The sequence below is a fragment of the Enterobacter cloacae complex sp. 418I7 genome (genome assembly GCF_050030705.1).
Taxonomy (GTDB): domain Bacteria; phylum Pseudomonadota; class Gammaproteobacteria; order Enterobacterales; family Enterobacteriaceae; genus Enterobacter; species Enterobacter intestinihominis.
This window is the reverse complement of record NZ_JBLGUU010000001.1, coordinates 798,435-1,029,120: the sequence shown is the minus strand read 5'-3', so window position 1 is coordinate 1,029,120 and position 230,686 is coordinate 798,435. Positions and strand designations below refer to the sequence as shown.

Here is a 230,686-nt window from a genome sequence, read left to right as displayed (position 1 = left end):
GGCGTGCTCGCAGGCGGACTTTGCGGCTATGTGAACGCGTTTCTGGTCACCAAAATGACCATACCACCGTTTATTGCCACCCTCGGCTTAATGATGTCGGTACGCGGCATCAATATGGTGATGACCGATGGCCGCGCGATTTATTTTTCTGACTACCCGCAGTTCAAGCTGCTAGCACAGGGTCGCCTGTTCGACGTTCTGCCTTATCCGGTGTTCTACCTGGTCATCGTGGCACTGATCGCCATGTGGATCCTGAAGAAAACGGTGATGGGCCGCTATATCTACGCTGTCGGCAGCAATGAAACGGCGGCACACCTTTCCGGGATCAAAGTCCAGCGAGTGAAAATTTTCGTTTACGCCTTCTGCGGCCTGTTAACCGGCGTGGCCGGGGTGATCCTCGCCTCTCGTCTCAACTCAGGCCAGCCAACCGTGGGCGTGGGTTATGAGCTGGAAGCCATTGCGGCGGTAGTGATCGGCGGTACCAGTCTGATGGGCGGCGTGGGCACGATTGGCGGCACCATCATAGGCGCGTTCATTATGAGCGTGCTGAAAAACGGCCTCAATCTCATGGGCGTGTCCCAGTTCTGGCAGATGGTGGCGATGGGCGTGGTCGTCGTTGCCGCCGTCTACCTGGACACGTTACGTAAAAGAATGCGTTAGGTTCTCGATACAACAAGCCCTGCCAACCCTACAACGGAGCAAAATAATGAAAACCAGCCATATCCTGAGCGTCCTGTCGCTCGTTGCCATCCTGTCCAGCAGCGCGCTGGCAAAAGATTTAAACCTGCCGGTGGTCAGTAAAGGTTACCAGCACGAATTCTGGCAGACGGTCAAAATGGGAACGGAAGCTGCCGCAAAAGAGTTGGGTGACAAAACCAGCTACGTTGGCCCTGCCGATGAAACGCAAATCGCCGAACAGATCCAGTTAGTCGAAAACACCATGGCACAAAAACCAAACGGCCTGTTGCTGGCCGCACTTGATGCAAACGCCCTTGCCCCGCTGGTCGAAACCGCCAACAGCCGGGGGATCAAAGTGGTGACCTTCGACTCGGGCGTGAACTCGGATATCCCGGCCAGCTTTGTTGCCACCAATAACCGTAAGGCGGGCGCACAGGCTGCGGATGCGCTGGCGGAGCAGGTAGGCCAGAAGGGGAAAGTGGGTATTATCGCTCACGTAGCCGGGACGACGTCCGCCATTGAGCGCTCTGAAGGGTTCAGCGAGCGGATGAAAGAGAAGTACCCGAATATTCAGGTACTGCCGGTGCAATACAGCGATGGCGACCCGCAAAAAGCGATGGATAAAACCATTGATATGGTTCAGGCCAACCCGGATATCGCCGGTATTTATGCCACCAACGAAGGCTCAACCCTGGGCGTTGCGAACGCTATCGACAGCCAGAATCTGAAGGGCAAAGTAAAAGTCATCGGTTTTGACAGCACCGAAGCCATCATTAACTTCCTTAAAAACGGTGTGATTCAGGGCTTCGTGGTGCAGGACGCCTATCAGATTGGTTATCAGGGCATAAAAGCGCTGAACGCGGTGATTTCCGGACAGACGGTGGCCAAAGAAATTGATATTCCAGTGAAATATGTCAATGCGCAGAATATCAACACGCCTGAAATTGATAAACTGCTGCATCCGTTTGGTAAAAAATAAGGAAGTTCATGATGAGTGACGGCTATTTCCTCGGGGTAGATGTAGGTTCAGCCAGCGTTCGTGCAGGGCTTTACTCTGCGCAAGGCGAGCGTTTGAGCTTCGCGACCCGTCCGATTTCGCAGTTTCACGCCAGCAATGCGCGCGTGGAACAATCCTCTGTGGAAATCTGGCAGCAGGTTTGTGCGGTGGTGCGGGAAGCCGTCGACTCCTCTGGGATTTCACCTGACGCCATTCGTTCGATTGGCTTCGACGCCACGTGCTCGCTGGTCGCGCTGGATGCTGACGGTAACGGCCTGAGCGTCTCCCCGGACAGTCCGACATCGCAGGACATCATTATGTGGATGGATCATCGTGCTCACGAAGAAACCGTTCACATCAATGCCACACGCGATTCGGCCCTGTGCTACGTGGGCGGCGAGGTCAGCATCGAGATGGAGTTGCCAAAACTGCTGTGGTTGCAGCGGCATCATCCTGAAACCTGGAATCAGGCCTGGCGCTTTTACGACCTTGCCGATTTTCTGGTCTGGAAAGCGACGGGCCAGGACGTCGCCAGCCTGTGCACCCTCACCTGCAAATGGAACTACCTTGCGCATGAGGCGCAGTTCAGCGAATCGCTGCTCAGGGCGGTGGGGCTAGAAAACTTACTGACAAAAATTCCCGGCACTATTCTGGACGTCGCTGAATGCGTCGGGAAACTTAGCCCGCAGGCAGCGCAAGCTCTGGGTTTGTCCGAAGAAGTGGTTGTGGCAAGCGGCATGATCGATGCCCACGCGGGTGGCGTGGCGCTGACGGCCTCACACCCGGAAGGCACGCTGGCGCTCATCAGCGGAACCTCGAACTGCCATATGCTTGCCAGTCAGACGGAGATCCATACGCCCGGCGTCTGGGGGCCTTACTGGAGCGCCATGCTGCCGGGCTACTGGCTGACGGAAGGCGGGCAAAGTGCTGCCGGGGCGCTGGTCGACTGGACGTTGCGCGAGCACGGAGCCAGCGCAGAGCTGTTTGCAAAAGCAGAAACGGCGCAATGCCATCCAGTGGCATTACTCAACGACTGGGTAGCCGCGCTTGAACAGGAAGAAAAATATCCCACCCGCAACCTGCACATTCTGGCCGATCACCACGGCAACCGCTCGCCGCGTTCGCGTCCTGATGCCCGGGGCAGCGTAGTCGGTCTGACATTAGAGACCGGTGAGCGCGCGCTGGCGAGGCTCTATCTGGCCACGCTACAGGCCATTGCCTACGGCACACGACACATTATGGATACTCTGAAACATCATGGGCATACCTTGTCGCGCATTGTCATTTGTGGTGGAGCTACTCATAACCGGCTCTGGCTGCGGGAGTATGCCGATGCCACAGGCTGCGATATTCACCTTTTAGCCGAAGAAGATGCGGTCACTCTCGGCGCGGCCATTTGCGGCGCTGTGGCGAGCGGTGCATGGGCAACGCTTACCGACGCCACCCGGGAAATGGTCAAAGCCGGCGCTATCATCACCCGTCGGCCGGAAACAGCGGCCTTCCACCGGCAAAAATATGAGGCGTACCTGATGCTGTGGACCCAGCAACAGGCGCTTAATCTCCTGATGCAGCAGGAAATGTAATGGCAGGATGCGTATGCTTTATCAGCAGTTTTTACGTACGTTAAGGATTGAGGCGTAGCGATGGCCAAAACAGTTGAACAGATAGCGAAGGATCTGAATTTATCCGTCACCACCGTGCGGCTGGTACTGAGCGGGAAAGCCGAACAGTATCGGATCAGTGTGAAAACACAGTCCCGAATTAATGAACACGTCGAGCGCTTCGGCTATACCCTCAACCATTCGGCGCGCAGTCTGAAGTTAAACAAAACCGAGACGCTGGGGCTCATCGTGCCCAACATCTCAAACGTGTTCTTTGCAACGCTCGCCGAGAAACTCGAACTGCGCTGCCGCCGTTCGGGTTACCAGCTGATGATCAGCTGTACTTACAACGATGTGGATTACGAAAACAAGCTGGTAAAAGCTCTGATGGCGCGCAACGTGGACGGCTTATTTATCGTTCCCTCGACGCTGGAAAATCAGCAGCATCATTTGCGGCAGATCCAAAAGCCACTGGTGCTCCTTGACCGGGATTTTGGCTTTACTGACAACGCGCTGGTAGAGAGTCATAACGAGGCTGGGGGGGATGAACTGGCCCGCAATATGCTGGAAGAGTGCAAAACGCCGCTCTGGTTCCTTGTGGGCGATACCGCACTGCCCAGCATTACGGACCGTCTGAACGGCTATTTGCAGGCCCTGAAAACAGCCGGTATTCACCATCGCGAGTGGGTCATCGAAGGGCCGGACAATACGCCGGAGGGGGGATATGCCCTGATGGATTCGCTTATCGACAGCCAGGGTGTTCCGCAGGCGTTTATCGCCTCATCGTTACCCGTCCTGGAAGGGGCAATCGAAGCCCTGCGGACGCGTACCGGTACTGTGCCCCAACACATCAATATTGGTACCTTCGATGAGCACCCCATGCTGGGGTTCCTGCCTAACAGCGTCTGGTCCATGCAGCAGGATGAAGATACCTGGGCGGAAAAAGCGTTTGAACTGATGCAGCGAGCCATCGACGGCGAAGCGGTCAACGAGACGGCGAAAGTCGATATGAAGCTGGTCAAACGTTCCCGCCAGTAAAAATAAAACTGTACCCGGAGAATAAAAAATGGAACGAGCCCGATTAGCCAGAGACATTATCGACACCTGCCTTGAGATGACCCGCATGGGATTAAATCAGGGCGCCGCCGGGAATATCAGCGTTCGCTATCGCGACGGTATGCTGATTACGCCGACCGGAATTCCCTACGAGCATCTGACCGAAGAGAGTATCGTCTATGTCGATGCACAGGGGCGACACGAAGAGGATAAACTGCCCTCCAGCGAATGGCGTTTTCATCAGGTTGTGTATCAGACCCGCCCGGATGCTAACGCCGTCGTCCATAACCATGCGGTTAACTGTACCGCCGTCTCGATACTCAACCGCCCCATTCCTGCTATTCACTATATGATTGCCGCCGCCGGGGGAAACTCCATTCCCTGCGCGCCTTACGCGACCTTCGGGACGCGCGCGCTGTCAGAGCATGTCGCGGTCGCGTTACGCGATCGCAAAGCGACGCTATTACAGCACCACGGTCTGATCACCTGCGAAGAAAATCTTGAGAAGGCACTGTGGCTGGCGCAGGAGGTAGAGGTGCTGGCAAAACTCTACCTGGCCACGCTGGCGATCGTGGATCCCGTTCCGGTACTCAGTGACGATGAAATTGCCATTGTTCTTGAGAAATTTAAAAGCTACGGGTTGCGCGTCGAGGCGTAATTTTTTATCCGGGGGTGCTTTTATCACACCCTCGTAATATCTCTTAAACAAACACCTATTTACCGCACTTATCACCCCGCCTAAACTATGGCCTGCTTTTTGGTAGAGGTGGTAATGAACGATTATAAAATGACGCCAGGCGAACTGCGTGCGACCTGGGGTTTAGGGACTGTTTTCTCGCTGCGGATGCTTGGCATGTTTATGGTCCTGCCCGTTCTGACCACATATGGCATGGCGTTACAGGGTGCCAGCGAAGCGCTGATTGGTCTGGCGATCGGTATCTACGGCCTGGCACAGGCGATATTCCAGATCCCCTTTGGCCTGCTCTCCGACCGCGTGGGTCGCAAACCGCTGATTGTCGGCGGGCTGCTGGTGTTTGTACTTGGCAGCATCATCGCCGCCCTCTCCCACTCCATCTGGGGAATTATTCTTGGCCGCGCCCTGCAAGGTTCCGGGGCGATTGCCGCCGCCGTGATGGCGCTGCTGTCAGACTTAACCCGCGAGCAAAACCGCACCAAAGCCATGGCGTTTATTGGCGTCAGCTTCGGCGTTACGTTTGCCATTGCCATGGTGCTGGGGCCGATTATTACCCATTCACTCGGCCTGCACGCCCTGTTCTGGATGATAGCCGTGCTGGCAACCATCGGGATCGCACTCACGCTGTGGGTTGTGCCGGACAGTAAAAACCATGTCCTGAACCGTGAATCCGGGATGGTCAAAGGCTGCTTCAGCAAAGTCATCGCCGAGCCGCGCCTGCTTAAGCTGAACTTCGGCATTATGTGCCTGCACATTCTGCTGATGTCCACCTTTGTCGCCCTGCCCGGTCAACTTGCCGCAGCAGGTTTCCCGGCGGCAGAGCACTGGAAAATTTATCTGGTCACAATGCTGATCTCGTTTGTCTCCGTTGTGCCCTTCATTATTTACGCCGAAGTGAAGCGCAAAATGAAACGCGTCTTCGTGGGCTGCGTGGCGTTACTGTTGATTGCCGAGATTGTGCTGTGGGGCGCTGGCCCACATTTCTGGGAGCTGATCGCAGGTGTACAGCTGTTCTTCCTGGCGTTTAATCTGATGGAAGCCCTGCTGCCGTCGCTTATCAGCAAAGAGTCTCCGGCAGGATACAAAGGCACCGCGATGGGCATTTACTCCACCAGCCAGTTTCTCGGCGTGGCGATCGGCGGGTCCCTCGGCGGCTGGGTGGACGGCCTTTTTGATTCTCAGACCGTGTTCCTCGCCGGTGCGCTACTGGCGATGCTCTGGCTGTTTGTTGCCAGCACCATGAAAGAGCCGCGCTATGTGAGTAGCCTGCGGGTAGAAATTCCCGATGACGTGGCAATCGGTGACGCGTTACAACAGCGTCTGGAAGCGACAGAGGGCGTGAGCGAAGTGCTGATTGTCCCGGAAGAGCGCAGTGCGTATGTCAAAATTGACAGCAAAGTGACTAACCGCTTTGAGGTAGAGCAGGCGCTGAAGGCCTGAAAAAATGCCCGGTTTAGCCGGGCATAATTGTCTTAATCGCGGAAGTTTTTAAACTGGAATGGCTGACCGAGATCGCCGCCACGCACCAGCGCCATCACGGATTGCAGGTCATCACGGGATTTTCCGGTCACGCGGATCTCTTCCCCCTGGATCTGCGCCTGCACTTTCAGCTTACTGTCTTTGATAAGCTTAACGATTTTTTTCTGTACCGCGCTTTCAATCCCCTGCTTCAGCTTCGCTTCTACAAACCAGGTTTTGCCGCTGTGAACAAAATCTTCAGGTACATCAAGTGAGGTCCCTTCAATGCCGCGCTTGAGCAGCTTGGCGCGCAGGATATCCAGCAGTTGGTTGACCTGGAAATCAGACTCACTCAGGACTTTGATTGTCTTGTTCGCGTCGTTCAGTTCAATGGTCGCCTCAACGCCACGAAAATCGAAACGTGACTCCACTTCACGAATAGCATTATCTACGCCGTTACGCGCTTCCTGCAGATCAACTTCAGAAACAATATCGAAAGATGGCATCTTTTCTTCTCCCTTCATTTTTGTTGCGTTGCATAATACCTGCAACGAGGCATAACGAGAAGCTTAGCTGATGGCGCTATACTTAGCGTCTTAGCACCTGGCGCAGTTGCAGGTGAGGAGGAACAATGAAAGTAACAGTGCTTGGATGCGGCGCCCTTGGTCAACTCTGGCTTAGCGCGCTATGCAAACAGGGACACGACGTTCAGGGCTGGCTGCGAATTCCCCAACCCTATTGCAGTGTGAATGTGATAGGTACAGACGGTTCAATTTTTAACGAGTCTTTGACGGCAAACGATCCGGAATTTCTCGCGAGCAGCGATCTGCTGCTGGTCACGCTGAAGGCCTGGCAGGTCTCCGATGCGGTGAAAAGCCTGGCCGCCCAATTACCTGAAAGCACGCCAGTCCTGCTGATTCACAACGGTATGGGTACCATTGAAGAGCTAAAGTCTGTCCAGCAACCGCTGCTAATGGGAACAACCACCCACGCGGCACGCCGCGACGGTAACGTCATTATTCATGTTGCCAGTGGCATCACCCATATCGGCCCGGCGCGTGAACAGCCCGGCGATTACAGCTATCTTGCGGATACCCTGCAAAGCACGCTGCCTGACGTCGCCTGGCACAATAACATTCGCGCAGAACTGTGGCGCAAACTGGCGGTCAACTGCGCGATCAATCCGCTGACTGCCCTGCTGGATTGCCCTAACGGTGATCTGCGCCAGCATCCCGATCGGTTAGCGCTGATTTGCCGGGAAGTTGCCGCCGTCATTGAACGCGAAGGCTACCACACCTCAGAAACCGATTTACGTTATTATGTCGACCAGGTCATTGAGAGTACGGCAGAAAATATCTCCTCAATGCTGCAGGATATCCGGGCGATGCGGCATACCGAAATTGATTACATTACCGGTTATCTGTTAAAACGCGCCCGGGCACACGGCATTACCGTTGCGGAAAACAGCCGTCTGTTTGAGTTAGTAAAACGAAAGGAGAGTGAGTATGAGCGCATCGGCACTGGTATGCCTCGCCCCTGGTAGCGAAGAGACAGAAGCGGTCACCACCATTGATTTGATGGTACGTGGTGGTATTAAGGTTACCACCGCCAGCGTCGCCAGCGACGGAAGTCTGGCGATTACCTGCTCGCGTGGGGTCAAGATCCTGGCAGATGCACCGCTTGTACAGGTGGCGGACGGTGATTACGACATTATCGTGCTGCCGGGCGGTCTGAAGGGCGCGGAGTGTTTCCGCGACAGCCCGCTGCTGGTTGAAACCGTTCGTCAGTTTCATCTTTCCGGGCGTATCGTCGCGGCAATCTGTGCGGCCGCAGGTACGGTACTGGTTCCGCACAACATTTTCCCCATCGGCAATATGACCGGCTTCCCAGGCCTGAAGGATACGATTCCGGAAGACCAGTGGGTGGATAAACGCGTGGTCTGGGATCCGCGCGTTAACCTGCTCACCAGCCAGGGGCCGGGCACCGCCATTGATTTTGGCCTGAAGATTATTGACCTGCTGGTCGGGCGTGAGAAAGCGTACGAAGTGGCGTCATCGCTGGTGATGACGGCAGGGATTTATAACTACTACGAGTAAAAAAAGCCGGGTGGCGGCTACGCCTTACCCGGCCTACAAGTGTACGGTACCGTAGGCCCGGTAAGCGAAGCGCCGCCGGGCAATAGGCTACGGGCGATACACCTTCACGTTCGCGAAGCCCTGCTCGCGCAGGTACAGCGCCTGTAAACGGCTCATGACCCCACGTTCGCACCACAGCAGATACGTTTTGCTCTGGTCGAGATCGCCAAACTGGGTGCTCAGCTTGTAGAACGGCAGCGAAACCACCTCCACGCCTTCCACCTGCAACGGCTTGTCATCCTGCTCATCAACAGAACGTATATCCAGAATCGTATCGTTAGCACCGAAGCCGCTGACCGTCTCCACCTCAACCACGTCCTGCTCGGTCTGCTGGGCGATCTCACGGATATCGATGTTCGACGCTTCCGCCACCACTTTTTCCAGGATGCTGAAATCGAAGTTCTCTTCTTCCGCTTCGATCTTCGCCTTCACCGCTTTAATGGTTGGACTTTTTGAGATCACGCCGCAATATTCCGGCATGGTGCGGGCAAAATCTTCAGTACCGATTTTACGCGCCAGATCGATGATGTGCTCTTTATCGTGAGAGATCAGCGGACGCAGGATCAGCGTATCAGACACGTTGTCGATAAGACGCAGGTTGGTCAGCGTCTGGCTGGAGACCTGCCCCAGTGCTTCACCGGTGACCAGCGCCTGCACGCCGTAGCGCTCAGCCACTTTGGACGCCGCACGCACCATCATACGTTTCAGGACCACGCCCATCTGGCCGTCATCCACTTTCTCAAGAATTTCGCCGACCACCGGCTCAAAGTTGATCGCCACGAAACGCACGCGGTGAGAGCTGCCGAAGCGGTTCCACAGGTAATGCGCCACCTGACGTACGCCGATTTCGTGCGCCGCGCCGCCCAGGTTAAAGAAGCAGTAGTGCACGCGGCAGCCGCGACGCATCAGCATATAGCTGGAAACGCCGGAGTCGAACCCGCCGGAGATCAGCGACAGCACATCTTCTTGCGTGCCGATCGGGAAGCCGCCAATACCTTCATAACGGCCCTTAACCAGCAGCAGGCGATCGTTTTCGATCTCAAGATTAACGGTAACGTCCGGATTAGTCAGGCGCACGCGCGCCGTCTCAACGTGCTGGTTCAGACCGCCGCCGACATAGCGCTCAACGTCAATGGAGCTAAACTCATGCTTACCACGGCGCTTCACGCGTACGCAGAACGTTTTGCCTTCGATCTGATCGCGGTACTGTACCAGCGCCTTTTCGAAGATATCGTGCATATCGGTGAAGGGAACGTCTTCCACTTCCAGAATATGGTGAATACCCGGGATACGGGTCAGCGCGTCGCGAATATCAAGACGTTTGTTTTCGTCTTTCGCGCGGACTTCAACGTGGTCCCAGTGACGCACCACGGCGAGCGTTTCGTCGTAGTGTTTTAATACGTTACGAATGTTCCCGGTGAGAATTTTAATAAAGCGCAAACGCACGGATTGGCTTTTGATGGTGATTTCAGGGAACAATTTAATGATAAACTTCATGGCGGCAATGTTTCTTAGGCAAGCTTATAAAGGCTTGTAGTGGAAAATGATACAGCAGCCCACACCCGTGGCTGCATCCAGGCGCGCAAGTATACCACCATCGCGCCACTCGCGTTATTTGATAATTGCCCCGAGTCCGTTACCATGTCAGGGCGAAAAATTTAAGAGTCAATTCACTATGCCGAAGAAAAACGACGCACCGGCCAGTTTCGAAACTGCGCTGAGTGAACTGGAGCAGATCGTTACCCGTCTTGAGAGCGGCGATCTCCCGCTGGAAGACGCGCTCAACGAATTTGAACGCGGCGTGCAGCTCGCGCGCCAGGGGCAGGTAAAACTCCAGCAGGCCGAGCAGCGTGTGCAGATCCTGCTTTCCGACAGCGAAGACGCTAAAACCACGCCATTCACACCGGACGCCGAGTAAATGGATTTCTCCAACGCGCTTCAGGCGCGCGTCATCCGCGCCAACGACGCGCTGCGCCGTTTCATTGAGCCGCAGCCTTTTCAGAACACTCCTCTGGTTGAAGCCATGCACTATGGCGCACTCTTGGGGGGTAAACGCCTGCGTCCGTTCCTGGTGTATGCCACAGGCAATATGTTCGGTATCAGCGATAACACGCTGGACGCCCCGGCAGCCGCCGTGGAGTGTATCCACGCCTATTCGCTGATCCACGATGATTTGCCGGCCATGGACGATGACGATCTGCGTCGCGGTCAGCCGACCTGCCACATTAAGTTCGGCGAAGCGAATGCCATTCTGGCGGGTGATGCGCTGCAAACCCTGGCGTTCTCTATTCTGAGCGATGCGCCGATGGTTGAAGTGAGCGATCGCGATCGTCTGGCAATGGTGTCCGAACTGGCAATGGCCAGCGGCGTCGCCGGGATGTGCGGCGGCCAGGCGCTGGATTTAGAGGCTGAAGGTCGTCAGGTGACTCTGGAACAGCTGGAACGCATCCACCGTCACAAAACGGGCGCCCTGATTCGGGCAGCCGTTCGTCTGGGCGCGTTGAGCGCGGGTGAACGCGGGCGTAAAGCCCTGCCGGTTCTGGACAGATACGCAGAAAGTATCGGTCTGGCATTCCAGGTTCAGGATGACATTCTGGATGTGGTGGGCGATACTGCAACATTGGGAAAACGTCAGGGTGCGGATCAGCAGCTTGGCAAAAGTACCTACCCCGCCCTGTTGGGCCTTGAGCATGCCCAACGTAAAGCCCGGGATCTGATAGACGATGCCCGCCGGTCACTGAATGAGCTGGCCGCGCAATCGCTGGATACCTCGGCACTGGAAGCGCTAGCGGACTACATAATCCAGCGTAATAAATAAACTATATATCTCGATGAGCCTTTGATGAGTTTTGATATTGCCAAATACCCGACACTGGCGTTAGTTGACTCCACTCAGGAGTTACGTCTGTTGCCGAAAGAGAGTCTGCCGAAGCTGTGTGACGAGCTGCGTCGCTACCTGCTCGACAGCGTTAGCCGCTCCAGCGGCCACTTCGCCTCCGGACTTGGCACGGTTGAGCTGACCGTGGCGTTGCATTACGTCTATAACACGCCGTTCGATCAGCTGATCTGGGATGTTGGCCACCAGGCCTATCCGCACAAAATTCTGACCGGACGTCGCGATAAGATTGGCACCATTCGCCAGAAAGGCGGCCTGCATCCGTTCCCGTGGCGCGGCGAGAGCGAGTTTGACGTGTTAAGCGTCGGCCACTCTTCCACCTCCATTTCCGCAGGCATCGGGATTGCCGTTGCCGCTGAAAAAGAGAATAAACAACGCCGTACCGTCTGCGTGATTGGTGACGGGGCGATCACCGCCGGGATGGCTTTTGAGGCCATGAACCACGCGGGCGATATCAAACCGGACATGCTGGTGATCCTCAACGATAACGAAATGTCGATCTCCGAGAACGTCGGCGCGCTGAATAACCATCTGGCGCAGCTGCTGTCCGGTAAGCTTTACTCCTCACTGCGCGAAGGCGGGAAAAAAGTCTTCTCCGGCGTACCGCCGATCAAAGAGCTGCTTAAGCGTACCGAAGAACATATCAAAGGCATGGTCGTGCCGGGTACGCTGTTTGAAGAGCTGGGCTTTAACTATATTGGCCCGGTGGACGGCCACGATGTGTTAGGTCTGGTAACGACGCTTAAAAACATGCGCGACCTGAAAGGCCCGCAGTTCCTGCATATCATGACCAAAAAAGGGCGTGGTTACGAACCGGCGGAAAAAGATCCGATCACCTTCCACGCGGTGCCCAAGTTCGACCATACCAGCGGTTGTCTGCCGAAAAGCAGCGGCGGAATGCCGAGCTACTCAAAAATCTTCGGCGACTGGCTGTGCGAAACGGCGGCGAAAGACAACACGCTGATGGCGGTGACGCCTGCCATGCGTGAAGGCTCCGGCATGGTCGAGTTTTCCAAAAAGTACCCGGACCAGTATTTCGACGTCGCCATTGCCGAGCAGCACGCGGTAACCTTCGCAGCGGGCCTGGCGATTGGCGGCTACAAGCCGGTGGTAGCGATTTACTCTACCTTCCTGCAACGCGCCTACGATCAGGTGATCCATGACGTTGCCATCCAGAAGCTGCCGGTGCTGTTTGCTATCGACCGTGCGGGCATCGTGGGGGCTGACGGCCAGACGCACCAGGGCGCATTTGACCTCTCCTTCCTGCGCTGCATCCCGGACATGGTGATCATGACGCCAAGCGACGAAAACGAGTGTCGTCAGATGCTGTATACCGGTTACCACTATCAGGACGGTCCCTGTGCGGTACGTTATCCACGCGGCAATGCCCTTGGCGTTGAATTACGGCCGCTGGAAAAACTGGACATCGGTAAAGGTCTGGTGAAACGTCGCGGTGAAAAAGTGGCGATCCTGAACTTTGGTACGCTGATGCCGGAAGCGGCAAAAGTCGCTGAAACCCTGAATGCGACGCTCGTCGATATGCGATTTGTGAAGCCGCTCGATGAATCTCTGATTCTGAGCATGGCGGAAAGCCATGAGGTGCTGGTCACGCTGGAAGAGAACGCCATCATGGGTGGCGCGGGTAGCGGCGTGAACGAAGTGCTGATGGCGAACCGTAAAGTCGTTCCGGTGCTTAATCTCGGCCTGCCGGACCACTTCATCCCGCAAGGCACTCAGGACGAGGCGCGCGCCGACATTGGCCTGGACGCCGTCGGTATCGAAGCTAAAATCCGCACCTGGCTGGCCTGATCCCTCCCCTTTTCTGCTCCTGCTATGCTTAAACGTATTGTTTAAACAGCAGGAGCGGAACCATGCAATACACGACATTAGGAAAAACAGACCTCAAGGTGTCCCGGCTTTGCCTGGGCTGCATGACGTTTGGCGAGCCTGACCGGGGAAATCACGCCTGGACGCTGCCGGAAGAGAGCAGCCGCCCTATCATTAAGCGCGCCATCGATGGCGGCATCAACTTCTTCGATACCGCCAACAGCTACTCCGACGGCAGCAGCGAAGAGATTGTGGGCCGCGCCCTGCGAGATTTTGCCCGTCGGGATGAGATAGTGGTCGCCACCAAGGTGTATTACCCGTCAGGCGATCTGGCGGAAGGCCTTTCTCGCGCACAGATCCTGCGCTCCATTGATGACAGCCTCAGACGCCTGAACATGGATTACGTCGACCTGCTGCAAATTCACCGCTGGGATTACAACACGCCGATCGAAGAGACGCTTGAAGCGTTGAACGACGTCGTGAAAGCCGGTAAAGCGCGCTACATCGGCGCATCGTCCATGCATGCCTCACAGTTTGCTCAGGCGCTCGATCTCCAGGCGCAGAACGGCTGGGCGCGCTTTGTCACTATGCAGGATCACTACAACCTGATCTACCGGGAAGAAGAACGTGAGATGCTGCCGCTCTGCTACCAGGAAGGCGTGGCGGTGATTCCGTGGAGCCCGCTGGCGCGCGGAAGGTTAACCCGTCCGTGGGGTGAAACTACCGCCCGGCTGGTATCGGATGAAGTAGGTAAAAATCTGTATGACGATACAGAAGCCAGCGATGCGTTAATTGCCGAACGATTAGCCGGGATCGCCGACGATATCGGTGCAACGCGCGCACAGGTAGCGCTGGCGTGGCTGCTGAGCAAGCGCGGTGTCGCCGCGCCGATTGTGGGCACATCGCGGGAAGAACAGCTGGACGAGTTGTTGAGTGCGGTGGACTTATCGTTGACGCCGGAGCAGATTGCCGAGCTGGAGGCGCCGTATCAGCAACATCCGGTGGTAGGGTTTAAATAAACAATTCAGGGAACAAAATCCGTAGGCCGGGTAAGCGCAGCGCCACCCGGCAATACAGAGCGCACAAAATTACGCGAAGTGATCGTACCCTTTCCAGTCAAGCGTAACCGGGGCACCGTCGCGGACAAACAGCAGCCCTTCACTTTCCGGCATCACCTGCCCGATGCAGGTAAATTTCGCCCCCAGATGCGCTAACGCCACATCGAGCGTCCCGCGATTCAGCTCGGGAACGGTAAAGCACAGCTCATAATCTTCCCCACCGGATAGTGCCCAGCGCAGCGCCTGTTCAGGCTCGGCATGGCGACGCAACGGCTCTGACAGTGGGAACAGATCCAGATCGATCCGTGCGCCCACGCCACTGGCCTTCAGGATATGGCCGAGATCGGAGATCAACCCGTCAGAGAGATCGATAGCAGAACTGGCCCGCTCGCGCAGCGCCTGACCGTGCAAAATACGCGGTGTGGGCCGCAGGTGGCGCTTCACCAGGTACGCCGCATCGTCAGCATCTTCAACTGCTAAACGGTTCTGAAGGATCGCCAGCCCGGCCGCGCTATCCCCCGGCGTACCGGTCACGTAGATCCAGTCGCCCGGTTTTGCGCCCGAACGCTTCAGCGCGCGCCCCGCTGGCACATAGCCGTGGATTGCCAGGGTCATCGACAGCGGCCCGGCGGTGGTATCACCGCCAATCAGCTGCATATCGTAATAATTCAGCTGTTCAAACAGGGCATCGCTGAAGGCTTCAAGCCAGGCTTCATCCACCTCCGGCAGGGTCAGCGCCAGCGTCAGCCAGGCCGGGTCGGCGCCCATTGCCGCCAAATCGCTAACGTTGACCGCCAGCGCCTTATACGCCAGGTCGGCAGGATCGATATCGGGCAGGAAGTGACGCCCACATACTAAGGTGTCGGTGCTGATTGCCAGCGTCTGTTTTTCGGGAATATTGAGAAGTGCGCAGTCATCGCCAATGCCGGTTTCAACATCAAGACGAGAGGTTCTGACACGGTCGAAATAACGGGCAATCAGGGAGAATTCGCCGCATGCCATACGTTATGCCTCAGCAAATAAAAGAAAAAACCGGAGCCGCACTGCCAAAAAGGCAATGCAAGACTCCGGTTTGCGGATCACTTTTTGTGGGGACGGATCGCAGGTGCGGCTTTATCCAGCACGCCGTTTACAAACTTGTGGCTGTCTTCAGCGCCGAAGGTTTTTGCCAGTTCGATCGCTTCGTTGATGGCCACTTTGTACGGCACATCATCACGTTTAGACAGCTCAAACAGCGCGATACGCAACACTGCTTTTTCGACCTGGCCCAGCTCTTCGAGCAGACGGGACAGGTATGGCTTCATCAGACCATCGAGATACGCGCTATTAGTCGCCACTCCCGACAGCAGTTCACGGAAGTACAGAACGTCAACGTCTTTCACGTCCTGTTCTGACAGGAACTGGTATTCAACATCAGCGATGTCGTTCTGGGACAACTGCCAGGAGTAAAGTGCCTGGACGGCACATTCACGGGCGCGGCGACGAGCAGCAGGTTTCACGGAATTCCCCTTACAAAAAAATCAGGCCTTGATGGCTTTCAATACATTGATCATTTCAAGCGCGGTCAGTGCAGCTTCTGCACCTTTGTTACCGGCTTTGGTGCCAGCACGTTCGATGGCTTGTTCAATACTTTCGGTAGTCAGTACGCCGAACGCGACAGGAATTTCAGCATCCTGTGCAACGTGCGCCAGACCATTGCTTGCACCGCCCGCAACGTATTCGAAGTGCGCAGTGCCGCCACGAATAACAGTACCCAGTGCAATCACCGCGTCGTATTTACCGGTTTTCGCCAGCGCGCCCGCTGCCAGTGGCAGTTCGTAAGCACCTGGTACCCAAACGACGGTAATGTTGTCATCTTTAACCTGGCCGATACGTTTCAGGGCGTCAACCGCACCTTCCAGCAGGCTGTCGTTGATGAAGTTGTTGAAACGCGCAATGGTGATGGCGACGCGAGCGTCCGGGGTAGCTACAGCAGCTTCAATAATGTTCATACTCTTCCTTTACGGGTTCATTTGGCCCCGCAGGGGGGCGGATTTTATCATAATACTTTGCGCACTGCTTCCCTATTTCAGGAGCAATTACGCTGTCGTTAAATGGAGGCAGACATCCGGGCCTACCGGACGAATCTCGCTGAATGAGAGTTGCGGCGCATCGGCCAGTTTTTCAAGGCCGGGCAGCACAAACAGGCCGCGCGCGTCGTTACCTAACAGTTTAGGCGCAACGTAGACCAGAAGCTCATCCACCAGCCCTGCCTGGAGCAGCGCGCCGGCGAGCGTCGGACCGGCTTCAACCCAGATGCTGTTGACCTGCTGTTTACCCAGCAGCATCATCAGCACCACCAGATCGAGATGCCCATTGTGCTCCGGTACCATAATGCTGCGCACGCCTTGCGGCCATTCGCGCGTATCTTCTTTGGTGCGGGCAATCCAGGTTTCCCCCGGTTGCTGCACGATACGGTGTTCCGGCGTCACGCGGTTCTGGCTATCAATAATAATGCGCAGCGGCTGACGCAGGTTCTCCTGCGGATAGAGTGCCTGGGTATCGGCATTCAGCTCATCCCAGCGCACGGTCAGGACCGGATCGTCAGCCAGCACCGTTTCACTGCTGGTGAGAATAGCATGGCTTTGTGCGCGCAGACGTTGCACATCGCGCCTTGCCTGTGGCGAGGTGATCCACTGGCTCTCGCCGTTCGCCATCGCCGTGCGGCCATCCAGTGACGCGCCAAGCTTAAGCTGGATAAACGGGAAACCGGTGCGCATACGCTTCAGGAAGCCTTTGTTGATGGCTTCGGCATCCTGCATCATCAGGCCGTGACTGACGTCGATCCCTTCCTGTTGCAGACGATACAGCCCGCGGCCCGCCACCTGCGGGTTAGGATCCTGCATGGCGGCGACAACGCGCGAGACTCCCGCCGCAATCAGTGCTTCGCAGCACGGAGGCGTACGCCCGTGATGACTGCATGGCTCCAGCGTCACGTAAGCCGTCGCGCCACGCGCCCTCTCCCCCGCCATGCGCAGGGCATGCACTTCAGCGTGCGGCTCGCCTGCGCGGTAGTGAAAACCTTCACCCACGATCTCGCCATCTTTAACAATGACGCACCCGACATTAGGGTTAGGGTGAGTGGTAAACCGACCGCGCTGCGCCAGCTTCATGGCTCTCGCCATGTACATCTCGTCCTGCATAGGCTTAATCCTGTAAGCGGGCGATCTCTTCGCCAAACTCTTTAATGTCTTCGAAGCTGCGGTAAACGGAGGCGAAGCGAATATAGGCGACTTTATCGAGCTTTTTCAGCTGTTCCATCACCAGGTTACCGATCATTTTGCTCGGCACTTCGCGCTCACCTAGCCCCCGCAGATAAGATTTAATATGATTTAACGCCATTTCGACGTCATCGGAGCTGACGGGCCGTTTTTCCAGCGCCTTGAGCATCCCGCTACGCAGTTTTTCTTCATTGAACGGTTCGCGCACATCGTTACTTTTTACCACGCGCGGCATTACCAGCTCTGCCACCTCGAAGGTGGTAAAACGCTCGTTGCACACCAGACACTGCCGACGACGACGCACGGAAGACCCTTCGCCTACAAGACGTGAGTCGATGACTTTGGTATCCACAGCGGAGCAAAATGGGCAATGCATACGATGTCCCTGTTATCTGGTTAACTGATTTCTATTTTACCCTGAACTGGCCCGACAACAAAGGAAGAGCTTTTTGAGACAAAGGATCTATGCCTGACGCCACTATCCTGTCTACCATTGCAGCAATGTGTGATTTCAAGGAATTAAACGCAATGACAAGACGTTACCTGAAAATAGTGCTGGTTGGGAGCCTGTTCACGCTCAGCGCCTGCGCACAGCAAAGTGAAGTTCGCGAGATGAAACAAAGCGTGAATACGCTCAATGTGGCGATGGACAAACTTAATAAAGAAACCGTGAAGATCACCCAGCAGAACGCGCTGAATGCCAAATCCAGCAATGGCGTTTATTTATTGCCGGGCGCAAACACGCCCGCGCGTCTGAACAGCCAGATTGGCACGCTAAAGATGTCTCTGGTGAATGTTGCAGCGAATGCCGATGGTACGCGCGCAACATTACGCATTCAGGGTGAATCCAACGATCCGCTTCCCGCCTTCAGCGGCACCGTAGAGTGGGGCCAGATTCAGGGCACCACGGAGAGCTATCAGGAGGTGAATGTGAAGAATCAGCTCTTCACCGCCCCCGCCAGCACGCTGGCACCGAGCGATGTTGATATCCCGCTCCAGCTGAGCGGACTGACGCCAGAACAGTTGGGCTTTATCCGCATTCACGACATTCAACCTGCCGCGCAATAACCCGCCCTTTTAGCGGAGTGAAATGTCACTCCGCTAACATTTACATTTCGTATGGATTGGCAACATAAATGATTGCCGCTACAATCCCGGCCGTTTAAAGTACGCAAACGTGAACGCAATCGATTACGTATGTGAGAGATATGTGAAACAACACATATTTTTGTGAGCAAGGATTCCTATAATAGGCTCCGCAGAAACACGAAATATTTAGAAACGCAATTCGCGCATTTTTCACTCCCGGAAGGGAATTTCAATCAGTGGCATGATTATGAAAAAAACATTACTCGCAGCTGGCGCCGTGCTGGCACTGTCCTCCTCTTTCACTGTTAACGCAGCGGAAAACGACAAACCACAATACCTCTCCGACTGGTGGCACCAGAGCGTTAACGTGGTAGGCAGCTACCACACCCGTTTCGGGCCGCAGATCCGCAACGATACCTACCTGGAATACGAAGCGTTTGCCAAGAAAGACTGGTTTGATTTCTACGGCTACGTCGATCTGCCGGTATTCTTCGGCGGTAACTCCGATGCGAAAGGTATCTGGAACAATGGCTCCCCGCTGTTCATGGAAATCGAACCGCGTTTCTCTATCGACAAACTGACCGGCACCAGCCTGGCGTTTGGTCCGTTCAAAGAGTGGTACTTCGCGAACAACTACATCTATGACATGGGTCGCAACGATTCTCAGGAACAGAGCACCTGGTATATGGGTCTGGGTACTGACATCGAAACCGGCCTGCCAATGAGCCTGTCACTGAACGTGTATGCGAAATACCAGTGGCAGAACTATGGCGCATCAAATGAGAACGAGTGGGATGGCTACCGTTTCAAAGTGAAATACTTTGTGCCAATCACTCAACTGTGGGGCGGTAACCTGAGCTATATCGGCTTCACTAACTTTGACTGGGGTTCAGACCTGGGCGACGATAACTTCTATGACAACAACGGGAAGCATGCTCGTACCAGTAACTCCATCGCCTCCAGCCACATTCTGGCGCTGAACTACGATCACTGGCACTACTCTGTTGTTGCGCGTTACTGGCACAACGGTGGCCAGTGGAACGACGACGCCAGCCTGAACTTCGGCAACGGCGACTTCAGCGTACGTTCTACCGGTTGGGGTGGTTACCTGGTCGTGGGTTACAACTTCTAACCTGTGCGGACTTCGCCCGGTGGCGCTGCGCTTGCCGGGCCTACGATCCGAATGTAGGCCGGGTAAGGCGTAGCCGCCACCCGGCTTTTTACTGCTTCACCTTCCGCAAAAAATCTGCCAGAGCTCTGTCCGCACTTTCGCTAAAGCGTCTCTCCGTCTGCACAATATTGAGGCACCTGTCGAGCCGGAAGCAGCGGTATGCATACTGTCAGGAGTAGACAAAAAAAATCCCGGCCAGCAGGCCGGGATTTCGATACCGCATAAGACTCTTACGGCAGAATGGACGGCTGATCCGCCCCTTCTTTCTCGACTTTCTGCTGGATCAGATGCTCGCGCTTCATGCCCAGCTTCAGCGCCAGCGCGGACGCGACGTAGATAGACGAGGCCGTACCGATAGACACACCGATCAGCATGGTCAGCGAGAAGCCTTCCAGCACCGGGCCACCGAACAGGAACAGCATCAGGATCACCATCAGGGTGGTGCCGGAGGTGATCAACGTACGGTGCAGCGTCTGGGTCAACGACACGTTAAAGATTTCGTACGGCGTGCCGCGACGGATCTTACGGAAGTTTTCACGAATACGGTCAGATACCACGATACTGTCGTTCAGTGAGTAACCGATAACGGACATCAGGGATGCCACAATCGTCAGGTCAATCTCAATGTGGAAGAGAGACAGTATGCCCATGGTGATCACCACGTCGTGCGCCAGAGCGATAACCACGCCTGCCGCCAGTCGCCACTCAAAGCGGAAACCGACGTAAATCAGAATCGAGATCAGCGCCACCAGTAGCGCCATCGCACCGGTCTGTGCCAGGTCAGCACCAACGCTCGGGCCGACAAACTCAATACGCTTGACCGTTGCATCCTGGCTGGTCGTTTCGTTAATAACCTGAACGACCTTGCTGCCCAGCTCCTGGCTGCCGTTGGCATCGTGTACCGGCGGCATACGCACCATGATGTCGCGGCTGCTGCCGAAGTTCTGTAGCAACGGCTCTTCAAAGCCCGCTTTTTGCAGAGACTCACGCATCTGGTCCATATCGACCGGTTTTTCCAGGGTAATTTCGATCACCGTACCACCGGTGAAATCCAGACCCCAGTTAAAGCCTTTCACGCCCATAATGACGATGGACAAGATCAGCAGAAAACCTGAAATGCCGAAGGCCCAGTAGTCCCAGCGCATAAAGTCCCAGACTTTACGGCCGTGGTTCAATTGTTCAACAGTATATTCCTGTGCCACAACGCACTCCTCAGATAGACAGCTTTTTGACGCGCTTGCCGCCGTACAGCAGGTTCACGATGGCACGGGTGCCGACAATAGCGGTAAACATCGACGTTGCGACACCGATACCGGTAGTAATCGCAAAGCCTTTGATCGCGCCAGTACCCACTGCATACAGGATAAGAACCTTAATCAGTGTTGTTACGTTCGCATCGAAGATGGAGCTGAACGCCCCTTTGTAGCCTTCTTCAATCGCCTGCTGTACAGAACGACCGTTGCTCAGCTCTTCTTTAATACGTTCGTTTATCAGTACGTTGGCGTCGACCGCCACCGCAAGGGTTAGAACGATACCCGCGATACCCGGCATGGTTAGCGTCGCCCCCGGCAGCAGGGACATGATACCGATGATCAGCACCAGGTTGGCAATCAGCGCGGAGGTCGCAATCAGGCCGAACTTCTTATAGAAGAAGATCATGAAGATGATGGACACCGCCAGACCGGCCAGACACGCTTCCAGACCCTGCTTGATGTTCTGCATACCCAGGGTTGGACCGATGGTACGCTCTTCAACAATCTGAATTGGCGCAATCAGCGCACCGGCACGCAGCAGCAGAGAGAGCTGACGCGCTTCGTTCGGGTTGCTGATACCGGTAATACGGAAGCTGTTACCCAGACGAGACTGGATGTTGGCGATGTTAATCACCTCTTCCTCTTTCACCAGCACGGCACGGCCATTGGCGTCTTTCTTACCGCTGTCTTTGTACTCCACGAACAGGGTCGCCATCGGCTTGCCGATGTTGTCCTTGGTGAAGTTAGACATGATGTTGCCACCTGCGCTGTCCAGCGAGATGTTAACCTGCGGCTGGTTGTACTCATCCTGGCTTGAAGTGGAGTCGGTGATATGGTCACCGGTCAGGATCACGCGTTTGTACAGCACAACCGGCTGGCCTTCGCGGGTCTGTTTCACTTCGGAATCGCCCGGCACACGGCCTGAAGCCGCAGCAGCCTGGTCAACGTTGGCGTTAACCAGACGGAACTCCAGAGTCGCCGTCGCGCCCAGAATCTCTTTCGCACGGGCGGTATCCTGGATACCTGGCAGTTCGACCACGATACGGTCAGCACCCTGACGCTGTACCAATGGCTCAGCCACGCCCAGCTGGTTTACACGGTTACGCAGAATGTTAATGTTCTGCTGAACGGCGTACTCACGTGCTTCACTCAGACGCGCGTCGGTCATTACCGCACGCAGCAGGTTGCTGCCCTGAGAGGTGATCACCAGATCGCGGTGACGCTGAGACAGATAGGTCACAGCCTGATCGCGTGCCGCGCTGTCGCGGAACGTGATGCTCATGCCGTAGTTATCTTCTTTACGTACGGTGGTGTACGGAATGCCTTTATCGCGCAGATCGCTGCGCAGGCTGTCGATATTCTGTTCCTGTAGCTTGCCGAGCGCGGTATCCATATCCACTTCCATCAGGAAGTGAACGCCGCCACGCAGGTCAAGACCCAGTTTCATTGGCTCTGCGTTCAGCGCAGCCAGCCAGCGTGGGGTTGCAGGAGCAAGGTTAAGCGCCACGACATATTTATCACCCAGCACGCCCATCAGCGCTTCACGTGCGCGGAGCTGCGTGTCGGTGGTGTCGAAGCGAGCAAGAATTGCGCCCTCTTCCAGTGCCACAGACTTAGCGGTAATTTTTTCTTCTTGTAACGTTTTCTGGACCTGGATCAGCGTTTGCTCACTGGCGGCGACACCGCGCGCGCCAGTGATTTGAACGGCCGGATCCTCACCATACAGGTTGGGAAGCGCGTACAGCAGGCCGACGATAATCACGACGACCAGCATGATGTACTTCCACAAAGGATAACGGTTTAACACGGCAGTTCCCTTTGGGAAAAGTTGGGATTACAGCGCCTTCATGGTGCCTTTCGGCAGAACGGCAGCTACGAAGTCACGTTTGATAACCACTTCAGTGGTGTCGTTCAGGGCGATAGCAATGTAGCCGTTTTCCGCTACTTTGGTTACGCGACCCACCAGGCCACCATTGGTCAGGACTTCATCGCCCTTCGCGATGGAGTTCATCAGGTTTTTGTGCTCTTTAGTACGCTTCTGCTGTGGACGCAGGATCATGAAGTAGAAGATCAGACCGAACACAACCAGCATCAGAATCAGAGACATCGGGCTGCCCTGCGCTGGTGCACCCGTTGCTGCTACCGCATCAGAAATAAAAAAGCTCATTCAAATTCCCTCATTATTAAAATTAATCAACGTTCAACGGTGGAACATCCCGCCCCTGACGTTGGTAGAAATCGGTCACGAAGCTCTCTAATTTACCCTCTTCGATAGCCTTACGTAAACCAGCCATTAAGCGCTGATAATAACGAAGATTATGAATGGTATTGAGACGCGCCCCCAAAATCTCGTTGCAACGATCGAGATGATGCAGATACGCGCGAGAATAATTGCGACAGGTATAGCAATCGCACTCGGAATCGAGCGGGCTGGTGTCACTCTTATGCTTCGCGTTACGGATTTTCACCACGCCATCGGTAACGAACAGATGACCGTTACGTGCGTTTCGGGTTGGCATAACGCAGTCGAACATATCAATGCCGCGACGTACGCCTTCCACCAGATCTTCTGGTTTACCCACACCCATCAGGTATCGTGGTTTATCCGCCGGGATTTGCGGGCAGACATGCTCCAGAATACGGTGCATATCTTCCTTCGGCTCACCCACAGCCAAACCGCCGACAGCGTAGCCATCAAAGCCTATCTCTACCAGACCTTTAACCGAGATATCGCGTAAATCTTCGTAAACGCTGCCCTGGATAATGCCGAACAGCGCATTTTTGTTTTGCAGGGAGTCAAAACGGTCGCGGCTACGCTTCGCCCAACGCAGGGACATCTCCATGGAACGTTTGGCATAGTCCCAGTCCGCCGGGTATGGCGTACATTCGTCGAAGATCATCACGATATCGGAGCCGAGATCGTACTGAATCTCCATAGACTTTTCCGGATCGAGGAAGATTGGATCGCCGTTGATCGGGTTACGGAAGTGTACGCCCTGCTCGGTGATCTTACGGATATCGCCCAGGCTGAAGACCTGGAAACCGCCGGAGTCGGTGAGGATGGGGCCTTTCCACTGCATGAAGTCGTGCAGGTCGCCGTGGAGCTTCATGATCTCCTGGCCTGGACGCAGCCACAGGTGGAAGGTGTTGCCGAGAATAATCTGTGCGCCAGTGGCTTCAACTTCTTCCGGCGTCATTCCTTTTACGGTGCCGTACGTGCCCACAGGCATAAACGCGGGGGTTTCTACCACGCCGCGATCAAACACCAGGCGACCGCGACGCGCGCGGCCATCGGTGGTATCGAGTTCAAATTTCATTTTTTCTCCGACGTCAGAAAAACAGTCCAACGTTGTAACACGGTGCCGCGGACTTATTCCCCGACACGCTCATTCAAAGCCTGCGGATTGTACGTGATAAACATCGCGTCACCGTAGCTAAAAAAGCGATATTTTTGTTCTACCGCAGACTTGTAGGCGTTCATCGTATGCTGATACCCCGCAAACGCGGAGACCAGCATAATCAGCGTCGATTCAGGCAGATGGAAGTTGGTCACCAGCGCATCAATGACTTTGTACTGATAGCCCGGGTAGATAAAGATCTGCGTATCGCCAAAGAAGGGCTCAATCAGCTCTTTTTTCGCGGCCTGCGCAGCGCTCTCAAGGGAACGTACCGACGTTGTACCGACGGCCACGACGCGGCTACCGCGCGCTTTCGCCGCCAGCACCGCATCAACCACCTCCTGCGGCACTTCGGCATACTCAGAGTGCATGATGTGGTCTTCGATGCTGTCCACGCGCACCGGCTGGAACGTCCCCGCGCCGACGTGCAGCGTCACGAAGGCCATCTCAATACCCTTGGCGCGCAACTTTTCCAGCAGCGGTTCATCAAAGTGCAGGCCCGCCGTTGGCGCCGCCACTGCGCCAGGCTTCTGGCTGTAGACGGTCTGATACAGCTCGCGGTCGGCTTCTTCATCCGGGCGTTCAATGTACGGCGGCAGCGGCATGTGGCCGATGGCGTTGAGGATATCCAGCACCGTGCGCTCGTCGTTAAACTCCACCTCGAACAGCGCGTCGTGACGCGCGGTCATGGTCGCTTTGATGCTCTCGTCATCACCCAGCAGCAGTTCAGCGCCCGGCTTCGGCGCTTTGGATGCGCGAATATGTGCCAGAATACGTTTATCATCGAGCATACGTTCGACCAGCACCTCAATCTTGCCGCCGCTGGCTTTACGGCCAAACAGACGCGCTGGGATCACGCGGGTATTGTTAAAGACCAGTAAATCGCCAGGGTTGAGCTTGTCGAGCAGATCGGTGAAAGTACCGTGCGTCAGCGCGCCCGTTGGCCCGTCCAGTGACAGCAAGCGACAGCTGCTACGCTCAGGCATGGGGTAGTGAGCAATCAGGGATTCAGGTAGTTCAAAGGAGAAATCGGCGACGCGCATGACGTATACTCGTGACTTAAAAACAGGCGGCATAGTCTAGTGCTCACACCCTTTTGCTGCAACAACTAGCCGCCACCGGACGAATAAAACGCATGAATTTTCTCGCTCACCTGCATCTCGCTCACCTCGCGGACAGCTCCCTCTCCGGCAATTTGCTGGCCGATTTCGTACGCGGCAACCCCGCGGAAGATTATTCCCCCGAGGTTATCGACGGGATTTTTATGCACCGCCGCATCGACGTGCTGACCGATAACCTGCCGGAAGTGACGGAAGCCAAAGCCTGGTTCCGCCCCGAAACGCGACGCGTGGCGCCGATCACGCTCGACGTCATGTGGGATCATTTCCTGTCGCGCCACTGGTCCCAGCTGTCGCCTGATATGTCGCTGCCTGAGTTTGTGCGCTACGCCCACGCGCAGGTGTCGATCATTTTGCCGGACTCCCCACCGCGCTTTGTGAATCTGAATAACTATCTGTGGTCTGAACGCTGGCTGGAGCGTTACCGCGAGATGGATTTCATTCAGAACGTGCTCAACGGCATGGCCAGCCGTCGACCGCGTCTGGACGCGCTGCGCGACTCCTGGCACGACCTGGACGAACATTATGACGCGCTGGAAACGCGCTTCTGGCAGTTCTACCCGCGCATGATGGCGCAGGCGAAAAATAAAGAACTGTGATGCCGGTTCGATTGATAGGTAAAAGCTGGTGGAACGATTGTTATCACCTCTTTGTCTTATTCCCGCGCTGCCTCTATACTGGCCCGCGTTGCGTTCCAAATAACCTTAGTATCTACAGGAGAATCATATGGTTCTGGTAACTCGTCCGGCTCCGGATTTTACAGCTGCCGCCGTTCTGGGCAACGGTGAAATCGTTGAAAACTTCAACTTCAAACAGCACACCAACGGTAAAGCGACCGTTCTGTTCTTCTGGCCAATGGACTTCACTTTCGTTTGCCCCTCTGAGCTGATCGCGTTCGACAAACGTTACGAAGAATTCCAGAAGCGTGGCGTGGAAGTGGTTGGCGTCTCCTTCGACTCTGAATTTGTACACAACGCATGGCGTAACACCCCTGTCGAAAACGGCGGCATCGGTGCGGTGAAATACGCGATGGTTGCGGACATCAAACGTGAAATCCAGCAGGCTTACGGTATCGAACATCCGGACGCTGGCGTTGCGCTGCGTGGTTCTTTCCTGATCGACGCGAACGGCATCGTTCGTCACCAGGTTGTGAACGATCTGCCGCTGGGTCGTAACATTGACGAAATGCTGCGCATGGTTGACGCGCTCCAGTTCCACGAAGAGCACGGTGAAGTGTGCCCGGCTCAGTGGGAAAAAGGTAAAGAAGGTATGGCTGCTTCCCCAGACGGCGTAGCTAAATACCTGTCTGAGAACGTATCCAGCCTGTAATCGGCACGGTTTACGAAAAAAACCCGCGACTACGCGGGTTTTTTTATGGCTTATGCTGCGCCGTCTTTTTTTACCTCGCGCCAGATGCGCCATGCCATACCCGCAAGCACCATCACCCCGACGATCAGTACGCCCCAGACCATCAGCGTTTTCATTCTGCTTTCCTGCTCAGCCGCAGACGTCGCGGTTAAACGCGCCTCGCCGCCCAGCGGGACAGGTTCCAGCGTATCCGCCATCGGCAGGGCTGCCAGATCGTAGGTTTTACGCAGTTCGGTCGGGATCAGCATATCCGTCTCCACGCTTGCCGGTTTCGCAGCCCCGTTCCCCCACGCAAGCAGATACGGCCCCTTCCCCTGCGCGTTGAACACCAGATCATAGCGCACGCGTTGCCCGATCACGCCCGGCAGGTTCTCTGGCAAACGCGCATTGAAGGTCTTGATTTTTACCGCCTCGACCAGCCCGCCCGGGAGCGGAACAGGTTCAGACGTTTTGCCGCCGAGCTGGTAGATCACCTCTTTTTTCAGCGTATGCCACCGATCCTTGTCCGCCCCCCGCCAGGCTATTTCTGCCGGGAGAACGCCGTCGCCATTCAGCATGAAGGCGATCGCACTCAGAGGCTGCGGATGCGTCCAGCGCCACACGGCTTCGCTATCGGATAGCCGCTCCCCCTCTCCCGCCAGGCTAATGTGCTCTGATTCCGGCTGCGCAGGAGCGTTAATCGCGTTGACGCCGGTTAACGTCAGGGCTGAACGCCCCGTGTTCAGCACCAGCAGCAGATAGCGATTCGCCTCAGGAGATAACACCAGATCGGTATCGATGCGGTCGAGCTTCAGGCGATCCTGTCCACTCATCACGTCCAGCAGGGGCATCTCTTCGCGCAGGGTATACCAGTTTTTTAGATCCTCGCTGTAATAGACCGATGCCGTCCCCTGCCACGAGCCCTGCGGCGTGTCCCAGAAAAGCTGGAGCTGAGAGAGCGGAACCTCCGTCGCGTTTTCCGGCAGGGTCAGCAGATAATGCTGTCCGGCAGCCGCCGCGTGTTGCCCTTCCAGCACAATCTCCACGCCGTTTCTGGCACGTAACATAATTTTATCGCCACTGCCCTCTTCCCCGCCCGTCGAGGCGTTAAGCGCAAAGAGGCGCAGCGCCGTGGTGGTCGGTGCCGGCTGCGGACGCGTCGTGGTAACCAGGCTGAACGGTACCGGCTCGCCCGACTGATTAAACACGCGCACGTCGCGCAGATCGGGCGATGTGCTCTGCTGATAAACCGCCAGCGGCAGCATGACCCGATACCACGGCGAAGAGGCAGAGGTATCAAGGGACAGGCCATAGGCATAATCCCGCGGGGATTCCACCGGCGCGCCCTCGCTGAATGCCGGACCGGCCACGGCCAGCAGTGCCGCACAAACAACCGCATTCATCCATTTCATTTTTCTTCTCCTGCTTTAGGCGGTAGCGGCGAGAAATAGCCCACAATCAGGACCAGGATCGCCACGCCAATAAACGCGACAGCACGCGCCAGGCCGCCACCGCCCGCGCTGTCCACCAGCATCAGTTTGAGCATGACCACCCCCAGCAGCACCGCACCGCCAAGCCACTGCTGACGGGAGGCCTGACGGGTGGCGCGGATCATGACCACCAGCGCGCAGAACATCCAGAACAGGGCAAAGGTGGTCTGGATAAGCCGCGAATGCCACAGCGACTCCATATTCCAGGCCACCTCGCCGTACCACGCCAGCGCGCGCAGCAGCGCGCCGTTTAGCCACCAGAAGCCAAGCGCCATCAGCACAACGGCGGGCCACGGTCGGGACTGAGCAAGCGATGCCGGATAGTGGCGATCCACTGCCCGATAAAACACCACCAGCCCCAGCAGCGCGAACGCCGCCCCTTCCTCAAGCGGGTTCACCAGCGGCAGCCAGGTCTGTCGATAGACTACCCCGTCCTGGAAATTAGTCACGACCAGCAATACCACCAGCGCCACAACCACAGGGATCACGGCAAGGCAGGCGTAGAGCGCAGGCCATACCCGGAACGGCCACCCGCGACGCCGTACGGCCGCGGAGAGTGCCATAATCACCCCACCGCCGACAGCCATCGCAATGCCGCTTCCCCAGGCCGCCATGCCCCATGGCAGGGAGCGGGCAAACCAGTAAAGCTCGGCGGCCATGGCGAGTAAAATCATCCACAACAGCGACAGATGCAGCCCCATTGCGATGCGCGGAAGAAGTTTATCTTCGTCGCGCCGCAGCATCATCAGGGCGGCAGGCAGCGCAATAGCCCAGGCCAGATTTGCCCAGCCGGCTGCCAGGATCTGCTGTTGCCAGACCTGATAAAGCACCATCAGCAGCATCACCGGCCACAGCAGCCATTTGCTGGCATCCAGCTCCCGCCATGCCAGACGAGCGGCAGCCTGCCGCCATCCCCAGGCCGACACCGCCGTCAGCGCCAGCACGCCCGCAAGAACCGATAATTCTGTCTTGAGGATCAGTTGCGACGCACCCAGTTGCGCCACTAACCAGAACAGCAGCCCACCGACCAGCAGCGCCCAACTGCCCGACAGCACGATTTTCTGCCACAGCCAGGCCGCAGCCAGCCAGCAAAGACTGAGCACTGCGAAAATAAGCAGCAGGCTCAGGGAGGTGACGCCGTCCATCTGCGCCCATATCGCGCTGCCGAGCGCCAGCACCAGCAGCGCCGTCCCGCTATAGCTCATACGCCGCTGCTGCTGTTGCACGCCCAGCCAGAGGATACCCAGCCCCTCCAGCGCCCAGGCCATCGCCGTCCAGCGCGCCGAAAGCGCCAGCGGAATGGCAAGCGTGGCAAACCCGCCGCCAATCGCCAGCGCCGCCATAATCAGTGGTCGCCCAATGGAGGGGTAACGTCGCAGCGCGAGGAACGCCAGTGAGAGATAAAACGCACCATAACCCAGCGCGCTGAGCGCCGGGCCGTACGTCCAGTGCGACGTCATGCCGTACTGCATCCCAAAACCAATCAGCGGCGGGGCAAACAGCAGTACGCCGTCAATAATCTGTTTACCTTTTTCCTGCGCCCGCAGCGACAGCGCTACGCTAAACACGCCAAAAATAAGCGTATTGGCAATCAGGAACAGCTGACAGATAACATAGTTTTCAGGCTGGTAGTCGCTCAGCCCCCACACTCCGCCAACGCCAAACGTGAAGAGCAGCCCGAGCAGGTTGAGCTCGCGCCAGTGCTGCCAGATGCTGATGACGAGAATGCCGATGGAGAGCAGAAGATAGAAGGAGAACAGCGCCACAAAGCTACCGCCCCCGGTAGACAGGAGCAGCGGCGCAAGATATCCGCCCAGGCTCGCCAGCATGGCAAGGCTCAGCGCCTTTTGCAGCACGGCCAGCCCGACGCTCGCCGCGCAAATCACCACCAGCAGCGCAAACGCCAGCGTCATCGGCAGCATCTGCCACAGCCGGAATGCGCCAAAGACGGTCAGGTAAAGCACGCCGGTCGCCCCGCCCTGGAGGATCAGCGCGTAGATCCGCTGCCTGTGCCGCAGCCGCCATCCAACGGCCAGCAGAACCATGGCAAACAGCGCCGTGGCGGCAAGACGCAGCTCAAGCGGAAACAGTGAATGTTCAACGGTATAGCGCAGCAGGAAAGAGAGGCCGAGGAAGAGCAGTACAATCCCCAGTTTTGCCAGCGGATTGCCCTGCATAAACCAGCGCGTCAGCGAGGACAGGATGCCGCCAAAGGCGGAAGGCCGTTTTGCCGCCGGGACAGGCGCAGGTTCTGCTTCAGTGACGGGCGGTTCGGGACGCCAGGGATCGACAGGTGCGTTAACGGCCTCTGGCACCGGCGCTGGTGTCTCCACTGGCGCGGCGGTCTGCACCGGCTCCGGCGCTTTCTCAGCTACACCGTGCTGCTCAAGCGCCTCAATGCGCTGGCGAAGCCGGGCGATCTCCTGCCGCGCCGCCGTGCTTCGATTAAAGCCTATCACCGCAAGCACGGGGGCCACGACCAGCGCAAAAACCAGGAACAAACAGCCAAGGATGTAAAGCTCGTCCATGTTTCCACCTTCACCGTAAAAGATCCGTTAAGATTGACACAAATAGTTGCATTTGCGCCATCTAAAAGGTGAAAACCATGCTGCCTGCGCTTAGCTGCCGAACCAGACCGTAGCGGAGATCGCCGGCAGCGTGAGCACGCTCTCCTGTAACGTCGCTTTCCCCTCTTTGCTCTTCCACGTTTTACCGGCCAGCAGCGGTGAATCTTCCAGCACCACTTCACACGCCTCACCCCGGTTGATCGCCACCAGCACGCGCTGCTGGTTGTAGACGCGGACAAACACCACCACATTATCTTGGGCGTACATCACCTGACAGCCCCCGTAGCGCAGGGCCTGGCTCTGCTTGCGTAGTGTCGCCATACGCTGGTACAGGCTGAACAGATCCTGATCCTGCTTTTCAGGCTCCCATGGGAAGGTTTTGCGGCAGAACGGATCGTTGTTACCGTCCAGCCCCACTTCATCTCCGTAATAGATGCACGGCACGCCCGGCCAGGTGAAAAGCCAGGTCACCGCCAGCGGCAGACGCGCCACATCTTTACCCAGCAGCGATTTAAAGCGCGCGGTATCGTGGCTGTCGAGCTGGTTAAACATCCGAAGCTGCTGCTGATGAGACAGGCCAGCGCGATAGTTCTCCATCCACGCCATGCAGGTTTCGGCGTCAATATGCTGCGGATCGTAAGAGATATCGGTGTTAGCGAGGAAGCCCCACAGCGGGAAGGTGAAGCCGCGATAATTCATCGACGCGTCTTCTGCATCTGCCTGCAACCACTGACGCGCGTCGCCAAAGTGCTCCCCGAAGACGAATGCTTCCGACCGGGCCGCTTTTGCCGACCGGGTAATGGCGGCGACATGCTGAAGGTTATTCCGCGCCCCGCCTGCTTCACCCAGCATATGCACCACGTCCAGCCGCCAGCCGTCCATATTCCACGGCGCTTTCAGCCAGTGGCGCACGATGCTGTCTTCGCCGCCGTAGATTTCATTCACAAGCGTTGACGACTGGAAATCGAGCTTCGGCAGACTCGGGTAGCCCAGCCAGTCCAGGGCGCGTCCATTCTCGTCAAAACTGTACCAGTCACGTTGGGGGGAATCCGGATTATGGCATGCGCCGCCCATCGACTGATTGTGGCGGTCGAACCACGCATGAGAATCACCGCTGTGATTGAACACGCCATCAAGGATCAGGCGCATACCTTCTTTTTGCGTGTTGTGGCGCAGTCGCAGCAGCGCCTCGTCACCGCCAAACTGCTCGTCAACGTGGCGGTAGTCCTGAGTATCGTATTTGTGAACGCTTGGCGCTTTAAACACCGGGTTCAGGTACAGCGCCGTCACGCCGAGCTTTTTCAGGTACGGCAGTTTTTCGCTGATACCGTCGAGATCGCCGCCGTAAAAGGTCGATCCCCCCGCCTGGGCGGTCAGCGGCTCGTCCCATTTTTTCAGAATGATGTCGTGACCGACCGCATGATGGTAATAAACCTTGTCCTGGTCGGCGGTGCGCTTTTCACTGCGCGCAAAGCGGTCCGGGAAAATCTGGTAAAAGACCTGATCGTTAACCCACTGCGGGCCGTTATCCGGGTGATCCACGGCAAACTGCTCCAGCCTGGCCGGAGGGAAACGGCTGAAGCCCTGCGGGGTAAACCACAGCTGGCGGTTGTTCCACAGCAGCTTGAAGCCGTAGCGGCGACGCGGCTGTCCGCTGCGCAAATCGATATTCGCCCGCCATGCCGTAATACCCGGCTGAGGCTGGCTGCGCACCTTGTGCATTTTCAGCGATGTCTCTTCGTTATCCACTTCGGCGCGCAGGGTCACACGTTCAGGCTGATTTTCCCCTGCCAGCCAGAGCGTAATCACAAGGTTGTCTTTGTTTTGCTTAACAAATGGGGCAACCGGAAGGTGCCAGGCGTTTAACATCACGAATCCCCTTTGATGAAATTGACGTCACCTTGCCACAGGGTGATTAAAGATAGCTCATCGTGTTCGGGATTATTGGGGGAGGAGAACGGAGGAGGAGATTTTTCCAGGGCAAAAGGGAGTGTAGGCCGGGTAAGCGCAGCGCCACCCGGCATTTTTACCTTACTGTGCTTCCGCCAGCTGACGATCGCGGCGACATTTAAACATCCAGCCCACCAGCAGCAGGACGATCCACGCGAAGCCCACGTACAGGGAAATACGGGTATCCGGGTGATAACCAATCAGGCCAATGATGAAGACCAGGAAGATGAGACCGACAATGGTCGTTGGCACGCCGCCCGGCACTTTAAACTTCAGCGCTTTGGCCTCTTCTGGTGACAGGCGGCGACGGAACGCAATCTGCGACAGCAGGATCATGATCCACACCCACACCGTCGCAAAGGTCGCCAGCGACGCAATCACCAGGAAGACGTTCTCCGGCATAATGTAGTTCAGGTAGACCGAGAACAGCAGCGCCACGGTCATGACCAGCACCGTTACCCACGGGGTACCGCGACGCGACGTTTTGGCAAACACCTTCGGCGCACTGCCCTGCTCCGCCATGCCGTGCAGCATACGGCCCACGCCGAACACGTCACTGTTGATGGCCGACAGCGAGGCGGTCAGCACCACAAAGTTGAGAATGCTGGCGGCAAACGCAATGCCCATATGCTGGAAAGTCAGGACAAACGGGCTGCCGTTGGTGCCCACCTGGTTCCACGGGTAGATGGACATAATCACAAACAGCGTGCCCACGTAGAAAACCAGGATACGCATCGGCACCGAGTTGATGGCGCGCGGAATAGACTTCTCCGGATCTTTCGCTTCCCCGGCGGTGATGCCGATAATCTCGATTCCGCCATAGGCGAACATGACCATCTGGAGCGACATGACCATCCCGAGCCAGCCGTTGCTAAAGAAGCCGCCGTTGCTCCACAGGTTGTGAATGCCGGTTGGCTGTCCACCGTTGCCGATACCCCAGATGATAATGCCGAAACCGGCGAGGATCATGATGATAATGGTCGCGACCTTGAAGAAGGAGAACCAGAACTCCAGCTCGCCAAACACCTTCACGCTCATCAGGTTAACGGCGCAGATAATCAGCACCACGCTCAGCACCCAGATCCAGTGCGGCACGGCGGGGAACCAGACCCCCATATAGATACCAAACGCCGTCACATCGGCAATGGCAACAATCAGGATTTCGAAGCAGTAGGTCCAGCCGGTGATAAACCCGGCCAGCGGGCCTAAATTTTCCTGCGCGTAGCGGGAGAAGGAACTGGCAGAGGGGTTGTGAACCGACATTTCGCCAAGGGCGCGCATGATGATATACGCCGCCACGCCGCCGATGATGTAGGCCAGCAGAACGCTTGGACCGGCCATTTTGATGGCATCTGCCGAGCCATAAAAAAGACCGGTACCGATAGCCGAGCCCAGCGCCATAAAGCGGATGTGGCGGGTGCTCAATCCACGTTTAAGTTTGTTAGTGCTTTCCATTAAAATCTTGCCATTCAACACGAAAAAAACAAAAAACCACGGGGCCTTAAGCCCCGTGGTTAAACAATTTGTTGCCGTTGATTAATGGGCGTTGGATGTCACCTGACGCCCTGCCGCACAGTCCCAGATAATCGCCAGAACCAGCGCTACAACGGAAGGCATCAGCCAGGCCAGGCCCTGCTCGGACAGCGGCAGACGCTGTGTCCAGGCTGGCAGGATTTCTGCAAATGCTGATGCTTTGATCCCGTCAAGGATACCAAAAATCAGGCTGATAAACATGGCTGGCGCAATAATTCGCGTGGAGTTATGCCACCACGGACGGGTGAAGCTCAGCACTACCAGCACGATACATGGCGGATAGATCGCCGTCAGCACCGGAATTGAGACCTGAATCAGGTGGCTCAGACCGAGGTTTGACACCGCCATGGAGAAGATGCCGAGGATAAACACCAGCGTGCGGTAAGAAAGCGGCAGATACTGAGCGAAGAACTCCGCGCAGGCGCAGGTCAGACCCACCGCCGTCACCAGACAGGCCAGGAAAATCAGCGCCGCCAGCAGCATGCTGCCTGCACCACCAAAGGTGTGCTGCACGTAAGCATGCAGGATCGCCGCGCCGTTTGCGCTCTGATCGACCAGCGTTGCGCTATCTGAACCCAGGCGGAACAGCGCCAGATACAGCAGCGTCAGGCCGACACCGGCCATCAGGCCAGCCCAGATGGTGTAGCGAGTCAGCAGACGCGCTTCGGTCACCCCGCGGGAACGCGCGGCGTTAACGATAACGATACCAAACACCATCGCGCCAAGCGTATCCATCGTCAGATAGCCGTTCACGAAACCGTTTGAGAACGCCGCGTTCTGGTAGGCGTCCATCGCGGAGCTGATGGGCCCCGCAGGCCAGACGATGGCCGCAACCGCCAGCACAATCAGCGCCACAATTTTCAGCGGTGCCAGGAAGTTACCCACAGTATCCAGCAGTTTGCCCGGATAGAGAGAAACCAGAATCACGATGGCGAAGTAAATGAGGCTGTAAATAAACAGCGGCATCGCGCCGTCACCGGTCAGCGGGGCAATACCCACTTCAAAGGAGACGGTCGCCGTACGCGGGGTTGCGAACAGCGGGCCAACAGCCAGATAGCAGACGGTTGCCAGCAGAACGCCAGCCACTTTGCCAATCGGGGTGCTGAGGCTATCCACACCGCCACCGACTTTCGCCAGCGCGATAACGGTCAGTACCGGCAGGCCCACGGCAGTAAGCAGGAAGCCAAACGCAGCCGTCCAGACGTGTTCACCCGCCTGTAAGCCAACCATTGGAGGAAAAATGATGTTACCTGCGCCAACGAACAGCGCAAATGTCATAAAGCCCAGCGCGATAATGTCACGCGATTTCAAGTGATGGGTCATAAAACCTTACTGCCTGTGGATGTGGTGTTGAATACGTTGAGATTTTCGCCATCCCTGACGGGACGATACAGCGGAAAATTTGCTCAATTTCAGCGGGATATGCTCCCGTCCAGGCGTGGCGAAGAATAGTTTTTCGATTTACCACGCAAATACAGTCGGTCTGACAGTATATGGGGGGCAATTTAAACGCTTATAACGTTTAAAGGCAAGAAGGGATCGTAAAACCAGAACAATATGCCAGCATGGAAATTCAGACCAAAATAATATGCCATGTATAAGAAAAACTCATGGCTAATCATGCGAACAAAAAAGCACCAGCCGTATAATATTCACTCGCGTTTCGCTTGACTGCAAAGCAAACGGGCCAGCAATCGCTGGCCCGTGGAAAGGTAGCCTGACACACACGCTGTCAGGCACTTTTTTTGGCAATTAATCGTTCCGGGATCACGAAGCTAAAGCGCGTGCCCTTACCCAGGGTGCTTTCGATATTGAGCCGGCTTTCGTGGTGGCTGACGGCATGCTTCACAATTGCCAGCCCCAGTCCGCTCCCGCCGGTCTGCCGCGAGCGCGCCTTATCCACCCGGTAGAACCGTTCGGTGAGACGCGGGAGGTGTTCAGGCCCAATCCCCGGCCCGTTGTCCTCGACGCTAAACTCAGCCCCTGCCGGAGTATGCTGCCACCGCACCGCGATATGCGTCCCTGTCGGGGTATGATTCACGGCGTTATAGACCAGGTTTGAGATAGCGCTTCGCAGCTCATCTTCACTGCCGAGCACTTTCAGCGTGTTATCAACATCAAAACTCAGGGTGTGTTGATTATGGCTCAGCGTTTGGGCTTCGCGCTCCACCACTCGCAGCATCATCGGCACATCAATGATGTCGTTTAGCGCCAGCGACGGGGCAGCCTCAATTTTTGAAAGCGTTAGTAGCTGTTTGACCAGCCCTTCCATGCGGAACGTCTGTTCCCGCATGGTATGCAGCGCTTTCTCACGCGGCGCCCCCTCAAGCGTTTGCTCCTGCATCATCTCCAGATAGCCCTGAAGCACCGTCAACGGCGTACGCAGCTCGTGGCTGACGTTGGCAAAGAAGTTACGTCTTGCGCCCTCAAGCTGATGCATCTGGGTGACATCCCGCGCCACCATCAGCCACTGCCGATCGCTGTAGGGCATCACGCGAATTTCAAGATGGCGACCGTTATTGAGCTTCAGATTGTGCGGACGACTAAAATCACGCGTTTTCAGATACAGCGTGAACTCGGGATAGCGCAGAAGGTTGAGGATGTTCTGACCGTTATCATCCGGCCAGCGCAGGCCCAGCAGCTGCTGTGCGAGGCCATTGCACCAGAAGATGGTCCCTTCTTCCGTCGTCAGGATCACTGCGTCCGGCAGCGACTCCGCGCCGCTGCGAAAGCGTTTTATCAGGCTTCCCAGCTCACGACGGCGCTTTTTATTACGCATCTGCATCTGGTGCAGGCCGTAGAGTAGCGGTTCCCAGCTCCCGCTTCCCGGCGGGGGTGTCATACTTCTGTCGACCCACAGCCACCAGGAAAGACGCAGTAAATTCCAGAAATGCCAGACGAGCAACCCCGTCACGGCCACCAGTAAAAACCACGGCAGATAGCCAAAAATAGCCCCCAGAATGAGGGCCGGAATACAGCATAAGATCAGTTCAAAGACGAGCCTTTTCCATGACAGACGTTCCAGCACGCGTCACACTCCTGTCATTGTTCAGAAACGGGTCGAGAAGCGATAACCCGTGCCGCGGACCGTCTGTACCATGCGATCGTGGCCGCTCAGTTCCAGTGCTTTACGCAGGCGGCGAATATGGACGTCAACCGTTCGGTCTTCGACATAGACGTTAGTTCCCCAGACGTTATTCAGCAACTGTTCGCGGCTGTAAACGCGCTCCGGGTGGGTCATAAAGAAGTGCAGGAGTTTAAATTCGGTGGGGCCCATATCGAGGGGATTTTCACCGGTCATGACCCGGTGTGAGGTAGGATCCAGGCTCAGGCCCTGCATCTCAATCACCTCTTCCACCGCCATCGGTGAAATACGGCGCATCACGGCTTTGATACGCGCCACCAGCTCTTTCGGGGAGAACGGTTTGGTGATGTAATCGTCCGCGCCGGTTTCCAGACCGCGCACGCGATCCTCTTCCTCACCGCGCGCCGTCAGCATCACCACCGGGATATCGCGGGTCATCGCCTCGCGTTTGATATGCTTGATAAACTGCAATCCGGAACCGCCAGGCAGCATCCAGTCCAGCAGGATCAGATCGGGCCAGGGTTCATTCAGCTGGTTCACCGCGCTGTCATAATCTTCCGCTTCAACCGGCTGGAAGCCATTTTGTTCAAGCACGAAGCACACCATTTCACGGATCGGAGCTTCATCTTCTACGACCAGAATACGTCTCGCCATACTTTGCCCTGTCTTATCGTATTTAAGTTACAAGTCTGTAATGCGGCGTCATTATGCGTCAGATTTATGACAGATTTATGAAAAACATTACCACGATAAATAGCAAACTGTTGTTTTATTACAGCGGTTATTTTCCGTTCCCCGAACGTTTATAATCCTGCTTTCTTATTATTGCCACGGATCTCTTATGCGCATACTTCACACCTCAGACTGGCACCTGGGTCAAAATTTTTACAGCAAAAGCCGCGCCGCGGAACATGAAGCGTTCCTGAACTGGCTGCTGGAGACGGCTCAGGCTCACGAGGTGGACGCAATTATTGTGGCGGGCGACATTTTTGATACCGGATCGCCGCCGAGCTATGCGCGTGAGCTGTACAACCGTTTTGTGGTCAACCTCCAGCAAACCGGTTGTCACCTGGTGATTGTCGCCGGAAACCATGACTCGGTCGCGACGCTGAATGAATCCCGCGATATTCTGGCGTTCCTCAATACCACCGTGGTGGCCAGCGCCGGACACGCGCCGCAGATCCTGAAAAAACGTGACGGCACGCCGGGCGCAGTGCTATGCCCAATTCCGTTTTTACGCCCGCGCGATATCGTGCAAAGCCAGGCAGGCCTGTCCGGGAGCGAAAAACAGCAGCATCTGTTGCAGGCCATCACCCGCTATTATCACCAGCAGCATACGGAAGCCTGCGCCCTGCGCGGCGAACAGGCCATTCCGATCGTTGCCACCGGGCACCTCACCACCGTCGGGGCCAGTAAGAGTGATGCGGTGCGCGAGATTTATATCGGTACGCTGGACGCGTTTCCAGCGCAAAACTTTCCTCCCGCCGACTACATTGCCCTCGGGCATATTCACCGGGCCCAGATCGTCGGCGGCTGCGAGCATATTCGCTACTGCGGCTCGCCCATTTCCCTCAGTTTTGACGAAACGGGCAAAGCCAAATCCGTGCATCTGGTGAGCTTCACCGAAGGCAAACTTAGCGCCGTTGAGACGCTTGAGGTGCCGGTCACCCAGCCGCTGGCAGTGCTGAAAGGCGATCTGGCCGCCATTACCGCTCAGCTTGAGCAGTGGCGCGGCGCAGTGCTTAATCCCCCCGTCTGGCTCGATATCGAAATCACCACCGATGACTACCTGTACGATATGCAGCGTAAAATTCAGACGCTGACGGAAGACCTTCCCGTGGAGGTGCTGCTGGTACGTCGCAGCCGCGAGCAGCGCGAGAAAATTCTGCTGAACGCCCAGCGTGAAACGCTTAGCGAACTTCGGGTTGAAGAGGTGTTCGCGCGGCGGCTTGCGCATGAAGAAGTGGACGAGGCCAGGCGCACCAGGCTTAACGAGCTGTTTGCCCATACCTTGCATTCCCTCAATGACGAGGACGAAAACGCATGAAAATTCTGAGCCTGCGTCTGAAAAATCTGAATTCGCTAAAGGGTGAGTGGAAAATCGATTTCACCGCGGAGCCTTTCGCCAGCAATGGGCTGTTTGCCATCACCGGCGCAACCGGCGCGGGTAAAACCACGCTGCTGGATGCCATCTGCCTGGCGCTTTACCACGAAACACCGCGTCTTAATAAGGTCTCTCAGGCACAAAACGACCTGATGACGCGCGATACCGCCGAATGCCTGGCTGAAGTGGAATTTGAGGTCAAAGGCGTTGCTTATCGCGCTTTCTGGAGCCAGAACCGCGCCCGCAACCAGCCAGACGGGAACTTACAGGCACCGCGCGTTGAGCTGGCCCGCTGCGAAGACGGCAAAATTCTGGCCGATAAAGTCACGGATAAGCTGGAACAAACCGCCGCACTCACCGGGCTGGACTATGGTCGCTTTACCCGCTCGATGTTGCTCTCACAGGGGCAGTTTGCCGCCTTCCTGAATGCTAAACCGAGCGATCGCGCAGAGCTGCTGGAAGAACTGACCGGCACGGAAATTTACGGCCAGATTTCCGCCATGGTTTTTGAAAAACACAAAGCGGCACGCTACGCGCTGGAGATGTGCGAAGCGCAGGCCGCAGGCGTTGTGCTGCTGAGCGAGGAACAGCAGCAGCACTTGCAGCAAAGTTTGCAGGCACTTACTGATGAAGAAAAAATCCTGCTGGCACAGCAGCAGAGCCAACAGAAAGATTTTCAGTGGCTTACGCGTAACGACGAGCTGATACGTGAGCAGCAACGCGCAGCCGCTTCGCAGCAGCAGGCGCAACAGGCTCTGACGGACGCCGCGCCGCAACTGGCGAAGCTCCAGCTGGCACAGCCCGCCGCCCAGCTACGTCCGCTGTGGGAGTATCAGCAGGAGCAGACCACCCGCCTGGCGCAGACAACAGCGCGAATTGTTGAAGTAAATACTCGCTTACTCGACAGAGCGGCGCAGCGCTCGCGTATTCGCAACGGTGCGCTGCGCAACCGTGAACAGTTGCAGACAGAACACACGGTACTGACGCAGTGGCTAACCGAACACGATCGTTTCCGTCAGTGGGGGCAGGAAATTGCCGGCTGGCGGGCGCATTTTACGCAACTGAGTCGCGATAAAAATCAGCTTGTGGCCCAGTCAGCGCGTATGGCTGAGCTTCGTCAGAAACTGGCTGAGATGCCGGAGAGTACGCTGACGCTGACGGCTGAGGATCTCGCGACGGCAATGGAGCAACAGGCACAATCGCGGGCGCTCCGCCAGCGTCTGACTGCGCTTCACGCTCGCTATCAGCCGCTGCAAAAACGGCTGCGCCATAATGCGGAAAGCGTGCAAAAAGCGCAGGCTGAGCAGGCTAAGCTCAATGAAACGCTGATCCTGCGGCGTCAGCAGTTCAAAGAGAAAAATCAGCACTATGCCGACCTGAAAGCGCTCTGTGAGCGTGAGGCGACAATCAAGGATCTTGAGAACTATCGTGCACAGCTCGAAGCGGGTAAACCTTGCCCGCTCTGCGGTTCAAGCGAACATCCGGCAGTTGTGCAGTATCAGGCGCTTGAACTGACCGACAATCAGCGCCGCCGCGACGCGCTGGAGAAAGAGGTTGCCGCGCTAAAAGAGGAAGGATTGCTGGTGCTCGGGCAGGTGAATGCGCTCACCCAACAGATCCAGCGCGAGACAGAGGAAGTACAGGCCCTCTCTCAGGAAGAGCAAGCACTCACTAAAGAGTGGCTGGAGGTCTGCGCCTCCCTGAACATAGCGCTGAATATTCAGGATGATATTGCCCCCTGGATGAGTGAACAGGAGCAGTATGAACGCCAGCTGTATCAGCTTAGCCAGCGTCTGACGCTGCAAAACCAGCTCAATGAACAGGAAGATCAGGCGCGCCAGTACCAGCAGCAGCTGACGGCGACGCGTCAGGCGCTGGCGGCCTCGTTACAATCGCTGTCGCTTAGCGTGCCCGATGAAGGGGCCGAAAGCGCCTGGCTGAGCGCACGCGAAGCTGAATATACCCGCTGGCAGGAAAAACAGGCCCAGCACGGTACGATTCAGGAAGGTATTAACGCCCTGATGCCCATTCTGGAGACGCTGCCGGATTCTGATGACGCAGAAGCCGACGCGGTTATCCCTGAGAACTGGCGCGGCATCCATGACGAATGCGTGTCGCTACAAAGCCAGTTCACCACCCTACAACAGCAGGAGACGCTTGAGCGTGAACGGCTTCAGCAGTCGCAGGCTCAGTTCAGCGCCGCGCTGACCGCAAGCTGCTTTGCCAGTCAGGAGGCTTTTCTCTCCGCCCTGCTGGATGAAGCGTCGATCCGCCAGCTTGAACAACAAAAGCAGACGCTGGAGAACCAGCTCCAGCAGGCCACGGCGCTCTCCGTACAGGCAAACCAGCAGCTTCAGGCGCATCAGGCACAGCGCCCGGAGGGGCTGGAAACCGACGCCGCAACCCTTCAGGCGCAGTTACACCAGCTGGCGCAACAGCTTCGTGAAAACACCACGCGTCAGGGGGAGATCCGCCAGCAGCTCAAACAGGACGCCGATAACCGTCTGCACCAGCAGGCGCTTATGCAGCAGATTGAGGAGGCGGCGCGTCAGGCTGACGACTGGGGCTATCTCAATGCGCTGATAGGCTCCAGCACCGGCGATAAATTCCGTAAATTCGCCCAGGGGCTGACGCTGGATAATCTGGTGTGGCTTGCCAACCAGCAGCTCAACCGTCTGCATGGCCGCTATCTGCTTCAGCGTAAAGCCAGCGACGCGCTGGAGCTGGAGGTGGTTGATACCTGGCAGGCCGATGCGGTACGCGATACCCGTACCCTGTCCGGCGGGGAAAGTTTCCTCGTCAGTCTGGCGCTGGCTTTAGCGCTTTCCGATCTGGTCAGTCACAAAACGCGCATTGACTCGCTTTTCCTGGATGAAGGGTTCGGCACGCTCGACAGCGAAACGCTGGACACCGCGCTGGATGCGCTCGACGCGCTGAACGCCACCGGGAAAACCATTGGCGTGATCAGCCACGTAGAGGCAATGAAAGAACGTATTCCGGTGCAGATCAAAGTGAAGAAGATAAACGGGCTGGGGTATAGCAGGCTGGACAGGGAGTTTGCGGTGCAGTAAATGGGGGATGTTGCCCTCACCCTGGCCCTCTCTCTGTGGGAGAGGGTACAAACATCAAAAACGGCAACGCAAGTTGCCGTTTTGCGTTTATTCCGGCCAGAGCCACGCCGCGCCGCGCACACCGCTGGAATCTCCATGGACGGCTTTGCGGATCGGCGTTTCGCATTCGCCCCCAAATACCCACTGTTTCACCAGCGTTGGCACCGTCGCGTACAGCCGGTCAACGTTGCTCATGCCGCCGCCCAGCACAATCACGTCCGGATCGAGGATATTGATCACATGCGCCAGTGATTTAGCCAACCGCATTTCGTAGCGGCTGAGCGCCAGTTCAGCCACCGGATCCTGCTCCTCAACCAGACGCATAATCTCGTTGCCTTTCAGCGGCTGGCCGCTCAGACGATGATAATCGGTGGCAAACCCCGTGCCGGAAATAAAGGTCTCAATACAGCCCTGCTTGCCACAGTAGCACGGCACCTCGGCACGGTATTTGAGTTCATCTTCGTCCATCCACGGTAACGGGTTGTGCCCCCACTCACCCGCGGTGCCGTTGCCGCCAATATGCGAGCGCCCACCGAAGGCCACGCCCGCCCCGCAGCCGGTACCGATAATGACCGCAAATACGGTCTGCGCGCCAGCCGCTGCGCCATCTACGGCCTCAGAGACCGCCAGGCAGTTAGCGTCATTTGCCAGACGCACTTCCCGGTTCAGACGCTGGCTTAAGTCTTTATCAAGGGGCTGACCGTTGAGCCAGGTAGAGTTGGCATTTTTCACCACGCCGGTATACGGCGAAATGGAGCCGGGGATCCCCATCCCGACCGTGCCCGTCTCGCCCGTTGCCTGCTCTGCCATATCGACCAGACGGGCAATCGTCTCTATGGTCTGGTGATAATCATCGCGCGGCGTAGGCAGACGGTGGCGAAACAGTTGCTCCCCCTGCTCGCTCAACGCAATAACTTCTGTTTTGGTGCCGCCCAAATCAATCCCAATACGCACAAGACACTCCTCATTATTTTGATTATCAACAGAGTAGAAGCCCACTTCCCGATTAGCAATGCAAGCGATGCGACAATTCGTTATCATGCCCGCTGATTTAACGACAAGGCCGTGGAAATTATCATGCTGTGGTTCAAAAATTTGATGGTTTACCGTCTCAGCCGCGACGTTTCGCTGCGTGCAGAAGAGATGGAAAAACAGTTAGCCGCTTACTCCTTTACCCCTTGCGGTAGCCAGGATATGGCAAAAACCGGCTGGGTTCCGCCAATGGGTTCTCAAAGCGATGCGCTGACCCACGCCAGCAGCACGGGGCAAATCATCGTTTGCGCCCGCAAAGAAGAGAAGATCCTGCCGACGCCTGTGGTGAAGCAGGCGCTCGAAGCGAAGATCTTCAAGCTGGAAGCTGAACAGGGCCGTAAGCTTAAAAAAACCGAAAAAGATTCACTGAAGGATGAAGTGCTGCACTCGCTGCTGCCGCGCGCCTTTAGCCGCTTTAGCCAGACCATGATGTGGATCGACACCGTGAACGGGCTGATCATGGTCGACTGCGCCAGCGCCAAAAAAGCGGAAGATACGCTGGCGCTGCTGCGTAAGAGCCTTGGCTCATTACCGGTGGTACCGCTGGCACTGGAGACGCCGATTGAGCTGACCCTGACTGAGTGGGTGCGCAGCGGGACTGCCGCGCAGGGCTTCCAGATCCTTGATGAAGCAGAGCTGAAAGCGCTGCTGGAAGATGGCGGCGTGATCCGCGCGAAGAAACAGGATCTGGTGAGCGACGAGATCGCCGTGCACATTGAAGCGGGCAAAGTGGTGACTAAACTGGCACTCGACTGGCAGCAGCGCATTCAGTTTGTGATGTGTGATGACGGCTCCGTGAAGCGCCTTAAATTCTGCGATGAACTGCGCGATCAGAACGAAGATATCGACCGCGAAGATTATGCTCAGCGCTTTGACGCAGACTTTATCCTGATGACCGGCGAGCTGGCGGCGCTGATCCAGAACCTGGTGGAAGGTCTCGGCGGCGAAGCGCAGCGTTGACAGGCAAAACGTAGGCCGGGTAAGCGAATGCGCCACCCGGCATGCTTTTATTTCAGATAGCGGCACAGATAAGAGGTTGGCTCTGCAACCTGCAAATGGAACTCGCTGTGGCCCGGCACGTTGAACACCTGCCCGGCACTATAGACTTTCCACTCCGTTTCACCCGGCAGCAGGACGTTCAGCGCACCACTGACCACCGTCATCTCTTCCGCTTCTGCGGTGCCAAAGGTGTATTCCCCTTCCGCCATGACGCCGACACTGGCGCGGCCAGTGCTGCTGCTGGTAAAACCAATGGATTTCACTTTACCGGAAAAGTATTCGTTACTTTGAAGCATGAACTGGCCCTTATATTTATAGAGAAAAATCCACTATAGGGGCCATGCTCATGACCTGTCACGCAAAATCATTACACCAGCAATTCTGACGCCAGACGCGCCATCAGGACGTTAGAGAGCAGCACCGGAACATCCAGCGCCTTTTGCAGTAAATCACGATGCCGTTGATGGAAGCCCAGGCAGTCGAGCATCAGGACATCCGCCCCTCTGTCGATCAACTCCTGCCCGGCCGCAATTAGCTTCGCTTCGCTGTCCCAGAACGGGTTAGCCAGCGCGTACAGCGGGGTGTGCTCCAGCGCGGCCCACTTCACCGTCTGGTTATCCAGCAGTTCTTCTACGGGAACGATAACGCCCACCTGATGACCATCAACAATTGACGCCACCAGCGGGGGGATAATCCGCATCGGTTCGAGCAGAATGGCATTACGCGCGCTGAGTCCTTTAACGGGTGCTGTGCTCATCAGCAAAATGACGTCATAGTCCTGATTGTCGAGCACTTCGATCACACCCTGTAGCGCGCGCTCAATTTTCTGGCGTGACACGTGCGCCAGTTTACCGTCACTGAGTAACGTTGCCAGGGGATCTTCCCCCTCCCCGACTGCGTAGTCTTCCATGACCTCTTCCCGACTCAGCTTCCCTAACAGACTGAGATGCGTAATTTGTTGTTCAGAGACATGCTCGGTTAAGAGCGGTAATACTTCGCTTACAGGGACCACACCAATCGTGAGGATCGCCAACGTCGCCTTCATTTTGATCGCCTTCCGTTACTACCACTACTGCCACACAGGTACAGGCTCACTACGCTGCACTGTTCATTTATTCAACAAAACAGCACCAAGCGTAGCAGGGGATCTCTACACCGTAATGTAAAGATCGACTGGCCTTTCCAAATCTACCTGTAATAACTAAATATTAACTGCTGCTTAACATCAGCGATAAGTTAAAAGTGTGATTCAGGCACGGTTGTAACGAATTCGGATTCTTGTCAGGACTTCTCGGGATCCTCATAGCGCCGTTTCGCATCCAGCGCTTCCTGTTCGGTTTCATGTTCGCTGATCAGCGAATCAGGTTTAGGGTGATCGGCACGCAGCTGGTACCAGGTTACGGTCCGATCGCTATTACCTTTTTCAACGGTAACGATGCGGGCTTCACGTGGATAGGGAGGTCTGGTTGGCATAGCTCATCCTTTTTTTATGTCTGAGCTATGAGTATAGACGGCTGTCAGCTGGCGCAAGCCAAACGCAGGGCGGTAATAATCTGAATCGCAACTTTCTCGGGTGACGCTGACGCATCCACAACGTGGTGTGCCGCCTCGCGGTACAGTGCATCGCGTTCGGCGAGGACCTCGCTGACCTCTTCACTCAGCGGTTTCGCGGTCAGCGCCGGGCGCTGCCCTTCTTCCGGAAACGCCTCCAGCCGCCCCACCAGCGTAGAAACCGGTGCACAGAGGTAGATTACGACACCCTTTTCGCGCATAAACTGGCGGTTATACGGCGCCAGAATAATGCCTCCACCGGTCGCAATCACGGTTGACGGCGCGGTCACCGCTTCCAGCGTGGCCGTTTCGCGCGCACGAAAGCTCTCCCACCCCTCATTCTCCACGATATCGGCGATGGTCTTACCGGCATTCTCCTGGAGCCAGTGGTCAGTATCGATAAACTGACTCTGGCACAGACGCGCCAGCTCCAGACCAACGGTGGTTTTCCCACAGCCGCGAGGGCCAACTAAAAAGATGGGTGGGTTCATAACCAGGTGTTCCCCTTGCTGCCGGATAACTGAAGGCTGTAAAGAAATGATTGCAGAAGATGTTGCGCTAACTTTACTGCAAAGCGGTACGGAATGACAAGCCTGTGGAAGCCACACTGTACCACAAAACAGCCCGGAGGTGGGCTACGCCGGGCGGCGCTTCACTTCCAGCAGCCATTTATCCAGCTCGGCGGCAAACTGCTGGCGATCGCGCTGCGACAGGCTGTCCGGCCCACCGGTTTGCACGCCGCTGGAACGCAGGGTATCCATAAAATCACGCATGGTGAGCTTCTCCCGGATCGTTGCCGGCGAATAGCGTTCTCCGCGCGGGTTAAGCGCCGCGGCCCCCTTCGCCAGCACGTCGGCAGCCAGCGGGATATCCGCGGTGATCACCAGATCTCCTGCGTCACACAGGCGTACTATCTCATTATCTGCCACGTCGAACCCGGCCGGCACGCGCAGAGAACGAATGAACCTGGAGGGCGGCACGCGGATATTCTGGTTCGCCACCAGCGTCATCGGCATCTGCACCCGCTCGGCGGCGCGGAATAAAATCTCTTTAATCACATTCGGACACGCGTCCGCATCAACCCAAATCGCCATAGTGTCTCCCCATTATGATTCTGGCGACTATTGTCGCCTGCATTTCGTTGTTAAGCTATCAATGAGAGATAACAACGCATAATAACGGAGAGACGTGATGGATAAGAAAATCGGGTTTATCGGCTGCGGAAACATGGGTAAAGCTATCCTCGGTGGACTGATAGCCAGCGGCCAGGTGCTGCCGGGGCAGATTTGGGTCTATACCCCATCCCCGGATAAAGTCGCGGCGCTGCGTGATGAGTATGGTATCAACGCCGCCGAAAGCGCGCAGGAAGTGGCTCAGGTGGCGGACATTGTCTTTGGCGCCGTTAAGCCGAATATCATGATTAAAGTCCTGAGCGAGATCACCTCCAGCCTGAACAAAGAGAGCCTGGTGGTGTCGATTGCCGCAGGCGTGACCCTCGACCAGCTCGCCCGCGCGCTGGGGCACGACCGTAAGATTGTTCGCGCCATGCCAAACACCCCGTCGCTGGTAAATGCCGGTATGACCTCCGTTACCCCAAACGCGCTGGTTACTTCTGAAGAGGTGGCGGATGTATTGAACATTTTCCGCTGCTTCGGCGAAGCGGAAGTGATTGCCGAACCGATGATCCACCCGGTTGTCGGCGTGAGCGGTTCTGCCCCGGCGTATGTCTTTATGTTTATCGAAGCCATGGCCGATGCCGCCGTACTTGGCGGTATGCCGCGCGCGCAGGCCTACAAATTTGCGGCGCAGGCGGTGATGGGCTCGGCCAAAATGGTGCTGGAAACGGGTAAACATCCGGGCGAACTGAAAGATATGGTGTGCTCGCCGGGTGGCACAACCATTGAAGCCGTGCGCGTGCTGGAAGAGCGCGGGTTCCGCTCCGCCGTGATCGAGGCGATGGAAAAATGCATGGAAAAATCAGAGAAGCTGAGTAAGTCCTGATGCGTAACGCCGGGCGTCAGGCGGCCACTTCGGTGCGACCCCGTCCGGCATTTTTGGCTTTATAGAGGGCCACGTCCGCGGCCTTTAGCCATTCACGATAGTGCGTGAACTGCGCCCCCCAGGGGGCAACCCCAACGCTGATACACAACCTCGCCATAGGTGCTCCGTGTAGCGGCATGTTGACCAGCCTTTCATGGACGCGCGCCATCGCCGCAATCGCATTGTCGGCAGGCGTGCCGGACATGATCACCGCAAATTCATCTCCCCCGAAGCGGCCAATATAATCGCCTGCGCGCAGGGTCAGCTGAAGCTGGCGCGTGATGGCGACAATCGCTTCATCCCCCACGTCATGCCCCCAGGTGTCGTTGATCGTCTTGAAGTGATCGATATCGATGAGCAGTATCGTCGCCTGTCGATGGCTGCGACGGCAGGCCTCAAATTCGTTACGCAGCAACGTTTCCCAGTGACGGCGATTGAACACGCCGGTCATTCCGTCGCGGGTACTCATCAGCTCAAGCCGACGCTTATGCTCTGCCAGCCGGATCGCCGTGCGGTGGCTGAGCCAGGCAAACAGCATGGGGTAGACCACCAGCACGGGGAGCGTCAGCCACAACGCCAGCGGTTCAGAGGTCAATAGCACAGGAGTACCCGTGGATTGCACGGTGAGCAGGGCAGACAGAGCAAGCAGCGCAAGTCCTGTCAGAAATAAGCGGCATCCCCCCGATCCCATCATGTTCATGCCGATCATCACGATCAGCGCCGCCGTTGGCAGCGCATTGAACCCTATTAAGCCCATCCAGACGCCAGCAATGATGGCATCGATTTTCAGATTAACGATTTCACCGCTGTGGGGGCAGGTCGAACGAAAAGCCAGCTGCCAGGCCAGATGGGGCCAGACAAAGACCCAGCCCACCAATAGCAACCACCAGACGCCAGAAAGAAGCTGACTCACCAGAACGCTGGCAAGCGGAACAAACAGCGCCGCCAGACCAACGATGCGTGCCAGCCGTATTCGCCAGGCAAATCGCAGACCGGAACGGTATGAGTCATCCTGAGAAAGCTGCTGATACCACGCTTCCCGAATGTTCTCGTGATTGTCATAAAACTCATCATTCATCATTTTTGGGAATATTCTGAAACATTTTCCCAAATTATAGAGAGGGGGATAGCGGGGAAAGTATGAAATTTTGGGTGAGCCACAGCCGTGGCTCACCCGTTAGCACTACGCCTGTTTTTTCAGGCACGCGCTCATAAACTTGCTGCGATCGTCGCCTTTCAGCATCTGCTGTGTCGCCTGGGCATTGCACTCGCGCATTTTTTGCTGCTGCGGGGTCAGGCTTTTTTCACCCGGTTTGGTCGTACCATTTTTAAGGCAGCCGCTCATATACGTTTTACGGGCATCCCCTTTCAGACTTTGCGAGGTCGCCTGTTGGTTACAGGTCGTCATGCGCTGCTGCTGGGGCGTTAACGTTTTCTCTTCCGCATGTGCTGAGGCGATCAGACACAGGCCAGAGAGCAGGGTAACCAGTATTGTTGTTTTCATTGCACCATCCTTTATGTGAAGTTCCACGTTAAGTCTGGTTCGTTACGGGAAAAAAACCACCCTGCGGCCATGATTTTCACCGTGATCCAGGGTTATTTCAGTCCCGTCGCAGCGCGTTTATTATTAACCGGTTTCGCAGGAACGGAGGAGGTAATTACGAGCGAGTTTAATGCGGTGAAAAGTGTGCTCTGCTTCATTTTAATTTCCCCATGGTAACAGGGTAAAAATAAAAACAGAGCGACGCCAGGCATCCTGCATGACAATTCTGTGACACGTCATTTCACCTCTGGCCGGTTAACTGCGAGGATGCCTTAAAAGCTTCTTTACGTATTGCTGAAGCAGCTCCGCGTCCTCTGCAGGCACCTGTGAATCAGGGCGAGCTTTTTCCAGCGCGCCTTCAACGTTGTCGATCAACGCCTCCTGCTCTGGTTTTGCCATCTGTCGCAGCAGCGCCGTCACAACGATCTCCAGCGCCTCGACCTGGGCAACCAGCTCTTTCGACTCTTCTTCCTTTTGGGCAAGCTTAACCAACAACTCAGCAATGAGATTTTTCATGGTGCTATGTCCTTATGTGATTTCCCCTGAAATTAACACCCTCACTGAATAATGAAAAGCATGGATTGGTTTTATCTTATGCAAAAGTGACATTGCTGCCAAAAAAGATATTTCAAAGCGCAAGCGAAACGTTTTTCTAAAAGACAGGAGCCGCATTTCGTTATATAAAAATGCGGCCATCATAAGAATTAATAATATATTATCGTGTTTGCCGGGCTGACTTTGCCTCAGCGATTCGCCGGCGACGGCGCAAGGCAAAGGCCAGTTGAATAATATTAAGAAGCACCACCACCGCCGTCGCGGCAAATACCCAGCGGAAACCCGCCATCGCCGAGACCGAGGCGCCAATAAGCGGGCCCGCTACGTTGCCTAAATACATGAACGACTGGTTGTAGCCAAAAATGCGGCCGGTTACCTGGTCACTGGAATATTTCACCAGCAGCGTCTGTACAGCGGGCAGCATAGCACCATCCGCGAAGCCAAGCAGGAAGCGCAACACCCCGAGCTGAAGCGGTGTCGTGACGAACGACATGGCAAAGAAAAGGATCACCGCAATGATGAGCGTCGCCATCAGGATACGCGCCGTACCGATCCTGTCGCCCAGTTTCCCCAGACGCGGAGCGGACATCAGCGCCGACACGCCCGGCACGGCGGCAATCATCCCGCTCAGAAAAGCAATGTTGCTGCTGTCCGGTGCCATCGACTTGATAAACAGCGCCAGAATCGGTCCCACCGAGCCGTTACAGAGCTGGATCACCATCGTTGTCACAAAAAGGCTAATCATCAGGCCAGGATAAGGTAGCGAGGCGAAAACCGCCTTTCCGCTCAGGCGTTCTGATTTGCTGACGACAGGCCGACCGCCCTCTTTAATCAGAAAAAGGGTGACCAGAAAGCTGACCGTTAGCAGGATGGCGGTAATGATAAAGACCGCGCGCAGCCCAACATGGTCAGCCAGGAAGCCGCCGAGCAGGGGGCCGCCAATTACACCGCTAATCTGGGCCGTGGAAAGCGTGCTGAGTGCCCAGCCGCTCCGCTCGCGCGGTACCTGTGAGGCCACCAGCGCCATGGCATTCGGAATGTACCCGGAGGTCAGCCCCATTATCGCCCGCAGAATAAACAGCTGCCAGACGTTGGTGGCGAAGGCCTGGAGCAAAATGGCTATCGCCATCCCCAGCGAGGCGCGGAGCAGCATCAACTTGCGCCCCTTGCGATCCGCAAGGCTGCCCCACATCGGTGACACAATGGCGGACACCAGAAACGTCACGCTGAACGTCAGGCCGGACCACATAGAGAGCGCTTCATGGGAAGTGACCCCCAGCTGCGACACGTAAAGCGGCAGGAAGGGCAATATCTGGCTGATAGCCAGTCCGGTGAAGAAGCAGCCGAACCAGACTGAAATGAGGTTAACTTTCCAGGATTCCATAACAGAAATAGTCTTCATTTTTAGGCGAATTCGCCGACAGATTAGCAAGTTACGCGCAATGACATAGCGCCAGAGATGCGGCCTTGCAGACTTTGGTGTTTTATCTTCCCAGTCATCATATTTGTGAGATAAGTCACAATCTATCCAATTTTCGGCGGAAGATTATGCTTCATCGACATAAGCCATAGCCGCGCATTCCCAGATGGAAATGGTTGGCATGGGCGGCATTGTAGTCCGGCCCCAGACCGTTACCGTAATAGCCGCAGCTTGCCGACAGCAGCGCCTGTAGCCAGGGCTGCGTCTTTTCCGCTTTCCAGCCGTTGAGGACGGTAACACGCTGTCCGTTTGCCAGCCTGAAAGCGCTGATATCCAGCGCATCCGCCGTGGCATGTTCGCTGCGCCGCGCATCCGGGCGGCTGTAGATATTGCGGCAGGCGAAGCTGCCCAGATGTTCAATACGCGTAAGCTCGCTGCCGGTCCAGGTTTTGGTGAGCGGCCGGGCCTGCTGGCTGACAAACAGCGCCGAGCTTAACGCCAGCGGGCAACTGGCAATAAAGCTGCCGTTCAGGCTGACCGGGCCAAAATCGCGCACGCGCACCACGTTACTCAGCGGACACTCACCGGCGCTGTCAGCGACCGCCTGGGTACGGATAAGCTGGCGTTGATTCGCCTGCGCTAACAGGTTTTCGCACGCCTGCGGCGTTAAGCGCCGGAGTTTAAACTGGGTTATTTTTCCAGGCGGATCGTCAAGCGTAAGCGGCACGAAAGGGTTGTAATGCGGCGGCAACCAGCGGTAGCCCACCGTGGCGATCCCGGCAATAACAATAAGAATAAGCAGACCTTTTCCTTTCACGCGCCCCCCTTCAACATCCCTCAAAACATTATGGCAGAAGGCCGCGAAACCCGCCGGGCATCGTGGTATGTTATTGGCTTTTCGTCAGACTGGAAGAGAGTGAGATGGCAAAGCAGCGCGTAGGTATTGTCTTTGGGGGAAAATCATCAGAGCACGAGGTGTCATTGCAATCGGCTAAAAATATCGTTGATGCGATTGATAAAAGCCGTTTTGACGTGCTGCTGCTGGGCATTGATAAACAGGGCCAATGGCATGTTAACGATGCCAGCCAGTATCTGTTAAACGCTGATGATCCGGCGCGCATCGCCCTTAATCCTTCTGATATCAGCGTCGCAACGGTTCCAGGCGTGGCACAGGGACAGCTTATCGATGCCGGGAACGCGCAGGTGCTGGCACAGATTGACGTGGTGTTCCCTATCGTTCACGGCACGCTGGGCGAAGACGGCTCCCTGCAAGGCATGTTGCGGATGGCGAACCTGCCGTTTGTCGGCTCCGATGTGCTGGGTTCTGCCGCCTGCATGGATAAAGACGTCACTAAACGTCTGCTGCGCGACGCCGGTCTGAATATTGCACCGTTCGTCACGCTCACTCGCGCCAACCGCGATAAACACAGCTTCGCGCAGATCCAGGCGCAACTCGGCCTGCCGCTGTTCGTGAAACCGGCGAATCAGGGCTCGTCCGTCGGCGTCAGCAAAGTCACCAGCGAAGCACAGTTTAACGATGCCGTTCGTCTGGCCTTTGAGTTTGACCACAAGGTGGTGGTTGAGCAGGGAATTAACGGGCGCGAAATTGAGTGCGCCGTACTGGGTAACGACTTCCCGCAGGCGAGTACCTGTGGTGAAGTGGTGCTGAATAGCGGCTTCTACTCCTACGACACCAAATATATTGACGACAAAGGTGCCCAGGTTGTGGTTCCCGCCGCGCTCGATCCTGACGTTAACGACAAGATCCGGGCGATCGCCGTTGAAGCCTATCAGGCGCTGGGATGCAGTGGGATGGCGCGCGTCGATGTGTTTCTGACGGCGGATAACGAGGTGGTGATTAACGAAATCAACACCCTGCCGGGCTTTACCAATATCAGCATGTACCCGAAATTGTGGCAGGCCAGCGGAATAAGCTATCCGGAACTGATCACCCGCCTGATTGAACTGGCGCTGGAGCGTCACGCCGCTGACAGCGCCCTGAAAAGCTCTGTTAACTGACGGTTAGTCGGCTTTCTCTGCCGTCGTCTCATCGGGACGACGGCGGATAATGAATCCCGCCAGCCAGAAACTGATTACCCAGGTCACCAGCCCAACCGCATAGGTTTGCCAGCCCTTCGCTTCAAATCCCAGCAGCCCGACAACACCGTTGAGTATAAAGATCAGCCCGATCGCAAAGGCGTAGTAATGCCAGTCACGGCGTAGTTTGGAAGTGAGCTTCATGACAACTCCGGCAGAAAAAAAACTATCCTCTCACAGTTTGATAAAGCCGTCTGTGGCGGATACGTAAATTCTGAAAAGCAGCGTAGTTTCACTTATGTTATCAATTTGTGACGTGATGCAGAAATCGACAATCCAGGAGAAATCCTGAGCCGAATTTCCCACGATTCTGATATTGACAAATGCTATGACCTGTCACACTCACCCTGTACGACGCGTATTAAAACAGAGTGATATTTTCGGGAGGTCTTATGGCAGACTTTACATTGTCGAAACCGATTTTTGGCGGAAAACAACCAAAAACCTCCACGGCGGGGAATATTGCCTATGCCCTGTTTGTTCTGTTTTGTTTCTGGGCAGGAACCCAACTGCTGAACATGCTGGTGCATGCCCCTGGCGTGTATGAGCATCTGATGCAGGTGCAGGATACCGGCCGCCCGCGCGTTGAAATCGGTTTAGGCGTGAGCACCGTATTCGGGCTCATTCCCTTCCTCGCGGGCAGCATGGTTCTGGGCGTGATTGCGCTCGTGCTGCGCTGGCGCAACCGCCACTGATTACAGTCCCATACAGCGAGCCCGACGATCGTCCACGCGTTTTGCGAACCATGCGGTCGTCAGGTTACGCGTGATCTTCGGGCTTTCAAGCTGAATGCCTGGCAGAATGGCTCTGGGTAGTGCCTTTCCACTTTTCTTCTCTGCAAGCGCGAAAACCTGCTTATACAGATCCGTTTTCTCAAACGCCAGGCTGTCACCCTTCTCCAGCTGTCGGCGAATGTCACTGTTGCTCATCTCCAGTTTCGTCGAAATTTTTCGCACTGCCCGTTCGGTGGACCCTGCCTCGCTGCTGCCGTATGCAATGAGATCGCCATCCAAAGCGAGCTTCACACCGCTGGCGCGGCTTACCGCATTCTGGAAGGCTGCATTTCGGCTGGCATACCAGCCCGCGTTAAAGTCGGCAAAACGATACAGCGGTTTATCGTAGTTGGCCGGATAATTCAGCAGGTGATACGTCCCAAACCACAGCCCACCGCGCAGGGAGAAGACTTCCTGACGCACCGTACCGTCGATCTCCCACGGATAGCCGTCGGTATGCTTTTCCGCAAATGCGATGCTTACCTGCATCGGACCGCCGGTATGTACCGGATTCAGCGAGCCAAACAGCTTCTGCCCCATCGGCACCATATTGATGAAATCATCGAAAATGGCGCTGAGCTGCCTCTCGGTTTTCACCGTATCCAGCCGTTCGCTGTAGCTTTTCCCGTTTGGCGAGGTGATTTTAAGGGCGGTATGTACCAGGAAAACCGGGATATGCATCGATTCGGCCCGGCGGTCGATCTCCTTCCAGGCGATTTTGTTCAGGCCAGGCACAACAGGATCTGACTGATACATCGATTCCTGCTGCGCCACCGCCAGCACCGAGCAGATGTTCTCCTCGGTAGGCGCGATCTTCTGACTTTTGAAGGTCGTTGCCAGCGCATCAGCCCACTCACTGCGATCCTTCACGCTGGCGGGCATTTTTTGCCGCACCACGCTCGCCACATCAACGGGCTTCTCCCCTTCTTTGAGCGGGGTAGTCCCTTTCTCGGCACAGCCCGCCAGCACGACGGCGGCGAGTAACGTCAGCGGTAATGCACGTGGTACGGCAAATGGCATAGCAATTCCTTTTTAACCTAATGTATGGGTGACTTCCTGCAAATCCTTATCGTCCAGCTCACGCTCGAAACTGCGTAAACGTTTGTAGATGGACATCAGCTCCACCAGCGTAGTCCAGGAGCTAATCAGGTACTGGAACGAACCGCGAACCTGACCAAAAACGTTGGTGATCTGGGTCATCAGACCGAGTGTAATCGTACCCGCAACGATGGACGGGAACAGCAGGAACAACCCGAAAACGTTATCAACCTGAAGATAAAGGATGCGCGCGATATTGAAATACATGTAATGGAAATAGAGGCGGAAGTAATTACGACGTACGGCGCCAAACAGCTCACGCACGGTAGGCGGTGACGCACGGTTGGGATCGTCTTCACCATACACCAGCTCTTTACGGTAGGCCGCTTCCACGCGCTGGTTTTTAAATTCCAGCCCCGGCAGCTTGATCCCCACCACTGCCAGCAGTCCCGTTCCCATCAGCGACCAGACAATCGCGGCAATGACCAGGCCGTACGGCAGATGGCCGACAATCGGCAGTTCCGGAACGTGGGATGAGAGCGTCACCAGCACCGGCAGGAAGGCGATCAGCGTCATGATGGCATTAATAAAGCTCACGCCCATATCTTCCAGTGTAGAGGCAAAACGCATGGTGTCTTCCTGCACACGCTGTGCGGCACCTTCGATATGACGCAGGTGCTGCCAGTGCGCCATATAGTGTTCGTTCATCGCGGTACGCCAGCGGAACACATAGTGACTGACGAAAAAGTTATTCATCACGCCGATCACCACGGCGATGAGGGCGATGCCGAGGAAGATCCCCACCTCATGGTAGAACTGGTTAATGGTCACTTTATGCGGCGAACTCAGCGCCGTCTGGATCAGATCGTAAAACGGCGCATACCAGGCGTTGACCGCCACGCCCACTTCCACCAGGAACCAGGTGACAAAGATGATTAACGACGTGCCGAGAATCGACCAGTATTGCCAGCGGTGAGGCGAATAGATAAACCAGAACATGGCAAAAAGCCCCACGCAGAGCATGTAATAGGCGTAGAAAAGCAGATAGCTCATGGACCAGAAGCGCGCAGCGCTAATGGGAATGTCGCCCGTTGCCCCCGTAAGACGGGTCAGCCACGCGCCGCCACCGGCCTGCCAGAAAATGACAGCCAGCAGTGCCCAAATAAATGCCGACAGGAAAAAGGGCCCCGGCTTTGGGAAAAAAGACTTAAACATTGTGCTTCCTTCTTGTTGTTATGGCTGTTGCTGTGTTTAACATATCGCCACACGAAACCTTGCCTGGGCCAGCCTCCCGGCTCAGGCAAAAAAGTCAGACCTGCGGGTGAATTATTAGTTCGCTTTCCAGTTTTCAAGAATTGTTTCGGTGCGTTTCACCGAAGGCGGGTTGGCAGGGGCGATGAAGTTACGCCAGACATCGTTATAGTGCGCGATCAGAACCTGGGCATCGGCCGCTGGACGATTGGCCGTGGTGTGGGCATCCTCCGCAACCGTGATGTGGTAGCCCCGGCTGACACCGTTTTTAAAGGTGGCATCGACACAATAATCCGTCGCGCAGCCGCAGATAATAAATTCATCGATCTCCTGTTCGCGCAACAGTGCCTCGAGCGAAGTGTTATAGAAGGCATCGCAAGCGGTCTTCGTGACGTAAAACGCCCCTGCCGGCTGGTTGAGATCGGGCAGCAATGCAAACCCTTCGCTCCCCTCCTCTAGCCCGCCAGCTTCAGTATGCTGTATGAAAATAACGGCCTCAGCAGCCTGGGTAAGCTGATTGATCAGTGAGACACATTTCTCACTCTGATGGCGCGGCGTCTTAAACACCCCATTCTGCATATCAACCACCAAAACCACACGCTTTTCAGACATACCGTTCTCCGCAATAATGAATGTAACTGGTGACTATCATAAGCCCGATGTCACAAAATGGGAGTCTGGCCGTAAGTAAATTGTGCAAATTTACCCACGGTTACGTTTTTCTCGCTATCGTTATGCAAATCGGACGATTGCCCGACGCCGATTAGTAGTATAACTACCCGTAACTCTCCTTATTCACTGGATGGATGCTTTTCGTTGAAACGTTGTCTGCTCTCTTTCGCCGCGCTGTGTGCGGTGAGCCTGTCCACCGCCCAGGCAGCACAGCCTCTGACGGCACCGGTTCTGGCCTCTGACATTGCCGATCGCTATGCGAACCTTATTTATTACGGCAGTGGTGCGACGGGAATGGCGCTGGTCGTGATCGACGGTAACCAGCGGGTGTTTCGCAGCTTCGGTGAAACACGACCGGGAAATAACGTTCGCCCGCAGCTGGATTCCGTTATCCGTGTCGCGTCGATAACCAAGCTGATGACCAGCGAAATGCTGGTGAAATTGCTCGATCAGGGCGTGGTAAAACTCGACGATCCGCTCAGCAAATATGCGCCACCCGGCGCTCGCGTTCCGACATATCAGGGAACGCCGATCAGGCTGGTGAACCTGGCGACCCATACCAGCGCCCTGCCGCGAGAACAGCCCGGTGGCGCTGCGCATCGCCCTGTCTTTGTCTGGCCAACTCGCGAACAACGCTGGAACTACCTGAGCACCGCAACGCTGAAATCGGCCCCGGGTTCTCAGGCTGGCTATTCTAACCTGGCGTTTGATCTGCTGGCCGACGCGTTAGCAACGGCATCAGGTAAGCCTTACCCTCAACTTTTTGAAGAGCAAATCACGCGTCCGCTCGGGATGAAAGATACTACTTACACCCCCTCCCCGGACCAGTGCAAGCGTCTGATGGTGGCGGAAAAAGGGGCCAGCCCGTGTAATAACACGCTGGCAGCCATTGGCAGCGGTGGGGTTTACTCTACGCCTGGCGACATGATGCGCTGGATGCAACAGTTCCTCTCATCGGATTTTTACGCGCGCAGTAATCAGGCCGACCGAATGCAGACGCTCATCTACCAGCGTGCTCAGTTACGTCGCGTCATTGGTATGGATGTTCCCGGTAAAGCCGATGCCCTCGGCATGGGCTGGGTATATATGGCGCCAAAAGATGGTCGCCCGGGTATTATTCAAAAAACCGGTGGGGGTGGCGGATTCATCACCTACATGGCGATGATTCCGCAATCAAACGTGGGCGCTTTTGTGGTGGTCACCCGGTCACCGAACACCCGCTTCGTGAATATGAGTGATGGCGTAAATAACCTTGTAGCCGAGCTGAGCGCCAATAAAGCGCAGGTACTTACGGCCGCTAACTGAGCTTAATAGTCCGTGGGCAAACGGTTGATACTGATCAGTTTGCCCCGGCTCATATTGATGTAGTTCCCCTGACGCAGCGCCGCCAGAACCTCCGCAACCACCGAACGTGATATACGCGTGCTACGCTGAATATGATTCATCACACCAATTTTTGAGCGTAGCGTGTCATCCCACTCGGCCATATTGATTAGCATCGCCCGAATTTGGCTATACGAATTATTTCCGACCAGCTGGATATCACGTTTTCCCAGTAAATGATTTAGCCATGAAAGCCAGCAGAATGCTTCTTGCCAGAGTTGCGCTTCTTGAATAATTTCGCATGCAGTAGAGGCTGGCAAATAAAATCCGGTACAAGGTGTTTGTGCCATCAGGGAATATTCAAGATAGCTGTCATTAATCCATGCACTTAATCCATGAATATAGGGTGCCCGTGCAATACCCACGAGTAATTCATCTGATTTACGGTGAACGACTGTCAGGCCGGATTGTATTACAAATGTCAATGGTTCATCATCATTATTGCCGGTAGTTATAAATTGTTGTGGTTCCGTTTTAAATGGGGTACCGGCGACTTCCAGACACTTTATGAGCCGGCTTAATTCAGAAAGTGGTTTCGCATTAACGTTCATGCATACCTCAAGTCATCTGTATATGTCGGTTCTTTATTATTTTTAAAGCACATAAAAAAGCGGGGGCAAAATCCCCCGCGTTTTTTTCTTACCAGGTATATTTCACACCCAGGTTTGCTCCCCAGTTCTGGTCAACGTCGCCGCCGCCCAGATAAGTCGCATCAGTGTAAGCACTGAAGTTTTTCGTGAAGCTGAACTGAGTACCCAGTCCCACGCGAACCGCAGAGCCTTCCACGCCGTTGTCAATGCTGTCACTGTTGATATCAGCATTGTTGTCGGCATCGTCATACACGTAAGCCAGCTTGAAGTAAGGGGTTAATGCCTGCTCGCCACCGTAGTTGAAGGTATAACCTGCATCCACGCCGAGCTCATAACGCATACTGTCGTAAGACTGGCCATCGATACGCATGTCGTTGCTTAACTGATAGTCATCACCGGACTGGAACAGGCCAGAGATCGCCGCGTAAGGCGTGACGTAGCCAGACAGGTTTGGTTTCCAGTCATAGCCCAGTTTCATCCCGAAACCAACGGCGTCAGTCGTGGTATTACCGTCAACATACTGACCGTTGCTCATGGTAGCAGAGAGGTCGTTGTTGAAGCGGGTGTAGCTCATGGAGCTGTCGAGGAAGATGTCGTTCATGAACTTCGCCGACGCGTAGATCATCGCAGTCTGGCTGTCCTGATCGACCTGACCAGTACGATCGCTGATATCACCCTTCGCGAAACCAGCCGCACCACCGACAATCCACTTCGCGTTATTACCGTCGATCTGAGTATCCAGACCCACCATAATGCCGCTTACGTCCTGATCGTAGCTAACGGTGCCATTATCCGCGTCAAAGTTGCCGCCAAAATAGCTCACCCATGCGCCGCCGTTATCTGCCAGGCCATGACGGCTGTTGGTCAGACGGGTACCCACGGTATCCTGTTGCAGATTCCAGATGTTGGTATTAGCAGAAGGAATGCTCAGCGCCATGTTGGCGTAGTCAGTCAGCTCTTCCTGCTGGAGAACAACGGTGTCACCCTTCTGCTGCGCCTGATAGGTGTATGCACCTAAATCAGCTTTGTTTGCCGCAGTAAAGCTGGCAGCGGTATCCGCGTTATTGTCATAGACGCGAATGATCTCTTTGTTTTTGTAGTCAGCTACGGAGCCTGCACTGGTCGCATCGTCGATGCGCACTTTATAGTTACCGGCAACGTCACCGTTCACCGCCAGATGGCCGTCAGAGTTCAGCGCGACAACACCATAGTCGTAGTCCGCTTTATGGCTATCGTTGGTGATATAGCGTGCGTTGTTCAGGTCGCTGTTCAGCACATAATCGCGGCTGGCAACGTTGAGCACACCGCCATCGGTCAGCACCATATTGTGCGTATCAACCTGACCCAGACCCAGCGCCAGCTCTGCACCGTTGTCTACAGTAATGGTGTTGGCATACAGTTCTGCCGTCTCTTCAGTCAGTGCCGCACGGCTGTAGCTATCCAGATACAGACTGTCGGTTGCCACGGCACCGCTGTCGCCAATATTCAAGGTTGAAGCATTGGTCAGGGTGATGGAATCTGCCAGCAGGCCGGAGTTTTCAACATTGACCTGAGACTGGTTGTTCACCGTCAGTGCATCGATGTTGGAGATCTTGCGGGTATCCCACTCGGAACCGTTATCCAGCGCCACGTTGAACAGGCCGCTCTGATACACCTCTTCACCGGCAACGTGACCGTTGCTGTCAAAGGTAGAATCAGGCCAGATGCTATTCGGGGACAATGCGTGCCAGTCTACGTTGCTGTAGCCCTGGCCATACATCTGCGCAGTGCCGATAGCTTCAACGCTGGACTGCGCTGCACCCACCCACTTACTGCCGTTGGTCAGCGTGACATCCAGTTTATCGGTACCATCCCAGCCGTTGGTGGTTGGGTTATAGACGCCATCTTCTGTGGTATCCGTTGCCGGATCGCCATTCTCGTAGAAGTTGTTATCAAAGGTGCTGGAGAAAAGAATGTCACCCGTAACGGTAGAGTGATCGAAGGTAGCGGTGGTCTGCATGGCGTTATCAGACGCACTGGCAGCAACGATCAGCGCCGCATCATCCGCAGCCGTGGCGTTGGTTTCACCGTAGTCGCTTGGCTTCGCCGTTTGACCGTAGAAGCCGCTGGTACCCAGATCGCTGTATGCGCCAGAGGTCAGCACAGAGTCTTTCACCACCAGCGTATCGGTAAAGATATTGCTGCTGTTAGCAACGCCTTCAACACCGTCGTATGGCGTGTTATCAAGCTCCTGATAACCCTGCGTCAGCGTGATGCCCGCGATGTGGGAATTGTTCTGAATAACGATATCAGACTCAACATCCAGGGTGATGGCGTTACCCAGACCATAGGTGTCCAGATAATGCGTTTCAGTGGTATCGCCATTAACGACATCATACGCATAATGCTCGTAGGTATCGTTGATGGTGGAGTTATCAACAGTCAGGCTAAAACGATCGTACTGGGTATGCGTAGTGCCGTCAGTATCCACGCCTTCTGCACACGTCGTGGTCATACACTCTGACGTGATCATGCCGTTAATGGTGCTGTTAGAAATACTCAACGCGTTCGCACGGCCATTGACACCATCATCCAGATAGTATGTCGAAATAACTCCGTTTACAGTTGATTTATTGATGACTGGATAAATGTCACCATCATGTGTGGCATCTGAATAATCCCAGTCAGCATAACCATAATACCAGGGCGTGGACGCAGTATTGTCATATCCAAAAGTATTATATGTCGTGCCGGATATATCTTTCGCATTGGCCTGAGAAGCGATAGCCAGTGTGCAGGCTAATGCAAGTTGTGATACAACCAGTTTCTTTTTCCATGTTTGCATTGGGTCATCCCTCCTCAGGGACGTAAGCAAGTTTGTCCATCAAATCATTTGGCAACGTTTAATTGCGGAAGGAATTATGCAGTTTCACTTCGAAAAGGTTCAATGAATGATTCCATTAAGTCCGTATTCAGACAAATAAGCTTATAAACCCAGGACAATATCAATCATTATGAATAAATATTATAAATTCAACTGATTGCAAACTACTTTAGTTGCTTCGACACATATAATAAAAAGCAATAAATCATTTATATTTATAATCCCAAACCAATATAGAAGCCTCACCAATATCACATACCACTCTGGACACCATAATAAGATTTATAATATATACAAAATACATGTAGCGTATATTAATCGATTTCGAAAATCTAAAAGACAACTTTAGTAAAACACCACTCTCCGCTTTCAGGTACACTAAGCCTCTTTGTTCCACAAACATCAGGCATACCATGACCGATTTAATTGCTCGTCCCCGTCGCCTGCGCAAGTCACCCGCTCTGCGCGCCATGTTTGAAGAGACAACACTGACCTTAAACGATCTGGTGTTGCCGATTTTTGTTGAAGAAGAGATCGATGACTACAAAGCCATCGACGCGATGCCGGGCGTGATGCGCATTCCTGAAAAGCATCTGGCCCGCGAGATCGAACGCATTGCGAATGCGGGCATCCGCTCGGTGATGACGTTCGGTATCTCCCACCACACTGACGCAACCGGCAGTGATGCCTGGAAAGAAGACGGCCTCGTGGCACGCATGTCGCGCATCTGCAAAGAGAGTGTGCCGGAGATGATCGTCATGTCCGATACCTGCTTCTGCGAATACACCTCTCATGGCCACTGCGGTGTGCTGTGCGATCACGGCGTGGACAACGATGCGACCCTGCTGAATCTGGGCAAGCAGGCGGTGGTTGCCGCCGCCGCGGGTGCGGATTTCATTGCACCTTCTGCGGCAATGGATGGTCAGGTTCAGGCTATTCGTCATGCGCTGGATGCGGCAGGCTTTACCGACACCGCCATCATGTCCTACTCCACCAAATTCGCCTCCTCCTTCTACGGCCCGTTCCGTGAAGCAGCGGGCACGGCGCTGAAAGGCGATCGTAAAACCTATCAGATGAACCCGCTGAACCGCCGCGAAGCGATTCGTGAATCTCTGCTCGATGAAGCACAGGGCGCAGACTGTCTGATGGTGAAACCGGCCGGCGCGTATCTGGATATCCTGCGCGACATTCGCGAACGCACCGAACTGCCGCTGGGCGCATACCAGGTGAGCGGCGAGTACGCGATGATCAAATTCGCCGCGCAGGCGGGTGCCATCGACGAAGAGAAAGTGATCCTCGAAAGCCTGGGGGCGATCAAACGCGCGGGCGCGGATCTGATCTTCAGCTACTTCGCGCTGGATCTGGCTGAGAAGAAAATTCTGCGTTAATCCGCTTTAGCGCCGGGTGGCTTCGCCATACCCGGCCTACTCTCTGCGCGAATCTTCACTAAACTGCAATACAACCGACATCTCCTCCTTCTACTGTCTGGGCAAGACGGCAGGAGGAGTGATCAATGTTTAGTCTCGACAGCGTTCTTGATGACCTTTGGCCTCAGGCGAGGCCCGCACCCTGGCAAAAAAGTCTGTTAAAAAGACTGCTCCACGAAGACGAATTTCAGCAGTTTGCCGCCAGCCACCGTCACCTGAAAGGGCTGGATATGGTAGAGCAGGTTCTGGAACACCTTGATATTCTCTGCACCATTTCCGCCCGAGACCTCGAACAAATCCCCGAACACGGCCCACTCATTGTGATAGCGAACCACCCGACGGGCACCCTGGATGGGCTGGCGCTACTGTACGCCGTTTCGCGCGTGCGCCGGGACGTCAAGGTTGTCACCAACCGGATGCTGTCTCACCTTGAGCCTCTCAGCTCGTTGTTTATCCCCGTGGACAATATGGGCGGCAGAACCGCAAAAGCATCTCTGGTGCAGATGGAGCAGCACCTGCAAAACGCCGGCGTGCTGATCTTCTTCCCGGCAGGCGAAGTCTCCCGCCCAACGCGTAAAGGCATCCGCGATAAAAAGTGGCATCCGGGCTTTATCAAGCTGGCCAGCAAACTACGGGTACCGCTGCTACCGGTACATATTCAGGCCCACAACAGCCTGCTGTTTTATGCCAGCACCCTGGTATCGCCGACAGTATCCCTGCTGCTGCTGATGCAACAGATGTTTCGCCGCCGTCACAGCCAGCTGCCGATCAAAATCGGCCAGCAGATTGCCTGGAATGATCGGTTTAGCTCTACCCTTTCATCGCGTGAGATGGCCGAGCAGTGCCGTCAGCACGTGATACGACTTGGCAAGGGATTGCCTGGCGTCTTTAAAACCCAGTGCGCCATTGCCCGCCCGGAAGACAGGGCCACGCTGAAGCGGGAGCTGGCGCAGGCCGAATGTCTGGGCAAAACCAGCGATGGTAAAACCATCTATTTGTGGCAGCGCAACGGGCAGGAAGAGGCGCCTCTGCTGCGCGAGCTGGGGCGACTGCGCGAGATTGCCTTTCGCGCCGTGGAGGAAGGCAGCGGAAAGCGCCGGGATACCGACAGCTACGATGATGACTATCTGCACCTTATTCTGTGGGATGATGATGACCTCGAGATTGTCGGCGCGTACCGCTTTATGCCAACGGCCATGCAGGTGGAAAAGTGCGGCGTCGAGGGATTGTACAGTTACAGCCTGTTCCACTACGACGAAAAAATGCAGGACATACTGGAGCACGGCATTGAGCTGGGGCGCAGCTTTATACAGCCGCGCTACTGGGGACGTCGCGGTCTGGACTACCTGTGGTCAGGCATTGGCGCCTATCTGGCGCGCTATCCACATTACCGTTACCTGTTTGGTCCGGTGTCCATCTCCGGCGGCTTACCGCCTGCCGCCCGGGATTTGCTGGTCGCGTTTTATCGTCTCTGGTTTCCGGCCAGCCACCCGTTAGCCGCCTCGCGTCAACCCTACCCGGCGTCACTCCCGGACGTGCTGGCGCAATTTGGCGGGGTGGATTACGTGGATGACCTGACAAAGCTCAAATCCCTGCTCGGCAATCTGGGCTGCGGTATTCCGCCGCTTTATAAACAATATTCCGAGCTATGCGAGCCAGGCGGCGTGCAGTTTATCGATTTCGGCAGCGATCCGGCGTTCAATAACTGTATTGACGGGCTGGTGCTGGTGGATCTGTGTTATCTGAAGGCGAACCGCTATCAGCGGTATATAGAGGCGCACTTAATACCCTCACCCCTGCCCTCTCCCTAAAAGGGAGAGGGTGAAAACCGCACCGGTCAGTCCCCTCGCCCCTTTGGGGAGAGGGTTAGGGTGGGGGGCTCAAACCGCACGGTAGAACGGCTTATCCCCCAAAATCGTCGCCCGCTGCATAATCCTTCGCTGCGGCAGGTAATCCGCATTGGCGTAATGCTGCGTGACGCGGTTATCCCAGATCGCCAGATCGTTCTCCTGCCAGCGCCAGCGCACCTGAAACTCCGGCTTCGTGATATGCGCAAACAGGAAACTGAGCAGCGCCTCGCTCTCTTTTTCCGTTACGTCCACAATGCGCGAGGTAAACCCTTCGTTCACAAACAGCGCCTGCTTGCCGGTCACCGGATGGGTACGCACCACCGGGTGCAACAGCGGCGGATGCTTTGCGACCGCATCCAGCCAGCGCTGGTGCTCCTCTTCCGTTTTAAGGTACTTATACTCCTGGAACGATTTTTTAAAATCATGCTCCGCCCGCAAGCCACTTAGCAAGGTCTGGAACGGCGCGGAGAGCGCCTCAAACGCCGCAATGCCGCTCGCCCACAGCGTATCGCCGCCGGTCTCTGGCAGTAGTTTTGCTGCCAGAATCGCCCCGGCTGGCGGTGTGTCGATAAAGGTAACATCCGTATGCCAGTTGTCATTATCGGGCGGGTTATCGTTATGAGTGTCCAGCACGATAATTTCCTCCACCCCTTCCGCATGCGGGTAGACCGGGTGGATATGCAGGTCGCCAAAACGCAGGGCCAGCGCGCGCTGCTGCTGCGGGGTGATGGCCTGATCGCGCAGGAACACCACCTGATGGCGCAGCACCGCGTGGTACAGCTGCTCAAACTGGTTATCGCTCAGCGGACGGGTTACGTCCAGGCCCGACACCTGCGCGCCAATGTACGGCCCCAGCGGGACAATCGTCAGACGTTCACTCATTGTATTTCTCCATGCCAGGGCGTCAGGCGACGCTGTAGCGTGCGCAGTCCCAGTTCTAATCCAAAGGCGATCGCGGCGATGACCCCGATCCCTGCCAGTACCACGTCAGTCGCCAGGAACTCTCCCGCCGACTGCACCATAAACCCAAGGCCGCGCGTGGCGGCAATCAGCTCTGCCGCCACCAGCGTTGACCAGCCCACCCCAAGGCCGATGCGCAACCCGGTCAATATCTCCGGCAGCGCACCTGGTAAAATGACGAACAGCAGTACCTGCGCGCGGCTGGCGCCGAGCGACTGCGCCGCACGTATGCGTACCTGCTGCGCACTCTTTACGCCAGCCAGGGCCGACATTGCTACCGGCGAAAAAATAGCCAGATATATCAGTAAGATCTTTGACGTCTCGCCGATGCCAAACCAGATCACCATCAGGGGCAGATAAGCCAGCGGCGGTACGGGACGGTAAAGCTCTATCAGCGGGTCGAGAATGCCGCGCACCGTCGGGCTCAGTCCCATCGCAATCCCCACCGGAACGCCAATAATGACCGCCGCCAGCAGCGCCACCAGAATACGCGTCAGACTGGCGCCTAAATGCTGCCAGAGGGTGGCATCCATAAAGCCCTGCGGTCCGGCGATGGCGATCAGTTTTTCCAGAACCTGGCCTGGCGGGGGCAGAAACAGCGGGCTGATCCACTGCTGCGCGGCAACCGCCCACCATACCGCCAGCAACACCACCAGCGTGCTGACGCTTAAGGTGAGCTGGCGAGAGAACGGCCAGCGTAAGGCACGGCGCGTCCGCCGCGTTTTTTCACTGAAGACAATGCTCATGAGAACGCCTCCCGCTGTTCAAACACACGGCTCAGGATGTATTCCCGTTTTTCGATAAATAGCGGGTCTGATTTAATGCTGCGTACTGGCTCTCCCGCCACATAGCGCCGGGCAAACTCAAGCGGCAGACGCTCCAGCACGCGTCCCGGTCCCGGTGAGAGCAGCACCAGCTCCGTCGCCATAAACACGGCCTCTTCGATATCGTGGGTGATTAACAGCACCTGCTTGCCGGTTTCGTGCCACAGGCGCAGCAGCAGGGTTTGCATCTGCTCACGGGTAAAGGCATCCAGCGCCCCGAAAGGTTCGTCCAGCAACAGCAGCTGAGGGTTAGCCGCCAGCGCACGGGCAATCCCGACGCGCTGACGCTGCCCGCCTGAAAGCTGCCAGATAAAGCGTTTTTCAGCCCCCTCCAGCCCGACCTTTTTCAACATGTCGCGCGCCGTATTCAGACGCTGTTCACGCGCTACGCCGGCCAGTTGCAGACCAAACGCAACGTTTTCCTGCACGTTTCGCCACGGAAGTAGCCCTTCGTTCTGGAAGACCACGCCGCGCTCTGCGCCCGGCCCCGTTACCCGTTTTCCTTCGAGTTGGATCGTGCCGTGCTGATACGGTACAAACCCGGCGATCAGGTTCAGCAGCGTCGTTTTCCCGCAGCCGGACGGCCCCAGTACGACCAGCAGTTCACCGCTGTCCAGCGTCAGGTTGATCTCTTTCAGGGCGGGTTTGCCGCCGTAATCGGCAGACAGGTTTGTAATGTTCAGCATCGCAGCCCCTTATTTCACAAAGCGGTCGGTCACGAACCGGCTGTAATCCGCTGCCACCGCAGGCACTTTGCCCTGCTCTTTCAGGAACGTCGCAGTGTCGACAATCGCTTTGCTCACCGGCCCGTTCAGCTGCTGGACCTGCTGCGCAGGTGTCAGATAGGTGTTGCCTTTCACCAGCCCCGGCACGTCAGCTTCCGGCACACCGCTCAGACGTGAGAGCTTCTCCAGGTTGGCGGGCTGTTTCAGCCATTCATCCGGATTGCTGATGTAAGGCTGCTGGGCGTCGATGGCGCTTTTGGCGAAGGCTTTCACCACTTCAGGGTGTTTTTCGGCAAAGTCCTTACGAACGACCCAGACATCAAGTGTTGGCGCCCCCCATTGCCCCACTTTTTCGGAGTCGGTCAGCACGGTGCCGTCTTTTTCCAGCTCGTTGACGGCGGGCGCCCAGACGTATGCTCCGTCAATGTCGCCACGCTGCCAGGCGGCAATAATCGCTGGAGGTTGCAGGTTGATGATCTGCACCTGGCCCGGCTTAATGCCCCAGTGTTTCAGCGCTGCCAGCAGGCTGTAATGCGTGGTGGAGATAAACGGCACCGCGATGCGTTTGCCAATCAAATCTTCGGGTTTCGTGATGCTTTTCTTCACCACCAGCGCTTCGGAATTTCCGAGCTGCGATGCCAGCAGGAAGACTTCAATCGGCACCTGCTGGCTGGCGGCAACGGCCAGCGGGCTGGAACCCAGGTTGCCAATCTGCACGTCGCCCGAGGCTAACGCCCGCACAATTGCCGCGCCGCTGTCGAACTTGCGCCAGTCGACGTTCGCCCCGCTCGCTTTGGCGAAGGTGTTATCCGCCTGCGCGACTTTCGCCGGTTCCGCAGAAGTCTGATACGCCACGGTGACGTCCACCGCCTGCGCCTGAAATGCCCACAGCGCCAGTGCACCAAGTAACGTGATTCGCGATGAAATTGCCATACCGTCTGCTCCCCTTGTTGTTATGAGGGCAGTATTTCCGGCGCGAGAATTTTGATAAAGGAATAAAAAAGAATCGCTAATGACGATTCGTTTTTAGAAAAAAAGCGGGAAAGGATAGTGAATTTTGTACGGTTGTTTCGCCGGGTGGCGCTGCGCTTACCCGGCCTACGGTTCGTGCAATTTGTAGGCCGGGTAAGGCGCAGCCACCACCCGGCAAAGGCCTCAGCGCTGAACCGTCAGCGCAGCAATATCCTGCGGCGTGGTCCGACAGCAGCCGCCAATCAGCTTCGCGCCTGCTTCCAGCCACTGCGGTAAATACCCCGCCAGCGTCTCGCACGTTTCACCGTGGTGATGCCAGGTTTTACTCACCGCATCGTAATGCTCGCCGGAGTTCGGATAGACCACCAGGGGCAGCGACGTCAGGCTGTGCAGATGCGTCAGCGCCGCCGTGGTGTTTTCCAGCGCGATACAGTTAATCCCCAGCGCGACAACCTGCGGGTAGCTTTCCAGCGCAGAAACAACATCCCGCAGCGGCGTTCCGTCGCTCAGGTGCTCACTGTCACGCAGGGTAAATGAGAACCATGCCCGGGCGCGCGGAAACGCCGTCAGCAACGCCGCCAGCGCCTTAATCTCAGTGAACGAAGGCAGCGTTTCACAGGCCAGGAGGTCCGCGCCCGCATCCAACAGCGCCTCTACACGCGGGCGGTGGAAGGCGGTAAATTCTTCAGCGCTACGCACATAATCGCCGCGATACTCGGAACCATCGGCCAGATACGCGCCGTAAGGGCCCACAGATCCCGCCACCAGCAGCGTGCCCGCCTGCGCATTCTCTGCCAGGTACGCTTCGCGCGCTTTGCGTGCCAGCTCTACGCTTTTGCCGATCAGCGTCCGGGATTGCGACTCGTCCAGCCCGCGAGCGGCAAAGCCTGCGGGTGTCGCCTGATAGCTGGCGGTGATCGCCACCTGTGCCCCCGCGCGGTAGTAGTCGAGGTGTACGTCGCGGATCAGCTCCGGATTTTCCATCAGCACTTTGGCCGACCAGAGACTGTCGGCAAGGTTACAACCGCGCGCTTCCAGCTCCGTTGCCATCGCCCCATCCAGCACGACAAACGGCTGTTTTTCAAGGAGGGCGGTAAGCGGATTATTCTGCGACATGTTCAGGCTCCTGCGTGGTCAGATTTCGGGTCAGGTAGTACGCACCATAACACAGGGCGACAAACGGAAGCCCGCAATAAAGGGCAATACGCTGGCTGGGGTCAAACCACAGGCCGACGCAGGCCACCAGGCAGAGGATAAAGCCAAGCACGGGCACCAGCGGATACCATGGCGCGCGATACTGCAACGCGGATAGCAGCTGGCCGGACTGCACGTGACGGCGACGAAACACGAAGTGCGACGCGCAAATGCTAATCCACACCGCCACCACCGCAAAACCGGAAATGGCTGACAGGGCCACAAACACCGTATCCGGCGCGACCACGCTGGAGAACAGCGCCAGCACGCCGCCCAGCATGGAAACAGAAAGCGCCGTCAGCGGCACGCCGTTTTTGTTGACGCGGGCAAAGCAGCGCGGCAGCGTTTTCTCGTTAGACAGAGACCACAGCATACGGCCAGAGGCGTACAGACCCGAGTTCGCCGCCGAGAGGATCGCCGTCAGGATCACGAAGTTAAAGATATCCGCCGCATACGGAATGCCGACCTTTTCAAACACCAGCACGAACGGACTTTTCTCCACGCCAGCCTGCTGCATCGGGATCAACGCCGCCAGCACAAACACGGTGCCAATAAAGAAGATGATGAGCCGGGCGATGGTGGTGCGAATAGCAACCGGAATAACCTTGTGTGGGTTTTCCGTTTCCCCTGCCGCGATGCCGATAAGCTCCGTTCCTGAGAAGGCAAAGTTGACCGCCACCATGGTCATCAGGATCGGCAGGCCACCGTGCGGGAACCAGCCTTCGGCGGTAATGTTGCTTAGTCCCGGCGCGGCAGAGCCGTCCGCCATCGGGATAAAGCCAAAGATGGCCGCGCCGCCGAGAATAATAAAGGCGACGATGGTGATAACCTTGACCAGCGAGAACCAGAATTCCCCTTCCGCGAAAAAGCGCGTGGAAATCACGTTAAGACCAAAAATCACAGCGCAAAAGACAACGCACCACGTCCAGACGGGAACCTGTGGGAACCAGTACTGCATGCAGAACCCGGCCGCGGTAAAGCTCGATCCCAGCGCCACTGTCCACGTAAGCCAGTAGAGCCACGCCACGGTATACCCCGTCGCCGGACCGAGATAGCGGGCGGCATAGACGTGAAACGCGCCGGTTTCCGGCATCGCCACGGAAAGTTCGCCCAGACATTGCATGACCAGCCAGACCACCAGCGCACCGATAAGATATGCCAGCAGCGTGCCCGCCGCGCCGGTTGTCGAGATGATATATCCGGTATTGAAGAATAACCCTGTGCCGATAACGCCACCCAGCGAGAGCATAATCAGGTGGCGGGTTTTCATGGTGCGCTTAAGTTGCCCGTTTTCTTGTTGTGTTTGCATGTTACCTTCTAAACGTATGGACATCTAAACATCCAAAGAAGGAGTGTTATACCGCGATTGTTAACAAAAAGCCACCCGGCGCGACTTCAGCGCAATTATTGGTAAATCCTTAAATCAGTTCTATAGTCGACACAGTTTCTTCTTCACCAGGACTCACTATGCGATTTAACGGACTGACCAAAGGTTTCTTTATTCTCATCCTGGCCCTTGTAACCTGGGCCTTCTTTGACGTGCTGTCTCCCTATTTCTCGGCGATTCTGTGGGCCGCGATCCTGACCATCATTTTCAACCCGGTAAAAAACAAACTGCGTACCGCGCTGGGCGATCGCAACGGGCTGGCTTCACTCCTCACACTCGGCATTATCTGCCTGATCGTGTTTATTCCGTTGATGGTGATCCTTTCCTCGCTCGCGGTGGAACTGAACATGGTTTACACCAGGCTGCAACAGAACAACACGCAGTTCCCGGAAGTGATCGCCGGTATCTTCAACCGCCTGCCGGACTGGGCCAGCGGCTTCCTGGCGGATCACAACCTGACCAACGCCGCGCAGATCCAGAAAAAACTCTCCGATGTCGCGTTACAGGGCGGGCAGTATCTGGCGGGCAGCGCGTTCCTGATTGGGAAAGGGACGTTCGGCTTTGCCATCAGCTTTGGCATTATGCTGTATCTGCTGTTTTTCTTGCTGAAAGACGGGCCGTATCTGGTGCGCCAGATCCTCGACTCGCTGCCGCTGTCTGACTTCGTCAAACAGCACCTGTTCGCTAAGTTTGTCGGCGTGTCGCGCGCCACGGTAAAAGGCACGGCGGTCGTGGCGGTGGTTCAGGGCACGCTCGGTGGTATCGCCTTTGCTATTGTCGGTATTGACGGCAGCGTATTGTGGGGCGCACTGATGGCATTTCTCTCCCTGGTGCCTGCCGTTGGGTCGGCCATCGTCTGGGTTCCCGCCGCCATCTTCCTGTTTGCCACTCACCAGCTGTGGCAGGGTCTGTTCATTGTGGGCTTCTTCGTCATTATCGTCGGGCTGGTGGACAACCTGTTGCGTCCGCTGCTGGTGGGCAAAGACACCAAAATGCCGGACTACCTGATACTGATCACCACGCTCGGCGGTATGGAGCTGTATGGCATTAACGGCTTTGTGATTGGGCCGCTGATTGCCGCTCTGTTTATCGCCTGCTGGAACCTCTTCTCCGGCCGCGACCACGCAGGCAACGCCGAGGAGCTGGACGCAGACTTTATCGAAGAGGGGAGAAATTCTCCGGATCTATAAAGAAACGCGTTCTGTGAGGCGGCCCTGTGCCGCCTTTTTTTTCGCGATAAATCAGAGGTTTTCTATAATCTGAAATGAACGCTCTTCCACATTTGTCGTAGAAGGATCCAACAGGTGCGAATCGCCACGATCACGAACTGGGCTTATGGTGTCACGGTGTGCCTGACCATTGCCTCCGGCATCGTCATGCTGATGGCTTCCCACGCCGATAACATCGAACGTGAAGCCGTTAAACAACGCCAGGTCTTCGATCAGCTGACGGAGGAGATCGAGACAGACACCTGGATGCTCTCCGATCTGGCGCGGCTTTACGTCATCCAAAAAGAGCCCGAGGTGCTTGAGAAATATCAGGCGAAAGAAGCCGAGCTGAAGAATATCGAACACACGCTGCGACAGCTCAAAAATACGGGGGCATCGGGCGAAGAGCTGGCGCTGCTGTACGACGGACTGAAAATTGTAGACGATCTCCAGGATGAACAGCAGGCAGCCATTGACGGCATCGCCCGTGGCGAGGAACAGCAGGCCGTTTCGCTGCTGTTTGGTAAGAGCTATGAGCTGGAACTCGAACGGGCACACAACACTATCGAACGCTTTCGCATGCTGCTGGACAAGCGCATTATTGCCGACGTGCAGGCCGCAACCAAAACGTCCAAAACGCTTCGAACGGCCTCTGAGGTGATGGTCGGCCTGACCGCCCTGCTCTTCCTGTTTGTGATGGTTTTCATCCTCAAGCGCCGCGTACTCCGTCCGGTGGTGCGTCTGAGTGACGTGGTTCATCGTCTTGCATCGCAGGATTACGCCGTCGAAACGCCGAACTTTACCCAGGTTGATGAAATCGGTGATATGGCGCAGGCCATCCGCATCTTCCGTGAGAACGGGCTGGCAAGGCAGCGGCTGGAAAAAGAGCGCGATGCTGACTGGGCCATCCGCGAACTGCTGGCGCGAATGACCCAGCGGTTGCAGGGCTGTGAAAACTTTGCCGACGTGATGAATGTGGCGGAGCTGTTTGCACCCAATATTGCGCCGGGGGTTTCAGGGCGTCTGTATATTCTGGAACGCGAGCCGTGGCAGATGCGCTGTACGGCCGAATGGCTATCGCCAGAAGGGGATAAAAAGCCGTTCCATCCTGACGAATGCTGGGCCGTCCGGCGTGGTCAAAGCCATCCGCCAGTGAACGGCGAGCCGGATATCGGCTGTTATCATCTGCCCGAATCACAGGCGCAGCAATCGCTGTGCGTTCCCCTGATTGCTCAGGGCGAGGCGATTGGATTGCTCTCATTCCAGAACATCACGCCTGAAACCGCGCCGTCCCGCGCCTATCTGGAACTGATGGCCGAGGCGCTGGGACTGGCGCTGGCCAACCAGCGGCTGCGCGATGCGCTGCTGGAAAAAGCCCTGTTCGATCCCTTGACGGGGCTGCGTAACCGCCACCATCTGGAAGATACGTTACGTACTCAAATGAAGCAGGCCGTGCGTAACGAGGAGCCGGTAAGCTGCCTGATGATCGATATCGATCACTTCAAGAGCATTAATGACCGCTTTGGTCATGAGGCTGGCGATCTGGTGATCAAAAGCGTGGCAGCCATTATTCAACGGGCGGTACACGATAGCGGGCTGGCCTTCCGCTATGGGGGTGAAGAGTTTTTGGTGCTTCTTACCGGTGCAGACGAGGAAGCAGCGCACGCCGCTGCAACGGAGATCTACAACGGCGTGCATGCGCTTTCGCTGCGCTACGGGCTTTCGGAGATTGGCCCGGTGGATGTGTCGATCGGGATCGCCAGCTATCCGCAGCACGCCCAGAGCGATAATCTGCTGCGCGCGGCGGACGTCGCGTTGTACCGGGCGAAAGAGCTGGGCCGCTCGCGGATTGTCAGCTTTGGGATGCTGGAGGCGGGCTAAAGGGGTTATTCGAGCCTGAGGTTCAGGATCGCGCGATCGCCCAAAGCACCACCATACCCAGCGAATTACTCCGCTTTTCCACGTACAGGGTGCCATCGATTAAATAATATCCCTGAGGATAACAGATGCGGATCTCTCTCTTGAGTTCCGGCTCATAGACTTCCGCCCCCGAACAGCTATTTCTGCTGCCGGATTCATACCGGTAAGGTTGGCTCCAGGCAGAGTATTCTCCGTTCAGTAGCCAGGCCGCGGTAAAGATGACGAAAATGGCAACCGGCAGGCTGAAGATGATGAGGCCGAGGTAAAGTTTGACAACGTCAACAAGGGTTTTGTCTTTAAACGCCCTCTTCGCGGCGAACATCACTATCGCCACCAGCGGCAGCAGCAATGTGACAGCCGCAAGATACTGTTCCCCCAGGGCCGTAAGAAATGTCACGCGATAAATCTCGATTGACCAGACAACAAAGCCAAATATCAACGCTAACCCGCCAACGATGAGTGGAATTAAAAAGGCATAGCTATCTTTTTTCATGATGGACGGTTCCTTGTCATGCGTCTGCGGTAAGAAGGTTAAGCATCGCTCGGGTGGCTGCCGACTGACGGCGTTTTTACATCCTGATTATGATGGATAAACGTGGGGAGAGATAAAATATATAAACTAGTAGGATAACTAAATTATAATTCTTATACTTATGTTAAAACGTGGAGGCTGAAATGCGATTAATCCTAATACTGTGCTGCTTTTTAGTGCAAAGCGTCACCCTGGCTGGTGAGTTGCCAAAACCTGCTGGTAAACCCATTTTAACGATTTACGGTAATATCGAGAACACGAATGAAAGTGGAAAAGCCGTGTTTGATATCGCCAGCCTTGAAAAACTCGGTATGGTGAGCTTCCAGACATCATCCCCCTGGTATAATGGCCGCACAAAGTTTGAGGGTGTTCCAATGAGCAAACTCATGGATTATATTGGCGCAAAGGGTAACGTGGTCAATGTTATAGCGCTCAATGATTACGCGACAGCCATCCCGCTCAGCGACTTTAAAAAATATAATGCCATACTCGCTTTGAAGGTTAATGGTGAATATATGCGCATCCGAGATAAAGGTCCGGCATTCATTGTATATCCCTACGACAGTCTTCCTGAATTAAATAATCAGATATATTATTCGCGATCGGCATGGCAGGTCAGCAAAATGAAGATTGAATAGCAGTTCAGGAGAACATAATGAACAGGATACTGGTTGGTATCATTTTTTCTCTTTTTATCACGACTGGATATATTGCTTTTCTTGTTTACGATCGACAGCAGGAGCTCCAAAAACTGACTCATTACACGGAGTCATGGTCTGTCGCCCAACTGGTATCCGAATATTACCGCTTTGAATCATGGCTTGGTCTGTACGCAACCGATTCCGATGACGTTACGATAGACCAGGTCCGGATGCGGCTGGAAATTATGCTAAGCCAGAATGATCTGTTTAAGGAGGGGGATTTAGGACATTACATTAAAAACGTTCAGGCACATCATGACCTCGCGTTAAGCCTTGATAAAATCCTTACGTATCTGGATGCTAACCTCGAAAAAATGAGCCATTCGGATGTAAAAACATACCTTCATACCATGCATTTGCTGGATGCTCCACTCAGTCAGCTTTCATCAAGCGCGTTAACGAAAGACATTAGCACAATTAACAGTAGCAACCATAAAATACAGATCCTGTATTATATTTACTCAGCCCTCTCTTTACTGCTGATCATTCTGAGTATTATCCTGGGTTTTTTAACGATCTATCAAAATAAAAACATCCTTAAAGCGCACAGGCAGGTTGAAAGTCTTGCAGAAGAACTCCAGTTATCCAAGGAGACCCTACAGATTCAGAATTCAAAACTAGAGTATGACGTTTACCATGATTCCCTCACTGGCATGAAAAACCGTCTGTACTTCTGGGATGAGCTCAGCAAACTCAATCTTGAGGCCGAAGAAAATCATGTTCCCGTTACGGTAATGTTATTTGATTTAGACCGATTCAAAGAGGTCAACGATACCTATGGTCATGATGCTGGCGATTTACTGTTACGTCAGGTATCCAGGCGGTTGACCGCCATGAGCAATATTTCAGACAGATTTTACCGTTTAGGCGGAGACGAGTTTGCTTTTTTAGCCAGCGGGTTAAACGAAAGCGAAGCCGTTTTGCGCGCTAGAGAAATCAGCGAGAATATCAGTAAACCCTATACGATTAATAACCAGCTTATAAAAATTGCCACCTGCGTGGGTATTGTTTTATCAGATAATGAACGACGTGCTGATTATCTTTATAAGTTCGCCGATCTGGCGCTCTATGAAGCCAAAAAGGCAGGCTCACAGCAGATTAAAGTTTTCCGCCAGCGAATGCTTCAGAAGTTACAGGAGAGCAGAACGCTTGAAAATGATATGGCAAGGGCGATAGAAAACAATGAGTTTATTGTTTATTACCAGCCTATTGTGAATTCCGTCAGCAAGGAAATTTACGGCTATGAAGCGCTTATTCGCTGGATGCACCCCGTCAAGGGAATGCTTTCCCCGGATAGCTTTATTTTCGCCGCAGAAAAAACAGGCATGATCAACGAGATAGGTAAAACCGTACTTAAACTGGCCTGTAGGGAAGCGGTCTCCTGGGCTGTTCCGGCCAGGATCTCCGTAAACGTCTCGCCTGTTCAATTAGGCAGTAAATCATTTATTAATACGGTGCAGACCGTTCTGGCTGAGACCGGGCTCCCGGCTAACCGTCTTGAGTTAGAGGTCACGGAGTCATCCCTCTTTAGTGACAGAAATAACCCCATTGCGATTCTGAAAAAACTCCGCGCACTGGGCGTAAGAATTTCCATTGATGATTTTGGCACGGGTTATTCGTCGCTCTCCAGACTCAGCGAACTGAATTTTGATAAAATCAAGATCGATAAATCTTTTGTCAATCCGATATCTACACAAGAAGATGCGCTTAATATTGTGAAGCTTATTACCGGTATGGCTAAGAGCCTTAATATGGGCGTTATAGCCGAGGGCGTTGAGACCGAAGAGCAGCTTGAGCGGCTTCAGGCTCTGGGTTGCGAGCTTGTGCAGGGATATCTTTTCAGCAAACCACAGCCTCAGGTCGACAGCAAAATTAAGAGCGGCCTGGAATGATTCCCTCTCCTCAACCCGATGCCAACCGTGATCACGTTTTTCACCCCTGGGTATTCACTTATAAAAATCAGGTGTTATCATTCACCCCGTAAATACCTTTCAACTCAACCCGAGGCTTTGATGCTGGAGAATGTAATCATCCGATAATCAGCTTACCGACCTTTCCAGGCCGGACTGATTATCAATGCGCCGAAATCGAATGCGGACACCGCTGTGTGTTTGCACGTTTTGCACATGATGATTAAACAGGTTTTCCAGTATGAATTTATCCCGTCAGGAACAACGTACCTTACACGTTCTCGCCAAAGGTGGCCGTATTGTGCACGTCCGCGATGCGTCTGGCCGCGTCACCGCCGTTGAATGCTATAGCCGCGAAGGGCTACTGCTGGCTGACTGCACGCTCGCCGTTTTCAAAAAGCTCAAAACCAAAAAGCTGATCAAATCCGTTAACGGTCAGCCCTACCGCATTAACACTACCGGGCTGAATAACGTTCGCGCGCAGCCTGATAATCGTTAAGGAGAGGATGATGGATATCCCACGTATTTTTACTGTTAGCGAAAGCGAACACCGCATTCATAACCCCTTTACACCAGAGAAGTACGCGACGCTGGGCCGCGTGTTACGCATGAAGCGAGGCACACGCATTCTCGATCTTGGCAGCGGCTCGGGAGAGATGCTTTGCACCTGGGCACGTGATTACGGTATCACCGGTACCGGCATCGACATGAGCCCGCTCTTCACCGCGCAGGCCACGCGGCGCGCAGAGGAACTCGACGTCAGCGAACGCGTCCATTTCATTCATAACGACGCGGCTGGCTATGTCGCGAATGAAAAATGTGACGTGGCGGCCTGCGTTGGCGCAACCTGGATTGCGGGTGGCGTAGCCGGGACGATGGATCTGCTGGCAAAAAGCCTCAAGCCCGGGGGAATAATGCTCATTGGCGAACCGTACTGGCGTCAGGTACCCGCGACGGAGGAGACAGCCCAGGCGTGCGGCGTCTCGTCGATTGCAGACTTTCTCACTCTGCCCGGTCTGGTTGCGTCTTTCGATCAACAGGGCTATGACCTGGTTGAAATGGTGCTGGCAGACCAGGAAGGCTGGGACAGGTACGAAGCCGCAAAATGGATGACCATGCGTCGCTGGCTGGAGGAAAACCCAGAAGATGACTTCGCGCAGGAGGTTCGGGCGGAGCTGACGACAGCGCCTGAACGTCATGTGACGTACTCGCGGGAGTACTTTGGCTGGGGGGTGTTTGCGTTAATGGCGCGATAATATGGCGCTGGCGGTATAGCCTTGGGGGTATGCCGCCATTCGGCGTTTACGATCATGCTTTTTCTCAATCAGTCTAAAGATACAGCGCAGCATTCCCCCGCTAAGAGACAGATATATACAAGTAATGTGTTAACATACAGCTATACGGGTTACGTCATATTAGATAACGATGATCAATAAAATACTGGTAAGTGCATGCCTGACGGGACTCAAAGTACGTTATGACGGAAGCGAGAAAGCACAGATGTCAGATCAGTTGCAGCGCTGGCAGAAAGAAGGACGCCTTGTGATCTTCTGTCCAGAACTGGCCGCCGGTTTATCAGTGCCCCGTCCTCCGGCTGAAATTATTTCTGCTGAAATTAAAGATACATTGCTGGCGCAGGTCAGAATAATTGAAATTAATGGGCAGGATGTCACTGAACAATATCAGCTCGCCGCCAGATTAGCGCTTCGTACCGCTCAGGAGTCAGATTGTACCGCGGCGCTATTAACCGACGACAGCCCAACATGCGGTAGTCAATTTATCTATGACGGTTCATTCAGCGGCCAGCGTAAGTCAGGAATGGGTGTCGCTGCATCGCTACTCTCCAAACATGGTATAGCCGTATTTTCTGAGAAGAGGCTCGCCGATCTGATTGCCTGGATTGATGAAAAAGAAAAGTGAGTTCTTTTTAAATAGCTACGGACAAAACTCACTTAATCCGTTTATGTCATTTTTTGAGAAAAACACGCTTCACAAAACCTTTCTGAATCTCATTAATTTTAAGCAGCAATCGATTTGGTGAAACGTTAGCGCGGAAATGTCGATGAGATCAGGGATAGACACATGAAAATTGCTAAAAATATGATCATCTCAGCCATCCTGTTACCTTTCTAGTGATTATCTGCGGATGGCCAATAACGTCATAAAATTTAACGTGCATGGAGCATTCAGCCCACCTGACGACGAGAAGGATACTCCTCTTCCAGCCGTCAGGTTTGACATAACTTAACGTCACGCAGGCGCTGTGCTACCTGCCACGCCCGCATTTTATTTCACAAATTTCCACACTTCCGGAGGTACCTTGTCGTAAAGTTTCCCCATTGTCAGTTCGGCCAGTCGATGATCGACCGCAGAGTTAAATGTCTCCAGCTCATCACTGGAAAGAGAATAGGTGTTTTTATCTATGAGTTTTTCTAACGTATCTTTTGATGTACACCGCCTGAGTTGTAAAAGCCATTCCTGTCTGGTCATATCGACTCTTTAATTTCAATGGATGAGAGAAAAATTATTATTTATCATACTAATAATAATTTATTGTGAACGTTAGCGCTGACTCCGCCAAACCAGGAGTCACCTGCCCGCCTGACTGTATATATCTGGCCTGCAGAGGGATGCGTAATTGCGTCACTCCCGTATTTCCGGTTACGGGGCCCAGAGGATCAAAAGCTGTTCCCATTTTTATCATGCTTGTATCATTTTGCTTTCTGACCTGCATATCTATCCCCGTTGCACTGCCAGTACCTGATTTGAGACTGAATGAATCAGGTGTAGGGTTGCCATAAACGGGATTAATCAATACACTCATTTGGTTTTTTGCCTGAAAATATCCTGGATAATTCCCCGGGCAATTATCTAATTCAATGTTGAAATCCACCCATTGACTGGTACTTCCCACACCGGTGAAATCTGTCGTTTTATATTTTCCCATCGGCACGACCACATCAGGTGTCTGGCATGTAAACGGAATAACATTCACTGAGCCGCTAAAAGATACAGACCCCATCGTTATTTTCTTTCCGTCATAGGGGGTACCATCACTCTTAAATATCATACCGTATATGCCAAAAGTGGGTAGGTCACTCCCCGATAAAACTCCTGGCTGTAAGAGGGAACCGTTAACCAATGATATAATATATGCACCTTTATAACTGCCATGCATTTGGTAGCTTGAGTCAAACCATACCTTATCTACTGTATTAACCGCCATGCCTGGCGGTGAAGCAAGTGCAGTAGATAATCCGACCCCAAATGCCGGAGCATTCATCGCAACGACACTGTAATACCTCATCGCCCCCGAATTAAAAGAGTAAGAGTTACCATATGAATTTAATGGTTCAAGAAAAACAAACATATCATAACTTGAAGAGTCTCCACTAGTTACGTGACAATTATAATAGTTAGCTAGATTAATCGAAAGGAAACCACCTGTATATACTGGGACAAACGAAGAATGGTCTACACCGGGTGAAATACTATCTCCACGCAATACTATCTCCCTGTGGCCAATATTCGTGTCGTCACAAACAGGCGCAGCTAAGGCCACAGACGGGAAATGCATCATGATGAACAATGAAATAGCGAGTAACATTCTCATGCTACTGCGTGACAGAAACCCTACCGCATTCAGTAACATTCCAGGACCTCTTTCTTCATATTAATTGCTGAATCTTCTTCGGAAACGATGACTTTCATTTTACATTCACCCTGATTACCGGCCTTCAGTTTGAGAATATGAGTGCCTGGCTCAAGGCGAACAAATATCTGCCCGGCCTGGCCGACGGTCGCAATATAATTACCCTTCTCATTACTGAGATCAGCGCCAAAGGGGACTGTTTCTCCTTTCCATCGGGCAGAAATCAGTACAGGGACACCTGTCTGCGTATTATATTTAACCTTTACAATGGCACCGGCGTAGGGGGCCACCTTACGTGATGTGCTATCAAAACCGACATCGTTCGTCGCACCCTTTGGATCGATAGCCACTTCATTCAGTTCATACGCATTCAGATAAGGCACTGCTGCATACCCGGCATTATCAATACTGATACCAGGGTAAGAGGAAACCCGGGCGCCTTCGGCACCTCTGGCTTCAATCAACGCCCAGGTATCTGAGGTGTAAAGGCTGAGCGTTGCACCACCGGAATGCAGGATCACTGACCCATTCGCACCAAATGACTGGCTCTGGTTATGATTACCAACGCTGCTGCTGGCATTAAGGTACGTATAAGGTGTCCGCCACTGCCCGTTAACATACAGGCTGCTGCCGGTTGTGCCGCTGGTATTACGCGCCGTTAACCCATAGCTGTACTGGTTGTCTTTGCCGGCCGTTCCGGACAGGGAGGCCGCTTTTGACCATGAACCATCATTGTTGCGCCCTGTTTCCAGACGCGCGGATGGAACGTGAGTGTCTCCGGCAGTCCCCAGAGGGAAGCTGAGGGACAGAAGCCAGCTGGTATCGCTTTTGCCGTACCAGGTATATGTTCGGTTGACATTCAGTCCGTAAGTGACTGAGTTCCAGCTATTACTGTAACCTACCTGGAACTGTTTATCGGTATCCTCACTGTTCCAGTAATTCTGCAATGAAGCACTTGCGTAGAACTGTCCCAGACCTTCGGGAAGAGACTGGCTGGCAGTCAGGGTATAGCGGCTTTTAGAACGTTTCAGACGCTGTTCATCGTAACCACGCGCCAGCATATCTTTTGTCATCATGGCTGTTGCCAGATCGTAATAGCCCTGCGTTGAAAAACGATAGGTTGCCAGCGTCAGATTGGTGCCCGTCCGGGGGATGAATTTTGAATAGCTGAGTCTGTAGCTCTGTCCTGATGACGTTTTATGGCTATATTCCTGACCATTCGGGTTGCCCGCAAAAGAGGCATGCGACTGGGTGATATCCAGAGAAATCGCCCCGGCCTGGGTTCCTAATGCCATACCAGCCTGAGCGGCATAATAGCCATCGCTTTGTTGCCAGCCAGTATAGCCCGTCAGGTAATTTGACAGTCCGTGCTGCCAGGTTGCCTCATAAAACTCTGGTTTATCTCTAAGATTGAGCTGGCGTAATTTACCCGCCGTAATAGAATAGCGGTACGACCCCGGTCTAATTAGCTGGGGCATCGCGGTATATGGGACCAGAAAAAAGTTTTCATTGCCATCTGCCTCCCGGACGGTCACTGTCAGGTCGCCACCAAATCCCGTCGGATAAAGATCGTTAATGACGAATTCACCCGGGGATACGGTAGTTTCGTAAATAATGGCGTTGTTCTGGCGTACAGTGACTTTCGCATTCGTTCTTGCCATCCCCCTGATTTCAGGCGCATAACCCCGCAGCGAAGCCGGATACATGCGCTCATCACTGGCAATTTGCATACCGGAAAAGGGCAGTGAGTCAAAAACCCTGCCTGTAGTATTAGACTGGCCGACAAGTAAGCGGCCTTTAATGAACGGAATATCCCGCTGCGCATACGTGTTCAGAGACTGATAATCCTTTTTCCCGTCATCTGACCAGGAATAAGAGCCATTATGACGGAAATACCATGCACCAAGATTGAATCCGGTATTTAACGAGGCAAACAACGATTTATAATCGTAATGACTGGACTGACTTGTCCAGGCGTTGAGGCCATAGCTGATAAATGCTGCTGGTATACCGCTATCCCAGAGTTCCGGGTTTACGAAACCACGCGCAGAGCGATGGACATATTTTTGCGGCAACGTAATATCCAGTACCTGCTCTCCCGCATCGAATTCGACCCTGGCATTCGGGATGCCAGATAAGATCTCGGTGCAGCCATCAGAATTTGGCAGCCGCACTGTGTCGGTCTCATTGATTCTTTCCCAGGCCAGAGGGATCGCTTTCAGTAATTCCGGCGTTATACAGACATAACCAGAGTTATCCGCCCGGGTTTTAATCTCGATATTTTCATTCCCTACTTCACTCCCATTTACCCGAATGGAGGCATAATATTTCCCGGGTAAAAGAAAACTGCGCTTTGAAAAGCGGCTGATATCGACGGGTTGATTGTTTTGTAACATCAGTACATCACTGATAAATTCAACGTCCCCGGTCCCGGGGTCAGGTATCACTTCTGACAGAGGATTCTCAGGCTGCGCTCCTGTGTGTTCCATTGCTTCAGTTGAATGCGATATACTGCAAAAACCCGCAACAGCTGCTGCAAGAAAGCTCTTGCGGAAATATTTTTTATGGTTTTTCACGTTATATTCCCTGTCAAACAGACGTTATTGAACAGCAGCAGATTTCTCAGTGACTGCGCCATAATCATTGACGGCGTCAAAGTGAATCGTTTGTCCATGCCTTACCTGCAACGGAAACGACTCAGCATCAAAAGGTGCTATCATTTTCCCTTCGGTTTTTTTTCCATTCGCTTTTACGCCAGAAATAGATACATTCCAAGGCGTTTTATTGATGGCCTGTAATTTCCCGCCTATGGTTTTCCATTCGAGTTTATCCGGAGCTTCAATAGATTTCCCCTGAAGCGCCTGCGGCCGATAAAAAAGTTTTATTCGGGTACGAAAAGCGATTTGTAAGAAATTATCATCTTTCTTTGCACTGTTACGTGCTGGCACTTCAAGCACGTTAAGCCAGAATACAGACTCTTTATCTGAAGGCAGGGGTTTTCCGGTAAAACTGATCTGTAGTGTCTGACCTTTGCCAGGATCAACACGGTTTATCGGGGGCGTCACAATAAAGGGGGCCGTGCTTGTATCTGGTGATTTGCTCATAACACCATCATCAATCCAGCTCTGGATAAGTACGGGGGATTTACCATTATTATTAAGTTTCACACTGACAGAGCGCTCGCCCTGAGCGTAAATCACCCGGGTACCGGTAATAACAATACTGGCTTTCACGGGGTTGCTAAGCAGCACCAGAAAAAGCATGAACAGTAATATCAGTGTCTGAATAAAAATAAAGTTATGCTTCCGCTGCACAGGCATAATTCCACTCTCTTTGAAAGGGGGCGGAAGCCCCCCTGATTAATGAAGTACGTTGAATTACATATACTGAATGGAGTAAACCACCTGGCTGATAACTGTCCCGGCTGTGGTTGCAGCATCAGCAAAATACTCAACCGAATAAGGCAGGTTTGCACTTCCAGAGGAAACATTCTGATAGGTTGTGTTGGCAGCCTGATTTCCGTTACCCGCCACAATGACATCTCCAGTCGCAGAGGATTCGTCACGCAGCTGCAGGCTGACATTCGTTGCCGTTCCGCTGTTCTTTAGATGTCCGCTGGCTAAATCCACTGTCGGACCTGCCTCAAAGAACGCGGAGGCGCTTTGAAGAGTACCCTGGCAATTAGTCAGAGCGATATTGAAGCCCGTACGCCCCGCAGTCTCACCCGGATTTACCAGCTGGTTGATACCGACCGTTGGCAGAACAACCGTTGCATCCGCAGCCTGATTATCAACAACGGCATCACAGGTAGTGGCAGTCAGTTCACCATTAAAAGTAATGGTTCCTGTAGATGCAGCATTCGCAGAACTTACAGTTGCACCCAGAACAGCAAACAGCGTTAACGCAATAGCACTATTTTTCATGTTTATTTCCTTTGAACATATTTATACACAATAGAGTTGTAATAAGGAGATGTGGAAACATCCTTATCAAACCCCTTACTTAGAATGGTGAAAATCACCAGGCACTACAAAAAAACATAAAGCGTTGAGTTATTAATTTTCAGTATTAAGCACTTCATCTGTTCAAACAAATGAATTTTGGCAATAAACAAACAGAGGTAAACCATGGGACAGCGGTTATAGCATCCCTGTTCTAATTTCACTTAATGCTTTCACTACAAAATGAGCTTCCCCATCACCATTAACCAACATTTTCTGATAAGCAGAACGTTTATAATGACTAATTTTCTTAACCCCAGTTTTATACTTAAAGGAACTAAACTGGGCACCCGTTAAGTTAAAATAATTAAAAATCACTTGTTCCTCTTTTTGAGTAAGAGATATGCCAGGCATAAAACTTACCCTCCCGTACTTCTTAATTACATCTAACATCCGCCATGATGAAAGGCATCTGTTAATTACCAGAAAACCTTTATAACAAAGCGCCATTTCTCTTTTGCCGAGGGTTCTCAGAGAAAAGACAATATTAGTTCTAAAACGCGCAGCGAAATTCCTGATGCGGTTCAAGTCATCCACTGCCAGTATAATGATGCTTTTTTCATTATAGTTTTCAAAAGGAATACCATCAGAAAAACATTCCTGCTGGTTTTGATCTACATAATGACAAAAAACATTTAGATTATTTTCATTCTTTAATAAAAACTCCAGTCCATTAAGGTAAAAATAATCATCGGATATGAGAAAAACTGTTTTTTTACTGTCATGGTATCCGTCCTGTCAGCGGTAGTGTTTCATAAAATCACAAAAAGCAGCTACGGATAAAGGTCGTGAAAAAAAATACCCTTGCATATGTATGATTCCAGCGTTTCCCAGAGCCTCTTTCTGATATTGATTTTCCACCCCTTCCGCAACAATATGCACCCCGCACAGAGAGGATACTTTTACGATGCCATCAATTAACTTCCGGTAAATTAGTTCAAAGTTCTCTTTTATCTGCGTAACCGAGCGATCCAGTTTTAGAATTGAAACATTACTTACGCCAAAAAATTTCATTGCAGCAGTGTTTATCCCAGCATCATCAATAGCGAACTTCACTCCGATAGAATTATAGAATGTGATTGCATTCAGAATATCACTGGTCGCATCAGTAATATTTCTTTCCACTATCTCAAGCAGGATCACCACGTCTGTTTTGAAATAACTCTTAAACCTCACTACCGCATTCCTGATAGTTTGAGAGCTTATCTGACCACAGGTGATATTCAGAGAAAAAACAAAGCCCGATGGGATTTCGCCTGCGCCGTCATTTTTCCTTAACAGTTCTGCCGTTTTCAGTAAAAGCTCTCTTGCATAAAAATCTGCACGCTCAGGCACCTCAAGTTCTTCGATATGCAGCTGATTAAGTATGTATCCTTTTTTTGTTTTTACTCTACAGAGGATTTCTGCTCCCACGATACAGTTATCATAAGTATTAATAACAGGCTGAAGGAAAGGCGTAACATCCATTTCACAATTGTAAGAACATTTCTTTTCAAGTATATCATTCATTATCAGCATGTTTCATACCCTTCTTTTATCTGTATCGCAGTGTTTATCCTTACTTTCGTTTGCTTCAGCGTGTCCGTCTGCAATGAAACAATCATAACTCTGACTTCTAATTTTTTATATAATATATTGCAAAATATATAAATATCAGATGATTCATCTGAGTATATGTGCAATATTAATTTTTTTATTCTTTTATATAGAAATAAGGCTCATCATTGAGAGAGTTTTAAAAACCATCAGAATGTATATAAAACATTCATGTCGGAAGGAGAATTCTATATTTTGATATGATATTTATTGTAAATAACAAAACACTATCATATTCGCGTGACAGATATGTTTAATATGCTAAACTCAGCGCCAAAATCAGTTTCACTATTTCATACAGGTAAAAGTGCCGCAGGTAAGACCTGAAGGATAAGGACGGGTTATGCTCTATATTTTCAATGAGAATATTGTTTATGATGACGCTCAGTGTTCTTTAACTAACTGTAAGAGTTATGACTCGATCCTTCTTCCAGCAACGGCCTCAAGGTTGCTGTCTTTGTTTATCAGATATCAGGGGTCAACTTTAACCCGTGAAGAAATCCTCAATTGCGTATGGGATGAGTACGGTTATAAAGCGTCCAACAATACACTTACACAATATGTATCGTTGATTAGAAAAAATTTTCAGTTACTTGGTGAAACAGCCGATATCATCATCACTATTCCACGTACCGGTTTTGTGATGAACAAAGATGTAGAAGTGAAAATGATCGAACCCGGAGCAGAAAAACAAGACCTGTTGCTTCCGGATACCCGTTCATTCAGTGATGATTTTCTAGCTGACACGGTCGAACAGGGGATGTCTCTTACAGAGACTAATACAGATACAGGCACTGAAGAGGACAGTACGACTTCCATTACAAAAAACAGTAAAAGATTAGTATGGTTTCATGGCCTTAATGCATTGTCATTAATCATGTTCTTACTTATTTGTTATCATATTCAGCTTAAAACTAATGAGATGAAAGTATCCAGGGTATACCAGGTCGGTACGATTGACAGCTGCCCTGTATATATGTTTTTCAGAAGTGCGCATGAACTGCTCCCCGTGAGACTCACCTTAACTGAAAAGATAGCCAGAGAATCAATACCTTGCCTCCCAGGAAGCTTTTATATCTCTCAGCAGGAAGACAGCCTGATTTTTGATGAAGCAGGACGTTTATTCATCAGCAGATGCAGTTATCAGGCTGGCAACAAGAAAAAGTTATCCAGTTGCAAGAGCGTATATAGCCATGAATAGAAAATATAAATTATTAACGATTACTTTATTTGTGTTTTTTTCAGGCATGCTTGTCGCTATCAGTAACATGACTAAAAGTGGCAACATTAACTGTTCTGGAACCTTACAAATGAACTCACCGGGCGATCAAGAGTATCTCTTTAATGGAACCATCAGTGTGGTGATACGACCGGGTACTGAAAGTATTATCAGTATCTTTGGTACTTCGGTATCAGCAAGACAGCCTTCCCCTATCAATACGCATCTCGTTAATCGGGATATAACATTCACGGTCCTGAGCAGAAACAAAAGCGATTTTTACCTGAGTGATATGAAGACAACAGCTCACCCCGGGGACAGCATGACCGAGACAGAGGCCTCTGGGCTGCTTTTCGATATGTTTGATCTGGAAAACAACAGGCTCACCGTTCGAAGATATCTCAATACCTTTGTTTTTGGCGATGTTCCTCTTCCTTTATTTATTTGTGTGAAAAAAAGATAAAATTTTATAACCCTTTAATCGGTTTAATATGAAATAAGGTGATTTTCGGATGACCATCTTAACGTTGGTGATATGCACATCTCAGGGCAGAGTTCAAACCAGAATACGGTCAACTGGTTCTGCTCCATAACTTTGCGGTACGACGTAACGTATGTCTGAGATGAATACACTGTGCATATCTTACCGTTATTCTCGACCTGTTCACAACAGAACGGATGGCAAACCAGGCGGGGAGACAAACCAAAGTGATTAGGCGTTTAAATAGAATTTCAGATTGCAACCAAACGAATCCGAAAAGAGATAGCGGGAGAAGTTGAAATGGTGCGATAATAGGAATAAAAAACACCAATTAACCAATTGAATTTAATGTGTTTTATTTCCCTTGCCCAATCAGATACCCCCAAAAGTACCCCCGTAACGCTCTGCGTAAACCTTCTGAATGATATTAACAGCTGGCAGGACATGCTAAACAAGCTTTAGTTCATAAAAACATAAGCTCAAGCGCTGTAAAGTGGGCAGAGCAAAACTTTAAATTTCAATCTAACTATGATTTTGATTATTGTTTATAACTTTTGCTAAGTCATGAACTAAACTATCATTTTGTACATCATGTTCAAGTTCACTCCAAATATCCCATTCAATATCAAGTTCATTGATACTCTCATCTGCGAAAGATATTGCTATATCACGCACTAAATTTCGGCAAACTAAATAATAATTTACTGCCTCAAATCTTGATGCAGGGGTTGGTGTAGATAAATGTGTTAATTCATTTCTTCTTTTTGAAATTTGCTCGTATAGAGCGATTTTGCTCTCTGGTAACTCTTTTAGCCCCATTTTACCCCAATACTTAATTCTTTTTCGGCATGCTGAAAATTGATATGTAGCCATGTGCCTTTCAATACTTTTTTTCTTTACTCCTTCAACCCCTAATTCCTCTAGATTTTTCAGTGTGTACTGATCACTATGACACACCCTACTTAGATTTGATGTAAGTGCATTCTCATAAGTAAGAAACTCGTATTCTTCTAACAAGCAAAAAAGATAAAGTATAGTTTGTGCAGACATTATCTCATCTGGAGGAGTTAAGTCGTTGATATTAAACATTCGACGACCACCATTTTTTTCTTTCTGCGGAACTTTAAGATCATTCATTACATGCAATGCAAGTTGGAATATATCAGATGTTTTCAGTGTCAAAGGAAGTATTTTATTGTTTAATTGTGGACGATTTGCAGCACTATGCAAACTAGGCCCAACATTCCATTTTTCCTTTGAGAAGGACATAGCAGATCCAGCAGCAATTGATAATTCGCAAGCGTAAATTGCAGAGTGTACGTACAATTCCATTTTTTTATTAAATCTACAGCTTTCATCAGAACCCCCTTAAATCCATACAAACGTTAAAAACTATATAAATCTATTTATTAAACTTTATTACTTTCTGGAATAGCCACTATGGCTCTTGAGCCAACTGAGCCTGTAACGCTTCCTTATATTCATTCATATAACCATTTAAATTATCTATAAATGTATGGGCATCATTAAATTTTTCATAAATTTCTTCAGGCGTAAGATTCAATCTAAATAATGCATAGTTTTCATGAGCTAACTGGTTTCGTAAATCTCCTAACTCAAGGAAATTATCTATGCTTCTTTTTATATCAGCATCTTGCCTTATTTTTGCAGCCATGAAAGCTTTAAACTCCGCACCGAAAAATGCAAAAAACTTGTTTACAGAGCGATTATTCCAATCAAAAAGAGCGTGATATTGTCTACTCAAAGCCTTACTTTCAATGAATTGTCTTGTTATATTGCAACGTGTTGGGTTTAACATTGAGTGAATTACAAGTGTTGTTGCTGATTCAAAATAGCTGGCGCATGCCAGAAGAATCACTTTAGCAAACTGTGATTTATAAGAGTTGGCGAAGCTTACTTCGCCAATTTCAATGAGTCTCCCATAGTTTTCTACAAAATCCGTGTATAAACTATCAATTGCCTGCTTCCCCATTTCGTTCATTTAAAACTCCTTGAGAATTTCTTTGGCCCTTTTAATTCGTCCCCTAACGAACTCACCTCTAGTAGTTTTTCCTGTACTATAGCCTATGAAGGCGGCATCAGATTTCAAACGTTCGATATAAGCAGGGGATATCTTTTTGATATCAATTTTCCCTGAACGTAGTGATTCTTCAACACTAGCTGAAAAAACAGATTCGAAGAGTGTGATACTGAGCCGGCTTCCTCCTGTTCTAAAACTTTCTTCATTGAGATCGGAGCAGGCATCCATAAAGGCACGCCATAAGTCCTGATAAAATGCAATGTAATGAGAGGGGAAGCTTTTCGTAGCATTCGAAAAATTATTCAGGAATCCATTTACAGAGCTTTTATAGTTATCAAGGTATATAGCCATCGCAAAGGAACGTAATAATGCTTCTACATCATTTAATCGTACGTCAATGACTTTTTTAGCTAATATTAATCGCCAATGCGGATGCTCATTTAAGTTTAAAAGCATCTCTAAAAATTCGGAATGATATAAACTCATTCGAATTTCTTGCGGAGCAAGATTTACACCACCACTATTCAAACGGTTAAAAATTTCAAACATTGCTCCATCTTCAGAGTCCGGGGCAACAGGTCTTATAATCATGTTTCGAATGGTTGCGAGATTCAACGTCGTTTGAAACTCACCTAAAGTGTCGTAATTTCTTCCATTGAATTTATTTAACTGACCATCGACAATACCATCAAGTTTAAGATTAAACTTTACAAAATAATCATCATCAGCCAGAATTTCATCTGGTATATATCCATGCTTATCAAAAATTTTCCTTAATTCAGATCTTTTTTCCATTTTAGGAAATCTACCACTAAAGAAATAATATAGTGACATTAAACGCTGTTGCCCATCAATTACTAAAAACTCATTTTTACCTTTTTCATAGAGAAAAATCTGTGGGATTGGCAAGCCGATTAACAGCGACTCGATTAGCTTGGAGGATTTCTTTATATCCCAAACAAAGTGCCGTTGAAAAGAAGGGATTTTAAACACTTTCGACCTAATAAAACTTATTATAGTCAACATGTTAAAATCGTTGGGAGTAGTTGTTAATTCGAATTCATCAATTGGATATGTTTCATCTTCTATTTCAAAAATATCGTTATCATTATCAAGTAAAGACATAAAAATCTCCATTAGCGAAATGCTGTTAGTAGCATCTTAGCCTTAAACATTTATCAGCGAAAGTGGAGCATTGAAACATACGTCCACATTAACCTTGGCTTTTGATCTGCCCCAACATTTTCGATGCTTTGTGAACTAACTTATCAAAATTTAACCGGTTATTCATGCAAAATGAATGTCCATATTCTGTCCAAAAGATTAGTTGGCAATGTGATTAACACTTCATCACAACTGTAACTTAGCATGTACATAACCTCGAATCCTCCTAGCGGGGCCGGCGGGTGACAAGTTTTGACAGACGCATCCCACGATCTGCACCTGAAGTTTTCTGAAGCGGCAGCGGCTGACACTTTTCTGGTGAGGCATAACAAACCATAACAGGCTGACACCTGCCCTGCTTCGCATCAGCCCTTTACACGTTGGCTGCAGCTGTTGTGCGTGAACGTTAGGATCCGTTAGGTTGGGTTGACACTTTTCCCTGTTTTTCACGAAAAAGTGTCAAGTTAGAGGAGTTAGGTTTGGCCGGGGGTTTACAGTTTTTCACCTGCCAGCAGACAGAGTGCCTTTAATCCTGTTTCGCTCCAGTCATCCTGGGTGTCGGGATGCATTGCGGCGACATAGGCCAGCTCGGAACGCAGGAAACGCAGACCACCAGCCATGTGATCTTTGCCATAGAAGCTGTGGGTTTCTTCATCCGGCCGGAAGAGAATCATTAGTTGCTCTTCGGGTTCGTGCTGAACATCAAAACCCAGCTCAGCAGCTGCTGCCTCTATCCTCTGGCCAGCATCAATATCTGCCGGCAGCGCTTTCCCGCCGTCATGCTTCCATACCCATGCGGCGGCCTGCGCCCACGTCATTTCAGTCTGGTGTTCGCCAGCACCGGCAGAATTTTGTTTAGCCTGCGATGCGTCAACGTCCACTTTATCGCCTGAAATAACAATTTCACCGCGGGCTATCCAGCCGTAAACAGTTTGCCGGCTAACGCCCATATGCCTGGCGTAGGCTGATTTACTTAACAGCATCCTGTGTTTCCCTCCGGGCAGAAAAAAGCCGCCCTCAGGCGGCCTGCTTCTCTTCTGAATGTGTCTGCCGCTGACTGCCTTTGAGCATCGCGGTGACATGTTCGCTTAACTGATCAAGACCGGTCATGCGTGGCTGTACATCTGATGGATCGTCGTTCTTCCCGTACACGAGATTGTTATACCAGGTTCGGACAGCTGTAATTTGTGCGACGTCTTTCCTTACCGCGTCGACCAGATCGGCTACCGCGCTAATCACCTGCCCGTTCTCTGATGCGATACGGGAGAAGGCGAGACGTTTTAGCTGTTCCGTATCGAGCCCGGAACATACCGCGTGCGCCCTTAGTAAGGCATCCGCCAGTCCCTGATGCTTTCCACTGTGCATCGACAGCAGCATTTTTTCCTGACTGCGGCGATCCAGCCTTGCGAATGCCTGGCGCATTTCGCTGTCACGCATGAACCCCTGAACATCATCAGCTGCCAGTGGATTAACCGGAGCGAGCTTGTTCTTCAGGTAATCGAGAATATTTGCGGCCTGCTCGCTTACGGCTGCCACCCCGCGCGTAAAGTCTTTGAGCGTGTCCGGGTTCCGGGCTTCACCTGCCCTGCGGTTTTTTGCCTGTTCGTTCAGATCCGGGTCGTTGCGGATAACGTCCAGCAAATCCGCCTCAGCTTCGGCCTGCTGCGCCGTTGTCCTCAGGCTGGTGAGTTCACCCGCCATGCCACGGAATAAAGCGGCCATCTGAGTATTTGGCGCAACAACCTTACCGGCATAACCTGCCAGCTCGATACTGTGTTTCCCAATTTTGATTGAGTAGCTCATTGCCCTGCCTCCATTTTTGATAGACCCGCATCAAATACCTTGCGCGCAACAGCATGGATTGACGGCGCGATCCCCATGCCCGACTTCTGGCGCTCCCTCTCCTGAATGGTTTTCAGAGCCTGAATCTGTTCCCCGTTCAGCAGAACGGGCTTAACGTTAACCTTGCTCATGATGCCCCCTGTTATAGCAACCGTTAAAGTTCCATTAATCGCAACAATCAAATAATTAATTGCGATTTATGAAACGATGTTAATGAAATTGCAGGGGTGCACAACGCGAAAAGAGTGGATGCGTTTTAAAGAATTTGCCCTCAAGGTATACATGGTGTTCATAAAAGCGATAAATTACAGACAAAACAATATATTAACCTATGAACACCGGTCTACATACCGAGGTTACAAGTGTTCATGGTGTTCATATTCCTGTTTACTTTATGAGCACAGAGTTAAAGGGAACTATGAACACTATGAATACCCTATGAATACCTTACACAAAGGTATTCATAGTCAATCTTATTGATTTAATTAAACTTTAAACAGTTAATGAACACTATGAACACCTTTCGCCATATTTATCTAAACATTCACCCTTTTTCCTCAGCTAACGGGTGCGCCTGCGGCAGCCAGTCCTCCGCACTCTCTGAAAGTTCGACGTTCGTCACCACGCCGCGGGTCTTTCTCTCCTTGCGGTACTCGTGATTAAACTCCCGCATGGCGCTTTCCATTCCCTCAGAGAATTTATTCAGCGTCAGCGGCTTCTCGAAACCGTTCGCCTCAAGAAACTTCAGATAAGCGTGATAGAGGTAAATGCGGGGGCGATGAGGCGGGTTACGGTTGCCCACCAGCATTCCCACGCAATCAACCAGAAGCTCCAGATGCGCGCAGAAGGCATAAAGCGGATCTGTTTTCTGCTTCACCTCCAGTGCTTCTTCGCTGTTCCGTTGCTCCAGCAGCAGCGCCCGCGCTTTTTCCGGGTCTGCAAAGTTCGCCAGCAGCCGGCGAACCACTACAGGAATTTCAGCAGATATCTTTTCAGCCAGGTCGGGATCTTTATCCTCCTCGCTGACGCGCCGGTTAAACTGGAAAATTACGCGGCGCCGGGAAACGCCGCCGGCACGTTCGGTGAAAATCATCGGCGTGTTGTTCGTGGCCACAACCACCGCCCGCAGAACGGCGGTGTACTGGTGCTCGTGCTTAGGGTCTATCTCCACCGCATCCCCACCGGTTATCGCCTTTATCCCGGTGCCCTCACCTGAATATTTGGGCTGATCAGGAAGGGTTATCATGCTTTTGCCGACGAACTGCGCCCGCCCACGCGCGCTGTCGAGCGCCGCCATGTTCCCGCTGGCGGTGTTATGCGCGCCGGCCAGCATCGTGGCGATATGGGTAAAGACGCTTTTCCCGCTGCCACCCTCCCCGGTTATCTCGAGGAACAGCTGCCAGTCGTACCGGTTCGCCAGCACCATAAAGAGCGCTGCAGCGATGCGCTGCATCTTAATTGCGTCTCTATCTGATGCGTAACTTAGCCATTTATGGAAGTTCGGCGCGTGGTCGCGGAGGTTTTCGCCCGGCACCGCCGGCGTGTAGGTCACGCCGTTATGGTTGGTCAGCCAGTTATCCTGGCTGTGTTCGCAGAAAACGCCGGTTTCCATATCGTAGACGCCGTTAACAAAGGGGATCAGGCTGCGCCGCGGCACCCCCATTACCGGGATAACGATTTTCAGGGCATCGATAACGTTGTTGATCGCGCGCTTGCTGAAGTTGGTTTTGTTCTCGTTGTAGATAGCCACCATTTCGCGGCTCAGCTCGAGCAAAGACGTTTTCTCCCAGATGCCGGCGCGGTAGACGTACACGCCCTCGCTGTTTTCGTTGATTGCAATGCCGGTGTAACGCGCGGCCAGTATGAGCGCCTTTTCGTTATCAGCCAGGTCGCGGAGGTTTACATCCGTCAGCGGTTTGCCGATCACCATGCTTTTGCCGGCTTCCGCATCGGCTTTGAGGCGCGGCAGCTGCGGCGTCCAGTCCTCCAGAAGCTGATAACCTTCAGAGTAGAATTGCGCGCGCTCCACGCCAGCCACCGCCAGCTTTGTAGCGAGAATGGTTATCTGCCGTTCGGTCAGATGCCCGCCACGGCAAACCCGGGCATAGAGCCGGCCATCATCCACAATCCGGATATTCTCCAGCTCTGCCAGCTGCTTTTTATCCAGCACAACCGGCGGCACCGTGTCGCCAATCGGGTTCATTTCCTGCCATGCTTTGGCGAACGTCCAGGCATCGGCGCCGGCAAAGATGATTGACTCCTCCATGAGATCCGCCGGCTGCTTTTTAAGATTTGGTGCATTCTTCATTTTCTGTTCCCTCGCTCCCTGATGATTTCCCGCATAACCCGAATTCGTTCGATGCCCTGCACCCGCATAATCCGATCGATATCTCTTCCACCGGTGCCCGGCGCGGAAGAAACAAATTCAAATTCCCGCACCAGTCTTTCTGGCGTGCAAAAACACGGTGAGCTGTACCCCTCGCGGCAATATGTCACTCTGTCGAATCGGTAACTTTCGATAATTACGATGTTGCCCCGACTGTCCTTCCATTTATCGCCCGGCCTGATTTCAGGGTGAGCGCGGCCACCAGCAGCTAAGCCGGAATTTTTAATCGTCATATTTTTACCTCACGCCGCTGGCGGGATTACCTGATAACCAATTTTCCTCAGAAAGCGCGCGGCACTCTCCACCGTAAAAATGATCTCGTCGTCCATAAGGGGGCGCATCGACTGCAGGCCATTTGACGTGTCCACCAGATAGCGGCCGCCGGCCGGGAAACTGAAAACGTTTTTGCCGTCGGCCCGGCGAACCAGATCGTAAACAGGAGTCATAATTTCACCTCCCCTTCCCTTAATGACTGGCGGGCAAAACAATATCGCGCACTATTTAATTGCTCAGATACGTGATCGGCAAAAGCGCCGAGACGGCAAAATTGGATAACCATTTTCATACAGATACCTCCATGGCCAGACGGGATTGAATGGCGGAGGCCTTACTGCCTAACTGGAGGTAAGTTCGGGTGATTGCCGGGTTACTGTGCCCGAGCATTTCAGAGGCGACCAGCAATCCCTGTTCGCCGCCGGCGGACATGAGATTAAAGGCGGCAATTTTGCGGCTGGAATAGGCGCTCAGGCGCAGACGCGTGTTTACGACGCGGGTAAACCACAGCATTACGTTGTGCAGTTTCTTCCAGATTGTCTGGCGGCTCACGCTACCTTCCAGAGACTGGCAACGGTTACTTTCGATCTGGCTGCGGGAAAATACCAGGTCGTCACCGATAAGATTGTGCTCCATGCGTTCACGCAGTCGTTTGATGATACCCGGCGGCAGCTGTTTGGTATCGTGCTTAACCTCAGCCTTTGCCACCAGCTCAAACACGATCGCCTGTTCTTCTTCCGTCATGCCGGCGGCCAGTTCATCGCAGCTCACGCTATCCCAGTGCATGTAGGCAATGTGATCTCCAGCAAGCCGGGCAGCGTCCTTACGCTGCTGGCGAACAATCTCGATCCCCTTACGGGTCGCTCTGGCTTCTGCTGCTTTGGTCTGCTTCGCTACGATAATTGTTGCTATGCCGGTTTCCCAGTTGATGCAGGAGTAACGGAAGTTGCACACGTCGCTGGTACGCCAGCCGGTAACGGTCGCAATATCCCACCAGAGTAAAATCCAGTCCGGCTGGGTCTGCTGGATGCGCTCGCGCAGTTTGCGCTGCTCTTCCCGTTCGTAAACGGGGGTCATGGTGCGGGTGCCTTTCGTGGTAGTAGCTTTTACCACGTTACCGCGCAGCTCGCGTGCTTTTGCTGTCAGGGTCTGGAGGTTAAACATGCTGTACCTCCTCAACGCGAAAACGACACACCAGAATACAGACACAACCTGCGGGCGTTTTTTCGCGTGCTTCGCGCTCGGTGGAAGCAGTAACATTGACGATCTGATTTGTGAATTCGCCCAAGGTGAGAAAACGCCATGTAAATTCAGGGCGTGTTTGGGTAGACTTAGTGCAAGCCATAATGTTACCTCAACTAACGTTTTGGTTAGACGCCCCGGTACTGCTCCAACAGTCTGGGGCGTTGTCTTTTCAATGTACGCCGTGCTAACGTACGTACATAACAAAAACCATACTATGAGGTTATGTACGTACGTGTCAACTGCAAAACGAGATAAAACACCTAAGGGTGAGGGCTGGTCGCCTACTTTCCAGATTCGAATTAATCCAGAACTGCGCCAGCAATTGAATGAAGCAGCTGAGCGCGCAGGTATGAGCCTTGGTAATTGGATGAAGGAACTTGCCCGCGCTGAGCTCCGTAAACAAGGCATAGAGCCTAAAGGCTGATCCATCAGCCTTTGAGCCGGGTAATAATCCCGGCTTCTTTCTGCCTTTTTAATCATCGCTATTTTCCTTCAGTAACTCGGGTTGATACTTACGCCACAGCTGAATCTCCTCTTGTTCAAGAGCTTCTTTTGCCCCCTTACACTGCTGCAACTTATACCCGCGTTTGCTGGCCTCCTGCTGATAAGCAGCCATGCGCCGGCTAAAGTCGTTCAGGAACGCGAACGGCACACCATAAGAGCCAGTCTTGCGGATAGAAGGGATAACCTCGCGAAATACCCAATTACTGAAACGATGGGCGAATGTGCCCGGCGTAATAGCTTTACGGCTGCGGGCGATCAGCTTGTAGAAACCAGATTCAGAGACAGCGCTATGATTTGGGTTCCCGCGAATACCGTAAGTTAAAGTTACGGTATTTCTCTCGTCATCATCCAGAGCCTGCAACGCCATGCGTGAATTGGATAGTTCCAGCGCCGCGCAAACATCTTTTGCAACGAACCACGGTTCACCGTTGATCTTAACAATACGGACTTTCGCGGCCTCAAATTTAATGACCGAAATATCATCACTGCTGTTTTCAGGTTGAGCGAAACCCTGCCCGGCTAGGGCATTTTTGTTAGTCATAATAAATTTCCCGGGCTAAGTTACAGTTGAGGTTTTGTGGAAATTAATGCATCACGTTCTTCGATACGCTGGCTTATCCAATCATCAACTTCACTTTCAACAAATGCGATGGCTCGAGAACCAATCTTGACCGATTTAGGAAAGCGATTGTCTTTAAGAAGACGATAGATCCAAGCCTTGCTATATCCAGTGCGTTTTTGTACTTCAGCCAATCTGATTAAAGAGTGGGACATATTTACCTCATAACGTCTATTGTGGTGTACGAGTTAAATTCAACCAGATATCAGATTAGCTGTGTGGAAGTCGGTATGATTTTAATTGGAAGTGACAACTGCGAGAGTGGATCCGTTTTACAGGTTTTTTTAGAACCTGTAAAACAAGGTTTGGAAGTGCGGCGTCAGTTTTGGAAGTATTTACTTCGAAATTTTGGAAGCGTGAAGCTCAAGAGCTTCATCTATCAACATAATCAGTGCCTTACTGGTTACATCGATACCGTCTCCATGGTCATTAATCAGTTTAGTCGCAGTCCTTGCCACCTCAGATTTGTTTAATTTTCCACCACGTAGATATTTCCCCTGACTTTTCTCGAGAGCAATTGCCATTCCGGCTATCAATTTGAGTGCTGTGTCTTTGCCAGCGAAGTTGCCCCACTGGGTGGGTTCGTGTAAATCTTCATTGCACTGCTCGGAATCTAAATCAGCGGAGTGGCTATCAATCATCCTTAAACCACTCTCAATTTCATTAGCAACCCAAGGCCAGATATCCTTTGCGAGGAAGGTTGCATTAACAATCGGAGTATCCAGAGTTATAGATTCAACATCTACTTTTAATCTGACGGCCTCAGGTAGACCATATTTATAATCAGCTAACTTGAAAGCTTGAAGTGGCTTTAATTCCTTTAGCTGAATGGCTTGTATGATGGTTTCCTTGTAAATAGATGCCTGTTCATGTCCTATATAATTCCCTTCTACTGCTTTTTGTACGCTATCAACCTTTTCAGATATTCCAGCCATAACTAAGGCTGCCTGATCTAAAGATACAATTCGCAAGCGTCCAATATGCACCGGTAAATCGAACATTACGTCACCTCACGCCCTCTATTAATTGAGCGGCTATGCCAGCCCGCAGAGGTGTACGGGTTTTCGGGGATCAGCCTAGACATAGCCTATTCTTTGTTCGTCTACCGAAGTCTACTACTGTCAATTAGCACTGTCTATACATACAGTTATGCGCTTTTCCCAAACGTTCCGTGCACTACATTTTCGCCGTTTTCCAACGCCTCCATATAGTCGGCATACCACTGGAGCATTTCGCGGCGGCCATCCAGATACTGGGCGTGGTTGTACGTTCCTCGTATAGAGTTTTTGTCGACGTGTGCCAGCTGCGTTTCAATCCACGCGGTGTTGTAGCCCTGTTCGTGCAGGATGGTACTCATGGTGTGCCGGAAACCGTGCCCGGTGACTTTTCCGTTATAGCCAATCCGCTTAAAGACTTGGTTTATGCTGGCTTCACTCATTGTTTTTCGCGGATCGTTACGGCCTGGGAACACAAGCGGGTAATTGCCTGTTAGCTCTTGGATCTGACCAATAAGCGTAAGAGCTTGCCTGGACAATGGCACCACATGAGGGCGACGCATTTTCATGCGTGAGGCGGGTATTTCCCAGACCGCCTTACTGATATTGATTTCATCCCAAAATGCCCCACGGAGTTCGCCGGGACGCAATCCGGTGATAATCAGCAAACGAGCAGCCAAAACTACTAACTCGCTTCCTGAATATCCTGACAACGCATTGAAGAAATCAGGCAATTCTTTAGGTGTGAGGAAAGGAAAATGATTGGACTCGTGCCCTTGCATCGCGCTGGTGAGATCCGGGGCGGGGTTATACTCAGCTCGACCGGTAACTATTGCGTAACGGAAAACTTCCCCACAGCGCTGCCTAACTTTTCTTGCCTTTTCGGTAGCGCCGCGCCCTTCAATGCGCCGTAGCACATTCAACAGTTCAAGCGGTTTGATTTCTGCTATTGGTTTTTTGCCAATGTATGGGAACACATCTTTATTGAAGGCTTCGAGGATGTCTGAAGCATAACCAGCAGACCATTTTTTTAGTTTGCTGCTGTGCCACTCAAGGGCAATATCTTTGAAGGTGTTGTTTAACTGAATTTCACGGGCAATCTTCTCCTCCCGTTTCGCTTCCATAGGATCTATACCCCCAGCGATACCCCTTTTCGCTTCTTCACGTTTTGCCCGAGCATCGGCCAATGTGACTTCAGGATACACACCAAGCGCTAACAGCTTCTCTTTGCCGGCTACACGATACTTGAGCCGCCAGTATTTGCCGCCATTAGGTTTAATCAGGAGATACAAACCACCACCATCAGCCAGCTTGTAAGGCTTATCTTTAGGTTTGGCGGCATCCACCTGCCGGGCGTTTAGTTTCACTTGGGGGTACCTCCTCTAGACCGAACAGCATATACCCCCATAAGTACCCCCAAACGACCGTAGATTTCAGGGAACTTTAGTAGACGTAGAAATACTAAAAGGGGCTGTAAAGCGCAGAGTATAAGGGGTTTCAGTGAACTTTAGTAGACTTGGGGAGACGTTAGAATGGTGCCGATAATAGGAGTCGAACCTACGACCTTCGCATTACGAATGCGCTGCTCTACCAACTGAGCTATATCGGCCCTGAAAGGCCGGTTACGAGCGTAACCACGGGGCAAAAGAGTAGATCTAACCGGGTGATGCGTCAATGCCCTTTTGAATCAAACGGCTATTTTTGCATCACCCGCGATTATTTACGCACGAATGGTATCATCACCGAAGCCGATCCACTTGTAGGTGGTCAGTGCTTCCAGCCCCATCGGACCGCGGGCATGCAGCTTCTGAGTGCTCACAGCCACCTCTGCACCCAGACCAAACTGGCCGCCATCGGTGAAGCGCGTCGAGGCATTCACGTAAACCGCAGACGAATCCACTTCATTCACAAACCGATTGGCATTGCGCAGGGTGCGCGTCAGGATCGCGTCAGAATGCTGGGTTCCGTGTTCACGAATGTGCGCAATAGCGTCATCGAGATCCGCAACTACCTTCACGTTCAGATCCAGCGACAAATACTCATCGTCGTACTGCTCCGCGTTAACCGGAACGACCTTCGCCGGACCGTCTTTCAGCAGGGCGAGAGCCTTCTCGTCCGCATGCAGCGTAACGCCACTTTCCGCCATCTGCTTGCTCAGCGCTGGCAGGAAGGTACTGGCGATGCCCTGATGCACCAGCAGCGTTTCCACCGTATTGCAGGTGCTTGGACGCTGAGTTTTAGCGTTGACGATAATCTTCAGCGCAGGTTCGATCTCCGCGGTGCCATCCACCACGATATGGCATACGCCGATACCGCCGGTAATGACCGGAATGGTGGAATGCTCACGGCACAGCTTGTGCAGGCCCGCGCCGCCGCGTGGGATGAGCATGTCGATGTATTTGTCCATGCGCAGCATCTCGTTGACCAGCGCGCGGTCAGGGCTTTCAATCGCCTGCACGGCAGCCGCCGGTAAGCCGCACTCTTCCAGCGCCTGCTGAATGACGTTCACCGTGGCGGCGTTGGTGCGCCAGGTCTCTTTCCCGCCACGCAGGATAGCGGCGTTACCGGTTTTCAGGCACAGGGAGGCGACATCCACCGTCACGTTTGGACGCGCTTCGTAAATCACACCGATGACGCCGAGTGGCACACGACGACGCTCAAGGCGTAACCCGCTGTCGAGCACCCCACCGTCAATCACCTGCCCTACCGGGTCGGCGAGGTTGCACACCTGACGGACGTCATCGGCGATACCTTTCAGACGCGCCGGGGTCAATGCCAGACGGTCGAGCATCGCTTCGCTCAAGCCGTTGCGACGCGCTTCCAGCAGATCCTGCTCGTTGGCGAGCAAAATTTCCTGCGACTGGGATTCCAGATAATCAGCGATTTTTTCCAGCACACGGTTTTTCTCGCGGCTGGAAAGGAGCGCCAGTTTATACGAGGCGGCTTTCGCGGCTGCGCCCATTTGTTCCAGCATGTTCTGGCTCCTTAACGAATAATCATGTCGTCGCGATGCACGGCAACCGGGCCATATTCATAGCCCAGGATGGCGTCGATCTGCTGGGAATGGTGGCCAGCAATCCGACGCAGCGCGTCGCTGTTATAACGGCTTACGCCATGAGCGATGTCGCGACCTTCAAGGTTACGGATTCGGATCACTTCACCACGCGAGAAGTTGCCTGTCACGCTTTTAATTCCTTTTGGAAGCAACGAGCTTCCTCTTTCCAGAATAGCGGCGGTCGCGCCTTCATCCACGGTCAATTCACCAGCCGGGGGCGCGCCAAAGATCCAGCGTTTGCGGTTTTCCAGCGGGGACGCCTGGGCGTGGAAGCGTGTGCCCACAGAAATGCCTTCCATCACATCACCTATCACGCCCGGACGGCTGCCCGCGGCAATGATGGTGTCGATACCGGCCCGGCACGCCACGTCCGCAGCCTGGAGCTTGGTGCCCATACCGCCTGTCCCAAGACCAGAAACGCTGTCTCCCGCAATGGCACGCAGCGCATCGTCAATGCCGTGAACGTCTTTGATCAGTTCTGCCTGTGGATTGGAACGCGGGTCAGCGGTAAACAGCCCCTGCTGATCGGTCAGAAGCAGCAGCTTATCGGCCCCTGCCAGGATCGCCGCCAGCGCAGAGAGGTTATCGTTGTCGCCTACTTTGATTTCAGCGGTGGCAACAGCGTCGTTTTCGTTGATGACCGGAACGATATGGTTATCCAGCAGCGCGCGCAGCGTATCGCGGGCGTTCAGGAAACGTTCTCTGTCTTCCATATCCGCACGCGTCAGCAGCATCTGCCCGACGTGAATGCCATAAATGGAGAACAGTTGTTCCCAGAGCTGTATGAGTCGGCTTTGTCCTACGGCGGCCAGCAGCTGTTTGGAGGCGATCGTCGCGGGGAGTTCGGGGTAGCCCAGGTGTTCACGCCCGGCGGCAATCGCCCCGGAGGTCACAATCACAATACGATGCCCTGCGGCATGCAACTGAGCGCACTGACGTACAAGCTCAACGATATGGGCACGATTAAGGCGGCGCGATCCGCCTGTTAACACACTGGTACCGAGTTTTACCACCAGCGTCTGGCTGTCACTCATGATTCTCTGCCGTTCAACAATAAGGGAAAATGATGTCAGTCAGACGTTTTAACAGGTGTCAGCCCCGTTGCCAACTGCCTTAGCACATCACCCGTCACTTTGTTGCGCGGGATCAGGAAGCGTAGCGGCAGATTTTGACAATTTTATTACCGAAAAATTAAAACATACTTTTTTAGACATATTCTTACTTTGTCATAAAACGTTCACCCACTAACGATAAAACCCTTCCTGTTTTTCACGGGGTAATAAGTTGAATCTTATTGCTCAGCGAATATTAGCGCGTTTTTATAAAATCAGGATTGAAAATGAAAAAGAGCACTCTGGCATTAGTGGTAATGGGCGTAGTTGCATCCACATCTGTTCACGCAGCGGAAGTTTATAATAAAAACGGTAATAAACTGGACGTGTACGGCAAAGTAAAAGCAATGCACTACCTCAGTGATGATGACGCGAAGGATGGTGACCAGACTTACGTTCGTTTTGGCTTTAAGGGTGAAACGCAGATTAACGATCAGCTGACGGGCTACGGACGTTGGGAAGCAGAGTTCGCGGGTAACAAAGCAGAAAGCGACTCTTCTCAAAAAACGCGCCTGGCATTTGCGGGTATTAAACTGAAAGATTTTGGTTCTTTTGATTACGGTCGTAACCTGGGTGCGCTGTATGACGTCGCCGCATACACCGATATGTTCCCGGAGTTCGGCGGTGACGGCCTGGCGCAGACCGATAACTTCATGACGAAACGCGCTTCCGGTCTGGCCACATACCGTAATACCGATTTCTTTGGCATGGTTGACGGTCTTAATATGACCCTGCAATACCAGGGTAAAAATGAAAACCGCGACGTGAAGAAGCAAAACGGCGACGGCTTCGGTACCTCCCTGAGCTATGACTTCGGCGGCAGCGATTTCTCTGTGATTGGTGCGTATGCCAGCTCCGATCGCACCAATGAGCAAAACCTTCAGGCACGCGGCGAAGGTAAAAAAGCAGAAGGCTGGGCGACCGGTCTGAAATATGATGCCAACGATATATATCTGGCCACTCTCTATTCTGAAACCCGTAATATGGCCCCTATTTCCGGTGGTTTTGCAAATAAAGCGCAAAACTTCGAAGTGGTTGCGCAATATCAGTTTGACTTTGGTCTGCGCCCATCTCTGGGTTACGTGCAGTCTAAAGGCAAAGATATCGAAGGCATCGGCGATGAAGATATCGTGAAATACATCGATGTAGGTGCAACCTATTATTTCAACAAAAACATGTCTGCGTTTGTTGATTATAAAATCAACCAGATCGATGACGATAATAAACTGGGCGTAAGCAGCGATGATATCGTTGCGCTGGGCATGACCTACCAGTTCTGATGTTGTGGTAATAAAAAAACCGGCGCTGAGCCGGTTTTTTTGTGCCCGGTGACGCTGTGCTTACCGGACCTACGGAGTAATACGTTTTTAGGCCGGGTAAGGCGTAGCCGCCACCCGGCGCTGTGACATCATCAGGCTCTCAGTTTCACCGCTTCGCTGGAAAAATCGTCCGCAGGCTCCAGCTTCAGATCCAGCGTTGCCAGCAGGTCGCGAGCTCTGCCGTGAAATTCTTTTAGCGTATGCTCCAGGCGATCGATCACTTCCTGATCTTTGATGCTCGTCGCCTGCCAGTGCCCGTCTTTATTAAACAGGCCAAACTGATAGCTATAGGTAAAACGGTTTTCCTGTGCTTCCATTTCCATCCACCAGCCCCAGAACTCACGTTTTTCGGGTGCAGGCTTCACGTTGACGCAAACAGCCAGGCAGTCGAAAAAAAAGCGATTCTCTTCACACTGCTCTTCTCGAATATACGGGCCAAGAGCCATGAACTTCTTAATCAGTCTACTTTTCGGGTGTCCACTCGGTAACGTCATTGCGATCTCCTTTTGTGAAGCACTGTTTTACCAAACCAACGAAATTTAGCAAACTATTAACACAATCTCTGCGTGATCCAGCGTGTGATCTCTTTAAGCGCTTTGTCAAAATTTTGGTACACCGGGCTGAAGGGTACCTCCAGCAATTTGCCATCCGAAGATGACGAGGTGATTAAGCGTGACTCCTCTTCCGGGCTAAATGGATCGTTCTTCCAGAAACCGGACATCATCGGGGTTGGGCAACGGCGGCCCAGCAAGCCCTGCGTTTTTAATGAATACCGATTAAGTTCAATGCGCAACGCTTCATCTGAAGCATCATGCATGCCAAGTCGGCTCGCCAGCACGTCCAGATACATTTCAGGAACGCTACCCTGACGCGCAGGATCGCTTAACAGTGCATGCACTACCGGGCCAAGACAGGCGACGGCCTTCAGGCGGGAAGATTCAAGGTAGGCCAGCCGTACCGCGACGTTAGCGCCAAAGCGGAAGCCAAACGCACCTACCCGGGTATGGTCAACCCAGGGGATATTCTCCAGCGCTTTTAATGCATGCTGGTGCAGCAGGCTGGAGTCTTGCGTAAGTTTCCATTTGGATGAAAAACCAATTGATGGCATATCGAGCGTCAGCATGGCGATCCCGTTTGGGGCAAAGTAGCGCTCATACAGGCTGTAATAATCAATTTGTAACGAATCCAGGCCGCCGCACATCAGAACCGTCGGGAACGGGCCTTCCCCCTCCGGCATATGCAGGAATCCAGTCACCGGGCTACCGCCGGGAATGGCGAACTCAATTTCACGCATCCGGCCAGGCAGCCGCTGGGCGGCCTCTTCATAAGCCCGGTTTGCCAGCGCCTGGGCCTGCTCCGCCAGTTCGTCTCCTTTCAGATGCGGGTATGCAGCGATGCTGTAAAGGTTTGCCGCATGCAGCCAGTGTTTGCCGCTGAGAGTGGCATCTTCTTCCTGGCTCGCTTTTTGCTGCCAGAGCATGGCCTGCTTTGACCATTCGTAGATCCAGTTCCCGCCACGGTAGCCCACCACCGTGTCGTAGAGATCGCTGTCGGTGCGCTCAGACTCGCTCATCACGATACGCGCCTGCACGTCGAGGATTTCGCGCGGGTCGATACCACGCCAGATCCACATCAGGCGGTTAATCATGCGATACCAGTGGGGCACGTTTTTACCATCTAACGCTGACTGTACAGCAGGCATGGTCCCCGGATTAAACCGACGCACCAGCGTCGAGGTTTCAGGGTGCTTGAAACGGGGTTTGAAAAGAGTTTCGGTGAGATTCGCCTGCGCCATTGCGTTGCCTCCATGGATACATCACTTGGAGACCATTGTAACGCGTGGCAGGGTAAAAAGAACAACGCCCGGCATAACCGGACGTGTAAAGTTACGTACTGAAATTAACGGCCAGAGATAGGCGGTACGAAGACCACGCCCATATCCCATGGCTGTTCGATCCAGGTATCCTGAGGGATATCAATGACGTAATCATCAACCAGGGGACGACCCGCTGGTTTCGCGAAGATAGTGACGAAGTGCGCTTTTGGATACATTTCGCGGATAGCCACAGCGGTACCGCCGGTGTCCACCAGATCGTCGATAACGATAAAGCCTTCACCGTCGCCTTCCGCGCGCTTCAGAACTTTCAGCTCACGCTGGTTATCGTGGTCATAGCTGGAGATACATACGGTATCGACATGACGAATACCCAGCTCACGTGCCAGCAGCGCCCCCGGTACCAGACCGCCACGGCTGACGGCAATAATGCCTTTCCACTGTTCGGAAGGCATCAGACGCGCAGCCAGTTTGCGTGCGTGAATCTGCAACATGTCCCAGGTGACGACGTATTTTTCGCTCATGTGAAGTGTCCCAGCCTGTTTATATACGGCTTAAAAAAATGAGGGTGAACCAGGTTGCGCGAGATTATAGAGATCTGACGCACTAAAAACCAGTGTTACGCGCCATGAGCCTGAGTTTTTACATGCTTAATGCTACCAGCCACGGGAGAAAGTGGTATTCTCAGATGCATCTCGCAAGCCCGTCTTGTGGTAACGATTAACCTGCTAACCCAGTGACCTGCAACATTGTTTTGCAGCGCAACGACAAGGAGACCTATCGTGTCTGAACTGTCTCAATTATCTCCACAGCCGCTGTGGGATATTTTTGCCAAAATCTGCTCTATTCCGCACCCTTCCTATCACGAAGAACAGCTTGCCGAACATATTATGGGCTGGGCAAAGGAAAAAGGTCTGCACGCTGAGCGTGACCAGGTTGGCAATATTCTCATCCGCAAACCTGCCACCGCAGGTATGGAAAACCGTAAGCCAGTGGTATTGCAGGCGCACCTGGACATGGTTCCGCAGAAAAACAACGACACCGTTCACGACTTCACAAAAGACCCGATTCAGCCGTACATCGACGGTGAGTGGGTGAAGGCGCGCGGCACGACCCTGGGCGCAGATAACGGTATTGGTATGGCTTCCGCGCTGGCCGTGCTGGCTGACGACAGCGTTGAACACGGTCCGCTGGAAGTGCTGCTGACCATGACTGAAGAAGCGGGCATGGATGGCGCGTTCGGTCTCCAGGCAAACTGGCTGCAAGCGGACATTCTGATCAACACCGATTCCGAAGAAGAAGGTGAGATCTACATGGGCTGCGCGGGCGGGATCGATTTCATCTCTACCCTGCCGCTGTCCCGCGAAGCGATTCCTGCCGGATTCGAAACCTTTAAGCTGACGCTGAAAGGGCTGAAAGGCGGTCACTCCGGCGGTGATATTCACCTGGGCCTGGGCAACGCCAACAAACTGCTGGCGCGTTTCCTGGCGGGCCATGCCGCTGAACTGGATCTGCGTCTGGTGGACTTCAACGGCGGCACTCTGCGTAACGCGATCCCTCGCGAAGCCTTCGCGACCGTGGCGGTGCCTGCGGCGAAAGCGGAAGAGCTGAAAAAACTCTCCAGCCTGTATCTGGATATCCTGAAAAACGAGCTGTCTGAGAAAGAGAAAAACCTGACGGTGGTACTGGAGTCCGTTACAACGGATAAAGCCGCGCTGACCGCACAGTCTCGTGACACGTTCGTCCAGTTGCTGAACGCAACGCCAAACGGCGTGATCCGCAATTCTGACGTTGCAAAAGGCGTGGTTGAAACCTCCCTGAACGTGGGCGTAGTGACCATGGGCGACGACAGCGCAGAGATCATTTGCCTGATCCGTTCCCTGATCGACAGCGGTAAAGAGTACGTTGTGAGCATGCTGGAATCTCTGGGTACCCTGGCGGGCGCGAAAACGTCTGCAAAAGGCAGCTACCCTGGCTGGCAGCCGGATGCAAGTTCTCCGGTCATGGCACTGGTGCGTGAAACTTATCAGAGACTGTTCAACAGCACCCCGAACATTCAGGTTATTCACGCGGGTCTGGAATGTGGTCTGTTCAAGAAACCGTATCCGGATATGGACATGGTCTCCATCGGGCCGACCATTACGGGGCCACACTCCCCGGATGAGCAGGTTCACATTGAAAGCGTCGGTCACTACTGGACGCTGCTGACTGAGCTGCTGAAAGCAATCCCTGTTAAGTAATAAGCCGTTTGATGCCCGGTGGCGCTTCTGTATGACCGGATACATAGGTAACAGATCAGACCGGGAACATAGGTAACACTTTTCAGTCTATCCGGAGCACACTCTGGGTTTTTCGGTCGTAGTACGCAAGCGTTATTCCATTAAAGATGATGGCCTCCAGGCCATCATCTTGTTCTTCCAGCATGATGTACTCATCAGTCAGCGCTTCACTCAGGAACACCGTCCCCTTTTTCCCCATATAGAGTGTCCCCCTTGATTTCACCCTGTAGACCGTACCTCCTTCCGGATAAGCATATTCAGGAACCCTGCCATCCCAGTGCCGGCCTGAGGGTTGCCATACCGTTCCGGGCGTTGCACCCGCCAGGGCTTCATGTGGCCTTTCGTAGTTAAACTCTTCCCGGTAGCCACTGAACCACCGCTGTTGTTCTTCCATCGTCATAAATATGTTGCCCTGTTTTACTGCACTTTTCAGCGAACGATGCATTCGCTCATGACGGCCGTTTTCTTCCGGATGCCCCTTTCTGATGCGTTCCGGTCTGATGCCCAGCTTTATCAGCCAGACTGCAAGGCGACTTAACCCGGCGATACCTGTTCCTGCGAAAGGCTGACCATTATCCGTTCTCAGGACTTCCGGCAGACCGTACTCCAGGAACGCATCCGTCAGGCACTGCCTGACGAAGGGCTCGCTCTCCCGGTCTGCTCCCCGGCAGCTCAGAAGATACCGGCTGTGATTGTCGGTGAGGGTGAAGGGATGACAGTATTTCCGGCTCAGCAGCCTGAACTTGCCTTTAAAATCAGCGCTCCAGACCTGATTGTTCTCACTGATGATGGTCAGGGGCTGGCGATTGCCCGGGGTTCTGCGTTTTCGCTTTTTATCCGGAACCAGGCCTTCACGCTTGAGGATATCGCCGATAGTACTGGCAGCGGGGACGGTAAAATCGACGTGATGATTGAGCAGCCACATCCGCAGTTTTTTGGGGCCCCAGTCAGGGTGTTTTTGCCTCAGGGCCGTAAGCTGCCCGGCGATATCATCAGGAACTGTCCGGGAGTGGGAGTGCGGAGCACGCGACCGGTCAGAGAGAGATGACAGGTCAGAGGGGTCAAAACGCTGAAGCCATTTGTAACCGGTTTTTCGACTGATGCCGAAGAGACGGCAGAGGGCAGAAAAAGAATCCGTACCTGCATGGCAGGCACGGATAAAATCAAGGCGTTGCATAGGTCGGGTCTCAGTCCAGGGCATAGCGAGTCTCCTCTTCTATGCCAGTTATAACTGTTACCCATGTATCCGGTCTAAAGTGTTACCCATGTTTCCGGTTCATACCCTTCGCTTACCGGGCATACGATTAGCCTAATCTACAGTCCCAGCACCAGCTGACGCTCCAGCTGCGGATCCAGCAATGTGACGTGCAGCCCCACCAGCCTTACCCCTCGTCCGCCCCGCCGCTCTTCCCATGCCTTTTTTGCCGTCGCAATAAGATCCTCTTTGTTGAGGCGTGGCCAGACGTGCTCCTGCGTCGTCTGTTGAAAATCGTTAAATTTCAGTTTGATGCCCTGCCGGGCAATAAGCAGATCTGGTTTGACCTTCAGTAAGCGTCGTTCAAGCTCAGGATAGAGTTGTTCCGTAATAATGGTTTCACACTCTGTCCAGTCATGGATATCTTCGCTCAGCGTGCGTTCAACGCCGACCGATTTACGCAGCCGTTCGTTGTTCACATCCCGGTCATCAATGCCCTGACTGCGTTCCCACAGTACGCGGCCAAACTTACCAAAACGCTTAAGCAGCAGCGCCAGATCGCTGCGCTGAACGTCTTCACAGGTGCGTAGCCCCATATTTTCCAGCTTCGCGGCGGAGACTTTACCCACACCGGGGATTTTGCTGAGCGGCAGCGTCTTTAAAAACGCCGGAACTTCTTCCGGGGTGATGACGTACTGGCCGTTGGGCTTATTTAAATCGGAGGCGATTTTGGCGAGAAATTTTATCGGCGCGACGCCTGCCGATGCCGTCAGGTTCAGCTCGTTAAAAATAGTCTGGCGGATCTCCTGCGCCATCAGGGTGGCGGAGCCGTGGCAGTGCACGCTGTGGGTGACATCCAGATAGGCTTCATCCAGCGATAACGGTTCAATCAGAGAGGTGTAGCGGGAGAAGATCTCCCGAATGTGGCTCGATGCTTCTTTATAGGCATCAAAACGTCCGGGCAAAAGAGTGAGATGCGGGCACAGTTTCAGCGCCATCGCTGTCGGCATGGCGCTGCGCACACCGTATTTGCGAGCAGGATAGTTGGCGGTGCTGATGACACCGCGCTGAACCCGGCTGCCGCCAATGGCGATGGGAATATCCCGCAGCGCCGGGTTGTCACGCATCTCCACTGCGGCAAAAAAGCAGTCCATATCGACATGGATTATTTTGCGCATAGTAAGCCCTCACTCATTACTGGATAAGTATACAGTAAACAAATGAGGGTTGAGAAGTATGCGTGGGAATTGTCGGGTGGCGGCGTTGCCTTACCCGACATACAAAACTAAATAATGCGTTGCTGCTCGCGAGCCATCCGTTTTTTTCGCGCATCGCACGGTTCCGGACAATCGCACACTTTTTCCATTCCGATGGAAGATATACCTCCACAGCTGCCCTGGATGCTTTTACGCTTGATGATCCAGCCTAAGGACATCCCGAATATCACCAGTACAAACACCGCAAAGGTCGCCAGAAAGGTCAGCATAATCAGCCTCCGAAATCATCGAGCATGATGTTCTCATCTTCCACGCCAAGATCTTTTAGCATCTTAATCACGGCAGCGTTCATCATTGGCGGGCCACACATATAAAACTCGCAATCTTCCGGTGCCGGGTGCTGTTTGAGGTAATTTTCATACAGCACGTTGTGGATGAAGCCCGTATAACCTGTCCAGTTATCTTTCGGCTGCGGATCGGATAACGCCACATGGAAGGTAAAGTTAGGGTTATCACGTGCCAGTTGTTCAAACTCATCGTCATAGAACATTTCGCGCAGTGAACGCGCCCCGTACCAGAAGCTGATCTTGCGCTTGCTGCCAAGGCGTTTGAGCTGGTCAAAGATATGTGAACGCATCGGCGCCATACCCGCACCGCCGCCGATAAAGACCATTTCCGCGTCGGTGTCTTTGGCAAAGAATTCGCCGAACGGGCCGGAAATCGTCACTTTGTCGCCAGGCTTGAGGGACCAGATATAGGACGACATGACGCCAGGGGGTGCATCAGGCACATTCGGCGGCGGCGTGGCGATACGCACGTTGAGCATAATAATGCCCTTCTCTTCCGGGTAGTTAGCCATGGAATAAGCGCGAAGCGCGGGCTCTTTTACTTCGGAAACAAAGCGGAAGAGGTTAAATTTATCCCAGTCAGCCCGGTACTCCTCGGGCACGTCGAAGTCAGCATACGCCACGGTATGTGCCGGACAATCAATCTGGATATACCCACCCGCACGGAACGGGACGCTCTCCCCTTCAGGAACGCGCAGCTTGAGCTCTTTAATGAACGTGGCTTTGTTATCGTTAGAGATAACTTCGCACTCCCATTTTTTCACGCCGAAGATCTCCTCCGGCAGCTCAATCTTCATGTTCTGGCGCACAGCGACCTGACACGCCAGACGGCAGCCCTCTTTCGCTTCACGCTTCGTGATATGCGACAGTTCTGTTGGCAGAATATCACCGCCTCCCTCTTTCACCGTCACACGGCACTGTCCACAGGAGCCACCGCCGCCACAGGCAGACGAGACAAAAATCCCGTTGCCGGAGAGCGTATTAAGCAGCTTATCCCCTGCCGGGGTACGGATCTGATTCTGCGGATCGTCATTGATATCAATGATCACATCCCCGGAATTCACCAGCTTCGCACGCGCTGCCAGGATCAGCCCTGACAGCACCAGTACTATCAGCGTGAACATCACCACGCCAAGAATAATTTCCATCTTTTAGCCCTTATAGCTGCACACCGGAGAAGGACATAAAGCCCAACGCCATCAGGCCGGTGGTGATAAAGGTGATCCCTAAGCCACGAAGCCCCGCAGGTACGTTGGCATATTTCATTTTTTCACGGATCCCCGCCATGGTAACAATCGCCAGCATCCAGCCGATACCGGAACCGAAACCATACACAACCGATTCACTGAAGTTGTAATCGCGCTGAACCATAAATGAGACGCCGCCGAAAATGGCGCAGTTCACCGCGATTAGCGGCAGGAAGATCCCCAGTGCGTTGTACAGCGACGGGAAGTATTTATCGAGGATCATCTCCAGGATCTGAACAAGCGCCGCAATCACCCCGATAAAGGTGATGAAGTTCAGGAAGCTAAGATCAACGCCCTCCACCAGCGCGCCATCGCGAAGCACGAAGTTGAACACCAGGTTGTTAATCGGAACGGAAAGCCCCAGCACAACAGTGACCGCCACACCCAGACCGAATGCCGTCGATACCTTCTTAGAAACAGCAAGGAACGTACACATGCCCAGGAAGAAAGCGAGCGCCATGTTTTCAACAAACACCGCGCGCACAAATAAACTCAGGTAATGAGCCATCGTCGGTTACTCCTTTTCCTGCTGTTCAGGCTTCAGCGTACGAATCAGCCAGATCAGCAAACCGATAATGAAAAATGCGCTTGGTGCCAGCAGGAACAAACCGTTCGGCAGATACCAGCCGCCGTTCTGTACCGTATCCAGCACCGGAATGCCAAACAGTTTGCCGCTGCCAATAAGTTCGCGCAGGAAACCAACCGTCAACAGGATCACACCGTAACCCAGCCCGTTGCCGATACCGTCCATAAAGCTCGCCAGTGGCGGCATTTTCATCGCATAGGCTTCAGCGCGCCCCATCACGATACAGTTGGTGATAATCAGGCCGACAAACACCGAAAGCTGCTTCGAGGTTTCATAAGCGAAGGCGCGCAGAAGCTGATCAACCACGATCACCAGCGAGGCGATGATCGCCATCTGGACAATGATCCTCACGCTGTTGGGTATGTGGTGGCGGATCATTGAGATAAACATGCTGGAAAACGCTGTCACCAGCGTTACCGCCAGCGTCATGACCACCGCCGTTTCCAGCTTGGTGGTTACCGCCAGAGCCGAGCATACGCCCAGCACCTGAAGCGTTATCGGGTTATTGGCTAAAAGTGGGCCAATCAGCACCTTTTTAACTTCTTTAAGTTCACCCGTATCAGCCATTGTTCAGCGCTCCTTCACGTACATTCTTCAGGAAGGGACCAAAGCCCAGTTCACCCATCCAGAAATCAAAGCTGTGCTGCACCCCATTAGAGGTGAGCGTGGCGCCGGAAAGGCCATCAACGGCAAATTCATCACCGGGACGCGCTCCTCCTTTCACCACCTTCAGCGCAGGCTGGCCGTTGTCATCGAGCACTTTTTTACCGACAAACTGTGCCCGCCAGTTAGGGTTCTCAACTTCGCCCCCCAGCCCTGGTGTTTCGCCCTGATCGTAATATGTAATGCCTTTGACCGTACGGCCATCGGTATCCAGCGCCACAAAGGCGTACATCATTGACCATAAACCGTTGCCATAGATGGGCAACACGATTTCCTGGATGCGCTTTTGCTCGTCGCGGACGAGGTAAATCTCCGCGACATTGCTGCGGCGCTTAATGCCTGCCGGATCCTGCGAGGCGTCAAGCATGGTGCTCATCTGCGGATCTTTTAGCGCCAGCGCCTGGTTATATTTCGCCGGGTCTTTATCCATTAACTCCCCGGTTTTTAAATCCACCAGCCGTGCGGTAATGCGTTCGGCAAACACCGCTGCGACGTCATCCTTCGTCATGCCTTCCTGCATCAGCCCGGCAACGGCAAGGATGTTACGCTGTTTATCCAGCGCACGTTGCTCCTGCTGTAGCGGTTTCAACCCAACGGCAGAACCGGCCACGACAATGGAACAGACCAGACACAGTACCAGCACCACCAGCAGCGTTTTGCTGATACTGTCGTTATTTTTGATCTCAGCCACGCGCCTTCCTCCGCTTAATGTTGGCGCGCACGACCAGGTAGTCGAACAGCGGCGCAAACAGATTGGCAAACAGAATGGCCAACATCATCCCTTCCGGATAGGCCGGGTTGACCACGCGAATCAGTACACACATCACCCCAATGAGCGCGCCGTAGCACCATTTTCCTCTGTCGGTAAACGAAGCCGAGACGGGATCGGTGGCCATGAACATCATGCCAAACGCAAAGCCTCCCAGCACGAGGTGCCAGTACCACGGCATGGAGAACATCGGGTTAGTGTCTGAACCAATGAAATTGAAAAGCGTGGCGGTGAGGACCATCCCAAGCATGACGCCAGCGACAATGCGCCAGGACGCCACGCGGCCAAAGAGGATGATGGCTCCGCCGATCAAAATCATCAGGGTAGACACTTCACCGATGGAGCCTGGAATATTGCCAATAAACGCATCAAACCAGGTGACAGGCTGTCCGGTTGCATTGTTAACCAGCGTTTCGCCGCCGCCAGCCGCCCACTGTGAAAGTGGCGTCGCGCCGGAGAATCCGTCTGCTGCCGTCCACACCAGGTCGCCCGAGATTTGCGCCGGATAAGCAAAGAACAGGAACGCGCGCCCTGCCAGTGCCGGGTTGAGGAAGTTGCGTCCGGTCCCGCCGAAGATCTCCTTGGCAATCACCACGCCAAAGCTGATCCCCATCGCCGCCTGCCAGAGCGGCAGCGTTGGCGGAACAATCAGCGCAAACAGAATAGAGGTAACAAAGAAGCCTTCGTTTATCTCATGTTTGCGAATAATAGCGAACAGAACCTCCCAGAAACCGCCCACAATAAAGACAGTCATATAGATGGGGAGGAAGAAGACAGCGCCCAGCGTCATCATGCTGATCCAGCCTGCATCTGCCGCAAAGCTCACCCCCAGCGACTGCGCCAGACGATAGTGCCAGTCAGACTGAATCGCCTGCGCCAGCTGCTCTGCATCGTACATATGGTGCAGCGCCGGAATAGTCTGCAACCCAACGTTATACATCCCCCAGAACATGGCCGGGAAGACCGCAAACCAGACCAGAATCATCATTCGCTTGAGGTCGATGGCGTCGCGAACGTGCGCCGCGCCTTTCGTCACCAGACCCGGCGTGTAGAAAATGGTCGTTGTCGCTTCATACAGCGGGTAGTACTTTTTGAGCTTCCCTTCGGTAAAGTGCGGCTCAATTTTTTCAAAGAGGTGTTTTAAGCCCATGGTTATCCTTCCTGCTCAATGCGGGTTAACACCTCGCGCAATACGGGTCCATATTCGTATTTACCTGGACACACATAGGTACACAGCGCCAGATCTTCTTCGTCCAGCTCCAGACAGCCCAGCGCCTGGGCACCGTCGGTATCGCCGGCCAGCAGATCGCGCAGCAGCACAGTGGGCAGAATATCCAGCGGCATCACGCGTTCGTAGTTGCCAATCGGGACCATGGCGCGCTCACCGCCGTTGGTGCTGGTGGAGAAGTTAAACAGCTTACGACGCAAAAAGTGGCCGAGCGTGGTACGGGTTACCGAGTATTTTTCTGCGCCAGGCAGCACCCAGCCGAACAGCTCTTTCTCGCGCCCTTCAAGCACCACGCTCACCTGAAGATGGAAACGACCCAGCCAGGCCATCGGGCCTGTCGCGTGTCTGCCGCTCAGCACCGAGCCGGAAATAATGCGGTTTTCACCTTCTTTCGTTTCGCCAGCCAACAGCGCCGTCAGGTCTGCCCCAAGCAGCGTGCGAACCAGACGCGGTTGGGTTGCTTGAGGGCCGCCGATGGCAATAATGCGTTCTGCGCACAGCTCACCCGTGGTGAAGAGCTTACCGATAGCGATCACGTCCTGATAATTAAGATGCCAGACCTGTTTCGTCAGGCTTACCGGCTCCAGGAAATGAATATGCGTTCCCACCAGCCCGGCCGGATGCGGGCCGGCAAATTCATTAAAGGCGACCTGCCCTTGCGGATGCCCGCCCAGCTTACCGCCGCTGGCCTGGCAGACATGCACTTTGCCCGGCGTCAGGCGCGTTAACACGGTGAGGCCGGCATCGAAAGCTTTGCGTTCCGCCAGGATAAGAGGCTGCGGATCCGCGCTGAGCGGGTTAGTGTCGATGGCCGTAACGAAGATAGCGGCTGGCATCGTGCCAGGTACGGGCGTTTTGCTATAGGGACGCGTGCGAAGCGCCGTCCACAGTCCTGATTCCAGCAGTTGCGTCTGCACCGCGTCGTGGCTGAGGGTAGCGAGATCGGCGGCGTCAAAACGCGCAAACTCGCGTTTTTCGTCACCTTCAATTTGAATGACAACCGACTGCAGGACGCGACGCTCACCACGATGGATGGCGACGACGGTACCGCTGGCAGGGGCGGTAAACATAACGCCAGGATTTTTTTTATCCTCGAAGAGTGCCTGGCCTTTTATTACACGATCGCCTTCCTGTACAAGCATCGCGGGGCGCATGCCCACGTAATCATCACCCACAATAGCGACATGATGAATACTGGCGCCGGTCGTTACGTGCTGTTCAGGCACGCCAGAGATTGGCAGATCGAGTCCTTTTCTGATTCTAAACATGTGGTTAGCAGGTATCCATGAACAACAATCCAGAGAGGCCGGAGTGTACCATTTTCGGCCCTGCCAAGGGCAGTAAATCCGCCGTCTGGCGCGCCGAAATGCGAGCTATTGCGCAAAGTTCCTGGAGTCAGGACAATATGAATGGGTTATAAAGTAAAACTAATTTGTAAACGCAAAGGTTGGCTCTTGCGAAAATCTCCATCGGTGCTAATGTGAGCGCTCCTGTCCAGATTAGTCTGATTTCGGGTGTCTTTTGCCGTTCTGGCAAGTTGGTCATTGTTTTATCAAGGAACCAGTAGTATGCGTAAAATCGCATTGTTCATTGCGATGCTTCTGATACCGTGCATGTCGTTTGCCGGGCTGCTTGGCAGTAATAGTTCAACGACGCCGGTCAGCAAAGAGTATAAACAGCAGTTGATGGGATCCCCTGTTTATATTCAAATCTTCAAGGAAGAGCGCACACTCGATCTGTTTGTCAAAATGGGCGAGACGTATCAACTGCTCGATAGCTACAAAATCTGTAACTATTCTGGCGGACTGGGGCCGAAACAGCGCCAGGGTGACTTCAAAAGTCCGGAAGGGTTTTACAACGTTCAGCGTAACCAGCTAAAACCGGACAGCCGCTTCTATAAAGCGATTAACATCGGTTTCCCCAATGCCTTCGACCGTGCGCACGGTTACGAAGGGAAATACCTGATGATCCACGGCGCCTGCGTGTCTGTCGGCTGTTATGCGATGACGGATTCCGGCATTGATGAAATCTTCCAGTTTGTCACGGGCGCACTGGTCTTCGGCCAGCCGAATGTTCAGGTCAGCATCTATCCGTTCCGTATGACGGATGCCAACATGGCGCGCCATAAGTACTCTGTCTACACGGATTTCTGGAAACAGCTAAAACCGGGTTATGACTACTTCGAGCAGACCCATAAGCCGCCGGTGGTGTCCATCGTCAATGGCCGTTACGTGGTGAGTAAACCGCTCAGCCATGAAGTGGTTCAGCCTCAGCTGGCGTCAAATTACGCGGTCCCCGAGACAAAATAGCGCCCACTCGCCTGGCATGATCTTTTGCCAGGTTTCGTTGCCCGTCAGCGGCTGCGTTGCAATGACAGTGACCACATCGTTCGGTGTGGTCTCCTTCTGAAAATCAATTTCCACATCCTGATCGAGCAGCGTGGCGACGCCAAACGGCGCACGTCGGGTGATCCAGAACAGATTCGTCGAGCAGAATGCCATCACGTAGCGTCCGTCAGACAGCAGCATATTAAACACGCCCTTCTCGCGTAACTCAGACGCCAGTGACGCTATGTACTTAAATACTGCGGTCATGTTGCCGGGCGTACGGGGGTAGCGCTCGGTCAGCTTGTGCAGCAGCCAGCAAAATGCTTTTTCGCTGTCCGTTTCACCGACAGGACGAAAATTGCCGGTTTCCAGTGATTTATAGCCCGAGAGCTGCCCGTTGTGCGCATAGGTCCAGTTACGTCCCCACAGTTCACGGGTAAACGGATGGGTATTTTCCAGCGCCACTTCGCCGCGATTGGCCTGGCGGATATGGGCGATCACCGAACAGGATTTAATAGGATAGTCCTGCACCAGTCTGGCAATGGGTGAGTTAAAGCTGGGCTGTGGATCTTTAAACGTGCGACATCCTTTGCCTTCGTAGAAGGTAATGCCCCAGCCGTCTTTATGCGGCCCGGTTCCTCCACCGCGCTGAACCAGCCCGGTGAAACTAAAGCAGATATCGGTTGGCACATTGGCGCTCATCCCGAGCAGTTCGCACATAGAACACCTCCACAACAGCGGGGGGCACCGGCGCCCCCCAGCGAAGTCTTACTTAACCATCTCTTTTTCGATCAGTTGGATCAGGATGTGGATCACTTTGATGTGAATTTCCTGAACGCGATCCGCATAACCGAAGTGTGGTACACGGATTTCAATGTCCGCTGTACCGTCCATCTTACCGCCATCTTTCCCGGTCAGGGTGATCACTTTCATGCCCTTCTCACGCGCGGCGGCGATCGCTTTGATCACGTTAGCGGAGTTACCGGACGTGGAGATCCCCAGCAGCACGTCGCCTTCACGGCCTACGGCTTCAACGTAGCGGGAAAAGATATGGTCGTAACCGAAGTCGTTGCCTACACAGGAGATGTGGCTCACGTCGGAAATCGCAATCGCCGGGTAGCCCGGACGGTTTTCGCGATAGCGTCCGGTCAGCTCTTCGGCGAAGTGCATGGCGTCACAGTGGGAACCGCCGTTACCGCAGGAAAGCACTTTACCGCCGGCTTTGAAGCTGTCGGCAAGCAGGACCGCCGCGCGCTGAATAGCGTGAATATTGGCATCATCTTTCAGAAAATTCGCCAGCGTTTCCGCCGCTTCGTTCAGTTCGTTACGAATAAGATCCTGGTACATGAGGATAATCCTTCAGTATTGATGAAATAACACAGTGGAGTGTACCGGATAGCAGTAAAAGCGAGAAGCTAAAGCCATGCGAATCGTCCGGCGTTTTGATTTTTTGTGCCGGCTAAAACGCGAACAATGTGAACCAGGTTGTAATTATTTTGTAAACACATTGCTAAAGGAAATGACATCAACTACAACCATATCATCACAAGTGGTCAGACCTCCTACAAGCAAGGGAGCTTTTCTTTATGATGATTTTGAGCATTTTCGCAACCGTTATGCTGCTCGGGGTGTTGTTCTATCACCGTGTCAGTTTATTCCTGAGTAGCCTGATTCTTCTGGCCTGGACGGCTGCACTTGGCGTCGCTGGCCTGTGGAATATCTGGGTACTTGTTCCCCTGGCAATCATTTTGCTGCCGTTTAACCTGACGCCGATGCGTAAGTCGATGATCTCCGCGCCGGTGTTCAAGGGATTCCGTAAAGTGATGCCGCCGATGTCGCGCACGGAGAAAGAGGCGATTGATGCGGGCACGACCTGGTGGGAAGGCGATCTGTTCCAGGGCAACCCGGACTGGAAAAAGCTGCACAACTACCCGCAGCCGCGTCTGACCGCCGAAGAACAAGCCTTTATTGACGGCCCGGTGGAAGAAGCCTGCCGCATGGCGAACGATTTTGCCATCACTCACGAAATGGCCGACCTGCCGCCTGAGCTGTGGGCATATCTGAAAGAGCATCGCTTCTTCGCGATGATCATTAAGAAAGAGTACGGCGGTCTGGAATTCTCCGCTTACGCTCAGGCTCGCGTCCTGCAAAAACTGGCGGGTGTTTCTGGGATCCTGGCGATCACCGTTGGCGTGCCAAACTCCTTAGGCCCGGGCGAGCTGTTACAGCATTACGGTACGGAAGAGCAGAAAGATCACTATCTGCCGCGTCTGGCGCGTGGTCAGGAAATTCCGTGCTTCGCGCTGACCAGCCCGGAAGCCGGTTCTGATGCCGGTGCGATCCCGGATACTGGCGTGGTCTGCATGGGCGAATGGCAGGGCGAACAGGTGCTGGGCATGCGCCTGACCTGGAACAAACGTTATATCACCCTGGCGCCTATCGCCACCGTACTCGGTCTGGCGTTCAAACTTTCTGACCCGGAAAAACTGCTGGGCGGTGAAGAAGATTTGGGCATTACCTGTGCGCTGATCCCAACCTCGACCCCGGGGGTTGAAATTGGTCGTCGTCATTTCCCGCTGAACGTACCGTTCCAGAACGGCCCGACTCGCGGTCAGGATATCTTTGTGCCGATTGACTACATCATCGGTGGACCGAAAATGGCCGGTCAGGGCTGGCGTATGCTGGTGGAATGTCTGTCGGTGGGCCGCGGCATTACACTGCCATCGAACTCTACCGGCGGTCTGAAATCGGTGGCGATGGGGATTGGGGCTTACGCGCATATCCGCCGTCAGTTCAAAATCTCCATCGGCAAGATGGAAGGTATCGAAGAGCCGCTGGCGCGTATTGCGGGCAATGCCTACGTGATGGACGCCGCAGCCTCGCTGATTACCTACGGTATTATGCTGGGCGAGAAACCCGCCGTGCTGTCGGCAATTGTGAAGTACCACTGTACCCACCGTGCACAGCAGTCAATTATTGATGCAATGGATATCGCAGGCGGTAAAGGCATAATGCTTGGCGAAGGTAACTTCCTGGCACGCGGCTATCAGGGCGCACCGATTGCCATCACCGTGGAAGGGGCAAACATCCTGACCCGCAGCATGATGATCTTCGGCCAGGGTGCGATTCGTTGCCATCCGTACGTGCTGGAAGAGATGGCTGCCGCGCAGAATAACGACGTGGATGCCTTCGACAAGCTGCTGTTCAAACATATCGGTCACGTTGGCAGCAATGAAGTTCGCAGCTTCTGGCTCGGCCTGACGCGGGGGCTGACCAGCGCGACGCCGACCCGCGATGCAACCAAACGTTACTACCAACACCTGAACCGTCTGAGCGCTAACCTGGCGCTGCTGTCTGACGTCTCCATGGCCGTTCTGGGCGGAAGCCTGAAGCGTCGCGAACGCATCTCCGCCCGTCTGGGTGATGTGCTGAGCCAGATCTTCCTGGCCTCTGCGGTGCTGAAACGCTACGACGATGAAGGCCGTCAGGAAGCGGATCTGCCGCTGGTGCACTGGGGCGTGCAGGATGCGATGTATCAGGCGGAACAGGCGATTGACGACCTGCTGGCAAACTTCCCGAACCGCTTCGTGGCGGGCGCCCTGCGCGCGGTGATCTTCCCGACCGGTCGTCACCATCTGGCACCGTCTGACAAGCTGGATCATAAAGTGGCGAAGATCCTCCAGGTACCAAGCGCAACCCGTTCCCGTATTGGCCGTGGTCAATACCTGGAACCTACCCCGCATAACCCGGTAGGTTTGCTGGAAGAAGCGCTGCTTGACGTGATGGCCGCCGACCCGATTCACCAGAAGATCTGCAAACAGCTGGGCAAAAACCTGCCGTTTACACGACTGGATGAGCTGGCAAAACAGGCGCTGGCGGGTGGCATCATCGACAACAGCGAAGCTGCCATTCTGGTGAAAGCCGAAGAGAGCCGTCTGCGCAGTATTAACGTGGATGATTTCGAACCTGAAGAGCTGGCGACTCAGCCGGTAAAGCTGCCAGAGAAGCACCGCAAACCTGAAGCGGCATAAGGTATTTTGCTCTCACAAACCCCGCCCCGCGCGGGGTTTTTTATTGCCACATTTTCTGGTAATGACGTGCTACAGTGTCAAAAAGTGTTTATTAAGGAGCCTGTATCGTGCCTGGTTTAAAGATTTCTGTTTTGCAGCAACCTTTAGTGTGGATGGACGGCCCCGCCAACCTTCGCCATTTTGATCGCCAGCTGGAAGAGATTACCGGACGCGATGTGATTGTCCTGCCGGAGATGTTCACCACAGGTTTCGCGATGGAGGCAGCAAAACAGTCCATGCCGCAGGACGAGGTGGTGGCCTGGATGCACGCCAGGGCGCAGGAAACAAACGCGCTGATTGCCGGCAGCGTCGCGCTCCAGACCGGGCGCGGACCGGTCAATCGCTTCCTGCTGGTCGAGCCGGAAGGAAACGTCCATTTCTACGATAAGCGCCACCTGTTCCGCATGGCGGATGAACATCAACATTATGAAGCCGGAAACGAACGCGTGGTATTTGAATGGCGCGGCTGGCGTATTCTGCCGCTGGTCTGCTATGACCTGCGCTTCCCGGTGTGGTCGCGCAACCGCAACGATTATGACCTGGCGTTGTACGTCGCCAACTGGCCCGCCCCACGCTCCCTGCACTGGCAGGCTTTATTGACCGCGCGCGCGATTGAAAATCAGGCTTATGTCGTTGGCTGTAACCGCGTAGGAACGGACGGCAACGGGCATCACTATCGCGGTGACAGCCGGGTGATCAGTCCGCAGGGTGAGATTATTGCCACCGCCGAGCCGCATCAGGCGACACGAATTGACGCTGAGATCTCGTTAACGGCGTTAAAGGAGTATCGGGAGAAGTTTCCGGCCTGGCAGGATGCAGATCCATTTAGCATTGGATAAGAAAAAGCCGGGTGGCGGCTGCGCCTTACCCGGCCTACAAATCAGCTCACCAACGCCTGCCCGTCTTTGCGGCTCTCCGTCGCAGCCACGTAGTGCCCTTCCGGCATACGGTAAATCACCTGCGCGCCGCCAAAATTGTAATCCTGGAGCGGATCTTCCACCACTATCTGGTGTCCGCGCTCGCGCAGCGCCGCGATGGTATTGCGATCGAAGGTCGATTCAACAACCACTTCCCTGCCCTGCACCACGCGCCAGCGCGGGGCGTCAATCGCCGCTTGCGGGTTTTGCCCGTGCAGCATAATGCGAAGCGCCATCTGCATGTGCCCCTGCGCCTGCATCGGGCCGCCCATCACGCCGAAGGACATCAGCGGTTTGCCGTTACCGTCCATCGCAAAGCCCGGAATGATGGTGTGGAAAGGACGCTTGCTGCCCGCCAGCGCGTTCGGGTGTTTGGGATCGAGCACAAAGCCGCAGCCGCGGTTTTGCAGGCTGATCCCCGTCTCCGGCACCACGATCCCTGAACCGAAGCCCATAAAATTAGACTGAATAAAGGAGATCATCATCCCGCTGGAATCCGCTGCGCTGAGGTAAACCGTCCCACTCTGCGTCGGCGATCCGTACACAAAATCAGAGGCTTTATCGTGGTTGATAAGCGCGGCGCGCGACTTCAGATAATGGTCGCTCAGCAGCGCTTTGGCGGCAAACTCCATATGCTCTTCATCCGCAACGTAGCGATCGAGATCCGCCAGCGCCAGCTTCATTGCCTCTATAGAGAGGTGCAGCCCCTGCACGGAATCCGGGTGATGTTTCTCGATGCCGCACTGCTCCAGAATGCCGAGCGCAATCAGGGTGGCGATCCCCTGACCGTTTGGCGGCAATTCCTGCACCGAACCGCCCGCGAAGTCGCGCGATAGCAGTTCCACCCAGTCCACACGGTGATTCGCCAGGTCTGCTTCGGTCAGGTGTGCACCATGTGCTTTGGCGAAGGCGGCAATTTTCTGCGCCAGTTCGCCACGGTAAAACGCGTCGCCGTTGGTTTTGGCGATCAGCTCCAGTGAGTTCGCCTGCGCCGGGTTACGGAAGATCTCCCCCACGCGCGGCGCGCAGCCTTCCGGCGCAAAGCAGGCACTAAACCCGGGCTGATCTTTCAGCTTGTTGTAGCCGCGCTGCCAGAGATGGCCGATCAGCGGCGAGACCGGGAAACCGTTGCGCGCGTAATCAATGGCTGGCTGCGCGAGCGTGGTCAGCGGCAGCGTGCCAAAACGTTCAGCCAGCGCCACCCAGCCCGACACCGCACCCGGCACGGTCACCGCGTCCCAGCCGATTTCCGGTACGGCGGTTTTTCCGGCAAACAGATCCGCATGCCAGCTGGCTGGCGAACGACCGGACGCATTCAGACCGTGAAGTTTTTCACCGTCCCAGACAATGGCAAAAGCATCGCTGCCGATGCCGTTGCCGGTCGGCTCGACAACGGTCAGCGCCATGGCGGTCGCAACCGCCGCATCAACGGCATTTCCGCCCAGCTGTAGCATCTTCATTCCCGCCTGTGCCGCCAGCGGCTGCGAGGTGGCAACGGCGTTATGGCCCATCATCGGCGGGCGTCGTGAATCGTAACCGGTTGTAAAATCGAGCGCTTTGGTCATCATGACTCCTTAGTCGTGGCGCGGATCGAGCGCATCGCGCAGCCCGTCGCCGAGTAAATTAAAGCCCTGAACGGCAAGGAAAATCGCCACGCCGGGGAAAACCGACATCCACGGCGCCTGTTCGAGAAACCCTTTTGCGGTGTTGAGCATGGAGCCCCAGGATGGGTTCGGCGGCTGTTGGCCTAACCCTAAAAACGAAAGGCTGGCTTCGGCGATAATCGCCGAGGCAATGGCCAGCGTGGCCTGCACCAGGATAGGTGACATCACGTTGGGCAGAACGTATTTAATGATGATCCAGCGGTCCGGCAGGCCAATCGCCCGCGCGCCGTCGATGTACTCTTCGTTGCGAATGGCGATCACCTGGCCGCGCGTCAGGCGGGCGAAGATCGGCATTGCCGAGAGTCCAATAGCGATCATGGCATTCGTCAGGCTTGGGCCTAAGAATGCCCCCAGCGCGATCGCCATGATCAGAAATGGACAGGCCAGCAGTGCCTCAATAAAGCGGGAGATTACCCCGTCCCACATCTTCTGGAAATAACCCGCCACCAGCCCCAGCGGCACGCCGATGACAACCGCGATCGCCACCGACATACAGCCCGCCATCAGCGAGGTTCTCGCCCCCCAGATAATGCGGGACAAGATATCGCGCCCCAGCTCGTCGGTGCCGAACCAGTACATCGCCGATGGCGCTTTGCGCACCGCGAGGAAGTTAGCTTTGACCGGGTCAAATGGCGCGATCCACGGCGCCAGCAGCGCCACCAGCACAAAAAAGCCCACCACAAGCGCGCCAATCACCGCACTTTTATTGGCGAGGAATTTTTTCAGCACCCGGTTTTGCGCGCGCGGCAGCGCGGGCGCCACGGTTTGCGTCGTCAGTTCCGCCATGATTAACCTCGCATTTTCGGGTTGATAAGGACGTAGAGCACGTCAGCCAGCAGGTTGAGCATCAGGAAACCGATCGCCACGATCAGCACTACGCCCTGCACCACCGCGTAGTCGCGGTTGAACACCGAGTCGACGATCATTTTGCCGAAGCCCGGAATGGTGAACACCTGCTCGGTCAGCACCGCCCCGCCCAGCAGCTCGCCGAACAGCAACGTGGTGAGGGTGATCACCGGCACCAGCGCATTGCGAAAGGCGTGCTTCAGGATCACCGCTTTCGGCAGCAGCCCCTTAGCGCGCGCGGTGCGGATGTAATCCGCTTTCAGCACCGCAATCATCGACGCGCGGGTATGGCGCATCAGCGTCGCCGCCAGGCCGGTTCCGAGCACGGACGCGGGCAGCAGCAATGTCCGCAGGTTCTGGATCGGATCTTCACTGAACGGCACATAACCGGACGCAGGCAACCATTGCAGGTTTACTGAAAAGACCAGAATCAGCAGGATCCCCAGCCAGAAGTGCGGTATTGAGATCCCCGAGATCGCCACAAAGTTCGCCCCGTGATCGACCCAGCTGTTTTTGTTCACCGCCGCGAGGATCCCCATGCTGATACCAAACACCAGCGCGATAATCATCGCCAGCAGCGACAGTTCCAGCGTGACCGGCAGCTTGCTGGCAATCAGTTGCGTGACCGGCTCATGAGTGCGTAAGGAGACACCCAGATCGCCTTGCAGCGCCCGCGTCAGCCAGTTGAAATACTGCACGGGGATCGGCGCGTCCAGATTCAGCTCAGCACGCAGCTGGGCGATCACCGCCGGATCGCGCTCCTCCCCGGCCATGGCAATCAGCGGATCGCCAGGCAGCAGCTTTTGCAGGCCAAACACCATCATGCTCACCAACAGCAGAGTGGGTATAGCCAGCAGCAGACGTTTGCAAATCAGTTCCAGCATGGGTTCTCCTCAGGAGGTTTATTTCGCCAGCGTTAAGCCAGCCAGACGCACAATGCCGTCCGGGTACGCTTTAAAGCCCTGCACGCGCTTGTTCAGGCCAAAAATGCGCGGTTCGAAGTAAAGGTATGCAATCGGCATATCGGTCTGAAGCTGCTTCACAACCTTGTCATACAGCGGCTGGCGGGCGGCCTGATCGGTGCTCTGACGCGCCTGCGTCAGCCATTCATCCACCTGAGCATTGCTGTAGCGGCCGTCGTTGAGGGTGCCTTTGCTGTTGATAAAGCCGTAGATGCTGCCATCTGGATCCGGGCGACCCGACCAGCCGGAGAAGCTCAACTGGTAGTCACCGCTCTGCTGGCGATCCAGCAGCGTGGCAAACTCGGTCATTTGCAGGTTCAGGTTAAAGCCCGCCTCTGCCACCATCGCCTGCAATACCTGGCCCACCTGCTGCGAGGTTGGGTTGTTCGGCACCAGTAGATTGACGGTCAGCGGTGCGGTGACGCCTGCGGCTTTCAGCAGCGCTTTGGCTTTGTCGACGTCACGCGGGGGAACCGGAAGATTGACGTGATACGGGCTTACCGGCGAAAACGCCTGGTTTGCCGGAGTGTAAAGCCCTTCGAACACTACCTGGTTTAAAGCATCGCGATCGATGGCCTGGGAAAATGCTTCACGCACGCGGGCATCTTTGAAGGGATCGTTCGCCGGGACTTTGTCATTGTTAATATTGAAGGTGATACCCTGGTATCCGAGGCCCGTCACCTTCGCCAGCGCCAGCTTGCTGTCGGCTTCGACGGTTTTGACGTCGCTGGCGGCAATGCCTTCGGTCAGGTCGAGATCGCCCGCGCGCAGGTTCGCCAGGCGCACGGAGGCATCCGGGATCGGCAGATAGATAACTTTATCGAAGTGGTAGGCGTCTTTGTTCCAGTAGTTGTCGAAGCGGGTCAGCACAATGCGGTCCTGCGACACGCGGCTGTCGAATTTATACGGGCCGGAGCAGACCGGATGGGCGGCAAAATCGGCTTTTTTCGCGGCTTCCGGCGCCATCATTGCGCCTGCGCGATCGGTGAGCTGCATCAGAAGTGCGGCATCCGGCGTTTTCAGGTGCAGGGCTATCTGCATCGGGCCGGTGACCTCCACCGACTCAACGGAAGAGAGTTCACTTTTACGCAGAGAGCCTTTTAGCGTCAGGGCCCGGTCGAGGTTGTATTTCGCGGCGGCGGCATCGAATTTTTCACCGTCGTGGAAGGCCACGCCTTCACGGAGATCCAGGGTCAGCGTTTTGCCGTCATCGCTCCACGCCCAGGATTTCGCCAGTCCCGGCACCACCTTGAGGTGCTCGTCCACGTCCACCAGCCGGTCACACAGGGAGGCAAAGACGAAGCGGCCATAATAGGTACGCGCCAGATGCGGGTCCAGCATGTCCGGATCTGCACCCAGGCCGATTCGCAGCACGCTTTCAGAATGGGCGGGCAGCGCCGCACCAAGCAACATAACACTTCCCAGTACGGTCAAAAGAGAATTACGCATTGTCATTATCATGAGTTCCTTGAAGGAAGGGAGGAGTGAGTAGCCGCGTGTTCAAACAGCGCGCGGCGGCGCAAAAATGCGGCGGATGGCGGTGCGATCTGTATAACGCTGCGATCGCGATTAATCTCCTGCCAGCGGTGGCAGGCGACCTGACGTCCGCCGTCGATTACCTGATGAATCGGCTCAACCAGACGACATTCATCGCTAACATAGGGGCAACGGGTGTGGAAACGGCAGCCGGAGGGCGGATTAGCCGGGTTCGGTAAATCACCCTGCAACAGCGGCGCATCCCGCGCTACGCCTGGCTGCATTTGCGGCGCAGAGGCAATTAATGCCTGGGTATAAGGATGCAGCGGCGCGTCGAAGATATCGTCGACGGTGGCCAGCTCGACGATTTGCCCAAGATACATCACCGCCACGCGGTCGCTCATATGACGGATAACCGCCAGACCGTGGGCGACGATCACCATCGTTAGCCCCAACTGGTGCTTCAGGCTTTCCAGTAAATTGACCACCTGTGCCTGGACGGAAACATCCAGTGCGGAAACCGGTTCATCGCCCAGCAGCAGCTTTGGGCCTGACGCCAGCGCGCGCGCAATGCCGATACGCTGACGCTGCCCGCCGGAAAATTCGTGCGGATAACGTCCGGCCCAGGCCGCGGGCAAGCCGACCGTCCTGAGCAGCTCGGCGACGTGGTACTGGCGATCCGCTTTTTTCATGTTCTGGTGCAGCCACAGCGGCTCACCGACAATCTGTTCTACCGTCATGCGCGGGTTCAGCGAGGCGAAGGGATCCTGAAAGATGATCTGTAGCTCACGCCGGAGCTGGTTCAGACGTGCGCCTGAGGCGTGGGTGATCTCCTCACCCTGATAAAATACGCGCCCTTCGCTGGCGCCCAGCAGGCGCAGCAGCAGCCGGCCGAGGGTGGATTTCCCGGAACCTGATTCGCCGACAATAGCCAGCGTTTCGCCTGGCAGCACCGACAGTGAAACGCGGTCAACAGCCGTGACAAAGCGGGCCGGCGTAAACAGTTTTTTCGGGCCGGGGAAAAGCTTGCTCAGATCCCGGGCTTCAAGAATGGGCGTGGTCATGCAATTTCTCCCAGGGCAATGTGTTGTTCCAGCGGCACGCGGAAGCAGGCAACCTGATGACCCGTGCCGAGCATAGTGAGCGGTGGTTTTTCAGCATGACAGCGCGTCTGCGCGAAGGGACACCGGGTGGCGAAGCGGCAGCCCTGAGGCATAGATTCCGGCAGCGGGACCGATCCGGGAATGGTGGAAAGCTGGCCCTTGCGTACGCCAAGGGAGGGGATCGAGCCCATCAGGCCAATTGTGTACGGGTGCTGCGGGTCGGCAAATATCGCCTCGACGCTTCCCTGCTCTACTACCTGGCCGGCATACATCACCACCACCTGCTGCGCCACTTCGGCCACCACGCCTAAATCGTGGGTGATCATCAGCACCGCCGTGCCCGTTTCTTCTTTTAAGGTATTGAGCAGAGCGAGAATTTGCGCCTGAATGGTCACGTCCAGAGCGGTAGTGGGTTCGTCAGCGATCAGTAATTTGGGATGGTTTATCAGCGCCATCGCAATCATCACGCGCTGGCGCATACCGCCGGAAAGCTGATGCGGGTAAGCCTTAAGGCGCATCTCTGCGGCCGGGATCTGCACCTTCTCCAGGATCTGTAGCGCAACCGTCATCGCCTCAGCCCGGGAGATCGTTTGATGGCGCATCACCGCTTCACTGAGCTGATCGCCAAGCGTGAAAACCGGGTTGAGCGAGGTCATGGGCTCCTGGAATATCATCGCCAGCTCGCTGCCGCGCAGATTGGCATACTCGCGCGGCGAGAGCTTGCGCAGATCGTGGCGGCGGAAGTGCATCTCCCCGCTGACGATCCTGGCGCTGGCAGGCAATAACCCCATCAGCGCCAGGGAAGTGATGCTTTTACCACAGCCGGACTCGCCCACCAGCGCCAGCGTTTCGCCCGCCCTTACCATCAGCGAGATATCTTCGAGCACACTCACCGGCGAGCCCGCGAATTTAACGTTGAGGTTTTGCAGCCGCAGTACGGGAGTGGAGTCCTTAAAGGGTATCGTCGTCATAGCGTGGAATCGTCCTCAAGGTGGATGGCCTGAATCAGGGCGGTTTGCAGGCTGAGCAGGTGTTCGCGCATGGCGGCCGCAGCTTCATTAGGCTGGCGATGAATAATCGCTGACATGATTTTGTGATGGTGGTCGTTGTAGTTGTCGACACGTTCGGGGGTGCGGGCAAGCTCGCGTAAATACTGCCAGCCGGGCTCCCGGCGGACGGCATCTATCGCATCGAAAAGCCCTAGCATCAGGCGGTTGCCGGCAGCTTCCGCAATGGCGCGGTGAAAGGCGCTATCCCACAGTTCGTTAAGATCGCGGTCATCCGGGCTGACCTTGTCAATGCGTTCCAGCATGCGCTGCATGAGCGCGAGGTTTTCCCTGGTGGCACGCAGTGCCGCAAGTCGGGCTAAGCCGGGTTCGAGCTGTAGTCGAGCTTCCATGACTTCCAGCAGGTTGGTTTGCTGAACCAATCCCTGAAGCGCCAACGGCTCAACAGGGGCAGCCGGACCAATGAAGGTACCTTTGCCCTGCTTGCGCCAGATCCGCCCTTCTTCTTCCAGCACGTCCAGCGCGCGACGCACTTCGCGTCGTCCTACGCCGAGTGTTTCCGATAGCTCACGTTCAGTGGGCAGCGGAGTGCCTGGTGTTGACTCGTGCTGGTTGATAAGCCCGCGCAACTGGTCAAGCGCGGTGCTGGAATTTGCTAAAACCCGTGAAGGTTTTTCCATATTGGTTCGCTCGCTTTCATCATGACTTTATTTTTATTAACGATAAGTTATTGATATGACGGACTACTTATCGTGCTAATGATTAAGCAATAAGCGAACCAATAGCGCATTGGTTCAGATCTTTTCTGAAAAATGATCGGTAACCGAATGATTTCTTATGAATTATTTTTACATAATTATTACATAACTAAGTGAGGTTCGGAGAGGGGATGGGCAAACAATGCACAAAAGCAGTGCAAATAACGCACTAAAACCGTGCAAATGTTAATAAATTGCACTGATTATATTAACTTTTTGTTAACGAAAATAAGAAGAGAGTTAAGCGAGTGTAGGGAGTATAAAACGACGAAAGCCTGAATCATTTCTGATTCAGGCTTTCTGAATAGTGGCGGAACGGACGGGACTCGAACCCGCGACCCCCTGCGTGACAGGCAGGTATTCTAACCGACTGAACTACCGCTCCACTGTTCCCGCTTGGGGAACGAGGCGAATATTACGGTCTGCCTCGTAACTCGTCAACGCTTTTTCTCAGGTTTTGAATCGTTTGCTGCAAAAATCACCCAAACGGTGATTTAACAAACGTTTCCGCCTTTTTTCACCCACGCCACAGACAGCTTCCGCCCTTCTTCTGAACTAAATCGAGGCGAGATTCGTGGTTCATCAGCTCTTCATCACTGGCTAAAACAACCCGCAGGCGATTAGCCTGGCGCACGACACGCTGAATGCCGCCTTCATCCCGCGTCTGCTGGGATTCATTTTCCATACTGAATTTTATCGACGTTTGCCCGCCGGTCATGGTCAGGTAAACATCGGCCAGGATCTGGGCATCGAGCAATGCGCCGTGCAGGGTTCGCTTGGTGTTGTCTATCTCATAGCGAGAGCACAGGGCATCAAGGCTGTTACGCTTGCCGGGAAACATCTTCCTTGCCAGCGCCAGGCTATCCGTGACTTTACAGAACGTATTGGTCTTTGGAATATCGCGGTTGAGCTTGCTGAACTCATAGTCCATAAAGCCGATATCGAACGACGCGTTATGAATGACAAGTTCCGCACCTCTGATGTAGTCGAGAAATTCATCCGCGACATCGGCGAAGGTGGGCTTATCCAGCAAAAACTCATCGGCAATCCCGTGAACGCCGAACGCTTCCGGATCCACCAGCCGATCGGGTTTGAGGTAAACGTGGAAGTTGTTGCCCGTAAGACGGCGGTTCACCACTTCAACGGCACCAATCTCAATGATTTTGTGCCCTTCGTAGTGGGCGCCAATCTGGTTCATACCGGTGGTTTCGGTATCAAGAACAATCTGGCGAGTAATTGCAGTGCTCATAGCGGTCATTTATGTCAGACTTATCGTTTTACTGAACGTTTCAAATACAGGAAGTCTACCAGAGATGCGTAAACAGGTAGAAATTTTCACCGATGGATCTTGTCTCGGTAACCCAGGGCCCGGCGGCTATGGCGCCATTATGCGCTATCGCCAGCATGAAAAAACATTTAGTGAAGGCTATTTCCTGACCACCAACAACCGCATGGAGTTGATGGCGGCCATCGTGGCGCTGGAAGCCTTAAAAGAACATTGTGACGTGGTGCTGAGTACCGACAGCCAGTATGTTCGCCAGGGCATTACCCAATGGATCCACAACTGGAAAAAGCGCGGCTGGAAAACGGCAGAGAAAAAACCCGTCAAGAATGTCGATCTCTGGAAGCGTCTTGATGCCGCCCTCGGTCAGCACGAAATCAAATGGGAGTGGGTAAAGGGGCACGCCGGTCACCCTGAAAACGAACGCTGTGACGAGCTGGCTCGCGCGGCGGCATCAAACCCAACCCATGAGGATGCAGGTTATCAACCTGAATCCTGATCACGGTTTTTTGTACTGCCGCGTGGCACCCACGGTCTGGCGGATCCGCGTTTTTGATTTGCTTTGCTTCATTGGGTTGAGCGTAAGTGGGATCGTCCTCTTACGCGCGACAATAAATTGCATGCAGCCCAGCGCGGGTAAATGGGTGCTTAATAAGACCCCGCCTTTACGCGTCCAGGGGATGACCTGAAAACCCCCGTAGCTCAGCACTTCGAAATTTAACAGTGAAAGCCAGTCCAGCTGGCGCATCATGGTAAACATCCGGCTGTTATATGGCGGCGTGCGGCGCAGAACGGGCGTCAGTTTACGTAGCCCGATCAGACTCAGCGGATTAAAACCGCTCAGGATCAGCCAGCCGTCATCAATCAAAACGCGGTCGGCTTCCCGCAGCAGACGATGGGGATCGCTGCACCAGGGCAGCGTGTGAGCGAGCAGACAGGCATCAATGGATTTTTCCGCAAACGGCAAATGCAGCGGATCAGCCTTCACCTGAACCGGGGAGCCATTAAGCGATACGCTAACCTGATGCGAGATAGCGCAGCTTTCGGTATTGATTTCTGCGCTCAGATTGCCAATCTTAAGCAGGTGAAAACCATACATTTTCGCGAGCCAGGGTTTAAGCTGAAGTTCTAAGGCCTCGCGATAATATTCACCCCAGGGCAACTCTGCCCAACGTTCCGGTGGTGCGACAGTCTGAGGTATCCTTGCCGGTTTCATCAAAACACCCGCCACGCTATAAGAGGTAATGCATGAATCTTATCAGTATTTCCGCCTTTCAGGACAATTACATCTGGGTTTTAGTCGATGACGATCGCAGATGCATCATTGTTGATCCCGGCGAATCCGTACCGATCCTGCACGCGATAGAAGAAAACGACTGGCAGCCTGAAGCGATCCTCCTTACCCATCACCATCACGATCATGTCGGCGGTGTTCCCGATCTCCTTGCGCGCTATCCCCATATTCCCGTCTACGGACCAGCAGAGACACAGGGTAAGGGTACGACGCAAGTTGTCGAAGAAGGCGAAAGTATCTTCATACTCGGGTGCGAGTTTTCCGTATTTGCTACGCCAGGTCACACTTCCGGTCATCTCTGTTTCTACAGCAAACCTTATCTTTTTTGTGGCGACACGCTGTTTTCCGGCGGCTGTGGAAGGCTGTTTGAAGGCACGCCAGAACAGATGTATCAATCTTTACAAAAAATTAATGCGCTGCCAGCCGACACCGTAATTTGTTGCGCACATGAGTATACATTAGGGAATATGAAGTTTGCTGCAAGCGTACTACCAGAGGATCGGGCGATTCAGGATTATTACCAGAAAGTGAAGGAGTTACGTGCAAAAAACCAAAAAACACTCCCCGTAATTCTGAAAAATGAGCGACAAATAAATTTATTTTTAAGAACTAATGACGTTGATTTAATTAATAAAATTAATCAAGAAACAAATTTGTTACAACCTGAAGCGCGATTTGCATGGTTAAGGTCAAAGAAAGATAACTTCAGATAATTGCGGGTTGCCTTTTCAAAATTTCGCCGTTATCATCGCTCGTCTTTTAAGCAACTATTGACACACACATGAAGGCAAAAGCGATATTACTCGCCTCTGTCCTGCTTGTAGGTTGCCAGTCACAAAACGGCAGCAACGTACAACAGCACGCACAGAGCCTTTCTGCGGCTGGTCAAGGGGAAGCAGGGAAGTTTACGAGTCAGGCGCGATGGTTGGACGATGGGACATCCTTCGCGCAGGAACAAGACTTGTGGGCCTCTATTGGCGACGAGCTAAAGATGGGAATTCCGGAAAACAGCCGGATTCGCGAACAGAAACAGAAGTATTTGAGAAATAAGAGCTATCTCCACGATGTAACATTACGGGCAGAGCCGTATATGTACTGGATAGCAGGGCAAGTTAAGAAACGTAACATGCCTATGGAACTGGTACTACTACCCATAGTGGAGAGCGCTTTTGACCCGCACGCGACGTCTGGCGCCAATGCAGCAGGCATCTGGCAGATCATTCCGAGCACAGGGCGAAATTATGGTTTAAAGCAGACCCGCAACTACGATGCGCGTCGTGATGTTGTCGCTTCAACGACAGCCGCTCTCGACATGATGCAACGTCTGAACAAGATGTTTGACGGCGACTGGTTATTGACTGTCGCGGCGTATAACAGTGGTGAAGGTCGTGTACTGAAGGCAATGAAAGCGAATAAAGCGCGTGGAAAATCCACAGACTTCTGGTCGCTCTCACTGCCACAGGAAACAAAGATTTACGTACCGAAAATGCTGGCACTGAGTGACATTCTCAAGAACAGCAAACGTTACGGTGTACAACTGCCAACACCAGACGAAAGTCGTGCACTGGCGCGTGTCCGCCTCAGCAGCCCTGTTGATATTCAACAGGTTGCCGATATGACGGGTATGTCGGTAAGTAAGCTTAAAACCTTTAATGCAGGTGTTAAAGGCTCCACGCTGGGTGCAAGCGGCCCGCGCTATGTGATGGTTCCGCAGAAACACGCGGAGCAGTTACGTGAGTCTTTAGCTTCGGGTGAAATTGCAGCCGTTCAGTCTACGCTGATTGCTGATACGTCGCCTGTAAGCAGCCGCAGCTATAAGGTGCGTTCAGGTGATACGCTTTCAGGTATTGCATCACGTCTTGGCGTGAATACGAAAGATCTCCAGCAGTGGAATAATCTGCGCGGATCCGGTCTGAAAGTGGGTCAAACGCTGACCGTAGGTGCAGGTAGCAGCGCACAGCGTCTCGCTAAAAACAGCGATAGCATTACCTATCGCGTACGTAAAGGCGACTCGCTGTCCAGTATTGCTAAGCGTCACGGCGTAAACATCAAAGATGTGATGCGCTGGAACAACGATACTGACAACCTGCAACCTGGCGACCAGCTGACGTTGTTTGTGAAAAACAGCGCTACGCCAGATTCCTGATAGTACGATCGCTTATTAAAAAGGCACCGATTCCCCTCGGTGCCTTTTTTGTTTATCCCGCTTTTTGCGCTTCAGCCATAATGGTGTCGCTGGTAAACGAACCATCGTCATGCAGTTCAAAGTACGCCTTGACGTCAGCAGAGGCACTCTCCTGATACAATCGGATCGCCTGAGTTAATGCCTCCGGTGTGCGCATCCGTGCAATCCATGACGTGAACTCCAGCGACAAACGGTCGGTTATCAATGAGCGTGAAATCAAGCCAGCTTCGGTGATAAACGTAAGCCACTCTCCACTGGAGTAGTTTTGCACGTGCGAGGTATCACGCAGCGCTTCAACCGTCTGGAGCCAGATATTCCGTACCGGATGCCCGGGAGACATCACGTCCATGATGATGAATATTCCGCCCGGTTTGAGCACGCGTTTCACTTCCCGTAATGCCTGCCCCACATCATGCCAGTGGTGTGCAGAGTAACGGCTAATCACAACCTCAAAGGATGCAACCTCAAAGGGTAAAGATTCAGCGTAGCCCTGGCGCGTCGTGACGTTATTCAGCCCTTTCGCTTTCGCCGCTTCAGCAACCACATCCAGCATCTGGCTCGATAAGTCATACGCCGTCACCTGAGCAACCTGCTGTGCGGCGGTAAAACTGGCGTGCCCCGCTCCGCAGCCTAAGTCCAGCACGTGCGCGTCAGGAAACGCGGCGAGCCGTTCGCCGAGACGTACCAGATCGCGGCCAGAGGCATGTACGGCACTGCTCAGGTAGGCACTTGCCTGAGAACCAAACTGTTTTTCGACGTTGTCATGATGGGAGTGTGTTGTTGTCATGTTGCTGTCCTTTTATGGGTTAAAAAATAAAGGGCAGCACCCGCACAGGCCTGCCCCACGGCAGACCTGACGCACCATTATTTATCAGGTTTGCCGGGACTGAATTCGACTAGTAGAGGATTATGATCGGAGGCGCGCGTCACCAGAACGGAGGCGTCGTGCACGCTTAAACCCCGATAGAAGACAAAATCGAGAGGACGACCAAACGCTTTCTTGCGCTGGTCATCGTTAAAACGAACTTCACGCAGCGACATTTCACGCGCGAAGCGGTACAACGCGTTCATACGCGGACGGCTCCAGGCATTGAAGTCCCCGGCCATAATGATCGGCCCACTGTGATGAGCAATCTGATCGCCGATGGGAAGTAACTGCTTACTGTACACATCAACACCCAGGCTGAAGTTCACCGCATGAATGTTTACCACCATCAGCAGACGGGTGTCGGGCAACGGATAGACCGTGACCAGCGCTGATTTTGCCAGACGCAGGATCGGCTCACGTTCACGCAGCGGGCAGCAATAGACCGGATGTGCGGCTGAAAGGGTCATCACCCCGGAAGGATGCTGTGGCAGAACAAAGGCAGGCACCTGATCGGCTGCAAGATAGTTCGTCGTTGCAAACCTGACCAGTTCAGGCGTGGTTTGCGCCTCCTGTAACAGAACCAGATGCGCATCTTTACCAAAATTTTGAAGTACGGATAACCACTCCGCACGCTGTTGCTTAAAGATGTTCCACACCAGTACGCGAATTTTTTCGTCACTGCTTAATGGAGTGCCCGCTGGTAATGCCTGGCTAAGGCTCGCAAACGACCCCGGAGGCAAGATCCTCTCCGCAGGCATTCCGGCAACATAACGCATGGCATAGGTATTTTTTCGCACTTTTGGAAACGGCCTCTGTAACATGAACCAGCCCGGAAAACGGACTGGTTCTAATGTTATAGGGATTTTAGGTCACACTTTCAACGCAATTACTGAGAAACCGCTTTCCAGTTTTGTAAGCAAGCACTTACTGATACTTATCCAAGTGCAACGCGAGCGGGTTTATCAAGCCGTCCACTGAGACCAATAAGGAGGAAAGCGATAAGCACAATTACCGCACCAATCCATGGCGTTTGGGTTAATCCAACATGTTCAACCACCAGCCCACCGATAACCGAACCGAGTGCGATACCGATATTAAATGCGGCGATATTCAGCCCAGATGCGACATCCACCGCATTAGGCGTATAACGTTCGGCTTTCTGCACAACATATACCTGCAATCCCGGCACATTACCAAAAGCGAATATCCCCATAACCAACACCGTTACCAGCGCGGCGTATTGCATCGATGCGGTGAACTGGAAAATCATCAGCAGGGCAACCAGGGCGGCGAAGATGAATTTCAGCGCCGGTACCGCACCATGCTTATCCGCAAGCTTGCCGCCCCAGATATTGCCGATTGCGACGGAGATACCGTAGCCCAGTAAAATCCAGCTCACCGCGCCCGGAGAAAAACCAGCCAGTTCCTGCATCATCGGTGCAAGGAAGGTGAACGCAGTGAACACACCTCCATAACCCAGGGCCGTAACGGCATAGATCAGCAGCAGGCGCGGGTGTGTCAGAACTTTAACCTGATCGCTCAGGCTGGCGCTCGCGCGTCCCGGAATACTGGAGGGCACCAGCAGCAGGCTGGCTACCAGAGCAATCACGCCCAACAGCGATACCGCGAGGAAGGTTTCACGCCAGCCAAAATGTTGTCCGATAAACGTTCCTAACGGCACGCCGGTGACCAGCGCGACGGTTAAGCCACCAAACATAATCGCAATGGCTGACGCCGCTTTCTCTTTTGGCACCAGGCTGGTTGCAATCGTGGAACCGATGGAGAAGAAGACACCGTGCGCGAGGCCTGTCAGCAGGCGGGCAATGACCAGCGTGGAGTAATCCGGTGACTGCCACGCCAGAATATTGCCAGCGGTGAAGAGCACCATCAGGGCCACTAACAGTTGTTTACGTGGAAAGCGTCCAGTCAGTGCGGTCAGCACAGGCGCCCCAACAGCGACGCCTAACGCGTAAATAGATACCAGCAGCCCGGCAGAAGGCAGCGAGATAGCGAGTTGTTCAGCAATGGTAGGAACAAGTCCTACAATAACAAATTCGGTCGTGCCAATTGCGAAGGCACTGATCGTCAGGGCAAGAAGCGCCAGTGGCATAAAATACTCCGTCTCTTCAGGATTAAGATGACAGGCAGTATGCGCCAGTGTTTAAATAACAAAAATGGTTAGAATCTCAATAGAATTTTGCAGGTGATGCAATAATGAAAGCCACATCGGAAGAACTGACTGTCTTCGTTGCCGTTGTTGAAAGCGGCAGCTTCAGCCGTGCTGCCGAACAGCTCGGGCAGGCGAACTCCGCCATCAGCCGCTCGGTGAAAAAGCTGGAGATGAAGCTCGGGGTGAGTCTGCTCAACAGAACAACGCGGCAGCTCAGCCTGACGGAAGAAGGTGAACGTTATTTTCGACGCGTGCAGTCCGTTTTGCAGGAGATGGCGGCAGCAGAAACGGAAATCATGGAATCTCGCAGCACGCCGCGTGGGCTGCTGCGCATAGATGCGGCGACGCCGGTCGTGCTGCATTTCCTGATGCCGTTGATTAAACCCTTCCGCGAACGCTACCCGGAGATGACCCTGTCTCTGGTCTCCTCTGAGACGTTCATTAACCTGATTGAGCGTAAAGTTGACGTGGCGATCCGCGCGGGAACCCTGACGGATTCAAGTTTACGCGCTCGCCCTCTGTTCACCAGCTACCGCAAAATTATCGCGTCACCGCAATATATTGCAGAGCATGGCAAACCTGAGACCGTTGAGGAGCTGAAGCAGCACCTGTGTCTGGGCTTTACGGAGCCTGTCTCGCTGAACACCTGGCCCGTGGCCTGTCATGACGGACAACTTCATGAGATCACCTGCGGACTTTCGTCTAATAGCGGGGAAACGCTGAAACAGCTATGTCTTGAAGGAAACGGGATCGCCTGTTTATCAGACTATATGATTGATAAGGAAATTGCCGCGGGCCAGCTAGTTGAGCTAATGGCTGACAAACGCTTACCTGTAGAGATGCCTTTTAGCGCGGTGTATTACAGTGACAGAGCAGTAAGTACGCGCATACGCGCATTTATCGACTTCCTTAGTGAGCATATAAAAACAGCTCCCGGAGGAGCTGTATGAGGGTTTAAAGGCACAGAGGGAGGGTTTTTACTAATCCCAGTTAGGTGCTAACCCTTCGGGGCTGACCAGACGATCGTTGCATTCCAGTGCAGCGATCGCTTTTTTGTCTTCATCATCGAGCTGAAGATCCCACGCTAACAGGTTACTTGCCAGGTTTTCACGTTTGGTTGAAGACGGGATCACGGCATATCCTTCACCTATCGCCCATGCCAGGATCACCTGTGCAGCTGTTGCATTGTGTTTTTCAGCGATGCGTGCAATCACTTCATCTTTCAGGGCCTTACCATATGCCAGCGTCATGTACGAGGTGATGTGAATGCCATGCTGTTTCGCCCAGTCCACAACTTTGCGGTTTTGCAGGTAAGGAGAGAGTTCAATCTGGTTAGTAGCAATATTCTCTTTACCCACTGCGGCAATGGCTTTTTCCATCAATGGGATAGTGAAATTCGAGATACCAATTTCACGCGTCAAGCCCTGCTCTTTTGCTTCCAGCAGCGCCTGCATGAACTCCTCTACAGAGACGGCATCGCCAGGTGATGGCCAGTGGATCAGCGTCAGATCAACATAGTCAGTACGCAGCTTTTTCAGACTTTCCTTCAGGCTTAGGATCAGTTTGTCTTTGCTGAGGTTCTCAATCCAGATTTTGGTGGTGATGAAAAGCTCATGGCGCGGTACGCCGCTCTCCTCGATAGCCTGACCTACGGCAGCTTCGTTGTCATAAATCTGCGCCGTATCAATAGCGCGATAGCCCAACTCGAGTGCGGTTTTAACAGATGCGATAACAACGTCGTCCTTCAGGCGAAAAGTGCCCAGACCCAGTGCAGGGATAGTCATATCATTCCTCAATCGTTATGTTCGTAAACTGAGGAGGATTATCGCTGTGGTTGTTATATCGAAAAAGATCGTAAAATGCAGAGGATTTTTGCTAATTTCGCAATAGTAAAACGACAGATAAGAAAAAAGCCCTGAGCGTTAGCTCAGGGCTTTTAATAAGTGGCGGAACGGACGGGACTCGAACCCGCGACCCCCTGCGTGACAGGCAGGTATTCTAACCGACTGAACTACCGCTCCACCGAATACTTCTGTAACCACCGGATTAATGCACCGGCTTACTACTTAATTTGATGCCTGGCAGTTCCCTACTCTCACATGGGGAGACCCCACACTACCATCGGCGCTACGGCGTTTCACTTCTGAGTTCGGCATGGGGTCAGGTGGGACCACCGCGCTAAAGCCGCCAGGCAAATTCTGTTAATCTGTATCAGGCTGAAAATCGTGTCTGTCTCTCGTTCGCCAAAACAGCTTCGGCGTTGTAAGGTTAAGCCTCACGGTTCATTAGTATCGGTTAGCTCAACGCATCGCTGCGCTTACACACCCGACCTATCAACGTCGTAGTCTTCAACGTTCCTTCAGGAGACTTAAAGTCTCAGGGAGAACTCATCTCGGGGCAAGTTTCGTGCTTAGATGCTTTCAGCACTTATCTCTTCCGCATTTAGCTACCGGGCAGTGCCATTGGCATGACAACCCGAACACCAGTGATGCGTCCACTCCGGTCCTCTCGTACTAGGAGCAGCCCCCCTCAATTCTCCAGCGCCCACGGCAGATAGGGACCGAACTGTCTCACGACGTTCTAAACCCAGCTCGCGTACCACTTTAAATGGCGAACAGCCATACCCTTGGGACCTACTTCAGCCCCAGGATGTGATGAGCCGACATCGAGGTGCCAAACACCGCCGTCGATATGAACTCTTGGGCGGTATCAGCCTGTTATCCCCGGAGTACCTTTTATCCGTTGAGCGATGGCCCTTCCATTCAGAACCACCGGATCACTATGACCTGCTTTCGCACCTGCTCGCGCCGTCACGCTCGCAGTCAAGCTGGCTTATGCCATTGCACTAACCTCCTGATGTCCGACCAGGATTAGCCAACCTTCGTGCTCCTCCGTTACTCTTTGGGAGGAGACCGCCCCAGTCAAACTACCCACCAGACACTGTCCGCAACCCGGATTACGGGTCTACGTTAGAACACCAGCCATTAAAGGGTGGTATTTCAAGGTTGGCTCCACGCAGACTGGCGTCCACGCTTCAAAGCCTCCCACCTATCCTACACATCAAGGACCAGTGTTCAGTGTCAAGCTATAGTAAAGGTTCACGGGGTCTTTCCGTCTTGCCGCGGGTACACTGCATCTTCACAGCGAGTTCAATTTCACTGAGTCTCGGGTGGAGACAGCCTGGCCATCATTACGCCATTCGTGCAGGTCGGAACTTACCCGACAAGGAATTTCGCTACCTTAGGACCGTTATAGTTACGGCCGCCGTTTACCGGGGCTTCGATCAAGAGCTTCGCGTTGCCGCTAACCCCATCAATTAACCTTCCGGCACCGGGCAGGCGTCACACCGTATACGTCCACTTTCGTGTTTGCACAGTGCTGTGTTTTTAATAAACAGTTGCAGCCAGCTGGTATCTTCGACTGATTTCAGCTCCGTCCGCAGGGACTTCACCTACCTATCAGCGTGCCTTCTCCCGAAGTTACGGCACCATTTTGCCTAGTTCCTTCACCCGAGTTCTCTCAAGCGCCTTGGTATTCTCTACCTGACCACCTGTGTCGGTTTGGGGTACGATTTCGTGTTACCTGATGCTTAGAGGCTTTTCCTGGAAGCAGGGCATTTATCACTTCAGCACCGTAGTGCCTCGTCATCACACCTCAGCGTTAATAAGGTACCGGATTTACCTGGAACCTCCGCCTACATGCTTAAACCGGGACAACCGTCGCCCGGCTGACATAGCCTTCTCCGTCCCCCCTTCGCAGTAACACCAAGTACAGGAATATTAACCTGTTTCCCATCGACTACGCCTTTCGGCCTCGCCTTAGGGGTCGACTCACCCTGCCCCGATTAACGTTGGACAGGAACCCTTGGTCTTCCGGCGAGCGGGCTTTTCACCCGCTTTATCGTTACTTATGTCAGCATTCGCACTTCTGATACCTCCAGCACCCCTCACAGGACACCTTCAACGGCTTACAGAACGCTCCCCTACCCAACAACGCATAAGCGTCGCTGCCGCAGCTTCGGTGCATGGTTTAGCCCCGTTACATCTTCCGCGCAGGCCGACTCGACCAGTGAGCTATTACGCTTTCTTTAAATGATGGCTGCTTCTAAGCCAACATCCTGGCTGTCTGTGCCTTCCCACATCGTTTCCCACTTAACCATGACTTTGGGACCTTAGCTGGCGGTCTGGGTTGTTTCCCTCTTCACGACGGACGTTAGCACCCGCCGTGTGTCTCCCGTGATAACATTCTTCGGTATTCGTAGTTTGCATCGGGTTGGTAAGCCGGGATGGCCCCCTAGCCGAAACAGTGCTCTACCCCCGAAGATGAGTTCACGAGGCGCTACCTAAATAGCTTTCGGGGAGAACCAGCTATCTCCCGGTTTGATTGGCCTTTCACCCCCAGCCACAGGTCATCCGCTAATTTTTCAACATTAGTCGGTTCGGTCCTCCAGTTAGTGTTACCCAACCTTCAACCTGCCCATGGCTAGATCACCGGGTTTCGGGTCTATACCCTGCAACTTAACGCCCAGTTAAGACTCGGTTTCCCTTCGGCTCCCCTATACGGTTAACCTTGCTACAGAATATAAGTCGCTGACCCATTATACAAAAGGTACGCAGTCACCCCATAAAGAGGCTCCCACTGCTTGTACGTACACGGTTTCAGGTTCTTTTTCACTCCCCTCGCCGGGGTTCTTTTCGCCTTTCCCTCACGGTACTGGTTCACTATCGGTCAGTCAGGAGTATTTAGCCTTGGAGGATGGTCCCCCCATATTCAGACAGGATACCACGTGTCCCGCCCTACTCTTCGAGTTCACAGCATGTGTGCTTTCGTGTACGGGACTATCACCCTGTACCGTCGGACTTTCCAGACCGTTCCACTAACACACAAGCTGATTCAGACTCCGGGCTGCTCCCCGTTCGCTCGCCGCTACTGGGGGAATCTCGGTTGATTTCTTTTCCTCGGGGTACTTAGATGTTTCAGTTCCCCCGGTTCGCCTCGTTAACCTATGTATTCAGTTAACGATAGTGCAACGGATTGCACTGGGTTTCCCCATTCGGACATCGCCGGGTCAAAGGTTCATATCACCTCGCCGGCGCTTTTCGCAGATTAGCACGTCCTTCATCGCCTCTGACTGCCAGGGCATCCACCGTGTACGCTTAGTCGCTTAACCTCACAACCCGAAGATGTTTCACTTCTGATTGCGAAAATTTGAGAGACTCGAACACACATGAGCTGTGTGTCGTTTCAATTTTCAGCTTGATCCAGATTTTTAAAGAGCAAAACTTCGCAGTGCACCTTTTCAGGTTCACTCTGAAGTTTTCTTGTGTTCGCAGTAAAGGATGGTGGAGCTATGCGGGATCGAACCGCAGACCTCCTGCGTGCAAGGCAGGCGCTCTCCCAGCTGAGCTATAGCCCCATCGTTTGTAATCTCTGTACCGCTCATCCTTTAAAAGGAGTTTGGTAGGCCTGAGTGGACTTGAACCACCGACCTCACCCTTATCAGGGGTGCGCTCTAACCACCTGAGCTACAAGCCTGCAGAGATTTTTTACTGCTGTTTTTCATCAGACAATCTGTGTGAGCACTGCAAAGGCAGGTTCTTTAAGGTAAGGAGGTGATCCAACCGCAGGTTCCCCTACGGTTACCTTGTTACGACTTCACCCCAGTCATGAATCACAAAGTGGTAAGCGCCCTCCCGAAGGTTAAGCTACCTACTTCTTTTGCAACCCACTCCCATGGTGTGACGGGCGGTGTGTACAAGGCCCGGGAACGTATTCACCGTGGCATTCTGATCCACGATTACTAGCGATTCCGACTTCATGGAGTCGAGTTGCAGACTCCAATCCGGACTACGACGCACTTTATGAGGTCCGCTTGCTCTCGCGAGGTCGCTTCTCTTTGTATGCGCCATTGTAGCACGTGTGTAGCCCTACTCGTAAGGGCCATGATGACTTGACGTCATCCCCACCTTCCTCCAGTTTATCACTGGCAGTCTCCTTTGAGTTCCCGGCCTAACCGCTGGCAACAAAGGATAAGGGTTGCGCTCGTTGCGGGACTTAACCCAACATTTCACAACACGAGCTGACGACAGCCATGCAGCACCTGTCTCAGAGTTCCCGAAGGCACCAATCCATCTCTGGAAAGTTCTCTGGATGTCAAGAGTAGGTAAGGTTCTTCGCGTTGCATCGAATTAAACCACATGCTCCACCGCTTGTGCGGGCCCCCGTCAATTCATTTGAGTTTTAACCTTGCGGCCGTACTCCCCAGGCGGTCGACTTAACGCGTTAGCTCCGGAAGCCACGCCTCAAGGGCACAACCTCCAAGTCGACATCGTTTACGGCGTGGACTACCAGGGTATCTAATCCTGTTTGCTCCCCACGCTTTCGCACCTGAGCGTCAGTCTTTGTCCAGGGGGCCGCCTTCGCCACCGGTATTCCTCCAGATCTCTACGCATTTCACCGCTACACCTGGAATTCTACCCCCCTCTACAAGACTCTAGCCTGCCAGTTTCGAATGCAGTTCCCAGGTTGAGCCCGGGGATTTCACATCCGACTTGACAGACCGCCTGCGTGCGCTTTACGCCCAGTAATTCCGATTAACGCTTGCACCCTCCGTATTACCGCGGCTGCTGGCACGGAGTTAGCCGGTGCTTCTTCTGCGGGTAACGTCAATCGACAGGGTTATTAACCCTGTCGCCTTCCTCCCCGCTGAAAGTACTTTACAACCCGAAGGCCTTCTTCATACACGCGGCATGGCTGCATCAGGCTTGCGCCCATTGTGCAATATTCCCCACTGCTGCCTCCCGTAGGAGTCTGGACCGTGTCTCAGTTCCAGTGTGGCTGGTCATCCTCTCAGACCAGCTAGGGATCGTCGCCTAGGTGAGCCGTTACCCCACCTACTAGCTAATCCCATCTGGGCACATCCGATGGCAAGAGGCCCGAAGGTCCCCCTCTTTGGTCTTGCGACGTTATGCGGTATTAGCTACCGTTTCCAGTAGTTATCCCCCTCCATCAGGCAGTTTCCCAGACATTACTCACCCGTCCGCCACTCGTCAGCAAAGCAGCAAGCTGCTTCCTGTTACCGTTCGACTTGCATGTGTTAGGCCTGCCGCCAGCGTTCAATCTGAGCCATGATCAAACTCTTCAATTTAAAAGTTTGATGCTCAATGAATTAAACTTCGTAATGAATTACGTGTTCACTCGTTGAGACTTGGTATTCATTTAGTGTCCGAGGACATTAAGAATCCATGTCACTTTGAGTGCCCACACAGATTGTCTGATAAATTGTTAAAGAGCAGTTGCGACGCGCTTCAGCGCTCTGTCGCGAGGTGGCGTATATTACGCTTTCCTCTTTCAGAGTCAACCCGTTATTTCAGGATTTTTTCTCTTCAACCGACCGGGTAGTCTGTGAAGTGATTCACATCCGCCGTGTCGATGGAGGCGCATTATAGGGAGCCGCCGAGGAATGACAAGCGGAAAAATGCATTTTTATTTCAACCGCTCACCTTTTCACCAAAACGTCTATTTTTGGTGCTTTTTAATCTCTTTTGGCAGATCTGCCAGACTAGTTATCACCCAGTCAGCTGCATTTTCTGCTTCTGGGGTGACTGGTTTACCGGTCCGCACTAATACTTTGGTTCCCACACCTGCCGCCGCCGCTGCCTGCATATCCTCCAGTTTATCGCCCACCATAAAAGACGCGGCCATATCAATGTGCAGGAATTCCTGTGCAGAGATAAACATGCCCGGGTGTGGCTTACGGCAATCACATGTCTGACGATACGCTTCAACTGTTCCCTGTGGATGATGCGGACAATAATAGATGCCATCAAGATCGACGCCACGATCGGCCAGAGACCAGTCCATCCATTCCGTCAGCGTCTCGAACTGCGCTTCGGAGAATTTACCCCGGGCGATACCGGACTGATTAGTTACCACCACCAGCGCATAGCCCATCTCTTTCAGCTGGCGCATGGCATCTATTACGCCCTCGATAAATTCGAACTCATCAATCTCATGGACGTAACCGTGATCCACATTAATTGTGCCGTCACGATCGAGAAAAATTGCGGGTACAGATTTTGCCACCGGTTTGCTCCTGAAAAAGGCTTGTTCAGCTAGTATCTCATGAATCGCAGCGCAATAAAGTGCTCATCGCACAGAGGTGGATTGATTTAGACGTCTGGATGCCTTAACATCCATTTTGTTTACGGTCATTCCCCGTATCTGGCAGAAGAAAATGCCACGGCTAACTTACATACGATAAAAATAATCTAATGATTAAACTTTCCAATATCACCAAAGTGTTCCAGCAGGGGAACCGAACCATTCAGGCGCTGAACAACGTCAGCCTGCATGTGCCTGCTGGTCAGATTTATGGCGTCATTGGCGCATCGGGTGCGGGTAAAAGTACGCTGATCCGGTGTGTTAACCTGCTTGAGCGCCCGACCCAGGGCAGCGTAGAAGTTGGCGGCCAGGAGCTTACCGCTCTCTCAGAAAAAGAACTCACCAAAGCGCGTCGCCAGATTGGCATGATTTTCCAGCACTTTAACCTGCTGGCCTCACGCACGGTTTTTGGAAACGTGGCGTTGCCGCTGGAGCTGGATAACACACCAAAAGAAGAGGTTACCCGACGCGTCACCGAACTGCTGGATCTGGTTGGGCTGGGTGATAAGCATGACAGCTACCCGGCCAACCTCTCAGGCGGGCAAAAGCAGCGTGTAGCAATCGCTCGCGCGCTGGCAAGCAACCCAAAAGTGCTGCTGTGTGATGAAGCCACCAGCGCGTTAGATCCGGCCACCACGCGTTCTATCCTGGAACTGCTGAAAGACATTAACCGTCGTCTGGGCCTGACTATCCTCCTTATTACGCACGAAATGGACGTGGTGAAGCGTATCTGTGACTGCGTCGCCGTCATCAGCAACGGTGAGCTGATTGAGCAGGACACGGTCAGCGAAGTCTTCTCGCACCCGAAAACGCCTCTGGCTCAGCAGTTCATTCAGTCCACACTGCATCTGGATATTCCGGAAGATTATCTGGAACGTTTAAAAACAGACGCAACGCCTGACAGCGTCCCGATGCTGCGCATGGAGTTCACGGGCCAGTCCGTTGACGCACCGCTGCTGTCCGAAACCGCGCGTCGCTTTAACGTGAATAACAACATTATTAGCGCGCAGATGGACTACGCCGGTGGCGTGAAGTTCGGCATTATGCTGACGGAAATGCACGGCACACAGGAAGAAACCCAGGCGGCAATTGCCTGGCTGCAAGAACATCACGTAAAAGTAGAGGTACTGGGTTATGTCTGAGCCGATGATGTGGCTACTGGTTCGCGGCGTTTGGGAAACGCTGGCAATGACCTTCGTATCGGGCTTCTTTGGTTTTGTGATTGGGCTGCCGGTCGGCGTGCTGCTGTACGTTACGCGCCCGGGTCAAATTATTGAAAACGCGAAGCTGTATCGCACGCTCTCTGCGCTGGTGAACATTTTCCGGTCTATTCCGTTCATTATTCTGCTGGTGTGGATGATTCCGTTTACGCGCGTGATCGTCGGGACGTCGATTGGTTTGCAGGCAGCTATTGTCCCGCTGACCGTAGGCGCGGCACCGTTTATCGCCCGTATGGTGGAAAACGCCCTGCTGGAAATCCCAACCGGCCTGATCGAAGCTTCCCGCGCTATGGGTGCGACGCCAATGCAGATCGTTCGCAAAGTTCTGCTGCCAGAGGCACTGCCTGGGCTGGTGAACGCAGCAACCATCACGCTTATCACCCTGGTCGGTTATTCCGCAATGGGCGGCGCCGTAGGTGCTGGCGGTTTAGGCCAGATTGGATATCAGTACGGCTATATTGGCTATAACGCTACCGTAATGAATACCGTTCTGGTATTGCTGGTTGTGCTGGTTTACTTAATTCAATTCTCTGGCGATCGTATCGTCCGGGCTGTTACGCATAAATAACGTTACAAACAACACAAACTCGACGAGTTAAGGATATAACATGGCGTTTAAATTTAAGACCTTTGCAGCAGTAGGCGCACTGATTGGTTCGCTGGCACTGGTGGGTTGCGGTCAGGACGAAAAAGATCCGAACCACATCAAAGTAGGCGTTATCGTCGGTGCAGAGCAGCAGGTTGCTGAGGCCGCGCAGAAAATCGCGAAAGAAAAATATGGCCTGGACGTTGAGCTGGTGACCTTCAACGATTACGTTCTGCCGAACGAAGCGCTGAGCAAAGGCGACATTGACGCTAACGCCTTCCAGCATAAACCGTACCTGGATCAACAGATCAAAGATCGCGGCTACAAGCTGGTTGCTGTCGGTAACACCTTCGTTTACCCGATTGCCGGTTATTCCAAGAAAATTAAATCTCTGGATGAACTCCAGCCGGGTTCACAGGTTGCCGTCCCTAACGACCCAACCAACCTTGGCCGTTCGCTGCTTCTGCTCCAGAAAGTGGGCCTGATTAAACTGAAAGAAGGCGTTGGCCTGTTGCCGACCGTTCTGGACGTGACCGAAAACCCGAAAAATCTGAAAATTGTTGAGCTGGAAGCCCCTCAGCTGCCACGTTCTCTGGACGATGCACAGATCGCGCTGGCCGTTATCAACACCACTTACGCCAGCCAGATCGGTTTGACCCCTGCGAAAGATGGCATCTTTGTTGAAGACAAAGATTCCCCGTACGTCAACCTGATCGTGACTCGCGAAGACAACAAGGACGCGGAAAACGTGAAGAAATTCCTGCAGGCATATCAGTCTGAAGAAGTTTACCAGGAAGCCAATAAGGTGTTTAACGGCGGCGCGGTTAAAGGCTGGTAATCTCACCTCAGTGTAATATCATCAAGACGGGCATTTGCCCGTCTTGTCATTTGTGCGGTCAACTGCTTCAATATCTGACGTTTTGATTATCCACTGAGGAACTATTATGCGTGCTTTACCGATCTGTCTTTTAGCACTGATGCTGAGCGGCTGTTCTATGCTAAGCAGATCTCCTGTTGAACCCGTTCAAAGCACTGCAACCCCGCCAAAAGCGGAGCCAGCAAAACCGAAAGCGCCTCGCGCTGCGCCGGTACGTATTATTACTAAAGCCGACGAGCTGGTCGGTAAGCCATTCCGTGAACTGGGCGAAGTGAGCGGCGAATCCTGCCAGGCAACGAATCAGGACTCCCCTCCAAATATCCCAACAGCCCGCAAGCGTATGCAAATCAACGCGTCGAAAATGAAAGCCAACGCGGTGCTGCTGCACAGTTGCGAGGTCACCAGTGGTACGCCGGGCTGCTACCGTCAGGCGGTATGTATCGGTTCTGCGCTTAACATCACGGCGAAATGAGTTCATTTCAGTTCGAGCCGATAGGCGTTATCCGCTCCCCTTATAAAGAAAAGTTCGCCGTGCCGCGTCAGCCGGGACTGGTCCTTAACGGCGGCGGCGAGCTGCATCTTGTCGCGCCGTATAATCAGGCCGATGCAGTGCGCGGGCTTGAGGCATTCAGCCATTTATGGGTGGTGTTTGTGTTTCACCAGACCATGGAAGGCGGCTGGCGTCCTACCGTGCGTCCTCCTCGTCTGGGCGGAAATGCCAGAATGGGAGTTTTTGCCACCCGCTCAACGTTCCGACCGAATCCAGTCGGGATGTCGCTGGTCGAACTGAAAGGGATACGCTGTCAGAAAGATCGGGTGATCCTGGAGTTAGGTAGCCTTGACCTGGTTGATGGCACGCCGGTCATCGATATTAAACCTTACCTGCCCTTCGCCGAAGCGCTGCCGGATGCCCGTGCAAGCTATGCTCAGGACGCCCCACAGGCAGAGATGCCGGTTTACTTCACATCTGAAATAACGACGCAAATCAGCCAGCTGGAAAAGCGCTATCCTCGTCTGCGTGACTTTATCGTCGAAGTCCTGGCGCAGGACCCTCGTCCCGCCTACCGCAAAGAGGAAGACGCCGGAAAAACGTACGCCGTCTGGCTGCTGGACTTTAACGTGCGCTGGCGCGTAACTGATGCAGGTTTTGAAGTGTTTGCCCTGGAACCCAGGTAATTTTGTTCTCCTCTCTTTTGGCATCTTTGCCACACTGGTAAACTAAACCACTTTTTTTGTGTCAGGCTGGTGTTTCAGCCTGTTCCAATCGTCGAAATGGAACCGTAACAACATGCGTACTAGCCAATATCTGCTCTCCACTCTGAAGGAGACACCTGCCGACGCCGAGGTGATCAGCCACCAGCTGATGCTGCGCGCCGGGATGATCCGCAAGCTGGCCTCCGGGTTATACACCTGGCTGCCGACCGGCGTGCGCGTCCTGAAAAAAGTCGAAAACATCGTGCGTGAAGAGATGAACAACGCCGGTGCTATCGAGGTGTTAATGCCGGTCGTTCAGCCCTCTGAACTGTGGCAGGAGAGCGGTCGCTGGGAGCAGTACGGTCCTGAACTGCTGCGTATTGCCGATCGTGGCGATCGTCCATTCGTCCTCGGCCCAACGCATGAAGAAGTGATCACCGATCTGATCCGTAACGAGCTGAGCTCTTACAAACAGCTGCCGCTGAACTTCTTCCAGATCCAGACCAAGTTCCGTGACGAAGTGCGCCCACGCTTTGGCGTGATGCGCTCTCGCGAATTCCTGATGAAAGATGCCTACTCTTTCCATACTTCTCAGGAATCACTGCAAGAGACCTACGACAAAATGTACGTGGCCTACAGCAAAATCTTCTCCCGCATGGGGCTGGATTTCCGTGCTGTACAGGCTGATACCGGTTCAATCGGCGGTAGCGCCTCTCATGAATTCCAGGTTCTGGCGCAGAGCGGCGAAGACGATGTAATTTTCTCTGACTCCTCTGATTACGCCGCCAACATTGAGTTCGCAGAAGCGCTGGCACCAAAAGAACCACGCGGCGCGGCAACGCAAGAGATGACGCTGGTTGATACGCCAAACGCGAAAACCATCGCCGAGCTGGTTGAACAGTTTAATCTGCCGATCGAAAAAACCGTGAAAACCCTGCTGGTGAAATCGGCTGAAGGCAGCGCCTACCCACTGGTAGCCCTGCTGGTCCGTGGCGATCACGAGCTGAACGAAGTGAAAGCCGAGAAGCTGCCGCAGGTTGCCAGCCCGCTGACCTTCGCGACGGAAGCCGAAATCCGCGCCGTGGTGAACGCAGGTCCAGGTTCTCTGGGCCCGGTGAATATGCCTGTTCCTGTAGTGATTGACCGCACCGTTGCGGCAATGAGCGACTTCGCTGCGGGCGCAAACATCGACGGTAAACACTACTTCGGCATCAACTGGGATCGTGACGTGGCGACGCCGGAAGTGGCTGACATCCGTAACGTGGTCGCAGGCGATCCAAGCCCGGACGGCAAGGGTACCCTGATGATCAAACGCGGTATCGAAGTAGGCCACATCTTCCAGCTGGGCGATAAGTACTCGCGCGCAATGAACGCTGCCGTTCAGGGCGAAGATGGTCGTAACCAGGTTCTGACCATGGGCTGCTACGGCATTGGGGTAACGCGCGTTGTTGCGGCCGCTATCGAGCAGAACTATGACGAACGCGGAATCGTCTGGCCGGATAACATCGCGCCGTTCCAGGTGGCGATCCTGCCAATGAACATGCACAAGTCTTACCGCGTGCAGGAGCTGGCAGAGAAACTCTACGCTGAGCTGAGCGCGAAAGGTATCGACGTGCTGATGGATGACCGTAAAGAGCGTCCTGGCGTGATGTTTGCTGATATGGAACTGATCGGTATTCCACACACCATCGTCATCGGCGACCGTAACCTCGACAGCGATGAGATTGAATACAAGTACCGTCGCAACGGCGAAAAACAGATGATCAAGACGGGCGACATTCTTGATTACCTGGTGAAAGCCATCAAAGGCTAAGAAACAAAAAAACCCCGCCAGTGCGGGGTTTTTTAATGGCTATAACTTATTTGCTTTCGCAGTCTTTACCCGCAGCAAACTTCGCGTCTTTATCTGCCACCAGCGTTTTCACCAGCTCACCGCTATCGGGGTTTGGCTCCAGCGTAAAATGCCCTTCAACCGTCAGCAACACTGGTTTGCTGTCGTTACCGCGCGCGACGGCATAGTCACGCTCCAGCTGGGCATTGTTCGCCACGCTGACTTTCTTCCCGGTTGCACAGTCAGTGAAGATTGCCGCATCCGCCATGTAGAAATACATCCCTCGCATCGCCATTGGGGTTGCAGGCAGGGTCGCTTTTACCGGGGCCAGCGTGTAGTTGAACTGGGATTCAATCGGATTGCCTTCGCGATCGAGCATCTCCATCCCCTCGCCTTTGGCGCGGAAATACGTTTTATCGCCCGTGGTATCAGTCAATACCAGCTTTTCAGCCGTACGCGCCCATGTTCCGTATGTTGCAAAAGAAGACGGCTCTTTCGCCCCCTGATAGCGCTGGGTCATCACCCAGGTGCCATCTTTTTGCAGGAACAGAGAGGTTTCGATGCCTTCACAATCTGCACATGGCAATACGCCGCGCCAGCTCTGCTGCATCGGCTTCAATTCTTCGTTTTGCGTTGGCTGTAGTACCTGTGTTTCTGAACGGTTGTTACAGCCAAAAAGCGCGAACAGGCTTGTCACGGCCAGCGCTGATAATAATGCTTTTTTCACAATACATTCCTTATGAAAAAGTGTGTCCCTTTCGTCACATTACGGGTGACGGACTTTGCCACGCAGTGACTTTACGGTGGATTTCTGCGCCTTCGATGACAACCGACGTTCTTTCGATGCCCGCGTTGGACGTGTTGCCCGGCGACTTTTTTGTACAGCCGTCAGCTCTTTTATGACCGCCGCCAGTCTGGAAAGTGCCGCTTCCCGGTTCATTTCCTGGCTGCGATATTCCTGCGCTTTAATCACAATCACACCTTCACTGGTGATCAGATGATGGCTGGCGGCGAGCAGGCTTTCTTTATAATACTCTGGCAGGCTGGAGGCCCGGATGTCAAAGCGCAAATGGATAGCCGTTGAGGCCTTGTTAACGTGCTGCCCCCCTGCGCCCTGAGCACGGATGGCGGTGATCTCCAGCTCGTGATCAGGGATGCTGACGTTTCGGGACAACTCAATCATGATACGGGCTGCCAGGCCGTGAGATGAATTTCCAGATTATTCTGAGAATCGGAAAGCCAGATGGCGCCGTCCTGAATCGTTGCCTGAAGCGCCATTGTCCGGCTGGCGAACGCGCTCAGCTGTGCCAGTTGTTCATCATCCAGATACCAGACGGTAAGATTTTTGAACTGCGCACATTTATTTTTGTTTTGCTGCCACCAGATCTCCGCCGCGCGATGGTTATAGGCAAACAACGCCACTTCAGCTGACTGGGTGCACGCCTTTTTGATCCGGCGTTCATCCGGCAGGCCAAGCTCAATCCATAAATCGATACCCAGATGATCGTTGCGCAGCCAGGCTTCCGGTTCATCTTCCGCGCTTAAACCACGGGTAAATTGCAGACGCTCGTCGGCATACTTAATCCACGCCAGCAGGCGCAGCATCATGCGCTCCTGGGTTTCAGAAGGGTGACGCGCCAGCGTCAATGACGCATCCAGAAACTGGTTACGGTCAAGATCCGCCACATTAACCACAGCTTTATAAATTGTCGCTTTCAGCGCCATGAGAGAACTCCTTTCGAATCAGGCGTACATTGTAGCGAAAACCGCAGCAAAAGGCTGTTACGAGGTGGTGGCACCCCGTTATCAAGGCGCTGATATTGCTTAAATGAGTATGGTATAGTCACCTTGCTAAACCGAGTTTAACTTCGTAGGCTTAATGATATCTCACAGTAAGTCAGTACGCTGGCAGGAGGTGATGTGAATAATTATTGTGAGTTGATTCGCAGACGGTATGCGGAAATTGCCAGCGGAGATCTGGGGTACATCCCGGATGCGTTGGGCTGTGTATTGAACGTGCTGAATGAAGTGGCCTCTGATGAGAGCCTTTCTGAATCGGTCAGGGAAAAAGCAGCGTATGCTGCGGCGAATTTACTGGTGAGCGATTATGTCGATGAATGATATCTATCAACCCATCAATTGTGATGACTATGACAACCTCGAACTCGCCTGCCAGCATCATTTAATACTGACGCTGGAGCTAAAAGATGGCGAAGTGCTAAAGGCAAAGGCCAGCGATCTGGTTTCCCGTAAAAATGTGGAATACCTGGTTGTGGAAGATGCAGGTGCAACGCGTGAGCTACGCCTCGACAAAATTGCCAGTTTCAGCCATCCGGAAATCGGCACCGTCGTGGTGAGCGAATCCTGATAACCAACGGGCAGCCCGGCTGCCCGTTACGCTTTCCATTCAAAATTGACACCCGCTTCAGCCCACCCTTCCTGGGTAATAAACACACCTGCCGCCGCGATGAGCGTGTCGCCGTAAAACAGAAGCGGCGTGGTATCACGTCGCCAGGGCGGAACGTTCTGTTCCTGCCAGATTTTCTTCAGTTTACGCCCGCCGTTACGCCCAACGATATGCAGCATGCCGCTGGCCCTGAAGCGTATGGTGACGTTCTCGTCCGGCTCAGGTAGACGCACATTGCCCGAATGGCTTAACGCAACGACACCGGCATTCAACGGTAGCGTTAGTGCTTTTTCCGGCGACGGCCAGTCGAGCACAACGTCAGCCAGCGACGGCACAGATTTCACCCACCAGAGTTGCTCTTTATAGCGCCTGACGTCATAACCATTCAGGCGTATACACGGTGCGGCATCTTCCCGCGCCTGTGCAACTTCTTCCCAGATACGGTTGAGCATCGCCCGGGACGGCATAACCGCACGGTGGGAAGCCAGCCAGCGACGAATCAGAGCAGCCCGACGCACGGGGCTCATCACTTTCAACGGCGCAATGTTAAGGGCACCGTCAGCGGTAGTCAGCGTATTCAGCTCCCCGCTCAGCAACTCATCCAGCAAGCTTTCCTGTTCAGCACAAAGCATGGCACTTCTGGCCACCGCTTCGGAAAAATGGGCCCAGCGCTCACTCAGCAGCGGTAAGACGCGCAGGCGCAGGAAGTTACGGTCGTAACTGTCGTCCTGATTGCTTTCGTCTTCAATCCAGCGCAGATGATGTTGCTGCGCCCAGGCTTGCAGTGATGCGCGCGTCTCACCCAGTAGCGGGCGGATGAGCTCTGTTTCAGCAAAACCAGCACGCTCAGGCATGGCGGATAAACCCGCAGGCCCGCTGCCCCGCTTGAGCGCCAGTAAAAACGTCTCGCACTGGTCGTCCAGATGCTGCGCGGTGACCAACGCTTCTTCAGGCTGTAACGCGCCGGAAAACGCGGCGTAGCGGGCTTTGCGCGCCTGCGCCTCAATACCCAGCCCTTCATCCTCAAGCGTGACGCGTTCAACGATTAGCGGGATCCCCCACCCTGAGCACACCGCTTCGCAGTGCGCCACCCAGTCGTCGGCATGGGGGCTTAAGCCGTGATGGATATGCATCGCCCGCAGCTGGACGTCAGGCTCACGGTCGCGCCAGAGCTTAAGACGGTGCAGCAAAACGGTGGAATCCAGGCCACCGCTGAACCCCACCAGCAGCTGGCGGTAGGGTGAAACGGCGTGCGCGATAGCGGGTAAGGTCATAGGAAATTACACATAAAAAATGCCCGAACTGAACGGGCATTATCACACATGACGGCGATTACTGCTGATAAAGCTCCAGCGGAAGCCCGTCCGGATCGTTGAAAAAAGTGAAACGTTTATCGGTGAAGGGATCGATGCGAATTGCTTCACAGGCCACGCCGTGGGCTTCCAGATGCTTTACCGCGCTGTCCAGGTTATCGACGCTGAAGGCCAGGTGGCGCAGGCCGCAGGCTTCCGGGCGCGAAGGACGCGCTGGCGGGAAAGGAAAAGAGAACAGTTCAATCACATATTGACCGTTTAACGCCAGATCGCCTTTCCAGGAATCGCGCTCCTCGCGGTAGGCCTCGCTCAACAGCGTAAAGCCGAGAATGTCGCAGTAAAAGGCCTTACTTTTCGCGTAATCGGTGGCAATGATCGCAATATGATGAACAGCTTTTAAACCCAGCATAGTTTCTCCTTTTTATGATGCCCTGAACGTTACAACCGATAACCCGCCCCTGACAAGCGGCCCCTTTTATTTTAGGACTCTCACCCAGTACACGCCGTTATCATCGCGTTTCGTACCGTGAATATCCGTCTCAAAGCCCGGATAGTGGCGCCCTATCGAACAGAGCATCAGCAGGAAATCGAGCACCGTCCGGCTCTCCTCGGTGACCATCTCGCCCGGCATCAGCAGCGGTACGCCCGGCGGATAAGGCAGGATCATGTTGGCTGATACCCGCCCGACCAGGTTCTCCAGCTCAATGGTTTCAACCTCCCCTTTCACCTGGCGCTGCCACGCCCTGTGCGGCGTCAGCTTCATTTCAGGCAGAACATCAAATGCCTGCAGCATCAGGCGCGGCAGATCGTGCTGGCGGATCAGCCTGTGGATCCCCTGGGCCAGATCCTGAATACGCATATTGCGGTAGAAGTCAGGATCTTCCGCGTAGAGATCCGGCAGCATGTTCTTCACCCGCAGGTTAAGATCGTACGCGCGCTTAAACTCCATAAGCCCGCGCAGCAGGCCCATCGCGCGGGTTTTATCGATCCCGATACTGAACAGGAACAGCAAATTATAGGGGCCGGTTTTCTCCACCACCACGCCGCGCTCATCAAGGAACTTCGCCACCAGCGCAGCCGGGATCCCTTCCTCACCCATCACACCCTGCTCATCCATGCCCGGCGTCAGGATCGTCACCTTAACCGGATCAAGGAACATGTGGTCTGCATCAGCATCCCGAAAACCGTGCCAGCTCTCCCCCGGCGCGACGGGCCAGCATTCTGCTTCATCAATCTCTTCCGGCTGCCAGATATCAAAGAACCAGCCGTCCGCTTCATCTTTAAGTCGCTGAACCTCTTTTCGGAAATGCAGCGCCCGCTCCACCGAACGATTAATAAGGCGTTTCCCGGGATTGCCGCGCAGCATCGCCGCCGCCGTTTCGATGGACGCCACCAGCGGGTAGCTCGGCGACGTGGTCGTGTGCATCATAAAGGCTTCGTTGAAGGTGTCCTCGTCGTATTCGCCCTTGATGTGAATGAGAGACGCCTGGGAAAACGCGGCCAGCATTTTGTGCGTCGACTGCGTCTCGAAGAACACCTTGCCCGGCACCCGCTCGCCGCTCATCCCACTTTTACCCGAGTAAATCGGGTGGAAATTGGTGTAAGGCACCCACGCGGAGTCAAAGTGAATCGACGGCACGTCCAGCGTCTGCTTGATCCAGTTCGTGTTGTAAAGCAGCCCGTCATAGGTGGAGTTGGTGATCACCGCATGCACAGGCCAGCTTGCCTCGGGGATCTCCGCGATCTTATTTTCAATGGCTTCATGCGCGAACTCACGGCGAGGAATGCCGCCGAGGATCCCCAGCGCATTACGCGTGGGAGACAGCCAGAGCGGCACGACGTCACTCATCATCAGCAAATGCGCCAGTGATTTATGGCAGTTCCGGTCAATCAGCAGGGTGCTACCGGCAGGCGCGGCATACATGCCGACGATCTTGTTCGATGTCGAGGTTCCGTTGGTCACCATGTAGCTCTGCTCGGCACCAAAGGTCCGGGCGATGTACTCTTCGGCTTCCAGATGCGGGCCGGTATGATCCAGCAGCGAGCCCAGCTCGGTCACTGAAATCGACACGTCCGCCTTCAGCGTATTGCCGCCAAAGAAATCGTAGAACAGGCACCCTACCGGGCTTTTTTGATAGGCCGTTCCCGCCATGTGGCCTGGCGTACAGAAGGTGTACTTCCCTTCATTCACATAGGTGAACAGCGCACGCGTAAACGGCGGGGTGATGTTATCAAGGTATTCGCCGGTGTACTGCTGAATGCGGGTCGCAATGTCCTCGGCAACGCCGAGTGAGTATTCGAAGAACCACAGCGCCATACGCATATCGTGGGCGCTGACGTCCATGGTCGAGTGAGTGTTGATAAAGGCGTACAGCGGAAGATATTCGTTGAGCTTATTGATCTCGCTGCACAACTCCATGTCGTATTCGTCCCAGTCGAATATCACGCCACAGATGCGCGGATTGTGTTCGATGAATTTCAGCAGGTCGGCGCTGTTTTGCGGCCAGATTAGCTGATATCCGCGTGCTTTAAGGGCTTGCTCCAGCTCCTTGATGGGTTCGTCTTTATAAAAGACGCCGTGTGGCCCCATGATGGCAATGATGTTCATGGTTTACCTCCTTGAAAAACATCAGATAAGCATAGTTAAGGTAAACGGCAGGTATAAAAAAAGCCGCAACAATGTGCGGCTTTTAGGATAATTGTGAGGCTTACGCGTAACCGTAGGTCATCAGGCGCTGATAACGACGGTTGAGCAGATCTTCTGTGCTCAGCACGTCCAGATCCGCCAGGTCTGCCAGCAGCTGCGCTTTCAGGGAAGCAGCCATCACTTCCGGCTTACGGTGCGCGCCACCCAGCGGTTCAGGGATAACGGTGTCGATCAGCTTCAGCTCTTTCAGACGTGGGGCAATGATGCCCATCGCTTCCGCAGCCAGCGGCGCTTTATCGGCACTTTTCCACAGAATGGAGGCACAGCCTTCCGGAGAGATAACGGAATAGGTGCTGTACTGCAGCATATTCACTTTATCGCCCACGCCAATTGCCAGCGCACCGCCGGAACCACCTTCACCGATAACGGTACAGATGACCGGCACTTTCAGGCGAGACATCTCACGCAGGTTGCGTGCGATGGCTTCAGACTGACCGCGCTCTTCTGCGCCAACACCCGGGTAAGCACCCGGTGTGTCGATGAAGGTGATGATTGGCATATTGAAACGCTCAGCCATCTCCATCAGACGCAGGGCCTTACGGTAGCCTTCTGGTGCTGGCATACCGAAGTTACGACGGATCTTCTCTTTGGTTTCACGGCCTTTCTGGTGACCAATGATCATCACCGGACGTCCATCAAGACGCGCGATACCGCCGACGATAGCTTTATCGTCAGCGTATGCGCGGTCGCCTGCCAGTTCGTCAAATTCGTCAAACGCCAGGCGGACATAATCCAGGGTGTACGGACGCTGTGGATGACGCGCCAGCTGGGCGATCTGCCATGCGCCGAGATCGGCAAAGATTTTGCGCGTCAGTTCTACGCTTTTTTCACGCAGACGATGCACTTCTTCGTCGATGTTAATATCCAGTTTTTCATCCTGACGGCTTACGGCTGTCAGAGAATCGATTTTCGCTTCCAGCTCTGCAATCGGCTGTTCGAAATCAAGGAAATTCAGACTCATAGTATTCCTGTATTAGTCAAACTCCAGTTCCACCTGCTCCGAACCAATGAGGCCACGGAGATCGTTCAGTAAACGATCGCTCGGAGAGACACGCCACGTTGCACCAAAGCGCAACCGCGCACGTGCATCCGCCCTCTGATAGTAGAGATGTACTGGAATGGTCCCCGAGCGGTGGGGTTCCAGAGACTGACGGAGTCGGTTTAAAAGCTGGTCATCAATTTGCCTGTCCGTCAGCGAGATAGCAAGCCCGCGAGCATATTTTTCCCGGGCTTCGTCAATGTCCATCACTTCGCGGGCGGTCATTTTAAGCCCCCCGCTGAAGTCATCAAAGCTGACCTGTCCGCTGACGATAAGTATGCGGTCTTTTTCCAGCAATTGCTGGTATTTATCCAGCGCGTCGGTGAACAACATCACCTCCAGACGCCCGGAACGGTCATCCAGGGTACAGATGCCGATACGATTGCCGCGCTTGGTGACCATTACCCTTGCAGCAATCACGAGCCCCGCAGCCGTGGTGATTTTACCACGTTCTGTCGGATGCATGTCTTTAAGCCTGTGGCCGCCGACATAGCGCTCAATTTCTTTCAGATACTGGTTGATCGGGTGTCCCGTCAGGTACAGGCCTAACGTCTCACGCTCCCCATCCAGCACCACCTGTTCTGGCCAGGGCTGGCAGTTGGAATACGACTGCTCGATCTGCTCTGGCTCTTCCGCCAGCACGCCGAACATATCCGCCTGGCCAATGGCTTCCGCTTTAGCATGCTGATCGGCCGCTTTCAGCGCATCGCCGAGCGAGTTCATCAGCGCGGCGCGGTGTGGCCCCAGCCGGTCAAACGCACCGGACATGATCAGTTTTTCCAGCACGCGGCGGTTCAGCTTTTTGGTATCGGTGCGGGCGCACAGGTCGAACAGCTCGCGGAAATAGCCGCCGTTGTTACGCGCTTCGATGATCGCCTCGATCGGCCCCTCACCCACGCCCTTGATCGCGCCGATCCCATAGACGATTTCCCCGTCATCGTTGACGTGGAAATGGTACAGGCCAGAGTTAATATCCGGCGGCAGGATCTTCAGCCCCATGCGCCAGCACTCGTCCACCAGGCCAACCACCTTTTCGGTGTTGTCCATATCGGCGGTCATTACCGCCGCCATAAACTCAGCGGGATAGTGGGCCTTGAGCCACAGCGTTTGATACGACACCAAAGCATAAGCGGCGGAGTGGGATTTGTTAAATCCGTACCCGGCGAATTTCTCCACCAGGTCGAAGATTTTCATCGCCAGTTCGCCATCGACGCCGTTTTTCTTCGCCCCATCTTCAAAGATAGAACGCTGCTTGGCCATCTCTTCCGGCTTTTTCTTACCCATCGCACGACGCAACATATCTGCGCCGCCAAGGGTGTAACCAGAAAGCACCTGGGCGATCTGCATGACCTGTTCCTGATACAGGATGATGCCGTAGGTTGGCTCCAGTACCGGCTTCAGGCTTTCATGCTGCCACTGCACATCCGGATAGGAAATCTCTTCGCGCCCGTGCTTACGGTCGATAAAGTTATCTACCATCCCCGACTGCAACGGGCCCGGACGGAACAGAGCCACCAGCGCGATCATATCTTCGAAGCAGTCTGGTTGCAGACGCTTAATCAAATCTTTCATGCCGCGGGATTCAAGCTGGAAGACGGCTGTCGTCTCGGAGCGTTGCAGCATGTCGAAACTTTTCTTGTCATCAAGCGGGATAGCCGCGATATCCAGCGGCGGCTCGCCGTTCTTCTCACGGCGGGCGTTGATCATCTCCAGCGCCCAGTTGATGATGGTCAGCGTACGCAAACCAAGGAAGTCGAACTTCACCAGCCCGGCGTATTCAACGTCGTTCTTGTCGAACTGGGTGACCGGATGCTGGCCCGCTTCATCGCAGTACAGCGGCGCGAAGTCAGTGATTTTGGTCGGGGCGATAACCACGCCCCCCGCATGCTTACCGGCGTTACGCGTGACGCCCTCCAGCTTGCGCGCCATGTCGATCAGCGCTTTCACCTCTTCGTCGGCTTCGTAGATTTCCGGCAGCTGAGGTTCAGCTTCAAAGGCTTTCGCCAGGGTCATGCCCGGATCGGGCGGCACCAGCTTAGAGATTCGATCGACAAAACCGTAGGGGTGGCCCAGAACGCGGCCCACATCGCGGATAACCGCTTTCGCCGCCATCGTACCGAAGGTAATGATCTGTGAAACCGCATCACGACCGTACATATCGGCCACGTGCTCAATCACCTGGTCGCGTTTTTCCATGCAGAAGTCGACGTCGAAGTCGGGCATGGAGACACGTTCCGGGTTAAGGAAACGTTCGAACAGCAGGTCGAATTCCAGCGGATCGAGGTCGGTGATTTTCAGCGCATACGCCACCAGCGAGCCGGCACCTGAACCACGGCCCGGGCCAACCGGTACGCCGTTATCCTTCGACCACTGGATGAACTCCATTACGATCAGGAAGTAGCCAGGGAACCCCATCTGGTTGATCACCTGGAGTTCAATATCCAGACGCTCGTCATATTCAGGACGCTTCTCTTTACGGACCGCTTCATCCGGGAAGAGGAATTCCAGACGCTCTTCAAGGCCCTCTTTCGATTTCATGACCAGGAAATCTTCCGTGGTCATGTCGCCCGTCGGGAACTGCGGCAGGAAATATTCGCCGAGACGCACGGTGACGTTGCAGCGCTTGGCAATCTCTACGCTGTTTTCCAGCGCTTCCGGGATGTCGGAGAAGAGCTCACACATTTCCTCTTCGCTGCGCATGTACTGCTGCGATGAGTAGTTGCGAGGACGTTTCGGATCGTCGAGGGTGAAGCCGTCGTGGATAGCGACGCGAATTTCATGTGCGTCAAAATCGCCCGGCTCAAGGAAGCGCACATCGTTGGTGGCTACCACAGGCAGGCCACGCGCTTCCGCCAGGGCGACGGCCGCATGCAGATAGCTCTCTTCATCCGCACGCCCGGTACGGATTAGCTCCAGGTAATAGCGATCCGGGAAATACTCTTCGTAGAACGAGACGCACTGATCCACCAGCACGTTGTTCCCGCGCAGCAGACATTTGCCGACATCACCCATACGGCCACCGGAGATCAGCAGCAGACCTTCGTTCAGCTCCGCCAGCCAGTCGCGGTCAATCCATGGACCCAGCGCGCCGTAGCCGCGCTGGTAGGCTTTTGAGATGAGCAGAGTGAGGTTCTGATAGCCCGTGTTATTCATGGCTAACACGGAAATTTGCGTCATCTCATCGCCGAGCAGGTCGCTCTGCACGTGGAAATCCGCGCCGACGATGGGCTTTAATCCTGCGCCATGCGCCGTTCCGTAGAACTTCACCAGGCCACACAGGTTGGTAAAATCGGTGATCGCCAGCGCAGGCATGCCAAGCGAGGCCGCCTTCTTTACCAGCGGCCCGGTCTTTGCCAGCCCATCGATCATGGAGTAGTCGCTATGCACCCGCAGGTGTACGAAACGTGGTTCAGCCATCTTCAGATCCCGCGTTACTTAATTGCTTGCGTCTTGATTCAGGACACCAGTCCCAGCGCGCGTTTCACCGGGCCAAAGCTGCGCCGATGATGTTCAGTTGCGCCATGTTCAGCCAGCTTTTCCAGATGGAAAGCCGTTGGATATCCCTTGTGCTGGGCGAAACCATACGCGGGATAAGTGAGGTCCAGCGCGGCCATTTCGGCATCGCGCGTCACTTTGGCAATGATTGACGCCGCACTGATTTCTGCGACGCGGCTATCGCCTTTAACAACAGCCATTGAAGGCATCGGCAGCGCCGGGCAACGGTTACCGTCGATCAGCACATACTCAGGCACAATCTTCAGGCCAGCAACGGCACGCTGCATCGCCAGCATGGTGGCGTGCAGAATGTTCAGATCGTCGATCTCATCCGGCTCTGCGCGCCCGAGACTCCAGGCCAGCGCCTTCTCTTTAATTTCATCGAACAGCGCCAGGCGGCGCTTTTCGCTCAGTTTTTTCGAGTCGTTCAGGCCAGGGATCGGGCGGGCTGGATCGAGGATCACCGCCGCGGTCACAACGGCACCCACTAACGGACCACGACCGACTTCATCCACACCGGCAACGAGGTGGGTATGGGGATAAATAAATTCCATCATTGTGCTAACTCCAGCACCGCATCGGCCGCCTGCTCATCAGCATTACAGCGGATCAGTTGATGCAGTTCACGGAAAGTATCATGCATCTGGTGGCTGGTTTTACCGTTGGCCAGCAGCGGCAGTAATGCATCAGCCAGTGCCTGCGGCTGGCATTCATCCTGCAAGAGTTCTTTCACCAGCTCGCGACCTGCAAGCAGGTTTGGCAGGGATACGTAGTCTGTTTTTACCAGACGTTTTGCCAGCCAGAAGGTAAACGGTTTCATGCGATAACCGACCACCATTGGGCATTTTGCCAGCATACACTCCAGCGCAGCCGTGCCGGAAGCCAGCAGTGCGGCATCGCTCGCAAACATAGCTTGCCGCCCTTTCCCGTCCAGCAGGCGGACGTGAAGATCCGGGGCAACCTCGGCTTTGATACGCTCAAACTGCTCGCGGCGTTTGGCATTCACCAGCGGCACGACCACTTCAAGGTCTGGGTACGTCTTGCGGAGAATTTGCGCCGTTTTCAGGAAATCGGCACTTAGCATTTCAACTTCCGCACCCCGGCTCCCTGGCAGCAGCGCCAGACAGTGCACATCATGCGGGATGCCCAGTTCGTCACGCGCCGCATTTTTATCAGGGTCCAGCGGCATGGCATCCGCCATGGTATGACCGATAAAACGGCACGGGACATTAAACCTGTCGTAAAACGCTTTTTCGAAAGGCAGAAAAGCCAGCACCAGATTGGTGGACCGTCCGATTTTGAAAACGCGTTTCTGTCGCCACGCCCACACGGACGGGCTGACGTAATGGATAGTTTTGATCCCCTGCTTTTTCAGGTTCCCTTCAAGGGTAATATTGAAATCAGGTGCATCAATGCCGACAAAGACATCGGGCTTGAGGTCGGTAAAGCGGCGGGTAAGATCGGCGCGAATATGCAGCAGGCGACGCAGGCGGCCCAGCACCTCGACGATGCCCATCACAGCCAGCTCTTCCATTTCATACCAGGCTTCACAGCCTTCGGCCTGCATCAGCGGCCCAGCCACGCCCACAAAGCGGGCATTGGGTACACGGGCTTTAAGCGCGCGGATAAGACCTGCACCAAGAATATCGCCGGAGGTTTCTCCGGCGACCAGGGCGATAGTAAGCGGACGACTGTCGACCATTAACGAATCAGACCACGGGTTGAACGTTCAAAGAATTCCATGAACGTTTTCACTTCAGGGTGCTTATTCGCCAGCTCGGCAATTTCCGGCTTCGCCTCTTCCAGCGTTTTACCGCTACGGTACAGCAATTTGTACGCGTTGCGGATCGCGGTAATCGCTTCGCGGCTAAAGCCACGACGCTTAAGGCCTTCAATGTTCACGCCAAACGGCGTGGCATGGTTGCCCTGCGCAATCACAAACGGTGGGACGTCCTGCGCCACACCGGAGCACCCGCCGACCATCACGTGTGCACCGATGATGCAGAACTGATGGACTGCGGTCATGCCGCCAATAATTGCGAAATCATCGACCGATACGTGCCCCGCCAGCGTTGCGTTGTTGGCGAGAATACAGCGGCTACCCACGGTACAGTCGTGCGCAATATGCGCATTAACCATAAACAGGTTGTCGCTGCCCACCTTCGTCAATCCACCGCCTTGCGTTGTACCACGATGAATGGTGACGCTTTCGCGAATGCGGTTACGATCGCCGATTTCCACGCGGGTCGGTTCGCCAGCATACTTAAGATCCTGGTTAACTTCGCCGATGGAGGCGAACTGATAGATCTCATTGTTGCAGCCAATGGTGGTATGACCATTCACGACAACGTGAGATTTCAGTACTGTACCCTCACCAATTTCGACATGGGGTCCAACAATACAAAACGGGCCAATGTGGACGTTTGCGCCAATGATGGCACCCGTTTCCACAATGGCGGTAGGATGAATAAAGGCGGATTTATCAATCACGTATCAGGCCTCCCGGCTACGCGCACACATCATTGTCGCTTCGCAAACAACTTTGCCGTCAACCATAGCTACGCCTTTGAAGCGAGTCAGGCCGCGACGCGTTTTTTCAAAAGTGACTTCCATGATCATTTGATCACCAGGCACGACCGGACGCTTGAAGCGCGCTTCATCGATACCCGCGAAGTAATAGAGTTCACCCGGCTCCAGTTTACCTACGCTTTTAAACGCCAGAATACCGGTAGCCTGTGCCATCGCTTCCAGGATCAACACACCCGGGAAGATAGGTTTACCAGGGAAGTGCCCCTGGAAGAATGGCTCGTTAACGGAGACATTTTTCACTGCGCGCAGAAAACGACCTTCTTCAAAATCCAGCACACGGTCTACCAGTAAAAACGGGTAGCGGTGCGGCAGAAGTTCTAAAATCTCTTCAATATGCAGAGTATGAGTGTCAGTAGTCAAAATACTCTTCCTGTCAAATGTACTAAGTAGCAATAATAACACGGCCTGCCGGTTTATAAACAAAGCCGACAGGCCGGGAAATTTAGCGTTAAACGGATGAACGCTTAGTCTTGTTGATCGATTTTGCGCTCAATCGCTTTGAGTCGCTTGCTCATATCATCAATATTCATCACCAGTGCAGCTGTTTTACGCCATACCTTGTTCGGTTGCAGCGGGATACCGGAGGAATAAACGCCGGGCTCAGTGATGGGACGCATCACCATACCCATCCCCGTCACCGTGACTTTGTCGCATATTTCCATATGGCCATTGATCACGCTGGCACCGCCTATCATGCAGTAACGGCCTATTTTCAGGCTGCCTGCCATGATAACACCACCCGCAACTGCGGTATTGTCGCCAATCACAACGTTATGTGCAATCTGGCACTGGTTGTCTATGATAACACCGTTACCAATAATGGTGTCGTCAAGTGCACCACGGTCAATGGTTGTACAAGCGCCGATCTCAACGCGATCGCCGATAATCACGCGACCCAGCTGCGGGATCTTAACCCAGTTACCCCGATCGTTGGCGTAACCGAATCCGTCAGAACCAATCACCGTGCTGGACTGTACGAGGCAATTCTCGCCAATCTCAACCTCATGGTAGACAGAAACATTGGCCCAAAGACGAGTCCCTGCGCCAATTTTCGTATTTTTTCCAACAAAGCAGCCTGGCCCAATCACCACGTTATCACCCAGCACAACGCCGGATTCGATAACGGCGTTTGCGCCGACTGCCACGTTGTTACCCAGCTGAGCCGTTGGATCAATCGCAGCGCTGGCTGCAATGTTCTGCGCCGGCTGCGGCGTGGTATCAAGAATTTTGGCCATACGTGCATAGGTCAGGTAGGGATTTTTCACTACCAGTGCAGCGTTAGTGGCAAACGGAAGATCGTCCTGCGTCAGAACAACGGCAGACGCCTGGCACTGAGCCAGGTGTTCACGGTACTTAGGGCTTACCATGAAGGTAATAGTGCCTGCTTTAGCAGATTGCATGGACGCAACAGCGGTGATGACGATATCGCCATCACCGTGTAATTCTGCATCCAACTGCTGAGCTAAATCAGCCAGTCGAATTGAAGGCATTACTTATTTAACCTGTTTCAGAACATCAGCGGTGATGTCTTTAACATCGCTGCTGTTGAATGCAACGGCGTTCGCATCAACAACCAGATCGATGCTCTGATCGGCTGCTACTGCTTTAACGGCAGACTGAATACGCGTCACCAGCTTGCCACGCTCTTCGTTAGAACGACGCTGACGATCCTGCTCGAAAGCCTGCGCTTTCTGAGAGAAGGTCTGGCGCTGAGACATGACGTCTTTTTCAAGTTTGCTGCGCTCGCTCGCTTTCATGGTAGAACCATCACGCTGTAAACGCTGCATCTTGGACTGAAGATCACCTTCCATACGTTGCAGTTCGCTCGCACGGCCTTTGAATTCGTTTTCCAGCGTTGCAGAAACGCCCGTTTTCTGTGCAACTTGCTGGAACAAATTACCCATGTTGACGATTGCAATTTTGTCCGCTGCCTGAGCAGAAGTTGCCATCGCTAAACCGAGACCTGCAGCTAATAACCACTTTTTCACAATTAACTCCTTACCATCCCATTGGCACCCGAGGGGTGCCGTTCTTTGCGTGGCAAGGCGACCGTTTTACCGATCGCCGGTTGTCAGCGCTACACTGCCAACGCATTCCATTGCAGCGGATTATTACCAGGTTTTACCAATGTTAAACTGGAACTGCTCCGCTTTGTCTCCATCGTATTTCTTGAACGGCTGGGCGTAGGAGAAGACCAACGGCCCCAGCGGTGACATCCATTGTAATGCGATACCTGCGGACATGCGAATGTTGCCCGGATCGCTGTAGTCCGGAACGCCCGCTGCACGCATCTGGGCGGTATTCTCCCAGTTGGTATCCCACACCGTACCTGCATCCATAAAGAAGGAGGTACGGACAGAGTTCGCGTACTTATCACTGATAAACGGCGTCGGCGTGATGAACTCGAGGCTCGCCACGGCCATGGCGTTACCGCCTACCGCATCATCAGAGCTACAGACTTGTTTTGAATCGCGGCTTGCGCAGTTATCTTCGTCATTACCGCCGTAGTAAACTGCTTTCGGACCAATGTTATTGGACTGGAAGCCACGAACGGTGCTTGAACCACCGGCGTAGAAGTTCTCATAGAACGGCAGCTCTTTGCTTCCGATACCGTCACCATAGCCCCAGCGGGTACGACCCAGTACGACCCACTTGTGGTCGTCATCAATTGGGAAGTAGGACGCCGTATCCAGCGTGACCTTGTAGAACTCGTTATCCGATCCCGGGATCGTCACCTTACCGTTCAGGTTAACGCGTGAACCTTCCGTCGGGAAGTAGCCACGGTCAAGACGGTTGTAGGTCCAACCGTAGTTGAAGGTGAAGTCATCCGCGGCGAAACCGTTGTCATCGCTGGACGTACTTGCAGACTGACCGATGGAGTCCAGGTAACGCCACATCGCCACCTGCGGTTGCATGTTAGACAGGTCGTTATGCACGTACCCTAAACCTGCACGCAGGGTGTTGTATTCGTTAACCGGGAAGCCGAGCGTACCATCCAGACCGTAACTCTTGTTGGTATACGAGGAGAGGTCCGCGTCGTCCGCTTTAAAGTCGTTATAGAAGATACGACCACCCAGGCTTACACCGTCCACGGTGAAGTATGGGTTGGTAACGGAGAACTCAGAGTAGGTCTGGTAGTCGTTTTTCGTCCCGTTGATACCGACAGAGTAACCCGTACCCAGCCAGTTATCCTGCTGAACGCCGACCTGGAAGCTCACGCCACTTTCAGTACCGTAACCAATACCGAAGTTGAAACTACCGGTATTACGTTCTTTAACTTTATAAACAACATCCACCTGATCCGGACGACCTGGTACACGCTGAGTATCGGTATCGACCGTTTCGAAGTAGCCCAGACGGTTCAGACGCTCTTTACCCTGGTCGACCAGATCGCTTCCCAGCCATGCCCCTTCCATCTGGCGCATTTCACGGCGCAGAACGGAGTCTTTAGAGGTATCGTTACCTTCGAAGCGGATTTTACGCACGTAGAAACGGTTGCCCGCATCAACGTTAACGTGAAGCTTAACAGTCTTATCCGCGTCGTTAATTTCCGGCTGCGTTTGCACACGCGGATACGCATAACCATAGCGGCCGAGCAGCTTCTTAATGCTGTCTTCCATTTTGGTGACTTTAGATCCGCTATACAGATCGCCCGGCTGAATTTTGGTCAGAGATTCAATTTCAGCAGAATGTCCTGCCAGGTTGCCGCTGACTTCAACACCTGAAAGCGTGTATTTATCGCCTTCTGTGATGTTAACGGTAATGTAGATACCTTTCTTGTCCGGAGTCAGACTCACCTGAGTTGAATCGATGTTGAAACGGGCGTAACCGCGATCCAGATAGTAGCTGCGCAGGGTTTCAAGGTCACCCGCCAGTTTCTGTTTCTGGTATTTACGATCGCCTACCACGTTCCACCACGGCACTTCGTCACGCAGCTGGAAGTTGGAGATCAATTCGTCGGTGCTGAACGCGTGGTTACCCACGATGTTGATCTGCTGGATCTTCGCAGAAACACCTTCCTGGAAGACCAGTTTCAGGTCAACACGGTTACGTGGCAGCGGTGTAACAACCGCTTTAACGCTCGCGCTGTATTTACCGACGCTGTAATAGAAATCTTCCAGACCTTTTTCAATGTCTGCAAGGGTTGTGCGGTCCAGAGATTCCCCCACACGAACACCCGATGCCTCAAGGTTCTGCTTGAGCATGTCATCTTTCACCGACTTGTTGCCGGAGAAAGTGATGCTGGCAATCGTTGGACGTTCTTTTACCTGAACCACCAGCGTATCACCATCGCGCAGGACGCGGACGTCCTCAAAGTTGCCAGTGGCAAACAGAGCACGGATGGTGTTACTGATATCTTCATCATTAACCGTATCGCCGGGGCGCACAGGCATACTGAGGAGGGCCGCACCAACGGCGACACGCTGAAGGCCTTCGAAATGAATATCTTTCACTACGAACCCGTCAGCACCGTATACGGTCGCGCTGCTAAACAGCAGCGACGCTATGAGCAACTTTTTCATCGCCATCGTTATTATGCGTTCTTCCTAACTAACTCTCTTACAACCGAGAGAAATCATTGAAAAGTGCAAGCCCCATTAACAGCACCAGCAAAATCGAGCCAATGCGATAACTAAAGTCTTGAACTCGCTCGGATACCGGTCCGCCTTTTAGCTTTTCAATCGCTAAAAACAGCAGATGGCCCCCATCTAATACGGGAAGCGGGAACAGGTTGATTATCCCCAGGTTCACGCTAATCAGCGCAAGGAACATGAGATAGTAAATCACCCCGAACTCCGCTGACATCCCAGCCCCCTGAGCAATCGAAATTGGCCCACTGAGGTTGTTCAGTTTCACATCACCGGTTATCAATTTCCCCAACATGTTGACCGTAAGCTTCATCAGCTGCCATGTTTTATCCGTGGCCTCAACGATGGCGCTAAACGGCCCATACTGGCGTATTGTCTTGTACTCATCTGGCAGTGGGATCACTTTCGGCACAACGCCGGCAAACCCTTCCGCCTTACCGCCGCCCGATTTAGTATCCGGGGTGAGGGTCAGTGAGAGCGAACTCCCCTGCCTTTCCACTTCCAGCGCGAGCGGCTTGCCTGGATTATCGCGCACCAGAGTAACAAAGGTCATCCATTGTGTTAATGGCTGACCATCGACTTTAACGATCCTGTCACCCGCTTGTAAACCTGCTTTACTCGCTGCCGAATTAGACTGTACTTCGGCTAACACCGGCTCGATCTGCGCGCTGCGCGGGCGAATCCCCAATGTAGCGACTGGATCCTCTTTGTCTGGCTCAAAGCGCCAGTGGCGTAAATCCAGCACTTTTTCCTGCCGCTGGTCGGAACCAAAAGGCGATACGCTGACGGTTGTCTGCTCATCACCGATTTTCGCAACCAGTTGTAACCTCACGGCATCCCAATCAGGGGTTTCGATACCATCAATCGCTTTAAGTTCCATTCCCGGTGTAATTTGCGCCGTTGCCGCAATGGAATCCGTGGTGATTTCACCCACAACCGGGCGTACGCCAGGCACGCCGATAATAAACACCAGCCAGTAGGCGAAGATAGCGAAGATGAAATTGGCTACCGGTCCGGCAGCGATGATGGCAGCACGTTGGCCAACAGTTTTATTGTTGAACGCGCTATGTCGAAGTTCCGGGGCGACAGGCTCAACGCGTTCGTCGAGCATTTTGACATAGCCGCCCAAGGGGATCAGAGCAATGACAAACTCGGTGCCATGCTTATCGGTGCGCTTCCAGAGCGATTTGCCAAAGCCAATCGAGAATCGCTCTACCCGCACACCACAGCGCCGGGCAACCCAGAAATGGCCAAATTCATGCACGGTAATCAGTACACCCAATGCAACAATGAACGCCGCCAGATTCCAGAGAATGCTCAGCATAAAACCTTCCGTTATATCGTCCCAAACACCAGTAAAAGCAGGCAAGCAAATACGGGAACAGCCGCGGTAAGGCTGTCAATGCGATCCAGTATTCCGCCATGTCCTGGAATCAGGTGACCACTGTCCTTAATCCCTGCTTCACGCTTAAACATGCTCTCGGTTAAATCACCCAGTACCGATGCCAGCGCCGCGAAAATCGAACATATCAGCAGCGTGGAGGGGGCAACCTCAAGATTCGCCCAGACGCCATAGCCCCAGGAGATAATCGCTGCCGTAAACAGGCCGCCGATGAAACCTTGCCAGGTTTTGCCCGGAGAAACCTTTGGCGCCAGTTTATGTTTGCCAAACAGTTTACCAAACATATAGGCTCCGGAGTCAGCCCCCCAGACGAGAATCATCACATAAAGCAGCCATATTGCGCCGCTGTAGTGGTTTTCGTCATAGTGCCAGGCGCGCAGCGCAACCATACCCCAGAAGAACGGAACAATCGTGAGCAGACCAAAAATAAGGCGCAACACTTTAGAGTTACGCCAGATCGCCGCAGAGCCCGGGTAGAAAAGCACTAAAACAAGCGCAGCAATCCACCAGGCCAGCGATATCCATAAGGATCCGGCAACCAGCGGCTGGTGAACATCGTGATGATATTCAGGCAAGGTATACAGCATCAGGGCCAGTAAAAAACCACAGAGTACCGCCAGCCATACCCGCTGAGTGCGCGAGGTAAAGCCGCTAAGCTGCCCCCATTCCCACGCGGCGAGCATACACACCACCAACGTAACAATAGCGAATCCCACCGGAGGCAGTAAAAACAGCGCTGCGATAACGACGGGTATTAATACAAAAGCGGAAATCAGGCGATACTTCAGCAAAAGCTACCCCCATCAGGCGTTATCGCCACCAGGCTCGGTGCCGCCGAAACGACGCTCTCGATTGGCAAAGGCATGCAGCGCACCTTCAAAGTCTTGTTCATCAAAATCTGGCCAAAGAACATCCGTAAAGTAAAGTTCAGCGTAGGCAATTTGCCACAGCAAAAAGTTACTTATGCGATGCTCCCCCCCTGTCCTTATAACCAAATCCACGGGAGCCAGTTCATTCATGCAGATTTGCTGACTCAGCGCCTCTTCATCAATCTGGTCGGGTCTTAACAGCCCTTCCTGAACCTGCTCAGCCAAATGCCGAACCCCCTGGATAATATCCCAGCGTCCGCCGTAATTCGCCGCGATATTGAGCGTCAGGCCGGTATTATTTTCCGTCAGCGCTTCAGCTTTGCGAATCCGTTCCTGCAAACGTGAGTTAAAACGACTGGTTTCGCCAATAATACGCAAGCGGACGTTGTGGCGGTGCAGGCTTTTTACTTCACTATCGAGCGCCCACACGAACAGTTCCATCAACGCAGTCACTTCTTGCGCAGGTCGATTCCAGTTTTCACTGCTAAAAGCATAGAGCGTTAACGCATCAATGCCGTTATTGGCGGCAAAAGAAACGGCGCGGCGAACAGATTTCGCCCCGGCTTTATGCCCAAAGGCTCGTATCTTCCCTTGTCTTTTCGCCCAGCGGCCATTGCCATCCATGATGATTGCAACATGGCGACAGCCATGTGCTGGCAAGTTTTCGCTTATTGGTTGATTCGCAGACAACATAACGCGTTTTTAGTCCCTGAAAGGATTTAACGGTACACAGGAATACTGAAGCCTATACATAAAAAAGCCGTGTCATACCACGGCTTACCTGACCACTTAAAGCCAAATACCTGCGATCAGGTGGCGCAGACTATATCACTGAAGCCCAACGCTAACAAATAGCACGACGACTAGTGCTTGCTTTATCACCAGCTTGCGAGACGTGTCACCTGTTTACGCGCAACAATACGTGCCTGTTCATCCACGGCCAGCACCTCTTCCACACTCTGCGGCTCACGCAAATCCATCATCTCCAGCACGGATAAATTCAACGCGGCGATATCAGTAAAGCGGATCTGCTGATTCAGGAATGCTTCAACGGTCACTTCATTGGCGGCATTAAGCGCCGTTGTCGCCGCCTGCCCCTGATCGAAGGCCGTCATCGCCAGTTTCAGGCAGGGATAACGGTCGTAATCAGGCTCGCTAAACGTCAGTGAACTCAGCTTGCAAAAATCGAGAGGCTTAACGCCCGATTTTACGCGGTTTGGCCACGCCATCGTATGAGCAATAGGCGTACGCATATCCGGCTCGCCCAACTGGGCCAGCACGCTGCCGTCCTGATAGCGCACCATAGAGTGAATCACCGACTGCGGGTGGATCAGCACTTCCATCTGTTTCGCCGACGCATTGAACAGCCAGCGAGCTTCAATGTATTCCAGACCTTTATTCATCATGGTGGCCGAATCGACGGAGATCTTACGCCCCATTGACCAATTCGGATGACGACACGCCTGATCCGGCGTCATTGCGCTCAATTCAGACAGTGGCGTTTCACGGAACGGGCCACCAGACCCGGTAAGCAGAATCGACACAACGCCATTCTGCTCCAGGTCAGCGTACCCCAGGTTTTGTTGAAAAGGTTGGGGTAAACTCTGAAAAATCGCGTTGTGCTCGCTATCGACCGGCAAAAGACGCGCCCCACGCTGTTTTACCGCCTCCATAAAGAGGCGTCCGCAGGTGACCAGCGACTCTTTATTTGCAAGCAGAACATCTTTTCCCGCATCAATAGCGGCAAGCGTCGGCAGAAGACCCGCCGCCCCGACGATTGCCGCCATTACCTGATCAACTTCATCAAGCGAGGCTATATCGCAAGCCGCCTGTTGCCCGCTGAGCACTTCGGTACGACAGCCCTTCTCCTGCAACAGCGCTTTCACCTGGCGGGCGCTCTCTTCATCATCCATCACCGCAAAACGAGGGGTAAACTCCATGCACTGTTCGACCATTCGCTGCACGTTTTTTCCGGCCACAAGTGCGGTCACGGTGTAGCTGTCGGGATTATGACGTACGACGTCGAGAGTGCTGCAACCGATAGAGCCGGTCGAGCCGAGGAGAGTGAGATGCTTCATGAGATGCCCAAAAGTTAGACCAGATAAAAGCAAAACGCCGCCAGCAAGACTCAATGTCCTTCTGAACGGCGTTTATCAGTGTATAGCGAAAATCAGAACTGCATCAGTTCCGCTTCTTTTTCTGCCAGCGCCGCATCAATTTTCTTGATCGCCGCGTCGGTCATTTTCTGAATGTCGTCCTGAGAACGACGATCGTCGTCTTCGCTGATCTCTTTTTCTTTCAGCAGGGCTTTCACTTTATCGTTCGCATCGCGACGCACGTTACGCACGGAAACGCGACCCTGCTCTGCTTCACCGCGAACGACTTTGATCAGGTCTTTACGACGCTCTTCCGTCAGCGGAGGCAGTGGAACACGAATATCCGCGCCCGCTGAGCTTGGGTTCAGGCCCAGGTCAGAAGCCATGATCGCTTTTTCAACGGCCGGGCTCATTGAGCGATCGAACACGTTGATTTTCAGGGTACGGGTATCTTCTACTGTCACGCTCGCCAGCTGACGCAGTGGCGTAGGCGTACCGTAGTATTCTACGATGATGCCATCCAGCAGGCTTGGGGAAGCACGGCCAGTACGGATTTTGCTGATTTGGTTTTTGAACGCTTCTACGCATTTGTCCATGCGTACTTCAGCATCTTTTCTGATGTCGTTAATCACGATACGAATCCTTGAAAACTTGTCTCAGGCAGACTATCCGCCAGCACAGCGCTACAGGTGTGCTAAGTATAGTCGCGTTTAATTCATGACAGCGCCAAAGGCGCGTCCAGGTAAGATACCACTACAAAGTAAAGCGGAATCTTACCTGTATTTATCGCCGACGGAAATTATTCCGTGATCAAAGTGCCTTCTTTTTCGCCCATCACGACGCGACGCAGCGCGCCAGGCTTGTTCATGTTGAAAACACGGATCGGCAGTTTATGGTCGCGAGCCAGCGTGAAGGCGGCAAGATCCATCACTTTCAGCTCTTTATCCAGCACTTCGCTGTAGCTCAGCTGATCGTACATGGTCGCGGAAGGATCTTTTGCCGGGTCGGCAGTAAACACGCCATCTACTTTGGTCGCTTTCAGCACCACATCGGCTTCGATTTCGATACCGCGCAGGCAGGCTGCGGAATCGGTGGTAAAGAACGGGTTACCCGTACCGGCGGAGAGGATCACCACGCGGTTGTTGCGCAGCAGGCTGATAGCCTCTGCCCAGCTGTAGTTGTCGCATACGCCATTCAAAGGAATAGCGGACATCAGGCGAGCGTTCACATAGGCGCGATGAAGCGCATCACGCATCGCCAGGCCATTCATCACGGTTGCCAGCATCCCCATGTGGTCGCCCACTACGCGGTTCATCCCCGCTTTCGCCAGACCAGCACCACGGAAAAGGTTGCCACCGCCAATGACCACGCCAACCTGAATACCCAGTTCGACCAGTTCTTTGATTTCCTGTGCCATGCGATCAAGGATGCTTGCGTCAATACCGAAGCCTTCCGATCCTTGCAGCGCTTCGCCACTCAGCTTAAGCAGAATGCGTTTGTACACGGGTTTTGCATTGGTAGCCATGTTTCTTTCCTGAGACTGTCAACGATTAAGATGGGGTTAATTCTGGCGACATGATATGTCGCAAATCAGCACAGCGATACTGGAGCCTGTCTGATTTCGTGAGACGGGTGACAAAAAGAAGCCGCCCTCAGGCGGCTCCTTTTCAATCATTAAGACTGCTTGGACATGGCAGCAACTTCTGCTGCGAAGTCAGTCTCAACTTTCTCGATGCCTTCGCCCACTTCGAAGCGGATGAAGCCAGTCACGTCAGCGTTGTGCTCTTTCAGCAGCTGAGCAACAGACTTGCTTGGATCCATTACGAAAGGCTGGCCAGTCAGAGAAACTTCGCCGGTGAATTTCTTCATGCGGCCTTCAACCATTTTCTCTGCGATTTCTTTTGGCTTACCAGACTGCATCGCGATGTCCAGCTGAACCTGGTACTCTTTCTCTACCACTTCAGCAGACACGTCTTCTGGCTTAACGAATTCTGGTTTGCTTGCAGCGATGTGCATTGCCAGCTGTTTAACCAGCTCTTCGTCAGCGCCTTTAGCCGCAACCAGAACACCGATACGCGCGCCGTGCTGGTAAGAGCCCAGAACATCGCCTTCCAGGGAAGATACGCGACGGATGTTGATGTTCTCACCGATTTTAGCAACCAGCGCAACACGCTCTTCTTCGAACTGTGCTTTCAGCACTTCAACGTCAGTGATTTTGCCTGCAACCGCTGCGTCCAGAACTTTGTTAGCAAATGCCTGGAAACCAGCATCTTTAGCAACGAAGTCAGTCTGGCAGTTAACTTCCAGAATGATGCCGTAGTTGCCGTCGATTTTGGTGATGATCACGCCGTCAGCAGCAACGTTGCCTGCTTTCTTAGCTGCTTTGATCGCACCGGATTTACGCATGTTTTCGATTGCCAGCTCGATGTCGCCGTTCGCTTCGGTCAGCGCTTTTTTGCAATCCATCATGCCTGCGCCAGTACGCTCACGCAGCTCTTTTACCAGGGATGCGGTAATTTCAGCCATTCTTAAATCCTCGGGAGATGTGAACTGCCCGGCCGGGAGCCAAACAGTATAAATTGAAAAAAGGGGCCGATAATGGGCCCCTATTCATACACGGTACTAATAAGGGGTAAAACCTTATTATTCAGCTTCTACGAAGCTTTCTTCCGCCTGAGAAGCCAGATCCTGGGAACGGCCTTCACGAACGGTAGCAGCTACAGCGCTCAGGTACAGGCTAACAGCACGGATTGCGTCGTCGTTACCCGGGATAACGAAGTCAACACCGTCCGGATCGGAGTTGGTATCAACGATAGCGAATACCGGGATACCCAGGTTGTTAGCTTCTTTGATTGCGATGTGCTCGTGGTCTGCATCGATTACGAACAGCGCGTCTGGCAGGCCGCCCATATCTTTGATACCGCCCAGGCTGTTTTCCAGCTTGTCCAGTTCACGAGTGCGCATCAGCGCTTCTTTCTTAGTCAGCTTATCGAAAGTACCGTCCTGAGACTGGGTTTCCAGATCTTTCAGGCGCTTGATGGACTGACGAACAGTTTTCCAGTTGGTCAGCATGCCGCCCAACCAGCGATGGTTCACGAAGAACTGGTCGCAGCTGTTAGCAGCATCTTTCACAGCTTCGCTTGCAGCGCGCTTAGTACCAACGAACAGAATCTTACCTTTACGGGAAGAGATCTTGCTCAGCTCAGCCAGGGCTTCGTTGAACATTGGTACAGTCTTCTCAAGGTTGATGATGTGAACTTTGTTACGTGCGCCGAAGATGAAAGGCTTCATTTTCGGGTTCCAGTAACGGGTCTGGTGACCGAAGTGAACACCAGCCTTGAGCATGTCGCGCATGGAAACAGTTGCCATGTTTAAAACCTCTATATTGAAAGTTGGGGTTATGCCTCCACGTATCCCATATTACCGACCCCGAAGGGCACCCCGGAATATGTGCCGATACGTGTGTGTTGTTACACAAAGTGAGATTTGTCGCTCCCGTCCAGCCTGTGTATCTGAGATGGATCGGAAGTCCGGCGCGCTTTATATCACAAAACACGGCCAGAAACCAATAATTGTTGGCGGAGTGTGCTGTTAATGATTCTCAATTTGGCACGGGGTGCGCCTGACTGATACCATTGACAACACTTACACTAGTATTGTCGAAAAAATCGACACCGATGGACAGATTACATGGCTATCTCTATTAAGACACCTGAAGAAATTGAAAAGATGCGCGTCGCCGGTCGTCTGGCCGCTGACGTGCTTGAAATGATCGAACCGTTTGTGAAACCGGGCGTCAGCACTGGCGAACTGGATCGCATCTGTAACGACTATATCGTCAACGAGCAGCACGCGGTCTCCGCCTGCCTTGGCTATCACGGTTTTCCAAAATCCGTCTGCATCTCTATTAATGAAGTGGTTTGCCACGGCATTCCGGATGACGAGAAGCTGCTGAAAGATGGCGACATCGTCAACATCGACGTGACCGTCATTAAAGACGACTACCACGGTGACACCTCTAAGATGTTCATCGTTGGCAAGCCAACGATTCTGGGCGAGCGCCTGTGTAAAGTCACCCAGGACAGCCTCTACCTGGCGCTGAAAATGGTGAAGCCAGGCATCCGCCTGCGCACCATCGGCGCCGCAATCCAGAAGTTTGTGGAAGCGGAAGGTTTCTCCGTGGTGCGTGAATATTGCGGTCACGGTATTGGTCGTGTGTTCCATGAAGAACCGCAAGTTCTGCACTATGATGCAGACGACGGTGGCGTAGTGCTGCAAAAAGGCATGACCTTCACTATTGAGCCAATGGTCAACGCGGGCGATTACCGCATCCGTACCATGAAAGATGGCTGGACGGTAAAAACCAAAGACAGAAGCTTGTCTGCCCAGTACGAGCATACTATTGTGGTTACAGACAACGGCTGCGAAATTATGACGTTGCGCAAGGATGACACCATCCCGGCGATACTGACGAACATTGAGTGATAAGAAGCCGGCGAATGCCGGCTTTTTTAATGGCGATAGCTTTTTCTTATGGGTGGCGCACGATGAGTAATCTCTTACCCGAACAGTATGCTAACACAGCACTTCCCACCCTCCCCGACCAGCCTGACAACCCGGGCGTCTGGCCACCGCATGAGCTGACCTGCGCGCATATCAAATCCCATATGGCGGTTTTCCATCGCTGGCTGGGTAGCGCATTTGATGCAGGCGTCTCAGCCGAACAGCTCATTGAAGCGCGCACCGAATTTATCGACCAGCTCCTGCAACGTCTGTGGATCGACTACGGTTTCGGGCAGGTGAGCGACGTCGCGCTGGTTGCTGTCGGCGGATATGGCCGGGGTGAACTGCATCCGCTCTCTGATATCGACCTGCTAATCTTAAGCCGTAAAAAACTGCCGGACGATCGGGCGCAGAAAATCGGTGAGCTGTTGACCCTGCTCTGGGACGTGAAGCTGGAAGTGGGTCACAGCGTGCGCACGCTGGAAGAGTGTCTGCTGGAAGGGTTATCTGACCTGACCGTCGCTACCAATTTAATTGAAACCCGCCTGCTGATTGGCGACGTGGCGCTGTTCCTCGAACTGCAAAAGCACATCTTTAGCGACGGCTTCTGGCCTTCAGAAAAATTCTTCGCCGCGAAAGTCGAAGAACAAAACCAGCGCCACCAGCGCTATCACGGCACCAGCTATAATCTCGAACCGGATATTAAAAGCAGCCCCGGTGGCCTGCGCGATATCCACACGCTGCAATGGGTCGCCCGTCGCCATTTTGGGGCCACCTCGCTGGACGAAATGGTCGGTTTTGGTTTTCTGACCGAAGCCGAACGTAACGAACTCAACGAGTGCCTGCATCTGCTCTGGCGCATCCGTTTTGCGCTGCACCTGGAGGTCACCCGCTACGATAACCGCCTGCTGTTTGACCGGCAGCTTAGCGTGGCGCAGCGCCTGAATTACCAGGGCGAGGGCAACGAGCCGGTCGAGCAAATGATGAAGGATTTCTTCCGCGTCACTCGCCGCGTCTCTGAGCTGAACCAGATGCTGTTACAGCTGTTCGATGAGGCGATCCTCGCGCTGACGGCAGACGAAAAACCGCGTCCGATTGATGACGAATTTCAGCTGCGCGGCACGCTGATCGATCTTCGCGACGAAACGCTGTTCATCCGCGAGCCGGAAGCGATCCTGCGAATGTTCTATACCATGGTGCGCAACAGCACGATCACCGGGATCTACTCCACTACCCTTCGCCATTTACGCCATGCGCGGCGTCATCTGAAGCAGCCGCTGTGTTACATCCCGGAGGCGCGCTCGCTATTCCTGAGCATGCTTCGTCATCCGGGCGCCGTCAGCCGCGGTCTGCTGCCGATGCACCGACACAGTGTATTGTGGGCCTATATGCCACAGTGGTCGCATATTGTCGGGCAGATGCAGTTCGACCTGTTTCACGCCTATACGGTGGATGAGCACACGATCCGCGTCATGCTCAAGCTGGAAAGTTTTGCCAGAGAAGAGACGCGATCCCGCCATCCGCTGTGCGTTGATTTGTGGCCGCGCCTCTCTCACCCCGAACTGATCCTGATCGCCGCCCTGTTCCATGATATCGCCAAAGGTCGCGGCGGCGACCACTCCGTACTCGGTGCCCAGGACGTGCTGAAATTTGCCGAGCTGCACGGCCTGAACTCACGTGAGACGCAGCTTATTGCCTGGCTGGTTCGCCATCATCTGCTGATGTCGGTTACCGCTCAGCGTCGTGATATTCAGGATCCGGAAGTGATCAAGCAGTTCGCCGAGGAAGTGCAAACGGAGAACCGCCTGCGCTACCTGGTCTGCCTGACGGTAGCCGATATCTGCGCTACCAACGAAACCCTGTGGAACAGCTGGAAGCAGAGCCTGCTGCGCGAACTGTACTTCGCCACCGAAAAACAGCTGCGTCGCGGGATGCAGAACACCCCGGATATGCGCGAGCGCGTGCGCCACCACCAGTTGCAGGCGCTTGCCCTGTTGCGCATGGATAACATTAACGAAGAGGCACTACATCAGATTTGGGCGCGCTGTCGCGCCAACTACTTTGTGCGCCACAGCCCAAACCAGCTTGCCTGGCACGCCCGGCATCTGCTGAAGCACGACCTGACGAAACCAATGATTCTGCTCAGCCCGCAGGCCACGCGTGGCGGAACGGAGATCTTTATCTGGAGCCCGGACCGGCCTTATTTGTTTGCGGCGGTCTGCGCCGAACTGGACAGGCGTAACCTGAGCGTTCACGACGCGCAGATTTTTACCACCCGCGACGGCATGGCGATGGACACCTTTATTGTACTGGAGCCGGACGGCAGCCCGCTGTCGTCGGACAGGCATGAGGGGATACGCTTTGGCCTCGAGCAGGCGATTACGCAGCGCAGCTGGCAACCTCCGCAGCCGCGACGTCAGCCAGCAAAACTGCGCCACTTTACCGTCGATACCGAGGTCAATTTCCTGCCGACCCATACCGACCGTAAATCGTTCCTTGAGCTGATTGCGCTCGACCAGCCAGGGCTGCTCGCCCGCGTCGGCCAGGTTTTTGCCGATCTGGGAATTTCGCTTCACGGCGCCCGAATTACAACCATTGGCGAACGAGTAGAAGATTTATTTATAATCGCGACGGCCGACCGGCGTGCCCTTAATAATGACCTGCAACTTGAAGTGCAACAACGGTTGACAGCAGCCCTCAATCCAAACGATAAAGGGTGACGTGTTTTTTAGTGAAATGGAAAGAGTAAACAATGCAGCAGTTACAGAACGTTATTGAGTCCGCTTTTGAGCGTCGCGCCGACATCACTCCGGCAAATGTGGATACCGTGACCCGTGAAGCGGTAAACCAGGTTATTTCCCTGCTGGATTCCGGCGCGCTGCGCGTGGCAGAAAAAATCGACGGTCAGTGGGTTACTCATCAATGGCTGAAGAAAGCTGTGCTGCTCTCTTTCCGTATCAACGATAACCAGGTTATCGACGGAGCAGAAAGCCGCTACTTCGATAAAGTGCCAATGAAATTTGCGGATTACGACGAAGCGCGCTTCCAGAAAGAGGGCTTCCGCGTAGTACCACCGGCAGCCGTTCGTCAGGGGGCATTCATCGCACGCAACACCGTGCTGATGCCATCCTACGTGAACATCGGCGCCTACGTTGACGAAGGCACCATGGTGGACACCTGGGCTACCGTCGGCTCCTGCGCGCAGATCGGTAAAAATGTTCACCTGTCCGGCGGCGTCGGCATTGGTGGCGTTCTGGAGCCACTTCAGGCTAACCCAACCATCATCGAAGACAACTGCTTCATCGGCGCACGTTCCGAAGTGGTTGAAGGCGTGATCGTCGAAGAAGGTTCTGTGATCTCCATGGGCGTGTACATTGGCCAGAGCACCCGTATTTACGATCGCGAAACCGGTGAAATTCACTACGGCCGCGTTCCAGCCGGTTCCGTTGTGGTTTCCGGCAATCTGCCGTCTAAAGATGGCAAATACAGCCTGTACTGCGCGGTCATCGTGAAAAAAGTGGATGCGAAAACGCGCGGTAAAGTGGGCATCAATGAACTGCTGCGCACCATCGATTAATCGGGTATAACAAAAAGCGGGGGCAACCCCGCTTTTTTTATATCCGAAGGTGGCGAAAATAGATTTTTTCGTTAATTATTCATAGGTTATGTTGAGATCAAGGGTACCGCTATGTACGATAATCTGAAAAGTCTGGGCATTACCAATCCTGATGAAATTGATCGTTATAGTCTCCGCCAGGAAGCCAATAACGATATTTTGAAAATCTATTTTCACAAGGACAAAGGAGAGTTCTTCGCCAAAAGCGTGAAATTTAAATACCCACGCCAGCGTAAGACCGTTGTCGCTGACGGTATCGGTCAGGGATATAAAGAAGTACAGGAAATCAGCCCTAACCTGCGCTACGTTATCGACGAACTCGATCAAATCTGCCAGCGCGATCGCAGCGAAGTCGATCTGAAACGTAAGATCCTTGACGACCTGCGTCACCTGGAAAGTGTTGTTACCCATAAGATCAGCGAAATTGAAGCTGATCTTGAGAAATTGACGCGTAACAAATGAGCCGTTTTATTGCCCGGTGGCGCTTCGCTTACCGGGCCTACGAACGCATGTAGTCAGGGTAAAGCGAAGCCGCCACCCGGCAAAAAGCATCATCTTTGTTCATCCAGCTGCAACGCCACATACAGCAGTAGCCGGTCGTCAAAATTCCCTAAATCCAGCCCCGTCAGTTCCGAGATCCGGTTTAACCTATACTCCAGCGTATTACGGTGAATAAACAGCGCTTTTGACGTTGCCAGCGGCTGCACGTTATGCCGGAACCACGCCTGCAACGTGCGGCGCAGCAGCCCGTTGTTGTCCATCGCTTTCAGACGCACAAGCGGGCGCGCCAGCTCGTTGGCCTGCCAGCCACCGCGCAGGCTGTCGAGCAGAACCGGCAGCATCAGATCCTGATAGAAATAACTGCGGCTCTCCGGCATGCGCTGTTTACCCACCATCATGGTAGTGCGCGCCGTTCGCCATGAACGGGCGATACTTCCCGGCCCGGTAAAGTAATTTCCCAGCGCGACGCGAAAACGGAGCTGTCCGTTCTCCTTCATGCGCTCGATGAGCAGCTCAACGCGGCGACGATGATCTTCCGCGTCCCAGCGGCCAAACTGATTAAGCGCAGGCTTGAGCACCACCATTTCCGTCAAAGAGACGATTGCCACCAGGTTGTTTCGCTCCGGCGTCGCCAGCATATTTTGCAGCTGCTGTAGCTCCACCATGGCGCTGTCCACGCCAAGCTGGCCGCTATCCACCTCAATAACGGCGACCACGCGCGGCTGATTCAGGTCGATACCCAGACGCTGCGCCCACTCGCTCAGGGCAGGCGTGTGCTCCTCCGCCTGGATCAAATTCATCACCAGCTCTTCACGCAGGCGGCTGTCCTGGGCGAGCAGGTGCATCAGACGCGACTGCTCCAGCATCATCTCCGCCGTCATGCAGACCAGCTCGCCGTATTTACGCAGCGATTCAGGATCGCCGGTCAGACCGATAACGCCAACAATCTCTCCTTCCAGACGCAGCGGCAGGTTGATCCCCTGACGGACCCCGTGCAGATGTTTCGCCACGGCGTCATCAATGTCGACCACGCGCCCCTGAGAGAGCACCAGCAACGCCCCTTCGTGCAATTCACCAATACGCTCACGATCGCCGCTGCCGATAATGCGCCCTCGGGCGTCCATTACGTTGATATTGGTATCGATGATTCGCATGGTGCGCGCCACGATATCCTGCGCCATTTTGGTATCAAGATGCCAGCCAGCCATATAACCCTCCCGTGAGCAGAGCTCAAGCATAGGGAAGTTCAGCTAAGGCTGCATTGTGCAGATGCCCAAAGGCAGAGAGAGATGTATGGAGTTGTGGGAAAGGTCACAGAAAAAAGAAAGCCCCTGCGTACAGGGGCTTAAGAAGATTACTGCATCAGGAGATAAATAGAGGTATCACCACGCTGAATATTCAGTGCCAGCACGGACGGCTTGCTGTCGAGAATTTTGCGCAGTTCAGCGATGTTTTTCACCGGCTGCTGGTTAGCGCCCATGATCACATCACCTTTTTTCAGGCCGATACGGGCAGCAGGTGAGTTCGCTTTCACGTTGTTCACCACCACGCCTTTATCTGCCCCTTTGTTGCTCATCTCAGCACCTTCAATACCGCTGAAGATGGTGCTGGAATCCACCTGATTCTGACTGCTCTGTTGCAGTTCCAGGCTCACGTTAACTGGCTTACCTTCACGCAGCAGGCCGAGGGTCACTTTACTGCCGATTGGCATAGAACCCACTTCCGCACGCAGGGCGGCAAAGCTGCTGATCGGTTTACCGTTCAGAGAGGTGATCACGTCACCCGCTTTAATGCCGGCTTTCGCCGCTGAAGAGTTCGGCATGACCTGGCTCACGAATGCGCCGCGCTGAGCGTCCACTTTCATCGCTTTCGCCAGCTCGGAGTTCAGCTCGGTCCCCATGATACCCAGCTCACCGCGTTTCACCTGTCCATATTGCACCATCTGCGCAGTCAGGTTTTTCACCATGTTGCTCGGGATAGCAAAGCCGATACCGATGTTGCCACCGTCCGGTGCCAGGATAGCGGTGTTGATACCGATCAGTTCACCGTTCAGGTTAACCAGCGCACCGCCGGAGTTACCACGGTTAATGGCCGCATCCGTCTGGATGAAGTTTTCATAGTTTTCCGCATTCAGGCCGCTACGTCCCAGCGCGGAGACGATACCCGAGGTCACGGTTTCGCCCAGACCAAACGGGTTACCGATGGCGACAGTGTAGTCACCCACGCGCAGCGCGTCAGAGTCGGCAAGCTTAATCGCCGTCAGGTTCTTCGGATCCTGAATTTGAATCAGTGCGATATCGGAGCGCGGGTCTTTACCGACCACTTTGGCATCGAATTTACGGCCATCGCTCATCTGAACCTTAATGGTGTTAGCATTATCTACCACGTGGTTATTGGTCACCACGTAGCCTTTCGCTGCATCAATAATAACGCCCGAGCCGAGTGCCATGAATTTCTGCTGCTGGCCGCCGCCCTGACCGTCATCCCCTGCGCCGCCGCCCTGACAGAACGGGGAGCTCTGGAATGGCGAACCGTCCTGGCAGAATGGCGAATTGTCGCCGAAGAACTGCTGGAAATTACGCGGCATACGCGGCGTATTGACGGTTGTGCTGCCCTCAACGTTAATACTCACCACCGATGGCATCACTTTTTCGAGCATCGGGGCCAGGCTTGGCATCTGCTGCGCAGTCGCTGCCGAGGAAGCTGTCTCGGCCGCCGTCGCCAGAGGGGACAACGCTAAACCTAAACTCAGAGCCAGTGCACTCATTGCTAATGTGGTTTTTTTCATGTTTCTCAATCTCGATTTACCAGATAACGCAAAATTGCTGTGTAACTCAGATTCGTTTTATACCGCTTAGTTCCGGGATTAAGTTTATGGAAAAAGTAAAAATTTATTGGTCGTCTTTACAAAACTCATGGCTTATTCAACGGCCATAAGCTTGCGGTATTCATCCCAGGCATACAAATCTGTCATCCCGCTGATATAGTCCTGGATAAGACGACAGCGATAATAATATTCCATGACTGGCCATTGGGAAGAATGACGATCTATTTTACTGACGGCCTCAATGTATGCCAGCCGGTGACGGGTTGAAAGCTTCTGATAGAGACGAGATTCAATCGGCAGGCGGCGAACACGTTCATTTTCGACCAGCTCGCAAAACTCATCGACCGTCAGCTGGAGCAGCGGGCCATAAATTTCCAGCAACCCGCTGATAACCCGGTATCCTTGCAGCTCCAGCTGTTCGACATCCGGGTGGCTGAAAACATGGCGAACAGCCACGTTTTTATATAATTCAAGCAGCTGACTAAAACTGCTCTCATCTTCCAGCAGGGCGTGATTAAATTCCCCGCTAAATATCATCGGCAAATTATCAATGAAACGGGCGGCCGCATACGGCACCAGTTTATTCAGCGTATTGACCCGCAAATACATAAAGAACTGATCTTCGGTACTGCGGCTCAGCGAATTTGAACGCGATTTATCCCAGGCATTCTCGACGACCTGTGCAAACAGAGAACCTTTTTCATGCTCTCCCCAGGCATCGTGAAGATGCTGATACAGCTCCTCGACGCTGAATATTCTTTTTTCCACTGCGTCTTCCAGATCGGCCACGCAATAAGAAATGTCATCAGCCGCTTCCATAATCCACGTCAATGGAAAACGGCCATTCGGCGTTAGCGAAAGTTCTTTACGCAACCGTTCAATGTACGCTTCTTCCGACAGGTAATAGCCCGGTTTTTTCATCAGGTAGCTATGGGTGGCAGGCGTTTCCCCCATCCACCACGCGGGACGCGTGTATTTAAGAATACAGCCCACCTGCGCCCAGGTCAGATTCATGCGCATCAGGGAGTGCACCAGACGGATCCCCTGCGCGTTACCTTCGAAATGACACAGATCCTGACGCACCTTGCGGCGCAGATCGTTCAGGCTATCTTCGCCCTCACGCAGGCGTAAATCGCGTACCACACAGCGGTCATCGCTGAGCGGCTGGCTTATGGCGTCAGAGGGAAAAAGCCGCTGTTTAAACCAGTCATTGATGGCGGCCTCGCCGAAATGACCAAAGGGAGGATTGCCGATATCGTGCATCAGGCAGGCCATCTCAACGATGCTTTCGAACGGCCCGGTCAGTTCATCCAGCCCGTAGGTTTCCAGCAGACGTTGCTCTTTAAGACGGCTGAGGATCTCTTTTGCAATGTAGCGCCCCACCTGCTGCACTTCCATGGAGTGCGTTAACCGCGTACGCACCGCGGCGTTACGCTCCAGCGGGAACACCTGGGTTTTTTGCTGTAACCGGCGGATGGCGGGCGAATTGATGATGCGTCCGCGATCGCTTTCAAAAATGCGCAGGATCTCATGTTCGCTCTTATCGCCCTGCGGCGAACGGAAACGTCGGTGCCAGTTAATTTTGGTGCGAAAATCGATTGGTGCCATGTGCTCCCCCGCGTGAGAATGCGTTTCCCCTTAACCGCATGATAGACTATGCATCTTAACAAGGCACATCGCGAGTAAATCTATGAAAATCGGCATTATTGGTGCAATGGAAGAAGAAGTTACGCTGCTGCGTGACAAAATTGAGAACCGTCAGACCCTCTCCCTCGGTGGCTGTGAGATCTACACCGGCCAGCTGAACGGCGTTGACGTGGCTCTGCTGAAATCAGGCATCGGTAAAGTTGCAGCGGCACTGGGCGCGACCCTGCTGCTTGAGCGCTGCAAGCCTGACGTTATCATTAATACAGGTTCGGCGGGCGGTCTGGCGCCGACGCTGAAAGTGGGCGATATCGTGGTTTCCGACGAAGCGCGTTACCACGATGCAGATGTCACCGCATTCGGCTACGAATATGGTCAGCTTCCGGGCTGCCCGGCCGGGTTTAAAGCGGATGATAAGCTGATTGCCGCCGCTGAAAGCTGCATTAACGAGCTGAACCTCAATGCGGTGCGTGGCCTGATCGTCAGCGGCGATGCCTTTATCAACGGCTCTGTTGGTCTGGCGAAAATCCGTCATAACTTCCCGCAGGCTGTGGCCGTTGAGATGGAAGCCACGGCCATTGCGCACGTGTGCCATAACTTCAGCGTGCCGTTCGTGGTTGTTCGCGCGATCTCTGACGTGGCGGACCAGCAGTCCCACATCAGCTTCGACGAGTTCCTGGCCGTTGCGGCCAAACAGTCCACCGTGATGGTGGAAACCCTGGTGCAGAAACTGGCGCGTGGGTAAGGTGTCATTCAGGGCGCTGGTCGCCCTGCTTCTGCTCGCCCCGGCCTGGCTCATCGCCGCGCCACGGGTGATCACACTCTCCCCTGCCAATACGGAACTGGCGTTTGCCGCCGGGATTACGCCCGTTGCGGTGAGCAGCTTTTCCGATTATCCACCGCAGGCCGCCCATCTCGAACAGGTTGCCACCTGGCAGGGAATGAACCTGGAACGCATCGTGGCGCTGAAGCCCGATCTGGTTCTTGCCTGGCGCGGCGGTAATGCCGAACGACAGGTGGACCAGCTCTCTTCGCTGGGAATAACGGTAAAATGGGTAGATGCGGTGAGCATCGAACAGGTGGCGCAAACCCTCCGTGACCTCGCGCCCTTCAGCCCTACCCCCCAACGCGCCGAGCACGCTGCACAGCAGATGCTCAACGACTATGCTGCGCTAAAAACCCAATACGGCACGCAACCGAAACAACGCGTTTTTCTGCAATTTGGCAGCCAGCCGCTGTTCACTACCGGGAAAGGCTCGATCCAGAACCAGGTGCTTGAGATCTGTGGAGGTGAAAATATCTTTGCTGAAAGCCGGGTCCCCTGGCCGCAGGTCAGTCGTGAGCAGGTTCTGGCGCGACAACCGCAGGCCATTGTGGTGGTCGGAAATGCGAGCGAGATTCCTAAAATAGAACAATTCTGGCATCGGCAGCTTAAAATTCCGGTCATCGCACTCAACAGCGACTGGTTTGAACGCGCCAGCCCGCGTATTATCCTCGCCGCAAAACAACTCTGCGCCGAACTGGCAGAGAGTCACTCAAACAGATAAATACCCTATTCGAGGATTTAACGATGCTCGTGTATTGGCTGGATATTCTTGGCACAGCCGTTTTTGCGATCTCCGGCGTTTTGCTTGCCGGAAAACTACGCATGGATCCTTTTGGCGTACTGGTGCTCGGCGTCGTTACGGCGGTAGGCGGCGGAACGATTCGCGATATGGCGCTGGCAAACGGCCCGGTATTCTGGGTAAAAGATCCAACGGATCTGGTGGTGGCGATGGTCACCTGCCTGTTAACCATCGTGCTGGTTCGTCAGCCTCGCAGACTACCAAAATGGATATTGCCAGTGCTGGATGCCGTCGGTCTGGCGGTCTTTGTGGGAATAGGCGTGAATAAAGCCTTTATTGCCGGGACTGGCCCGCTGGTGGCGATCTGTATGGGCGTGTTGACCGGCGTGGGCGGAGGGATTATTCGCGACATTCTGGCGCGAGAAGTCCCGATGATCCTGCGAACGGAAATCTACGCGACGGCCTGTATCATCGGGGGGATTGTTCACGCCACGGCGTATTATACCTTTGCTGTCCCGCTGGAAAACGCGGCGATGCTGGGGATGGTGGTAACGCTGGTGATCCGTTTAGCGGCGATACGCTGGCACCTGAAGCTGCCGACGTTTGCACTGGATGAAAATTCAAGATAGGTATCGTTTATAAGCCCGGTGGCGCTTCGCTTACCGGGCCTACAATTTGCATTCAGGTTAAATACTGAATGAAGAACCACACCCGCAGGTGCTGGTCGCATTCGGGTTAGTCACCACAAAGCGCGAACCTTCCAGACCTTCAGTGTAGTCCACTGAACCGCCCACCAGATATTGCAGGCTCATCGGATCAACCACCAGCGCGACGCCCTGTTTCTCGATAGTCATATCACCATCGTTAACCTGGTCGTCAAAGGTAAAACCATACTGGAAGCCACTACAGCCGCCGCCGGTAATATAAACACGCAGTTTCAGATCCGGATTGTCCTCGTCGGCAATCAGGGTTTTCACTTTTTTCGCTGCTGCTTCGGTAAATTCCAGCGGCAACGCTACGTCATCACTCATCTTATGCTCCCATGAATACTGCGACTGCTATTGGGTAAAAATCACCCAATTCTTTTTGTCATTATCTAATACCCTGGTAATTCATTCAAGTATTCTGCTTCAGGGCCTGTTCAGCTTCCTGTTTCGCCAGGGTACGGGCAAGAATGGTGGAGTATAGCGGTTTTCCACCCAGGAATTGGGCTAATAGTGTCGCGCCGAGGCAGGTAATGATCATTGGCAAAATGAGCTGGTAATTGTCGGTCATTTCCAGCACCAGCACGATCCCGGTCAGCGGCGCACGCAGGGAGGCCGCCAGCAGCGCCCCCATTCCCGCAACCGCAAACGTTCCCGCATCCAGATGGTAGGCCGGGAAGCCTGCCGCCGCCGCCATCCCGAACGCCGTACCCAGCAGCGTCCCCAGCGCCAGCATCGGGGCGAAAATGCCGCCCGGGGCACCAGAGGAGAAGCACAATACCGTGGTGATGACGCGTGAAATAAACATAAACAGCAACAGGCCTACGCTGAAATTCCCCGCCGCGGCAATGGGAATCAGACCGAAACCGCCGCCCGCCGCATTCGGTTCGATAAAACCGAGGATCCCGCACACGCCACCAAGCAGGCCCCCCACCAGCACCCATTTCGTGGTATTTCCGCCATGGATGCGCTGAAACATATCCTGCGCCCGTAAAATCAGGGTGTTAAAAAGCGGGCCAACGACGCCAAAAATCATCCCAAGAATCAGATACAGCCACAAAGTATTGACCGGCGCATTAGTTAGCTTGTCAACTTCAATCACCGCCCCTTCGCCGTTAAAGACGCGAAAGACAATGCTCGACATAATCACGCCGGTAAACACCGCTTTAATGGAGATCAGGTTGTAGCGGAACTGGGCGCGCATCTCTTCAATGATAAACAGGATACCCGCCAGCGGCGCGTTAAACGCGGCAGACAGCCCGGCCGCCGCCCCCGTTGCCAGCAGCGTATGGCGCGCTTCGGCGCTGCGCATACGGAACAGATCGCCGACCATGCGCCCGACGTTACCGCCCAGCTGTACCGTTGGTCCTTCCCGACCGAGCACCATGCCCGCTCCGAGCGTTCCCATCCCGCCGATAAATTTCACAGGAAGCACGCGCCACCAGCGAACCGGGCGTAGCTCTTCCAGCGCCCCCTCAATTTCAGGGATCCCCGAGCCACCTGCTTCAGGTGCGAATTTACGCACCAGAAAATAGCCCACCATGGCAAACAGGGCCGAAAGGCCAAAGGCCCACACCCAGACCAGCCATTCACGATCCGCGAAGCTGGCGACGGTGCCTATGCGCCAGTTGAGCACCGCATTGACGGCTTTCTCAAACGCGACGCCTACCAGCCCGGCCAGCGTGCCCACAACGGCGGCTGCCACCAGAATGGCTAACGGGGTTTTGTCACGGTTGAGCAGCCGCCGGATACTGACCCGGTGCTTCGCGCGCGTAAACTGTTGTTGTTCAAAAGAAGGCGTGTTCTCGTTCATTACCTGTTCTGTTTCGTCATACAAAAGGCCGCAGGGATTCTACCAGAGACAATCCCCTCGTCCCCTGAAAAATACTTAACAATTGTTAAGCCTTCTATGGGGCAAAAATTTTATAACCTCTTCCGAATCACTTAGAATAGTTGCCTTAACTCATTTCTACGAACCAGGAACGACGCCATGAGCAAGTCTGAAAACCTCTACAGCGCAGCCCGCGAGCTAATCCCAGGCGGCGTGAACTCACCCGTGCGCGCCTTTACCGGCGTGGGTGGCACCCCGCTGTTTATCGAACGTGCGGATGGTGCATATCTGTATGATGTGGATGGTAAAGCCTATGTCGATTACGTCGGCTCCTGGGGCCCGATGGTACTGGGGCATAACCACCCGGCGATCCGCAACGCGGTGATTGAAGCCGCTCAGCGCGGCCTGAGCTTCGGTGCGCCAACCGAGATGGAAGTCAAAATGGCGGAGCTGGTCACCGAACTGGTGCCAACGATGGACATGGTGCGTATGGTGAACTCCGGTACCGAAGCGACCATGAGCGCTATCCGTCTGGCGCGCGGTTTTACCGGCCGTGACAAGATCATCAAGTTCGAAGGTTGTTATCACGGCCATGCCGACTGTCTGCTGGTGAAAGCCGGTTCCGGCGCGCTGACCCTCGGCCAGCCGAACTCCCCGGGGGTGCCGGCTGATTTCGCGAAACACACGTTGACCTGCACCTATAACGATCTGAACACCGTTCGCGCCGCGTTCGAGCAGTATCCGCAGGAGATCGCCTGCATCATCGTTGAGCCAGTTGCGGGCAACATGAACTGTATCCCACCGCAGCCTGACTTCCTGCCGGGCCTGCGCGCCCTGTGCGATGAGTTCGGCGCGCTGCTGATCATCGACGAAGTGATGACCGGCTTCCGCGTGGCGCTGGCGGGTGCCCAGTCTTATTATGGCGTGGAGCCGGATCTGACCTGCCTCGGCAAAATCATTGGCGGCGGCATGCCTGTCGGCGCGTTCGGTGGACGTAAGGACGTCATGGACGTGCTGGCGCCAACCGGTCCGGTTTACCAGGCGGGTACGCTCTCCGGTAACCCGATTGCGATGGCGGCGGGCTTTGCCTGTCTGACCGAAGTGGCGCAGCCGGGTATCCACGAAACCTTGACGGACCGGACGACGCAACTGGCAAACGGTTTGCTGGAAGCCGCAGAAGATGCGGGTATTCCACTGGTGGTGAACCACGTGGGCGGGATGTTCGGGATTTTCTTCACCGATGCGAAAACCGTGACCTGCTATCAGGACGTGGTGAAATGCGACGTGGAACGCTTCAAACGCTTCTTCCACCTGATGCTGGAAGAAGGCGTGTATCTTGCCCCGTCAGCGTTTGAAGCAGGCTTTATGTCCGTGGCGCACAGCGAAGAAGATATCAATAACACCATCGACGCAGCGCGTAAGGTATTTGCGAAGCTGTAAAATGTGCGGCTTGATGCCCTCACCCCAACCCTCTCCCACAGGGAGAGGGAGCAAACACTAAAACGGCAATCTAAGGATTGCCGTTTACTTTTATTACCGACTCTGCTTTCTCAACAGATAAATAAAGTAAGGCGCGCCGATAAAGGTCGACAGGAGGCCCGCCGGGATCTGATACGGGAACAGCACCATCCTTCCGCACCAGTCAGCAAAGACCAGGATCGCCCCGCCCGTCAGCGCAGAGATCACGATATGCGGCAAAGTCCTGCGGAAACCCATCATACGGGCGATATGCGGCGCCATTAATCCGACAAAACTGAGCGGGCCGATAGTCATGGTGGCCGTCGCCGTCAGGCACGCGGCCAGCAGCAACAGCGCAATGCGCGTTGGCGTCAGCGCCACCCCGACCGCGCGGGCGGTATCCCCACCCAGCGGCAGAATGGTCATCCAGCGGCGGCACAGCGGCACAATCGCCAGCAGCACGATCATCACAATCCCGGTATGCACCACCTGACTGCCGGTGGCGTTGTATGTTGAACCGGAAATCCATGTCAGGATCTGCGCCATGCGCGGATCGCCGCTCGCCTGCAACATCATCAGCAGCATAGTAAACGCGGTGCTGAGCGCCATCCCGGCCAGCAGCATGCGGTGAGGTGAGAAACCACCTCGCCCGGAGGCGATCAGGATAATCATCAGCGTGACTGCCGCACCGATACTCCCGGCAGGCATCAGCCAGCCGAACGCATTTCCCGGTACGAGGAACAACATCAACACTACGCCAAACGCGGCCCCGGAGCTGATCCCTAATACTTCCGGGCTTGCCATCGGGTTGCCGGTGAGACGCTGGATAATACAGCCCGCCACCGCCAGCATGACGCCCGCAATCAGCGCGGAGAAAATCCGCGGCCAGCGCCACTGCATGAGTTCATGCAGCAAATCCCCCGTTGCCCAGTGCCAGCCCGTGGCGTCGCGTCCCAGCGAGAGTGCGGCAAACGAGGCGATAACCAGCACTGCCAGCCCGGCAAGGCTGAACCACACCACCGACTGACGCTCGGCATGCACTTTATCGCCGGCATCCATCGCCGGAGCGCTAATGCTGCGCAGGCGCGGCAGCAGCCACAGCAGCAGCGGCGCGCCGATCAGGGCCGTCACCGAGCCCGTGGAAACTTCCATCCAGACGCGCGCCAGCCAGAGAATGAGCTGATCGGAAAGCCAGAGGATCAGCGCACCAATCAGCGGCGCCAGCATCAGACGCGCCAGCAGACGGCGCGCGCCGAGCATTTTTGCCAGCAATGGCGCAAACAGGCCGATAAAACCGATGATGCCGACGGCGTTAACCAGTAACGCGCTCAGCACAATCGCCAGGGTCAGGGCCGCCAGACGGGCCAGCGACAGCGCCAGCCCGAGATTGCGCGCCACGCCGTCATCAAGGCCCATCAGCGTGAGCGGACGCAGCAGCAGCAGCGTCAGCACCACGCCGCCAAACAGCTGCGGCCACAGGCGCTGGACGATACTCCAGTCGGTCTGGGTGAGCGTGCCGGTACTCCACATAAACATGCTTTGCAGCTGGTCGTGGTGAAACAGCACCAGCAGCTGGTTGATCGCCCCACAGTAGAGGCTGACGACCAGCCCCGCGAGGATCAGCGTGACCGGTGAGAGACGTTTTCCCCAGGCTACGCCAAAGACCAGCGCACCGACCACGCATGCGCCTGCCAGCGCGGCAAACTGCGAGGTTAACGCTCCCGGCAGGGTCCAGAGCGTGGTGATGGTGATCCCCAGCTGAGCCCCCGTCGCCACGCCCAGCGTGGTTGGCTCCGCCAGCGGGTTACGTAGCACCTGCTGAAACAGTACGCCCACCAGTCCCAGTCCCGCCCCGACCAGCAGGGAGATAGCCAGACGCGGCAGCAGGCTGTAGTGGAACAGCATTTGCTGAATATTGTCGATATCCGGTGCGGCAAACGCGGCTGCCCACTGATCGCGCGGTAATGCCGTGGTCAGGTTAAAGCCGGTTAATGCCAGGGCAGCCAGAAAAATGAGCGCTAACAGTAACATCGGGAAACGGGCCATACGCGTGCTCATGCCTTGCCTCCCAGTGCATTGTCCAGCACGCGGGCAAAATGCATGGCCGACAGCGTCGCGCCGTAGAACCATACCGCTGGCGCGCGCAGGAAGCGCTGCTCGCGGACGAACGGCATTGCCTGCCAGAGCGGAGTCGCCATCAGGGTTTGCATTTCGCGCTCATTGCCGTGGTCAAAGCACAGCACGTCCACATCACGAAACGCCGCCAGGCGGTCAATCCCCACGGCGGTACTGCCCCAGAATGTCATCTCGCCTTCCCAGGCATTGCGAATGCCAAAGCTGTCGAGTACTTCCTGGAACAGACAGTTATTTCCAAAGACCAGCATATGGCGGGCATCCAGCAGGGTCACCATCAGCAAAGGCCGATCGCCACGGTGGGCAAAGCGCGGCTTAAGGGAATCAATCAGCGCATCAAATTCATTGAGATGTTTTTTCGCCTCAGCCTCACGGTTGAGGAACTGCGCCATCTCGTGGATGGAATTTTTTGCCATGGTCAGCGGCTTTTTACCGTCGCTAAAGGAAAAGCCCCGTCCGGGCGCAATCTTCGCCATGGTCTCTTCCGACGGGCCATACCCCGCAGACCAGAATAAATAAGACGGTTTCATCTGGGTGAGAAGCTCGAGGTTCGGCTCCGTACGCAGACCGATGTCGATGACGGAGTCCGGCAGTTTTGGCTCATTCACCCACAGGGTGTAGTTAGGAATATCGGCCACACCGTAAGGCGTCACGCCCAGCGCCATCATCAGTTCGACGGGCAACCACTCCAGCGCCACGATGCGGTGCGGATCGACTGCGGCAGCGCGGGCCGGGCCCATCTTTAACAGCAGCGGTGAGAGCGCCATGGCCGTTAGCAGGCGACGGCGGCTAATTAATGTTGGATCCAGCATCAGTAGACAAAGCTCACGGGTGCAGCCCCAGCCGGGTGAGGCAGAATGCCCATAGGAATACCGTAGATATGTTCCAGCGTTTCGCTGCGCATCAGTTCGGCAGGCGTACCCTGAGCGATCATTTCACCGCCGCGCAGCGCTACCAGATAGTCGCAGTAGCGTGCCGCCATGTTGATATCATGCAGAACGGCAATCACCGTCAGGCCGCGCTGCTGGCTTAAGCGATGCACCAGCGCCAGGACGTCAACCTGATGAGCAATATCCAGCGCTGAAGTGGGTTCGTCGAGCAGCAGGCAGCGGCTGTCCTGCGCTACCAACATCGCGATCCATGCGCGCTGACGCTCGCCACCGGACAGGCTATCCACCAGACGGTGCGCCAGCGGTTTTAACCCAACCAGCGCGATCGCCTCTTCCACTTTCTCTCTGTCAGCAACGCCAAAACGCCCGAGCGCACCGTGCCACGGATAACGTCCAATCGCCACCAGCTCGCGCACCGTCATCCCCTCCGCCTGCGGCAACTGCTGCGGCAGATAGGCCACCTTGCGGGCAAAGGCCTTACTGCTCCAGCTCGCCAGCGGCTGGTCATCCAGCAGAATGTCGCCCTCGGACGGCGGCTGATGACGGCCCAGCATCTTCAGCAGCGTCGATTTACCGGAACCATTGTGCCCGATTAAACCGGTCACTTTACCTGCGGGAAACGTCAAAGAGAGCGGATGCAGCAAGGTGCGCCCGGGTACGCGAAAGGAGAGATTGTTGAGCGTGAAGGTGGAGTCGGATTGCGTTTTAGTATCCTGCATGTCAGCCAACTTAAATAAAAAGGGCACGGCGAACCGTGCCCATAAAGAGGTTAGAAGCGGAAGGTCGCCGTGGCAACAACCTGGCGTCCTGCTCCCCAGTAGCATGCATACTCGCTGTAGCAGCTGGAGACGTATTCACGATCAAAGATGTTGTTCACGTTGACGCCGACGGAAGAGCCCGGCAGACCGAAGCGCGCCAGATCGTATTTCACGGTCGCATCCGCCAGGGCATAACCCGCGACGTTAAAGGACTCATAGGCTTTAGGCGACGCTGAGGAGTAGTACGTCACCGTGTTACCGATGTAGCGAGCACCCGCACCAACGGTCAGGCCACTTAGCGCCGTCTCGTGGAAGGTGTAATCCGCCCACAGTGATGCCATGTTGCGCGGTACTTCTGCCGGACGACGACCTTCATACCAGGTGTCGTGGGTGTATTCCGCATCGGTGTAGCTGTAGGCCGCCGTCACGTTCACGTTAGCCGACACCGCCGCTTTCGCTTCCAGCTCAAAGCCTCGGGAGCGAATTTCACCGCCCTGCACGCTAAAGCCGCTGGTCGGGTTCGCCGGATCGGCGGTCAGGTTATTGTTCTTGGTCAGCTGGTATACCGCTGCCGTCACTACAACAGGCAGATCTTTTGGAACATACTTCACGCCCGCTTCATACTGCTTGCCGCGTGCCGGATCGAACGGTTTGCCGCCCTGGGTGGTGCCAGAGAGCGGTTCAAAGGATTCACTGTAGCTGAAGTATGGTGTAATCCCGTTGTCGAACAGGTAGTTAATCCCCCCGCGCCAGGTAAATGCCTGATCGTTAATTTCCGCGGTGGTTCCGTTATTACGGTTAAAGGCAGACGTTTTCGCAAAGTCATAGCGGCCACCCAGGGTGAGTACCCACTTATCCCATTCAGCCTGATCCTGCGCATAGAGCCCGGTCTGCTCCTGACGATTGAGCATGGCATACGGGAAGTTCACATTGACGTTCGCATTGCCGTGCTGAGGATTGTTCATGCTGATCGGATCGGCGGTGCCGTAGTCAGCATCAATGTCATTTCGCATACGAAGGTAATCCACACCCGTCAGCAGGGTATGGTCAACGGCGCCGGTCGCGAATTTCGACTGGAGCTGTGTATCAACCGTGAACGAGTTGAGGTCTTCATCTGAGCGCACGTAGGCACGGCTGATCTGGGCCGGGGCGATATAGCCGTTACCGTAAACTGAACGGTACAGCGTGTTGATTTTGGTATAACGCAGGTTCTGACGCACGGTGAAGGTGTCGTTGAATTCATGCGCGAAGCTGTAACCCACCATTTTCTGACGACGGGAGATCTTATTGTCTTCATCACCTTCGTTGAAGTCGGTCGGCAGTTTGTGCGCTTTTCCGTTAGCATCATAGTAAGGCACAACGGTACCTTCACGTGGCAGCCAGCCGTAGTAACCCGCATCCGGATCGCTCTGGAAGTTGCTCAGGAAGGTGAAATCGGTTTTATCATCAGGACGCCAGCTGAAAGACGGCGCAATCGCGTAACGAGTAGATTTCACCATTTCCTGCTGCGCGTTCTCACTACGTCCCAGACCGGTCAGACGGTAGGACCACACGCCGTCATCGTCAATCGCGTCGCTGAAATCAAACCCCGTCTGCCAGAGGTTATCCGTCCCCATTTTGAACTGAATTTCTTTTAACGGTTCCGTGGTTGGACGCTTGCTGACCATACTCACTACGCCGCCCGGATGGCTTTTGCCATACAGTACAGACGTCGGGCCACGCAGCAGCTCTACGCGCTCAAGGAAGTACGGGTCCATGGACGCTTCAGAGTAGTTGTCTCCCTGCAACTTCATACCATCCAGATACTGGTTGGTATTCACGGTGCTGGAGGTTGTGAAACCACGAATCGAAACCACATCGTAAGTTGTTGAGGCGCCGCGCGTTGCGAAAACGCTTGGGGTGTAGGCCAGGGCCTGTTTAACCGTCCCCGGCTGTTTCATGTCCATCTCTTCACGAGTCACAACAGAAATAGACTGCGGGGTTTTCTCAATGGGTGTATCGGTTTTCGTCGCCGTTGCAGTGCGTTTTGCCGCAATCGTCGGTGCAGGACCCCAGGCACTTTCCTGTGCAGCCGGTGCGGCAGTCACGGTGATGGTTTCTTCTTTCTTGGGGGTTTCAGCGGCCTGTGCATAAGCAGACATGCCGGCAACCGCTGTGGCTACGACGGCTGCGATTTTACGCAGCGACGTGTTAATTGGCTGAGCAGTATTGGAAAGCGCCATGATGGATCTCTGATGAAAAAGGTGAATGATAACGTAAACGAGAATTATTATTATGACCGCAGAATAATATGCGAAACGCTGACGGCATAGCAAGCGATATGCGGCCCTACAAGAATTGAGGGTTTAAGAAATAATCAACGGAAAACGGGTCGTTAATAAGGATTGAAAACAGGGTTAAGGAAATGAGTTGCTGAGGTGAAAAAACACCCCCTTCCAGGGAAGGGGGTGTCATAAGGGCTAGTTGCCGCCGAACATATCCTTGATCCAGCCGGCGACGCCGTCGCTGTCTTTCTTCTCGTTCTGCTGCTGCGGCTGTTGCTGCTGCGGCTGCTGAGGCTGAGAAGACTGATCGAACGGGTTACCTGTCGGTTCTTCTGGCTGGCTTTGCTGGCACAGCGCATCCGGGTTGGTCGTCCAGACCGGCAGCGTACGCACGCCACCGCCGCAAATGAAGTTACCCGAGCTGTCCACGCCCATATCGACGATATCTTCCGGGGCAACGAGGTTCAGCGGCACCGGAGACTGATTGGCCAGATAACGCTGGTAAATCGACATCGCGCCGCTCGCACCATACAGTTTGGTCGGCTGGTTGTTATCGCGGCCCACCCAGGTGATCACTACTTCACGGCCATCAATACCGGCGAACCAGGTATCGACGTTGTTGTTGGTAGTCCCGGTTTTACCCGCCAGATGCAGACCAGGATACTTCGCCCCCAGCTGACGCCCGGTACCGCGCTGGACCACCTGCTGCATGGTCCACAGCGTCATATAGGCCGCCTGCGCCGGAACAGCGCGCTCAGCCTGCGGGAAGCTCTGATACAGCACGGAGCCATCTTCGGCAATCACCGAACGCAGGGCGGAAAGCGGCGCTCGGTTACCACCGCTGGCGATGGTCTGGAACGCCTGGGCCACTTCGATTGGCGTCAGGTTAAGCGCCCCCAGGATCATCGCTGGCACAGGGTGCAGCTGATCTTTCGGTACGCCCAGCTTCTGCCAGGTGTCGGTGATGGCGGGGAGGCCCAGCGCCATGCCGAGGTTAACAGTCGGCACGTTCATCGAGCGGGTTAACGCATCCACCAGCATCACCTGGCCGCTGAACTGCTTATCATCGTTCTGCGGAGACCACACCTGGCCGTTAGGCTGGCGCAGGGAGATTGGCGCATCGGCAATCCAGGTGTTCAGTCGATAGAGATTCGGCTGGCTCAGCGCGGTCAGATAGGTCGCCGGTTTTGCCAGTGAACCAATCGAACGACGCGCCTGCATCGCGCGGTTATAGCCCGCATACTGCGGCTCGGCGCCGCCCACCATGGCGCGAACTTCGCCGGTGTTGCGATCAACTACCACCATCGCGGTTTCCAGATCGCTCAGCTTACGCTGCTTCTTCAGAACCGGAATACCTTCAACCGCCGCTTTTTCTGCCGCATCCTGCGCCACGGAGTCAAAGGTGGTGAAGATCTTCACCCCGGAGAGATCTTTCACTTTATCTCCGAGCTTAGACTGCAACTCCTGACGTACCATCTGCATAAAGGCAGGCTGCGGAGAGATCACCCCACCGCGCGGCTGAACGCCCAGCGGACGCGCGCTCAGCATGTCGTACAGCTCCTGGTCAATCACCTGCTGTTGTTGCAGCAGACGCAGCACCAGGTTACGACGCTCCAGCGCCAGTTTCGGGTTACGCCACGGGTTGTAGATCGACGCGCCTTTTACCATGCCCACCAGCAGCGCCTGCTGGTCAAGGCTAAGCTCTTCTACCGGACGGCCAAAGTAGTACAGGCTCGCCAGCGGGAAGCCGCGGATCTCGTTATCGCCGCTCTGACCGAGGTACACCTCGTTCATGTACAGCTCAAGAATACGATCCTTGCTGTAGCGCGCATCCATCAGCACGGCCATGTACGCTTCGTTGGCTTTACGCCAGTAAGAGCGCTCGCTGGAGAGGAACAGGTTTTTCACCAGCTGCTGGGTCAGGGTACTCGCCCCCTGCACCGTACGCCCCGCGGTCAGGTTAGCCAGTACCGCACGACCAATGGAGTAGAGGCTAATCCCGTCGTGCTCGTAGAAGTGGCGGTCTTCGGTTGCCAGCAGGGTATCCACCAGCAGATCCGGGAAGCCGTTACGCGCCACGAACAGGCGCTGTTCGCCGTTTGCGGACGACAGCATGGTGATGAGACGTGGATCGAGACGGAAGAAACCGAACTGGCGATCGTTATCCATGTTCTCAATGGTTTCCAGGCGATCGCCGTCAAAGGTCAGACGCGCGCGCACCTGCCCTTCTTTACTGTCCGGGAAGTCGAACGGACGGCGGATCATCTCAATGCTTTTCGCCTGGACGGTAAATTCACCCGGACGGGTCATTTTCGTGACCTGACGATACTGCGTGGCTTGCAGCAGCTTCACCATCTCATTCTTGCTGATGGACATGTCCGGCTCAAGGTTCACCATGCGGCCGTACACTGCCGCAGGCAATTGCCAGACTTTCCCGTCAATACGGCTGCGGATCTTCTGATCCAGATAAACGCCGTAAATCGCGATCAGAACAACAAAAACAATAAACAGCTTCAGCAGCAGCCAGAACCAGCCGCGCTTACCACGAGGCTTACGCCCTTTGCCTTTCCCTTTACGCGGCATCGGTTCTTCATCCTCATAATCGTCTTCATAGTCATCGTCATACTCCTCATCTCTGAGGCGACGACGGCTTACCTTTTCTTTCGCCGGACGCGTCGGCTTTCCCTTACGTCCTATTGGCTCGCGGTCATTCCCCGCCATGCTTTTTCTCCGCAACATTCAGGCGCAAAGGCCAGATTTTCTTATCTTGCACAGGTCAGTGAAAGAAGAAATCTCTCAAAATAAACAGCAAGACTTTCCTGACAGGAAAGTCTTTAGTGTTTTCTCCCTCTCCCTGTGGGAGAGGGCCGGGGTGAGGGCATCAGGCCGCACTTTCCCTTTCAGGCCGCACTCCCCCATTACGAATATTTCTTCGTGCGCCGTGTCGGCGCGGTATTCGCCGGATCGTCCGGCCAGACGTGTTTGGGATATCGCCCCTTCATCTCTTTCTGCACTTCACGATAGCTCCCCGCCCAGAACGCACCCAGATCGCGGGTGATCTGCAAGGGACGATGCGCAGGCGAAAGCAGCTCAAGCACTAACGGCACGCGCCCTTCAGCGATGGACGGCGTGGTGGCCTCACCAAACATCTCCTGCATCCGAACCGCCAGCGCTGGCGGATTATCCTCATGATAACGAATGGCAATCCGACTCCCGGTTGGCACAGTGTAATGCCCAGGCAGTTCACTATCCAGACGTTGACGTAACGACCAGTCCAGTAAATTCTGTAACGCTGCCTTAACATCAAGCGCCTTAAGGGCGCGCAGGGAGTGTACGCCGCTCATCTGCGGCAACAACCACTGTTCAAGCGTCGCGAGCAGCGTCTCATCATCCACCGCTGGCCACCCCTGTTCCGGTAGCCACTTCGCGGCGCAGTGCAGACGTATACGATATTGTTCAGCCTCAGGCGTCCAGTTCAATACGCTCAGCCCTTTTTCCCGAATGCCGTTCAGCATCGCCTGGTGTAACTCTTCCTCCGACGGCTTAGCCAGCGGTTTTGTCCCGAGCGTCAGTTTGCCAATCTGGCTACGACGGAACGCCTTCAGCGTGCCCTGGGCATCATCCCATTCGACGATGTCAGATTGCTGAAGCAGCTGCGGGCAGGCACGCGTCAGGGCGTCAATATCTACGGCAACCGCCTGCAAGATGCGCGCATCCGGGGAGTGACTGCCCTGGAGTAAGAGCGGCGCGATCAGCCATTCATGACGCGTCAGAGCATCATCGCTGTCAAGCATCGCGCCCATCCCATTTGCCAGTTGATAACGACCATCAAGCCCGCGACGGCGCGCGATTCTGTCCGGGAAGGCCTGGGCCAGAAGAGGGATAACTTTATCGCTGTCAGGCGATCCTCCCCGGCTCTTCAGACGGTGACACAACTGCTGCGCGCGCTGTTGCCAGTTTCCCTGCTGGCGTGAAAAGGCCTGTCCCAGATCGCTGCTGCCACCGCGCGGCGGCTCCTCAAGAATAGCCGCCAGTTTTGCCGCCGTGGCAATTTCATCGTCGCCTTGTGCTGCCACCAGCATCGCTGCCAGACGCGGATCGTTGCCCAGCGCCGCCATTTTCTGGCCGCGCGCCGTCAGTCGCTCGCCTTCCAGCGCGCCAAGCTGGGTCAGCAGGCTGCGCGCGGCGGAAAGGTTCACAACAGGCGGAGGATTAAGCCAGGTGAGCTGGTCAGGGTCCGGGCAGCCCCACTGCATCAGATCCATTACCAGCCCGGAGAGATCGCTTTGTAAAATCTCAGGCGTACTCTGCAATGCCGCACGCTCCGCCTGCTCGGCGCTGGTTAAATGCAGGCAAATACCCGGCTCAAGACGCCCAGCTCGGCCTGCGCGCTGCACCATTGAGGCCTGGCTGATGCGCTGCGTCAGTAGCCTGGTCAGCCCGGTACGCGGATCAAAACTGGCCACCCTCTCCTGCGTACTGTCCACCACCAGGCGAATGCCTTCGATGGTCAAACTGGTTTCGGCGATATTGGTCGCCAGTACCACTTTGCGCTGCCCCGCCGGTGCGGGAAGGATCGCCTTGCGCTGGTCAGCCAAATGCAGCGCGCCGTAGAGCGGGCACAGCATAACGTCACTGCTCACCCGGGATGCCAGCTGCTCCTGTACGCGCTGGATTTCGCCTACGCCGGATAAAAACAGCAGCAGCGAGCCGGGTTCCTGACGGAGCAATTCGGCGGTGGCGATGGCAACGGCTTCGTCAAAACGCTGATGGGCAGGCAGCGGCTGATAGCGGCGCTCGACCGGGAACGCACGCCCTTCAGAGGAGATCATCGGCGCGTCAGGGAGCGTCTGCCGGAGCCGCTCGTTATCCAGCGTCGCCGACATAATCAGCAGCCGAAGGTCGTCGCGCAGCCCCTGCTGAACGTCGAGCAGCAGCGCAAGGGCCAGATCGGCCTGGAGGCTGCGCTCGTGAAATTCATCAAGGATCACCAGCCCGACGCCGCTCAGCTCCGGATCGTTTTGCAGCATACGGGTAAGAATGCCTTCAGTTACCACCTCCAGCCGCGTAGACGGGCCAATGCAGGTTTCGGCGCGCATCCGGTACCCTACCGTCTCGCCCGGTTTTTCATTCAGCAGTTCCGCCAGGCGCTGCGCCACATTGCGCGCCGCCAGCCTGCGCGGTTCCAGCAGGATAATTTTCCCGCTGATGCTCCCCTCGCGCAGAATTTGCAGGGGCAGCCAGGTGGATTTACCCGCTCCGGTGGGCGCGCTGAGCAAAACCTGTGGCGCATGTTCTAAGGCTGCGAGAAGCTCAGGAAGGACGACGGCGACGGGCAAAGAGGACACTTACGGCTCCAGAGGGTTAACATTAATCGGCGTACATTGTAGCATCGGCGCATATCATTACCGAGTCTTGCGCATGTCTGAGTCAAAACGGCTATTCTTCGCCATTGAATTACCCACCACGCTTCAACGGCAAATTGTTCGCTGGCGCGCCAGCCACTTCCCCGCGAAAGCGGGCCGCCCTGTCGTCGCCGCCAATATGCACCTGACGTTAGCTTTTCTTGGCGAAGTGAGCGCAGAAAAGCAGCGCGCGTTAAGCGCAATGGCCGGACGCATTTCTCAGCCGGGTTTTACGCTGCATCTTGACGATGCCGGGCAATGGCTACGCTCTCGGGTGGTCTGGCTGGGGACGCGGCACCCCCCTCGCGGACTGCTCCAGCTCGCAAATATGCTGCGGGCACAGGCCGCGCGCAGCGGCTGTTATCAGAGCCCGCAGCCGTTTCATCCCCACATTACCCTGCTGCGCGATGCGGGTCAGGCTGTTGCCATCCCGCCACCGGGCTTCCACTGGTCCTTTCAGGTGAATGAATTTGCGCTGTACGAATCTGTCTTTGTACAAGGACGCACCCGCTACACTCCGCTCCAGCGCTGGTCGCTGGGCGACACGTTAAGGAATCCTGATGAAGTTTAGCCCTGCACTCCAGTCCGCCACGCTGATCCAGCGTTACAAACGCTTTCTCGCTGACGTGATCACGCCTGAGGGCGAAACGCTCACGCTGCATTGTCCTAACACCGGCGCCATGACCGGTTGCGCCACGCCGGGTGACACGGCCTGGTATTCCACATCAGAAAATACTAAACGCAAATATCCTCATACCTGGGAAATGACCGAGACGCAAAGCGGGGCATTTATTTGCGTTAATACCCTGCGCGCAAATCAGCTGGTTAAGGAAGCCCTGACAAATGGAATCCTTCCTGAACTGGTGGGTTACGCCACGCAAAAAAGCGAAGTGAAATATGGCGATGAAGGCAGCAGAATTGATTTTATGTTACAGGCGGAAGACCGCCCTGAGTGCTATATTGAAGTGAAATCAGTGACGTTAGCGGAAGAGGAAAACGGCTTCTTTCCGGATGCGGTAACGCTACGTGGCCAGAAGCATCTGCGGGAGCTAATGAGTGTAGCGGCGGCGGGCAAGCGCGCCGTGTTGCTGTTTGCGGTTCTGCATTCAGCCATTGAACGGTTTTCCCCGGCCCGTCATATTGATCCTAAATACGCGCAATTGTTGAATGAGGCACAAAAGCAGGGGGTAGAGATTTTCGCTTATAAAGCGGAACTTTCTGCCGATAATATGACTCTGAGATCCTCTCTTCCCATTGTCTTATAAGGGATTAGACGATTGACTAATAAGTGTTCTGGCCGCGTGCGCAAATACGCTTTTCCTCACAGGGTTGTCAAGTGTTACGTTTAGATAATTGCCATACGGAAAAGCATCTGCTATTTATAGCGACCTGATTTTTCCCCCAACACGGGGATCGATAGTGCGTGTTAAGGAGAAGCAACATGCAAGAAGGGCAAAACCGTAAAACATCGTCCCTGAGTATTCTCGCCATCGCTGGGGTGGAGCCGTATCAAGAGAAGCCGGGCGAAGAGTATATGAACGAAGCCCAGCTGTCGCACTTCAAGCGTATTCTTGAAGCATGGCGTAATCAACTCAGGGATGAAGTCGATCGCACCGTTACACATATGCAGGATGAAGCTGCTAACTTCCCGGATCCGGTCGACCGTGCCGCTCAGGAAGAAGAGTTCAGCCTCGAACTGCGTAACCGTGACCGCGAGCGCAAACTGATCAAAAAGATCGAGAAAACGCTGAAAAAGGTCGAGGACGAAGATTTTGGCTACTGCGAATCCTGCGGTGTTGAAATCGGTATTCGTCGTCTGGAAGCGCGTCCAACAGCCGATCTGTGCATCGACTGTAAAACGCTGGCAGAAATCCGCGAAAAACAGATGGCTGGCTAACGCCTTCCCTCTCACTACTCTGCTAAGGCGGGAGTTTCTCCCGCCTTGTTACCGTTGATATGTCTGAATCTCACTATACTGGGCGCTTTGCGCCATCTCCCTCCGGTGAATTACACTTCGGCTCATTAATTGCCGCGCTCGGCAGCTACCTACAGGCTCGCGCCCGTCAGGGTAAATGGCTGGTTCGCATTGAAGATATCGATCCTCCGCGTGAAGTTCCCGGTGCGGCAGAAACTATTCTGCGTCAGCTGGAACATTACGGTCTTCACTGGGACGGCGACGTACTCTGGCAGTCTCAACGCCATGATGCCTACCGTGAACGTCTGGCGTGGCTTGCTGAACAGGGCCTTTCCTATAACTGCACCTGCACGCGTGCGCGAATTCAGAGCGTGGGTGGCGTTTACGACGGCCACTGCCGTACGCGGCACAACGGCCCTGAGAATGCCGCCGTACGGCTGATACAGCGCGCTCCGGTGACGCAGTTTACCGATGTCCTCTCAGGAACCATTCAGGCGGATGATCGTCTGGCGCGTGAAGATTTTATTATTCACCGTCGCGATGGCTTGTTTGCCTATAACCTGGCGGTGGTTGTCGATGACCATTTCCAGGGCGTCACGGAAATCGTGCGTGGGGCGGATTTGGTTGAGCCTACCGTGCGGCAAATATCGCTTTACCAGCAGTTTGGCTGGACGGTGCCGGATTACATCCATCTGCCGCTGGCGGTCAATGAACAGGGGAGTAAGCTGTCAAAACAGAATCATGCCCCGGCGCTGCCTGACGGCGATCCGCGCCCGGTATTGATCGACGCGCTGCGATTTCTCAACCAGAATGTAACGCAGGAATGGCAGGATCTGAGTCTGGATGAATTGCTGAAAACGGCCATTGCTGACTGGACGCTTATGGCCGTGCCAAAAATCCAGCATTCTCAAATGCGTTGCGCTGAGCTATGATTAGCCGCTTTTTTGATAACAAAACACACTACGAGGTGTACTATTTTTACCCGAGTCGCTAATTTTTGCCGTAAAGTGCTGAGCCGCGAAGAGAGCATGGCGAATGATGCTATTGCACAGCCACACATGTCGGTCATTCCGCGTGAGCAGCACAATATTTCCCGCAAAGATATCAGTGAAAATGCCCTCAAGGTGCTCTATCGTCTGAATAAAGCAGGCTACGAGGCCTATCTCGTCGGCGGCGGGGTGCGCGATTTACTGCTGGGCAAAAAACCAAAAGATTTCGACGTGACGACCAGCGCCACGCCTGAACAGGTGCGTAAATTATTCCGCAACTGCCGTCTGGTTGGCCGCCGTTTCCGTCTGGCGCACGTGATGTTTGGGCCGGAAATTATTGAAGTGGCGACCTTCCGCGGTCACCACGAAGCGGGCATCAACGATCGCACAACTTCCCAGCGCGGCCAAAACGGCATGCTGCTGCGCGACAACATCTTTGGCTCTATTGAAGAAGATGCTCAGCGTCGCGATTTCACCATCAACAGCCTTTACTACAGCGTGGCGGATTTTACCGTGCGCGATTACGTCGGCGGTATGCAGGATCTGAAAGACGGCCTGATTCGCCTGATCGGCACGCCGGAAACGCGCTATCGCGAAGATCCGGTCCGAATGCTGCGCGCCGTGCGTTTCGCCGCCAAGCTAAACATGCGTATCAGCCCGGAAACCGCAGAGCCGATCCCGCGCCTGGCGACGCTGATTAACGACGTCCCCCCTGCCCGTCTGTTTGAGGAGTCGTTAAAGCTGCTCCAGGCAGGCTACGGGTTTGAAACCTACAATTTGCTGCGTGAATACAACCTGTTCCAGCCGCTGTTCCCGACCATTACCCGCTACTTCACCGAAAACGGTGACAGCGCAATGGAGCGGATGATTGCACAGGTGCTGAAGAACACGGATACCCGTATTCATAACGATATGCGCGTGAATCCGGCGTTCCTGTTCGCGGCCATGTTCTGGTATCCGCTGCTGGAAACGGCGCAGCGCATTACCCAGGAGAGCGGCCTCGCCTATTATGATGCGTTCGCGCTGGCGGCAAACGACGTGCTGGACGAAGGCTGTCGCACGCTGGCGATCCCGAAACGTATTACCACGCTGGTGCGTGATATCTGGCAGCTTCAGCTGCGTATGTCCCGCCGTCAGGGTAAACGTGCCTGGAAACTGATGGAGCATCCTAAGTTCCGCGCCGCGTTCGATTTGCTCTCTCTGCGTGCTGAAGTCGAAAGAAACCAGGAGCTACAGCGCCTGGCGCAGTGGTGGGGAGAATTTCAGGTCTCTGCACCACCGGAGCAAAAAGATATGCTCACGGATCTGGATGACGAGCCGGCACCGCGCCGTCGTCACCGTCGCCCGCGCAAGCGCGCGCCGCGTCGTGAAGGCACAGCATGACCCTTGCGTATATTGCCATCGGCAGCAATCTGGCCTCTCCGCTTGAGCAGGTTAACGCTGCCGTTCAAGCGCTGGGGGAGATCCCGCAAAGCCGTATCGTGGCGGTCTCCTCCTTTTACCGTACGCCCCCGCTCGGCCCGCAGGATCAGCCTGATTATCTGAACGCCGCCGTGGTGCTGGAAACAGCCCTTGACGCAGAAACGCTGCTGGATAATACCCAGCGTATTGAGCTACAGCAGGGTCGCGTACGTAAAGCCGAACGCTGGGGACCGCGCGCACTCGACCTCGATATTATGCTTTTCGGCCACAAGGTGATTAACACCGAGCGCCTCACCGTTCCGCACTATGACATGAAAAACCGTGCGTTTATGCTCTGGCCGCTGTTTGAAGTCGCCCCCGATCTCACCTTCCCTGACGGCACCTCGCTGAACGCCGTTCTGCAAAGCCTCAACGCGGAAAAACCGGTCCGCTGGTAATCCCGTGTCACCCCCGATTAGCCATGTGTTAAATATGGTTAATCGATTGCCTAAAATCATTGTTCCCTCGAATGTTACTGTTAGAATGCGCAAAGATCCGCTTTTGGGCCATCAGGAAACAGTATGAAACCAACTACCATCTCCTTATTGCAGAAATGCAAACAGGAAAAGAAACGCTTCGCCACTATCACCGCGTATGACTACAGCTTCGCAAAACTGTTTGCCGAAGAAGGGATCAACGTCATGCTGGTCGGAGACTCGTTAGGGATGACGGTACAAGGACATGATTCCACTCTGCCGGTCACGGTCGAGGATATTGCTTACCATACCCGCGCCGTGCGCCGGGGTGCGCCCGCCTGCCTGCTACTTTCCGATCTGCCGTTTATGGCGTATGCCACCCCGGAACAGGCCTTTGAAAATGCGGCAACTGTGATGCGCGCCGGCGCCAATATGGTCAAAATCGAAGGCGGCGACTGGCTGGTCGATACGGTGAAAATGCTCACCGAACGGGCCGTGCCAGTTTGCGGGCACTTAGGGCTGACGCCGCAGTCCGTTAATATCTTTGGCGGTTATAAAGTTCAGGGGCGTGGCGATGCGGCGCAGACGCTGTTTGATGATGCCCTGGCGCTGGAAGCCGCTGGAGCACAGCTGCTGGTGCTGGAGTGTGTGCCGGTTGAGCTGGCTAAGCGTATCACTGAGGCGCTGTCGATTCCGGTGATCGGCATCGGTGCGGGCAACGTCACCGATGGCCAGATTCTGGTCATGCACGACGCCTTCGGGATCACCGGCGGTCACATTCCAAAATTTGCTAAAAATTTCCTGACAGAAGCAGGCGACATGCGTGCTGCTGTGCGGCAGTATATTGCCGAGGTTGAGTCCGGCGTGTATCCGGGCGAAGAACACAGTTTCCATTAAGGAGTCCAGGTGTGCTAATCATAGAAACTCTGCCGCTGCTGCGCCAGCATATCCGCCGTGCACGTCAGGAAGGTAAACGTATCGCCCTCGTCCCGACCATGGGCAATCTGCACGACGGCCATATGAAGCTGGTCGATGAAGCGAGAGCCCGTGCAGATATCGTGGTAGTCAGTATCTTCGTTAACCCGATGCAGTTCGATCGCGAAGACGATCTGGCGCGCTATCCACGTACCTTGCAGGAAGATTGCGAGAAGCTCAAAAAACGTCATGCGGATATCGTCTTCGCACCGGCCCCCGCAGATGTTTATCCTCAGGGTACCACTGAAGCGACCTACGTTGACGTACCGGGTATTTCGACCATGCTGGAGGGTGCCAGCCGTCCGGGCCATTTCCGCGGCGTTTCCACCATCGTCAGCAAGCTGTTTAACCTGGTGCAGCCGGACATCGCCTGCTTTGGCGAGAAAGATTTCCAGCAGCTGGCGCTGATCCGCAAAATGGTTGCCGATATGGGCTACGACATAGAGATTGTCGGCGTGCCGATTGTACGTGCGAAAGATGGCCTGGCGCTTAGCTCCCGTAACGGCTATCTGACTGCGGAACAGCGTAAAATTGCGCCAGGCTTAAGCAAAGTCATGAATACCATGGCAGAGCAACTGCTGGCAAAAGAATTAACCGCAGAAGAAATCATCGCTCTGGCTGAACAGGCGCTGAACGAGAAAGGTCTTCGTGCTGACGACGTTCAAATTCGGGATGCCGATACGCTTCTGGAACTCTCAGATACCAGCAAACGTGCGGTAATTCTGGTGGCGGCTTGGCTCGGCCAGGCCCGCCTTATCGACAACAAAGTGGTTGAACTGGCGTAGTTTTACTACCCGGAAGTGAAAGGTAAACGTAATGATTCGCAAAATGCTACAAGGTAAGCTTCACCGTGTGAAAGTCACCCAGGCCGACCTGCACTATGAAGGCTCCTGCGCGATCGACCAGGATTTTCTCGACGCGGCGGGTATTCTCGAAAACGAAGCTATTGATATCTGGAACGTTAATAACGGCAAACGCTTTTCAACGTACGCGATTGCCGCTGAACGCGGGTCTAAAATCATCTCCGTTAATGGGGCAGCGGCGCACTGCGCGGACGTGGGTGATATCGTCATTATTGCCAGCTTTGTGATGATGTCTGACGAAGAGGCACGTCGCTGGCAGCCAAAAGTGGCATACTTTGAAGGCGATAATGAGATGAAACGCATTGCGAAAGCAATTCCGGTTCAGGTTGCCTAAGCCAATAGTACTGTTATAAATTACCCGACAAATAGGTTGGGTAATTTATACATAATTAAAATGAATAGCGTTCTTTTTATATATTTTTATTAATATATTAAAGTCATCCTGCCGAACACCTGCTCATCAAAATGATGAACAATTATTATCATTCACTATTAAATAATCATATTGACTTAAAGATCGTTTAAGTATTTCTAACGCCTAACGGCTTCTCACAACCATTACTCATCACTTAGAATCCTTTTCCCGAAGCATCTGTTCGGAACGAACATAAGCCTTGCTTATGTTCACTTTTCTAGCATTTAAATATGGATATAAAAAATGTCTTTTAATAAATTAGGTCTGGCAACTGTAGTAGCAATGGTTCTGAGTGCGGGTTCTGCAATGGCAGCTGATATTCCTTCAGATACAGGCACTATTACTTTCCACGGTATGGTTTCTAATAACACCTGTAAAGTATCCCTGGATCAGAAGATTGACCAGGATGGTAATGATTTTGACGTTAACCTGGATACCGTGTTTGTAAAAGACTTCGCTAATGCGCTGGGTACCACCAGCACCCTGGGAGAAAAGAAATTCTCCCTCACCCTGACAGGTTGTGATTCTGCTACCGTCAACCAGGCATCTGCTCAGTTTGATTCCTGGGCGGGTTCTTCTTCAACTTCCGGCGGTCTGCTGGTTCCACCATCAAATACTCAAGGCGCCGCTAAAAACGTCAATCTGGTACTGTCAAACGATGGCAACTCCGCTACCGATCAGATCAAACTGGATCAGACCAACAATACCCAGAAAGCAACGATTGATACCACAGGCGCAGGCGCACTTTACTACCGTGTAGCGTATACCCAGGGTCAGAACTGGGATGCGGCCAACAACCCAGTGTCAGCTGGTGTGGTTCAGGCACAAGCTGCATTCACCATGATCTACGAGTAATTTTAAGCGCATAAATAAAATGCTCATATTATCCCCTGACGTACGTCAGGGGACTATTGATATCATTCCAACAGGAAGTGGAAAAATGTTAAGCACATCATTTTATAAAGGGTTTAAAGCTGCCTGCTTTACAGCTGCTGCTGTCGCGTCATTCCAGGCAAGCGCAGATATCGTTATTTCGGGAACACGTATTGTTTATCAGCAGTCGCAAAAAGATGTCATCGTTTCTTTAGACAACCGTGGCAAAAAACCACTATTAGTTCAATCATGGCTCGATGACGGTCGCGATGACACCAATCCACAGGAATTAAAACTACCGTTTATTATTACTCCACCAGTATCCCGAATTGATCCGCAAAAAGGTCAATCCGTTCGGATCTCGTACCTGGGTGGTTCATTGCCGCAAGATCGCGAATCCCTATTCTGGTTCAATGTGCTCGAGATTCCACCGAAGTCAAAAGTGAAAGACGGTGAAAATCCTAACCAGCTCCAGCTGGCATTCCGCACACGTATTAAACTCTTTTTCCGACCTGACGGCCTGAAAGGTACGCCAGGAGATGCAGCCGCCAAAGTAACGTGGTCACAACAAAAACAAGATAATACGCTAAACCTGATCGCACACAATGATTCCCCTTACAACGTTTCTATTTCAAATGTAAAGCTGAAATCAGCAAATAAAGAGTACCAGGTTGAGCATAAATCCATTTTACCGTTTAGTACTCAAATTATGCAGGTAAAAGGTTTAGGTAGTACTGCCACCGGCACTGTTGCTTACGAAACCATTAATGACAATGGCGGCTCTGATACTTTTGAAAGCAAAGTAAATTAATAACCGCACCACCGCCACATTATAAATATAACACGTATGAATGATTCATAGCATTCATACGACGACTTGTCTGGATGAAGCATGCTATTTCAACGATCAATTTTATGTCTCGCAATCTGTGCAGCATTTCCTCTGCATGCCAGCGAGACTGAAAAAAAAGCTGTAGACACCTCATCCGAAACAGAATCGGCCATTGAATTTAATGACCAGTTCCTTATCGATAATGGTGGAGGTATCAATGTCGATCGTTATGCTTATGGCAACCCAGTTCTGCCAGGTACTTACCGTGTAAAAGTGAATTTGAATGGCAATTCAAAATCCACGGTCGAGATGACATTCATTGATAACAAAACGCCACGTGCCTCAGCATGTCTGACTAAACTCACGCTGACACAGGCAGGCGTTGATACCAGCATATTAGGCGATGATGTCAAAAACGACGAAACGTCTTGCGTAGATATCAAAAAATATTATCCCGGTGCTTCTGAAAATTTTGATAGTAGCAAGCAGGAAATGGATCTTAATTTCCCGCAAATCTACGTGCTTAAGCTTCCAGCAGGGTATGTCGATCCTTCATTATGGGATAATGGTGTTCCGGCCGGATTACTCTCATACGATCTTAATACCTGGCACAGCGAGTCAAACGGCACCAATTCAGATACCGCTTATGCGGGCTTGCATTATGGCCTGAACGTGGGGCCGTGGCGTTTACGTTCTCGCGGCAGTCTGAACTGGGACAGCGATAATGGCACACATTATTCCAGCCAGGATATCTACCTCCAGCGAGACATCACACCACTTAACGCACAGATGGTAATGGGTGATTCCTACACACGCGGTGATGTCTTTGACTCGGTGAGCCTGCGTGGTGCGCGTATGTATAACGATGACCGCATGCTCCCGGAAGGCACCTCTGGCTACGCGCCAGTAATTCGTGGTGTGGCAAACAGTAACGCCAAAGTTAGCGTAACGCAAAGCGGCAATAAAATTTATGAAACCACCGTTCCACCCGGTGCTTTCGAGATCAATGACCTCAGTACAACAGGCTATGGCAATGATTTGATTGTCACTGTAGAGGAAGCCGATGGAAGTAAACGGACGTTTACCGTTCCGTTCTCCTCAGTTACACAAATGCTCCGCCCAGGCTCCAGCCGCTGGGATGTGGGTTTAGGTGAGCTGAATGATGATTCATTGCACGATAAGCCAAACGTTGGCTACGCAACTTACGCGTATGGTCTGAATAATACCTTTACCGGTTACGTGGGTGCGCAATATACGGATATGGATTTCTACGCCGGCCTGCTTGGTCTGGCTATGAATACCCGTATTGGTGCATTCGCATTAGATGTTACCGGGTCCTATGCCGATATCGACGGGCTGGACACGCTTAAAGGGCAAAGTTATCGGCTGACCTACAGCAAAATGCTTGAAGCTACTAACACATCTCTTAACGTGGCAGCTTATCGCTTCTCTACAGAAGATTATCTCAGCCTTAACGATGCCGCCTCATTGCAGGACAGTATTCATCACGAGGAATATGGCAATCGATCTTATGACAGCAATGCCGAGCTTTATGCTGATTATCAGCGTACCAAAAACCAGATACAGGTCAGCCTGAACCAGCCATTGAATGTTAACGGTGATGAATACGGCTCACTCTATATTAGCGGTACCTGGCAGGATTACTGGAATGACTCTAGCTCCACCTCCGACTACAGCGTGGGTTACAACAATAGTTTTGCTTACGGTAGCTATAGCGTTTCTGTGCAACGCACGTACAACGAAACAGGGGAAAAGGATGACAGCGTTTATTTAAACGTCAGTATTCCATTCAGCATATTCAATAAAGATAGCGCGCAGTCAGGCGGATTTAATAACGTCAACATGAGCCTGCGCACTGATTTAAAAGGCGGTACCAGTTTTAACTCTACGGCAAGCGGCAACTCCAAAAACAGTGAAGTGAGCTATTCCGTTAGCGCCTCATCAAGCGGGGGCAACTACGGCAACCTGAACCAGGTCAGTGGCTATAGCTCATGGAACAGTCCTTACGGGCCGCTCGGTGTCTCAGCGTCCTTTGGCGATGACAATAGTAAACAGTATTCCGCGAGTTATAACGGCGGAATGGTTGTTCACTCGGGTGGCGTTGTATTTACATCCGGCAGTATCGGCGAAACGGATTCACTTGCGCTGGTAAAAGCAAGTGGCGCAACGGGTGCTCGGCTGGGTTACGGCCAAAGCCGCATTAACAGCTCCGGGTACGGGATTATGCCGTATATGTCAGCCTACAGAGAAAACCGAGTATCGCTCGATATCAGCACTCTCGAAGCAGACGTTGAAATCAAAAATACCAGCGCTGTTGCCGTACCTCGCAATGGCTCCGTTGTATTAGTGAATTTTGAAACGGATGAAGGTCGTTCGCTTGTTCTGGAATTACAACGTTCTGATAACGGCTTTATTCCGTTAGGTGCAGACGTTCTGAATGAGAAAAACGAATCTATCGGAACGGTAGGCCAGGCAGGACAAGCTTATGTACGCGGTGTGGAAGACAAAGGCGCTCTCCGGGTGGTATGGGGAAGCGATGGATCCAGCTCTTGCACGGTGCATTATCAGATTCCTGAAAATGCGAAGAAAGCAGGCTTAACCACGATTCTGAGTAATCAACAGTGCCAAATGTAATGATGTTAAAACAGGGAATCACACCCATGGGAAATAATATGAAGAAAAATCATTGCGGTTATTCATTAATCGCATTAGCAATGTTAGCGATGTCAGGTTCTGCTGCGGCAGCCGATCTCAATGTTAACTTCACTGCCAATATCCGCGAAACCACCTGCGATATGAAACTGGTCGGCGGTACGGGTTCAGATACGCAGCAAACGCTGACTATCGGTAATAACGGTCAGGTACGTTTAGATGATGTCAAAGCCGGAACGGCAAATGCCAATTTCAAAATTGTGCTCGTTGAATGCCCGGCGTCGCTGACCTCGTTAAAAACAACCGTAAAAGGAACCAAATCAGGTTATTTAGCTAGCGGCCTTGTTAACCAGATTGCAAAAACTAACGGTGGCGCTGATTACTCTGCGGCTGAAATCGCCAGAGCCGATGCACCAAATACTCCTTTTATCATTAACTCAACCCTGGATTCAGAGCGCCTGGTCTGGAGTCCGACAGAAATCCAGAATAAGGAAGTTGCTCTGGTGGCCACCTTACGTGAAACAAAAGAAAACAGCATGACCATTGGTGATTTTCAGGCCGTGGCGACCTTTGAATTTAGCTACGAGTGATTAGTGCAGGAAAACGGAGCAACATTATGAAATTCAATTCTACTTTTATCGCCCTGTCCGTTTCTGCTCTTCTGTTCTCGGGAATGGCAAGCGCAGCAATTACAGGCACCCCTAGTGTCGAATTAACGATTAAATCAAAAATTGTATCAGGCACATGTACCGCAAAAGTACTTAACGATGCAGGCACAGCCTCCACTGAAATTGCGTTCGGCGACGTATACAAATCCGATCTGGTGAACAAAACCCGTGTCGAGCCGCTCAAGATTAGTTTCACCAACTGTTCTGGAGTAACCAAGGCAACGGTGTCCGCTGCGAAAGGCGCTGGTGGTGAATGCAGTGGCGTCAACAAGACGGGTGATTCTTACTCTGGCGGCTTAGCAACGGGCTTTGAGATCTGGTCGGGTGTTGTCGATACTGGCGAGCTTATGAGCTGTAACACGCCTCCGGCTGCTAAGGATGTCACCATTACTGATGGTACCGGTGAATTCCCGATGAATTCCCGTATCGTTATCGGGCAAGGCCAAACCATTGCTGATGTAGGGGCGGGGGCGGTTACTGCGCCAGTCACGTTTACTATCGCTTATCCATAATACCAGGAACCAGTATGCAACAATCACCGTTTATTTTATACCAGCCCGGTCTTGTGTTGCTTATGGGCTTGGCTGGTGGCATCTTGCCTGGCGTAAGCCAGGCAAGCTCAGGATTAGACGTAAATATTACCGCTAACATTGTTAATAGCACCTGTAAGATGACCGTGGAAAATGACGGCGAAATTTATCTCCCCAATGCGATGCGCAGTTGGTTTTATAACCCGGATGGTAGCGATCGTTTTACTGCAACCGATGATGCAGGCGGTACGCCTTTTAAGATCCATGTAGATGATTGCTATGGAGACAGCGGTACGGCTAAAAAGCTGAGTTTTAGCTTTTCGCCGCAGTCGGGTTTCTGGCCAGGACAAAATCAGGTTTTCAAAAGTGATGATACCGCCGCAGGCGCGGCAAAAAATGTCGGCGTCGTCGTTTTCTCTGAAAAATATAAAAAGAATGTTTTAAACAACGACGGCACGTCAAAAATCACTTTTGACGTAAGCGGTCAGGATACTGCATTTTTAACGGATTATCAGTTCTATGCCCGATATCAAAATATTGGCGTAGTGGCTGGTGGTGTCGTTACCAGTAAAGTATTGGTTGACGTCACTTACGAATAATAATCAGAACAGGAAAAAGGATGAGAATGTTCAACTTTATAAGACAGGGTTTCAACGTGAAAGGCACAATGGCGTTTGCCATGGCGAGCGCGTTATTTACCCTCAGCCACTCCTGCTGGGCAGGGGAGTGCCAAATGAATAATGGAAAAGGCGGCACAACCACGCTAATCAATTCTGACTACTCAGGTGGCACCGTACGTCTTCCCCCTCCGGGTAACTACGCCAGTACTCTTTTTAACGTTAACCTGACACCAGGCATTCAGGCCAAATGTGGTCCGGGGGACGATGGTTTTAACCTCGTGTCACAAACAAACCCGACCTTGCTAATGGGGAGTAGTTATGGCAGGGCTATGTTTGAAACAAATATTCCGGGGATTTATTATTCCGTAAGGGTGCACACCGCAGAAAGCACTGGAGGCATGGGTGGTTACTTCGCTATGAATACTACTGGCTGGACTACCGTTGCCTCCTCCGGAAAATCTGACCCGTGGGATGAAAAATGGATAAACACCTCAGTTCAAATTTATATTGATGAAGGTTACAGAGGCAACCCGAACAAAGAAACCTCAATCAGACCCAAACCCGGCACTCTGGGTAAAATGGCTATTGGTAATCCAGATGATAGTGACAACCAACCATGGACATTTATGGTCAACGAGGACTCATTCCAGATCCCGATCGTTCTTCCAACCTGCGACATGGCCATGCTATCGGATGGTACTAATAATGTTAACCTGGGAGAATATTATGTTTCAGACATTAAAAACAATCGGGTTAAGGATATCCCTTTTTCCATTAGCTTAAGCAATTGTACCGGTGTGGCAAATATCACAACCAAACTCACCACCTCAAAGCTAACCGGAAAAAATAATGATCTTCTTGGTAATACGCTTTCGTCCGGAGCTGAGGGCGCAGGCGTGAGAATCATGTATAACGGAACCTCTCAACTCCTGCCGAATAATCCTGACTCATCCTATGTCATAACGGACTACCAAACCCCTGAATCCAAGCAAATTAATTATGTTGCTCAACTGGTAGCAAACGGAAACACAGTGAAACCGGGGTCGTTTAAAGCCACCGGCGTATTCACCCTTTCATACGACTAACCGCTATCCCTGCGGCTGATTACTGATCAGCCGCGACATCGTCTCCAGTGAGTCCGTTCTTAATATATACAAACGCTTCAACAGGAACGGATTATCCCCCGGCTTCACCTTCCCCTTCATCGTCGTCACTGCCAGATGAAAACCAGCGTCATTCGCTGCCTTTATCGCTTTATTGTCATAGCCGCCAAACGGATACGACACATACAACACGCGCGGGTTGAACTGCGCCAGTGCACGACGTGAGCGTTCAAAATCAAAAAGGATCACGTGATAGCTACGGCTCAACAGGATGGGGTGTTTATAGCCATCCACGCGATGCAGGAAATGAGTGTGAGACTGAATGTCGAACACATCCTGGATGCCCTTGATTTCCTGAACGCTCATAAACTGTAGCGATTTTGGATCCCACTTCTGCGGATGGCCTTTGATTCGGGATGAAATTATAAACGCCGTCGCGTGGAAGCCATATTCTTTCAGCACCGGATACGCATAGCGGCTCACCGATTTCAGGCCATCATCAAAGGTGATCACCACCGCTTTCGCGGGCAGGTTCATCTTGTTACGCACGTACCCTTCAAGCTGGTACATCGTCAGCGTGGTGTAGCCCTGATCGCGTAACCATGCCATCTGATTATTAAACGCACGTACGCTGGTCGTCGTGGAGGTATGTCGAAAACGGGTGTTCTCTTCATCACGCAAAATATGATGGTAGGTCAGAACCGGTAGCCCGTTATCTTCCTGCGCATCCAGGCTGCTTACCCATGCCAGACGATTACCGATACGGATCTGGAACCAGGTCTGGTTCAGGCGGTCTTTCAGCTTATTCAGAATCGGATAGCGAAGATTAGCGCTTAAGGTGCCAAAGGGCGCGCTTCCGCTGCTGGGGGCGTTATAAACCGGCGTGTCTTTCCAGGTAATGAGGTTTTGATTACTGAGCGGCTTGTTCAAGTCACCCAGGCTATCCTCAACGCGTTGTTTGCCCTGAACTTTTTCAAGGTGGTCTTTATCAATAAACCCCGTACCGAATCCGAAACGAAATTCATAGTAATCCGCCGCGGCCGGAAAGACAGCGAGGATCTGCCCGGCGCGGACATTCCCCACATTCACAACGGCATTTCCCACCTGCGCCCAGATGGCCGCATCTTCGGTGGTTTGCATATACTGAGCAGGAAGGCCTTGCTGGCTGGTCAGGCTGGCAGACGCACCACCGGAAACCACGAGCAGAAGGATAAAGATAACGCGCTTGAGCATGGAATATAAATCGACACAGAAAATCAGCCGCCATTGTAACAAAAGCGGCATCAATACCAATGTTTAATGCTTATACAGATCGTGAAGCAGAACAAAAGGCGGGTTCTTCTGCTGCTGGTGCCACAAGCTGCTCACGCCCGGCGAGCCCTGCGCCACAATGGCGTGACGAAACTCAGCGCTGCTCAACGTTGCGCGCAGCGGATACATCGCTTCGAGTAAAGGCAGGCTGATACCGGAGATTACTTCACAGTTATCGTGCTTATGGCTCATTAGGGCAGCCGCACGGTATGGCGCCGCGCCGGATCTGTCAGTGAGAAAAATCACGCCATCGCCGGTGTCGGTTTCATGCAGCGCGTCACACATCATCCGGCTGAGCATATTGGTGCTCAGCCCTCGCCAATAATTTACCGCACGACATTGCGCCAGGGGGCCAAATCGGGCCGCCAGCTTAAGCAGCATTTCCTGTGCCTCTTCATCGTGGCAGGTGATCACCAATCCTAGCATCTGTTCACTCCTTTGCTCAGATAAAAATTCAACTGATTATAGACTGCGTGAGTGTGATTATGTTCAATTTTAAAGATTAATTATTTTAACAATTATATTTAAGAACAATTAACTATAACTAGCAACTCGCAAATGAAAAAATCATAAAAGGATACATTACCAAAGGGGATAACATGCAAAGCTACGATTTAAAAATAATGGGTGGCCGAACTCAAATTGGATCAGGATGGGGTAATAACGAGCATAAACTCGTCGCGCTTGATAAAATAACTCTAGCTCCAGTCATTGTTGACTGGAGCTACGAGGATACTCCTGAAAAAATTTTTACTGGTAGTCGATTTACCGATACGGAGCCAACAAAACGGCTTTTAGTCAACTCTGATATATACGTGCGTGGCAGCCTGGTTAATATAAGCAATATAGGTGGAGCAGGTGCTTCCTTCGCCGCTATTCAGGATAATGGTATGGTCGTCGCATGGGGATTGCCGGGAGAAGCGGATACTACCCCAACCAGTGATCGTAACCATGATGTTCAAGTTGTCTGTGGCTCAGAAGAAACCTCAGTAGGTATTAATAAACTTAATCAGATTTTTGTATGGGGACGAACCTCTGATGAGCCTATCCCCGAAGATATTGCAGCCCTTAACGATATAAGTTTTGTGAAAACTTTTAAAAAATGGGGTGAATATGAGTATAGTGCTTTCCTGGCCATAAGAAAAAACAAACAAATTGTGCAATGGAACGATGTTGGGTTCCCTTGGACAATGCCTGAACATATTGCAGAAATGAAAGATTTTATTGCCATAGAATCCACCGATGGTGCATTCGCTGCGATAAGAGAAAATGGCCATGTCGTTGCATGGGGAGATCCAAAATCTGGTGGCAGACTACCGGAACATTTAAATGATATATCTGATGCCACAAAGATATTCGGCAATCACGATACCTTTCTTGTTCTGCACAAAAGTGGAAAGATCTCCACATGGAGTGAAGCTGAATATAACAGCATAGCGCCAGAATACATTACCACTCTCAGCGACATCAAAAATATTTACCCCTTTTATGGTGGTTTTATTGCATTGCGGGAAAATAACATGCTGGTCTCATGGGGTGAGTATGCTGAACCTATCCCAGCCGAAATAGCCTCGCGCTCAGATATAATCGATGTTCAGGTTGGAAGAAACCAGGCTGCCGCAGTACTTCTTCCGGGAGGCAAAGTCTTCTCATGGGGTGAATTGTCGAACCCTTATTTTATACAGCAACCAGAAAATCTATCAGAGGTAATATATATTTGCGCAGGAGCAGACTGTATAGCCGCACTCAAAAGAGATGGCAGCGTAGTTGCCTGGGGCCATCCCGATCAGGGCGGTGATACTTCTCCTGTTGCGGATGAGCTATATAATATTAGAGCAATCTATAGTTCTACTTATGGATTCTGCGCCCTTCGCAATGACGGAAAGGTAATCGTTTGGGGTGAATATGGGGGGGATATGCGCAATGTTCCTCCAGAACTTCAGAACAACATTACTTATGCATGGGAGTGAGTAATATGTCCCGGTGACGCGCACGTCGCCGGGACATACTATTAGCTACGCAGCCCGCGTCCGCGCTGGATCAGATACCAGCACAGCAGATAGAATGCCACGATAAACACCACCAGCACCACAACGGTGGTGAACAGCGGGACATCGGCAATGCCGAGGAAGCCAAAGCGGAAGCCGCTGATCATGTAGACAATCGGGTTCAGGTGCGACAGCGCCTGCCAGAACGGCGGCAACAGCGTCAGGGAGTAAAACACCCCGCCCAGATAGGTCAGCGGCGTCAGCACGAAGGTCGGGATCAGGCTGATGTCATCAAACGTTTTAGCAAACACCGCGTTCAGCAGCCCGGCGAGGGAGAACAGGATCGCCGTCAGCAATAATGTGAGCGCCACGAACAGCCACGAATGCACCTGGAACGGGACGAAGAACAACGAAATCGCCGTCACCAGAATCCCCACGCACAGCCCGCGCGCTACGCCGCCGCCCACGTAACCGGCGATGATCACATGCGTTGGCACCGGGGCCACCAGCAGCTCTTCAATGTTGCGCTGGAACTTGGCGCTAAAGAACGACGACGCCACGTTCGCGTAAGCGTTGGTGATCACCGCCATCATGATCAGGCCCGGCACGATAAACTGCATATAGGTAAAACCGTGCATCTCACCAATGCGGGAGCCAATCAGGTTACCGAAAATGATGAAGTAGAGCGTCATGGTGATCACCGGCGGCACCAGGGTTTGCACCCAGATACGCATAAAGCGGTTAATCTCTTTTGCCCAGATGCTTTTCAGCGCGACCCAGTAAAGATGCGTCATGCCTTGTCTCCTTGTTTGTCGTGCACCAGAGAGACAAACAGCTCTTCCAGTCGGTTTGCTTTGTTACGCATGCTTAATACCTGAATGCCCTGCGCACTCAACTGTGAGAACACGCTGTTGATACCCTGCTCGCGCAGCACTTCTACCTCCAGCGTCGAGGTATCGACCAGGCGATAGTTGTAGCCCTCCAGTTTCGGCAGCGCGCTTTTCGCCGCCAGATCGAGGATAAATGTCTCTGATTTGAGCTTGGAGAGCAGATTCTTCATCGAGGTGTTTTCCACCAGCTCACCGTGCTGAATAATGCCGATATTGCGGCACAGCATTTCAGCCTCTTCCAGGTAGTGCGTGGTCAGAATGATGGTGGTGCCTTTATCGTTCAGATCTTTCAGGAAACCCCACATGGAACGACGCAGTTCAATATCCACGCCAGCAGTCGGCTCATCAAGGATAAGCAGCTTTGGCTCGTGCATCAGCGCGCGGGCAATCATCAGGCGGCGCTTCATCCCCCCGGACAACATCCGCGCGCGTTCGTTACGCTTCTCCCACAGGTCGAGCTGTTTCAGATACTTTTCGCTGCGCTCAAGCGCCTCTTTGCGCTCAACGCCATAGTAACCCGCCTGGTTAACAACAATCTGCTGTACCGTCTCAAACGGGTTGAAGTTGAACTCCTGCGGCACCAGCCCCAGCTGACGCTTGGCGTTGACCACATCTTTTTGCAGATCGTAGCCAAACACGCTGACGCGGCCGGAGGTTTTGTTGACCAGCGAGCTGATGATCCCGATGGTGGTGGATTTCCCCGCCCCGTTCGGCCCCAGAAGCGCGTAGAAATCTCCCGCTTCGACTTTAAGATCTATCCCGCGCAGCGCCTGAACGCCCCCCGGGTAGGTTTTTTTGAGCTGTTCAAGCTCCAGTGCAATCGCCATGAATTCAACTTACCTTAAGTTCTGACACACGTTGTGTGGTTTCATTAAAAGTCGGGTTACCCTATAGTAGCGCAACGCAATCACTTGGTTACAGGTCGCTAACCTCCATGAACGACATAGATACACTCATCAGCAACAATGCACTATGGTCAAAAATGCTGGTGGAGGAAGACCCCGGATTTTTTGGAAAACTCGCGCAAGCGCAGAACCCGCGCTTTCTCTGGATTGGATGTTCTGACAGCCGTGTCCCCGCCGAACGTCTGACGGGTCTTGAACCTGGCGAACTGTTTGTTCACCGCAATGTGGCTAACCTGGTTATTCATACCGATCTCAACTGCCTTTCGGTTGTGCAGTACGCCGTTGACGTTCTTGAGGTTGAGCACATCATTATTTGTGGCCACTACGGCTGCGGCGGCGTGCAGGCGGCGGTCGAAAACACAGAGCTGGGGTTAATCGATAACTGGCTGCTGCACATTCGTGATATCTGGTTCAAACATAGCTCACTGCTGGGCGAAATGCCGCAGGAGCGCCGTCTCGACACCCTGTGTGAGCTGAACGTAATGGAGCAGGTCTATAACCTGGGCCACTCGACGATTATGCAGTCTGCCTGGAAACGCGGGCAGAAGGTCTCCATCCACGGCTGGGCGTACGGTATTCACGACGGTCTGCTGCGCAATCTGGAAGTGACCGCCACCAACCGCGAAACGCTGGAACAGCGTTACCGCTCGGGAATTGCCAACCTCAAGCTTAAGCATGTGAACCATAAATAACAAAGCCGGGGGTTTTCACCCTCTCCCTGTGGGAGAGGGCTGGGGTGAGGGCAACAGCCCGCAATTATTCGTCCAGAATCACTACTTTCCCAACATACGGCAGATGGCGATAACGCTGCGCGTAATCAATGCCGTAACCCACCACGAATTCGTCCGGGATGGAGAAACCAACGAACTCCACCGGCACCTGCACTTCACGGCGTTCAGGCTTATCCAGCAGGGTACAAATCGCCAGTGATTTTGGTTCACGCAGGCTCAGGATCTCACGCACTTTAGAGAGCGTGTTGCCGGAGTCGATGATGTCCTCAACAATCAACACATCTTTGCCACGAATATCTTCATCCAGATCTTTCAGGATTTTCACATCACGGGTTGTGGACATGCCGCTGCCGTAACTGGAGGCGGTCATAAAATCGACCTCGTGCGGCACCTGCACTTCACGGCACAGGTCTGCCATGAACATGAAAGAACCACGCAACAGACCGACCAGCACCATTTCGCTGCCGCTGTCCTTGTAATGTTCGGTGATTTGACGACCCAGTTCGGCGATACGCGCTTTGATCTCGGCTTCCGGGATCATCACTTCAACAGTATGTTTCATATTACTAACCAAATGATTTTAGTGAAAATCTCTCAATGCGGATGACTCTCGCTCCGGCATCGATACGCAAGCCAGCCATTATACCAGTAAATGGATTGCCCTGACGTATGAGTTATAAAAAGCAATATTTGTGATTCCGATCACAGTTGTTAATACCTATAATTAATTGCTAGCAAATAATTAACAAAACTGACGAGTACTTTTCTATGGCTGAAACAAAAACTAAACAGCCGCGTCTACTGGTGACATTAACAGCCGCGTTTGCCGCATTCTGCGCGCTGTATTTGTTAATCGGTGGCGTATGGCTGGTCGCGATTGGCGGCTCCTGGTACTACCCGATTGCGGGTCTGGTTATGGTTGGCGTAACCGTCCTGCTTTTACGCAGAAAACAATCTGCTCTGTGGCTGTACGCAGCGTTACTGCTCGCAACCATGATCTGGGGCGTCTGGGAAGTCGGGTTCGACTTCTGGGCGTTGACGCCGCGCAGCGACATTCTGGTCTTCTTCGGTATCTGGCTGATCCTGCCGTTTGTCTGGCGTCGTCTGATCGTCCCTTCCAGTGGTGCTGTAGCCGGTCTAATCGTTGCCCTGCTGATTAGTGGCGGCATCCTGACCTGGGCCGGATTCAACGACCCGCAGGAGATCCACGGTACGCTGAACACTGAATCCACGCCGGCTGCGGCTATCTCGCAGGTGGCTGACGGCGACTGGCCAGCCTATGGTCGTAATCAGGAAGGTCAACGTTACTCCCCGCTGAAGCAGATCAACGCGGACAACGTGAAAAACCTGAAGGAAGCCTGGGTATTCCGTACCGGCGACCTGAAGATGCCAAACGATCCGGGTGAGCTGACCAACGAAGTGACCCCGATTAAAGTGGGCAACATGCTCTACCTGTGTACGGCGCACCAGCGTCTGTTCGCGCTCGACGCGGCCACCGGTAAAGAGAAATGGCACTTTGATCCACAGCTGAACTCCAACCCGTCGTTCCAGCACATCACCTGCCGCGGCGTCTCTTACCACGAAGCGCGCGCTGATAATGCCAGCCCGGAAGTCATTGCCGACTGTCCTCGCCGCATTATGCTGCCGGTGAACGATGGCCGCCTGTTTGCCATCAACGCTGAGACCGGTAAGCTGTGCGAAACCTTCGCTAACAAAGGCATTCTGAATCTTCAGACCAACATGCCGGACACTACGCCGGGTCTGTATGAGCCGACCTCCCCGCCAATCATTACCGATAAAACCATCGTGATTGCCGGTTCGGTAACGGATAACTTCTCTACCCGCGAAACCTCCGGCGTTATCCGTGGTTTCGACGTGAACACCGGTAAACTGCTGTGGGCCTTCGACCCGGGCGCGAAAGATCCCAACGCGATCCCATCGGATGAACACACCTTTACCTTTAACTCACCGAACTCCTGGGCACCGGCAGCGTATGACGCGAAGCTGGACCTGGTTTACCTGCCGATGGGCGTGACCACGCCGGATATCTGGGGCGGTAACCGTACGCCGGAGCAGGAACGTTACGCCAGCTCCATCGTGGCGCTGAACGCAACGACCGGTAAACTGGCATGGAGCTACCAGACCGTTCACCACGATCTGTGGGATATGGATATGCCGTCCCAGCCGACGCTGGCGGACATTACCGTTAACGGTAAAACCGTTCCGGTGATTTACGCCCCGGCCAAAACCGGCAACATCTTCGTGCTGGATCGCAGCAACGGTAAGCTGGTTGTTCCTGCGCCGGAAAAACCGGTTCCGCAGGGCGCGGCTAAAGGCGACTACGTTACCAAAACGCAGCCGTTCTCTGATCTGAGTTTCCGTCCGGAGAAAGACCTCAGCGGTGCAGACATGTGGGGTGCCACGATGTTTGACCAGCTGGTATGCCGCGTGATGTTCCACCAGCTGCGCTATGAAGGCATCTTCACGCCGCCGTCAGAGCAGGGCACGCTGGTCTTCCCGGGTAACCTGGGGATGTTTGAGTGGGGTGGGATCTCCGTTGACCCTAACCGTCAGGTCGCCATCGCTAACCCAATGGCGCTGCCGTTCGTTTCCCGTCTGATCCCACGCGGTCCGGGTAACCCAATGGAGCAGCCTAAAGATGCGAAAGGCAGCGGTACCGAAGCCGGTATCCAGCCGCAGTATGGCGTTCCTTATGGTGTGACCCTGAATCCGTTCCTTTCTCCGTTCGGTCTGCCGTGTAAACAGCCTGCCTGGGGTTACATCTCCGGTCTGGATCTGAAGACCAACAAGATCGTCTGGAAGAAACGTATTGGTACGCCACAGGACAGCATGCCGTTCCCGATGCCTGTTCCAGTGCCGTTCAATATGGGTATGCCAATGCTGGGTGGCCCAATCTCCACCGCCGGTAACGTGCTGTTCATCGCGGCAACCGCAGATAACTACCTGCGCGCGTACAACATGACCAACGGTGAAAAACTGTGGCAAGGCCGTCTGCCAGCCGGTGGACAGGCTACGCCGATGACCTATGAAGTGAATGGCAAGCAGTACGTTGTCATCTCCGCAGGTGGTCACGGTTCGTTTGGCACGAAGATGGGCGACTATATTGTCGCGTATGCACTGCCTGACGACGCTAAGTAATGAAAAAGCCCGGTGGCGCTAACGCATACCGGGCTTTCGGGTGTCCTATGTAGGCCGGGTAAGGCGAAGCCGCCACCCGGCTTTTTTTATACGGTAAAGCCCAGCATCATCCCCGTATCTTCATGCTCCAGCAGATGGCAGTGGGCCATATAGGCAAACTCTTTCGGCGCTTCGTGATCGAACTTCACCAGCACCTCGCTGACACCGCCTTCCACCCTCACCGTATCTTTCCAGCCCCGGCGATGCGCGTCCGGCGCTTTACCGTTCTCAGAGAGAATACGGAACTGCGTGCCGTGGATATGGAACGGGTGCAGCATCATGTCGCCTTCGCCTGAAATTACCCAGCGTTCAAACTGCCCTTTCGTGGCGGCGAACATGGGCGTGTTCATATCGAACGCTTTGCCGTTGATGCGGTTGGCGTTGTGGAAATCGAAACCATGGCCGCCGTGATCCATGCCGCCCATTTTACCGTGGTCCATATTCATATGGCCCATCATCTGGCCGTGGTGCATTCCCGCCATGGCCTGATTGCCGTACTTCTTCATCAGCGCCTGCATGCCCATCATGTCGAGCATCGGGTCCATGGAGAGCTGAAGTTTACGCTGCGTAAGCCCGTCCAGCGACGGGAGTGTGGGTAGCGTGGTGAGGGCGTCCGGCAGCGTACCGGAAGCGGCGATCTGTAGCGGCTGAATGCGCAGGACCGGATGGGGTTTATCAAACGGCGCAACGGCCATCCCCATCTGGCTGACCGGCAGAGTCACCAGGTCAAACGCTTTGCCATCGCTGATATCCACCAGCACCTC

214 protein-coding genes, 5 tRNA genes, 3 rRNA genes and 1 pseudogene (2 of these 223 only partly in view) are annotated in these 230,686 nt (G+C 53.8%); 79 read left to right on the top strand and 144 right to left on the bottom strand.

Annotation, left to right across the window (positions count from 1 at the left end; genetic code table 11):
* The 6 genes from ACQG0S_RS04905 to ACQG0S_RS04880 form a co-directional block, all read left to right on the top strand.
* Window positions 1–660, top strand: partial view of an ABC transporter permease gene (locus ACQG0S_RS04905; protein WP_022647237.1) — the 3' portion only. 324 nt of this gene lie to the left of the window's left edge; 660 of the gene's 984 nt are visible here — the last part of the coding sequence; the start codon falls outside the window, past its left edge; the stop codon is at window positions 658–660.
* Between the two features lie 46 nt (window positions 661–706).
* On the top strand, window positions 707–1,657 hold the full coding sequence (locus tag ACQG0S_RS04900; protein WP_048966737.1) for an ABC transporter substrate-binding protein: 951 nt from the start codon (window positions 707–709) through the stop codon (window positions 1,655–1,657).
* 11 nt (window positions 1,658–1,668) lie between these two features.
* Window positions 1,669–3,258, top strand: coding sequence for an FGGY-family carbohydrate kinase (locus ACQG0S_RS04895; protein WP_048966736.1), 1,590 nt, complete (start codon window positions 1,669–1,671; stop codon window positions 3,256–3,258).
* A 60-nt stretch (window positions 3,259–3,318) separates the two neighbouring features.
* Window positions 3,319–4,314, top strand: a complete 996-nt coding sequence (locus ACQG0S_RS04890) for a LacI family DNA-binding transcriptional regulator (protein WP_023299444.1) — start codon at window positions 3,319–3,321, stop codon at window positions 4,312–4,314.
* A 28-nt stretch (window positions 4,315–4,342) separates the two neighbouring features.
* Window positions 4,343–4,990: an L-fuculose-phosphate aldolase gene (gene fucA / locus ACQG0S_RS04885; RefSeq protein ID WP_426750077.1), complete on the top strand. Its 648-nt coding sequence runs from the start codon at window positions 4,343–4,345 to the stop codon at window positions 4,988–4,990.
* Window positions 4,991–5,104: 114 nt separating this feature from the next.
* Entirely contained in the window at window positions 5,105–6,466 is a 1,362-nt protein-coding gene (locus ACQG0S_RS04880) for an MFS transporter (protein WP_022647234.1), read from the top strand.
* 32 nt (window positions 6,467–6,498) lie between these two features.
* Here the strand turns inward: ACQG0S_RS04880 and ACQG0S_RS04875 are convergent, their stop codons facing one another.
* Window positions 6,499–6,990, bottom strand: a complete 492-nt coding sequence (locus ACQG0S_RS04875; protein WP_022647233.1) for a YajQ family cyclic di-GMP-binding protein — start codon at window positions 6,988–6,990, stop codon at window positions 6,499–6,501.
* Window positions 6,991–7,115: 125 nt separating this feature from the next.
* Here ACQG0S_RS04875 and panE point away from each other — a divergent pair, with 125 nt between their 5' ends.
* Together panE and yajL are read left to right on the top strand one after the other, a co-directional pair.
* The gene (gene panE / locus ACQG0S_RS04870; RefSeq protein ID WP_048966735.1) at window positions 7,116–8,027 is read left to right on the top strand and encodes a 2-dehydropantoate 2-reductase; all 912 of its coding nucleotides are present in this window, start codon (window positions 7,116–7,118) and stop codon (window positions 8,025–8,027) included.
* Window positions 7,990–8,580, top strand: coding sequence for a protein deglycase YajL (yajL, locus tag ACQG0S_RS04865; RefSeq protein ID WP_048966734.1), 591 nt, complete (start codon window positions 7,990–7,992; stop codon window positions 8,578–8,580). The genes panE and yajL overlap by 38 nt, the downstream gene beginning before the upstream one ends.
* Before the next feature lie 87 nt (window positions 8,581–8,667).
* On the opposite strand, the gene thiI is transcribed toward yajL, so the two are convergent.
* On the bottom strand, window positions 8,668–10,116 hold the full coding sequence (gene thiI / locus ACQG0S_RS04860; RefSeq protein ID WP_022647230.1) for a tRNA uracil 4-sulfurtransferase ThiI: 1,449 nt from the start codon (window positions 10,114–10,116) through the stop codon (window positions 8,668–8,670).
* Window positions 10,117–10,294: 178 nt separating this feature from the next.
* Between thiI and xseB the strand changes: the two genes are divergently transcribed.
* The 4 genes from xseB to ACQG0S_RS04840 all read left to right on the top strand — a co-directional run bounded on the left by xseB (window position 10,295) and on the right by ACQG0S_RS04840 (window position 14,361).
* Entirely contained in the window at window positions 10,295–10,537 is a 243-nt protein-coding gene (gene xseB, locus ACQG0S_RS04855; protein WP_003859094.1) for an exodeoxyribonuclease VII small subunit, read from the top strand.
* The gene (ispA, locus tag ACQG0S_RS04850) at window positions 10,538–11,437 is read left to right on the top strand and encodes a (2E,6E)-farnesyl diphosphate synthase (protein WP_038415485.1); all 900 of its coding nucleotides are present in this window, start codon (window positions 10,538–10,540) and stop codon (window positions 11,435–11,437) included.
* 24 nt (window positions 11,438–11,461) lie between these two features.
* Window positions 11,462–13,324: a 1-deoxy-D-xylulose-5-phosphate synthase gene (gene dxs, locus ACQG0S_RS04845; RefSeq protein WP_022647228.1), complete on the top strand. Its 1,863-nt coding sequence runs from the start codon at window positions 11,462–11,464 to the stop codon at window positions 13,322–13,324.
* A gap of 62 nt (window positions 13,325–13,386) precedes the next feature.
* Complete coding sequence (locus ACQG0S_RS04840) at window positions 13,387–14,361, top strand: aldo/keto reductase (RefSeq protein WP_048966733.1); 975 nt, start codon at window positions 13,387–13,389, stop codon at window positions 14,359–14,361.
* 69 nt (window positions 14,362–14,430) lie between these two features.
* On the opposite strand, the gene thiL is transcribed toward ACQG0S_RS04840, so the two are convergent.
* The 5 genes from thiL to nrdR all read right to left on the bottom strand — a co-directional run bounded on the left by thiL (window position 14,431) and on the right by nrdR (window position 18,036).
* Window positions 14,431–15,402 carry a thiamine-phosphate kinase gene (gene thiL, locus ACQG0S_RS04835; protein WP_048966732.1) on the bottom strand — a complete coding sequence of 324 codons (972 nt, stop codon included), beginning with the start codon at window positions 15,400–15,402 and terminating at the stop codon, window positions 14,431–14,433.
* Window positions 15,403–15,479: 77 nt separating this feature from the next.
* Window positions 15,480–15,899: a transcription antitermination factor NusB gene (nusB, locus tag ACQG0S_RS04830; RefSeq protein WP_006809908.1), complete on the bottom strand. Its 420-nt coding sequence runs from the start codon at window positions 15,897–15,899 to the stop codon at window positions 15,480–15,482.
* 21 nt (window positions 15,900–15,920) lie between these two features.
* Window positions 15,921–16,391 (bottom strand): 6,7-dimethyl-8-ribityllumazine synthase, encoded by a 471-nt coding sequence (gene ribH / locus ACQG0S_RS04825; protein ID WP_003859098.1) that lies wholly within the window; start codon window positions 16,389–16,391, stop codon window positions 15,921–15,923.
* Window positions 16,392–16,478: 87 nt separating this feature from the next.
* Complete coding sequence (ribD, locus tag ACQG0S_RS04820) at window positions 16,479–17,582, bottom strand: bifunctional diaminohydroxyphosphoribosylaminopyrimidine deaminase/5-amino-6-(5-phosphoribosylamino)uracil reductase RibD (protein ID WP_022647225.1); 1,104 nt, start codon at window positions 17,580–17,582, stop codon at window positions 16,479–16,481.
* Between the two features lie 4 nt (window positions 17,583–17,586).
* Window positions 17,587–18,036, bottom strand: a complete 450-nt coding sequence (nrdR, locus tag ACQG0S_RS04815) for a transcriptional regulator NrdR (protein ID WP_003859099.1) — start codon at window positions 18,034–18,036, stop codon at window positions 17,587–17,589.
* A 152-nt stretch (window positions 18,037–18,188) separates the two neighbouring features.
* Between nrdR and ACQG0S_RS04810 the strand changes: the two genes are divergently transcribed.
* Window positions 18,189–18,728 (top strand): DUF3251 domain-containing protein, encoded by a 540-nt coding sequence (locus tag ACQG0S_RS04810; protein ID WP_003859100.1) that lies wholly within the window; start codon window positions 18,189–18,191, stop codon window positions 18,726–18,728.
* A gap of 268 nt (window positions 18,729–18,996) precedes the next feature.
* The gene (locus tag ACQG0S_RS04805) at window positions 18,997–19,881 is read left to right on the top strand and encodes a nucleoside-specific channel-forming protein Tsx (protein WP_032621817.1); all 885 of its coding nucleotides are present in this window, start codon (window positions 18,997–18,999) and stop codon (window positions 19,879–19,881) included.
* Window positions 19,882–19,969: 88 nt separating this feature from the next.
* Here the strand turns inward: ACQG0S_RS04805 and ACQG0S_RS04800 are convergent.
* The 6 genes and pseudogenes from ACQG0S_RS04800 to queA all read right to left on the bottom strand — a co-directional run.
* Window positions 19,970–20,080: pseudogene (locus tag ACQG0S_RS04800) on the bottom strand (DNA-binding transcriptional regulator); the annotation flags it as partial.
* 70 nt (window positions 20,081–20,150) lie between these two features.
* On the bottom strand, window positions 20,151–21,122 hold the full coding sequence (gene secF, locus ACQG0S_RS04795) for a protein translocase subunit SecF (protein ID WP_003859105.1): 972 nt from the start codon (window positions 21,120–21,122) through the stop codon (window positions 20,151–20,153).
* Between the two features lie 10 nt (window positions 21,123–21,132).
* Complete coding sequence (secD, locus tag ACQG0S_RS04790; protein WP_048966731.1) at window positions 21,133–22,980, bottom strand: protein translocase subunit SecD; 1,848 nt, start codon at window positions 22,978–22,980, stop codon at window positions 21,133–21,135.
* Window positions 22,981–23,007: 27 nt separating this feature from the next.
* Entirely contained in the window at window positions 23,008–23,340 is a 333-nt protein-coding gene (yajC, locus tag ACQG0S_RS04785) for a preprotein translocase subunit YajC (RefSeq protein ID WP_003859109.1), read from the bottom strand.
* Window positions 23,341–23,362: 22 nt separating this feature from the next.
* A complete protein-coding gene (tgt, locus tag ACQG0S_RS04780; protein WP_003859110.1) occupies window positions 23,363–24,490 on the bottom strand; it encodes a tRNA guanosine(34) transglycosylase Tgt in 1,128 nt (375 codons plus the stop codon).
* Between the two features lie 53 nt (window positions 24,491–24,543).
* Entirely contained in the window at window positions 24,544–25,614 is a 1,071-nt protein-coding gene (queA, locus tag ACQG0S_RS04775) for a tRNA preQ1(34) S-adenosylmethionine ribosyltransferase-isomerase QueA (protein WP_022647221.1), read from the bottom strand.
* A gap of 92 nt (window positions 25,615–25,706) precedes the next feature.
* Between queA and acpH the strand changes: the two genes are divergently transcribed.
* The gene (acpH, locus tag ACQG0S_RS04770; protein ID WP_032624760.1) at window positions 25,707–26,288 is read left to right on the top strand and encodes an ACP phosphodiesterase; all 582 of its coding nucleotides are present in this window, start codon (window positions 25,707–25,709) and stop codon (window positions 26,286–26,288) included.
* 127 nt (window positions 26,289–26,415) lie between these two features.
* Complete coding sequence (locus tag ACQG0S_RS04765) at window positions 26,416–27,018, top strand: peroxiredoxin C (RefSeq protein WP_003859113.1); 603 nt, start codon at window positions 26,416–26,418, stop codon at window positions 27,016–27,018.
* Window positions 27,019–27,068: 50 nt separating this feature from the next.
* Here the strand turns inward: ACQG0S_RS04765 and ACQG0S_RS04760 are convergent, their stop codons facing one another.
* From ACQG0S_RS04760 to phoB, 7 genes are all read right to left on the bottom strand, one after another.
* A complete protein-coding gene (locus ACQG0S_RS04760) occupies window positions 27,069–28,448 on the bottom strand; it encodes a DUF3999 domain-containing protein (RefSeq protein WP_063137855.1) in 1,380 nt (459 codons plus the stop codon).
* Entirely contained in the window at window positions 28,445–31,054 is a 2,610-nt protein-coding gene (locus tag ACQG0S_RS04755; protein ID WP_048966053.1) for a DUF2339 domain-containing protein, read from the bottom strand. The genes ACQG0S_RS04760 and ACQG0S_RS04755 overlap by 4 nt, the downstream gene beginning before the upstream one ends.
* 90 nt (window positions 31,055–31,144) lie before the next feature.
* Window positions 31,145–32,962: a maltodextrin glucosidase gene (malZ, locus tag ACQG0S_RS04750; RefSeq protein ID WP_063137854.1), complete on the bottom strand. Its 1,818-nt coding sequence runs from the start codon at window positions 32,960–32,962 to the stop codon at window positions 31,145–31,147.
* A gap of 162 nt (window positions 32,963–33,124) precedes the next feature.
* The gene (gene proY, locus ACQG0S_RS04745; RefSeq protein WP_017383160.1) at window positions 33,125–34,498 is read right to left on the bottom strand and encodes a proline-specific permease ProY; all 1,374 of its coding nucleotides are present in this window, start codon (window positions 34,496–34,498) and stop codon (window positions 33,125–33,127) included.
* Between the two features lie 81 nt (window positions 34,499–34,579).
* The gene (brnQ, locus tag ACQG0S_RS04740; protein ID WP_426750073.1) at window positions 34,580–35,899 is read right to left on the bottom strand and encodes a branched-chain amino acid transporter carrier protein BrnQ; all 1,320 of its coding nucleotides are present in this window, start codon (window positions 35,897–35,899) and stop codon (window positions 34,580–34,582) included.
* A 409-nt stretch (window positions 35,900–36,308) separates the two neighbouring features.
* Window positions 36,309–37,604 carry a phosphate regulon sensor histidine kinase PhoR gene (phoR, locus tag ACQG0S_RS04735; protein WP_023299433.1) on the bottom strand — a complete coding sequence of 432 codons (1,296 nt, stop codon included), beginning with the start codon at window positions 37,602–37,604 and terminating at the stop codon, window positions 36,309–36,311.
* A 21-nt stretch (window positions 37,605–37,625) separates the two neighbouring features.
* Window positions 37,626–38,315, bottom strand: a complete 690-nt coding sequence (gene phoB, locus ACQG0S_RS04730; protein ID WP_003859122.1) for a phosphate response regulator transcription factor PhoB — start codon at window positions 38,313–38,315, stop codon at window positions 37,626–37,628.
* A 187-nt stretch (window positions 38,316–38,502) separates the two neighbouring features.
* Here phoB and sbcD point away from each other — a divergent pair, with 187 nt between their 5' ends.
* Window positions 38,503–39,708, top strand: coding sequence for an exonuclease subunit SbcD (gene sbcD, locus ACQG0S_RS04725; RefSeq protein ID WP_038415466.1), 1,206 nt, complete (start codon window positions 38,503–38,505; stop codon window positions 39,706–39,708).
* Window positions 39,705–42,836: an exonuclease subunit SbcC gene (sbcC, locus tag ACQG0S_RS04720; protein WP_048966051.1), complete on the top strand. Its 3,132-nt coding sequence runs from the start codon at window positions 39,705–39,707 to the stop codon at window positions 42,834–42,836. Before sbcD ends, sbcC begins: the two co-directional genes overlap by 4 nt.
* A gap of 87 nt (window positions 42,837–42,923) precedes the next feature.
* On the opposite strand, the gene mak is transcribed toward sbcC, so the two are convergent.
* The gene (gene mak / locus ACQG0S_RS04715) at window positions 42,924–43,829 is read right to left on the bottom strand and encodes a fructokinase (RefSeq protein WP_048966050.1); all 906 of its coding nucleotides are present in this window, start codon (window positions 43,827–43,829) and stop codon (window positions 42,924–42,926) included.
* A gap of 123 nt (window positions 43,830–43,952) precedes the next feature.
* On the opposite strand from mak, the gene rdgC reads away from it, so the two are divergent.
* On the top strand, window positions 43,953–44,867 hold the full coding sequence (rdgC, locus tag ACQG0S_RS04710) for a recombination-associated protein RdgC (protein ID WP_006809928.1): 915 nt from the start codon (window positions 43,953–43,955) through the stop codon (window positions 44,865–44,867).
* Window positions 44,868–44,914: 47 nt separating this feature from the next.
* Here the strand turns inward: rdgC and ppnP are convergent, their stop codons facing one another.
* The 5 genes from ppnP to ACQG0S_RS04685 form a co-directional block, all read right to left on the bottom strand.
* A complete protein-coding gene (gene ppnP / locus ACQG0S_RS04705; protein WP_003859131.1) occupies window positions 44,915–45,202 on the bottom strand; it encodes a pyrimidine/purine nucleoside phosphorylase in 288 nt (95 codons plus the stop codon).
* 71 nt (window positions 45,203–45,273) lie between these two features.
* Complete coding sequence (locus ACQG0S_RS04700; protein WP_003859133.1) at window positions 45,274–45,951, bottom strand: AroM family protein; 678 nt, start codon at window positions 45,949–45,951, stop codon at window positions 45,274–45,276.
* 236 nt (window positions 45,952–46,187) lie between these two features.
* A complete protein-coding gene (gene yaiA, locus ACQG0S_RS04695; RefSeq protein WP_023299429.1) occupies window positions 46,188–46,379 on the bottom strand; it encodes a protein YaiA in 192 nt (63 codons plus the stop codon).
* A 44-nt stretch (window positions 46,380–46,423) separates the two neighbouring features.
* Window positions 46,424–46,948 carry a shikimate kinase AroL gene (gene aroL / locus ACQG0S_RS04690; RefSeq protein WP_023299428.1) on the bottom strand — a complete coding sequence of 175 codons (525 nt, stop codon included), beginning with the start codon at window positions 46,946–46,948 and terminating at the stop codon, window positions 46,424–46,426.
* A gap of 144 nt (window positions 46,949–47,092) precedes the next feature.
* The gene (locus ACQG0S_RS04685) at window positions 47,093–47,551 is read right to left on the bottom strand and encodes a YaiI/YqxD family protein (RefSeq protein WP_022647211.1); all 459 of its coding nucleotides are present in this window, start codon (window positions 47,549–47,551) and stop codon (window positions 47,093–47,095) included.
* Window positions 47,552–47,648: 97 nt separating this feature from the next.
* Here ACQG0S_RS04685 and proC point away from each other — a divergent pair, with 97 nt between their 5' ends.
* Window positions 47,649–48,458, top strand: a complete 810-nt coding sequence (proC, locus tag ACQG0S_RS04680) for a pyrroline-5-carboxylate reductase (protein ID WP_038415461.1) — start codon at window positions 47,649–47,651, stop codon at window positions 48,456–48,458.
* A 16-nt stretch (window positions 48,459–48,474) separates the two neighbouring features.
* On the opposite strand, the gene adrA is transcribed toward proC, so the two are convergent.
* The 5 genes from adrA to ACQG0S_RS04655 form a co-directional block, all read right to left on the bottom strand.
* Window positions 48,475–49,578 (bottom strand): diguanylate cyclase AdrA, encoded by a 1,104-nt coding sequence (adrA, locus tag ACQG0S_RS04675; protein ID WP_048966048.1) that lies wholly within the window; start codon window positions 49,576–49,578, stop codon window positions 48,475–48,477.
* Window positions 49,579–49,680: 102 nt separating this feature from the next.
* Complete coding sequence (gene psiF / locus ACQG0S_RS04670; protein ID WP_023299425.1) at window positions 49,681–50,001, bottom strand: phosphate starvation-inducible protein PsiF; 321 nt, start codon at window positions 49,999–50,001, stop codon at window positions 49,681–49,683.
* 294 nt (window positions 50,002–50,295) lie between these two features.
* Window positions 50,296–50,556 carry an anti-adapter protein IraP gene (gene iraP / locus ACQG0S_RS04665; RefSeq protein ID WP_003859148.1) on the bottom strand — a complete coding sequence of 87 codons (261 nt, stop codon included), beginning with the start codon at window positions 50,554–50,556 and terminating at the stop codon, window positions 50,296–50,298.
* Between the two features lie 199 nt (window positions 50,557–50,755).
* On the bottom strand, window positions 50,756–51,979 hold the full coding sequence (locus ACQG0S_RS04660; RefSeq protein WP_023299423.1) for a multidrug efflux MFS transporter: 1,224 nt from the start codon (window positions 51,977–51,979) through the stop codon (window positions 50,756–50,758).
* A gap of 169 nt (window positions 51,980–52,148) precedes the next feature.
* Window positions 52,149–52,832: an extensin family protein gene (locus tag ACQG0S_RS04655; RefSeq protein ID WP_023299422.1), complete on the bottom strand. Its 684-nt coding sequence runs from the start codon at window positions 52,830–52,832 to the stop codon at window positions 52,149–52,151.
* A 104-nt stretch (window positions 52,833–52,936) separates the two neighbouring features.
* On the opposite strand from ACQG0S_RS04655, the gene ddlA reads away from it, so the two are divergent.
* Entirely contained in the window at window positions 52,937–54,034 is a 1,098-nt protein-coding gene (gene ddlA / locus ACQG0S_RS04650; RefSeq protein ID WP_048966047.1) for a D-alanine--D-alanine ligase, read from the top strand.
* A gap of 3 nt (window positions 54,035–54,037) precedes the next feature.
* On the opposite strand, the gene ACQG0S_RS04645 is transcribed toward ddlA, so the two are convergent.
* Window positions 54,038–54,256, bottom strand: a complete 219-nt coding sequence (locus ACQG0S_RS04645; protein ID WP_022647204.1) for a DUF2754 domain-containing protein — start codon at window positions 54,254–54,256, stop codon at window positions 54,038–54,040.
* A gap of 248 nt (window positions 54,257–54,504) precedes the next feature.
* On the opposite strand from ACQG0S_RS04645, the gene ACQG0S_RS04640 reads away from it, so the two are divergent.
* Window positions 54,505–54,807: a DUF2755 family protein gene (locus ACQG0S_RS04640; protein WP_003859159.1), complete on the top strand. Its 303-nt coding sequence runs from the start codon at window positions 54,505–54,507 to the stop codon at window positions 54,805–54,807.
* On the opposite strand, the gene ACQG0S_RS04635 is transcribed toward ACQG0S_RS04640, so the two are convergent.
* From ACQG0S_RS04635 to ACQG0S_RS04625, 3 genes are all read right to left on the bottom strand, one after another.
* Window positions 54,808–55,905: a DUF1615 domain-containing protein gene (locus ACQG0S_RS04635; protein WP_045622053.1), complete on the bottom strand. Its 1,098-nt coding sequence runs from the start codon at window positions 55,903–55,905 to the stop codon at window positions 54,808–54,810. It abuts the gene before it with no gap.
* Window positions 55,906–55,917: 12 nt separating this feature from the next.
* Complete coding sequence (gene sbmA, locus ACQG0S_RS04630; RefSeq protein WP_022647202.1) at window positions 55,918–57,138, bottom strand: peptide antibiotic transporter SbmA; 1,221 nt, start codon at window positions 57,136–57,138, stop codon at window positions 55,918–55,920.
* A 114-nt stretch (window positions 57,139–57,252) separates the two neighbouring features.
* Window positions 57,253–57,786, bottom strand: coding sequence for an isochorismatase family protein (locus ACQG0S_RS04625; RefSeq protein WP_023305557.1), 534 nt, complete (start codon window positions 57,784–57,786; stop codon window positions 57,253–57,255).
* Between the two features lie 204 nt (window positions 57,787–57,990).
* Between ACQG0S_RS04625 and ampH the strand changes: the two genes are divergently transcribed.
* The gene (gene ampH / locus ACQG0S_RS04620; protein ID WP_022647200.1) at window positions 57,991–59,151 is read left to right on the top strand and encodes a D-alanyl-D-alanine-carboxypeptidase/endopeptidase AmpH; all 1,161 of its coding nucleotides are present in this window, start codon (window positions 57,991–57,993) and stop codon (window positions 59,149–59,151) included.
* 2 nt (window positions 59,152–59,153) lie between these two features.
* Here the strand turns inward: ampH and ACQG0S_RS04615 are convergent, their stop codons facing one another.
* The gene (locus ACQG0S_RS04615) at window positions 59,154–59,780 is read right to left on the bottom strand and encodes a helix-turn-helix domain-containing protein (RefSeq protein ID WP_022647199.1); all 627 of its coding nucleotides are present in this window, start codon (window positions 59,778–59,780) and stop codon (window positions 59,154–59,156) included.
* A gap of 88 nt (window positions 59,781–59,868) precedes the next feature.
* The gene (locus tag ACQG0S_RS04610) at window positions 59,869–62,643 is read right to left on the bottom strand and encodes an autotransporter outer membrane beta-barrel domain-containing protein (RefSeq protein WP_426750068.1); all 2,775 of its coding nucleotides are present in this window, start codon (window positions 62,641–62,643) and stop codon (window positions 59,869–59,871) included.
* A gap of 452 nt (window positions 62,644–63,095) precedes the next feature.
* Here ACQG0S_RS04610 and hemB point away from each other — a divergent pair, with 452 nt between their 5' ends.
* Together hemB and ACQG0S_RS04600 are read left to right on the top strand one after the other, a co-directional pair.
* The gene (gene hemB / locus ACQG0S_RS04605; protein ID WP_003859169.1) at window positions 63,096–64,070 is read left to right on the top strand and encodes a porphobilinogen synthase; all 975 of its coding nucleotides are present in this window, start codon (window positions 63,096–63,098) and stop codon (window positions 64,068–64,070) included.
* A gap of 125 nt (window positions 64,071–64,195) precedes the next feature.
* Window positions 64,196–65,920: a lysophospholipid acyltransferase family protein gene (locus ACQG0S_RS04600; protein ID WP_048966045.1), complete on the top strand. Its 1,725-nt coding sequence runs from the start codon at window positions 64,196–64,198 to the stop codon at window positions 65,918–65,920.
* 69 nt (window positions 65,921–65,989) lie between these two features.
* Here ACQG0S_RS04600 and tauD read toward each other — a convergent pair whose 3' ends face one another.
* From tauD to mmuP, 6 genes are all read right to left on the bottom strand, one after another.
* A complete protein-coding gene (tauD, locus tag ACQG0S_RS04595; protein WP_048966044.1) occupies window positions 65,990–66,841 on the bottom strand; it encodes a taurine dioxygenase in 852 nt (283 codons plus the stop codon).
* A complete protein-coding gene (tauC, locus tag ACQG0S_RS04590) occupies window positions 66,838–67,665 on the bottom strand; it encodes a taurine ABC transporter permease TauC (protein ID WP_048966043.1) in 828 nt (275 codons plus the stop codon). The genes tauD and tauC overlap by 4 nt, the downstream gene beginning before the upstream one ends.
* Window positions 67,662–68,429, bottom strand: a complete 768-nt coding sequence (gene tauB, locus ACQG0S_RS04585) for a taurine ABC transporter ATP-binding subunit (protein ID WP_022647194.1) — start codon at window positions 68,427–68,429, stop codon at window positions 67,662–67,664. The genes tauC and tauB overlap by 4 nt, the downstream gene beginning before the upstream one ends.
* A gap of 9 nt (window positions 68,430–68,438) precedes the next feature.
* Entirely contained in the window at window positions 68,439–69,401 is a 963-nt protein-coding gene (tauA, locus tag ACQG0S_RS04580) for a taurine ABC transporter substrate-binding protein (protein WP_032624781.1), read from the bottom strand.
* A 222-nt stretch (window positions 69,402–69,623) separates the two neighbouring features.
* Window positions 69,624–70,556: a homocysteine S-methyltransferase gene (gene mmuM / locus ACQG0S_RS04575; protein WP_048966042.1), complete on the bottom strand. Its 933-nt coding sequence runs from the start codon at window positions 70,554–70,556 to the stop codon at window positions 69,624–69,626.
* The gene (gene mmuP / locus ACQG0S_RS04570) at window positions 70,543–71,943 is read right to left on the bottom strand and encodes an S-methylmethionine permease (RefSeq protein ID WP_048966041.1); all 1,401 of its coding nucleotides are present in this window, start codon (window positions 71,941–71,943) and stop codon (window positions 70,543–70,545) included. Before mmuP ends, mmuM begins: the two co-directional genes overlap by 14 nt.
* A gap of 158 nt (window positions 71,944–72,101) precedes the next feature.
* On the opposite strand from mmuP, the gene ACQG0S_RS04565 reads away from it, so the two are divergent.
* Both ACQG0S_RS04565 and ACQG0S_RS04560 read left to right on the top strand, forming a co-directional pair.
* Window positions 72,102–73,211: an AI-2E family transporter gene (locus ACQG0S_RS04565; protein ID WP_022647190.1), complete on the top strand. Its 1,110-nt coding sequence runs from the start codon at window positions 72,102–72,104 to the stop codon at window positions 73,209–73,211.
* Window positions 73,212–73,325: 114 nt separating this feature from the next.
* Window positions 73,326–75,110 carry a diguanylate cyclase gene (locus ACQG0S_RS04560; protein ID WP_048966040.1) on the top strand — a complete coding sequence of 595 codons (1,785 nt, stop codon included), beginning with the start codon at window positions 73,326–73,328 and terminating at the stop codon, window positions 75,108–75,110.
* Window positions 75,111–75,132: 22 nt separating this feature from the next.
* Here the strand turns inward: ACQG0S_RS04560 and ACQG0S_RS04555 are convergent, their stop codons facing one another.
* Window positions 75,133–75,642 carry a hypothetical protein gene (locus ACQG0S_RS04555; RefSeq protein ID WP_023299409.1) on the bottom strand — a complete coding sequence of 170 codons (510 nt, stop codon included), beginning with the start codon at window positions 75,640–75,642 and terminating at the stop codon, window positions 75,133–75,135.
* Between the two features lie 182 nt (window positions 75,643–75,824).
* On the opposite strand from ACQG0S_RS04555, the gene ACQG0S_RS04550 reads away from it, so the two are divergent.
* The 5 genes from ACQG0S_RS04550 to ACQG0S_RS04530 all read left to right on the top strand — a co-directional run bounded on the left by ACQG0S_RS04550 (window position 75,825) and on the right by ACQG0S_RS04530 (window position 80,212).
* Window positions 75,825–76,319, top strand: a complete 495-nt coding sequence (locus tag ACQG0S_RS04550) for a molybdopterin-dependent oxidoreductase (RefSeq protein WP_048966039.1) — start codon at window positions 75,825–75,827, stop codon at window positions 76,317–76,319.
* Window positions 76,320–76,336: 17 nt separating this feature from the next.
* Window positions 76,337–78,274 (top strand): putative bifunctional diguanylate cyclase/phosphodiesterase, encoded by a 1,938-nt coding sequence (locus ACQG0S_RS04545; RefSeq protein ID WP_022647186.1) that lies wholly within the window; start codon window positions 76,337–76,339, stop codon window positions 78,272–78,274.
* Window positions 78,275–78,533: 259 nt separating this feature from the next.
* Entirely contained in the window at window positions 78,534–78,791 is a 258-nt protein-coding gene (locus tag ACQG0S_RS04540) for a YjhX family toxin (RefSeq protein ID WP_048966038.1), read from the top strand.
* A 10-nt stretch (window positions 78,792–78,801) separates the two neighbouring features.
* Window positions 78,802–79,548, top strand: coding sequence for an SAM-dependent methyltransferase (locus ACQG0S_RS04535; RefSeq protein WP_048966037.1), 747 nt, complete (start codon window positions 78,802–78,804; stop codon window positions 79,546–79,548).
* Window positions 79,549–79,717: 169 nt separating this feature from the next.
* Window positions 79,718–80,212 (top strand): DUF523 domain-containing protein, encoded by a 495-nt coding sequence (locus ACQG0S_RS04530; protein WP_022647183.1) that lies wholly within the window; start codon window positions 79,718–79,720, stop codon window positions 80,210–80,212.
* A gap of 366 nt (window positions 80,213–80,578) precedes the next feature.
* On the opposite strand, the gene hha is transcribed toward ACQG0S_RS04530, so the two are convergent.
* The 7 genes from hha to ACQG0S_RS04495 form a co-directional block, all read right to left on the bottom strand.
* Window positions 80,579–80,782, bottom strand: a complete 204-nt coding sequence (gene hha, locus ACQG0S_RS04525; protein ID WP_038415439.1) for a hemolysin expression modulator Hha — start codon at window positions 80,780–80,782, stop codon at window positions 80,579–80,581.
* A 49-nt stretch (window positions 80,783–80,831) separates the two neighbouring features.
* Window positions 80,832–81,899, bottom strand: coding sequence for a fimbrial protein (locus ACQG0S_RS04520; RefSeq protein WP_162268819.1), 1,068 nt, complete (start codon window positions 81,897–81,899; stop codon window positions 80,832–80,834).
* 35 nt (window positions 81,900–81,934) lie between these two features.
* Window positions 81,935–84,520: a fimbria/pilus outer membrane usher protein gene (locus ACQG0S_RS04515; RefSeq protein ID WP_225303413.1), complete on the bottom strand. Its 2,586-nt coding sequence runs from the start codon at window positions 84,518–84,520 to the stop codon at window positions 81,935–81,937.
* A 24-nt stretch (window positions 84,521–84,544) separates the two neighbouring features.
* Entirely contained in the window at window positions 84,545–85,258 is a 714-nt protein-coding gene (locus tag ACQG0S_RS04510; RefSeq protein WP_225303414.1) for a fimbrial biogenesis chaperone, read from the bottom strand.
* A 63-nt stretch (window positions 85,259–85,321) separates the two neighbouring features.
* Window positions 85,322–85,867 carry a fimbrial protein gene (locus ACQG0S_RS04505; protein ID WP_038415435.1) on the bottom strand — a complete coding sequence of 182 codons (546 nt, stop codon included), beginning with the start codon at window positions 85,865–85,867 and terminating at the stop codon, window positions 85,322–85,324.
* Between the two features lie 216 nt (window positions 85,868–86,083).
* Window positions 86,084–86,299 (bottom strand): hypothetical protein, encoded by a 216-nt coding sequence (locus ACQG0S_RS04500; protein ID WP_127353167.1) that lies wholly within the window; start codon window positions 86,297–86,299, stop codon window positions 86,084–86,086.
* Between the two features lie 384 nt (window positions 86,300–86,683).
* Window positions 86,684–87,463, bottom strand: coding sequence for an EAL domain-containing protein (locus tag ACQG0S_RS04495; RefSeq protein WP_048965729.1), 780 nt, complete (start codon window positions 87,461–87,463; stop codon window positions 86,684–86,686).
* 421 nt (window positions 87,464–87,884) lie between these two features.
* Here ACQG0S_RS04495 and ACQG0S_RS04490 point away from each other — a divergent pair, with 421 nt between their 5' ends.
* Together ACQG0S_RS04490 and ACQG0S_RS04485 are read left to right on the top strand one after the other, a co-directional pair.
* Window positions 87,885–88,742, top strand: coding sequence for a winged helix-turn-helix domain-containing protein (locus ACQG0S_RS04490; protein ID WP_022647175.1), 858 nt, complete (start codon window positions 87,885–87,887; stop codon window positions 88,740–88,742).
* Complete coding sequence (locus ACQG0S_RS04485; protein ID WP_063137845.1) at window positions 88,735–89,223, top strand: hypothetical protein; 489 nt, start codon at window positions 88,735–88,737, stop codon at window positions 89,221–89,223. The genes ACQG0S_RS04490 and ACQG0S_RS04485 overlap by 8 nt, the downstream gene beginning before the upstream one ends.
* A 540-nt stretch (window positions 89,224–89,763) precedes the next feature.
* On the opposite strand, the gene ACQG0S_RS04480 is transcribed toward ACQG0S_RS04485, so the two are convergent.
* The 11 genes from ACQG0S_RS04480 to ACQG0S_RS04430 all read right to left on the bottom strand — a co-directional run bounded on the left by ACQG0S_RS04480 (window position 89,764) and on the right by ACQG0S_RS04430 (window position 98,292).
* A complete protein-coding gene (locus ACQG0S_RS04480) occupies window positions 89,764–90,510 on the bottom strand; it encodes a hypothetical protein (protein WP_048965730.1) in 747 nt (248 codons plus the stop codon).
* Window positions 90,511–90,679: 169 nt separating this feature from the next.
* Entirely contained in the window at window positions 90,680–91,243 is a 564-nt protein-coding gene (locus tag ACQG0S_RS04475) for a HEPN domain-containing protein (RefSeq protein ID WP_048965731.1), read from the bottom strand.
* A complete protein-coding gene (locus ACQG0S_RS04470) occupies window positions 91,244–92,407 on the bottom strand; it encodes a DUF262 domain-containing protein (RefSeq protein WP_039271618.1) in 1,164 nt (387 codons plus the stop codon).
* Window positions 92,408–92,937: 530 nt separating this feature from the next.
* Window positions 92,938–93,429 carry a DNA-binding protein gene (locus ACQG0S_RS04465; RefSeq protein WP_065421685.1) on the bottom strand — a complete coding sequence of 164 codons (492 nt, stop codon included), beginning with the start codon at window positions 93,427–93,429 and terminating at the stop codon, window positions 92,938–92,940.
* 34 nt (window positions 93,430–93,463) lie between these two features.
* The gene (locus ACQG0S_RS04460; protein ID WP_048965732.1) at window positions 93,464–94,249 is read right to left on the bottom strand and encodes a hypothetical protein; all 786 of its coding nucleotides are present in this window, start codon (window positions 94,247–94,249) and stop codon (window positions 93,464–93,466) included.
* Window positions 94,246–94,419 carry a hypothetical protein gene (locus ACQG0S_RS04455; protein ID WP_014830800.1) on the bottom strand — a complete coding sequence of 58 codons (174 nt, stop codon included), beginning with the start codon at window positions 94,417–94,419 and terminating at the stop codon, window positions 94,246–94,248. Before ACQG0S_RS04455 ends, ACQG0S_RS04460 begins: the two co-directional genes overlap by 4 nt.
* 413 nt (window positions 94,420–94,832) lie before the next feature.
* Window positions 94,833–96,596: a DNA primase family protein gene (locus ACQG0S_RS04450; protein WP_048965733.1), complete on the bottom strand. Its 1,764-nt coding sequence runs from the start codon at window positions 96,594–96,596 to the stop codon at window positions 94,833–94,835.
* Entirely contained in the window at window positions 96,593–96,907 is a 315-nt protein-coding gene (locus ACQG0S_RS04445; RefSeq protein WP_048965734.1) for a DUF4222 domain-containing protein, read from the bottom strand. Before ACQG0S_RS04445 ends, ACQG0S_RS04450 begins: the two co-directional genes overlap by 4 nt.
* Window positions 96,908–96,916: 9 nt before the next feature.
* Window positions 96,917–97,120 (bottom strand): hypothetical protein, encoded by a 204-nt coding sequence (locus tag ACQG0S_RS04440; protein ID WP_020686326.1) that lies wholly within the window; start codon window positions 97,118–97,120, stop codon window positions 96,917–96,919.
* Window positions 97,121–97,235: 115 nt separating this feature from the next.
* A complete protein-coding gene (locus tag ACQG0S_RS04435) occupies window positions 97,236–98,111 on the bottom strand; it encodes a tyrosine-type recombinase/integrase (protein WP_063137844.1) in 876 nt (291 codons plus the stop codon).
* Window positions 98,104–98,292 carry a host cell division inhibitor Icd-like protein gene (locus ACQG0S_RS04430; RefSeq protein ID WP_074142828.1) on the bottom strand — a complete coding sequence of 63 codons (189 nt, stop codon included), beginning with the start codon at window positions 98,290–98,292 and terminating at the stop codon, window positions 98,104–98,106. The genes ACQG0S_RS04435 and ACQG0S_RS04430 overlap by 8 nt, the downstream gene beginning before the upstream one ends.
* 132 nt (window positions 98,293–98,424) lie before the next feature.
* Between ACQG0S_RS04430 and ACQG0S_RS04425 the strand changes: the two genes are divergently transcribed.
* Entirely contained in the window at window positions 98,425–98,616 is a 192-nt protein-coding gene (locus ACQG0S_RS04425; RefSeq protein WP_032677338.1) for a toxin-antitoxin system HicB family antitoxin, read from the top strand.
* A 48-nt stretch (window positions 98,617–98,664) separates the two neighbouring features.
* On the opposite strand, the gene ACQG0S_RS04420 is transcribed toward ACQG0S_RS04425, so the two are convergent.
* The 7 genes from ACQG0S_RS04420 to proB all read right to left on the bottom strand — a co-directional run bounded on the left by ACQG0S_RS04420 (window position 98,665) and on the right by proB (window position 104,399).
* Window positions 98,665–99,237, bottom strand: coding sequence for a BRO-N domain-containing protein (locus tag ACQG0S_RS04420; protein ID WP_047363604.1), 573 nt, complete (start codon window positions 99,235–99,237; stop codon window positions 98,665–98,667).
* A 20-nt stretch (window positions 99,238–99,257) separates the two neighbouring features.
* On the bottom strand, window positions 99,258–99,470 hold the full coding sequence (locus ACQG0S_RS04415; protein WP_071891605.1) for a helix-turn-helix transcriptional regulator: 213 nt from the start codon (window positions 99,468–99,470) through the stop codon (window positions 99,258–99,260).
* Window positions 99,471–99,650: 180 nt separating this feature from the next.
* On the bottom strand, window positions 99,651–100,316 hold the full coding sequence (locus tag ACQG0S_RS04410; protein WP_063137843.1) for a hypothetical protein: 666 nt from the start codon (window positions 100,314–100,316) through the stop codon (window positions 99,651–99,653).
* A gap of 146 nt (window positions 100,317–100,462) precedes the next feature.
* The gene (locus tag ACQG0S_RS04405; protein ID WP_020686322.1) at window positions 100,463–101,677 is read right to left on the bottom strand and encodes a tyrosine-type recombinase/integrase; all 1,215 of its coding nucleotides are present in this window, start codon (window positions 101,675–101,677) and stop codon (window positions 100,463–100,465) included.
* A 166-nt stretch (window positions 101,678–101,843) separates the two neighbouring features.
* Window positions 101,844–101,919 (bottom strand) — tRNA-Thr (locus ACQG0S_RS04400).
* A 111-nt stretch (window positions 101,920–102,030) separates the two neighbouring features.
* Window positions 102,031–103,284, bottom strand: a complete 1,254-nt coding sequence (proA, locus tag ACQG0S_RS04395; protein WP_426750054.1) for a glutamate-5-semialdehyde dehydrogenase — start codon at window positions 103,282–103,284, stop codon at window positions 102,031–102,033.
* 11 nt (window positions 103,285–103,295) lie between these two features.
* Window positions 103,296–104,399 (bottom strand): glutamate 5-kinase, encoded by a 1,104-nt coding sequence (gene proB, locus ACQG0S_RS04390; RefSeq protein ID WP_015571369.1) that lies wholly within the window; start codon window positions 104,397–104,399, stop codon window positions 103,296–103,298.
* A gap of 305 nt (window positions 104,400–104,704) precedes the next feature.
* Between proB and phoE the strand changes: the two genes are divergently transcribed.
* Window positions 104,705–105,757 (top strand): phosphoporin PhoE, encoded by a 1,053-nt coding sequence (phoE, locus tag ACQG0S_RS04385; protein ID WP_022647150.1) that lies wholly within the window; start codon window positions 104,705–104,707, stop codon window positions 105,755–105,757.
* 131 nt (window positions 105,758–105,888) lie between these two features.
* Here the strand turns inward: phoE and crl are convergent, their stop codons facing one another.
* The 3 genes from crl to gpt form a co-directional block, all read right to left on the bottom strand.
* Complete coding sequence (gene crl / locus ACQG0S_RS04380) at window positions 105,889–106,290, bottom strand: sigma factor-binding protein Crl (protein ID WP_022647149.1); 402 nt, start codon at window positions 106,288–106,290, stop codon at window positions 105,889–105,891.
* Between the two features lie 56 nt (window positions 106,291–106,346).
* Window positions 106,347–107,591 (bottom strand): esterase FrsA, encoded by a 1,245-nt coding sequence (gene frsA, locus ACQG0S_RS04375; RefSeq protein WP_038415404.1) that lies wholly within the window; start codon window positions 107,589–107,591, stop codon window positions 106,347–106,349.
* Between the two features lie 104 nt (window positions 107,592–107,695).
* Window positions 107,696–108,154 (bottom strand): xanthine phosphoribosyltransferase, encoded by a 459-nt coding sequence (gene gpt, locus ACQG0S_RS04370; protein ID WP_003863205.1) that lies wholly within the window; start codon window positions 108,152–108,154, stop codon window positions 107,696–107,698.
* A gap of 258 nt (window positions 108,155–108,412) precedes the next feature.
* Between gpt and pepD the strand changes: the two genes are divergently transcribed.
* Window positions 108,413–109,870, top strand: coding sequence for a cytosol nonspecific dipeptidase (gene pepD / locus ACQG0S_RS04365; RefSeq protein WP_048965735.1), 1,458 nt, complete (start codon window positions 108,413–108,415; stop codon window positions 109,868–109,870).
* 82 nt (window positions 109,871–109,952) lie between these two features.
* Here pepD and ACQG0S_RS04360 read toward each other — a convergent pair whose 3' ends face one another.
* From ACQG0S_RS04360 to ACQG0S_RS04320, 9 genes are all read right to left on the bottom strand, one after another.
* Window positions 109,953–111,110 (bottom strand): DDE-type integrase/transposase/recombinase, encoded by a 1,158-nt coding sequence (locus ACQG0S_RS04360; protein ID WP_023305267.1) that lies wholly within the window; start codon window positions 111,108–111,110, stop codon window positions 109,953–109,955.
* 113 nt (window positions 111,111–111,223) lie between these two features.
* Window positions 111,224–112,282, bottom strand: coding sequence for a DNA polymerase IV (gene dinB / locus ACQG0S_RS04355; RefSeq protein ID WP_048965736.1), 1,059 nt, complete (start codon window positions 112,280–112,282; stop codon window positions 111,224–111,226).
* Window positions 112,283–112,389: 107 nt separating this feature from the next.
* A complete protein-coding gene (gene nqrM, locus ACQG0S_RS04350; protein ID WP_003863212.1) occupies window positions 112,390–112,590 on the bottom strand; it encodes a (Na+)-NQR maturation NqrM in 201 nt (66 codons plus the stop codon).
* A gap of 2 nt (window positions 112,591–112,592) precedes the next feature.
* Window positions 112,593–113,816: an NADH:ubiquinone reductase (Na(+)-transporting) subunit F gene (nqrF, locus tag ACQG0S_RS04345; protein WP_048965737.1), complete on the bottom strand. Its 1,224-nt coding sequence runs from the start codon at window positions 113,814–113,816 to the stop codon at window positions 112,593–112,595.
* A 10-nt stretch (window positions 113,817–113,826) separates the two neighbouring features.
* Window positions 113,827–114,423, bottom strand: a complete 597-nt coding sequence (nqrE, locus tag ACQG0S_RS04340; protein ID WP_003863217.1) for an NADH:ubiquinone reductase (Na(+)-transporting) subunit E — start codon at window positions 114,421–114,423, stop codon at window positions 113,827–113,829.
* A gap of 6 nt (window positions 114,424–114,429) precedes the next feature.
* A complete protein-coding gene (locus ACQG0S_RS04335; RefSeq protein ID WP_003863219.1) occupies window positions 114,430–115,068 on the bottom strand; it encodes an NADH:ubiquinone reductase (Na(+)-transporting) subunit D in 639 nt (212 codons plus the stop codon).
* Window positions 115,061–115,855, bottom strand: coding sequence for a Na(+)-translocating NADH-quinone reductase subunit C (locus ACQG0S_RS04330; protein ID WP_022647144.1), 795 nt, complete (start codon window positions 115,853–115,855; stop codon window positions 115,061–115,063). The genes ACQG0S_RS04335 and ACQG0S_RS04330 overlap by 8 nt, the downstream gene beginning before the upstream one ends.
* Window positions 115,848–117,083 carry an NADH:ubiquinone reductase (Na(+)-transporting) subunit B gene (locus tag ACQG0S_RS04325; RefSeq protein ID WP_426750051.1) on the bottom strand — a complete coding sequence of 412 codons (1,236 nt, stop codon included), beginning with the start codon at window positions 117,081–117,083 and terminating at the stop codon, window positions 115,848–115,850. Before ACQG0S_RS04325 ends, ACQG0S_RS04330 begins: the two co-directional genes overlap by 8 nt.
* Before the next feature lie 2 nt (window positions 117,084–117,085).
* Window positions 117,086–118,429 (bottom strand): Na(+)-translocating NADH-quinone reductase subunit A, encoded by a 1,344-nt coding sequence (locus tag ACQG0S_RS04320; protein ID WP_048965738.1) that lies wholly within the window; start codon window positions 118,427–118,429, stop codon window positions 117,086–117,088.
* 300 nt (window positions 118,430–118,729) lie between these two features.
* On the opposite strand from ACQG0S_RS04320, the gene dpaA reads away from it, so the two are divergent.
* Window positions 118,730–119,470, top strand: coding sequence for a peptidoglycan meso-diaminopimelic acid protein amidase (dpaA, locus tag ACQG0S_RS04315; RefSeq protein WP_006810008.1), 741 nt, complete (start codon window positions 118,730–118,732; stop codon window positions 119,468–119,470).
* Here dpaA and ACQG0S_RS04310 read toward each other — a convergent pair.
* The gene (locus ACQG0S_RS04310; protein ID WP_017383120.1) at window positions 119,441–120,208 is read right to left on the bottom strand and encodes a class II glutamine amidotransferase; all 768 of its coding nucleotides are present in this window, start codon (window positions 120,206–120,208) and stop codon (window positions 119,441–119,443) included. The two genes, dpaA and ACQG0S_RS04310, sit on opposite strands and share 30 nt — an antisense overlap.
* A gap of 48 nt (window positions 120,209–120,256) precedes the next feature.
* On the bottom strand, window positions 120,257–120,835 hold the full coding sequence (gene lpcA, locus ACQG0S_RS04305; RefSeq protein ID WP_003863232.1) for a D-sedoheptulose 7-phosphate isomerase: 579 nt from the start codon (window positions 120,833–120,835) through the stop codon (window positions 120,257–120,259).
* Window positions 120,836–121,074: 239 nt separating this feature from the next.
* On the opposite strand from lpcA, the gene fadE reads away from it, so the two are divergent.
* Window positions 121,075–123,519 (top strand): acyl-CoA dehydrogenase FadE, encoded by a 2,445-nt coding sequence (fadE, locus tag ACQG0S_RS04300; RefSeq protein ID WP_048965739.1) that lies wholly within the window; start codon window positions 121,075–121,077, stop codon window positions 123,517–123,519.
* 107 nt (window positions 123,520–123,626) lie between these two features.
* Window positions 123,627–124,397: an amidohydrolase gene (locus tag ACQG0S_RS04295; protein ID WP_023305484.1), complete on the top strand. Its 771-nt coding sequence runs from the start codon at window positions 123,627–123,629 to the stop codon at window positions 124,395–124,397.
* Between the two features lie 41 nt (window positions 124,398–124,438).
* Here ACQG0S_RS04295 and ACQG0S_RS04290 read toward each other — a convergent pair whose 3' ends face one another.
* From ACQG0S_RS04290 to dnaQ, 9 genes are all read right to left on the bottom strand, one after another.
* The gene (locus ACQG0S_RS04290) at window positions 124,439–126,040 is read right to left on the bottom strand and encodes a gamma-glutamyltransferase family protein (RefSeq protein WP_048965740.1); all 1,602 of its coding nucleotides are present in this window, start codon (window positions 126,038–126,040) and stop codon (window positions 124,439–124,441) included.
* 9 nt (window positions 126,041–126,049) lie between these two features.
* Window positions 126,050–126,925 (bottom strand): ABC transporter permease, encoded by an 876-nt coding sequence (locus ACQG0S_RS04285; RefSeq protein ID WP_048965741.1) that lies wholly within the window; start codon window positions 126,923–126,925, stop codon window positions 126,050–126,052.
* A 2-nt stretch (window positions 126,926–126,927) separates the two neighbouring features.
* Entirely contained in the window at window positions 126,928–127,869 is a 942-nt protein-coding gene (locus ACQG0S_RS04280) for an ABC transporter permease (RefSeq protein ID WP_022647136.1), read from the bottom strand.
* A gap of 18 nt (window positions 127,870–127,887) precedes the next feature.
* Window positions 127,888–129,402, bottom strand: coding sequence for an ABC transporter substrate-binding protein (locus ACQG0S_RS04275; RefSeq protein WP_074142827.1), 1,515 nt, complete (start codon window positions 129,400–129,402; stop codon window positions 127,888–127,890).
* 2 nt (window positions 129,403–129,404) lie between these two features.
* A complete protein-coding gene (locus ACQG0S_RS04270) occupies window positions 129,405–130,487 on the bottom strand; it encodes an ABC transporter ATP-binding protein (RefSeq protein WP_048966292.1) in 1,083 nt (360 codons plus the stop codon).
* A complete protein-coding gene (locus ACQG0S_RS04265; RefSeq protein ID WP_048966291.1) occupies window positions 130,484–131,497 on the bottom strand; it encodes an ABC transporter ATP-binding protein in 1,014 nt (337 codons plus the stop codon). Before ACQG0S_RS04265 ends, ACQG0S_RS04270 begins: the two co-directional genes overlap by 4 nt.
* Window positions 131,494–132,213 carry a FadR/GntR family transcriptional regulator gene (locus ACQG0S_RS04260; RefSeq protein WP_022647132.1) on the bottom strand — a complete coding sequence of 240 codons (720 nt, stop codon included), beginning with the start codon at window positions 132,211–132,213 and terminating at the stop codon, window positions 131,494–131,496. The genes ACQG0S_RS04265 and ACQG0S_RS04260 overlap by 4 nt, the downstream gene beginning before the upstream one ends.
* 386 nt (window positions 132,214–132,599) lie before the next feature.
* Window positions 132,600–132,676, bottom strand: a tRNA-Asp gene (locus tag ACQG0S_RS04255).
* Window positions 132,677–132,808: 132 nt separating this feature from the next.
* A complete protein-coding gene (dnaQ, locus tag ACQG0S_RS04250; protein WP_072201000.1) occupies window positions 132,809–133,540 on the bottom strand; it encodes a DNA polymerase III subunit epsilon in 732 nt (243 codons plus the stop codon).
* Here dnaQ and rnhA point away from each other — a divergent pair.
* The gene (rnhA, locus tag ACQG0S_RS04245) at window positions 133,494–134,072 is read left to right on the top strand and encodes a ribonuclease HI (protein ID WP_160840538.1); all 579 of its coding nucleotides are present in this window, start codon (window positions 133,494–133,496) and stop codon (window positions 134,070–134,072) included. The genes dnaQ and rnhA overlap by 47 nt on opposite strands.
* Here rnhA and ACQG0S_RS04240 read toward each other — a convergent pair whose 3' ends face one another.
* Window positions 134,073–134,789: a class I SAM-dependent methyltransferase gene (locus ACQG0S_RS04240; RefSeq protein WP_023305478.1), complete on the bottom strand. Its 717-nt coding sequence runs from the start codon at window positions 134,787–134,789 to the stop codon at window positions 134,073–134,075. It lies immediately after the preceding gene.
* 32 nt (window positions 134,790–134,821) lie between these two features.
* Here ACQG0S_RS04240 and gloB point away from each other — a divergent pair, with 32 nt between their 5' ends.
* Both gloB and mltD read left to right on the top strand, forming a co-directional pair.
* Window positions 134,822–135,580, top strand: coding sequence for a hydroxyacylglutathione hydrolase (gloB, locus tag ACQG0S_RS04235; protein ID WP_048966289.1), 759 nt, complete (start codon window positions 134,822–134,824; stop codon window positions 135,578–135,580).
* A gap of 68 nt (window positions 135,581–135,648) precedes the next feature.
* Complete coding sequence (gene mltD / locus ACQG0S_RS04230) at window positions 135,649–137,013, top strand: murein transglycosylase D (RefSeq protein WP_022647128.1); 1,365 nt, start codon at window positions 135,649–135,651, stop codon at window positions 137,011–137,013.
* Between the two features lie 52 nt (window positions 137,014–137,065).
* Here mltD and ACQG0S_RS04225 read toward each other — a convergent pair whose 3' ends face one another.
* The 3 genes from ACQG0S_RS04225 to ACQG0S_RS04215 form a co-directional block, all read right to left on the bottom strand.
* Entirely contained in the window at window positions 137,066–137,839 is a 774-nt protein-coding gene (locus ACQG0S_RS04225; protein ID WP_048966288.1) for a class I SAM-dependent methyltransferase, read from the bottom strand.
* Between the two features lie 77 nt (window positions 137,840–137,916).
* A complete protein-coding gene (locus ACQG0S_RS04220; RefSeq protein ID WP_032621812.1) occupies window positions 137,917–138,717 on the bottom strand; it encodes an endonuclease/exonuclease/phosphatase family protein in 801 nt (266 codons plus the stop codon).
* A gap of 137 nt (window positions 138,718–138,854) precedes the next feature.
* Window positions 138,855–140,030: an MFS transporter gene (locus ACQG0S_RS04215; protein WP_048966287.1), complete on the bottom strand. Its 1,176-nt coding sequence runs from the start codon at window positions 140,028–140,030 to the stop codon at window positions 138,855–138,857.
* Between the two features lie 104 nt (window positions 140,031–140,134).
* On the opposite strand from ACQG0S_RS04215, the gene yafC reads away from it, so the two are divergent.
* On the top strand, window positions 140,135–141,040 hold the full coding sequence (gene yafC / locus ACQG0S_RS04210) for a DNA-binding transcriptional regulator YafC (RefSeq protein ID WP_022647124.1): 906 nt from the start codon (window positions 140,135–140,137) through the stop codon (window positions 141,038–141,040).
* 30 nt (window positions 141,041–141,070) lie between these two features.
* On the opposite strand, the gene dkgB is transcribed toward yafC, so the two are convergent.
* From dkgB to gmhB, 8 genes are all read right to left on the bottom strand, one after another.
* A complete protein-coding gene (gene dkgB / locus ACQG0S_RS04205) occupies window positions 141,071–141,874 on the bottom strand; it encodes a 2,5-didehydrogluconate reductase DkgB (protein WP_048966286.1) in 804 nt (267 codons plus the stop codon).
* Between the two features lie 160 nt (window positions 141,875–142,034).
* Window positions 142,035–142,111, bottom strand: a tRNA-Asp gene (locus ACQG0S_RS04200).
* Between the two features lie 55 nt (window positions 142,112–142,166).
* Window positions 142,167–142,282 (bottom strand): 5S ribosomal RNA (gene rrf / locus ACQG0S_RS04195).
* Window positions 142,283–142,354: 72 nt separating this feature from the next.
* A 23S ribosomal RNA gene (locus ACQG0S_RS04190) occupies window positions 142,355–145,260 on the bottom strand.
* Between the two features lie 170 nt (window positions 145,261–145,430).
* A tRNA-Ala gene (locus ACQG0S_RS04185) sits at window positions 145,431–145,506 on the bottom strand.
* A 42-nt stretch (window positions 145,507–145,548) separates the two neighbouring features.
* Window positions 145,549–145,625 (bottom strand) — tRNA-Ile (locus ACQG0S_RS04180).
* A 70-nt stretch (window positions 145,626–145,695) separates the two neighbouring features.
* Window positions 145,696–147,237 (bottom strand): 16S ribosomal RNA (locus ACQG0S_RS04175).
* The 16S, 23S and 5S rRNA genes sit together here with 3 tRNA genes alongside, the layout of an rRNA operon.
* Before the next feature lie 371 nt (window positions 147,238–147,608).
* Window positions 147,609–148,175, bottom strand: a complete 567-nt coding sequence (gene gmhB / locus ACQG0S_RS04170; RefSeq protein WP_048965728.1) for a D-glycero-beta-D-manno-heptose 1,7-bisphosphate 7-phosphatase — start codon at window positions 148,173–148,175, stop codon at window positions 147,609–147,611.
* A gap of 188 nt (window positions 148,176–148,363) precedes the next feature.
* Between gmhB and metN the strand changes: the two genes are divergently transcribed.
* From metN to proS, 6 genes are all read left to right on the top strand, one after another.
* The gene (gene metN / locus ACQG0S_RS04165; RefSeq protein ID WP_006810022.1) at window positions 148,364–149,395 is read left to right on the top strand and encodes a methionine ABC transporter ATP-binding protein MetN; all 1,032 of its coding nucleotides are present in this window, start codon (window positions 148,364–148,366) and stop codon (window positions 149,393–149,395) included.
* Window positions 149,388–150,041, top strand: coding sequence for a methionine ABC transporter permease MetI (locus ACQG0S_RS04160; protein WP_003856130.1), 654 nt, complete (start codon window positions 149,388–149,390; stop codon window positions 150,039–150,041). The genes metN and ACQG0S_RS04160 overlap by 8 nt, the downstream gene beginning before the upstream one ends.
* A gap of 40 nt (window positions 150,042–150,081) precedes the next feature.
* Window positions 150,082–150,897 carry a methionine ABC transporter substrate-binding lipoprotein MetQ gene (gene metQ / locus ACQG0S_RS04155; RefSeq protein WP_006810023.1) on the top strand — a complete coding sequence of 272 codons (816 nt, stop codon included), beginning with the start codon at window positions 150,082–150,084 and terminating at the stop codon, window positions 150,895–150,897.
* A gap of 106 nt (window positions 150,898–151,003) precedes the next feature.
* Entirely contained in the window at window positions 151,004–151,408 is a 405-nt protein-coding gene (gene rcsF, locus ACQG0S_RS04150; RefSeq protein ID WP_003856133.1) for an Rcs stress response system protein RcsF, read from the top strand.
* A complete protein-coding gene (tsaA, locus tag ACQG0S_RS04145) occupies window positions 151,405–152,112 on the top strand; it encodes a tRNA (N6-threonylcarbamoyladenosine(37)-N6)-methyltransferase TrmO (RefSeq protein ID WP_023299375.1) in 708 nt (235 codons plus the stop codon). The genes rcsF and tsaA overlap by 4 nt, the downstream gene beginning before the upstream one ends.
* Before the next feature lie 112 nt (window positions 152,113–152,224).
* A complete protein-coding gene (gene proS, locus ACQG0S_RS04140; RefSeq protein ID WP_023299374.1) occupies window positions 152,225–153,943 on the top strand; it encodes a proline--tRNA ligase in 1,719 nt (572 codons plus the stop codon).
* A 46-nt stretch (window positions 153,944–153,989) separates the two neighbouring features.
* Here proS and nlpE read toward each other — a convergent pair whose 3' ends face one another.
* From nlpE to ACQG0S_RS04125, 3 genes are read right to left on the bottom strand one after another with little or no spacing between them, the layout of a single operon-like run.
* Window positions 153,990–154,688 carry an envelope stress response activation lipoprotein NlpE gene (nlpE, locus tag ACQG0S_RS04135; RefSeq protein WP_048965727.1) on the bottom strand — a complete coding sequence of 233 codons (699 nt, stop codon included), beginning with the start codon at window positions 154,686–154,688 and terminating at the stop codon, window positions 153,990–153,992.
* Window positions 154,689–154,727: 39 nt separating this feature from the next.
* Window positions 154,728–155,144, bottom strand: a complete 417-nt coding sequence (gene arfB / locus ACQG0S_RS04130; RefSeq protein ID WP_022647119.1) for an alternative ribosome rescue aminoacyl-tRNA hydrolase ArfB — start codon at window positions 155,142–155,144, stop codon at window positions 154,728–154,730.
* A complete protein-coding gene (locus ACQG0S_RS04125) occupies window positions 155,141–155,686 on the bottom strand; it encodes a YaeQ family protein (protein WP_048965726.1) in 546 nt (181 codons plus the stop codon). Before ACQG0S_RS04125 ends, arfB begins: the two co-directional genes overlap by 4 nt.
* 195 nt (window positions 155,687–155,881) lie before the next feature.
* Here ACQG0S_RS04125 and ACQG0S_RS04120 point away from each other — a divergent pair, with 195 nt between their 5' ends.
* Window positions 155,882–156,082, top strand: a complete 201-nt coding sequence (locus tag ACQG0S_RS04120; protein ID WP_003856146.1) for a YaeP family protein — start codon at window positions 155,882–155,884, stop codon at window positions 156,080–156,082.
* Complete coding sequence (rof, locus tag ACQG0S_RS04115) at window positions 156,069–156,329, top strand: Rho-binding antiterminator (protein ID WP_023305471.1); 261 nt, start codon at window positions 156,069–156,071, stop codon at window positions 156,327–156,329. The genes ACQG0S_RS04120 and rof overlap by 14 nt, the downstream gene beginning before the upstream one ends.
* A 26-nt stretch (window positions 156,330–156,355) precedes the next feature.
* Here the strand turns inward: rof and tilS are convergent, their stop codons facing one another.
* The 20 genes from tilS to rpsB all read right to left on the bottom strand — a co-directional run bounded on the left by tilS (window position 156,356) and on the right by rpsB (window position 179,836).
* Window positions 156,356–157,642: a tRNA lysidine(34) synthetase TilS gene (tilS, locus tag ACQG0S_RS04110; protein ID WP_048965725.1), complete on the bottom strand. Its 1,287-nt coding sequence runs from the start codon at window positions 157,640–157,642 to the stop codon at window positions 156,356–156,358.
* 58 nt (window positions 157,643–157,700) lie between these two features.
* Complete coding sequence (locus ACQG0S_RS04105) at window positions 157,701–158,090, bottom strand: VOC family protein (protein WP_022647115.1); 390 nt, start codon at window positions 158,088–158,090, stop codon at window positions 157,701–157,703.
* A 66-nt stretch (window positions 158,091–158,156) separates the two neighbouring features.
* Window positions 158,157–160,289, bottom strand: coding sequence for a lysine decarboxylase LdcC (locus tag ACQG0S_RS04100; protein WP_426750046.1), 2,133 nt, complete (start codon window positions 160,287–160,289; stop codon window positions 158,157–158,159).
* Window positions 160,290–160,389: 100 nt separating this feature from the next.
* Window positions 160,390–161,349, bottom strand: coding sequence for an acetyl-CoA carboxylase carboxyl transferase subunit alpha (gene accA, locus ACQG0S_RS04095; RefSeq protein WP_003856154.1), 960 nt, complete (start codon window positions 161,347–161,349; stop codon window positions 160,390–160,392).
* A 12-nt stretch (window positions 161,350–161,361) separates the two neighbouring features.
* The gene (gene dnaE / locus ACQG0S_RS04090; protein WP_023305469.1) at window positions 161,362–164,844 is read right to left on the bottom strand and encodes a DNA polymerase III subunit alpha; all 3,483 of its coding nucleotides are present in this window, start codon (window positions 164,842–164,844) and stop codon (window positions 161,362–161,364) included.
* Between the two features lie 38 nt (window positions 164,845–164,882).
* On the bottom strand, window positions 164,883–165,479 hold the full coding sequence (gene rnhB, locus ACQG0S_RS04085) for a ribonuclease HII (RefSeq protein WP_022647112.1): 597 nt from the start codon (window positions 165,477–165,479) through the stop codon (window positions 164,883–164,885).
* On the bottom strand, window positions 165,476–166,624 hold the full coding sequence (gene lpxB, locus ACQG0S_RS04080) for a lipid-A-disaccharide synthase (protein ID WP_023305467.1): 1,149 nt from the start codon (window positions 166,622–166,624) through the stop codon (window positions 165,476–165,478). Before lpxB ends, rnhB begins: the two co-directional genes overlap by 4 nt.
* Entirely contained in the window at window positions 166,624–167,412 is a 789-nt protein-coding gene (lpxA, locus tag ACQG0S_RS04075) for an acyl-ACP--UDP-N-acetylglucosamine O-acyltransferase (protein WP_003856164.1), read from the bottom strand. The genes lpxB and lpxA overlap by 1 nt, the downstream gene beginning before the upstream one ends.
* Before the next feature lie 3 nt (window positions 167,413–167,415).
* Window positions 167,416–167,871, bottom strand: coding sequence for a 3-hydroxyacyl-ACP dehydratase FabZ (fabZ, locus tag ACQG0S_RS04070; RefSeq protein WP_003856165.1), 456 nt, complete (start codon window positions 167,869–167,871; stop codon window positions 167,416–167,418).
* A 104-nt stretch (window positions 167,872–167,975) separates the two neighbouring features.
* A complete protein-coding gene (gene lpxD, locus ACQG0S_RS04065; RefSeq protein WP_048965723.1) occupies window positions 167,976–169,001 on the bottom strand; it encodes a UDP-3-O-(3-hydroxymyristoyl)glucosamine N-acyltransferase in 1,026 nt (341 codons plus the stop codon).
* Window positions 169,002–169,004: 3 nt separating this feature from the next.
* Window positions 169,005–169,499, bottom strand: coding sequence for a molecular chaperone Skp (gene skp / locus ACQG0S_RS04060; protein WP_006810039.1), 495 nt, complete (start codon window positions 169,497–169,499; stop codon window positions 169,005–169,007).
* A gap of 123 nt (window positions 169,500–169,622) precedes the next feature.
* Complete coding sequence (gene bamA, locus ACQG0S_RS04055) at window positions 169,623–172,040, bottom strand: outer membrane protein assembly factor BamA (RefSeq protein WP_022647109.1); 2,418 nt, start codon at window positions 172,038–172,040, stop codon at window positions 169,623–169,625.
* Between the two features lie 31 nt (window positions 172,041–172,071).
* Window positions 172,072–173,424 (bottom strand): sigma E protease regulator RseP, encoded by a 1,353-nt coding sequence (gene rseP / locus ACQG0S_RS04050; RefSeq protein ID WP_048965722.1) that lies wholly within the window; start codon window positions 173,422–173,424, stop codon window positions 172,072–172,074.
* An 11-nt stretch (window positions 173,425–173,435) separates the two neighbouring features.
* Window positions 173,436–174,293 carry a phosphatidate cytidylyltransferase gene (gene cdsA, locus ACQG0S_RS04045; RefSeq protein ID WP_023299368.1) on the bottom strand — a complete coding sequence of 286 codons (858 nt, stop codon included), beginning with the start codon at window positions 174,291–174,293 and terminating at the stop codon, window positions 173,436–173,438.
* A 12-nt stretch (window positions 174,294–174,305) separates the two neighbouring features.
* Complete coding sequence (ispU, locus tag ACQG0S_RS04040) at window positions 174,306–175,064, bottom strand: (2E,6E)-farnesyl-diphosphate-specific ditrans,polycis-undecaprenyl-diphosphate synthase (protein ID WP_003856176.1); 759 nt, start codon at window positions 175,062–175,064, stop codon at window positions 174,306–174,308.
* Between the two features lie 185 nt (window positions 175,065–175,249).
* The gene (gene ispC / locus ACQG0S_RS04035) at window positions 175,250–176,449 is read right to left on the bottom strand and encodes a 1-deoxy-D-xylulose-5-phosphate reductoisomerase (protein WP_032625570.1); all 1,200 of its coding nucleotides are present in this window, start codon (window positions 176,447–176,449) and stop codon (window positions 175,250–175,252) included.
* Window positions 176,450–176,541: 92 nt separating this feature from the next.
* Window positions 176,542–177,099 carry a ribosome recycling factor gene (gene frr, locus ACQG0S_RS04030; RefSeq protein WP_003856180.1) on the bottom strand — a complete coding sequence of 186 codons (558 nt, stop codon included), beginning with the start codon at window positions 177,097–177,099 and terminating at the stop codon, window positions 176,542–176,544.
* Window positions 177,100–177,266: 167 nt separating this feature from the next.
* A complete protein-coding gene (gene pyrH / locus ACQG0S_RS04025; RefSeq protein ID WP_008501910.1) occupies window positions 177,267–177,992 on the bottom strand; it encodes a UMP kinase in 726 nt (241 codons plus the stop codon).
* 149 nt (window positions 177,993–178,141) lie between these two features.
* Window positions 178,142–178,993 (bottom strand): translation elongation factor Ts, encoded by an 852-nt coding sequence (gene tsf, locus ACQG0S_RS04020; RefSeq protein ID WP_015572722.1) that lies wholly within the window; start codon window positions 178,991–178,993, stop codon window positions 178,142–178,144.
* A 117-nt stretch (window positions 178,994–179,110) separates the two neighbouring features.
* A complete protein-coding gene (rpsB, locus tag ACQG0S_RS04015) occupies window positions 179,111–179,836 on the bottom strand; it encodes a 30S ribosomal protein S2 (RefSeq protein WP_022647105.1) in 726 nt (241 codons plus the stop codon).
* A gap of 321 nt (window positions 179,837–180,157) precedes the next feature.
* On the opposite strand from rpsB, the gene map reads away from it, so the two are divergent.
* The 4 genes from map (at window position 180,158) to ACQG0S_RS03995 (ending at window position 185,048) form a co-directional block, all read left to right on the top strand.
* On the top strand, window positions 180,158–180,952 hold the full coding sequence (gene map, locus ACQG0S_RS04010; RefSeq protein ID WP_022647104.1) for a type I methionyl aminopeptidase: 795 nt from the start codon (window positions 180,158–180,160) through the stop codon (window positions 180,950–180,952).
* Between the two features lie 62 nt (window positions 180,953–181,014).
* A complete protein-coding gene (gene glnD, locus ACQG0S_RS04005) occupies window positions 181,015–183,690 on the top strand; it encodes a bifunctional uridylyltransferase/uridylyl-removing protein GlnD (RefSeq protein ID WP_032676702.1) in 2,676 nt (891 codons plus the stop codon).
* A 32-nt stretch (window positions 183,691–183,722) separates the two neighbouring features.
* A complete protein-coding gene (gene dapD, locus ACQG0S_RS04000) occupies window positions 183,723–184,547 on the top strand; it encodes a 2,3,4,5-tetrahydropyridine-2,6-dicarboxylate N-succinyltransferase (protein ID WP_003856214.1) in 825 nt (274 codons plus the stop codon).
* A 111-nt stretch (window positions 184,548–184,658) separates the two neighbouring features.
* On the top strand, window positions 184,659–185,048 hold the full coding sequence (locus tag ACQG0S_RS03995) for a DUF3461 family protein (RefSeq protein WP_022647102.1): 390 nt from the start codon (window positions 184,659–184,661) through the stop codon (window positions 185,046–185,048).
* 89 nt (window positions 185,049–185,137) lie between these two features.
* Here ACQG0S_RS03995 and ACQG0S_RS03990 read toward each other — a convergent pair whose 3' ends face one another.
* The 3 genes from ACQG0S_RS03990 to dgt all read right to left on the bottom strand — a co-directional run bounded on the left by ACQG0S_RS03990 (window position 185,138) and on the right by dgt (window position 189,522).
* Window positions 185,138–186,295, bottom strand: coding sequence for a CdaR family transcriptional regulator (locus ACQG0S_RS03990; RefSeq protein ID WP_003856217.1), 1,158 nt, complete (start codon window positions 186,293–186,295; stop codon window positions 185,138–185,140).
* A 146-nt stretch (window positions 186,296–186,441) separates the two neighbouring features.
* On the bottom strand, window positions 186,442–187,875 hold the full coding sequence (degP, locus tag ACQG0S_RS03985) for a serine endoprotease DegP (RefSeq protein ID WP_022647101.1): 1,434 nt from the start codon (window positions 187,873–187,875) through the stop codon (window positions 186,442–186,444).
* A 132-nt stretch (window positions 187,876–188,007) separates the two neighbouring features.
* Window positions 188,008–189,522 (bottom strand): dGTPase, encoded by a 1,515-nt coding sequence (gene dgt, locus ACQG0S_RS03980; RefSeq protein ID WP_023299363.1) that lies wholly within the window; start codon window positions 189,520–189,522, stop codon window positions 188,008–188,010.
* 82 nt (window positions 189,523–189,604) lie between these two features.
* Between dgt and mtnN the strand changes: the two genes are divergently transcribed.
* From mtnN to ACQG0S_RS03965, 3 genes are read left to right on the top strand one after another with little or no spacing between them, the layout of a single operon-like run.
* Window positions 189,605–190,303: a 5'-methylthioadenosine/S-adenosylhomocysteine nucleosidase gene (gene mtnN / locus ACQG0S_RS03975; RefSeq protein ID WP_003856223.1), complete on the top strand. Its 699-nt coding sequence runs from the start codon at window positions 189,605–189,607 to the stop codon at window positions 190,301–190,303.
* Window positions 190,296–191,105, top strand: a complete 810-nt coding sequence (btuF, locus tag ACQG0S_RS03970; RefSeq protein WP_048965721.1) for a vitamin B12 ABC transporter substrate-binding protein BtuF — start codon at window positions 190,296–190,298, stop codon at window positions 191,103–191,105. Before mtnN ends, btuF begins: the two co-directional genes overlap by 8 nt.
* Before the next feature lie 23 nt (window positions 191,106–191,128).
* Window positions 191,129–191,752: a TRIC cation channel family protein gene (locus tag ACQG0S_RS03965; protein WP_003856227.1), complete on the top strand. Its 624-nt coding sequence runs from the start codon at window positions 191,129–191,131 to the stop codon at window positions 191,750–191,752.
* A 57-nt stretch (window positions 191,753–191,809) separates the two neighbouring features.
* On the opposite strand, the gene erpA is transcribed toward ACQG0S_RS03965, so the two are convergent.
* Window positions 191,810–192,154, bottom strand: coding sequence for an iron-sulfur cluster insertion protein ErpA (gene erpA, locus ACQG0S_RS03960; protein WP_003856230.1), 345 nt, complete (start codon window positions 192,152–192,154; stop codon window positions 191,810–191,812).
* Window positions 192,155–192,239: 85 nt separating this feature from the next.
* On the bottom strand, window positions 192,240–193,640 hold the full coding sequence (gene clcA / locus ACQG0S_RS03955) for a H(+)/Cl(-) exchange transporter ClcA (protein ID WP_426750042.1): 1,401 nt from the start codon (window positions 193,638–193,640) through the stop codon (window positions 192,240–192,242).
* 177 nt (window positions 193,641–193,817) lie between these two features.
* Between clcA and hemL the strand changes: the two genes are divergently transcribed.
* On the top strand, window positions 193,818–195,098 hold the full coding sequence (gene hemL, locus ACQG0S_RS03950; protein WP_048965719.1) for a glutamate-1-semialdehyde 2,1-aminomutase: 1,281 nt from the start codon (window positions 193,818–193,820) through the stop codon (window positions 195,096–195,098).
* A gap of 93 nt (window positions 195,099–195,191) precedes the next feature.
* On the opposite strand, the gene fhuB is transcribed toward hemL, so the two are convergent.
* The 6 genes from fhuB to hrpB form a co-directional block, all read right to left on the bottom strand.
* Window positions 195,192–197,174 (bottom strand): Fe(3+)-hydroxamate ABC transporter permease FhuB, encoded by a 1,983-nt coding sequence (gene fhuB / locus ACQG0S_RS03945; protein ID WP_032625558.1) that lies wholly within the window; start codon window positions 197,172–197,174, stop codon window positions 195,192–195,194.
* Window positions 197,171–198,061 carry a Fe(3+)-hydroxamate ABC transporter substrate-binding protein FhuD gene (fhuD, locus tag ACQG0S_RS03940; RefSeq protein WP_023299359.1) on the bottom strand — a complete coding sequence of 297 codons (891 nt, stop codon included), beginning with the start codon at window positions 198,059–198,061 and terminating at the stop codon, window positions 197,171–197,173. Before fhuD ends, fhuB begins: the two co-directional genes overlap by 4 nt.
* Window positions 198,061–198,858, bottom strand: coding sequence for a Fe3+-hydroxamate ABC transporter ATP-binding protein FhuC (gene fhuC, locus ACQG0S_RS03935; RefSeq protein WP_022647093.1), 798 nt, complete (start codon window positions 198,856–198,858; stop codon window positions 198,061–198,063). Before fhuC ends, fhuD begins: the two co-directional genes overlap by 1 nt.
* Before the next feature lie 50 nt (window positions 198,859–198,908).
* The gene (gene fhuA, locus ACQG0S_RS03930) at window positions 198,909–201,119 is read right to left on the bottom strand and encodes a ferrichrome porin FhuA (RefSeq protein WP_023299357.1); all 2,211 of its coding nucleotides are present in this window, start codon (window positions 201,117–201,119) and stop codon (window positions 198,909–198,911) included.
* 237 nt (window positions 201,120–201,356) lie between these two features.
* A complete protein-coding gene (mrcB, locus tag ACQG0S_RS03925; protein ID WP_058645852.1) occupies window positions 201,357–203,882 on the bottom strand; it encodes a bifunctional glycosyl transferase/transpeptidase in 2,526 nt (841 codons plus the stop codon).
* Window positions 203,883–204,079: 197 nt separating this feature from the next.
* Window positions 204,080–206,509: an ATP-dependent helicase HrpB gene (gene hrpB / locus ACQG0S_RS03920; RefSeq protein WP_217073545.1), complete on the bottom strand. Its 2,430-nt coding sequence runs from the start codon at window positions 206,507–206,509 to the stop codon at window positions 204,080–204,082.
* Between the two features lie 73 nt (window positions 206,510–206,582).
* Here hrpB and thpR point away from each other — a divergent pair, with 73 nt between their 5' ends.
* From thpR to ACQG0S_RS03840, 16 genes are all read left to right on the top strand, one after another.
* Window positions 206,583–207,137: an RNA 2',3'-cyclic phosphodiesterase gene (gene thpR, locus ACQG0S_RS03915; RefSeq protein WP_169440962.1), complete on the top strand. Its 555-nt coding sequence runs from the start codon at window positions 206,583–206,585 to the stop codon at window positions 207,135–207,137.
* On the top strand, window positions 207,127–207,831 hold the full coding sequence (gene sfsA / locus ACQG0S_RS03910) for a DNA/RNA nuclease SfsA (RefSeq protein WP_169440960.1): 705 nt from the start codon (window positions 207,127–207,129) through the stop codon (window positions 207,829–207,831). Before thpR ends, sfsA begins: the two co-directional genes overlap by 11 nt.
* Window positions 207,832–208,007: 176 nt before the next feature.
* Entirely contained in the window at window positions 208,008–208,463 is a 456-nt protein-coding gene (gene dksA, locus ACQG0S_RS03905) for an RNA polymerase-binding protein DksA (RefSeq protein ID WP_001155232.1), read from the top strand.
* A gap of 59 nt (window positions 208,464–208,522) precedes the next feature.
* Entirely contained in the window at window positions 208,523–209,413 is an 891-nt protein-coding gene (gene gluQRS, locus ACQG0S_RS03900) for a tRNA glutamyl-Q(34) synthetase GluQRS (protein ID WP_426750038.1), read from the top strand.
* A 42-nt stretch (window positions 209,414–209,455) separates the two neighbouring features.
* A complete protein-coding gene (gene pcnB / locus ACQG0S_RS03895; RefSeq protein ID WP_071892880.1) occupies window positions 209,456–210,853 on the top strand; it encodes a polynucleotide adenylyltransferase PcnB in 1,398 nt (465 codons plus the stop codon).
* Complete coding sequence (folK, locus tag ACQG0S_RS03890; RefSeq protein WP_155025548.1) at window positions 210,850–211,329, top strand: 2-amino-4-hydroxy-6-hydroxymethyldihydropteridine diphosphokinase; 480 nt, start codon at window positions 210,850–210,852, stop codon at window positions 211,327–211,329. Before pcnB ends, folK begins: the two co-directional genes overlap by 4 nt.
* 123 nt (window positions 211,330–211,452) lie before the next feature.
* Entirely contained in the window at window positions 211,453–212,244 is a 792-nt protein-coding gene (gene panB / locus ACQG0S_RS03885; RefSeq protein WP_022647086.1) for a 3-methyl-2-oxobutanoate hydroxymethyltransferase, read from the top strand.
* A gap of 11 nt (window positions 212,245–212,255) precedes the next feature.
* Window positions 212,256–213,107, top strand: coding sequence for a pantoate--beta-alanine ligase (gene panC / locus ACQG0S_RS03880; RefSeq protein WP_022647085.1), 852 nt, complete (start codon window positions 212,256–212,258; stop codon window positions 213,105–213,107).
* A gap of 31 nt (window positions 213,108–213,138) precedes the next feature.
* On the top strand, window positions 213,139–213,519 hold the full coding sequence (gene panD / locus ACQG0S_RS03875; protein ID WP_022647084.1) for an aspartate 1-decarboxylase: 381 nt from the start codon (window positions 213,139–213,141) through the stop codon (window positions 213,517–213,519).
* A 324-nt stretch (window positions 213,520–213,843) separates the two neighbouring features.
* Complete coding sequence (locus ACQG0S_RS03870) at window positions 213,844–214,455, top strand: fimbrial protein (RefSeq protein ID WP_023299349.1); 612 nt, start codon at window positions 213,844–213,846, stop codon at window positions 214,453–214,455.
* An 85-nt stretch (window positions 214,456–214,540) separates the two neighbouring features.
* Window positions 214,541–215,284, top strand: coding sequence for a fimbrial chaperone (locus tag ACQG0S_RS03865; protein WP_063853352.1), 744 nt, complete (start codon window positions 214,541–214,543; stop codon window positions 215,282–215,284).
* Between the two features lie 81 nt (window positions 215,285–215,365).
* Window positions 215,366–217,960, top strand: coding sequence for an outer membrane usher protein (locus ACQG0S_RS03860; RefSeq protein ID WP_022647081.1), 2,595 nt, complete (start codon window positions 215,366–215,368; stop codon window positions 217,958–217,960).
* A gap of 38 nt (window positions 217,961–217,998) precedes the next feature.
* Window positions 217,999–218,568 (top strand): fimbrial protein, encoded by a 570-nt coding sequence (locus tag ACQG0S_RS03855; protein WP_032625598.1) that lies wholly within the window; start codon window positions 217,999–218,001, stop codon window positions 218,566–218,568.
* Between the two features lie 26 nt (window positions 218,569–218,594).
* Window positions 218,595–219,158, top strand: coding sequence for a hypothetical protein (locus tag ACQG0S_RS03850; protein ID WP_023299346.1), 564 nt, complete (start codon window positions 218,595–218,597; stop codon window positions 219,156–219,158).
* Between the two features lie 14 nt (window positions 219,159–219,172).
* Window positions 219,173–219,775: a fimbrial-like protein gene (locus tag ACQG0S_RS03845; protein ID WP_038415358.1), complete on the top strand. Its 603-nt coding sequence runs from the start codon at window positions 219,173–219,175 to the stop codon at window positions 219,773–219,775.
* 20 nt (window positions 219,776–219,795) lie between these two features.
* Window positions 219,796–220,881, top strand: coding sequence for a fimbrial protein (locus ACQG0S_RS03840; RefSeq protein WP_155025546.1), 1,086 nt, complete (start codon window positions 219,796–219,798; stop codon window positions 220,879–220,881).
* 3 nt (window positions 220,882–220,884) lie between these two features.
* Here the strand turns inward: ACQG0S_RS03840 and ACQG0S_RS03835 are convergent, their stop codons facing one another.
* Both ACQG0S_RS03835 and ACQG0S_RS03830 read right to left on the bottom strand, forming a co-directional pair.
* Window positions 220,885–222,132 (bottom strand): polysaccharide deacetylase family protein, encoded by a 1,248-nt coding sequence (locus ACQG0S_RS03835; RefSeq protein WP_426750035.1) that lies wholly within the window; start codon window positions 222,130–222,132, stop codon window positions 220,885–220,887.
* Window positions 222,133–222,195: 63 nt separating this feature from the next.
* On the bottom strand, window positions 222,196–222,636 hold the full coding sequence (locus tag ACQG0S_RS03830; protein WP_063148780.1) for a PTS sugar transporter subunit IIA: 441 nt from the start codon (window positions 222,634–222,636) through the stop codon (window positions 222,196–222,198).
* Between the two features lie 173 nt (window positions 222,637–222,809).
* Between ACQG0S_RS03830 and ACQG0S_RS03825 the strand changes: the two genes are divergently transcribed.
* Entirely contained in the window at window positions 222,810–224,180 is a 1,371-nt protein-coding gene (locus tag ACQG0S_RS03825; RefSeq protein ID WP_063148779.1) for a hypothetical protein, read from the top strand.
* Window positions 224,181–224,221: 41 nt separating this feature from the next.
* Here the strand turns inward: ACQG0S_RS03825 and ACQG0S_RS03820 are convergent, their stop codons facing one another.
* Entirely contained in the window at window positions 224,222–224,992 is a 771-nt protein-coding gene (locus ACQG0S_RS03820; protein ID WP_022647074.1) for an ABC transporter permease, read from the bottom strand.
* Complete coding sequence (locus ACQG0S_RS03815) at window positions 224,989–225,915, bottom strand: ABC transporter ATP-binding protein (RefSeq protein WP_003856300.1); 927 nt, start codon at window positions 225,913–225,915, stop codon at window positions 224,989–224,991. The genes ACQG0S_RS03820 and ACQG0S_RS03815 overlap by 4 nt, the downstream gene beginning before the upstream one ends.
* A 107-nt stretch (window positions 225,916–226,022) precedes the next feature.
* Here ACQG0S_RS03815 and can point away from each other — a divergent pair, with 107 nt between their 5' ends.
* On the top strand, window positions 226,023–226,685 hold the full coding sequence (can, locus tag ACQG0S_RS03810; protein WP_003856301.1) for a carbonate dehydratase: 663 nt from the start codon (window positions 226,023–226,025) through the stop codon (window positions 226,683–226,685).
* Between the two features lie 64 nt (window positions 226,686–226,749).
* Here can and hpt read toward each other — a convergent pair whose 3' ends face one another.
* Window positions 226,750–227,286: a hypoxanthine phosphoribosyltransferase gene (hpt, locus tag ACQG0S_RS03805; protein ID WP_003856303.1), complete on the bottom strand. Its 537-nt coding sequence runs from the start codon at window positions 227,284–227,286 to the stop codon at window positions 226,750–226,752.
* 206 nt (window positions 227,287–227,492) lie between these two features.
* Here hpt and ACQG0S_RS03800 point away from each other — a divergent pair, with 206 nt between their 5' ends.
* Complete coding sequence (locus ACQG0S_RS03800) at window positions 227,493–229,883, top strand: glucose/quinate/shikimate family membrane-bound PQQ-dependent dehydrogenase (RefSeq protein WP_063146435.1); 2,391 nt, start codon at window positions 227,493–227,495, stop codon at window positions 229,881–229,883.
* 86 nt (window positions 229,884–229,969) lie between these two features.
* On the opposite strand, the gene cueO is transcribed toward ACQG0S_RS03800, so the two are convergent.
* Window positions 229,970–230,686, bottom strand: the 3' end of a protein-coding gene (gene cueO, locus ACQG0S_RS03795; protein ID WP_155025545.1) for a multicopper oxidase CueO. 843 nt of this gene lie beyond the right edge of the window; only the last 717 of its 1,560 coding nucleotides appear in the window; the start codon falls outside the window, past its right edge — the gene reads right to left on this strand; the stop codon is at window positions 229,970–229,972.

Coding starts and splice junctions, on each gene's coding strand:
- ACQG0S_RS04900 (WP_048966737.1), top strand. CDS start 707: ATGAAAACCAGCCATATCCTGAGCGTCCTGTCGCTCGTTGCCATCCTG.
- ACQG0S_RS04895 (WP_048966736.1), top strand. CDS start 1,669: ATGAGTGACGGCTATTTCCTCGGGGTAGATGTAGGTTCAGCCAGCGTT.
- ACQG0S_RS04890 (WP_023299444.1), top strand. CDS start 3,319: ATGGCCAAAACAGTTGAACAGATAGCGAAGGATCTGAATTTATCCGTC.
- fucA (WP_426750077.1), top strand. CDS start 4,343: ATGGAACGAGCCCGATTAGCCAGAGACATTATCGACACCTGCCTTGAG.
- ACQG0S_RS04880 (WP_022647234.1), top strand. CDS start 5,105: ATGAACGATTATAAAATGACGCCAGGCGAACTGCGTGCGACCTGGGGT.
- ACQG0S_RS04875 (WP_022647233.1), bottom strand. CDS start 6,990: ATGCCATCTTTCGATATTGTTTCTGAAGTTGATCTGCAGGAAGCGCGT.
- panE (WP_048966735.1), top strand. CDS start 7,116: ATGAAAGTAACAGTGCTTGGATGCGGCGCCCTTGGTCAACTCTGGCTT.
- yajL (WP_048966734.1), top strand. CDS start 7,990: ATGAGCGCATCGGCACTGGTATGCCTCGCCCCTGGTAGCGAAGAGACA.
- thiI (WP_022647230.1), bottom strand. CDS start 10,116: ATGAAGTTTATCATTAAATTGTTCCCTGAAATCACCATCAAAAGCCAA.
- xseB (WP_003859094.1), top strand. CDS start 10,295: ATGCCGAAGAAAAACGACGCACCGGCCAGTTTCGAAACTGCGCTGAGT.
- ispA (WP_038415485.1), top strand. CDS start 10,538: ATGGATTTCTCCAACGCGCTTCAGGCGCGCGTCATCCGCGCCAACGAC.
- dxs (WP_022647228.1), top strand. CDS start 11,462: ATGAGTTTTGATATTGCCAAATACCCGACACTGGCGTTAGTTGACTCC.
- ACQG0S_RS04840 (WP_048966733.1), top strand. CDS start 13,387: ATGCAATACACGACATTAGGAAAAACAGACCTCAAGGTGTCCCGGCTT.
- thiL (WP_048966732.1), bottom strand. CDS start 15,402: ATGGCATGCGGCGAATTCTCCCTGATTGCCCGTTATTTCGACCGTGTC.
- ribH (WP_003859098.1), bottom strand. CDS start 16,391: ATGAACATTATTGAAGCTGCTGTAGCTACCCCGGACGCTCGCGTCGCC.
- ribD (WP_022647225.1), bottom strand. CDS start 17,582: ATGCAGGACGAGATGTACATGGCGAGAGCCATGAAGCTGGCGCAGCGC.
- nrdR (WP_003859099.1), bottom strand. CDS start 18,036: ATGCATTGCCCATTTTGCTCCGCTGTGGATACCAAAGTCATCGACTCA.
- ACQG0S_RS04810 (WP_003859100.1), top strand. CDS start 18,189: ATGACAAGACGTTACCTGAAAATAGTGCTGGTTGGGAGCCTGTTCACG.
- ACQG0S_RS04805 (WP_032621817.1), top strand. CDS start 18,997: ATGAAAAAAACATTACTCGCAGCTGGCGCCGTGCTGGCACTGTCCTCC.
- yajC (WP_003859109.1), bottom strand. CDS start 23,340: ATGAGCTTTTTTATTTCTGATGCGGTAGCAGCAACGGGTGCACCAGCG.
- tgt (WP_003859110.1), bottom strand. CDS start 24,490: ATGAAATTTGAACTCGATACCACCGATGGCCGCGCGCGTCGCGGTCGC.
- queA (WP_022647221.1), bottom strand. CDS start 25,614: ATGCGCGTCGCCGATTTCTCCTTTGAACTACCTGAATCCCTGATTGCT.
- acpH (WP_032624760.1), top strand. CDS start 25,707: ATGAATTTTCTCGCTCACCTGCATCTCGCTCACCTCGCGGACAGCTCC.
- ACQG0S_RS04765 (WP_003859113.1), top strand. CDS start 26,416: ATGGTTCTGGTAACTCGTCCGGCTCCGGATTTTACAGCTGCCGCCGTT.
- ACQG0S_RS04760 (WP_063137855.1), bottom strand. CDS start 28,448: ATGAAATGGATGAATGCGGTTGTTTGTGCGGCACTGCTGGCCGTGGCC.
- ACQG0S_RS04755 (WP_048966053.1), bottom strand. CDS start 31,054: ATGGACGAGCTTTACATCCTTGGCTGTTTGTTCCTGGTTTTTGCGCTG.
- malZ (WP_063137854.1), bottom strand. CDS start 32,962: ATGTTAAACGCCTGGCACCTTCCGGTTGCCCCATTTGTTAAGCAAAAC.
- proY (WP_017383160.1), bottom strand. CDS start 34,498: ATGGAAAGCACTAACAAACTTAAACGTGGATTGAGCACCCGCCACATC.
- brnQ (WP_426750073.1), bottom strand. CDS start 35,899: ATGACCCATCACTTGAAATCGCGTGACATTATCGCGCTGGGCTTTATG.
- phoB (WP_003859122.1), bottom strand. CDS start 38,315: ATGGCGAGACGTATTCTGGTCGTAGAAGATGAAGCTCCGATCCGTGAA.
- sbcD (WP_038415466.1), top strand. CDS start 38,503: ATGCGCATACTTCACACCTCAGACTGGCACCTGGGTCAAAATTTTTAC.
- sbcC (WP_048966051.1), top strand. CDS start 39,705: ATGAAAATTCTGAGCCTGCGTCTGAAAAATCTGAATTCGCTAAAGGGT.
- rdgC (WP_006809928.1), top strand. CDS start 43,953: ATGCTGTGGTTCAAAAATTTGATGGTTTACCGTCTCAGCCGCGACGTT.
- ppnP (WP_003859131.1), bottom strand. CDS start 45,202: ATGCTTCAAAGTAACGAATACTTTTCCGGTAAAGTGAAATCCATTGGT.
- ACQG0S_RS04700 (WP_003859133.1), bottom strand. CDS start 45,951: ATGAAGGCGACGTTGGCGATCCTCACGATTGGTGTGGTCCCTGTAAGC.
- yaiA (WP_023299429.1), bottom strand. CDS start 46,379: ATGCCAACCAGACCTCCCTATCCACGTGAAGCCCGCATCGTTACCGTT.
- aroL (WP_023299428.1), bottom strand. CDS start 46,948: ATGAACCCACCCATCTTTTTAGTTGGCCCTCGCGGCTGTGGGAAAACC.
- ACQG0S_RS04685 (WP_022647211.1), bottom strand. CDS start 47,551: ATGGCGATTTGGGTTGATGCGGACGCGTGTCCGAATGTGATTAAAGAG.
- proC (WP_038415461.1), top strand. CDS start 47,649: ATGGATAAGAAAATCGGGTTTATCGGCTGCGGAAACATGGGTAAAGCT.
- adrA (WP_048966048.1), bottom strand. CDS start 49,578: ATGATGAATGATGAGTTTTATGACAATCACGAGAACATTCGGGAAGCG.
- psiF (WP_023299425.1), bottom strand. CDS start 50,001: ATGAAAACAACAATACTGGTTACCCTGCTCTCTGGCCTGTGTCTGATC.
- iraP (WP_003859148.1), bottom strand. CDS start 50,556: ATGAAAAATCTCATTGCTGAGTTGTTGGTTAAGCTTGCCCAAAAGGAA.
- ACQG0S_RS04660 (WP_023299423.1), bottom strand. CDS start 51,979: ATGGAATCCTGGAAAGTTAACCTCATTTCAGTCTGGTTCGGCTGCTTC.
- ddlA (WP_048966047.1), top strand. CDS start 52,937: ATGGCAAAGCAGCGCGTAGGTATTGTCTTTGGGGGAAAATCATCAGAG.
- ACQG0S_RS04645 (WP_022647204.1), bottom strand. CDS start 54,256: ATGAAGCTCACTTCCAAACTACGCCGTGACTGGCATTACTACGCCTTT.
- ACQG0S_RS04640 (WP_003859159.1), top strand. CDS start 54,505: ATGGCAGACTTTACATTGTCGAAACCGATTTTTGGCGGAAAACAACCA.
- ACQG0S_RS04635 (WP_045622053.1), bottom strand. CDS start 55,905: ATGCCATTTGCCGTACCACGTGCATTACCGCTGACGTTACTCGCCGCC.
- sbmA (WP_022647202.1), bottom strand. CDS start 57,138: ATGTTTAAGTCTTTTTTCCCAAAGCCGGGGCCCTTTTTCCTGTCGGCA.
- ACQG0S_RS04625 (WP_023305557.1), bottom strand. CDS start 57,786: ATGTCTGAAAAGCGTGTGGTTTTGGTGGTTGATATGCAGAATGGGGTG.
- ACQG0S_RS04615 (WP_022647199.1), bottom strand. CDS start 59,780: ATGAACGTTAATGCGAAACCACTTTCTGAATTAAGCCGGCTCATAAAG.
- ACQG0S_RS04610 (WP_426750068.1), bottom strand. CDS start 62,643: ATGCAAACATGGAAAAAGAAACTGGTTGTATCACAACTTGCATTAGCC.
- hemB (WP_003859169.1), top strand. CDS start 63,096: ATGACCGATTTAATTGCTCGTCCCCGTCGCCTGCGCAAGTCACCCGCT.
- ACQG0S_RS04600 (WP_048966045.1), top strand. CDS start 64,196: ATGTTTAGTCTCGACAGCGTTCTTGATGACCTTTGGCCTCAGGCGAGG.
- tauD (WP_048966044.1), bottom strand. CDS start 66,841: ATGAGTGAACGTCTGACGATTGTCCCGCTGGGGCCGTACATTGGCGCG.
- tauC (WP_048966043.1), bottom strand. CDS start 67,665: ATGAGCATTGTCTTCAGTGAAAAAACGCGGCGGACGCGCCGTGCCTTA.
- tauB (WP_022647194.1), bottom strand. CDS start 68,429: ATGCTGAACATTACAAACCTGTCTGCCGATTACGGCGGCAAACCCGCC.
- tauA (WP_032624781.1), bottom strand. CDS start 69,401: ATGGCAATTTCATCGCGAATCACGTTACTTGGTGCACTGGCGCTGTGG.
- mmuM (WP_048966042.1), bottom strand. CDS start 70,556: ATGTCGCAGAATAATCCGCTTACCGCCCTCCTTGAAAAACAGCCGTTT.
- mmuP (WP_048966041.1), bottom strand. CDS start 71,943: ATGCAAACACAACAAGAAAACGGGCAACTTAAGCGCACCATGAAAACC.
- ACQG0S_RS04565 (WP_022647190.1), top strand. CDS start 72,102: ATGCGATTTAACGGACTGACCAAAGGTTTCTTTATTCTCATCCTGGCC.
- ACQG0S_RS04555 (WP_023299409.1), bottom strand. CDS start 75,642: ATGAAAAAAGATAGCTATGCCTTTTTAATTCCACTCATCGTTGGCGGG.
- ACQG0S_RS04550 (WP_048966039.1), top strand. CDS start 75,825: ATGCGATTAATCCTAATACTGTGCTGCTTTTTAGTGCAAAGCGTCACC.
- ACQG0S_RS04545 (WP_022647186.1), top strand. CDS start 76,337: ATGAACAGGATACTGGTTGGTATCATTTTTTCTCTTTTTATCACGACT.
- ACQG0S_RS04540 (WP_048966038.1), top strand. CDS start 78,534: ATGAATTTATCCCGTCAGGAACAACGTACCTTACACGTTCTCGCCAAA.
- ACQG0S_RS04535 (WP_048966037.1), top strand. CDS start 78,802: ATGGATATCCCACGTATTTTTACTGTTAGCGAAAGCGAACACCGCATT.
- ACQG0S_RS04530 (WP_022647183.1), top strand. CDS start 79,718: ATGATCAATAAAATACTGGTAAGTGCATGCCTGACGGGACTCAAAGTA.
- hha (WP_038415439.1), bottom strand. CDS start 80,782: ATGACCAGACAGGAATGGCTTTTACAACTCAGGCGGTGTACATCAAAA.
- ACQG0S_RS04520 (WP_162268819.1), bottom strand. CDS start 81,899: ATGTTACTCGCTATTTCATTGTTCATCATGATGCATTTCCCGTCTGTG.
- ACQG0S_RS04505 (WP_038415435.1), bottom strand. CDS start 85,867: ATGAAAAATAGTGCTATTGCGTTAACGCTGTTTGCTGTTCTGGGTGCA.
- ACQG0S_RS04500 (WP_127353167.1), bottom strand. CDS start 86,299: ATGCCTGGCATATCTCTTACTCAAAAAGAGGAACAAGTGATTTTTAAT.
- ACQG0S_RS04495 (WP_048965729.1), bottom strand. CDS start 87,463: ATGCTGATAATGAATGATATACTTGAAAAGAAATGTTCTTACAATTGT.
- ACQG0S_RS04490 (WP_022647175.1), top strand. CDS start 87,885: ATGCTCTATATTTTCAATGAGAATATTGTTTATGATGACGCTCAGTGT.
- ACQG0S_RS04485 (WP_063137845.1), top strand. CDS start 88,735: ATGAATAGAAAATATAAATTATTAACGATTACTTTATTTGTGTTTTTT.
- ACQG0S_RS04480 (WP_048965730.1), bottom strand. CDS start 90,510: ATGTCCTTCTCAAAGGAAAAATGGAATGTTGGGCCTAGTTTGCATAGT.
- ACQG0S_RS04475 (WP_048965731.1), bottom strand. CDS start 91,243: ATGAACGAAATGGGGAAGCAGGCAATTGATAGTTTATACACGGATTTT.
- ACQG0S_RS04470 (WP_039271618.1), bottom strand. CDS start 92,407: ATGTCTTTACTTGATAATGATAACGATATTTTTGAAATAGAAGATGAA.
- ACQG0S_RS04465 (WP_065421685.1), bottom strand. CDS start 93,429: ATGCTGTTAAGTAAATCAGCCTACGCCAGGCATATGGGCGTTAGCCGG.
- ACQG0S_RS04460 (WP_048965732.1), bottom strand. CDS start 94,249: ATGAGCTACTCAATCAAAATTGGGAAACACAGTATCGAGCTGGCAGGT.
- ACQG0S_RS04455 (WP_014830800.1), bottom strand. CDS start 94,419: ATGAGCAAGGTTAACGTTAAGCCCGTTCTGCTGAACGGGGAACAGATT.
- ACQG0S_RS04450 (WP_048965733.1), bottom strand. CDS start 96,596: ATGAAGAATGCACCAAATCTTAAAAAGCAGCCGGCGGATCTCATGGAG.
- ACQG0S_RS04445 (WP_048965734.1), bottom strand. CDS start 96,907: ATGACGATTAAAAATTCCGGCTTAGCTGCTGGTGGCCGCGCTCACCCT.
- ACQG0S_RS04440 (WP_020686326.1), bottom strand. CDS start 97,120: ATGACTCCTGTTTACGATCTGGTTCGCCGGGCCGACGGCAAAAACGTT.
- ACQG0S_RS04435 (WP_063137844.1), bottom strand. CDS start 98,111: ATGTTTAACCTCCAGACCCTGACAGCAAAAGCACGCGAGCTGCGCGGT.
- ACQG0S_RS04430 (WP_074142828.1), bottom strand. CDS start 98,292: ATGGCTTGCACTAAGTCTACCCAAACACGCCCTGAATTTACATGGCGT.
- ACQG0S_RS04420 (WP_047363604.1), bottom strand. CDS start 99,237: ATGACTAACAAAAATGCCCTAGCCGGGCAGGGTTTCGCTCAACCTGAA.
- ACQG0S_RS04415 (WP_071891605.1), bottom strand. CDS start 99,470: ATGTCCCACTCTTTAATCAGATTGGCTGAAGTACAAAAACGCACTGGA.
- ACQG0S_RS04410 (WP_063137843.1), bottom strand. CDS start 100,316: ATGTTCGATTTACCGGTGCATATTGGACGCTTGCGAATTGTATCTTTA.
- proA (WP_426750054.1), bottom strand. CDS start 103,284: ATGCTGGAACAAATGGGCGCAGCCGCGAAAGCCGCCTCGTATAAACTG.
- proB (WP_015571369.1), bottom strand. CDS start 104,399: ATGAGTGACAGCCAGACGCTGGTGGTAAAACTCGGTACCAGTGTGTTA.
- phoE (WP_022647150.1), top strand. CDS start 104,705: ATGAAAAAGAGCACTCTGGCATTAGTGGTAATGGGCGTAGTTGCATCC.
- crl (WP_022647149.1), bottom strand. CDS start 106,290: ATGACGTTACCGAGTGGACACCCGAAAAGTAGACTGATTAAGAAGTTC.
- frsA (WP_038415404.1), bottom strand. CDS start 107,591: ATGGCGCAGGCGAATCTCACCGAAACTCTTTTCAAACCCCGTTTCAAG.
- gpt (WP_003863205.1), bottom strand. CDS start 108,154: ATGAGCGAAAAATACGTCGTCACCTGGGACATGTTGCAGATTCACGCA.
- ACQG0S_RS04360 (WP_023305267.1), bottom strand. CDS start 111,110: ATGCCCTGGACTGAGACCCGACCTATGCAACGCCTTGATTTTATCCGT.
- dinB (WP_048965736.1), bottom strand. CDS start 112,282: ATGCGCAAAATAATCCATGTCGATATGGACTGCTTTTTTGCCGCAGTG.
- nqrM (WP_003863212.1), bottom strand. CDS start 112,590: ATGCTGACCTTTCTGGCGACCTTTGCGGTGTTTGTACTGGTGATATTC.
- nqrF (WP_048965737.1), bottom strand. CDS start 113,816: ATGGAAATTATTCTTGGCGTGGTGATGTTCACGCTGATAGTACTGGTG.
- nqrE (WP_003863217.1), bottom strand. CDS start 114,423: ATGGCTCATTACCTGAGTTTATTTGTGCGCGCGGTGTTTGTTGAAAAC.
- ACQG0S_RS04335 (WP_003863219.1), bottom strand. CDS start 115,068: ATGGCTGATACGGGTGAACTTAAAGAAGTTAAAAAGGTGCTGATTGGC.
- ACQG0S_RS04325 (WP_426750051.1), bottom strand. CDS start 117,083: ATGGGCTTAAAACACCTCTTTGAAAAAATTGAGCCGCACTTTACCGAA.
- ACQG0S_RS04320 (WP_048965738.1), bottom strand. CDS start 118,429: ATGTTTAGAATCAGAAAAGGACTCGATCTGCCAATCTCTGGCGTGCCT.
- dpaA (WP_006810008.1), top strand. CDS start 118,730: ATGCGTAAAATCGCATTGTTCATTGCGATGCTTCTGATACCGTGCATG.
- ACQG0S_RS04310 (WP_017383120.1), bottom strand. CDS start 120,208: ATGTGCGAACTGCTCGGGATGAGCGCCAATGTGCCAACCGATATCTGC.
- lpcA (WP_003863232.1), bottom strand. CDS start 120,835: ATGTACCAGGATCTTATTCGTAACGAACTGAACGAAGCGGCGGAAACG.
- fadE (WP_048965739.1), top strand. CDS start 121,075: ATGATGATTTTGAGCATTTTCGCAACCGTTATGCTGCTCGGGGTGTTG.
- ACQG0S_RS04290 (WP_048965740.1), bottom strand. CDS start 126,040: ATGACCAAAGCGCTCGATTTTACAACCGGTTACGATTCACGACGCCCG.
- ACQG0S_RS04285 (WP_048965741.1), bottom strand. CDS start 126,925: ATGGCGGAACTGACGACGCAAACCGTGGCGCCCGCGCTGCCGCGCGCG.
- ACQG0S_RS04280 (WP_022647136.1), bottom strand. CDS start 127,869: ATGCTGGAACTGATTTGCAAACGTCTGCTGCTGGCTATACCCACTCTG.
- ACQG0S_RS04275 (WP_074142827.1), bottom strand. CDS start 129,402: ATGACAATGCGTAATTCTCTTTTGACCGTACTGGGAAGTGTTATGTTG.
- ACQG0S_RS04270 (WP_048966292.1), bottom strand. CDS start 130,487: ATGACCACGCCCATTCTTGAAGCCCGGGATCTGAGCAAGCTTTTCCCC.
- ACQG0S_RS04265 (WP_048966291.1), bottom strand. CDS start 131,497: ATGACGACGATACCCTTTAAGGACTCCACTCCCGTACTGCGGCTGCAA.
- ACQG0S_RS04260 (WP_022647132.1), bottom strand. CDS start 132,213: ATGGAAAAACCTTCACGGGTTTTAGCAAATTCCAGCACCGCGCTTGAC.
- dnaQ (WP_072201000.1), bottom strand. CDS start 133,540: ATGAGCACTGCAATTACTCGCCAGATTGTTCTTGATACCGAAACCACC.
- ACQG0S_RS04240 (WP_023305478.1), bottom strand. CDS start 134,789: ATGAAACCGGCAAGGATACCTCAGACTGTCGCACCACCGGAACGTTGG.
- gloB (WP_048966289.1), top strand. CDS start 134,822: ATGAATCTTATCAGTATTTCCGCCTTTCAGGACAATTACATCTGGGTT.
- mltD (WP_022647128.1), top strand. CDS start 135,649: ATGAAGGCAAAAGCGATATTACTCGCCTCTGTCCTGCTTGTAGGTTGC.
- ACQG0S_RS04225 (WP_048966288.1), bottom strand. CDS start 137,839: ATGACAACAACACACTCCCATCATGACAACGTCGAAAAACAGTTTGGT.
- ACQG0S_RS04215 (WP_048966287.1), bottom strand. CDS start 140,030: ATGCCACTGGCGCTTCTTGCCCTGACGATCAGTGCCTTCGCAATTGGC.
- yafC (WP_022647124.1), top strand. CDS start 140,135: ATGAAAGCCACATCGGAAGAACTGACTGTCTTCGTTGCCGTTGTTGAA.
- dkgB (WP_048966286.1), bottom strand. CDS start 141,874: ATGACTATCCCTGCACTGGGTCTGGGCACTTTTCGCCTGAAGGACGAC.
- metN (WP_006810022.1), top strand. CDS start 148,364: ATGATTAAACTTTCCAATATCACCAAAGTGTTCCAGCAGGGGAACCGA.
- ACQG0S_RS04160 (WP_003856130.1), top strand. CDS start 149,388: ATGTCTGAGCCGATGATGTGGCTACTGGTTCGCGGCGTTTGGGAAACG.
- metQ (WP_006810023.1), top strand. CDS start 150,082: ATGGCGTTTAAATTTAAGACCTTTGCAGCAGTAGGCGCACTGATTGGT.
- rcsF (WP_003856133.1), top strand. CDS start 151,004: ATGCGTGCTTTACCGATCTGTCTTTTAGCACTGATGCTGAGCGGCTGT.
- tsaA (WP_023299375.1), top strand. CDS start 151,405: ATGAGTTCATTTCAGTTCGAGCCGATAGGCGTTATCCGCTCCCCTTAT.
- proS (WP_023299374.1), top strand. CDS start 152,225: ATGCGTACTAGCCAATATCTGCTCTCCACTCTGAAGGAGACACCTGCC.
- arfB (WP_022647119.1), bottom strand. CDS start 155,144: ATGATTGAGTTGTCCCGAAACGTCAGCATCCCTGATCACGAGCTGGAG.
- ACQG0S_RS04125 (WP_048965726.1), bottom strand. CDS start 155,686: ATGGCGCTGAAAGCGACAATTTATAAAGCTGTGGTTAATGTGGCGGAT.
- rof (WP_023305471.1), top strand. CDS start 156,069: ATGTCGATGAATGATATCTATCAACCCATCAATTGTGATGACTATGAC.
- tilS (WP_048965725.1), bottom strand. CDS start 157,642: ATGACCTTACCCGCTATCGCGCACGCCGTTTCACCCTACCGCCAGCTG.
- ACQG0S_RS04105 (WP_022647115.1), bottom strand. CDS start 158,090: ATGCTGGGTTTAAAAGCTGTTCATCATATTGCGATCATTGCCACCGAT.
- ACQG0S_RS04100 (WP_426750046.1), bottom strand. CDS start 160,289: ATGAACATCATTGCCATCATGGGGCCACACGGCGTCTTTTATAAAGAC.
- accA (WP_003856154.1), bottom strand. CDS start 161,349: ATGAGTCTGAATTTCCTTGATTTCGAACAGCCGATTGCAGAGCTGGAA.
- dnaE (WP_023305469.1), bottom strand. CDS start 164,844: ATGGCTGAACCACGTTTCGTACACCTGCGGGTGCATAGCGACTACTCC.
- rnhB (WP_022647112.1), bottom strand. CDS start 165,479: ATGATGGAATTTATTTATCCCCATACCCACCTCGTTGCCGGTGTGGAT.
- lpxB (WP_023305467.1), bottom strand. CDS start 166,624: ATGGTCGACAGTCGTCCGCTTACTATCGCCCTGGTCGCCGGAGAAACC.
- lpxD (WP_048965723.1), bottom strand. CDS start 169,001: ATGCCTTCAATTCGACTGGCTGATTTAGCTCAGCAGTTGGATGCAGAA.
- bamA (WP_022647109.1), bottom strand. CDS start 172,040: ATGGCGATGAAAAAGTTGCTCATAGCGTCGCTGCTGTTTAGCAGCGCG.
- rseP (WP_048965722.1), bottom strand. CDS start 173,424: ATGCTGAGCATTCTCTGGAATCTGGCGGCGTTCATTGTTGCATTGGGT.
- ispU (WP_003856176.1), bottom strand. CDS start 175,064: ATGTTGTCTGCGAATCAACCAATAAGCGAAAACTTGCCAGCACATGGC.
- ispC (WP_032625570.1), bottom strand. CDS start 176,449: ATGAAGCATCTCACTCTCCTCGGCTCGACCGGCTCTATCGGTTGCAGC.
- pyrH (WP_008501910.1), bottom strand. CDS start 177,992: ATGGCTACCAATGCAAAACCCGTGTACAAACGCATTCTGCTTAAGCTG.
- tsf (WP_015572722.1), bottom strand. CDS start 178,993: ATGGCTGAAATTACCGCATCCCTGGTAAAAGAGCTGCGTGAGCGTACT.
- rpsB (WP_022647105.1), bottom strand. CDS start 179,836: ATGGCAACTGTTTCCATGCGCGACATGCTCAAGGCTGGTGTTCACTTC.
- map (WP_022647104.1), top strand. CDS start 180,158: ATGGCTATCTCTATTAAGACACCTGAAGAAATTGAAAAGATGCGCGTC.
- glnD (WP_032676702.1), top strand. CDS start 181,015: ATGAGTAATCTCTTACCCGAACAGTATGCTAACACAGCACTTCCCACC.
- dapD (WP_003856214.1), top strand. CDS start 183,723: ATGCAGCAGTTACAGAACGTTATTGAGTCCGCTTTTGAGCGTCGCGCC.
- ACQG0S_RS03995 (WP_022647102.1), top strand. CDS start 184,659: ATGTACGATAATCTGAAAAGTCTGGGCATTACCAATCCTGATGAAATT.
- ACQG0S_RS03990 (WP_003856217.1), bottom strand. CDS start 186,295: ATGGCTGGCTGGCATCTTGATACCAAAATGGCGCAGGATATCGTGGCG.
- degP (WP_022647101.1), bottom strand. CDS start 187,875: ATGAAAAAAACCACATTAGCAATGAGTGCACTGGCTCTGAGTTTAGGT.
- dgt (WP_023299363.1), bottom strand. CDS start 189,522: ATGGCACCAATCGATTTTCGCACCAAAATTAACTGGCACCGACGTTTC.
- mtnN (WP_003856223.1), top strand. CDS start 189,605: ATGAAAATCGGCATTATTGGTGCAATGGAAGAAGAAGTTACGCTGCTG.
- ACQG0S_RS03965 (WP_003856227.1), top strand. CDS start 191,129: ATGCTCGTGTATTGGCTGGATATTCTTGGCACAGCCGTTTTTGCGATC.
- erpA (WP_003856230.1), bottom strand. CDS start 192,154: ATGAGTGATGACGTAGCGTTGCCGCTGGAATTTACCGAAGCAGCAGCG.
- clcA (WP_426750042.1), bottom strand. CDS start 193,640: ATGAACGAGAACACGCCTTCTTTTGAACAACAACAGTTTACGCGCGCG.
- hemL (WP_048965719.1), top strand. CDS start 193,818: ATGAGCAAGTCTGAAAACCTCTACAGCGCAGCCCGCGAGCTAATCCCA.
- fhuB (WP_032625558.1), bottom strand. CDS start 197,174: ATGAGCACGCGTATGGCCCGTTTCCCGATGTTACTGTTAGCGCTCATT.
- fhuD (WP_023299359.1), bottom strand. CDS start 198,061: ATGCTGGATCCAACATTAATTAGCCGCCGTCGCCTGCTAACGGCCATG.
- fhuC (WP_022647093.1), bottom strand. CDS start 198,858: ATGCAGGATACTAAAACGCAATCCGACTCCACCTTCACGCTCAACAAT.
- fhuA (WP_023299357.1), bottom strand. CDS start 201,119: ATGGCGCTTTCCAATACTGCTCAGCCAATTAACACGTCGCTGCGTAAA.
- mrcB (WP_058645852.1), bottom strand. CDS start 203,882: ATGGCGGGGAATGACCGCGAGCCAATAGGACGTAAGGGAAAGCCGACG.
- thpR (WP_169440962.1), top strand. CDS start 206,583: ATGTCTGAGTCAAAACGGCTATTCTTCGCCATTGAATTACCCACCACG.
- sfsA (WP_169440960.1), top strand. CDS start 207,127: ATGAAGTTTAGCCCTGCACTCCAGTCCGCCACGCTGATCCAGCGTTAC.
- dksA (WP_001155232.1), top strand. CDS start 208,008: ATGCAAGAAGGGCAAAACCGTAAAACATCGTCCCTGAGTATTCTCGCC.
- gluQRS (WP_426750038.1), top strand. CDS start 208,523: ATGTCTGAATCTCACTATACTGGGCGCTTTGCGCCATCTCCCTCCGGT.
- folK (WP_155025548.1), top strand. CDS start 210,850: ATGACCCTTGCGTATATTGCCATCGGCAGCAATCTGGCCTCTCCGCTT.
- panB (WP_022647086.1), top strand. CDS start 211,453: ATGAAACCAACTACCATCTCCTTATTGCAGAAATGCAAACAGGAAAAG.
- panD (WP_022647084.1), top strand. CDS start 213,139: ATGATTCGCAAAATGCTACAAGGTAAGCTTCACCGTGTGAAAGTCACC.
- ACQG0S_RS03870 (WP_023299349.1), top strand. CDS start 213,844: ATGTCTTTTAATAAATTAGGTCTGGCAACTGTAGTAGCAATGGTTCTG.
- ACQG0S_RS03865 (WP_063853352.1), top strand. CDS start 214,541: ATGTTAAGCACATCATTTTATAAAGGGTTTAAAGCTGCCTGCTTTACA.
- ACQG0S_RS03860 (WP_022647081.1), top strand. CDS start 215,366: ATGCTATTTCAACGATCAATTTTATGTCTCGCAATCTGTGCAGCATTT.
- ACQG0S_RS03855 (WP_032625598.1), top strand. CDS start 217,999: ATGAAGAAAAATCATTGCGGTTATTCATTAATCGCATTAGCAATGTTA.
- ACQG0S_RS03850 (WP_023299346.1), top strand. CDS start 218,595: ATGAAATTCAATTCTACTTTTATCGCCCTGTCCGTTTCTGCTCTTCTG.
- ACQG0S_RS03845 (WP_038415358.1), top strand. CDS start 219,173: ATGCAACAATCACCGTTTATTTTATACCAGCCCGGTCTTGTGTTGCTT.
- ACQG0S_RS03840 (WP_155025546.1), top strand. CDS start 219,796: ATGAGAATGTTCAACTTTATAAGACAGGGTTTCAACGTGAAAGGCACA.
- ACQG0S_RS03835 (WP_426750035.1), bottom strand. CDS start 222,132: ATGCTCAAGCGCGTTATCTTTATCCTTCTGCTCGTGGTTTCCGGTGGT.
- ACQG0S_RS03830 (WP_063148780.1), bottom strand. CDS start 222,636: ATGCTAGGATTGGTGATCACCTGCCACGATGAAGAGGCACAGGAAATG.
- ACQG0S_RS03825 (WP_063148779.1), top strand. CDS start 222,810: ATGCAAAGCTACGATTTAAAAATAATGGGTGGCCGAACTCAAATTGGA.
- ACQG0S_RS03820 (WP_022647074.1), bottom strand. CDS start 224,992: ATGACGCATCTTTACTGGGTCGCGCTGAAAAGCATCTGGGCAAAAGAG.
- ACQG0S_RS03815 (WP_003856300.1), bottom strand. CDS start 225,915: ATGGCGATTGCACTGGAGCTTGAACAGCTCAAAAAAACCTACCCGGGG.
- can (WP_003856301.1), top strand. CDS start 226,023: ATGAACGACATAGATACACTCATCAGCAACAATGCACTATGGTCAAAA.
- hpt (WP_003856303.1), bottom strand. CDS start 227,286: ATGAAACATACTGTTGAAGTGATGATCCCGGAAGCCGAGATCAAAGCG.
- ACQG0S_RS03800 (WP_063146435.1), top strand. CDS start 227,493: ATGGCTGAAACAAAAACTAAACAGCCGCGTCTACTGGTGACATTAACA.